The following is a 230,686-nucleotide window of genomic DNA, read 5'->3' as shown; positions in this document are numbered from 1 at the left end:
CATTAAGACTAATTTATTTTTTTAACCAATTCTCAGAATTCATCACCTTTGTCATAGTGATAAATCGCTCCCCCACCCCGCTTGGCCTTGCCAATTACTTTTTTTCTGAAGTTCGATTCCATAAAAACTTTTTGAAAATCCATAAACTCTTCCTTTGTAACTTCAAACGTTTCAATTTTGCCATCATGCAAGTCGCTCAAAAGCTTTTCATAATCTCTGACCATGAAGATCCTCCGTTCATGTTGATTTCAACATATTATAACATATTCGAATCATTTTGCTTGCGATTTAAAATTACCATAGTATAATTGGAAATATAAAAAAAGGTCAAAGTTGGTCAAAACACTTTGTATTATTATGAAAGGTCGTGAAACATTTGCTATGTCAAAACTGTCGTAAGAATCCAGCAACAATTCATTTAACAACAAGCATCAACGGTCATCAAATAGCAATTGACCTTTGTTCTGAATGTTATGGCGAATTTCGCGAACGCTCGACCAGATCGCAAAACCAGCCATTGCAAGATCCGTTTGGTTTCAACTCGCTTGACGATCTCTTTAAAGCAATATCGCAAAGAAATCAGCCAAGTCAAAATCAACGGCAGTCTGCGCCTCAAAACGTATCCGGAGGAAACGGCAACACAATTCTCGGCAAATTCGGTTTAGATTTGACTGAAGAAGCCAGAAACGGACGCATCGATCCCGTCATCGGCCGCGACAAGGAAATATCCCGCGTCATCGAAATTTTAAATCGCCGTACCAAAAACAATCCCGTTCTGATTGGCGAAGCAGGCGTCGGCAAAACAGCGGTTGTCGAAGGGTTGGCTCAAAAAATCGTTGATGGTGACGTACCTCAAAAATTGCTCGACAAGCGCGTTATTCGCCTTGACGTTGTTTCGCTTGTTCAGGGAACAGGATATCGCGGTCAATTTGAAGAACGAATGCAGCAGTTGATGAGCGAACTCAAACGTGATCAAAATACGATTCTTTTTATCGATGAGATTCACGAAATCGTTGGTGCAGGCGACAATGAAGGTCGCATGGATGCGGGAAACGTTTTAAAGCCTGCGCTTGCTCGCGGTGAACTTCAACTCGTCGGCGCAACGACGCTGAACGAATACCGCACAATCGAAAAAGACGCTGCTTTAGCCAGAAGACTTCAGCCGGTGCGCGTTGACGAACCATCAACTGCTGAGGCCATCGAAATTCTCAAGGGAATCAAACCTAAATACGAGGCTTATCACCATGTAAAATACACTGAAGAAGCGATTAACGCTGCCGTTTTGTTGTCATCGCGATATATTCAGGATCGTTTCTTGCCCGATAAGGCCATCGATTTATTGGATGAGGCTGGCTCAAAAAAGAATTTGACGATCCATGCAGCTGATCCAAAAGTTCTTGATGACAAGATTTCACACGCCGAAGCCAACAAACAGGCGGCTCTTAAAGAGGAAGACTATGAAAAAGCCGCCTATTACAGAGATCAGGTCAACAAATTCACGGAAATGAAACAAAATTCCGTTTCTGACGAAAATGCTCCGATCGTCTCCGATAAGGACATGGAAGCAATCGTTGAGGAAATGACTCAAATTCCTGTCGGCGAATTGAAAGAAAAAGAGCAAAATCAATTGCGCAACCTTGCCGATTCCTTGAAAAAACACGTTATCGGTCAAGATGAGGCGGTAACCAAAACGGCCCGCGCCATCAGAAGAAATCGCGTCGGTTTCAATAAGTCGAATCGCCCAATCGGAAGTTTCTTGTTTGTCGGACCAACAGGCGTTGGCAAGACCGAAACAGCCAAACAGCTGGCGGAGGAGCTTTTCGGATCCAAAGATTCCATGATCCGTTTCGACATGAGCGAATACATGGAAAAATTCTCAGTTTCAAAACTTATCGGATCTCCTCCAGGGTACGTCGGGTATGAGGAAGCCGGTCAATTGACCGAACAGGTACGCCGTCATCCGTATAGCTTGATTCTATTGGATGAAATCGAAAAAGCTCATCCCGACGTCATGCATATGTTCCTGCAAATCCTTGATGATGGACGTCTGACTGATTCCAAGGGTCAGACAGTCAGCTTCAATGATACGATCATCATTATGACAAGCAATGCCGGAAGCGGAGATTCCGTTATCAATGTTGGTTTTGGCGCCGAAGCAAATGGTACGACCAACTCAATTTTGGACAAACTGAGTCGCTATTTCAAACCTGAATTCTTAAATCGTTTCGATGATATCATCGAATTCAACGCCCTTTCCAAGGAGGATCTTGGAAAAATCGTTGACTTGATGCTTCAAGACGTAAATAAGATGCTGCAAGAAAAGCAAATGTCATTATCCGTAACGCGTCCAGTATGCGACAAGCTCGTTGAGCTGGGTTATGATAAAAAGATGGGTGCAAGACCATTGCGCAGAACGATTCAAGAGCAGATTGAGGACAAGGTTACTGACTTTTACCTTGAGCATCCGTCCGTTAAAAACTTTGCGGCCAAAATCGAAAACAATCAGATTGTCATAGCAGAAAGTACGGCCAAATCATAACATCCGACAAATTTATGTTCTTAAAAAGAGTCTCAGTATTTTTTAAATATTGAGTTCTTTTTTATTTAGTATTTCACAAAAATAACGTATAATAAGGGTATATGAGAGGACTGTGTAATAATTTAGGAGGAATTTGCCATGCAATTAATTGACGTAACCAACAGTTATGCGCGAAAAATCCGTCGCGAATTGATGAATACGCCCGTTCACTTTATTAAAGTCTTTACCTTAGGCAATTCAAAAGTTGTTTTTAAAAAGAAAAAAGATGATGCTGAAATCATCATTTCAAATAAGCTTCGACCGATTACAGAAAAGGAAATCGAATTCGTTAAAGAGCATCTTTTGGGTGAAAAAGCTAAGCACGCGTTGATCACGGCACGGAAAAACATCACTGAAATCAGCTTGAAGAGCCACAAATAAATTTGTCATCAGACGGGGAAACCCGTCTTTTTTGTGGAATTGTTTCAAGTTGCTTGATATAATTGAACTATGCTTAATGGTTGAAAGGTGGGAGTTTGATGTCTTTAGGAACATACTTTAAAAGAATTTTTAATCGAAACATTCGCAGATCACGTTTTGCAAAAAAGCATGCCGCACCGAATGTTTCCATGATTAATCAAGTTCTTCCAAAAGAAAATTCCGTCTTCGTTTCAGCTCCCGAACCAGAAACAGGCTTCCCTGAAACTTCATCTGAACCGGATTCGACCATTATCATCATTTACCAGGACGAAAATCACAATGCGCTTCGATCTCCGGAAATAATCTCTGGAAATCGCGGTGATAAGCTTAACATAACGTTTAAAGAATTTGAAAATTTTGACTTGATTAAAATTACAGGGTTCACCTCAGTTTTTTCAATGGAGTATGGTGCAATTACTTTAACCTATCGTAAAAAAAACGCAGGACTCGTTTGGATTTTTTGTCAAGACATGGATGACAGACACTTTCTTCAAAAACCTGTTTTTATCCGCGGTGGTTTAAATGATGAATATTCACTGAGTTCACCGGCCGTTTTGGGATATTCGGTCAAGCATGCAAGCGGTCCTGTCACTGGTTTTTTTAAAGAAAGACAACAAGTCGTAACTTATTATTACCGTCGCGATGAATATGCAGACGTCAGCTATGACATCGGTTTTCTTCGTTTCAAAGATTTCTATTGTTGTTCGGATGCGCCGAATGGTCGAAAAACGCGCGTTGTCATCGCAAAAAATACGGTTTGGCAGATTTTTGAAACAATTGAACTTGTTTCAGGCGAAAAATGGCATTGTCTAGGAGGCAATATTTGGGCTTGCTTTAACCATGATCTGATGGAATACAGCTCAGTTCAACCTCAAAAAACTTTAAAACTTGAAAACAGATTTTCAGACTGTATCAACCTTAAAATCAAAGCCAAAATTGATTTCGTTCCAAATAAGAAGCTGTTTCTTTATGATCGACCATTCGGCACGAAAATTTCTTCCGTTCCTGATGGAAAGATTGTTACTTTGACTGCTCGCCACCGTGAAAATGGCATTATTTGGTTTAAGATCGGTGACTTGGGTTGGACAATTTTTGAATATTTGAAATTTTGAAAGTAAATTTCACGTTAATAAAGCATCCAAGAACCTTCTTCAGATTCTTGGATGCTTTTGCCTTTATTCAATCGTAAGCGGTCGTTAAAACAGCGGTGTGTACACAAATAGCCCGAGATAGCATTATTATCTCAGGTTATTGCGTATGCATCGTTTTTATTTTTTTATTTATGAAGAACGCTTATTTAAAGACCGCTTACTTTACTTCACGTTTATCGTCATGCTTAAAGAAGCTTCAACCATTTCAAATTTGATAATCATATGTCCGTATACTTTTGTCAAACCCTCGTCTGACATTATTTTTTCAGACACGAGCTTGTCTAATTCTTTTTTATCGGGTGTGGCTATGTCGATAAGTTCTTTAAACAATGTTCTTCAAGTTTGATGCCGTTCTTTTTTATGTCTTTATCATCTCTGTATTGCATCAATAACGTATTAACGCATATTATTGGAATGCGAGAAATTCAATGTCAGACATAGCACGCCTTGCTAATAATTGATTTAAATAAATTATCAATAACTAATATATGTTATTAAATTCACATCCTTCATCAATGAGATTAAAAATACTTTTTCACTCAAAGACTCCCCAAATCCAGTAATTCTCAACACGAACATGATTACGTTTCAGACAATAAAAAAGGTGCATATACGTCAAAGCACCTTTAAAATATTGATTTTAAATTAATTATAATTTAGACGTAAGTTCAACGTCAGGATATTTATCCTTGAACCAACGTTCTGAAAATTCATTTTCAAACAGGAACAACGGATTTCCTTGCCGATCCTTGACAAGCAAATTACGAGAACTCGACATCTTTTCATCAAGTTGTTCTGGAGCAATCCAACGTGCAATCTTTTTACCCATCGGTTCCATAACTACTTCTGAATTATACTCATTAGCCATACGGAATTGGAAAACTTCAAATTGAAGCTGACCAACGGCACCCAAAATATAATCACCCGTACTATAGCTTTGATAGAGCTGAACGGCACCTTCTTGAACAAGCTGCTCGATTCCCTTATGAAACGATTTCTGTTTCATTACGTTCTTTGCCCGAACGTGAACAAAAAGTTCCGGAGTAAACTGGGGCAGTTTCTCAAATTTAACTTTCTTTTTTCCTGAGTAAATCGTATCACCGATTTGGAAATTACCCGTATCGTATAATCCAATGATGTCGCCCGCTACCGCTGTTTCAACGACCTCTCTTGAATCAGCCATAAACTGCGTAGAATTTGATAATCTAATCTTTTTTCCAGTTCGCTGAAGCGTAACGTCCATCCCGCGATCAAATTCGCCAGAACAAATTCTGACAAAAGCGATGCGGTCACGGTGGTTAGGATTCATGTTCGCCTGAATCTTGAAGACAAAACCGGAAAATTCTTCATCTTCTGGCTCAACGAAGTTTCCTTCTTCAGTCCTATGTTTTGCAGGAGCAGGTGCAAACTGCAAATATGCGTCAAGGAACGTCTTAACGCCAAAATTAGTCAACGCAGAACCAAAGAAAACAGGTGTCAACTCTCCTTTTTCAATCTTTTCTTCATCAAATTCGCTGCCCGCTCCTTTGACAAGTTCAATTTCCTCCAATACCTGACGATAGATGCTCTCTTGTTTAAGCGGATGATTACCCTTGATTTCACCGTTTTCGTCCAGTTCAAGGAATGATTCCCCTTCATTTTCACTGCGATAAAGTTCAATTCGATTATTGAATCTATCATAAATTCCTTTAAAGCCTTTTCCCATTCCGATTGGCCAATTCATCGCATAGGCTTCAATCCCTAAAACTTCTTCCAATTCCGCTGTCAAATCCAAAGGTTCGCGTCCATCACGATCGAGCTTATTAATGAACGTAAAAATTGGAATCCCCCGCATTTTACAAATTTGGAAAAGTTTTTTTGTCTGCGGCTCAATCCCCTTGGCAGAATCAATCACCATAACTGCAGAGTCGACTGCCATCAACGTTCGATAGGTATCTTCCGAAAAGTCCTCGTGACCAGGCGTATCCAAAATAACGACCCTCTTGTCGTCATAATCAAACTGCATGACGGAACTCGTAACTGAAATTCCGCGTTTCTTTTCAATTTCCATCCAGTCGGACTTGGCAAAATTTCCCGTTTTTTTCGCCTTGACCGTTCCTGCCGAACGAACGACGCCGCCAAAAAGCAGCAACTGTTCAGTGATTGTTGTTTTTCCGGCATCCGGGTGCGAAATAATCGCAAAGGTTCGCCGTTTTTCAACTGCTTGTTCTAGTTGTTTCTGATCCATTTTTACCTCTCAAATCCTTCAGTTGTTTATTTTTTGTATTTTCTAAAAAAACATGTTTACATTGGCCTTACCTCATTGATTGCTAAAATAATCCATTATTAATCATAATATAAAAAAGGGCGACTTGCAACGAATGCAAGCCGCTCTTTTTTCTAACTGAGCTTAAGCTCGGTTTGCTTTTTTATTGCCTCTTTCTTTCGATGGAGCGAAGTCAGCGCATCAGGCAACGTCACCTTGACCTCAGTGATTCTGGCATCATCGATGATTTTTGCGGTAGTCAAAACAACATCGCCTTCAGACGACTCGGCCGTAACCGAAACAACCTCATTGTTATCAGGTATTCTGCCAAGCTTGGCAATCAAGAATCCCGCAATGGTATCAATGTCATTAATTTTCAGATCCGTTCCGAATTCATCATTAAAATCATCAATCGGCATCTTACCTTGAACTAAAAATTCATCCGATGAGATCTGCTGATAAAGCTGATCTGGTTCATCAGACTCGTCATCAATTTCTCCAACTATCTCTTCAAGTAGATCTTCTAAGGTAACCAGACCGACAACGCCGCCATATTCATCCAATAAAATTGCCATCTGATTTCTTGTTTTTTGCATCTGAAACAAAAGCTCATCCAGAGTCATCCTTTCAGGAACGAAGAAAGCCGGACGCATCGCTTGCCTGATTGTAATATGATCAAATCCGAAATTTCTGGCCAGCTTGACCAACGTCTTGATGTGAACGATACCGACGACATTATCTTTATCTTCGTGATAAACGGGAACACGCGAAAAGTCCATCCCCAAAATACTGTCGATATTGCGACTGTTATCGTTCGTAACGTCCACCATGAAAGCATCCGTTCTCGGAACCATGATTTCACGTGCCATCTTGTCATGCATCGAAATCACACCGTCGATCATCTCATACTCATTCGTATCCAGCTCGCCGTTATTTCTTCCTTCCTCGATCATGTCCAAAATATCCTGCCACGATGCCGTTGGATCGTCTGCCGTATCAGTTACGTCACGTTTAATAACAAAATGTTTATTAATTAACGAAACAGCCGTCACCGTCGGCCAAAACAAAACATAGATTGCATAGATGAAGTAATACAGCCTTTTAGCCGTTTTTTCGGGATGTGCCGCAGTCAACAATTGCGGAATCGCCATGAAAAATGCATATAGTACAACGGCACACAATAACGCAACAATCACGCCTGCCATTTCATACAGACTGCTAAAACCGATAACATCTCTGAATAAACCGACCAAGCACCCCGCAAGCATTAAAATCAAAAAAACGCTGTTGAGACGCAACGCTGCCAAAAATTGCGGTCTTTTTTCTGCCAACTTTTGCAAAGACTGCATTTCATTATCATCTGATTCGCTGCTCCCGTTCCTGCCGACGGGACGATTGATTGCGTTGACACATCCCGTCGCCATCGACGTTAAACAAACAAAAACTATTACCAAACCAACCAACACCCATAAAAGGGGCTGTCCGGGATCACCCATACCTATCACTCCATTTAATGTTTTGATTAAAGATAGATTATACACCTACATGACAGATTTTTCCATTACTTCGGCACTTTGATCGTTGCCCCCGCAACCAAATCGATGCTGTCGCCCATATTGTTCAATTCTTGGATGCGTTGAACCGTGGTTGCATATTTATCTGCCAACTCCCCGATTGTTTCGCCGTCTCCAACCGTTACCGTTTGTGTTTCCTCTTTTGCGTTACTTTCCGATTCTGCTTTAGCTTTGCTCTCCGATTCTGCTTTTGCCTTGCTCTCCGATTCTGCTTTGACTTTGCTCTCCGATTCTGCTTTGACTTTGCTCTCCGATTCTGCTTTGGCTTTTTCTTCTGACTGCTTCTTTGCCAATCTTTCAGAAGATTTTGCGGTTTTCTTTAAACTGCTCTTGTTAACGCTTTTCAATGATACGGCTTCTTTTTGAGCAGTTTCTTTTGTCATATAACGATGAACGAGCCAACCTCCGCTTGTGAAAACCAAAATCAAAAATGCGACAATAGGAACCGCGATTCCTAATTTCCTGGGTTTCTTTTGCTCCTGATTAAGTTTTCTGCCAGTTTCCGAAACGGGATCTGCACCATGGTCAACATAAAAAGCACGACGCATTTTCGGTTCATCTTTCCTGGTATATCCGTTTTTGAATTGTTCGCTCTTAAACTCATCATACAAAACTCTGACATCAAACATCATTTGCTCTCGCTGCTTGTTTGCCAAATAGTCGTTTTTCTCAGGCAAAGTCAAAGAACGATACCATTCGAGCGAGTATTCAAACTGTCGAATGATGTCTTTTGTCGGGCCGAAATCCTGCAACTCTCCAAAAGAAATCCAAGCACAGCGCTCACAAAGACTTTCAATCACGATATTTTTCACATCTGAAATAATGAATGTCGTTCCGGTATCTTTCAGCTTTTGAATCCTCTTGATCGTCTTTTCAAAAAACGTTTGATCGAGCATGGACAACACGTCATCAATTACAACCAGTTCAGGATTGATATACAAGGCAAGTCCAAGTACTAAACGCGCATGCATTCCGACCGAATATTCCCTGACAGGACGATATAAGAGCTGTCCTGCCTCAGTAAAATCAATAATTCCGTTCGTCAAATGATCTCCCTTGAATTTATCGACACCGGAATCTTCAATTGCATTTCGAATATTTTCAAGTCCGGTCAAATTTGGATCAATACTGTCCAGACCTGCGTAACTGATTTTTGCATCAGTCGTGACAAATCCGGTGGACTGACGTTCAAGACCCGTAATGATTTTTAAAAGCTCAGTTTTTCCGGAGCCGTTTTCTCCAATAACGCCCACAGCCTCTCCCTGAGTGACGTCAAACGTTATTCCGCGAAGAAGCCAAAAATCTCTGCTTTCATCCAATAACCACGAGACCTTCGTCTTTTTGTCCGCATGCAAAGGTACGCTTTTTGCAATATATTTGATTTCAAGTTTTTTCATATGCAATCTTCACCTGATTTATTTTTTCTTTCTTTATAAAATACTACCCTATCCGACATATTGGCGCAACTATCACAAAGAATACTTGCACTTTCAGGATATCATCGCTATAATTGTCTAGTTGACTTTAAGGAGCAAGAAAAATGAAAAATTTCATCAGAAAACACCAAAGCTTTGTTTCTTATACTTTTTTCGGAACACTTGTAAGCGGAGTAAATCTGATTGTCTTCCATATTCTATATCAAAATATCGGCATAAACTATGTTGTTGCTAATGTCATTTCTTACATATGCGGGATGCTCGTTACGTTTTTTACCAATAAACGGCTCGTATTTCATTCCGAGTATGATTCAGTCAAAAAATTAATTCGCGAGTTTTTGTCATTTTGCAACGTCAGACTGTTCTCATTCTTTTTGGATAATTTTATCATGGTCGTCGGTATCGGCATCTTTCCTGTCAATGCCGACTTGTTAAAAATCATTGATCAGTGCATCGTGGGTATATTAAATTATTTTTTCTCCAAATGGTTTATCTTCAACACGACGAATCGTTTTCAGGTAAACGTTTTGTCAAAGCGTCAACATGACAAAACACGGAAAGAACCCAATCTTGATCGAGACAAATGAATTGATGTCTCAAAAAACGGCCAATAATGACAAATCACTCTAACACCGAATTCAAAAAGAGGCTGATAAAAAACTATGTCTAAATTTAAAAACCGGATTATATTTGCAATCATTGCAAATCTGATCCGGTTTTTTCGTATGCATGACAATTTCTCTGTTATGATGAAAATAACCAAAAATAGTTTGGCGGTAAATTTTCCTGAGAGCTTGGCGCGCTGATTTATCAGCTGCATTTGGCAAAAGCTCTGCCGTTTACGGACATATCGCTGAAAATGGGCCGTTTGTGCGTAAATTTGAGTGCAATCTTGGATAAATCAGTTGAGCAGCACTGCATTTAAAAAAGCCGTCAAAGTCAGTCGCAAATTGACCGCCTTCGTTCGGCTTTTCGTTTAATTCAAAAGGGAAAAGAGACTTTTTCCCAGCCTCTTTCTTTTTCATATTCCGATAGATGATTATTTACGTCTGATATCTTTTGCGTGGCCAATAATCTCAGAACGACTATCGCGACCCATCAAGTCAGCAATTTCTTCTTTGATATCGGCCCCTTTGAACAAAACGTTATAAATAGCCGTTGTAATCGGCATGTCAATGTGTTCTTGCTGCGAAAGCTGGTAAGCAGCTTCACAAGTATTGATTCCTTCAATAACCATGCCCATATCCCTTACGACTTCATCAAGCGACTTGCCTTGACCCAAAGCATTACCGCAACGCCAATTGCGCGAATGAACCGAAGTACACGTTACAATCAAGTCACCAACGCCTGAAAGCCCAATGAACGTCAACGGACTTGCTCCGAACGCCATGCCCAAACGAGCAATTTCTGCCAAACCGCGAGTCATTAAAGCAGCCTTGGCGTCATCACCATATCCTAAGCCGTGAAGAGCACCTGCGCCAATCGCAATGACGTTTTTAAATGCAGCACCTGTTTCAACGCCAATAACGTCATCATTAGTGTAAATTCGAAGATAATTGTTAGAGAACAAATCTTGCACGTACTCAGCTTCTTCAATATCGTTTGAAGCCGCCGTAATCAACGTAATGTCTTTTTTGGCAACTTCTTCAGCATGACTTGGCCCCGACAAAACGACTATGCCCTTGGCATAACGCTCTGTCAATTCTTCCATGATAATTTCAGAAATCCGTTTGTGAGTCCCGATTTCAAGACCCTTGCTTGCGTGAATAATCAACGGACGAGCATTCGTCTTTGCCAAAATATCTTTAAGCTGGCCAGCAACCAAACGAATAACTTTTGTCGGTACAACGAACAAAATAGCATCTGCCCCATCAACGGCTTCTTCCAAGTCAGTTGTCGCATAGAGCTTTTCGGGGTACTTGAACCCTGGCATGTAATGTTCATTCGTGTGTTTCTCATTTAATTCATCAGCTTGAGCTTGAATGTTTGTGTAAAGTTTCACATCATGACCATTTTCTACCAAAACGGTTGCAAGAGTACTACCCCAGGAACCTGCGCCTAAAACAGCAATTTTTTCTGTCATTTCTTACATCCTTACTATCAATTATTTGTTTTCATACCACTTTCAAGTTACCACATCTTGAGCAAAAAGGCAAATGTTCATTATTGCACAATCTTAAAATAATTGACGTTTTTTTCGTTCTTTATTGCGTTTTTCGTCACCGTTTTAATAATAAAATATTTAGTTGTCGCTGTTATTTTCATGATTTAACATTATAATGTCGTAAATATAAATGACGATCACTTTGATGACAGCATAAACCGGAACCGCCAAAATCATCCCGAGCAATCCTGCCAAATTGCCGGCAACAAGCAAAATAATGATAATCGTCAAAGGATGAATATCCAGCGACTTGCCGATTACGTTTGGATAAATCAAATTGCCGTCAATCTGTTGAACGACAACGCAGACGATGATAACCAAAATCGTTTGCCTGACTGAATTTGACATGGCAAGAATCAGCGCAGGAAGCAAACCGATGTAAGGTCCGATATAAGGAATCATATTGGTGATTCCGGCAAAAATACCGATCAAAAGAGCAAACGGAACGCCGACGATTCCATAGCCGATTGCGGTACATGTCCCAACAAACAAGCATTCAATCGCTTGTCCCGAGATATATTTTGAAATCGTTTCGCTCATCTTTTCCAAAAGTTCACCGATTCGATTTGCCTGCTTTTCTGAGAAAACACCTGTAACCGTCGGAACGAGCTTATGACCGTCCTTTAGCATGTAAAAAAGCATGAATGGAACCGTAACGATAGTGACCGTTACGCTCGTAACCATCCCGATAATCGATCCGATGCTCGACGTTATCGACATCATAAAATTCTTGGCAAATCCAGAAAGGGATTCTTCAATTTCCTTCGTATACGCATTGATGTCAACGTCTTTAGTCAAGTCAACGATCCACGGCGGCAGATTTTTTTGCTGAAAAATCTTGGTTAAAAAATGTTGAAAACTCCTGATGTATTCAGGCATGTTTTGAATCAGCTGCTCAACCTGATTCAAAATATTCGGAATCAAAAATGATAGAGCAGACACGATAATCGCAATCAACAGCAAGAAAACAATTGCAACTGCAGCAGTTCTTGAAACATGATGATTTTTTACTTTAATTTTCATCAACAGATTGACAAGCGGATTAAGCAGATAAAACAAAAAACCCGCAATCAAAATCGGGGCAAACAACGTTGAAATGAACGTCCCAATCGGTTCAAACAAAAATTGAATCTGTGTACATACCCAAATCAGCAGCGCTAAAAGCAGCAATTCCAAAGTCCAAAACATCAATCTGTCCTTATTTTTGTTAGAAAACAAAGATACACCCCCTCATTCGTAATTCATGTATAAGTATACCGCGACAGATTGAGTTGTGCAAAAAAAAGACCGGGAACAAAATCCCGGTCTTTTCATTACAAACATAAAACGACAGCTATTGCCGCCGCGATAATTCTAAATAGCGATTGTACCAAATCTCGACATATTCTTTTGAGAAAGGTCCCTTGCGATTATTGATCCAATCAACCAGAATACGTACATTATGCTTTAAAATTTTGTCTGTCTGCGGAGAATAGGACCACTTTTTTCCGTGTTCCTCATACTCATCAACATCAAGTAGCCGTTTTTCGCCATTCGGAAAAACTTTGACATCCAAATCATAATCTATATACTTAAGAGCCTCTTTGTCCAAAACCACCGGAGAAGCCAGGTTGCAATAGTAAGAAACTCCATTATCGCGGATCATTGTGACGATATTAAACCAATAGTGCTTGTGAAAATACATGAGTGCCGGCTCGCGCGTTACCCAACGTCGGCCGTCCGACTCTGTGACCAAAGTATGATCGTTACACCCGATCAGTGCATTCTCACTGGTTTTGAGCACCATCGTATCGCGCCACGTTCGATGCAAGCTGCCATCGTGTTTATAACTTTTTATGGTAATAAATTCGCCTTCCCTGGGTCCGTTCGAATGACGCATATTATCCCTGCTTTCTGAGTTATAAGCACAGGTGCAATTACACCGATACCGTTTTAATTATACCAAATATTCATTAATATTCCTAAAGTTTTTTACTCAGGCCTCAAATCAAGCTTGACCACTGCTTCAGTTCGTGCCGTTTGAGGAAACATATCAATCGGCTGAATATAGCTGACGTCATACTTCGAAACGAGGCTGACCAGATTCCTTGCAAGCGTCGACGGATTGCAGGAAACGTAAACAAATTTCTTTGGTTTATTTCGCAAAATGACCTCGATCGTCTCGTCATCAAGCCCAGTTCTCGGCGGATCAACGACCAATGCATCAAATTTTTGCCCGGCTTTCTCCCACTTGGCAAAAATCTCTTTGGCATCTCCTTCTTCATAAACGACATTTTTAATTCCTGACATTGCAGCATTTTCTTTTGCATCAGCAATCGCCTCTGAAATAACATCCATCCCCAATACGAGTCCGGCTTCTTTTCCGCAGTAAAGTCCAATCGTCCCGACACCGCAATATGCATCGACCAATATTTCCCCTTGCTTGAGATTCAAGGCCTGCTTAACTTCATCATACATTTTTTTGGTCTGAATCGGATTCATCTGGAAAAAAGCCCTTGCTGAAAGTTTGAACGAAACGTCGCCGAGTTTTTCGATGATATAATCTCTTCCGAAGATACGAGTCGTTTCATCACCGTAGACAAGCGACGTTTTGCCAGGATTATAATTTTGCATCACTGAAACAAGCTGGGGAAATTCATTTCTGAGTTCCGCTGCGATTTCAGAAGCGTGCGCAATGAAACGCTCATTCGTGACGAAAACAAGCTGAGCCTCTTTTGTCGCAAACGCCTCCCTGACGACCAGCGTCTTTACCGTCCCCTTGTTTGTTCGCTCGTCATAAGCACAAACATGCCATTTTTCCATTAAAGCAAGCGTTTTGCGAATTATTTCAAGCGTCAGTTTCCGCTGTGTTTCAAACGTCGGCAAATCGACAAGATGATGGCTTTCCGGCTTGTAAAGACCGGCAATCAGCTTGCCAGTCTTTGTCATCCTGACCTGAAAAGCCGCCTTGTTGCGATAATGATACGGATCATCCATCCCGATTGTCTTGCGCAACTCAATTTTTTCGTAACCGCGCGGTTTGAATTTTTCAAGAGCCTGCAAAATAACGTCTCTTTTAAAATCCAACTGTGCATCATAGTTCAAGTGCTCCAATTCGATTCCGCCAACATCGTAATGATCGGCCGGATTGACTCGTTGACTTGATTTTTCTACTATTTCAAGCAATTTTGCTTTTGCATAGTTTCTGTTTGATTCCGTAATTTTGGCTTTGACGAACTCCTTTGGCAACGCACCCGGAATAAAAATTATTTTTTTCTTATAATATCCAATTCCTTCACCGTTGATTCCCAAGCGCTTGATTTTGACGTGAATCGTTTGACCCTTTTTTAAATAGACTTTTCCTGTAAACTTCTTTTGCTGCATCATTTTTTCCTTTCATTTCTTGCTCTTAGATTATAACACAATGCGCTTGAATTTGACGCTAATATACTTTCGCATTACAATGATTGCAAGGAGCAACTTAATTGTTAATTAATTTGTAGAAAAAGACAGAATTGCATGGGATTATATAGCAAAAAGCAAACCGATAATCCTTTGAAAGGCGGTGAAAGCAATGATAAAGACTCAAAAGCAAGACCGCATCCCAATCGAACCATGAAAAAGTTGCTTGACGATTTGTGCGATTACAGACGCTACCGTTGGAATCAAGGGTTGGCTTTATGGAACGATATGTATGATGCCTCTTTGATTTTGGAAGACAAAGAACTTTTGCCCAATGAACGCAAGGTTCGTAACGAACTGGTTGCTGATAAATCCGACTGGCAGTATCAGTTGTCAGCCAGATATCTTCAGCTTGCCGTTTATGATTTAGGCAAGGCGTGGAAAAATTCCTTTAACAAACATCAGTTCAAGTCTAAAAAAGCCCACAGACAGGGCCAAAATCGGCAATGGAAAGTTGCGATTAGATAAACCGCACGGCGTTAAAAACTGGTACGATATTCGGCTCAAAGGCGAAAAAACTTTGAAGGGCGAATTAAAAGTCGTTTAGATCTACCGTGAAAACGGAAAATATTGGGCGAGTCTTCCTTTTGAAGTCGAAATCAAAACAAAAGCTGAAAACGGCAATTGACGTCAACGTTGGTCATTTCAGCTACACGGAAGGACAAGTCAAAACTTTACCGCATAATCTCAAAACCTTGTATGAGCGCATCAAGCATTATCAGCGCTTGTTAGCCAGAAAACGGAAAACAAACGGGAAGAAGGCAGCTCAATCAAACAATTACGTTGAACCGAAAACCAAGTTGCGGCGTGATTATCGAAAAGTTGCAACATTCAGCATGATATCGTTCAAAAGTTTACGACCAAGCTGGTCAACAATTATGACGAAATCGTTATTGAAGATTTGGACGTGAAGCGAATGCAGAACGTTGCGTCCAAAGGATTGCAGCGGTCGTTGTTTGGCTGTTTCAGACAGGTTTTAGCTTATAAATACCAATGGTACGGCAAAGAATTATTTTTAGCCGCCAAATTCTATCCAGGCACGCAACGTTGTTCTCGATGCGGATTCGTCAAGACTGGTGATGACAAAATCGGTCATGAATTTGTTGGCTTTGATATAAGAAAATAAAAATGGGCGGGATACGTCCTTAAGCTGCAAGAGCCGGTTACTTTCATTAACCTCACGTTAGGATATGGGAATACCAGCGTTGACGGCAGCAAATAAAATTTAGGAAAGGAAAAGCTATATTCTTTCTGAATAATGCGGGAAAACGTTTTACAATTCCATATTATTCTACATTTTATATAGCAGGTTTTTGAACAATGAACCAAAAAATAACCTCAATCACCGCTCAAAAACGCCCAGGTCGCTTCAACGTTTTTTTAGACGGAAACTATGCTTTTTCCGTTTCGGAAGATGTTTTGGTCAAATTTCAGCTGTCAAAAGGAAAAGAACTGGATTCGGCCGACTTGGAAGAAATTTTTAAAGCGGATGATCTGTCTAAGGCTTTGAACAAAGCACTAGATTATTTGAGCTACTCATTGAGGACTGAAAAAGAAACACGTCAGAAATTGGCAAAAGAAGGTTTGGAAGATAGCATTATCGAAACCGTTATCAAAAAACTGACAAAAATGAAATTGCTAAACGATTCGGAATACGCTAAAAGCTACGTCAGAACAATGGCAAAAACAACTGACAAGGGACCAAGATTCATTGCTAATTCTTTAAAAGAAAAAGGCATCAGCCTGTATGACATGGAAGATGCATTGCTTGAATATCCTGCCGAAATGCAGTTGAAAAACGCTTTGAAACTTGCAAAAAAAACAGTCGCCAAATCGAAAAAAAAGTCATTCAATGAGTGCAATCAAAAAATTACGCAAGCCTTGCTCAACAAGGGATATTCATCAGAACTGGCATCGCAAGTCAGACAATCCTTGAATCTGACAAAAGACGTCGATCAGGAACATGAAAATCTCAGATTGGAAACAGAAAAACTTTGGCACAAAAACAGCCGCATCGACTTGAAAAAAAGACGCAATAAAATCAAGGCTGCTCTTTTTCGCAAAGGATTTGACCTCTATGAATGCGACCGAATTCTGGATGAATTAGAAAATACTGAAACGGAAAACTGAGTTCGAAGCGGTTTAACTGAACATAATTAAAAAGAGACTTGGAAAAACTATGCCTCAAACTGAAAACCCAGATGATTTGCAATTAATTTAAAATCTAATTCGTTTTTTTGCATATGCGTGACAATCTCTTGCCGTGATGAAAATAGCCAAAAAGAATCGCATTTAGTAAAACTAATCGGTAGATTTCCATAAAATGCTGACTAAATAGTTTTCAGAAATATATTTTAAAAAAGCAGCTCTTTTCGTATCGAAAATAAAAACGCCGGACAAAAGCAGTCGAAACTTGACTTGACCGCATTGTTCGGCGTTTCATTTAATTAAATCTGGAAAAGGGCATTTTTCCTTAAATTTCCGCTTTCAAAGACAATATTATTTTTTGCATTTTAAAAAGTGATTGTAAGCATTTTTTCCAAAATTTTCAATCGGGTCATGCTTAGGCTTGACTTCACCAAAGCACATCTCTTCAAGGGTGGCATTGATGATTCCTCCGACCATAATCACCCAACATGTAAAGTTCAGCCAAAATAAAACAACAATTACGGTTCCGATTGTTCCGTAACTCAAAACGGTTCTGGCAAAATACTTGACGTATACCGAAAACCCCTGAGTCAAGACCATCCATCCGCACGTCGCAAAAAGAGCTCCCGGCCAGATAAAGCGCAAATGAAGCTTGGCATTCGGAATAAACGCATAAAGCAATACCATAATCAAAAAAATACCGACCATTATAGTCGGCCACTTGACCTGATTAAAAGTATCAATCATGTCCATCGGCAAATTAAACAACGGTGCCAGATATTCAAGAACCGCCTGCCCAAAACTATAAATGATGAACAGTAACACGAATGCCACGCCAAGAAACGCGGTAAATAAAAACGCAAACAGTCTCCTTGCAAGCATTCCTTGACTGTTTTCAACTCCATAAGCAACATTTAGCGATCTCTTCATTGCATTAAATCCACGGCTCGCTGCCCAAACTGAAATAAGACCGGAAATCGAGGCTGCGCCGCCAGATGATCCATTTTCCAAATATTGAATGATAAAAGGTTTGAGCGTTTGATATATCGAACGCGGAATTGCCATTTCGATGTATGCCAGAACGGTACTTGCTTTAAGATGCAAAAGCGGCAAGAGATTTCCGATAAAAATCATCAGAGGAATAATTGCCAACAACGCATAATAAGAAATTACGATTGCTTCGTTTGAAACGTTTGCCTGATTAAAACGTGATGCTGCAGATAAAAAGAAGGTGCGTACACCCTTATTAACGTCTTTCACGTGCACTCACCTTCCTTTCATTCATCTTAGAACTTAGTTATCGGAATCACCTTGGCTCGAACTGTCAGCACTGCTTGAATTAGCCGGAACCTTCAATTCCTGCCCAGGATTAATGGTTCCGCTCGCAAGATCGTTCAAATCCATCAATTCCTGCGTCGTAGTTCCGTACTTGCTTGCAATCGTCGATAAATAGTCACCTGATTTGACCGTATATGTAGTATACTCACCCTTGTTTTTCTTAGTCGACGATGAAGAACTTGAAACAGACGATTCCGAACTTGATGATGCAACGCTACTTGAAGAAACAACTGAGGAAGTCTTTTTCAAACTTGAAGAAACCTTTTTGGAATCACCTTTTGGTTCCTTGTACTCGCCATACTTCTTTTTGGCGATTTCTCGCTGCTTATTATATTCACGCTTTTGAATTTCAGCATTATTGCCAAAAGAAGAAGCCAATCTTCCTTGGACAAAATCACTCTTAAATCCTAAAATGCAAATAACCGCAATCACAAGCACAATTACAGCGGCTCTGATAATTTTAAACGTATTTTTTCGTTTATGATGATTTTTTGCACGATCTGCCACACCAATACCTCCTTAAGACGTCAGTCGCTTATATATTCCTTTAAGTAACATGATACTATAAAATTGCTTTATCTGCATAGATTTATGCAAAAAATTTGCTTGGACTTAAAAAAGCCAGGACAAGCGGTCCTGACTCCAACATTCATTATTTAAGCGTCTTTGCAAGATCTTTTATATACTTTGCAAGATCATCTTTAACTTCCGGATGACGCAGTCCAAACTCGATTGATGTCTTCAAGTAGCCAAACTTGTAGCCGACATCATAACGTTCGCCTTTGAATTCATGTGCAAAAACACGCTGAATCTTATTAAGACGATCAATTGCATCCGTCAACTGAATCTCATTGCCTGCGCCCGGCTTTTGCGTTTCAAGCATGTCAAAAATTTCAGGCGTCAACAAATATCGACCGATGATTGCAAGATTAGACGGAGCCTTTTCAACAGGCGGCTTTTCAACGAAACGCTTAACGTCATACAGACCCGGACGAGTTTCTGACGTTGGATCAATAACACCGTACTTGGAAACTTCTTCATGCGGAACCTTCATGACTGCAAGCGTTGAAGCATGCGTTTCTTCATAGCGATCCATCAACTGCTTGGTCAAAGGAACCTTATCTTCCATGATATCATCACCAAGCATGACAACAAACGGTTCATCCCCAACGAAATCTTTAGCCATCAAAACCGCATCGCCCAATCCGCGCGGATGAGATTGACGGATAAAGTACAAGTTAATGTCCGTCGTTTGCTGAACAAGTCGCAAAAGTTCCGTCTTGCCCTTTTCCTTAAGGTTTTGTTCCAGTTCAGGAACGGAATCGAAGTGATCTTCGATTGGACGCTTGCCCTTGCCGGTAACGACTAAAATATCTTCAATTCCTGATTTCTTAGCTTCTTCAACAATATATTGAATCGTCGGCTTATCAATGATAGGCAGCATTTCCTTAGCCAAAGCTTTTGTGGCCGGGAGAAAACGAGTTCCCAACCCTGCTGCAGGAATAACAGCCTTTCTTACTTTCTTTTGGTTTTTCATAGTGAACCCCTTTGCGAAACATTTAGGTTAATCCAATCACTAAAATTGACCACCTAGGCTACATTATACCAGTATATAATTTTTTTACAACATTTAACCATAAAAATTAAGTAATTACTTAAGAAAACGGATTAAATTTACTTACTAGAATTCGTATAAATACGGAGCATCCAAAATCGGATCTTGAGACGTCAAAATCTTCGGTCCTTGTTTTGTGATTGCAATCGTGTGCTCATACTGGCATGACAGACTGCCATCAGCCGTTCTTGCGGTCCAACCGTTCGGGTCGTCCATTTCTGCTTCCCATCCTCCCATGTTGATCATGGGTTCAATCGTAATCGTCATTCCTTCACGCAAACGCACGCCTTTGCCTGCTTCTCCATAATGCGGCACGTTCGGACTTTCATGCATCGTTGGTCCGATTCCGTGTCCGATAAATTCGCGCACGTCTCCATAACCGTTTACGTCTTCGGTATAATGCTGAATCGCAGCTCCGATATCTCCGATGCGATTTCCGACCTGGGCTTGTTCGATACCCAAATACAGAGCTTTTTTAGTTACTTCCATCAATCGATCGATTTCCGGTGTTGATTTGCCGACGACATAGCTCCAGCAAGAATCGCTCATTGCGCCATGATAGTTGACAACCGTGTCAACCTTAATCAGATCTCCGTCACGCAAGATCAGGTTCTTTCGTGGAAAACCATGGCAAATTTCATCGTTGACGCTGACGCACGTTGCGTATTTATAACCTTCAAATCCGATTTGTTCTGCAATTGCGCCATGTTCTTTGAAATACTTGCGCGCAAATTTTTCGATTTCCCAACTTGAAATTCCTGGTTTGATAATCTCGCGAAGTCCGATATGCATCCCGGCCAAAATCGCACCGGACTTGGCCATTTCCTCGATTTCGCGCGGTGATTTTAACGTGATCATTATAATTTGCCTCCAAAAATTTTCTTAACTATTCCATTATAACGCATCAAAGCATTTCATAACGATTATTTTGCAATTTAATGCTCTAAGCGGTTTTTCAATAATATTACCATTCGGTTCTTCTTTTTTGATATAATAGGCTTGTCAATTTAAATGGAAGAGGGTTTTTACATGGCAACAGCAAAAGTTGTTTTTGCGACGATCACCGGCAATAATGAAGACGTTGCCGACATCGTCGCTCAAGAACTTGAAAAAAAGGGCGTTGAGGTTTCAGTTGAAGAAATTTCCCAAGCAGATCCCGAAGACTTCGCTGACGTCGACATCTGCGTCGTTTGTCCGTACACTTATGACGAAGGAGCGCTTCCTGATGAAGGTCTTGATTTTTACGATGATCTTGAAGATGTCGATCTGACCGGCAAAATTTACGGCGTTGCCGGCTCCGGCGATACGTTCTATGGCGAATACTTCGGACTTGCAATTGACGAATTCGGCAAAAAGCTTGCCGCATCAGGCGCCGTTAAGGGTGCTGAAAACGTCAAAATCAATCTCGCTCCAGACAGCGAAGAAGACGTCCAAAAACTTGATGCCTTTGCCGATGCATTGGTTGAAGCATACAACAACAAATAAGCCGCATGAAAAAACTCCCCGATCAAAAATCAGGGAGTTTTTTCATTTTCTTTTTTGAAGCGAAGATAATCGCACAAAGCTAATGCCAAAACGAAAACCAACGAAAGCTTCGTGATTAAAAGACCTTGCCTGAGACCCGGAATCCTGTATTTCAAAACGATATCAGACTTGCCGGAAGAAAGCCTGAGACCGACAAAAGCATGATTCGTTTTGATGACTTTAGCCTTGCGCCCGTTAACGGTTGCACTCCAGCCTTTCGAATAAGGAATCGAACTTGCAAGAATTCCATCCCGACTCGTTTTGATCGAACCCGACAGCATATTGCGCGAAAATTTCACATTCAGCAGAGCATGTCGCTGCAATTTTTTGACTTGCGATCTGTAATCTCCAGAAAGCGGTGTCGCAGTCACTCTCAGTTCAAACCCGTAACTGCCGAGTTTCGTCGGTGAAAGCGTCAAAGAATCAGGCAGCTGTTTGGGAAAATACCCCAAATTGAGCGTGCCGTTCGTAACCCTCTTGAAAAACGACAACGCGCTTTGATCAGGCTGGTAGATTTTTTCCGTTCCGTACGGTCCATCGACTTTCAACGCGTAACTGATGTTAGGGGATCCTTGCAGCACATGATAGCGAAGATAGCGATAATAGTTCAGACTCTTGTTTTGTGCCAAAATTCCTTGCTCCGGATCGTTATCCTTTGCGCGTTGCTCAATCGAAACCTGCTTTTTAAGAGAATACGGAACATAGTTGATATCGTTGATTTCAACATGCAGTTCGCAGTTTTGATATTCTTCAGGATTTTGCAAAATGATTCGATACGTCTCGTTTTTGTCTCTTTTTTCAAAATCCAAAGCAGAAACCACGTTGCCGCGACTTGAAACAAGCGTATACGGAACGTCGAAAGATTTGTTTGAAATATCGGCATGACTCAGACCTGAAGCGTTTTTCTCCGACACGTAAACACCATCGGCAAGCGCCCTTTCTTTTGCGGAAATGCTGAGGTTTTCAGTGTCTTTTTGCGTCAAGACCTTGTCTTGCCAATAAACGAGCGGAAACGCACATTCATTTTTATAACGCTGAGTTTGCGAATCAAGCTTTGAATTTCCGTTTGGATCGGTTATTCTTCGGGTCGTCTTGTCCAATACGAATCCGGCCGGAATCTTATCGGCATTAGGCTGATTGATTCTGACAAAGAGATAGCGAACGCCAAAGAAATCATTTAAAATCGTCCGGTCCGAAACTTGCCCTAACGGAATATTTGATTCATATTGCGTATTTTGCATCAACGTTGAAAAATTCCCCAGATCTTTATTTTGTAATGAATAGTATGAATTCAGCGAATAAAGCTTATCGTTTAAAGCATTATACATATGATAGTCAGAACCGAAGAAATAATTCTGGCTGAGCGTCGATACGCGGTAAAAGTCATTCTTTTCATCAAGATCTTGTTCAAGGCCGGCATAACGGTTTTCGCTCAGACGAACATAGGCACCGCTATCGAGCATTTCATTCGAATACCCCCCGTTGAACGGTGCTTCAAAATAGACCGCATTCAAGCAGACGTTTCCTAGAGATACAAAAAGCATCACCAAAGAACCTGACTTGATATCAGCCGTATTGATCACGTAAATCACGGCCCAAAAAATTGCGAGAAAAATAATCGGGATAAAAATTCTCTCGTTGTTTTGGAAATAATAAGTCGATGTGATAACGGCAAGATATGCGACAAGCGCAATCGTAAACAATTTCAGCATCTTTTTTGACAATTGAGTGATGTTTTGGACCAAAATCGCACTGGCCAACCCGACCGGTAGACAAAGCATCAGAGTCCAACGATTTGACGGAGACATCATGCCGTTGAAAAACGCACCGCACGCGGGAATTAAAAGCATCACGAAAGAAATGCCAAAAAGCGTTGCAAGCACTGGATACTTTCTTCTTTTGACCAAAATATAAATAATTGCAAAAAAGGCCAAGCTGCAAAAACCAAGCGCGCTCCAAAAATAAAAATCACGATTTCCGCCATTGATCAGCTGCGACGGTAATGCCAGATAATAATAAAGCGGATAAACTTTTAATCCGTTCGCAAAGTCGCTTGCAGAACGAGTCGAATGCATTACGGCATAGATTTCGGGAATCAGCATGAAAGCCGAAGTCAACAACGAAAGCACCGTTGCGCTTGCCAACTTGCATAATTTTCCAAAGATCTTTCCTGATTTTCGATAACTGATGAACCAACGCAAAGCCAAATAAACCATTGCGCCAAGACCCATGACGTACGCAAAATAAAAATTGCTGATCAGCATCCATGAAAAGACCAGATAAAGCGGCCAAAAAGATCCATCCTGCAGTACTTTTTCAATTGCCGTGATTATCAGCGGAAAAATGATGAACGGCAAAGTGAAAAACGGCTGCGCAACGTTTGAATAAAGCAAGTAGGCATTAAACAGATAAACCAGACTTCCGCAAAGAATCGCATGGTCTTTTAAGTCCTTAAAATGCGATACAAAAAAGACAAATGACAGTCCTGCGCAATACAGACGCAAAATAATCAAAAATTGATATGCAAAGACCATTTTTCCGACAGGGAACAACAACGTCAAATAGGCAAAAACATCACCTATCAAGTAATACGAATATACCGAAAAAGTATCGGTTCCAAGTCCCATATGCCATGACCACTGCTCAAACGGTTTGGTCGGGTCAGTTAAAAAATCTTTCAGTATCTGCCGGTATTGCTGCATGAGCGGCAAGTGCTGATTGGCACCGTCCAAATGCCAAATCAGCTCATGACCGGTCAAAAAATAAGTTCCATAGACAAAAACGGCGCAAATCAAAAAGATTAGGGTGAAGCTCAGATATAATCTGCGTCGCTGCTTTTTTTCGAATGTGAACTGCACAAGAAAACCTCCCTTAATCTCGCTTATAATTGTACCCTATATCAAGGAAGATAAGCAAAAATTTAAGGGAGGTTTAAGAATTTTATCGATGAGCATCAGGCATGAAATAGTGATGCGATTTACAATCCACGGGATCCGCCTTATACGAAGTCTTTTGGTCTGACATCCGTTCGTTTAAAATAATATGCGATCGCATCAAGAATTCGCTCACAAGCATGACCATCACCGTATGGATTCTTGGCGTTTGCCATTCGTTGGTATTCTTCTTCATCATCAAGCAGTCGAAGCATCTCTTTTTTGACGTTTTCTCCATTCGTCCCGACAAGTTTGAGCGTTCCGGCCAAAACTCCTTCAGGTCGTTCCGTTGTATCGCGCAAAACTAAAACCGGTTTATGCAATGCCGGGGCTTCTTCTTGAACTCCGCCTGAATCGGACATGATAAAACTGCTTTTTGCCTGCAGATTGTGGAAATCGACCACGTCAAGCGGGTCAATCAGATGAACATCTTTTACGTCATCAAAGACCTCATGGGCAGCTTCTTGAACTTTGGGACTCAAATGAACCGGGTAAACAACTTGCACGTCGTTTCTTTTCAAAACGACTTCCCTGATTGCTTCAAACGTTTCCTTCATTTTGCTGCCTTGATTTTCGCGGCGATGCATCGTCAAAAGAACCATTTTTTTCTGGGGATCCAAGTCATTGAAAATTTCATGCCGATAGTCATCTTTGATGGTTTCGTGCATGGCATCGATTGCAGTATTTCCCGTTACGTAAATTTGATCTGAAGGATGATTTTGCTTAAGCAGATTTTTCTTTGACAATTCCGTCGGCGCAAAGTAAATATCGCATAAATCATCTGTCATCTGTCGATTCATTTCTTCCGGAAACGGTGAATATTTGTTCCAGGTTCGAAGTCCGGCCTCAACGTGTCCCAAAGTTTTTTGATTATAAAAACCGGCCAAAGCTGCCGCAAAAGTCGTCGTCGTGTCTCCATGAACCAAAATAATATCCGGATCGGCTTTTTTGATGACGCCATCGATTTTAGTCAGCACGTCTGCCGTAATTTCTTGCAAAGTCTGTCCTTTGTGCATCAGATTCAAATCATAGTCAGGTTTAATTTTGAAAATTTCAAGCGCAGAATCAAGCATTTCGCGATGCTGTGCCGTAACCGTCGTGATTGCTTCAAAACGCTCGTCTGCTCTAAGAGCCAAAACAAGCGGAGCCATCTTGATTGCTTCCGGACGCGTTCCGAAAACAGTCATTACTTTAATCTTCATTTCAATTCCTCCGATAGTCTGTTAGATTAATTATAACAAAATTCGCCAATTGTTACTCTGTATTTTCAAAAAGAAGGCGTTTCATGGTAAAATTACTGTAATTCAAAATCCAGGGGAGGAACCCAAATGATTGAAAATTTCTCAGAAAAGCTCAAAAAATATGCCGAATTAATCGTTAAAGTCGGCGTCAACGTTCAAAAAGGCCAACCGGTCGTTCTTTATATTTCCGTTACTCAACAGGAACTTGCTCATTTGATTGTCGAAGAGGCCTATAGAGCCGGAGCATCTGAAGTCATGATTGAATGGAAAGATACTTTCTCAGAACGAGCATTCCTTAAGCATGCTTCGGAGGAAAGGCTTGAAAACGTCCCGGAATACATCGTTAAGAAAGGCAACTACATCGCAGAAAAAAAGGCAGCGCGTATTTCCGTCATGTCGGCCGATCCCGGTGCATATTCAGGAATCGATCAAAAGCGCATCGCAAAAAACCAGGCTGCTATGGGCAAAGCATTGAGACAAGTCAGAAAAGCAACGCAAAACAACGACTTGAGCTGGACGGTCGTTTCTGCTGCCGATCAGGCATGGGCAGAAAAAGTCTTTCCTGAAAAAAAAGGACAGGCAGCAATCGACGCCTTGTGGGAAGAAATTTTCAAAACGACTCGTATCGACAAATCAGATCCTGTCAAAGCATGGCACGAACATGATCAAAAACTTCACGAAAAATCAGACTGGCTGAACGAACAGCAATTTTCAGCCTTGCATTATGTTTCGCCCGTAACCGACATCACGATCGGTCTTCCGGAAAACCACGTCTGGGAAGGAGCCGGAAGCTTTACGCCGGAAGGCACCGAATTCATGGCCAACATGCCGACCGAAGAAGTCTTTACTGCCCCTGACTGCCGTCGAATCGACGGCTACGTGACGTCAACCAAACCTCTTTCTTACGCAGGCAACATTCTCGAAGACATGAAATTCACGTTTAAAGACGGAAAAGTAGTTGAAGCAACGGCAAAAAAAGGGCAGGAAGTTTTGAAACACCTTTTGGAAACCGATGCCGGAGCAAAATCGCTCGGTGAAGTTTCTCTCGTCCCTGATCCTTCACCGATTTCGCAATCAGGCATCATCTTCTTCAACACGTTGTTTGACGAAAATGCTTCTGATCACCTTGCTCTTGGAGCTTCTTATCCATTCAACGTTGCCGGAGGAACCAAGATGTCCGATGAAGAATTGCTTGATCACGGAATGAACGTCAGTCAAACCCACGTTGACTTCATGGTCGGATCAGCCGACATGGACATCGACGGCATCAAAAAGAACGGGACCATCGTTCCCGTCTTCAGAAACGGAGACTGGGCATAGTAAAAGTTTGCAATAAAAGAGGTTAAGAAAAAACGATGCCTCAAATTGAAAAACCGGATGATTTGCAATCAATTGCAAATCTGATCCGGTTTTTTGCGTATGCAGGACGATTGCCTTCCGTGATGAAAATAACCAAAAATAGTTTGTCGCGCTGATTTATCAGGCGCTGCATTCGGCACGGGAGAGAATCTCTGCTTTGATGAATTCCGTTCCGTGAACAGCACCATGTCATTCACCTGCTGCGACACTGAAGGAAGTCATGACATCGTGGCTATTCTTGAAAACAGATTGACGAAGACAATCATGGAGCACTTCATGAACCGCTACACGAACCGGGAAAGAGCTGCGGTGAAATCCGTAGTTGTCGACCTGAATGCCCAGATCATCATCGACCGATTCCACATCGTACAGCTGGGCGGAAGAGCGCTGGGCAATGCAAGGATAAGCCTGATGAAGAAGATGAACGACTGCCACTGCAGGGAATACAAGATACTGAAGGCACACTGGCGTCTGTTTCACAAGGATTTCGCTGACCTTGAAGCTGCCAGGTCGATTTATTTACGGGGAGTCAATGAATACATGACGCAATAGAATGCCCTTGACCTGATTGTCAAAAATCACCCGCAGTTTGAAAAGGTCTACGATGCGTATCAGGATGTATTCAATGCACTGAAGAAAAAAACAGGGAGAGGCTCATTGATGTCCTGGAAAACTACCGTCGTTCGGGTCAGAACATGGACACAGCCAAGAAGAACATGACAGCTGTTCTTAACAGCGTCGAGTATGATTTCTCCAACGGTCCGGTTGAAGGAATAAAACGCAGAATCAAGAGTTTGAAACGCAGTTGCTTTGGATTCGGGAATCTTGATAACTTCAGGAAACGCATTGCGCTGATCAGAAGCTGACGCTGGAAGTGTTTTTGAGACAGCCTCTCTGAATACACTTCCTCCAGCCGTAGTTTCCGGCGGGTAAGCATTGTGATGTCAACCGCAACCGGGCAAAGTCGTGGAGCGCGCGACAGAGACAAGGTGTGGAACCGAGCGCTTAACCCGCGAGCACCAGGCCTGCTCGAACGCCAGCAGGCGAGCCTGCCAAGTGAGAGTACCTGGGCGGAACGGGCTGCGAGGTGAAACCCAGTTAGGTCGCAGCGCGTTCGAGCTTTGCGAATCAACGGCATAAATTCATACATGAATCCACGCCAGCGGAAACGCAGGCGGTGTTGATACGTAACTGTACCAATTTGAAAAAACACAGGAGAAACCGACGGGAACAAAAAAACTCCACTCCATTTCTGAAGTGAAGTTTTCGAGGTCATCAACACCATTTGACAAAGACCCGTTTATTCATTGGAAATTAGAAATGCCGGACAAAATCAGTCGACTGGCGATTTCCTTTGTTCGGCATTTAATTTATTTAAAGAGGAAAACGGGACTATTTTACCAACCTCTTTTATATATCTCAATCTTTTCCGATAATTCTGACCTCTGTTTCCAGTCTTACGCCAAATTTTTCAAAAACGACGTCCTGAACGTGCTTGATGACGTTTTGATAATCAGTTGCCGTAGCATTGCCAACATTGACGATAAAACCGGCATGCTTTTTTGAAACTTGCGCACCACCGATCGTAAACCCTTGGAGATTTGCATCATGTACAAGCTTGCCGGTATAGTGTCCGACCGGACGTTTAAAGACGCTGCCGCAGGAAGGATATTCAAGCGGTTGTTTGGAGGCACGAAGAAAACTCAGCTCTTCCATGCGCGCATGAATTTTTTCCTTGTCGCCGTGCTTAAGCAAAAACGTTGCCTCAAGCACGATATCGTCTTCGTCTTGCAGCCGACTGTGACGATAGCCGAAATCAAGCTCTGCATTTTTATAAGTCCTGATTTCGCCGGAACGAGTCAGAACCGTCACCGATTCGGCAATATCTTTGATTTCACCGTCATATGCCCCGGCATTCATGAAAATTGCGCCACCGACGGATCCCGGAATTCCGGATGCAAATTCAAAACCGGTCAGGCCTGCCTCATACGCAGCCTGCGTTGCATCAATCAAAGCAGCTCCGGCCATTGCAACCACTTTGTCCCCGTCGATTCTGACGGAATCCATCTTCGTCAAAATCATGACGACGCCGGAGATGCCGCCGTCCTTGACGATCAAATTGCTTGCATTGCCGATAACGGTCAGGTCAAGGCCGTTTTCTTTAGTGAGAAGAACTGTTTTTCTGGCTTCTTCAATGCTTGTCGGGAATACGGCAAAATCTGCCGGACCACCAGTCCGCGTATTGGTATATTTGCAGAGCGGCTCGTTTGGCTTAACGATGATTCCTTTCAACTCTTGCATGATTTTCGTTTCAATATTGTCCATTTAAAATGCTTCCTTTTGCTAAATTACACTTGCCATTTTAACATGGATTGCATTCAGAAACCAACCTCAAAGAATTTTGACCATCGAAATCTCATCGCAAAAACTGCCGTCTTTCATCAAGTAAGCATTCGGCATGCGTCCGACCGCAATGAATCCTTGTCGCTCATAAAGACTGATTGCCCGCTTATTTTCTGACATGACGGTCAATTCGAGCTGTTTGGCACCGTTTTTTTCAGAAAATGCAGTCATGCCTTGCATCAAAGCAGTTCCAAGCCCCATCCCCCAGAATTCCTTTTTGACTGCAACGGAAACGGTTGCGCGATGACGGCTCTTTTTTTTATTGCGAAAAACGACCTGACCCATGCCGATGACTTTTCCGTTTGATTTGGCGACAATAAACAAAGAATTTTTTGAACGTTCCGAAACTCGCAAAAAGCGCCAGATTTCGCCCGGAGAACTTGCTTCGTCTGCTTGTTTTGACAAGAATTCCGTTTCTTCGGTCACCGTTTTAAAGAAATCGGCAACCTCGTTCGCCTCGCTTGAAAATGCAGGTCTGATCGTTACATGCTGATTGTTTTTTAAAAAGATGTTAACCGTTTCAAAATCAATCATTGCTTCCTCTTTTCATTGTGATACTGCAAAATAAGTCGCATCAATTCAGCGTTTTCCTTCTTCTTGCCGATCGTGACTCGAAGCCAGTCCTTGCGCAGACCGCGACGAACCTGATAACCATGCTTTAAAAGATATTCAGCGAGCTTTTCCGCATCTTCAAACTTAAAGAAGACAAAATTTGCTTGACTTTTGAAATAAAAAATGTCGTTTTCTTCGAAAAATTTTTCCAGCTTCTCACGTTCGCGCGCATTTTTTCCTGCGCACTTTTCAACGAATTTCTGATCGGAAAGCGCCGCCAGTGCCGCCGTTTGAGACAACGAATTCAGATTATACGGACATCTGACCGTTTGCAAAACGTTTCCTGGTTCGCTCGACATCACGATATATCCGACACGATAGTTTGCCAGACCATAAATTTTCGAAAAAGTTCTCATAACAGCTGCATTGTCGTATTTTGAAAGCAAACCGATTGCCGTTTGGTTTCCATCGGCAAATTCAATATAAGCTTCATCTATCAAGACGATAACGTCTTTTGGAACTTTGGACAAAAAAGCATCAATTTCTTCAACCGGGTTGAGTGCACCGGTCGGGTTGTTCGGATTGCAGATCCAAATCATTTTGGTTTTATCCGTCATTTCTGAAAGCATGGCTTCAAAATCCGTCTTGCCGGTTTCTTCACTGCATTTTGCATGCTTGACGACTGCGCCTTCAATCAAAGCATTGAGTTCATATTCAGAAAAAGTCGGATCGGAAACGATGACCTCGTCTCCTTGATCAAGAAACGTCCGTGACAAAATTGCAATAATTTCATCCAGACCGACGCCTAAAATCAGTTGGCTTTCCTTGCAACCGATATGCTTCGCAATTGCCGTTCTTAATTTTTGCGCATATCCGTCCGGATAACGATTGCTTTCGGAAAAATTCCAGTTCTTGACGGCTTCTTCAACTTTTTTTGAAGTTCCGTAAGGATTTTCATTTGCCGAAAGTCGATAAACCTTTTTCAGATCATACTTCTTTTTGACCTCATCAAGCGAAGCTTCCGGAACGTAAGCGCATAGGTTCTTAAGATTTTCACGCATCGAAAAACTCCTTTCCGACTACAAGTCTTTAATTTCCGGACGATCCTTCGTTTTGCTCATTAAACCGACTCTGCTTCCGAGTTCTTCTTTGATTTCGTCAAAAGAAACGCCTTGTTCAACCAGCAAAACCATCAAATGATATAAGAGATCGGCCGTTTCGTAACGCAGTTCGCTTTTGTCCGGATTCTTGGCTGCAACAATGACTTCAGTCGACTCTTCGCCGACTTTTTTCAAAATCTTGTCCAATCCCTTCGTAAATAAATAATCCGTATAAGAACCCGGTTTGGGATTTTCCTTGCGCTCTACAACAGATTGATATAATTCGTCCAAATCTTGCATAAATTACTCCTCCATTTCAACTTCATTGAAAAAGCACGTTTCATGTCCGGTATGACATGCGGGACCGGCAGGAATCACGCTGACAAGCAGCGTGTCGAAATCGCAATCAAGCGTCATCGAAACGACTTCCTGCGTATTTCCGCTTTCTTCGCCCTTATGCCAAAGTTTTTGGCGAGAACGTGACCAAAACCATGTCTGGTGCGTTTTTTTCGTCAATGCATAGCTTTCCTCATTCATCCAGGCCACCATCAAAACCTTGTTCGTTCTGGCATCGCAAACAACGGTTGTCAGCAGCCCGCTTTTGTCAAATACAGGTTTCATCGTCTGACGTTCACCCCGTTTTCTTCAAGATACTTTTTGAGTTCTTCGATTTTAAGTTCGCCGAAGTGAAAAAGCGAAGCTGCCAAAGCACCTGTTACGGGCGTTTTTTGAAAAACGTCCAAAAAATCTTCCTTTTTGCCTGCACCTCCTGATGCAATGATCGGAACATGAACAGCCTCGCCGATTTGCTGATAAAGGTCAATATCAAATCCTTGTTTCGTCCCGTCGCAGTCCATGCTCGTAACGAGCAATTCTCCGGCACCGAGCTCAACGGCTTTTTTGGCCCATTTTATGGCATCAAGTCCGGTATTTTCAGTTCCGCCCTTTGAATAGACCTGATACCGTCCCGTTCCGACGTCTTTTTTGACGTCAATCGCACAAACGATGCACTGGCTTCCAAAACGCTCGGCTCCATCCGTTATCAATTCAGGATCATTGATTACGGCCGAGTTGAGCGAAATTTTGTCGGCACCGCTTTGCAAAAGCTCATGCATTGCCTCTTCGGATTTGATGCCGCCGCCAACGGTCAGAGGCATGAAGACTTGCTTTGAAACTTCTTCAACCGTTTCAGCCATTGTTTTTCTTTGATCAAGCGTTGCCGTAATGTCCAAAAAAACCAGCTCGTCAGCTCCTTGAAGTTCATATTCCGCAGCAATTTCAACCGGAGAACCAACATCAACAAGATTTTTAAAGTTGATTCCTTTTTTGACCTTGCCATGATCGACGTCAAGACATGGAATGATTCTTTTAGCGAGCATGACGGTTCACCTCCGAAAGTTCTTCAAGCGTCACCCTTCCTGCTGCCAGCGCTTTGCCGACGATGATTTCGCGAACCCCACAAAAGAGCAGCTTTTTGACGTCAGCCAACCCGCTGATGCCACCGGATGCAGTAATTACGGCATTCGGAAATTTTTTTTTCAAATTGCGATAAAGATCAATGTTTGGTCCTGCCAAAGTTCCATCCTTTGAAGTGTCGGTCACGATAAAATACTTGGCACCGATTGCTTCCATTTCTTTCATCAGCTCTTCAAGCGTTACTTCGGTTTTTTCAAGCCATCCGTTGACGGCAACCTTGTCGTTCATTCCGTCGATTCCGATCGCAATTTTTTCTTCACCGAATTTTTGCAAGGCATTCTTGACAAGTTCAGGATCAGTAACGGCAACGGAACCAAGAATTACTCGATCAATTCCGATTTCAAGACAGGCCGAAATATCTTCAAGCGTCCTGATTCCGCCGCCAAGTTCAATATATCCTTCGAAATTTCGTCGAATCTTTCTGACCGTTTCCGTATTGACCGGATGCTTGGCTTTGGCTCCGTCCAAATCGACGAGATGCAAAGCATTAAGTCCCGCTTCATCAATTGCTTTTGCCTGTTCTTCCGGAACCTGCGCCACCAGCATCTGCTTTGCGTAATCTCCTTGATAAAGCCTTACGCTGTGACCATCTTTAAGATCAATTGCCGGTATAATCATCACTCATCCACCCTTTCTATGAAACGTTCAAGCATTTCCAAACCCTTTTCCCCGCTTTTTTCAGGGTGAAATTGCATCCCGTAAACATTCTTGAACTCTACGCAAGAAGGTACCTTGACACCGTAATTGGTGTACGAAACAACATATTGCTGATCACATTTTGCATAATAGGAATGAACAAAATAAGTATAGCTTCCGTCTAAAACGTCTGCAAAAATACTTTGTTCATTGTTGACGACGTTTTGATTCCAGCCCATCTGCGGAACCAGCAGATCAATATCCTTCGGAAACGCTTCGACTCTTCCCGGAATCAAATGAAGACCTTCATGAACTCCGAATTCGTCCGATTCATCAAACAAAAGCTGCATCCCAAGACAAATACCAAGCAACGGCTTGCCTGCCTTGGCTTCTTCATATAAAACCTGGTTCAGCCGTCTTTTTTTTAATTCATCCATGGCACTGCCAAATGCGCCCACGCCAGGCAAAATGATTCCGTCAGCTTGACGAATCGTTGTCGGAGAAGAACTTGCCGAAACTTCTTCGTCCAAATAACGAAAAGCCTTCAAAACATTGGCAAGATTTCCTGCGCCATAGTCAACCGCAACAATCATCAGATAACCCCCTTTGTCGAATTCACTCCTTTGATTTCAGGATTGATTTCAACCGCCTGACGCATTGCCCTTGCCCATGCTTTGAACAATGCCTCAATTTTGTGATGAGTATTGCGCCCGTATATCACGTTGGCATGCAGATTCATCTCTGCAGAAAACGCTACGGCCTGAAAGAAATCCTCAACTATTTCGGTTTCAAAGTTCCCGAGCCTTTGATTTTCAAGATCCGCGTTAAATACAAGGTATGACCGACCGCTGAGGTCTATCGTTACCTGTGCCAATGTCTCATCCATCGGCACGATTGCATTTCCGTAACGTTCAATCTGAGCCTTGTCTCCCAATGCCTGTTTAAAGCATTCTCCGATTACGATTCCGGTATCTTCAACGGTATGGTGACAGTCAACGTCCAGGTCGCCAACTGCCTTTACTTTAAGCCCGAAACGACCATGTTTGGCAAAAAGAGTCAGCATGTGATCAAAAAAACCGATACCGGTATCGATTTCTGAGGGAAACTGCTCATCAAGATTCAAAAGCACCTCAATCGTCGTTTCTTTCGTCATTCGCTTGATGTTTGCTTTTCTCATCAAAAATCCTCCTTCCCGAAGCGGCTTTCAACAGCTCTCGCATGCGCTTCAAGTCCTTCTTCCCTGGCCAGCGTCGTAATCGCCTCAACATCGGCTGCCAAAGCATCTTTTGAAAATTGGACGAATGAAGTTCGCTTGACGAAATCATAAACGCCGAGCGGAGAAGAAAAGCGTGCAGTCCCGCCGGTCGGCAAAACGTGGTTTGGTCCGGCTACGTAATCGCCCAAAGGCTCTGAAGCGTATTTGCCCAAGAAGACGGACCCTGCATTTTTTATCAAAGGAAGATACTGGGTCGGATTTTCAAGATTGACTTCCAAATGTTCCGGAGCAACCTCGTTCATCAGATCAAACATTTCCTCTTTATCGTCCATGACTGCGATAAAGCCCCTGTCTTCGATTGATTGGCGAGCGATTTTTTCTTTCGGAAGCGTCCGCAATTGAATCTCGACTTCTTTTGAGACGCCTTCTGCCAACTTTTTCGAATCTGTAATCAGCATTGCACGCGCACGCGGATCGTGTTCTGCTTGCGACAGCAGATCTGCCGCAATCTGTCTGGCGTTTGCCGAATCGTCTGCCAAAATGCCAATTTCAGACGGCCCGGCAACCATATCAATTGCCACCGTGCCAAAGACCTTCTTCTTGGCAACGGCAACAAAAATATTGCCGGGTCCGATGATTTTATCGACCTTCGGAATCGATTGCGTTCCAAATGCCAGCGCGGCGATTGCTTGAGCACCGCCAATCTGATAAACTTCGTCGACTCCTGCCAGTTTGGCTGCTGCCAAAACGGCCGTTGAAATACCGTCTTTTTGTGGCGGAGTCACCATGACGACTTTTTTGACACCAGCAATCTTAGCCGGCAAAGCCGACATCAGAATTGTCGAAGGGTACGCTGCTCGACCTCCGGGAACGTATAAGCCGACGCTTTCAAGCGGCGTCACCTTTTGGCCGCGCATGATTCCTTTCGTGCCAAGATCAATGAAGCCTTTTTCGATTTCCAACTTGTGGAAACTGACAATGTTCTTCTTCGCAAGCTCCATTGCGTTTTTCAATTTATCGTCAATCGAATCATATGCTTTATTCAATGCTTCTTTTGGAACCCTGAAATCGTTTATTTTCACCCCGTCGAATTTTTCGCTGTATTTTCTTAACGCATCGTCCTGACTGACTCGAACGTCTTTCAAAATATCATCGACTGCCCTTTCGATTTCAGGATCGCTCGTCTGTTTCGTATATGTTGAAACGATTTTTTTCATTTCGTTTAAATTTTTGTTTTCGTAAATTTTCATTCAAATCCCCCGCAAACGTTTTCCAACGCATCAACCAACTCAAAAATTTCATGTTTCTTTTGCTTAAGCGAAATTGGATTGGCCACGAGCCTGGTTGAAATCGGTCCAAGTTCCGCATAGATTTCCAAATTATTTTCCTTGAGCGTCGTTCCGGTTTCCGTCAAATCCACGATCGCATCCGCCAATCCGACCAATGGCGCCAATTCGACGGACCCTTCAATTTTGACGATTTCAACGTCTTCTCCGATTGATTCGAAATAGCGCTGCGTAATGTTCGGATACTTTGTTCCGATCACCTTGCGCCTTTCTTCTTTTGGATCAAAGCTTGACGTCGAAGCCAAAATGAAACGACATTTGCCGACGTTCAAGTCAAGCAGCTGATTTTCGGTTCGTCCCTGCTCTTCCAAAATGTCGCTGCCAACAATTCCGATGTCGCAGGCCCCGTTCGTCAGATACGTCATAACGTCAGAGCCTTTTGCCAGAACGAACTGGTACTTGTCGGCAACGCTGACAATCAGCCTGCGTTTCTTGTTCAAAAGGCCGCTGCAATCGACCCCGCTTTTTTCAAGCAGCGGAATTACTTGTTTTTCGGTTCTTCCCTTGGTCAAAGCAATTTTCAGCAACGTCATCCCTCCTTTGTCAAATCAATCAACCCGCTGCCAAGTCTTTTGGCCTCTGCCATTGCCTCTTCCAACGTATCCGAAAGACTAAGCTGCAGGGAATCGCTGTTTTTCACCAGATCCATCGCTTGCTTGAGCTGTTCTTTTTCAAAATACACCAAAGTCGGCAACGTTTTTGTCCGTGGCAGCCTGTCCTTCAAAAGTTCGGACAGAAACGAAAGCTCGATTCCCATTCCGACTGCCGGTTCCGGTTCCTCTTGAAAGCTCTCAAGCATCCGATCGTATCTGCCGCCGCTGATGACGTTTCTCGAAGCGTTCGGCAAATATCCTTTAAAAACGATTCCCGTATAATACGGCTGCGGTCCCGGAGCGCTCAAATCAAGATTTGCCTTGTGTCCTCCCAAAACTTCGCAGGCCTTGGCAATTTCAAAAACTTCATTCAGACTATGTTCGATCGTTTCAGGAATTTCCATCTTTTTGAGACTTGTTTCGACTTCTTCAACACTCCCGAACAATCTTGGCCACGCTTTAAAAAAATGGTAGCTTCGATTCGATCTGAACGGTTCGATCAGTTTGAAATAAAGCGGAAGTTTCTTCTCAAACAATGCTTCCTTGATGGCAAGCGTTTTTTCTTCATCAATGCTCAAAACCTTAAGTGCCTCATCAGCCAGTTTAGCATGTCCTAGTTCAAGATTTAATCTTCCGCCAAGAAAAGTTCGATTAAGTTCGCTTAAAAGTTCTAAACACTCAAGCTCTGCCTTTTTTGATGCATATCCGACAAGTTCGACTCCCAACTGATAAGCCTGATCACACAAACCTGACAAATCGCGATTTTTACGGTAAAGATCCCCGATGTAAAAAAACTTCGCCGGCAGCTTGACATTTTGAGTCGATAAAAATCGAGCAACAGGCAAAGTCATATCAGGTCTGATTACAAGTTCCCTGCTGTCTCTTGCGCCCAATCGATACATTTTTTGATTCGGCATTCGGTAATCTTCAAAAAGTTCAAAATACTCGAGCAATGGCGTTTTGATCTGTGAAAATCCGCGCTCATGCAATCTTTTGATCATCCAAAAAGAAACTTTGTTTTCAATTGACAATTGTTCGTCCAGCTCATCACCTAACCCTGGCGGCAAACGAAATTTTTTCACTCGGATTCCTTCCCTTCTTTTTTATGTAAAAAAAAACCGACATCCTAAAAAGGACATCGGAGGACGTTTTATCGTGGTTCCACCCCGTTTCATCCGCATTTCGCAATACGGACCTCATGTTGAACGAGTCAACAGCGATAACGGAACTAACCGGATAAAACTACTACAGTTCAATATTAATGGTTCATTTCATCAGCTCGCAGGCGTGTACGCTGCCACGAGCGGTCTGTTCACAGCTTCCAAGACTCTCTTAACGCTCTTTCTGACAGTTTTCTCCTGGTCATTACAATTAATTAAAATTCAATTAGGAATTAATTTACAATTAATAATAAACATTTATGCTTCAAAAGTCAATAAAAATCCTGAAAATTATTGAGCCAGACTTGAAAAAAGATGATAGCCTTGACCAACGGCATCGATTTCGTGCGCATCCGATCCGTAGATCAACGGAATCTGCATCTTTTTGGCCAAAGAAAGCACCTGAATTCCCGGATAAAACTCATTGCAATACGGCTTGTACATTCCGGCAAGATTAAAGTCAAGCTGTCTTTTAGTTTGCTTGATTTCTTTTAAAATCTCTTCGATAAGCAGCATGTTGCGTTCATCAAACTTTTCAGGAAATGAAAAATAATCTTGATATTTTTTAATTAAACTCATATGTCCGATTCTTTTCGGAGCATATTCTCCCAAATCGGCTTCGATCGAATCTTTGACGAGCATTAAATATCGATGATATATTTCTTGGGGATCATCCAACAACTCTTTTACGCCGGCTTCCAAATCTTCAGGTGAAAAATCGATGCAGTGGAATTTATTTTCTGAATTTTGAATAAAATGAACCGACAAAATTCCCGTATCGCAACGCGGGCCGTATTCATCAAGGAATTTTTTGATTTCGGATTCAAATCCTGGCAAATAATCCGTTTCAAATCCAATATGAACGTTGATTTTTCCTTTGAATCGTTCTTTTAAACATTCGGCATGCTCAAAATACTCTTCGAGCTGATCAAAACCAAGCGATGCAGTCTCATACCCTTCCCTTGGTCCTTCATATGACGTTTCAAAACCAGCCGGAAGCGGTGCATGTTCCGTAATGCAATAATCAGTAAAACCTAATCTGATTGCCTTTTCAATCATTTTTTCAGTTTTTTCTCCACTTCCGTGCGCACACAGCTGCGTATGCGTATGTCCGTCCATTTTCATCTGCTGCACCTCGCTTTTTTCGATAATTATATCCATCCAAGTGCTTAGCGTCAACAAATTTGTTATAATGAACACATCAAAAACAAGGGACTGAGATCAGATGAATTTTGTTTCATGGAACGTCAACGGCCTAAGAGCCGTACTCAAAAAAAATTTTAGCGAAGTCTTTGAAAAACTTGATGCCGATTTCTTTTGCATCCAGGAAACCAAATTGCAGGAGGGACAAGTCGAACTGGATTTGCCAGGATATCATCAATATTGGAATTACGCTGAACGCAAGGGATACTCGGGAACGGCAATTTTTACGAAACACGAACCTCAATCGGTCAGCTACGGAATCCAAAACAGCGAATTCGATCATGAAGGCCGAGTTATCACTTTGGAATATGCAAGTTTTTATCTTGTCTGCTGCTACTCGCCAAATTCGCAGCCAAAACTCAAACGCCTTGATTTTCGGATGGGCTTTGAAGATGCCTTCTTAAATTATCTCAATGCTTTAAAAGAGAAAAAACCGGTCATCATGTGCGGTGATCTGAACGTTGCGCATGAAGAAATCGATTTGAAAAACCCAAAAACAAATCATAAGAATGCCGGCTTTTCAAATGAAGAACGCTCCTGTATGACGCGACTTTTGGAAAACGGATATCTTGACACGTTTCGGTTCTTCCATCCTGATGAAACAGGCATCTACTCATGGTGGAGCTATCGTTTCAATGCCAGAAAAAACAATGCCGGGTGGCGCATCGATTATTTCATCGTTTCAGAATCGCTGAAGGATTCGTTGGAAAATGCAGAGATTCTGACAGACATCATGGGCTCGGACCATTGTCCCGTCTTGCTTGAAACGGCTGATTTGAAAATTTAAAGGAAGGGAAATATGAATTTTGTTGCATTTGACTTTGAAACGGCAAATGCTAAACGAAACAGTGCCTGTTCTTTAGCATTGACGGTCGTTCAAAACAATCAGATCGTTGATGAGCTCTACTCGCTCATCAATCCAAAAACCAATTTTGATTATCGAAATATCGCCATTCATGGAATCAAACCTCAAATGGTTGCCGATTCTCCGGATTTTTCCGAACTGTGGCCTCATATCGAAAGCTTTTTTACGCCTGAATCGCTCGTCGTTGCGCATAATGCCCCTTTCGACTGCAGCGTGCTGACGCGCACGTTGGAAAAATACGGGATAGCTGCCCCTCATTTTAACGTCATCGATACCGTCAAGACAAGCAAGCAATTCTATGATTTCCAAGACAATAAGCTTGATACCCTCTGTCAAAATCTTGACATTGACCTCGCACATCACCACAATGCCTTGGATGACAGTCAGGCATGTGCCAAAATTTTGCTTTCTCAACTTCAAAATTTTGGATCTGATACATTGAAATCATTTATTTACAAATACCCGCGAAAACGATAAGATTAAATTCGCTAAAAAATCCGGACTGTGTGCTGACGCAATCCGGATTTTTCCGTTATGGACTTTTACAACATGCTTGATGTTCTACTCAAAAATCTTCAACATCTCTTCATAGCGTTTTCCACGGGGTTCAAAGACTAACGTTCGCTTATCGTCATCCGTTTCATCTTTGATAAAATGAACGATCAAAAATTCTTTCGGCAAATCATCTTCAACAAACTGCGACCATTCAACAACGCTTACTCCGTCACCGTTGAAATACTCTTCAAGGCCAAGATCGTCTCCGCCCGTTTCTTCAAGCCGATACACATCCATATGGTAAAGAGGCAAACGACCTTCGTGATATTCGCGAATCAATGTGAAAGTCGGACTTTTGACGTTTTTCCTAATGCCGAGTCCGCGCGCCAACCCCTTTGTAAACGTTGTCTTTCCGGCTCCAAGATCACCGTCAAGCAAAATGACGTCGCCGGCATGGAGCGCTTTGGCAAGTTTTTCAGCGACTTTTTGGGTAAGCTCTGCATTTGATACGGAAAACTGCATGCTCTTAGTCCCCCAGCGTTTGCGCTGCCGTGATCAAAGCAACCTTATAAACGTCTTCTTCGGAGCATCCGCGCGAAAGATCGGAAACAGGCGCATTCAAGCCTTGAAGAATTGGTCCGACCGCTTCGAAATTGCCCAAACGCTGCGCAATCTTGTAGCCGATGTTTCCTGACTGCAGTTCAGGAAAGACAAAAACGTTTGCGCTGCCGGCAACTTTTGAGTCTTTAGCCTTCTTTTCCGCAACGCTTTTGACAAATGCAGCGTCAAATTGGAGTTCGCCGTCGATTTGTTCATCAGGAGCAATTTCCTTAGCAAGCTTGGTTGCTTCTTGAACCTTTGTGACCTCATCCGATTTTGCAGAGCCCATCGTTGAAAAACTGAGCAGCGCAACGCGCGGATCAATATCGAACAAACGCGCAGATCTTGCGCTTTGAACGGCAATTTCTGCCAGTTCTTCAGCATTAGGATTGATGTTGATCGCACAATCAGCAAAATAATAGCGCTCATCCCCACGACTCATGATGAATGCACCGCTCGTCCGACTGACGCCTGGCTTCGTTTTAATAATCTGAAGCGCAGGACGGACCGTGTCTCCCGTTGGATGAATGGCACCGGAAACGAGTCCGTCGGCATTTCCCATGTAGACCATCATCGTTCCGAAATAATTGACGTCTTTCAGCATCTTTCGTGCCTGTTCTTCAGTATTCTTTCCCTTGCGTCGCTCGACGAAAGCTGCCACCATCTTTTCAAATTCTTCCGAAGGATACTTGTCAGGATCGATTACTTCGATGCTTTCCGGCAAAGCCTGTCCATTATTCGAATCTTCGACCGTTTCTTTTGCTCCAAGAATGATTGGCTTGATCATGCCGTCATTTGCCAAACGAACCGCTGCTTTAACAATGCGTTCGTCGTTTCCTTCAGGAAAAACGATTTTGATGTTCTTGCCAGAAATCTTATTTTTCAAACTTTCAAATAAATCCATACCATCTGCACCTCTGTTAATAAATTTTTGATTTCCTGATTAAAGTTCATCAATCGTTTCAGGAAGCTGCCAATCAATTGGCTCCTCTCCCATTGCGATCAATGCCTGATTGGTCTTTGAAAACGGACGCGAGCCAAAAAAGCCGCGACTCGCCGACAAAGGACTTGGATGTGCCGATTTCAAAACAATATTTTTCGTCGTATCAATCAAACTGATTTTATCTTGTGCGGCACGTCCCCACAAAATAAAGACAACAGGTCCGGGACGACTTGACAATTTTTCGATTGCAGCATCCGTCAGCCTTTCCCATCCCTTGCCTTTATGCGAAAAAGCCTGTCCGTTTCTGACCGTTAAAACAGAATTTAGCATCAACACGCCTTGCTCGGCCCATTTTTTTAGATAACCGTGCTTGACCGGCTTGATTCCAAGATCGCTTTCCAGCTCTTTGTAGATATTGCGCAATGACGGTGGAATATCTACGCCCGGAAAAACCGAAAAGCTCAATCCGTGCGCCTGATTTGGTCCATGATACGGGTCCTGTCCCAAAATGACCACTTTAACGTCTGAAAACGGGGTCAATTCAAAAGCCTCAAAAATATGATACATGTCCGGATAAATCGTATGACTCAAATACTCGTTCTTTAAAAAGGCATGCAACTTTGCATAATAATCAGATTCAAACTCCGATTCCAGCACTTCTTGCCATTCGTTATGGATAATTGTTTTCAATTTCAGCACCTCGCTTTTATTTTATCACAATGTTAACCTATTCACATATGTTTTCGCTTACATTTCAATTTTCATTTCACCCTTGGAAAATTATTGATTTTTATCCGCTCTTAATCGTTTTTCACGCGTTTTCATGTTAAAATTATAGTGATAGACAAATAAAGTGAGGTTAATTTCAATGGTTCAAATCATCGCATCTGACATGGACGGAACTTTGTTGAATGACGAAATGGTCATTTCACCAGGCAACGCCGCAGCAATCAAACATGCACAGTCTCTTGGCGTGCACTTTGTCGTTTCTTCAGGGCGCTCCCTTGAAGAAATCAAGCCATTGATTCAGGCTGCCGACATTACCTGTCCTATGATCACGCTAAACGGTGCAATCGTCTTGGATGAAAATGCCAAAATGATCAGCGCCGCCCCGATTCCTGATACGGTTGCCAAAAAAATTATTGTTTCCTTGCATAAAAAGGGACTTTACTTTGAAGTAATTACTGACAAGGGCGTTTGCTCCGATGATAAAGCTAAGCGAATCGAAAACTTTGCGGAACTTCTCGCAAGCATCAGTCCCGATACTTCTTATAAATTGGCCGTTACGCTTGCATCAGCTCGAATGGAACTGATGAACATCAACTATGTCGACAATTATATGGATCTCGTCGATGATCCGCATACAATGATTTGCAAAATCGTTGTTTTCAGTCAAGAAGGCATGAAAGTTCTCGGTCCTATCAAAGATGAGCTTTCAAAGGACAAGAATCTTGTCATCACCTCATCCGGTTCTCGCAACATCGAAATCAACCACGTTAATGCTCAAAAGGGCGTAGCGCTTGCTGCATTTGCCGACAGTCTCAACGTTCCAATGGACAACGTGATGGCTATCGGAGACAACAACAATGATGCTTCGATGATCAAGGCCGCCGGCATCAGCTATGCCGTCGGAAACGCAACCGATGAAATCAAAATGCTTGCCAAGCATCTGACGGTCAACAACACCGAAGATGGCGTCGGCAAAGCAATTGAAGAAGTATTGGCAACCCAAAATTAGTCAAATCTTTCGATAAAAGAATCGAGGTGAGTTTCAAGTGCGCAAATTATATTCGCATCGCAATCGCCTGTCAACTCGCGGAACAACGACGATTACGGATGAAAACGGCTCAAATGTCTATCTTATCAACGGCCGTTGGGGGATGCACGCCGGCGTCATGTCGGTCTACTCTTCATCTAATTTGCTTGAAGCCGAAATCAAGCAACGCTCACTTGGAATGCTGCCAAAGTTTGATTTATACAAAAAACGCAAGTATGCCGGCTCGATTCGCCGATATTACGGTGTCAGTCGAGAAATGCTGTTCGTGAAAAAGCTCAACTGGCTGATTATGGGCAACCTTTCGACTTACAATTACCGCGTTTTTCATGGTCGAGAATGCATCATGACCATCAACGAGGTCCAATTGGCAAGCGGAGATTATCTTGAATTCACCATTTCCCATGAAGAAGATGAGGCATTGCTTCTTTGCATCGCTTCAATTCTTGATTATTGGGCCAAAACCGGGACGAAGGCGCGCAATCGGCGATTCGGCTGCGGCAGAAACCTTGCATTTGACTAAAGCATTAGAGAGAAAGGAACTTACAATTTGATAATCCGTCAAGCAGAAGAAGACGACGCCCAGCAGATAATGGCACTGTTCCATATTATTTTAAAAGAAATGGAGGTGCCTTTGCTGAAACAAGCCGATGACAAAAAACTTTGCAAAGCGTTGGAGCGTTCTTTCGAAACTCCTGAGTGTCGCAAAACGCTTGCGCAAATTATCGTCGCAGACGTTAGCGGAAAAGTGGCGGGAATCGCATTTGGCTATCCAAATGAAAACGAGCACAAAGTCGATTCTCTTTTATGCCGCTTCTTTCCTTCCGTTGGCCTTCAAAAGCGCGACAGCGTGTATGATCAGGATGATTCTGAGCTTCCTGACGAATGGTATCTTGATTCGTTGGTCGTTTCGCCCAAATACAGAGGGTGCGGCATCGGTACGGCCTTGCTTAAAGCATTGCCGAAAGTTGCGCACAAAAGAAACAAAGCCAGAATCGGCCTTGACGTCGACGTTAAAAATACCAAGGCTGAACACCTTTATCGTCATTTAGGCTTTAAGGGAAGTTCAACTTGCCTGATTGATGCTCATGAGTACAAACATTTGCAGATTGCCGTCTGACATCGATCGACTCGGATTAACAGCCGTATGCAAATTTACGGCTGTTTTATTTTACGATCAGAACGGGACCATCGATGTTCATCGATTCCATGACAAAAGAGGCTGAGAAAAAAGGCCCGTGTCTCTCTTGAATTAAACGAAAAGCCGAACAAAGGCGGTCGATTTGCGACTGACTTTGTCCGGCCTTTTTAATTTCCAATGAATAAAAACTACTTTTTTCAAGCAGCAGTACTGCTCAGCCAATCCAGCCAAGCTCTCAGTCAAATTTACCGCAAAACTATTTTGGGTTATTTCCATTAAGGAAAGCGATCTCCTGTATACGAAAAAACCGGATTAGATTTGCACTTGATTGCAAATCATCCGGTTTTTCAATTGAGACAAAGTTTTTCCCAGCCTCTTTTATTATTAATTCAAAATTTTGACCGTTACAGTTCGACGACCCCATGCCATCGATTGAGCAACCGTCGCAAAGTGCAAGTCGATGACGTTGCCTTTGATTGCCGTTCCCGTATCTCCGGCAACGGAAACTCCGTAACCAGAAACCCAGATAATGCTTCCGAGAGGAATGACGCTTGGGTCAACTGCAACGCAGCTTGGATGTTGTTTGAGGTTGATTCCTGTTGCGGAATAAGTACCCATTCCATTGGCTTCAGTCGAATAGGCCGTTGCTGACATTGTCAACGTCTTTGAACCTGAAACGTTGTCTGCCGATGTTGCAGCCTTAGAATTGTCAACCGTTTTCGTTGACGTCTGCTGAACCTGCTGCTGTTTTTGCTTTTGTGCTTCTTCTTCAGCCGCTTTCTTTTGTGCTTCTTCCATCGCTTTCGCCTGTTGTTCACGATCGGCCAGCTGTTTCATTTCGCTTTGTCCGTCAGCAATTTTTTTCTTTAAATCTGACATCTGCGAATCAAGCACTGCTTTTTGATCATTGACTTGGCGTTCTTGTGAAACAAGGTTTGATTTGTATCCTTGCAATTGCTCCTTGGCTTGCGAAATATCGACAATGCTTTGCTTAACGGCGGCCAAGCTGTCATTATATACGCTTTGCAAACGTTGCAAAGCAATCATGCTTCTTAACCACTGAGTCAAGCTTGTCGATTTCTCAAGAATCGAAAGACTCGTATTGGTTCCTTGGCGCTTTTGAAGTTCGCAAAGACGTTCTTTGGCATCTCTGACGCGATTCTTTTTTTCTTGCTGCGCCTGTTGCAACTTGGTTTGCGTTTGTGTAATCTGTTGCTCAGTTTCTTTCTTCTTTCCTTCCAAATCTGAAAGTTTTTGATAAACTTGGTTGATTTCATCCATTTTTCCAGACAATTCGTTTGAATTTTGGTCGAGCTGTTTCTTGACCGATTCTTGTTTTGCATGAATGTCAGCAACCGAATCGCATAATCCGACAACCGCTGCTGCACGAAGATTGAACAAAATGGAAATCAAAACCAGCAGTACTGCTTTTTTTATTTTCATCTATATAACAGCCCCTTTACTTTAATCAAGTATAACGTGTATTTTGATGAATGATATGACACTTTAATTACAATGAGATTGCTAAATGCAGTAATGTTACACAAGTGTAACAAAAAACTTAAGATGTCACTTTTTATTACTCAATTTGCTGCTAATGACAATATAAAAAATACGCATAGCGTTTAATTTCTATGCGTACGAAAAATTATTTAAAATTTTTGAGCGTTCGTTGAATCTCACGTTCCTGATCACGTCGCTTGATTGTTTCACGCTTATCATACTCATGTTTACCGGTTGCTACGCCGATCAAAACTTTGGCAAAGCCATTTTTGAGATAGACTTTGAGCGGAACGAGCGTCACGCCCTTTGCGCTGGTTTTTTGTCCAAGTTGAACAATCTGCTTTTTATGAAGCAACAGTTTGCGTCTGCGCAAAGGATCGTGATTAAATCGATTGCCTGCGGTATACTCTGAAATATGAACATTTTCAAGCCAAGCCTCGTCATTTTTGATTTGAGCAAACCCGTCCTTTAGAGTCACGCGACCTTCACGAACGGATTTGATTTCGGTGCCCGTCAGCACGATTCCTGCTTCAACGGTTTCCAAAATATTGTAATCATGTCTTGCTTTTTTATTTTGAGCCAACGGACGTTGTTTTTCACTATTTTTTCCAGCCATCCGAACCAGACCTTTCTATTTGCGACGCTTGTTATTGTTTCGGCCACTCTTATAATATGGCTTGTTGCCTTTCTTGTAATCTTTTTTCTTGTCAAATCCAGAGCGTTTTCCGCCACGCTTGCGATCATCTTTGCCATGACGGCGGTTATCGCGATTTCCTTGACGACGTGGCGGCAATTCAGGAAGATCAACGCCTTCAAGCAGATCGGACGTCGGTGCCTTATCCAAATCAAGGAGCTTGAAATTGATTTCTTTTTGTTCAACGTTGACGTCAAGCAGTTTGACGCGCACGGGCTGGCCGATGCGATACGTCTTGTGTTTGTTACGTCCGACCAATGCCATGTGTTTTTCAACAAAAACATAGTAGTCATCACCGATTTCACTGATATGAATCAATCCTTCGACCGTATTGTCCAATTCGACGAACATACCGAATTTAGTTACTGAACTGACCATTGCGTCAAATTCTTCACCTACGTGATCTGCCATGTATTCGGCTTTCTTCATCGCATCCGTATCACGTTCGGCATCAATTGCACGACGTTCCATTTGTGAACAATGCGTTGCGACTTCCGGCAGCTCATCACGAAAAACTGCTTGGGAATCTTCCGAAAGCCCGTGTTCTGCATAATAATGAGCCATGCGATGCACCATCAAGTCAGGATAACGTCTGATTGGAGACGTAAAATGCGTATAGTCGGTTGCTGCAATTCCGAAATGTCCAAGCGGTTCAGGAGAGTATTTTGCTTGTTGCATTGATCGAAGCAGCATAACCGAGACAACGGCTTCTTCCGGGCGTCCGGCAACTTTTTTCAAAATGTTCTGCAACATCTTTGGAGTGATATCGTGCGTTGATCCCGTAACTTCGACGCCGATTGCAGATAACAACTCAAAGAATCGTTTAATCTTTTCTTCTTTCGGCGTTTCATGAATTCGGTAAAGAAACGGCACGTTCGCCTTGTTGAAATGTGCGGCAACCGTTTCATTTGCCGCAAGCATGAATGATTCAACCATGCGTTCGCTTGTCCCGCGTTCGCGAAGCTCGATATCGATTGCGTGACCTTTTTCGTCAACGATAATTTTTGCTTCATTTTCTTCAAATTCGATGGCACCGCGCCTTTTGCGCATTTTGAGCAAAATTTTATGCAATTCGCCCATCGTTTCAAACATCGGTACAAGATCCTTATATCTTTCCATCGTCTTTTCATCATGTGATTCAAGAATCTTGTTGATGGCAATGTAGGTCATTCGTTCCGTTGTTTTGATAACGCTCGGATAAATTTCATGCGCAATGATTTCGCCTTCAGGAGTAATTTCCATGTCGCATGAAAGCGCTAAGCGATCTACCTTTGGATTAAGCGAACAGATGCCGTTTGACAGTTTTGCCGGAAGCATCGGGATTACTCGATCCGTCAAATATACAGAGGTTCCGCGCGAAAAAGCTTCATCGTCAAGCGGGGTTCCGGGCGTGACATAATGCGAAACATCTGCGATATGAACGCCTAAATGATAGTTTCCGTTCGGCAATTTCCAAGCGGTTACCGCATCATCCAAGTCTTTTGATTCGATTGCATCAATCGTAACGAGTTGTTGATCGCGAATATCGCGACGACCTTTCATTTCTTCTTCCGTAACATGATCAGGAATTCTGGCAACTTGCTCCATGACCTCTTCAGGAAATTCGGAAGGAATCTTGTGTTGATAAACGATTTGCAAAATATCAATGCCAGGATCGTTAACGTTTCCGATAACTTTAACCGCCACGCCCTTTAAAATGCCGGGAACGTGCGGATCAGGATAAGACGTAATATCAGCCAACACGACTTCTCCTTCAACGGGGTGCAGCCCGTTGTCTTCCAACAGGAAACGATATGCGGCCAATTTTTTGTCCTTAAGATGAATCTCACCAAGGATTCCTGTCGGATAAGTTGCATCAGAATCGACAAAAAACGAGCCGACGACCTGCGTCAAATTATGTTCGACAATCGAAACGACTTTTCCGTCTGGTCGCTTGCCTGAAGCTTCATCGCCAGGAGTCAGCATCTCAACTTCAACTTCATCACCATTAAGAGCAGATAAGGTTTGAGTCGGATTGATGAAAAAGTCTGGTTGTTCCGGATCAACCGTGACAAATCCAAAGCCGCGATCATTGGCATGAAAAATACCCGTGAATTTTGGCAATGAATTATCCTGGGCCAATGTAAATGCCCCGTTTTGATTCAAAGTAATCTGCTTGTCATGTTCCATTTGCGCAATTGCTTGAACGACAAATTTGAATGATACGCCATCATTCATTTTAAGTCCTTCAGCTAATTCACGTACCGTAAATTCCTGGCTTGGACACTCTTTAAAACGTGCCAATAATTTTTCGATAATCTTCTCTTTTTCCATTGACTTCCTCGTTTTCGTTCTTTTTCTTTAAATTTTCATTTTTAGATTAAAAAAACTCCCCGATAACCTAATATTACGCAGGGAGCCAACTCTTAGTTAGTGTGAAGAAATGTAAACCAACGCTAATGCTAAAGCGAAGAATACGATTCCTAAAACAGTGGTAACTTTTTGCATGAATGCTTCAAATCCGCGCGGCTTTTGCTTGCTGAAAAGGTCAGCGGCACCACCGGATAATGCTGTCGATGCATTATCTGTCTTAGCAGGCTGCATCATGACAGAAATAATGATCAAAACAGAATCAATCATTAACAGTGTTAAGAGCGTATTGTACAACAGGGTACCCTCCTTACCCGCTTTGGTAAACTACATCTACTCTAATTTAGCATATATTTCATAATTTTTCCAGTTAATTATTATTTTGCTCAAAGGCATTGGCATCAATCGCTCTTCTGATTCTCGAGCGCTCGGAATGGGAAACAAGCACGACCAGCGTGTCCCCACTTCTGATTACTGTATCCCCGTGAGGCAAAAGTTCTTTTTCGCCTCTTCTGATTGAAATCAACAGCGATTCTTTTGGCCAATTGATGTCTCTGACTTGCTTATCCTGCAAAAACGAACCGACAAAAACAGGAATCTCCAAACGATCTTTAAAATCGCCATGAACCTTGGAATTTTTGGATTTTTTCAAAATATCATCAAGCATTGCCGCATAAATCGGTTCACCCCGAAGCAGATCGACAACCATATATGCAACAAGTGCGACAACTGCTAACGGCATCAAGTGCTTGATTGACCCGACCATTTCGGTTACCAGCAAAATAGCCGTAAAGGGTGCTTTTGAAATGCAGGCAAAATAACCGGCCATGGCATAAATTATGAAGTTGACGACGTACATTCTTGGCATCAGTCCAATATCAGCCATAAACGAGCCGTAAAGTCCGCCTAAAATTGCACCGAGCGACAGAATCGGCAAAAAGATACCGCCCGGGAGTCCCGAACCGAATGACACGGTCGAAAACAGTAACCGTAAAATGAAAAGTCCCAAAAAAATCGTTGTCGCCGTTGGATGACTCCCCAGCGATATAATAAGCGAATTGCCGCCCCCAAGAGTCGAAGGAAACAACAGACCAATCGGAACAAGGATGATCAACGGAATAATCCCATGAAAACATCGCGGAAATTTGAAGATCTTACTATAAACCTTTGGAACTCCCAGAGTGAATTTATCATAAACGAGACCCAACAACCCCAAGAAAATTCCCAAAATAATCAAATGAAAATACTGCCACAAAGGAAGCGTGTGGCTATACGCCATATGAAGCACTGGCGTCATTCCAAAGAAATAAAGCGACACAAGGTTAGCAGTCACAGAGGCCGATAACGCCGTTGTCCAGATCAATGGAGAAAAATTATGATAAATCTCTTCGGTCACAAACAATGACGCCGCAATCGGAGCATTGAACGCAGATGATAAACCCGCTGCCGCACCACCGGCAATCATTACGCGCAATCCCGTTCCCTTAAGTTTGGTTTTTTCTCCAAAACCTTGTCCAACTGCCGCTCCAAGCTGAATTGACGGGCCTTCTCTTCCAAGAAAAAGACCAGATCCGATTGAAAGAACCCCTCCGATCCACTTTCGGAAAAAAATTGATTTCCAACTCAGTTCAAGTTCTCCTTCAAGCTGTCCTTCAACTTGCGGAATGCCAGAACCGCTGATGTTTGGCTCATCCTTAATAAATTTCGCATTAACCAGCCAAGCAACGATAAAAAACAAAAAGAGCAACAGCATCCAAATCGGTTTTTCAAACCCGGCAGAAAATACGATTTTAACAATCTTCAGCATATTCTCAATGCACAATCTGAATAAGCTGATGACAAAACCAGCAATGACTCCGACAACTGCACCGCGCCAAATAAAATGAAACCGCGTCTTATCCAATTGAAGAGTTTCCATAAAAATCCCCCATCTGCTGAAGCAATCAAAATCGCTTCAAAAATATGTACAAACAAAACAAGGAACCTTAAAATAAGGTCCCTTGTTTTGCGGATCATTAATCCTGATTAGTCAATCAACTAATTATTTTTCTTCGATTGCTTGACGTGCTTGTTCGCTCAAGTTGTAGAAGGATTGGATACCCTTGTATTGAGCAACGTTTTCTGTCAATTGATCTTCGATTCTCATCAATTGGTTGTACTTAGCAATACGATCTGTACGGCTCATAGAACCTGTCTTGATTTGGCCAGCGTTTGTAGCAACAACAAGATCAGCAATTGTCGTATCTTCTGTTTCGCCTGAACGGTGTGAAACGATAGCCGTGTAGCCAGCTTCCTTAGCCATTTCGATAGCTTCAACAGTTTCTGTCAAAGTACCGATTTGGTTAAGCTTGATCAAGATTGAGTTTGCGCAACCCATGCGGATACCCTTTGCAAGGTATTGTGTGTTCGTAACGAAGAAGTCGTCACCAACAAGTTGAACCTTCTTGCCAAGTTCAGCCGTAATCGTCTTCCAGTCATCCCAGTTGTTTTCGTCGATAGGATCTTCGATTGAGATGATTGGGTACTTAGCAACCAAGCCTTCAAGATACTTGATGAATTCTTCCGTTGTGAATTCTTCCTTTGTTGACCAGCGAAGAACATACTTGCCCTTTTCTGCATCCCAAAGTTCTGAAGAAGCAACGTCGATAGCGATGGAAACATCCTTGCCTGGCTTGTAGCCAGCAGCTTCGATAGCCTTGATCAAGTATTGAAGAGGTTCTTCGTTGTTAGCAAAGTCAGGTGCAAAACCACCTTCGTCACCAACAGAAGTTTCCTTGCCGTCAGCAGCAAGCAGGTTCTTCAAGTTATGGAATGTTTCAGAACCCATGCGGATAGCTTCCTTAACTGACTTAGCACCAACAGGCATAATCATGAATTCTTGGAAGTCAACCTTGTTGTCAGAGTGTGCACCACCGTTGATAACGTTCATCATTGGTGTTGGCAATACGTGAGCATTGAAACCGCCCAAGTAGTTGTACAAAGGTACTTGCAATTCGTCAGCAGCAGCACGTGCGCAAGCGATAGAAACAGCCAAGATAGCGTTGGCACCAAGCTTGCCCTTGTTAGGCGTGCCGTCCAATGCGATCATAGCCTTATCGATAGCAACTTGGTCCGTTACTTCGTAGCCAACGATTTCCTTTGCGATAACGTTGTTTACGTTAGCAACGGCCTTTGTAACGCCCTTGCCCATGAAGCGAGACTTGTCGCCGTCACGCAATTCAACAGCTTCGTGTTCGCCTGTGGAAGCACCAGAAGGAACGATTCCACGACCAAATGCACCAGCTTCCGTATAAACTTCAGCTTCAACTGTTGGGTTGCCACGTGAGTCTAAAACTTCGCGAGCATAAATTTCTGTAATTGCAGACATGAGTTATTACTCTCCTTTAAGTTAATTGACTTGAGACAAACTGTCTTCAGTGTTATTTTATATGTTTTTAGCCACAGTTGCAAACAATTTTACGCTGTGACGTCAAATTATTAGTCCTTGAAATGAACCAATTGCAAATATGATTCAGGAACGAGCGAAGCACCACCGACAAGACCGCCATCGATGTCTTCTTTAGCCATCAATTCCTTAACGTTAGCAGGCTTTACGGAACCGCCGTATTGAATGCGAACCTTGTCCGCAACCGTTTGATCATAAAGATCTGCAACCGTCTTGCGAATTACTGCGCAAATTTCTTCAGCTTGATCAGCCGTAGCCGTCTTGCCTGTACCGATTGCCCAAATTGGTTCATAAGCAATAACCAAGCTGGCAACTTGGTCAGCCGTCAATCCTTCCAAGGCAGCCTTGATTTGGCCTTCTACCCATTCTTCTGCTTTGCCGGCTTCACGTGTTTCCAACGTTTCGCCACAGCAGATGATAGGCGTCATGCCGTTGGCAAAGATTGCCTTTGCCTTCTTGTTGATGTCTTCATCTGTTTCGTGGAAATAATCACGACGTTCGGAGTGGCCGATGATTACGTAATCAACGCCCATTTCCTTCAAAACTTTAGGAGAAGTTTCGCCAGTGAAGGCACCCTTGTCTTCAAAATAGCAGTTTTCAGCGGCTACTTTTAATTCAGATCCCTTGGCATTTTCAAGCAATGCGGGAAGGTCAACTGCAGGAGCAGCAATAACGGATTCAACTTCAGAAGATGCTGGCAACTGATCCTTGACAGCCTTTACGAATTCAGCTGTTTCTTCAGGATTCATGTTCATTTTCCAGTTACCTGCAAGAATTGGTGTACGCACTTATAATCATCCTTTCAGGAAATTATTGCCGAAGCGCATTCGGCAAAAGATTCAAAATTATTTTTCAGAAAGTACTGCAATGGCAGGCAATGTCTTGCCTTCAAGGTATTCAAGAGAAGAACCGCCACCAGTAGAAACGTGTGAAAGCTTGTCAGCGATGCCGAGTTGCTTTGCAGCAGCAACTGAGTCGCCGCCGCCAACGATTGTCGTTGCATCTGAAAGCGTAGCTAAGAATTCGCCCAATGCAAGCGTACCCTTTGCAAAGTTAGGCATTTCGAAGACGCCCATAGGTCCGTTCCAAACAACGGTCTTGGCATCCTTCAACGTTTCCTTGAACAATTCAACGGACTTTTCGCCGACATCAAGTGCCATGTAGCCATCAGGGATGGCGCCTTCAACCGTCTTGTATTCAGCATCGTTTGCAAATTTGTCCGCAACAACGTTATCTACTGGCAAAACAAGCTTGTCGCCTGCTTTTTCAATAAGTTCCTTAGCCAATTCGACCTTATCGTCTTCAACCAAAGAACTGCCGACAGCAATGCCCTTTGCCTTGTAGAACGTATATGTCATGCCACCACCGACGATGACTTTGTCAGCCTTTTCAAGAAGGTGATTGATAACACCAATCTTTGAAGATACCTTTGAACCGCCCAAGATAGCAACGAATGGACGTACAGGATTGTCAACTGCATCGCCTAAGAACTTGATTTCCTTTTCCAAAAGATATCCTGCAACGGCATCTTTGCCATTGGCCTTCATTGCTTCGGAAATACCAACGTTGGAAGCATGTGAACGGTGTGCCGTACCGAAAGCATCGTTCACGAACACGTCGCCAAGAGATGCCCAGTATTGACCCAATTCAGGATCGTTGCCGGATTCCTTCTTGCCGTCAAGATCTTCAAAACGCGTATTTTCAACAAGGATAACGTCACCGTTGTTCATGTTGGCAATTGCGTCTTCCAATTGTGCACCGCGCGTAACAGGCACGAACGTTACAGGCTTGTTCAAAAGATCTGCCAAATGTTCTGCAACCGGCTTCAAGGACAGGTTAGCCTTGTCTTCTTCAGTCTTCACGCGACCAAGGTGTGAGAACAGGACAGCCTTTCCGCCCTTTTCCGTAATATACTTGATCGTTGGCAAAGCAGCAACCATACGGTTGTCGTCACCGATAACGCCGTCTTTGATAGGAACATTAAAGTCAACACGGATTAAGACTTTTTTGCCTTCAAGGTCTTTTAAGTCTTCAACTGTAAGTTTAGCCATGAAAGAAAACCTCCAAAAAATTTTAATAGATAAACCTATATATAATAAAAGGCGAGAGGAGTTGCCTCCCCCCGCCTCAAACAACCTGCAAAAGCAAGTTAATGATTTTAGCCTAAGCTAGCTTATTAAAGCATGCTTGCAAATTTTTCCAATGTACGGATCATTTGAGCTGTAAAGCCAGATTCGTTATCGTACCATGCAACAACCTTAACAACTTGGCCGTCGCCTTTGCCAACAACTTGTGTTTGTGTTGGGTCAAATACAGAACCAAATGTTGTGCCGATGATGTCTGAAGATACGATGCCGTCAGCATTGTAACCGAAGGAAGCGTTGTTTTCCGTAACCTTCTTTACGGCTGCGTTAACTTCGTCAGCTGTTACTTCTTTGCCAAGCGTAGCAACCAATTCTGTCAATGAACCTGTGATAACAGGAACACGTTGTGCATGGCCGTCAAGTTTGCCGTTCAATTCAGGAACAACCTTGCCGATAGCCTTTGCAGCACCTGTTGAGTGAGGAATCGTGTTTTGAGCAGCAGCACGAGCGTTGCGTACGTTACCCTTGCGATCTGGACCATCTTGAAGCTTTTGTGTAGCTGTGTAAGCATGGATTGTTGTCATTGTACCAGCCTTGATGCCGAATGCATCGTTAACAGCCTTTGCAAGAGGTGCCAAGCAGTTTGTTGTACATGAAGCAGCAGAAACGATCTTGTCTTCTGGAGCCAATGTATCATCGTTAACACCGTAAACGATTGTCTTCATGTCACCAGCTGGAGCTGAAACAAGAACCTTCTTAGCACCAGCATTGATGTGTGCTTGTGCCTTTTCTGGGGATGTGTAGAAACCTGTTGATTCAAGAACCAAGTCTACGCCATCGTTCTTAACCCAAGGAATGTTGTTTGCGTCTGCTTCTGCGTATACAGGGATTTCCTTGCCGTTAACAACAAGTGCATGTTCTGTAGCGGAAACTTCGCCAGCAAAGTTACCATGAGCTGTATCGTACTTCAACAAGTGTGCCAACATTGCTGGAGATGTCAAGTCGTTGATAGCAACAACTTCCAAGTCCTTAGATGTTTCAGCAATACGACGGAATGCCAAACGACCGATACGGCCAAAACCATTAATACCTACTTTAGTAGTCATAACTAAAATTTCCTCCTTTAGGAAATAAAAATTTATTTTAAAAAGCAACAAATCCCTGTAGTGAAATTCACTGCCCTTTTAAAATCGTCTTTGCGGCACCTTCGTCAGTTACCAGATACGTCTGACTCGGTGCATGGTGCATATATGCCGCAATCGCCTTGGCTTTCGAAACACCGCCGGCAACGGCAATTATGCAGTTCATCGAAGCGAGATCCTTAAGTTGAAGCCCAACACGCGGTATTTTATAAACCACCTTGCCGTCTTCATCGAAGAAGTATCCAAAAGCTTCTCCGACAGCCTTGCGACTCTTCAGCAACTCAATCTGTTTATCGCTCATCGAGCGCCGGTTGGCCATATGCAAAGCCTCACCGATGCTATGCAAAACTGCATTGCTATGCTCGATCAGTTCAACGACATCCTGAACAGCCGGCTCTTTCAAGAGAGTCTTGAAAGTTGTCTCGCTTACCTGCTCTGGCACATAAAGCGACCGGTGACTGCCACCAGTGCAAAGCGCCATCTGAGCACAAACGTTATTTGCTTGAATATCGACTCTTTCGCCGACACCGCCTCTGGCAGGGACAAACAACAATTCACGCCCTTCTGCGACTTCGGACGTCAGGCACGTTGCAACGCATGCCATCGTCGTCCCGCCCATCACGGCGATAATGTTCTTCCCGAGCGGAAGCAAAGTCTTCAAAGTATCCGTGACTATCTTCCCCATGGCATCGACAACCTTTCCGTTGTCATCGCAGTTGCCGGGAACGACCAGGCAATGCGCAATGCCAAGTTTCTTGCTGAGTTCTTTTTCCAATTGCTGAATTCCTAAAAGCGAATCCATAAAAGCCGACAATCCCAAAATTGTCTTATGACCCTTGTCCGTGAGAATCATTCCCGATTTTGTCGAAGAAATCAATTCGTACTTGCGCAGAAGATCCGTTTCCGTCCGCAAGACTCTTTCACTCATGCCCAAGGTCTGTGCCAATGATCTGCGTCCAACCGGCTCTTGCCACGCAACATTCTTCAATATCGTGTAACGCCTGCTCATGACCTCAATCATATCTGGAACGATTGCTTCGATCCATTCTATCTCTTGGTGCATTTTAAGTCTCTCTTTCCTGCGGGACGTATAACGTCCAATGGTGTCAATTAGTGACCCAGTAAGCTAAAGAAAAAAAGTACAACAACAATTGTATCACCCTGAATTGTTCTCATACCTCAATCACACCTTGAATTATATCAGTTACCCTTATGATTTGCAAGCCTCAAACATACTCAAATCAAATAAAAAAGCGGAAAAACACTTATCCAAACAAGCATTCCGCCACTTTTTACGAACATTTACAATTATCTCATCCGTTTAAAACGGATATCTTCGAACTTCTTGCATGATAACATTTGAAATCAGGCCCATATTTGGAACAATCGAAATATTAAAAAAAAACTCAATGTCGCTTACGAAAACTTGATGCAGGAATGCCGAGCCGCTCTCTGTATTTTGCAAGCGTCCGGCGGGACACTTTCAGCCCCTCTTCTTTCATCTTATCCACGATTTTTTGATCAGACAAAGGATTTTTCTTGTCTTCTTTTTCAACAATCAAGCGAATCTTTTGCTGAATCTCATCCGCACTTACGTTTTCGCCATTTTCTCCCGCATAGGAAACAGCGTGGGAGAAAAATGCCTTCAGTTCCATGACTTTTCCTTCATACAATAGATACTTTCCGCTGACGGCTCGGCTGATTGTCGATTCGTGAAGCTGCAGCTTTTGAGCCGCGTCACGCAGCAAAAAAGGCTTTAGAGGGCGATTGCTTTCGGTAAAAAAGTCATGCTGACGTTCAACAATCAAGCGTCCCAATCGAAGCAGCGTGTTTCCGCGCATCAAGACGTCTTCCTGAATCTTTTCAAATTCGTGCCGCTTTTCTTTCAGGTAATCCAAAACATGCTTGTCAGAACTGTTTTTCAAGCTTTCATAGTACTCTTTTTTAAAGCGAATCTCCGGATTGCTTTCCTTGGTCAATTTGACTTCAAGGCTTCCGTCAGGCTTTTTTTCGACAACCAGGTCGGGCTCGATATAGCCAACTTCGCTTTGATCATAAATCGCACCCGGTGCAGGCGACAAAGTTTGAACGTAATCAAGAATTTTTTGCACGTCCCCAATTGAAATGCAGTGCTTTTTAGCTATTTTTGACCACTTGCGATTCGTAAAATCTTCAAAATCTTCTTTAAGTATTTTCTCTGCATTTAACGGTGCCGAACTGTCATATTGAACTTGCAAAATCAGACATTCCTGCAGATTTCTGGCCCCCGTTCCAGGAGGATCAAGCTGTTGCAAAAGCGTCAGCGCATCAAGCATCAGGACTTTGTCGATGCCTTTTTCTTTTGAAAGTTTTTCCAGATCAGCTTTTAAATAGCCGTTTTGATCAAGCTGTGAAATGAAATAAACAACCATGTCTCTGATCGGCGTTTTTCTCATTGTCAGCTTGACCTGATCCATCAGGTAATCGTACAACGACTGTGCTTTTTTCTCCACTGCAAATTCTGCAATGTCATGTTCGTTTTGATGATCAAGCCCGCCCGTCACGTATGAATGCAAGGTATTGACAATCATGAACGGATTTTCAAGTGCGACGTTTGAAAGAAAATTATGCAAATCTTCGGAACCGTACTTTAAAATTCGAATCGACTGCTGCATCTGCTGTGTCATTGCCAATTTTTGAATCTGTTTTTGCTGCTGACCAAATCCTTGTTTCAAAGCCAAAAACTCACCTTCTTTCAAAATATTCTTGTAATTCACATGATATTAGACTAAAATAATATAAGTACGCACCGCTAGTGTAATGGATCGCACGCAAGATTCCGGTTCTTGTAATCTGGGTTCGACTCCCAGGTGGTGCATAACTATTATATTATTAGAACGCTTTCACAATGAATTGTCAAATCTTTTTTAATGCAAGGTGCGCCAGAAACGTTTTTCTGAGCACCTTTTTGTTCGTTTCACGCCTAAAGTGTCAGCACAGTCTGCAACCGATTGAAAACTTTTCGGCTTTTTAGGTGCATATTATTTGACCATTTTTGACCTATGAGTTAAACTAGCAATACAAACAGTTGAGTGATAGACTATTACATAGTTAGTTTAACAATCAGGAGGCTTTCAATATGAACTTAGTTCCTACAGTCATCGAGCAATCAGCCCAAGGCGAACGTGCTTACGACATTTATTCTCGTCTTTTGAAAGATCGCATCATCATGGTTTCAGGCGAAGTCACTGATGATATGGCAAATGCGGTTATCGCACAGCTTCTCTTCCTGGATGCTCAGGATTCAGAAAAAGACATCTATATGTACATCAACTCGCCAGGCGGTTCAGTTTCTGCCGGCCTTGCAATTTATGACACGATGAATTTCGTCAATGCCGACGTCCAAACGATCGTCATGGGCATGGCTGCCTCAATGGCTTCCGTCTTGTCAACGGCCGGTGCAAAGGGCAAACGCTTTGCGCTTCCGAACTCTGAAATCATGATTCACCAACCGCTTGGCGGAGCACAGGGGCAGTCGACGGAAATCCAGATTGCAGCCGAACACATCTTGAAGACGCGCAAACTGATCAACCAAATCTTGGCAGATCACTCAGGTCAAGACATTGAAACGATCAACAAAGACACTGAACGCGATAACTTTATGACGGCACAACAAGCAGTTGATTACGGCTTGATTGACGGCATTATGAAAAACAAGAAGAAACTCAAATAGTCATAGAATGTTAAAAGCCGTGTTCCTTTACTGGAGCACGGCTTTTTTGCACTATTGTCAACATCTCAAAAAGTTGTCAAAACGGCATCTTGAAGCAAAAGATTTTGATCTGCAAGTTTTTGAAAATCATTGTCATGAGAAACGACGATGATCGTCTTTTTATCTTCTTGAAGTTTTTTCAAAACGTCCATTATGGCCGCTGCATTTTGAAAATCAAGATTGCCTGTCGGCTCATCGGCAACAAGCACGTCAAAAGGCTTGAGGATCGCCCTTGCAATTCCGACCCTCTGCTTTTCTCCGCCGCTTAATCTATACACGGTCTTGTCCAAAACATCTGCAGTCAAACCCGTTTTCTTCAAAGCATCCGTCATCTCAGGTTCCCCGATTTTTTGACAAGCGAGTTTCAAATTCTTCCTGACGGTCTTGTCGTCCAAAAGAAAATAGTTTTGAAATACAAATGAAAAATGCCTTCCCCATAATTTTTGGTGCCTGATTTTTTTTAAATCTTTTCCCTCAAAAAACACCTGACCTTCATCAGGCTTTTCCATCCCTGAGATGATCTTCAAAAGCGTTGACTTACCCGCACCGCTCTTTCCGGTTATGCAGCAAAAAGATCCTCGATTGATTTCAAGATTGATTTCGTTCAACACAGGAACGTTATCATATCTTTTTGAAACGTTTTTTAACGTAATCATTAAAAATCCCTCCCCAAAGTTCTGTTTTTTAGGTTATGCCCGTATAATGGTGTAAATTGATAAAAAAAAGAGAGCCAAGTGCTCAGCTCCCAGGTATAATTAAATCACCTAACAAAATAATACTAGGAGGACAAACAAATGGCTCAATTAAATATTACCTTAAATCAAGAGGAAATTCTACAACTTCTTTCAAAGGATCACGATCAGGCATTTCGCTAACTGCTGCGTAAAAGTCTCAATAGTATTTTGATGGCGGAATCCACTGCTCAACTCAAGGCTGAGCCTTACGAACGGTCAGAAGAACGCACGGACAGCCGCAACGGCACTCGAGAACGCGAGCTCAAGACACGGATAGGCAAAATCACCTTAACCGTGCCGAGACATCGCAATGTTCCCTTTAAGACTCTTGTTTTCGAGAACTATTCCCGAAGCGAAGCTGCCTTGATCGCCAGTATGGCGGAGATGGTCGTCAGCGGAGTAGCGACGCGTAAAGTGTCGAATATCATGGAAACTTTGTGCGGAACGACATTTTCTAAGTCCTCAGTTTCAGAAGTATGCAAGGATCTGATTGAAAAGGTCAATGAGTTCAAGGACAGACCCTTGACCGGAGACTACCCGTTTCTAATAGTGGATGCAACCTACTTCAAGGTCAGGGAAAAACACAGAATTGTTTCCAAAGCGTTTATGATCGCTTACGGTACAAATCAGGAAGGACACCGTGAAATACTCGGATTTGAAGTATATGACAACGAATCCAAAGAAACTTGGAATTCCTTTCTCCAAAAACTGAAAAAACGTGGTCTCCAAGGACTTTTGATGATCACTTCTGATGCTCATGAAGGTATTCAGGATGCCGTCAGTAAGGTATTTCCTGATGTTCCATGGCAAAAGTGCCAGTTTCATTTTGCCAGAAACATTTCGGGAAAATCACCAAAAAAATATCAGGCAGGCATCAGAGCCGAACTTCAGGAAATGTGGAACTGCGAAACTATAGAAGACGCACGGAAAAAGCGGGACGAAATCATCGCTGATTACAGAGACGTTGCTGAAGCTGCCATGTCATGCCTCGATGAAGGCTTTGAAAGTTCCATGACCGTCATGGCGCTTCCTAAGAATTTGCGGAGATATTTCAGAACATCGAACCATATAGAACGACTAAACAAAGAGCTGAAGCGACGTTCTTCCGTCATTGGAATCTTCCCAAATAAAAACTCGCTGATGCGGCTGATGGGTTCCGTTCTGTTGGAAAGAAACGATGTCGTGATCTCCAAGAAAGCCATATTCAGTCCGGTAACCTACGCAAAAATGATCAAGTCCGAGACAGTTGCTGAACTCAAAAAATTGGCAGAGGAACAACAAAAACTAAGAGCTGCGTAAGGTGTATCACTCTTTCCGAAGCTGTCAAGGGAACCTCTTCGAGGTGCGCAGATGGCGCACCCTTGACAGCTCCTTCAAGAGTGATAGTGGACAGACATGGATGCATTCGCATCCCCTGCACAACTGGTGCCTGGGAAAAAATATTTTACACACAAATTAGGACTTGACTTGTTTTTTTGAAGAACGTCATACGAAATCCAAATGAATGACGCAAAAACCGTTCCGATAAAAAGAAATGCCAAAACTGCCAAATTAAGCCAATCCATCTTTTGCAATAAACATGAAGAAATAATAAAAGACAACGTAAAAACACCGCTAAAAAAAGCAATCTGTCCGTTTAAAATTCTAAAAAAAGAGCACCCCATCAAGCGTTTGATGACGATTTCTCTTTCATGCAGCAAATAATATTGAGCAACCATTGCAAAAAGAAAGAAAAAGCTGCCTGAAACAAGTACCGTCAAACGAATTAAAGAACAAGCGACTTGCCGTTTGTTTTGTTGAACGAGCTCTGCCTTCTTCGAATAAACGGATGTTACGAAATTTATCGTTGAACCGATTCCGCTCTCACGAAGTTTCGGCTCAAGTCTCTCATAGACCTTTCCGAAATGTTTGTCGCTAAAGAAAAATCCGCCATTCAAGCAAAAGAGATTTCCGTACGACAAGCTGTTTTGATAATCGTCAAACAGTTTGATTACCGGGTCTTTGACCGTATTTGAAAGCAAATTATCACCTGAATCAGGATTGTACGTGAAATAACTTTGCCCGTTTTTTGCATAGACAATTTCGATTTTCAGATTTTTGTGCGTAAACTTTGGCACACGTTCTCTCTTTTTCCAAAGCTTAAAATCCGTATTGAGTTGAAACAAAAATTCATCCATGTATCGATTGCGAATTTCTTTTTCATACTTGCCGTATTTTTTGGGAACTATCAGAATCTTTGTAAAAAGCGTCGGTTTCAAATCAGAAACGCTTTTTCCGTCCGAAAGAATCGTCTTCGAAAGTCGCAAATAATTCTTATCCGCGGTTATCGCGCGACCGGAAACCGAGCAAATACGGTCATCTAAAGACTTATTGTCGGGATTTGCCAGATACCACGGCTGCTCCTTGCCGTTTTGTCCTGAAGTCCATAAGAAATTGTCCGAAAAAACAACAAAAGTTTGATAATTTGATCTTAGTTTTTCCCAAAGATTCTTTGCTTTCAAATCATATTCAACCTCAGCAGAATTATCCATTCTGTCTATCTGATTGGTCAAGTTTGTCTGATATATGTTTTTGGCATCCTCCCAACGTTCAAGTCTTGATGCCTGCTCCTTAAATCGACTATATTCTTGGTGAAACTTCGGAAACATGATGCTGACTAAGAAAATGCTTAAAATGAAAAATGCAGCATTGAAACCATATGCTGCTTTAGAAAAAAACGCATTATAAGACAGAAACAGTCTTGTTTTCATCTGAAATGCGCAGGCAACGATAATGATGACCAAAATAAAAAGCAGGCAGCAGGCATATAACAAAAGAAGCGACACCAAAAATCGGCTGCAATACTCGACCAAATTTTTCCAAGACGCATAACCGAATAATAACGTCGCACTGATTCCGATTGAAAATTCCAACGATGGAATCAGATCTTTAATCGTTTCATTTAAAATTTCATACGATTTCCTTCCCAGAAGTCGCATCAAATCATTTTGACGCTTTTGTTTCATCAACAGGAACATCAGCGATATCAACGAAACAATCCCTGAAAGATTTGCCAAAAAAAGCAACGTGCTCTGATCATCTTCAAAAGAAGTGATATCTTTCTGGGATTTTATGCGCACTTTTCCAAAATCTCTCATGGTATCACAAACTTCTTTTACGTTTCCTGAAACATAAAAGACGCTATTGAACCCCATGTTCTTGATTTTATCAAGGGGGTAAAGCTTGACATGATACCTATAATTCGGGATCAGCAGTTTCTGCTTATTTTTCATATAATTCGTAGCCAAATCATCATGCGAAATTCTTCCTTTGATTAGAAAATCAGGATTAGTATCGTAAATAGTCAACTCATTTTCACTGGTAAAAAAGTACTGTGAAACACTAGTCTCGCCTTCAGATATTTTTTTCAGACTATTTATCAATGCAAGACAGTCAGCATCATCTTTTAAAAGCAGAGACACTTCTGTCTTGTCACCATACAAAAGATTGGTGAAATAATCGTCAATTCTTTTATTTATGACGACCATCCCGGAAATTATCAAAAAAATCAGCATGCTTATTGAAAATAATTTCTTCATAATCCCCCCGAAAAAACTTAAAAATAAGGTGTTTCACAACAAATGACAACACCCTTAGCAAAGCACTATTCACATAAAAGATTCTTAATAAACATTATAATATGCTTTATTATTTCTCATAGTCGCATTAACTTGCGAAAAAGCAGTTATGCCTGCATGAACTTTCACACGTGTTCCTGCACCCATTCCGTTTTTATCAGTTGCTGAATGAGTTCGTCCATAATGAACATAAGTCGACTGAACCTTTGTACCGTAGATGCCAAATAACCATTTGCCCCCATCAATATAATGCCATTGCTACGGAGTCAGCCCTTTCCCTTTGACTTTTGATTTAAATAGAGCTAGCCCGCCTTCTTTTATCACTGATACCGGTGATTTCAAATTGCTGCTTGACAGTTCAACATCCCCTCAGCTAGTTGAGCCTGCATAAGCACTTGAAGAAGAAACTAACAAAAAAGCAAGGTTGACCCCAATAAAAAGATTTTTTTTAATTATAATAATACCTCTCCTTAAAAATAAAACCGGTTAGCATTTTGATTTATCTAAAAGATATCACAAGAAATGTTTTCTCACAATCTTTTGTTTTATCAATTGCAAAATTTTTCCATAATCAATCTTTATTCCAACATCCCCAGATCAAAAAGCCCGATCCAGGCACACGCCGAATCAGGCCAAACAAAACGCTTTTTTAGATGTGCTTCAAAGAGCAAAGCCTCTATTTTCCAAAACCCATTTTTTCTGCTTGCTCCATAATTTTTCTCAAACGATGGTTGACGCCGGATTTTGAAATCGGACCGCCCGGAACCAATTCGCCGAGTTCTTTTAAACTGACTTCCGGATGAGCCATGCGCGCGATTGCGATTTCTTGCAGCTTGACGGGCAAATTGTTCAAACCGATTTTTTTGTCGAGATACTTAATACTTTCAATCTGCCTGTTGGCCGCGTCCGCAACCTTGTTGAAGTTTGCATTTTCGCAATTGACGATTCGATTCACTGAATTTCTCATATCGCGCATGATGCGAATGTCTTCAAATTTGAGCATTGAACTTGTCGCACCGATCAAAGACAAAAAATCGGCAATTTTTTCTGCTTCTTTGAGGTAAGTGATGTAGCCGCTGCGACGCTTGGCCGTGCGCGCGTTTAAGCCGTAGCGATTCATCATTTCGCAAATCGTCTGATTATGATCCTCATAAAGCGAATATATTTCCAGATGATAGCTGCTTGTTTCAGGATTGTTGACCGAACCCGTGGCAAGAAAAGCCCCGCGCAAATATGAGCGAACCTTGGCGTCATCATCCAAAAAATCGAGCGGAACGGTTTCTTTCAACTGAAAACCGTCCAAAATATCAAGATCTTTCAGCACGTAATCGCTGCCCTTGTTCAAGCGCACGATATAGAGATTGTTTTTCTTGAGTTTCATCTTCCGCCGAACCAAAAGCTCGCTTTCGACATCATAGAACTGTTTCAGCAAACTGTAAATTCTGCGGGCTGTGGCGGGGGTTTTCCGTTTGAACGTTCAAGATAAAGCGATGATTGGAAAGTCCAAGCGAACCGTTCATGCGAATCAAAGCCATGAGTTCTGCTTTGGCATTGCCGAAATGAACTTCCAATGTCGTAAGTTCTTTTTTAACCTCGCTTGCGTATGACAAAAACGCTCCCTCCTTTTAGTTAGATTCGTCTGCTCGCCAGGACTTCGGACGTCCGGCAAGACACATCAACTCGTCCACGACCTGGTCTCCGTTATGAAACACTCCCTGATTTCTGAGCTTTAGAAAGTTGTCGGAAATAACGCGACACCCCTGGTCCCTCAACCCTTTAAAATCATATTTTACCTGATACAGGTATTCGTCATACTTCTGGCGATCCAGATAATTTTTTGGAACCGGCTCCGTATTTACGAGCACCGTATCGATAAAATTCTGTTTCAAATGCCTGTTCAAAACCCGAACGTGATCGGCATCGGTAAAATGCTCAGTTTCGCCCTTTTGCGTCATGATGTTGCAGATGTAGACAACCTCTGCTTCGCTTCGGCACACGGCCTCTCCGACGTTTTCAATCATCAGATTCGGCAAAATGCTCGTGAAAAGGCTCCCGGGTCCGAGCACGATCTGATCGGCATCAAGAATCGCATCGACAACTTCCTGCTTGGCTTCCGGTTTGCTGCCGTCAGCAGACGTTACCCAAACATTGTCGATTGTCTTGCCAGCAGCAGAAATTTCTGCTTCGCCTGAGATGACCGTTCCGTCGGTAAATGCAGCGTTCAAAGTCAGCGGCTTGTCTGAAGCCGGATAGACGTGTCCGTCGACCTGCATGATCTTGCTCAAATCCTGCACGGCTTCAAAGATGCCGCGGTTATCCATTTCAGTCAGCGCGGCAATAATCAGGTTGCCGATTGCATGACCTGAAAAAAATTGATCGTTTGACGAAAAACGATACTGAAAAATATCCTTGTAAAGTTTCGGCATGTCGGACAAAGCCGCCAAAACGTTTCTGATGTCTCCTGGCGGGACAACGTTAATGTAGTCTCTGATGATTCCAGAAGAACCGCCGTCATCAGCCACGGTAACAACGGCCGTAATGTCTGCATTTTTCTTGCGCAAACCTTTCAAAACGACCGGCAGTCCCGTACCGCCGCCGATCACGACAATTTTCGGACGATGTTTTTTTCTTAAACTGATCATGAGCGATTAACCGTCTCCTTCCGCTTCTTCATGTCGCGGTGATTGAAATTGACGGTATATCCATCGCTTTGCAAGTCTTCGCCAATTCGTTGCGCAATCGCCACTGAACGGTGTTGTCCGCCAGTACATCCGATTGCGATCGTCAGGCTCGTTTTTCCTTCAGCAACGTAACCCGGAATCACGTAGCGCAGCATTGAGATGTACTGCTTGTAAAATTCGGCAGTCTTCTCGGAATTCATGACATACTCGTAGACGTCATCGTCAAGGCCGTTTTTTTCCTTTAATTCCTTGACATAGTAAGGATTCGGCAAAAACCTGACATCCATGACGACGTCGGCATCAATCGGAATGCCGTATTTGAAGCCAAAAGACATCACGTTGATGTGAAATGCAGTGTTTTCGCTAGTCTCAAAATTATGGAAGATTTCTTCGCGCAGCTGTCGCGGAGAAAGCCTCGTCGTATCAATCAAAAGCGTGGCCTTTGACTTGATTTCATTTAAAATCTCGCGTTCGCGCACGATGCCGTCAAGCACGCGTCCATCCATCGCAAGCGGGTGCGATCTTCTCGTTTCCTTATAGCGAGCAACCAGTTCCTCATCAGAAGCGTCCAAAAAGACGATTTTGGCGCTGATGCCGTTTTCATCTTCCAAGCTGCGAATCATTTCAACGACTTCTTCATAAAACGCCCGCGAACGCAGATCGATCACAAGCGCCACCTTCTTGATTTTGCCGGATTCTTTGATCAATTCCCAAAACTTGCCCATCAAAGCCGGCGGCATGTTATCGACGCAAAAATATCCCAAATCTTCAAAACTTTGCATCGCAACGGTCTTGCCGGCACCGCTCATTCCGGTAACGATCACTAATTGCATTGAGTCATGCATCAGACTTCATCCTCTCAAATAGTACTGTCAACATTATAACATAACTTGCGCTGCCATCATTTCCAAATGCAGCAAAAAAGCCGCACGAATCGCTCATGATAGACTCGCGTGGCTTTTAATCCATATCTTCGCCAAAAATTCTGATTTTCATTTTTAACCCGGTCTTAGTCGTCGCCAAACCGCCGAGTCCGGTTTCGCGCAACTGTACCGGCATGTTTTCGCCGATTCGTTTCATTGCGCCGATTACTTCGTCGGCAGGAATCTTGTTCGTCAGTCCGGCAAGCGCCATATCGGCACATGCAAGCGCATTGACGGAACCAACGACGTTTCGCTTGACGCACGGAATCTCGACCAAACCGGCAACAGGATCGCAGACAAGTCCCAACAAATTGCTGAGCGCCATTGCAAAAGCTTCTGCCGCCTGATTTGGCGTGCCGCTGCAAATTTCAACCGCTGCAGCCGCAGCCATGGCAGAGGCACTTCCGACTTCTGCCTGACATCCGCCGACGGCTCCAGCAATCATCGCATTGTTTGCTGTCACGAGTCCAAAGGCGCTTGCGGTGAACAAAAACTGAATCTTCTGATCTTCCGTCAAATGCAGTTTTTGATCAATCGAAAAGAGCACGCCGGGAATGGTCCCTGACGAACCGGCAGTCGGGGTGGCGCAGATCAATCCCATTGCAGCATTGACCTCATTGGTAGCGAGTGAATTTTGAATTGCGGATAATATCAATTCACCAGACAATCCCTTTCCGCTTTCTCGATATTTGCGCATTTTTGCAGCCTCTCCACCGGTTAATCCGGTCGGAGAATGGACTCCGTTTCCGTCTGCACCTCTGTGCGCTGCATTTTCCATCACTTGAAGCTGGTTTTTCATCTTGTCCCAGACTTCCTGTCTCGTTGCCCGCGCATATTTCATCTCTGAACGAATCATCAGTTCCCAGATTGGCAGATTCAATTCATCGCATGCCTTGATCAGGGAAGAAACATTCCTGTACATCAAAAATCCCCCTTAAAGACAAATCAATTCCTTGCTCATTGAAGCAATGTGCTCCAAGATTTGCTCATCCGGCTTTTTGTCAAGATCGAATTCGAGCAGGCAGCAGTCTGAGCTGATGCTTCGCTCGGCTTTTTTGACAATAAAATCGTCACCGCAGGCCAAACTTTCAAGAATACTGTTTTGCTTGCCGTCTTTTGCCAGGCAAATGATGATCGGCAACGGTCCTGCCGGGAAAAATTCATGCCCGTCAATTTGAATCTTTCGAATCTCAATCGTCCCACCACCAATCGAGCATCCTGCAACTTTGACTTCCTTATCTTTGTTTGCCAAAGTTACGATTGCCGTATTGGGATGATTAATCGGGCTTTTGCCCTCGTGTTCAATGAATTTGACCTTGATTCCCTTCATTTTAGCAATCCTGACCGCATCAGGCACGCGCAGATCATCCGTTTGCATCCCCAAAACACCTGCGATAATCGCAAAATCCGTTCCATGCCCGCGGTGCGTCTTTGCAAATGATTCATAATAATCGATCGTAACCTGCGTGATCTTTTGAGAAAAAAGCTTATGGGCTACTTGTCCGATCGCAACTGCCCCCGCAGTATGCGAGCTGGAAGGTCCGACCATCACTGGTCCAATAATGTCGAAAACGCTCTTGTAATTTCCACTCATGGTCATTTTCCTCAATCTGAATAATTTAACATCATTAAATTTAACACTTATCTTCTGACAAAAAAAGAATATGTGAGAAATTTAATATTTTTCATATAGATTTTAAGTTTGAAAGCCATGCTTGACCTAAAAGAACGAAGCAAACTTAAATTTGTTAAGCATTGCACTGTATTTTGTCAAAAAAACGCCAAAAGCAGCGAAAACACCATTCGATGCATTCCGCTGCTTTTTATTAGATGCAGAGCACAGACTCAGCTTTTGATCAATCAATAACTTTGCGAACGAACGGATCTGACGAGATTCCTTCTTCAAGAATCTTCTTGCACCACTCTTGAGCAGAAAAGAGCGAATGATCGCGATAGTTGCCGCAACTCTTGATATCCGTTCCCTGAACGTCTTCCCACGTTGCATTAACGATGTCTTGAAGCGATGCCTTCAAAGCCTTGGCCACTTCGACAGTGTCGTGTTCTCCCCACATGATCAGATGGAAGCCGGTACGACAACCGAACGGAGAACAGTCGATCACACCATCCATGTGATCGCGCAAATATCCTGCCAGCATGTGTTCAATCGTATGAAGTCCTGCGGTCGGAATCGCATTTTCATTTGGTTGAACCAAGCGCAGATCGAAGTTCGAAATTTTGTCGCCTTTTGGACCTTCTTCAACCGTAATCAAACGTACGTAAGGTGCCTTGACTGCAGTATGATCCAATGTAAAACTTTCAACTTTTGCCAAAGTAATCCCTCCAAAACTTTATTATACTAATGACTATAACAGTTTGTTCGAAAAATTCAAGAGAGCAAAACGTGAAATTCTTCTTGAACGTTATTCATAATGACCTCTTTCAATGACTTCTTTCAAATACTTTCCGGTATAGCTGTGTTCGTTTCGACAAAGTTCTTCCGGCGTTCCGCATCCGATGATCGTCCCGCCGCCTTCACCGCCTTCCGGACCCAGATCAATCAGATGATCCGCTGATTTGATGACGTCAAGGTTGTGTTCGATCACGAGCACGGTATTTCCCTTGTCAACCAGACGTTGCAAGACCTCAAGCAAACGCTTGATGTCATCGGTATGCAGTCCCGTCGTAGGTTCGTCCAAAATATAAAACGTTTTGCCGTTTGACTTTCGATGCAATTCGCTTGCCAGCTTCATTCTTTGAGCCTCGCCGCCGGAAAGCGTCGTTGCCGGCTGTCCCAGCGTCACGTAACCTAATCCGACGTCTGCAATCGTCTGCAGCTTGCGTTTGATTTTTGGAATTGCAGCAAAAAACTCCAGCGCCTCTTCAACGGTCATATTCAAAACTTCTGAAATATTCTTTCCCTTGTACTCTATTTCAAGCGTTTCCGAATTGTACCTCGCACCGTGACAAACTTCGCAGGGAACGTAAACATCCGGCAAAAAGTTCATCTCGATCTTGATAATGCCGTCGCCCTTGCAAGATTCGCAGCGACCGCCTTTAACGTTGAAACTGAATCGACCCTTGCCGTATCCTCTGACTTTTGCCTGATTCGTCTTCGCAAAAAGGTCGCGAACGTCATCAAATACGCCGGTATATGTCGCAGGATTGCTGCGCGGCGTTCGCCCGATCGGACTTTGGTCGATGCAGATTACTTTTTCAAGATATTCGGTCCCGATGAGCTTCTTGAATCTGCCGGGCTTTTCCGTGCTGTGGTTAAGCTTTGCTGCCAATGCTTTCTTTAAAATCATATTGACGAGCGTCGATTTGCCGGATCCTGAAACACCGGTAACCGCAATGAACTTTCCGAGCGGAAAGCTGACGTCGATATTTTTCAAATTATTCTCGCATGCGCCAAAAAGTTCAAGCACGTGGCCATTTCCCTTGCGACGCTCTTTTGGAATCGGAACATATTTTTTGCCCGACAAATACTGTCCAGTCAATGACTTGGCAGAACGAGCCACCTGTTTGGGCGTACCGCTTGCCATGACTTTTCCGCCGTGACTTCCGGCACCAGGTCCGATATCGATCAGGTAATCAGCTGCCCTCATCGTATCTTCGTCATGTTCGACAACGATCAAAGTATTGCCGAGATCGCGCATTTTTTTCAACGAATCAATCAGTCTGTCGTTATCTCGCTGGTGCAGCCCGATTGACGGTTCGTCCAAAATATACAAGACGCCGGACAAATTTGAACCAATCTGGGTTGCAAGCCTGATTCGCTGCGCCTCACCGCCTGAAAGCGTGCGTGCGGAACGGCTGAGCGTCAAATATGCCAGCCCGACGTTGACCAAAAAACTCAATCGATCGCAGATTTCTTTTAAAATAGGTTTTGCGATCTGCTCTTTTTGTTCAGAAAACGTCAATCCTTTGAAAAACGGCAAGGCATCCCCAATCGACATTTCGGAAACTTCACCAATGTTTTTCCCGTCGATTTTGACCGCAAGCGCACGTTCGTTCAATCGATATCCGTGACACGTGCTGCACGTCAGACTTGTCATGTACTTTCGCATCACGTCGCGCGTAAAATCGCTGTTCGTTTCACGATAGCGCCGCTCGACGTTGTTGATTACGCCTTCAAATACAGTGTCGACGTCTCTGACTCCGCCAAAGTCGTTTTCATGATGAAAATGAAATTCCTTGTCGCCGGAACCGTACAGAATGAGATCTTTAGCCTTTTTGGAAAGATCTTTAAAAGGCGTATCCATGTCAACTCCAAAAGCTTGGCACGCTTGCTCCAAAAGATTCGGATAATACTGCGAGCTGATCGGATTCCATGGTGCGATGGCTCCTTCATGAAGCGTCTTTGTCTGATCAGGAACAACCAGATCCATGTCAACCTCAAGTTTGGCGCCTAACCCGTCACATTCAGGACACGCACCGAACGGAGCATTGAACGAAAAAAGACGCGGCTCAAGTTCGCCAATCGTAAAGCCGCAGTATGGGCAGGCAAAGCTTTCCGAAAATTGAATCGTTTCTTGACCGACAATTTCTGCCGTTGCATATCCGTCGGAAAGACGCAAGGCTGCTTCAAACGAATCAAACAGGCGCGTTCTGATGCCATCCTTGACAACGATACGATCGACAACGACTGAAATATCGTGCTTCTTATTTTTATCAAGTTCAATTTCATCGTCAACTTCATGGGCTTTTCCATCAATCATCAGACGAATGAATCCTTCATGCTTGATTTTTTCAAGCATTTTTTTGTGCTGCCCCTTCTTTCCGCGAACAACCGGCGCCAAAATAATGACTTTGGTTCTTTCCGGAAATTTCAAAATGCGATCAACCATCTGTTCAGGAGACTGACTCGTAATCTCGCTGCCGTCGTTCGGACAAATCGGGGTTCCGACACGTGCCCACAAAAGTCGCAGATAATCATTGATTTCAGTGACGGTTCCGACGGTTGAACGCGGATTTTTCGAAGTCGTCTTCTGGTCAATCGAAATTGCGGGGGACAACCCTTCGATCGAATCAACGTCCGGCTTATCCATCTGTCCTAAAAATTGCCTGGCATAAGAAGAGAGACTTTCAACATACCTTCTTTGCCCTTCAGCATAAAGCGTATCGAATGCAAGCGAACTTTTGCCTGATCCCGAAAGTCCCGTCACGACGACAAGTTTGTCTCTTGGAATTTCGACGTCGACGTTTTTTAAATTATGTTCCCTTGCGCCATGAATGATAATTTTGTCAACACCCAACTTTTTTCCTCTTTTCTATTCAATTTCCGCCTTAAGTTCAAGAACCGTGTCTCGCAAACGTGCAGCTTCTTCAAAATCAAGCTTTTTGGCTGCTTCTCTCATCTGTTCTTCCAACCCTGAAATCATCTCTTGTTGGTCTTTTTGGCTCAAATCGTTGAAATCAAAGTCTTCCGTTTTCTTTTTAGACTTCTTGGAAACTTTATCTCCATATGAAATTGCAGCACGAATTTCTTTTTTGATTGTCTGCGGAACGATCCCGCGTTCTTGATTATACCTCATCTGAATCTCGCGACGACGCCTGGTTTCGTCAATCGCAGCTTTCATTGATTCGGTCACTTCGTCAGCATACATGATCACGTGTCCGTTGGCATTTCTGGCAGCACGTCCGATTGTTTGAATCAAGGAACGCTCATTTCTAAGGAATCCTTCCTTATCGGCATCAAGAATTGCTACCAACGATACTTCAGGAACGTCGATTCCTTCGCGAAGCAGGTTGATTCCGACCAAAACGTCAAATTTGCCAAGACGCAGATCTCGAACGATTCTTGTTCGCTCAAGCGTTTTGATATCAGAATGCAGATATTTGACCTTTATGCCGAGTTCTTTCAGATAATCTGTCAAATCTTCGGCCATCTTTTTCGTCAGAGTCGTCACGAAGACTCGCTCGTTTTTCTCCGTACGCTTATTGATTTCACCGACAAGGTCATCCATCTGTCCCATGATCGGTCTGACTTCGATTTCAGGATCAAGGAGTCCGGTCGGTCGAATTATCTGTTGAACGATGTGGTCGGTCTGTTTCTTTTCGTAATCTCCTGGAGTTGCCGACATATAAATAATTTGATTCGTCAGCTTTTCAAATTCTTCAAGCTTCAACGGACGATTGTCAAGTGCGCTTTTAAGTCTGAACCCATAATCGACCAGCATTTGCTTGCGAGCCTGGTCACCGTTATACATCCCCCTGACCTGCGGCATCGTCACATGCGATTCATCGACAACGAGCAAGAAATCTTTCGGAAAGAAGTCAAGCAGCGTAAACGGTCTGTTCATCTGACGATTATCCATATATTTTGAATAATTCTCGATTCCTGAACAATAGCCCATTTCACGCATCATTTCGATGTCATACGTCGTTCTTTGCTCAAGGCGCTGGGCTTCAAGAAGCTTGCCTTGCGCGCGCAGTTCCTCAAGTCGTTCTTTCAGCTCTTTTTCGATTCCTTCCAATGCTTGTTTCATTCGATCGTCATTTGTCAAAAAGTGCGTTGCCGGAAAAATCGTCACCTTATCCGTATCGGTGATAATTTCACCGGTCAGTGGGTTAAATTCGCAGATTCGATCAATGTCGTCTCCAAAAAACTCGATTCTGAGCGCTGACGAATCGCTTGACGCCGGAAAAATATCGACCACGTCACCACGAACGCGGAAACGGCCGCGCTGAAAATCAATGTCGTTTCGCTCGAACTGGATTTCAACCAATTCCCTGAGCAGGCGATCGCGGCCATACTCCTGATCAACGTGCAAAGAAAGCGCCTGTTGCTGATATTCGCTTGGATCGCCCAATCCAAAAATGCACGAGACCGAAGCCACGACAATGACGTCGTTTCGTTCAAGCAACGCGCTTGTCGCAGCGTGTCTTAGCTTATCGATCTCATCATTGATGCTGGAATCTTTTTCGATGTAGGTATCGCTCGAAGGAACATAGGCTTCAGGCTGATAATAGTCGTAATATGATACGAAATATTCGACCGCGTTATTTGGAAAAAACTCTTTGAATTCGCCATAAAGCTGACCTGCCAAAGTTTTGTTATGTGCCAAAACCAAGGTCGGCTTATTCACGTTTGCAATGACGTTTGAAATCGTAAACGTTTTGCCGGTTCCGGTCGCGCCCAATAAAATTTGCGCATGTTCCCCGGCTTTGATTCCGGCAGTAAGTTCAGCAATTGCCTCTGGCTGATCACCAGTTGGTTTGTAAGACGAGCATAATTCAAAATTTCGATCAGGTTGTCGTTCAATCACAAAAAATCGCCCCCATGTTCCATAAAACAAATCTAGAAATATTGTATCACTTCGAACAAAGTTTCGCAAAAATAATGATTAAAAAAAGATCTTCGCCCTCATCCGGTGAAGATCTTTGCTGTCTTTTTAATCCACGTACGCTTGAATTGCTTCTTCAAATTTAGCAACGTTTGCCTTGGAATTTTCAACCGAATCGCCTTGCGTTCCGATATAGAACTTGATCTTAGGCTCGGTTCCCGAAGGACGAACGGCAATCCACGTGCCGTCTTCCAGGATATACTTCAAAACGTTTGAGCTCGGAAGATTCATCTTCTCTTCTTTTCCGTCGGCAAAGCTCTTTTTGCCAGTTGCAAAATCTTCTGCACAAACGACTTTAACGCCCGCAAACTCAGCCGGAGCCTCGTCACGAAGCTTAGCCATCAAATTCTTGATCTGCTGTGCGCCTTCAACGCCGTCAAACGTAAGTGCCGTTGTCTTTTCAGCAAAGTATCCGTACTTTTCGAAGAGTTCCTGCAGACCGTCATAAAGGTTTTTGCCTTGCTTGCGGTAATATGCGGCAACTTCCGCAAGGAGCACCAATGATTGGATAGCATCCTTGTCACGCACGAACGGACGAACAAGATAGCCGTAGCTTTCTTCAAAGCCCATCATAAACGTGTGCTCGTTCGTTTCTTCAAAATGCTGAATCTGTTCGGCAATGAACTTGAATCCAGTCAAAACGTTGACCGTATCGCATCCAAAGTCCTTGGCAATCTTAGCCGCAAATTCGCTTGAAACGATCGACTTGACCAATGCACCGTTTTCAGGCAGCGTCCCTGCATTTTTGCGTGCGGTCAAAATATAGTTGAGCATGATCGCAGCAATCTGATTTCCCGTCAAAAGCTTATAATCTCCATCCGGCTGACGAACAGCGGCACCCAAACGATCAGCGTCCGGATCGACGGCAATCAGCAAATCAGCATCATCTCGCTTGCCAAGCTTGATTGCAAGGTCGAATGCTTCGGGAAATTCAGGATTGGGATGTTCCACGGTTGAAAAATCAGCATCCGGAGTCGCTTGTTCGGGAACCATCGTGAAATCTTCAAAACCAGCTTGACGCAAAGCCTTTTCGCCAAGCATTGCGCCCGTACCGTGAAGCGGAGTGAAAATCAGCTTCATCGTCTTGCCTTCTTCTGCAACAAGTTCCGGATCAACCGTTACTTTTTTGACTTCAGCCAAATACTCCTTGTCGATTTCAGAACCGATGACTTTCAGCGTGCCGTCATCGATCAAAGCATCCTTGTCAGCTGCTTCAACTGCAAAAATATCATCGACTTCACGAATGTACTTCGTAATCAGGTCTGATTCTTTCGGGGGCATTTGAGCACCGTCTTCGCCATAAATCTTATAGCCGTTATATTGTTTAGGATTATGGCTTGCGGTAATCATGATCCCGGCATAAGCGTGCAAATGACGCACCGTAAACGAAAGTTCGGGCGTCGGACGCAGGCTTTCAAAAACAAAGCTCGGGATGCCATGAGCCCCCAAAACACGTGCCGATTCAAATGCAAATTCCTGAGACTTATGACGAGAATCATAACTGATGGCAACGCCGCGACGCTTTGTTTCTTCGTCAAGAGTATCCATCAATGACGCAAGACCTTCAGTTGCCTGACGAACCGTGTAAACATTCATTCGATTGATGCCGACTCCGATTACGCCGCGCATCCCCGCCGTTCCGAATTCCATCGGAGCATAAAAAGCATCTTCCAAAGCTTCATCGTTTCCTTCAAGCTTTGCAAGCTCATCTTTTAAATCAGGTTCAAGTTCCCGATAGTTTTTCCAAGCGTTATAAGTTTCTTTCCAACTCATAAAATCACCCCTAATTAATAGCTTCAACTTCAGTATACTATATTCTAACACAAGACATGCGCAATTTGATAAATTCTCTTAAAAAATTTACTTAAAATAACATTTTGTTAAGTAAAATTTTCAATCGTAGTCGACGTTTCCATCGAGATACCACGGATTGTTCGGATGCCAATATCTTCGATACAAAATCAAACCAATGCCAAAAAAGAACAAGAAGACGGACAACCACTGCGAAACTCGCAACGGACCAAGCATCAGACTGTCAGTCCGCATTCCTTCGATAAAGAAACGTCCAAACGAATACCAAATGACATAGCTCAAAACAACTTCGCCGCGTTTGAACAAATGATTCTTGTGCCTGAACCACATCAGTATGCCAAACCCCAGGAGATCCCAGATCGATTCATACAAAAACGTCGGCTGATAGTAAATGCCGTCAATCTTCATCTGATTAATGATAAAATCCGGTAGGCACAATCGTTCTAAAAACGCTCTTGTCGTCTGAACACCATGCGCTTCCTGATTGACAAAATTTCCCCAACGACCGATTCCTTGAGCCATGATGACGGTTGGAGCCATAACGTCCATAAAAAGCCACGGTGAAAGATTTTTCACCCGGCAGAAAATAATCAGCGTCAAAACTGCTCCGATCAACCCGCCATAAATGGCAATGCCTCCGTCCCAGATGCGAATAATTTCAGCAGGATTTGAAGCATAGTAGTTCCATTCAAAAACAACGTAATAGATTCTGGCGCAGATAATCGCAACCGGCAGTGCCACAATCAAAAAATCATAAAAATTATCTTCATGAATGCCTCTTCTTTCGCCTTCCCTGATTGACAAATACAGAGCAAGCAAGACCGCCATGCCGATGATGACGCCATACCAGTGAACCGCAATCGGTCCAAGTTTCAATGCGATCGGATCGATCTCACCAAAAAAAAGTCCCAATTCTTTCATTCCTCCATTCCCTAGTTGACCGAATTTTTCTGAATCAAGGCATTCAAATTGTCTTCAAACGCTTTTGTTGCGTCATATCCCATCGTCTTGGCTCTGAAATTCATTGCGGCAGCCTCAATGATGATTGCAAGGTTGCGCCCGACTTTCACCGGAATCGTAATCTTTGGAATCTCAACGTCAAAAATGCGAACCTTTTGTTCACCGTTTCCAAGACGATCGAATTTCTTATCCTTATCCCAATTTTCGAGATGAATAATCAAAGAGATGTCGGTCTTGGAACGAACGGCTCCTGCTCCGAAAAGATTCATCACGTCAATGATGCCAACTCCGCGAATTTCAAGCATGTGCCTTAAAATTTCCGGTGCCTCTCCGACAAGCGTCTGCTCATCCTGTTGATAGACCTCGACACGATCGTCCGCAATCAAGCGATGTCCGCGCTTGATAAGATCCAAAGCCGTTTCTGATTTACCGACGCCTGAATCACCGGTAATCAAAACACCCAAACTGTAAATATCGACCAACACGCCGTGCAAAGACTTTCTTTCAGCCAGCCGCCCGCCTAAATAGTCGGTCATCTTGGCCGAAAGGCGCGTCGTCGGAAGCTTGGAGCGCAAAATCGGGATACCGTGCTTTTCAGCTGCTTTTTCCATTTCAACAGGAATCGACAAGTACCTCGAAACGACGAAACAAGGCGTATTTTCTCCGCAAAGCTTATCCATGACTTCTAAACGCTCTTCAGGATCCATCTTGTGAGCATATGAGATTTCCGTCATTCCGAACAACTGAACGCGCTCTTGGGGATAATAATCAAAATATCCGGTTAATTCCAAACCTGGTCGCGAAATATCGTCAGTTGCTATTTTTCTGTCTTCAAGATGCTTATCTCCTGAATAAACCGTCAATCCTACCGCATCAACAAGTTCTTTTACCGTTACGCTATCCATGCAAAAACAACCCCTGTCATTTTCATTATCAAATTATAATTATATTATCTGTGTCAATTGTACCATTTTCAAGCGCTTTCATCACCATCATTTCAGACTTTTTATGATAAATGATCCGTAATAATCAAATTTACGATGCTCAAAACGATTGCAATCATAAACGCTGACGTAAAACTTGAAAATTGGAACAGGCCACCCATCACGACAGAAGTCAGTTCCAACATCAGTCCGTTGATGATCAAATAGAAAATACCCAGCGTCACGACCGTAATCGGCAAAGATAAAACAAGCAGAATCGGCTTGACCGACATATTAAGCAGTCCTAAAACGATTGCCGCTAAAAAAGCCGTCGGCACGTTTGCGACATGCAAAGCATCTGGAAAAAATCCTGCCGTTGCTAAAAATACCAATGCGTTTACCAGACATCGTTGCCAAACCCCCATTATTTGTCGTCCTTTCTTTTCTTAACGTCTCTTTCCTTGGCATCAGTCACAATTTTTCTCCCCTGTTCTTGCGACCGCTTGGATTGGTCACTGCCTGACCTGTTTTCTCCGCTGAACAAATCTTTTAACAACGTAAAAACGTCATTATACTGTTCTGGTTTCTTAGGCATCACAAGCGCCAAAATCAGATATGCCAAAATAACCACGTAAACCATCGGCGGGAAAAATTCCGCAATTATTGCGATTGCCAGAAAAATTCCTCTGACGATCCACGGATTGACGTTGAAATATTCAGCAAAGCCTGTGCATACTCCGCAAATCAGGCCATGATTAGATCGATATAATTTTTTCTTCACTTCTCTACCTCGCTTACTTTGTTTTCACTGAACTCCGGCAACGTTACCATGAACTCGGTCCAAGCATTAGGCACGCTCGTCACGTCAATCATCCCCGAAAGAGAATCTACGTATTCTTTGACGATTGACAGACCAAGACCCGTTCCTTCCTGCGAACGTGATTTGTCGCCGCGATAAAATCTTTCAAAAATTCTTCCAAGATCTTCATGCTTGATGCCTTGACCGGTATCTTTAATCAAAAAGCACCATTCATTTTCTAAAATCACGGCAGAAACTTCAATTGAACCGCCTTCTTTATTATAGCGTACTGCATTTTGCATGAGATTGGAAATAATGTGCTGCAGTTTCTTTTCATCGCAGACGATTTCGACATCAGGCGCTATTTTATCGATAAAACTGATTTTTTTCTCGCCAATCGCCGGCTCAAACTGTTGCACGATTCGCTCGATAAATTTCCTGAGTTTGATTTTGACGAAAGTATCTCCCTTTGACGCATCAATTTTTGACAAAGACAAGATGTCATTGATCAAATCCGTAAGCTGTTTGCTTTGTTCAAGAATGATTTTGACAAATTCAGAGGCCGTTTCCTTATCGTCCAATGCGCCTTCAAGCAACGTTTCGCTAAACCCCCTGATTGCAGTAACCGGCGTTTTTAATTCATGCCCGACGTTTGCCACGAAATCTCGCTGCATCTGAGCAATGCGACGCTCGCTCGTGATGTCGTTAAACAGGCACATCACCGAATAATGATGTCGCGACAAAGGAACATAGATTGCATGGACGTCATAATACTTGATTCCGCCTTCTGTTTGATCTTCCCAGATCATATGCTGATCTTCTTTTGTTTCATAAGCCTTTTGAGCCATGCTGACAAGTTTTGCATCATGAAACACGACATAAAAAGGTCTGCCCTTGGGCTTTGGAGGGAGAACCAAAATCTCTTCCAAAAGATGATTGTAAAGAGTAATTTCCTTGTTGCGATCAAAAACGACCACTCCTGAAGTCATTGATTCCATCAATGACAAGTAGTCTCTCGTTTGTTGCCTGAACAGCTTTAAAAACCGTTTGGAACTGCTTTGAACCGCATTGATTGCACGAGCAAGCTCGACATAATCATTCCCCCGTTCCAATAAAATATGGCTTGAAGGTTTTTGATTCGTAATTTCAATCAGCTTTTGCGTCAACATGTTCAACGTTTTTATGCGTTTGAAGCGCTGCACGATTTGAAATGCGCATTCAAGCAAAAAACACCAGGCCAATGCTCCGAAAATTTTTTCTTTTGTCGTTAAATCTCCGTCTAAAAAAAGTTTAATGAAAATTTCGTTGAATATTCTTGCAAAAAGACATATCAACGCATTATAGCCAAAAATCTTAGTTGCTTTCATTTAGCATCACCGTTAAAACGATAACCGAATCCTCTAGCGGTCTGAATATAAACAGGGTGCTTCGGATCGTCTTCGAGCTTTTCTCTAAGATGACTGACATGCATGTCGACCATGCGCGTCTGGCCAACGTAGTCGTAACCCCAGACACCGTTCAGAAGCTTTTCGCGACTGAGGACTCTTCCCGGACGCTTGACAAAATAGGCCAGTAATTCAAATTCTTTTGGCGTAAGCTTTACGCGTTCTCCGTTTCTTGTCACTGAAACTTTGGCCAAATCAACGGTAAATCCGGCATATTCATAAAATTCCTTTTCGACCTTGGCCGGCTGACTTGCGCCACCCTCATCTGATGATGACGTTATCCGGCGACTGATTGCTTTGATTCTTGCGATAACTTCTCTTGGAGAAAAAGGTTTCGTCAAATAGTCATCCGCTCCAAGTTCAAGTCCGATGATCTTATCATACTCTTGATCACGAGCAGTTAAAATGATAATCGGTGTTTCGATTCGTTCCTGACGCAAACGTCTCGTTATTTCAATTCCGTCCATTCCGGGAAGCATCAGATCGAGCAAAATAAAATCATATTTCCCGGTCACGGCCATATTATAAGCGCTGACGCCTTCAGAAACGGTGTCGACGCTATAGCCTGCCTTCTTCAAATTATATTCTAACAGAGTCACGATCGCCTTTTCATCGTCAACGACCAAAATTTTTTTCAAAAAAAACACCTCTAATCAAATAAAATAATCCCTATTTCATGCGGTGCGTCTGCATAAAGCGCACTTTCGCAAATTTTAAGCTCCCCGTCCATCGTTTTGACCAACAGGTGACAGTACGCTGAATTTTTTTGTAATGCCTGATACAATTCGTCCGCATTGGCAATCTTAACTTTGTTGCATTCCAAAATCACGTCACCGGGAACCAGTTTCATCTTAGCAGCGGGAGTTCCGCTCTTAACCGCAACAACCCTTGCTCCGTCACTTGTTTCAACGTACCAGAATTGACCTTTTCCATCAAATGCCGACTGCTTGACAATAAAAATAAGCTCGGTTAAAAACATTACAAGCAATAAAACCAAACTTGATTTTGGAACGAATGCGGCAATTATCGAAAAAAGCAGTCCCATTCCGCATTGCAACGATTTATGTCGCCTGTAATATCCGAGACTCGAAGAAAAGCTCCGCTTGAACGTTTTCACGTTTGTCGCAACCAAAAGCGGCATCAAAAATAACGTAAAATGCACGTCGCTGATTCCTGAAAGCGGCCAAAAAAATGCCGACTGCGTTCCATCTCTGAGCGGGAGCAGCAAAATCAAGGGAACAATCGTCATTTCTCTGAAATAATAGCCGACGATTTTGCGACCGCGTTTGCCGTTTTTGACTTTAGGCGTAAACCATTCTGTTTCTTTTTCTTTGGCAAGAGCCACCTGGAAGCCGGCACATAAAGCTGCCAAAACAAGAATCGCAAATCCGAAATGCTGATTCAGCGAATCCGGCAAAAGAAAGGACCGAACATCAAATTGACAACACAAAAGCGTTATTAATCCTGTTGCCAAAACCGCCGTAAGACTCAAATCGACGGCCTGACCAAAAAGCAGCGCGATGATTCCCAAAGCCTGATACATAAGAATCGTTTTTTCAGGAATCGAAACGCCTGAAAGCACCGTAACGATTGCAGCGATGAAAAAAAAGCTCAAGGCATTTTTCAAGAAATGACGTCCTTCGTAAAAATCACGATCAATCGCTATCCTGAATGTTTTTCTTTCATATTTGACTCTTGAAAAGTACCGTATCAGCACTGCAATGACGGCTGCCAACAGCAATGGCTGAATAAAGTATTTCAGAAAGCTTTCCAACAAACTCATACATTTATCCCCCTCTTTTGGCGTTTAACCTAATTATAACAAATTAACAACGCAAAGGAAAAAATTAGAGAAAAAAGAAAGGGCGAAGATAAGCGGCATGATATTTTACCGAACACAGTGCCGTGCATCACCTTCTCAATCAGCATGCAAGCTCTCAGTCAAATTTACCGACATGTGTCGCTTTAGGCTATTTCCACCATAAGGCAATTGTAACACATATTAAAAAGCCGGATGATTTGCAATCAGTTGCAAATCATCCGGTTTTTTAATTGAGGCATATCTTTTCCCTAACTATTCAAATCCGTCAAAACGCATTTGCTTTCGGCAAACTGTTAAGCAGCGTAAGCACCGTGTTCGGCTCTGAATTTGCCTGCGCAAGCATCGCTGCTGCCACTTGAGACATCAGATTTGCCTTGGTGAAATTCATCATTTCTTCAGCAATATCGCAATCTTCAATTCTTGACTGAGCATCAGAGAGATTAATTGCGCTGTTTTCAAGATAATTAATCGTATGCTGCAGCGCATTTTGCGTTGCGCCAAGTCCGGCACGCTGAAGCGAAACGGTGCTGATTGCTTTGTCGACTTGATTCATGACGATCGTCGCATAATTTTGTCCTTCACGATTAAGATCTTGCCCCACCTTTTCAAAGGCAGCTTTCTTTGCGGCAACTTCTTGTTCCAAAGCAGAAGTATTTTGTCCTTTTGCCTTGGCCAAAGCCAAACTGTTGGCTGCCGCATTATATGCATCTTTTGCATCGTTATATTTTTTAATGGTCTCCTGGCTGCCGCAAAGGCCCATTTCGACATCGACTGTTTGACCATTAGCATCGGTTACGCTGAGCTTGCCGTTCGTTGTTTTGAAAATTGCATCAAAACGCATGTCGCTGAGTTCGACATCCATCGTTTGTCCGGCATTTGCACCAACTTGCAAAGTAATCTTATTCCTTGATCCGTCAAGCAAATTAATCGTATTGAATTGGCTGCTGTTGCCGATTCGATCGATTTCCTGACGCAAAGCCTGAAATTCTTTATCAATTGCGGCACGATCTTCATAAGTCAACGTCCCGTTAGCGGCTTGAACTGCCAAATCGCGCATTCTTCCCAAAATACTGTGCGTTTCGTTTAAAGCACCTTCTGCCGTCTGAATCAGTGAAATTCCGTCTTGCGCATTTCTTTTGGCAACCTTTAGTCCGCTGACTTGAGCTCCCATCTTCACTGCGATACATGCCCCGGCTGGATCATCCGCAAATGAATTGATTCTTTTTCCAGACGAAATTCTTAAAAGCGACTTGCTTTTGACCGCGTTCCAGGTCACATAGTTCGAATATGCTCGCATCGCATCAACGTTCGTATTAATTCGCATGCTTGGATCCTCCTTTTTTCCATTCGCTTTTAAATATCGGCCACAAAAACTTGCTTTAAAGCCAAAAAAGACTTTCCCAAAAATGAGAAAGTCTTTTTCGCATCAAAATACAGCACCTGCATTCTGTCTAGATTTTCAAGAAACGGCTCATCGAAAGACCGGAACCGAGCGCACCGATAATAATTCCGATTGTAGCCAAAAGAACGTCGATTTCCCAAAGAAACGTTCCAGGAGTCAAAAGAGAGTAGCTTGTTCCGGACAATGACGCCGTAATTACGCCATACATCCAAAAATACAGGCCATCAACAATCAAAATTGGCAGAATCGCCCCTAAAAGCCCGGTCCATGCGCCTTCCAAAATGAACGGCCAACGGATATAACCGTTGGTGGCACCAACCAAGCGCATAATCGCAATTTCATTTTTACGCGATAAAATCGTAATTCTGATCGTATTCGAAATCAGGAAGACTGCCACAAACAACAGCAAAAGACTGATCGTAATGCCCCAACGCTGAATGCTTGCAACAACGCTGAAAAGCTTTTTGGCTGATGCTCCGCCATACTTCGCATCGGATACGTGTCTCAGCTTCTTGGCTTTTTGTGCAACGGTGATCGTTTTTTTCGGCGTTGTCGCGCTTACGACATAGACGTCAGAAAGAGGATTGTCGTCGCCTTTGAACAAATTGAACTCTTTGCCGTAAACACCAACGACATTATCCAATTCTTTTTTCTTGCTCGAAAATTCAATCTTTTTAACGCCGTCGATTTTTTCAAGCTTTTTCTTCAAAGCAGCTTCTTGCTTCTTATTCGTACCGCGATCAATAATAACTCGAACTTGAACGTCATTTTCAATATCAGTCGCAACCTTGTTGACGTTTAACAAAATTGACAGCAATACGCCGACCAAAAGAAGCGTAACCGTTACGGCACTGACGGCAGCAACCGACATCCAACCGTTGCGCTTGAGACTCTTAAAACTCTCGCGCAGATGTCGCTTAATCGTTACTGATTTCATCTTCGTATTCTCCTCCTTCTTGATCGCGAATAATGCGGCCATCGGCAATCTCAATGACACGATGCTTATATTCGTTGACGATATAGCTGTTGTGAGTTGCCATAACAACGGTCGTGCCGTCATTATTAATGCGTTCCATGATTTCCATGATTCCTTCCGCCGTTTCCGGATCAAGGTTCCCGGTCGGTTCGTCCGCAATCAAAATGCTTGGCTTGTTTGCAATTGCGCGCGCAATCGCGATACGTTGCTGTTCACCACCGGACAATTCATTCGGAAAACTGTCTGCCTTATGAGAAAGACCGACAAGATCAAGTACACGAACGACTCGTTTTTGAACTTCTTCCGGTTTCTTTTCAATAACTTGGAGAGCATAGGCAATGTTTTCAAAAACGGTCAACCGCGGCAACAGCTTGAAATCTTGAAAAACAATTCCAAGTTCGCGTCGCAAGTAAGGCACTTCGCTGTTTTTCATTTTTTCAAGTTCATATTCGTTGACTTTAATCTCACCTGAAGTCGGAACTTCTTGATGATACATCATCTTGATAAAAGTCGATTTGCCGGCACCGCTTGGCCCAACGACATAAACGAATTCACCCTGTTCGATTTTAAGCGAGATATGATCAGTTGCTAAAACACCGTTCGGATATTCTTTGACAACGTTCTTATATTCAATCAAAGGAACTTCTCCCTTCCTAATTCATTAACAACACTTTACATTATATCATTTATAAGGTAACGTTTTTTTCACAGTTGTTACATTTAGGTATCATTTGCTTATCTTGATCAACGCGGATTTTCCTTTTTAAGATTCCATTGAAGATATGCGTTGATGAAACCGTCAAGATCACCGTCCATTACGCTTGAGATATTGCCTGTTTCATAATTTGTTCGATGATCCTTGACCATTGAATACGGATGGAACACGTATGATCTGATTTGTGAACCCCATCCGATGTCCAATTGTTCGCCCTGAATGGCGGCACGCTTTTTCTCCTGTTCTTCCAATTCCATTTGATAAAGTTTTGAACGCAGCATCTTTTCAGCAGTTGCACGGTTTTGGAATTGCGAACGTTGTGCCTGACTCGAAACGACGATTCCGGTCGGAATGTGAATCAAACGAACAGCTGATGAAGTTTTGTTAATATGCTGACCACCGGCGCCTGAGGAACGGAAAACTTCCATCTTAATGTCTTCAGGACGCAAATCAACCTCAACATCATCATCCAGTTCCGGCATTACGTTCACTGAACAAAATGACGTGTGACGTCTGCCGGCCGAATCAAAAGGAGAGATACGAACCAGGCGGTGCACGCCTTTTTCGCTTCTCAAATATCCATAAGCATTGTGCCCGGAAATAGTCAGTGTAACCGACTTGATTCCGGCCTCATCCCCAGCTTGATAATCATCCGTTTCAACACTGAAACCATGCTGTTCTGCCCAACGAGTATACATTCTGAGCAGCATCGATCCCCAATCTTGAGATTCGGTCCCGCCTGCTCCAGGATGAAGTTCCAAAATAGCATTGTCTTTGTCGTACTTGCCGTTCAAAAGCAGTGACAGCTGATACTCTTGCATCTTCTTTTGGGCAAGCTCGAACTTTTCTGACAATTCCGAAACGAGTTCATCATCATCTTCTTCTTGAACCATTTCAAGCAAAACTTCCAAATCTTCAATTGCCTCTTCAAGCTGATTGAAATTATCATATTTGTTCTTTAATTCGTTGTTTTCATTGATAACTTTTTGAGCTTCTTCTTGATTGTTCCAAAAATCAGGATCTGCCATCTTAGATTCATTGTCGGCTATTGCCTCTTGCAACCCGTCTAAGTCAAAGAGACCCCCTAAAGTCCGAGATCTTGGCACTCATGGCCTCGATTTCTTTCTTATAATCACTGTATTCCATTATTGACCTCCTAATGGTTATCCATAAAAAAGGCAGCCTCCCCGAGACAAAGCCAGTGCATAATCAGCACTTTATGCCATCCGTTAGTTAACCGCCTTTTTGATTCTTACTTGTTAACGTTTGATGTTTTGACGAATTTCAGCTTTCAAGAACAAACGAGTCACTTCATATTCGATGTCGCCAATCATTTGTTCAAACATCTTGAACCCGTCAGATTGGTATTCGACCAGAGGATTCAGCTGACCATAGCCGCGAAGTCCGATCGATTGGCGCAACTGATCCATTTCGTCAATATGATCGGTCCAATGCGAGTCAACGACACGCAAAATAACGACCTTCTCAAATTCAAGCATTTGACTTGCGTCGTAAAGCTGCTTTTCCTTCGTCTTGTAATTTGCTTCGGCACGATCCATTAAATACGAAACCATTTCATCGACGGTCTTACCTTCAAGATCGCTTACGGAAATGCTGTCTTCAGGAACCATTGCCGAAACGGCGAAATCAACGATTCCTTGAAGATCCCATTCCCTTTGTTCGCCGCCCGCATGCATCTGAACCACGTGCTCAACCGTACGCTTGATCATCGGCATGATGACTGGCTTTAATGATTTCTCTTCCATAATGACTTGCTGACGCTGCTTATAGATGACCTCACGCTGAGCTCTCATGACATCGTCATATTGAAGAACCTGCTTGCGCATATCGTAGTTATTGCCTTCAACGCGCTTTTGAGCAGACTCGACTTGTTTCGTAATCATCTTGGATTGAATCACGGCATCTTCATCATCCAAATTCATCGTTTCCAAGAAGCGCTTAACTCTGTCCGTCCCAAAACGAAGCATCAAATCGTCTTCAAGCGAGAGATAGAATTGAGATACGCCAGGATCTCCCTGGCGTCCTGAACGACCGCGCAACTGATTATCGATACGACGCGACTCATGGCGTTCGGTCCCGATAACGGCTAATCCGCCAAGTTCACGGACTCCCGGCCCAAGCTTGATATCGGTACCGCGCCCGGCCATATTCGTTGCAATCGTAACGGCACCGCGCTGTCCGGCATTCATGATGATTTCAGCTTCTTTGGCATGGTTTTTTGCGTTCAAAACAGCATGCGGAACACCGGCCTGATCAAGCATCGCTGAAAGAAGTTCGCTTGTTTCGACCGCAACGGTTCCGACAAGAATCGGCTGTCCTTTGGCATGACGTTCTTTAATATCTTCAACCACGGCCTTAAATTTGCTCTTAAGGTTAGGATACAAAATATCCGGACGATCGTCACGAATTACAGGCTTATTCGTCGGAATCGAAATAACTTCCATATTGTAAATTTCACGGAATTCTTCCTCTTCCGTCTTAGCCGTCCCAGTCATGCCGGAAAGTTTCTTATACATTCTGAAGAAGTTCTGATAGGTGATATTGGCCATCGTCTTTGTTTCTTCTTCGATTTCAACGTGTTCCTTGGCTTCGATGGCCTGGTGCAAACCGTCAGAATAACGGCGGCCGTCCATAATACGGCCCGTAAATTGATCAACAATCAAAACTTTGCCGTCCTGAACAACATAATCCTTGTCTCGAATCATGATGTAGTTTGCTCTCAGCGCATTGTCCAAGTGGTGATTCAACGCCGTATTGTCAGGGTCGAACAGATTCTGCGTGCCAAAATATTGTTCGCCTTTGCGAATTCCTTTTTCAGTCAACGAAACCGTCTTTGATTCGAGATCAATCTTAAAATCCGTATCCTTCTCCAACGTTTTGGCAAAACGATCGGTTCTCGTATAATCAAGCGTCGTTCCCGATGACTGGCCCGAAATGATCAATGGAGTACGAGCTTCGTCAATCAAGATGGAATCGACTTCGTCAACGATGCAGAAATTGAGCGGACGCTGTACCATCTCTTCACGATAAACGACCATGTTGTCGCGAAGATAATCAAAACCGAGTTCGCTGTTGGTCGAATAGGTGATGTCGCAATTGTATGCTTCGCGTTTTTCTTCAGGAGTTTTGCCCGTAATGTTCAAGCCGACGCTGAGTCCGAGCCAATTGTACAGTTCCCCCATCTCGGTCGCATCACGCGATGAAAGATATTCGTTGACCGTAACGACATGAACGCCTTCGCCTGCAAGAGCATTCAGATAAACAGGCATCGTAGCCGTCAAAGTTTTACCTTCGCCCGTCTTCATTTCGGCAATATTGCCTTCGTGCAAGACGATTCCGCCAATAATCTGGACATGATAAGGATAAAGTCCAAGAACGCGCTTAGCCCCTTCGCGTGCTACTGCAAACGCTTCTGGCAAGAGATCGTCAAGCGTTTCGCCCGCTTGGTAACGTTTTTTGAATTCGGGGGTTTTTGCCTTAAGATCATCATCTGACAACTCAGCCATGTCTTGCGCATAGGCCTCTACTTTATCAGCAATTTTAGTCAATCGCTTAAGTTCGCGATTGTCGCTTTCGACCCACTTTTTAAGGATATTAGCCATTTACTTCATAAATCCTTTCTAACTGCTTTTAACTTCTATGATGGTTATTTCTATTATTCAGTATACCAAGTTACATTTTATCATTATTTTCAAACAAATTAAAGGGTGAGCTTAAATTATCCCAGGGGCATCCGACCGAATGTTTGATTCATCAACTCCTGAGCATCTTTTGTGCTTTAATCTGCATTTTTTCAAACCGTCGCCACAACAAAAAGAACCCGGGGGAACTAATCCGGGTTCTTTAAAATTCAATTTAATTATTCTTCATCGCTTGCTTCAATCAGACCATAACGTCCGTCGCGACGCCGATAAACAATGTCGATGCCTGAAGTTTCAGCATCTTCGTAGATGAAGAAATCATGACCCAACATGTCCATTTGCAAGATTGCCTCCTCGGCGTCCATCGGCTTCAACGAAACACTCTTTGTACGAACAATCTCGAATTTTTTGTCTTCTGCAGCTGCTTCTTTAGGATCGGACGTCGGGACGAACTCAAATGTCTTGAAACCCTTTTCGCGCGACTTACGGTTAAGCTTTGTCTTGTACTTTCTGATCTGGCGTTCAAGCTTATCAGTTACCAAGTCAATACTTGCATACATATCAGGTGAGGTTTCTTCGGCTCTTAAAACAAGATACGGAAGAGGAATCGTAACTTCAACTTTGCAATTCTTATCCGAATAAACTTTTAGATTTACGTGAGCCATTGAACTGGACGTATCTTCGAAATACTTCTCAAGCTTTTTAAGCTTCTTTTCGACGTATTCGCGAATTGAACCAGTAACTTCGATATTTTCACCACGAACATTGATTTTTAACATGGTAAACCTCTCCTTTCGCTTCTGAACATCTTTGCTCAGAAGGTTTGATATGATGTCTCATATCTCATCTACACCTATATTATAATAGAAAACGCTTTAAATAACAATCAAAAGCCTTGAGATATTTAAAAAAATAAATAACCTTCACAATTTTATCTCGCCAACGTCACAGAAGTCACAAATTTTGCGCCTGCATCTTCCAAAAGCGTTTTCGCATGATAAAGCGTTCGTCCCGTCGTATAGATGTCATCGACCAACAAGATCTTTTTGTCGCTCAGATTATTTGGACCGACATATTCAAAAGGTTGTTTTGTTTTCATTCTCATCGCACGATCCTTGTGCGACTGCTTCAAGCGCCCTTTATTTTGGCGCATCACAAGATAATTTTCACAATCAATTTTTCCAAGCCAACCAAGAACCTGATTAAACCCGCGCGTTTTTTCAAACGTCTCCCTGTCAACCGGAATCGGGACGATCGCATATCCTTGTTTTTGAAATTCAGCAACTTTTTCTTGGAACTCATTTGCAAAAATCAAGCGATATCGATAATCCCCCATAAACTTGTATCTTGTAACGTAGGCTTTCATGTTTTCGTCATATTTGTAAAGCGCTTGATTAAAAAGCAACTCGTACCCTGCTTTTTCCCATCTTTTGCAATCTTCACAGATTGTTTTTTCGGACATCTGCCTTCCGCAACCGGGACATGAGGTCTTAAAATCAATTTTTTCGAATTTTTGGCGACAAGCTTTGCAAACAACTGATTGCTCCAACGGTCTAAACGAAAATAAAAAGTCAAAAGTCATGTTCTGTTTTAGTCTTCTTCCGCATAATAAGCACTCATTCATTTACAATATCGCCCTGCCTTTCGATTCATCCTTTTAATCTGTTCAATCGAGCCTTTGATTCGCTTGGTATAATTGTCGCAAAAAAATCTCACGTGTCCGTCCGGCCTTTCACTGCTTCTTCCGGCACGTCCAGCAATCTGAACAAGCGCAGGCAGATTGAATTCCGATGCGTCTGCACAAAGAACCAAAACGTTCAGCTTTGGAAAAGTCACTCCGCGTTCCAAAATCGTCGTCGTCACCAAGTAACGATATTTGCCGTCACGCATGGCCTGAACCTTCTCGATTCTTTCCGGATCCCCTGCATGAACCGTTGTTCCCGAACAACTTTCAGACAAAATTTCATGAAGGATTTCATGAACCTTTTCCAACAAATCGATTGTCGGCACGAAAACCAAAAAAGGATATCCCTCATTTTCAAATTCCGTCAAAGATTTTTTAACCGCACCAGGAATTCTTTCAGAAAAAAGCTTTTCCCTTAACCGAAAGCAACAAACGACTTTGGGGACAGGAAGCGGATTTTGATGAAATCTAATCGGAAGGTAAATCACGTCGATTTCCTTCTTTTTTATCCTTCTTTGCAGTTTTTCATCAGGAGTTGCCGTCAAAAAAAGTCGAGTTCCGCCTGCTTTTAATGCATTTTTAGCAGCATATTCAAGCGATTCATTGCCAAGAAACGGAAAAGAATCGACTTCATCAATAATCATCAAATCAAACGCCCGATAAAAACGCATCAACTGGTGCGTCGTACACAGTACGAACTGAGTATAGCGATATTTTGCATTTGAACGACTATGAAGACAGATGATGTCAATCGTTGCAAAAGCCGCTTTCAATCTTGGGAAAAGCTCATTAATCACGTCGATTCTCGGTGCGGCAAAACAGATACGCTTGCCTTTGATCAAAGCATCCTGTAACGTGGCAAAGGTCATCTCTGTCTTGCCGGCACCGGTAACTGCCCACAACAGATGGTCTCCAGGCAAAGATGCCGCTTTTAGCAAAGAATCGGATGCCGTTTTTTGCTGATTCGACAGCTTTCCGTGCCAACTCAAAACATCCGAACCATATTTTTGAAAGGCGTTGGGCTCTTTGATGCTGTATAATATAGTAGAAGTCGACATTCTACCGAGCATGATGCAATGGGGGCAATAGAAATCACCGTTTGGCAGCAAAACTTCCTTTAAAGGGGTTTTTTTGCCGCAACGTTGGCAAAAAAGAAACTTTTTATCAATTTTGACAGCGGGACGCTTTTCCAAAGAAGGCAGTTCATTGAGTTCTTCTTCATCCTCCCTGCAAGAAATTGCCGTTGTTTGACGTCCATAAAACATTTCAACATTAATCATCAAACTCATCCCCCTAATATATAAATACGCAAAAATCATCCAAAATTCTTTTGAAAGGACAAAAAAATGAATCAACCCTACCTGACTATCAAAGAAGACGGCTCAGTTGAGCAAACCATCAAAAAATCACAGTTCATCTGCTGTATTTTTAGAATAAAAAACGAGGAACAAGCCCAAGAAATACTTGCAAAGCAGCGTTCTTTGCATAAAAAAGCGACCCACATCTGCTTCGCTTATATGACTGGCGATCAAGACCAGATTCAGCGCGAGTCGGACAACGGAGAACCGCAAGGAACTGCGGGCGTTCCCATCCTTGAAGTTTTGAAAGCAAATAAGATTCATGACGTTTTGGCAATCGTCATTCGTTACTTCGGCGGAATCAAGCTGGGAGCAGGAGGCTTGATCAGGGCCTACAGCAGTTCATGTGCTCAAGCAATCGAAGCCGTCGGCATCGTCAAGCGAGTCATTCAAACAAAAGTCACCATAACAATCGAATATCCGCTTTGGGGCAAACTGCAAAATTTCTTGACAAACGAAAAAATTGCCTTGCTTGACACGATTTACACCGACAAGATTCAAGCCGTCATCTGTGTCGATTCCGACAAGATTAGTGATTGCAAACAAAAGATAATGGATCTGCTTGCCGGAAATTGCCTGTTTGAAACAGGAACAGATATTTTAAATTATGTCCAGCTGGAAATCCCGTGACTTTAGTCATGGGATGGATAGGCCCTGTCAAGCTCTGTAAGGAGCTTTTTTTCATCTCATTGTATTTTTGATCGTTTATATATTTCTCGACTGATTCTTTACTCATATTAACTGACGTGCTAATGTAGTAACCAGGCAATCATAAATGCCGCCCCAGGACTGGGACCGCCGAATTTTTGGGTATCGACGCAAGAAAATAAAGGCGTTTCTGTCTTTGAACGCTTTGATGGCGCTAGGCGGTACCTCGCTAGGCGGAAAGATGATTAAGACATGAACATGGTCAGGCATAACTTCCATTTTTTCGATTACAATTTCGTTATTCTCGGCTACTTGCCATAGGATCTCCTTCATTTCGTTTGATAACTCATTAGTAGTAAAAGTTTTATGACAATATTTAGTGAAATCGCAATCAAAAAAGAGCCGAGAAATCTCAGCTCTTTTTTGATATTAGCTTTATATGCGCAAAAAGAGCCGGGAAAAAACTCCGTCTCAAATTGAAAAAACGGATGATTTGAAATCAATTGCAAATCTGATCCGCTTTTCGGATGCAGGACGATCGCCTTCCATGATGTAAATCGTCGAAAATAGCGCAGACGGTAAATTTGACTGAGATCTTGGCTGAATTGGCTAAGCAGTACTGCTTCTTGAGAAAAGTAGTTTTTATTCATTAGAAATAAAAAAAGCTGGACAAAGTCAGTCGCATCCCGACCGCCTTCGTTCGGCTTTTCTTTTAATTCAAGAGAGAAACGGGACTTTTTTCCCAGACTCTACTTGTTTTTCTTTGACTCAGAACCGGAGAGTTTCAAAACCAAATTTCTTATAAAATTCAGCAACGGTTGCCTCGTATCGCCTACGAGCCCGATAACTTCAACGAAGATTTCAAGACCAAACAGAGTCGCCACCGTCAAAAGCAAAGATCCCCACAAATTTGAAAATGAATAAAGCAGTGAAATGCAGGAGAAAATCAGCGCTATTCCATAAATAACAAGAACCGTCTGCGTATGACTCAATCCCATCTGCATCAATCGATGATGCAGATGATGCTTGTCGGCTTGTGAAATTGGGCGATTGTTCAGCTTGCGCCGCAAAATGGCGTACACCGTATCGGTAATCGGAACGCCCAAAATGATTACAGGAATAATAATCGTGATGAACGTTGCATTTTTCAAACCATAAAGGGAAAAAACCGAAATCATGAATCCGATGAACAGTGAACCCGTATCACCGAGGTAAATTTTCGCCGGGTGAAAATTATATGGCAAAAATCCAGCGAGTGCGGCTACCATCGTAAACATCATGATCGAAACAAAAGTATTCGTCACGTTTAAAAAGAAATATCCCGTCACGGCACTGGTAGTCAATGCAATTATCGCCACGCCGCAAGCCAAACCATCGAGTCCATCAATCAGGTTCACGGCATTCGTGATGGCAGCAACCCAAAGAAGCGTGATCGGCAAGCTCAGCCAACCAAGCTGAACGGTTCCCACAAACGGTATCGTCAACGTTGTCATCCTGATTCCTGCTGCAAAATACACGACCAGAGACGCAAGCAGGATTCCGAACATTTTTTGTCTCGGTTTCAATTCATAAATATCATCAATAATTCCAGTCAAGATAATCAAAACTTCTGCAGCAAACAATGGCCAAATCTGATCGCTTGGATATTGATTTCTGAGCAATGCGAAGTTTGCGATATTAAATGCGATAAAAATCGCCAATCCGCCCATTGTCGGCATTGGCACTTTGTTAACGCGTCTTGCATTCGGGTTGTCCACTGCGCCGATTTTTAGCGCAAGTCCTCGAATCAAAGGAGTCAAGGCAAGCGACAGCAAAAACGTCGCAGCCATTGATGCAAGTATCTTATACATATGCCGTCCTCTTTCTGTTAGTTCACTGTGCGCAAACACGGCCGATTCCGCACAACAAATCTGCAAGCATGAAAACCCACAAGTACAGAATACATTTTACCATAAGAGTAAAACAAATAAAAGACGAGGTCCCAAATCATGAAAATGATGATAACATCCGCAAAACTGACGCGAAAAAAGTCTCGGTTCACGCTTTAATTAAACTAAATACCGAACAAAGACGGCCTTTGTCCGGTATTTTTTCAATTTTGATATATGAAAACAGAATTTTTATCAAATGCAGCACCGTGCATCGCCTGCTCAATCAATTCGTCAAGAATGGCTTACTAGCAAAATACCGATTTTTGAAATCTGCCCGTAAAAAGCAGTCCTCGGTTACATACAATGCCTCCTTTTGGACGTTTTGATACATGAAAATGAAAACAGACTTTTTACTTATTCCAGCATGATAATTGTCGTGCACACGAAAAAAACCCGGGTTAGATTTGCATTGATTGCAAATCGTCCGGATTTTCAATTTGAGGCATAGTGTTTGCCATTCTCTTTTAAGGACGTTTTTATGATCTGAAAAACGTTTTAGAACTACTTTTTCAAATGATAGCTGTACGTTGACACAATGATATTTTCCCTGGAACCAAGTGCTTGACGCAATCTGAAACTCGTTTGGTTGTGCAAAATATTCTGCCATGGTTTTTTAGGAACAAATTGCGGCACGAGCACGGTCACGGAGTAATTTCGATTGACCGAATCTTTGGCGATAACGTCACAGAATCTGATAACCGGAGCTACGACTGAACGATAAGACGAGTGCAAATCGACAAATCGCACGTCAGGAAACGCCATCTTGAATTCATTTACCGTCTCATGCTCCTTTTTAGGATTGGCATCAAACGAAACGTGCATCGCAATGACGTTTTCACTGATTGAACGCGCATAGTTGATGGCTCCCGTAGTGACGTGCGTTACCGAGCTGACAAGAACGATCACGGTCGAACCGCTGTAGTTATGCAATTGCTGTTCTTCGCTCAAACGCAGCTGCGCCGCAACCGCAACATAGTGAGCATGAATCTTGTAGAATGCAAACAAAAGCAAAGGCATGATTACAAGATACGGCCAAACGTTGCTGAAATGAAGGAAGAACAAGAAGACGACAAGCGCAAGGGAAATCAGAGCACCCAACAAGTTGAAAAACGAATTCAAGATCCAATGCCTGCCTCGTTCGCGATACCAGTGAATAATCATTCCCGACTGCGACAAGGTAAACGGCACGAACACGCCCACTGCATAAAGCGGAATCAACAAGTTTGTCTGTCCATGAAAAATAAAGATCAGGACAATCGCACCGACAGCAAGCGAAATAATCCCGTTTGAGTAGCCTAAGCGATCGCCTTTGTCCATAAACATATGAGGCATGAATTTATCTTTTGCAAGATTATATGCCAAAATCGGAAATGCCGAAAAACCAGTATTTGCAGCAACGGCCAAAATCATTGCGGTCGAAAGCTGCAAGAGGTAAAAGAACAAGCCATGACCAAACACGGCAATCCCGATTTGAGAAAGCACCGTTTGCTTGCCGTTCGGCAAAATTCCAAGATAATAACTCAAAAACGTAATGCCGCCAAAGAAAATACCCAAAATGACGGCCATAATTGCCAACGTATTGGCAGCATTCTTGCGCTTCGGCTCTTTAAAGTTCGGCACGGCATTGCTGATGGCTTCAACGCCCGTCAGGGAAGATGAACCGGCCGAAAAAGCTTTTAAAAACAAAATCATCGTCATGCCGGGAACCGCTTGACCAACATGAGCACAGGCAGAATATTCAATTTTGCCCGTTGCAATGTTGAACAGTCCCCAACCGATCATTGCGACAATCATCACGACGAAGAAGTAGACCGGAACCGTCAAAAACGAAGCAGATTCACGCATCCCGCGCAGATTAAGCGTCATAATGAACAAAACGATAATGACTGAAATTGCAATGCTTTGATTGCTGAGTGCGGGAACTGCGGACGTAATTGCTTCAGTCCCGGACGTAACGGAAACAGCGACCGTCAGCATATAATCGACCAAAAGAGAACCACCGGCAACAAGACCCGCACTGGTCCCCCAATTTTTTGTCGCAACAACGTATGCGCCGCCACCAGAAGGATAAGCATTGATGATCTGGCGGTATGAAATCGTGATTGCAAAAAGCAAGACGAGCACGATTCCGGCCGCCGGCAAGGCATACCAGGTAGCTGCAGCAGACAGTACCAATAAGGCAGTCGTAATCTGTTCAGTACCATATGCAACTGAAGATAAAGCATCAGACGATAATAAAGCCAAGGCTTTGAACTTGGTCAAGGACTGACCGCCCTCATCAGCTGTTTTCAATGGTTCCCCAATTAACAGCCTTTTTAAATAACGATACATAGCGATTTTTCTCCTTTGTAAAAAACAACTCCCGAAATACCTCAAATCCGTAAGTTGCAAATTATCAATGTATTAATTACGCTGTATTCATACATTTTACACCATTAGTCAAATTAATGCACACCCAACCCATGCATCGATTCAAGTGTTGTAAATACGATTTATTATATAGCCTTTTACAAATTAATTCAAGAAGCTTGCAAGCGTAAACAAATAATCCCGAGAACCGCTCGACTCGATCCTCGGGATTATCGCCAAATTTATGACTTTTTACATCATGCCGCCTTGTGGCATTTGCGGAGCAGTTTCCTTTGGTTCCGGCTTGTCAGCAACGACTGCTTCAGTCGTCAACAGCAAAGCTGATACGGAAGCTGCATTTTGCAGTGCGGAACGAGTTACCTTGGTTGGATCGACGATGCCTTCCTTAACCATGTCAACCCATTCATCGGTTGCGGCATTATAACCAATTCCTGGTTCCTGTTCCTTAAGTTTTTCAACGATTACGGAGCCTTCCAAACCTGCATTTTCGGCAATTTGACGAACAGGTTCTTCCAAAGCGCGCTTAACGATATTGATACCCGTTTGAACGTCGCCGCTTTCCTTCAAATCTGCAACAGCACCGATGACGTTTACCAATGCCGTGCCGCCGCCAGGAACGAAGCCTTCTTCAACGGCTGCGCGCGTAGCATTCAAAGCATCTTCAATGCGATACTTGCGTTCCTTCAATTCAGTTTCGGTTGCGGCACCGACCTTGATGACGGCAACGCCACCGGCAAGTTTTGCCAAACGTTCCTGCAGCTTTTCGCGATCGAAATCGGAAGTCGTTTCGGCAATTTGCTTTCTAAGCTGATCAACGCGTTCCTTGATTTGTGCCTTGTCGCCTGAACCTTCAACAATCGTCGTGTTCTCCTTTGTAACCGTAACGCGACCTGCGGTACCAAGCTGATTGATCGTTGCATCCTTGAGCTGCAAGCCAAGATCGTCAGTAATCACCGTTGCGCCCGTCAAAATAGCAATATCCTGCAGCATTGCCTTGCGACGATCGCCAAATCCAGGAGCTTTGACCGCAACAACGTTAAACGTGCCGCGAATCTTGTTCAAAACAAGCGTTGGCAATGCTTCACCGTCAACATCGTCAGCGATGATCAGCAATGGACGACCTTGTTCAACGATTGATTGAAGCAATGGCAAAATTTCCTGAATGTTTGAAATCTTCTTGTCCGTTACCAAAATGTACGGATTGTCAAGGTCTGCTTCCATCTTGTCATTGTCGGTTACCATGTACTGTGACAAATAACCGCGATCAAACTGCATCCCTTCAACAACGTCAAGCGAAGTATCAATACCCTTTGATTCTTCAATCGTAATTACGCCGTCATTGCCGACCTTTTCCATTGCGTCGGCAATAAGTTTGCCTGTTTCTTCATTTGCAGAAGAGATGGCTGCGATTTGAGCAATGTCACTCTTTGATTCAACCTTGTGAGACATTTTCCTCAATGCGTCAACGGCAGCTTTCGTTGCAAGTTCAATCCCGCGACGAATGCCGACAGGGTTTGCACCTGCAGTAACGTTTTTCATGCCTTCATTTACGATTGCCTGAGTCAAAACAGTTGCCGTTGTCGTTCCGTCGCCTGCGATATCGTTCGTCTTCGAAGCAACTTCCGCAACAAGCTTTGCTCCCATGTTTTCAAAATGGTCTTCCAATTCAATTGCTTTGGCAATCGTTACGCCGTCATTCGTAATCGTCGGGGCACCGTATGATTGTTCCAGGACAACATTGCGCCCCTTGGGACCGATTGTCGATTTGACAGTATCTGCAAGCTTGTCAACACCTGCAAGCATCTTTGAACGAGCATCTTCTGAAAACTTGATTTCCTTTGCCATTATTAATTTCACCTCATAAAAATTCTTGAATTATGAACAAAACCGTCGTTATTCAACAACTGCAACGATGTCGTTTTCGTGAACTACCAAATACTTTTCGCCTTCATAGCTCACTTCTGTTCCGGCATACTTGTCAAACACGACCGTATCTCCTTCCTTGACAGAAGGAACGACTTTTTCACCGTTATCAAGGACACGTCCTGTACCAACGGCCAATACTTTGCCCGTTTGCGGCTTTTCTTTTGCATTGCTTGCAAGAACGATTCCGCCAACGGTTTGTTCCTCTTCTTTTTGAACCTCTAAAATGACACGATCTCCTAATGGTTTAAGCACGTTATATCCCTCCAAAGTCTTTTTTAGCACTCTCAACATTTAAGTGCTAACTAATTACAATTCTTACTATAACCACTTTCGGAATTAATTGCAAGCATTTTTTATCACTCTCATGCAAAGAGTGCTAAAAACATGTTTTAAAACCGCATCAGACCGCGCTTTTCAACAAATCAAAAAAGTTGTTAAGGTTTGGTAAAGGCCACTTCAAGCTCTTATGTGCTATAATGGTAAAAGCTCAAAATCGAAAAGAAAGAAGGCTCTTATTTGAATAAACAAAATTCAGCCAACGGCCTTGCATTAACAAGCGCCTATCTTTTCATCATGATTTGCCAACTCATGATTCCTCATTATTTCCGCAACGGGCCTGCTTACCTGATTTGCACGCTCATTTGGCTGCTTGGCGCTTTAGCGATGATTTTTCTTAATAGAAGGTTTTCGTTTAAAAACCCCATCGATTCGACTGAGAAATGCACTCAAGCTACGCATGAAGCAATTTTGATCGGTCTTGGTCTTATCGCAACGCTCGCTTCACAAATACTGCTCACTACCTTTGAGGTCAACGTTTTGCATCAGCCGTCCGGATCAGAAAATACCAACATGTTCATTGAGATTATTCACCAATATCCGTACTATTTCCTGTGTCCGGTCATTGCGGCTCCAATTACCGAGGAACTTGTTTTCAGAAAATTTTTCTTCGGCAATTTTTCAAGCGTGCTCCCCAAATTAATCTGCGCGCTGATCTCAAGCACTGTATTTTCAATAGGTCACAGCGACGGACACTTTATCGTCTATGCGGCAATCGGACTCATTTTATGCTATGTCTATGAAGAAAGCGGCAAAATCAGAACCAGCATGATCGTGCATATGCTGATGAATCTGACGGTCATACTCATCAATCTATAAAAAAAGCCGGAAAGAAAAACTTTCCGACTGAGTTCTTAAGATTGTTTCTCCAAATCAAGGAAGTAAATCAAAGTTTGGAGCTCATTCGTAAGATCGACGTTTTGGACCAGCACGGACTCAGGCACTGATATCCTGAGCGGCGTAAAGTTCAAAATTCCCTTGACTCCTACTTCAATCAAATCGTTCGTAACTCCTTGAGCAACATTGGCAGGAACCGTTAAAATCACGATTTCGATCTGCTGAATCTTGAGCTGTTCCTTCATATCCTCCATCGGATAAATGGGAACGCCGCTTTGAATCGTTCCGGTAATTTCTTCGTTGATGTCAAATGCAGCATTGATTCTGACGTTGTTGCTTTTATGAAAATTGAAGTTGAGCAACGCATGACCAAGATTGCCGACGCCGATCAAAGCAACGTTTGTCAGCTTATCCTGGTTGAGCGTCTTTTTGAAAAATTCCAAAAGATTCTCGACATCATAGCCATAGCCACGTTTTCCAAGTGCTCCAAAATAAGAAAAGTCCCGGCGGATAGTCGCAGAGTCAACTTTGACCGCATCAGCCAGTTCATTTGAACTGACGCGTTTTTTGCCGGCATCTGACAACATATTCAGGTAGCGATAATAAATCGGCAAACGTTTGGCCGTAGCCTTGGGAATATTTTGCGATGTCATAGGATAGTCCCCCTGTCTGTCATGCTTACTTATAAATTTTAGCATACAAATTCAAACATTAAAACAAAAAAGTTACTTAATTCACAAACTTTGATACAAAGCGTGATTGATATAAAGCTCTTCTAAACGCTTACATAAAATGCTTGTGAATATTTTCCACAATCAATGAAAAGGTGAACCAAATGATACTCTTACAAGTTCAACAAGTTGCCCGCTATTTTGGGGCAGATACTTTGTTTGAAAATGTCAGCTTAGATGTTTCAGACAACTCGCGAATTGCGCTCGTCGGTCGAAACGGTGTCGGAAAATCGACGCTGCTTAAGATGATTATCGGAAACGAGTCGCCCGATGCGGGCCAGATAACCAAGAAAAAAGGCTTGACAATCGGCTATCTCGCCCAAAACACCGGACTTGAATCAGATAAAACGATTTATGCTGAAATGCTCAGCGTTTTCGAAAGACTTCAAATCATGGAAAAAAATCTGCACGAAATGGAAGCAAAAATTGCAGATCCAGGTGCAGATCATTCATCTTCCGAATATTCTCAGCTTTTGAACCAATATGATCAGCTGCTTCATGACTTTAAAGAACAAAACGGATACGGCTACGAAGCAGAAGTTCGTTCAGTGCTTCATGGTTTTCACTTTGAACAAGAGGACTATGATCGCAAAATATCATCGCTTTCCGGTGGTCAAAAAACGCGACTTGCCTTGGCAAAACTGCTTTTGGAACAACGTGATCTTCTTATTTTGGACGAACCTACGAACCATCTTGATATCGACACTTTAACCTGGCTTGAAGGATACGTCCAAAACTATAAAGGTGCGCTGCTCATTGTTTCGCACGACCGCTATTTTCTTGATCGAATCGTCAACGAAGTCTATGAAATCAGTCATCATCACAGCAGCTACTACAAAGGAAATTATTCGGCATATATCGATCAAAAGGCCGAACGACTTCGCCAGGATTGGAAAAATTATGAAAAGCAGCAGGCCGAAATTTCCAAACTGGAAGATTTTGTAAACAAAAACCTGGTTCGTGCCTCAACCACCAAACGTGCACAAAGTCGCAGAAAGCAGCTTGAAAAAATGGAACGTCTCGAGCGTCCTGAAGGAGATGAAAAAGGACCACATTTCAAATTCACGGCCGATTCTCAAAGCGGAAACATCGTTTTAACCGTCAAAGATGCCGCAATCGGATATGACGGTCATATCATTTCTTCGCCAATCAATATCGATCTGAGAAAAAATCAGGTCATGGCCATCGTTGGTCCAAACGGAATCGGAAAATCAACGCTTTTAAAAAGCGTCTTAGGTCAAATTCCGTTTGTCAAAGGCAGCTCTGAATTTGGCACGAACGTCAAAGTCGGATACTACGATCAGGAACAGCATAACCTGCATGACAAAAAAAACGTTTTAAACGAGCTTTGGGATGATCATCCGACAACGCCGGAAAAAGATATTCGTTCAATACTTGGAAGTTTTCTTTTTATCGGTGATGATGTTTCCAAAGTTGTTCACAATCTGTCGGGCGGCGAAAAGGCACGTCTGCTTTTAACCAAACTCGCCATGAAGCATGATAATTTCTTGATTCTTGACGAACCGACCAACCACCTTGACATCGACAGCAAAGAAGTCCTTGAAAATGCCGTTATGGACTTTAACGGAACCGTTTTGTTCGTTTCACATGACCGCTATTTTATCAACAAGGTAGCCACTTGTGTCCTCGAAATTGCTCCGCAAGGTTCGACGCTTTATCTCGGTGACTATGACTATTATCTCGAAAAAAAGGCAGAACAAGAAGAAATTGCCGCTGCCAAATCAACAGCCGAAACCCCGATTGAAAATTCTTCAAAAGAAGTCTCAACCGGAAAAGTCAATTATCAGCAAGGAAAGGAACGTCAAAAACAAGAACGCAAACTAAAACGCAGCGTTGAAGAATTTGAACAACTCGTCGAAAAACTTGACGCTCAAAAAAATGACTTGGAAAATCAGATGTCCTCACCTGAAAACTATAATGACTTGGAAAAAATGGGCGAACTTCAGGCAAAGCTGCAGGAAATTTCCAAAAAACTCGCTGAAGCAGAAGAAAACTGGGAACAAGCAAGCATGGAGCTGGAAGAATTCTTGGCTTGATCAAATAAGGCTTCTGAAACGCACAACCGTTTCAGAAGCCTTATTTTTATTGGATGAGACCTTTCAATTACGTTTTTTTCGTAATTTCCGCACTGAAGACCCCACGTCTGAATTTTTCGCATCAAAAAAAGGATCTTTCCCGTCTTTTGGAAAAATCCTTTTTATTTTCAAGCTGTTTATGACGTGTTTTAGATCCAATCAAATTCCAGACTCGGATCAGCGTTAAGATCCAATCCTCCTCTGATTCCTGCAAGATATGCTTCGTAACCGGCAGCTCCGATCATTGCCGCATTGTCACCGCAAAGTCTGAGCGGTGCCTTGATCAATTCAACATCGTCGAATGCCTGAAGCTCTTCATCAAGACGAGTCCGCAAGCCCTGATTAGCCGCGACTCCTCCGGCAAGAATAAGTTGTTTTACCGGAAATTCTTTCAGGCAGCGAACCGTTTTTTCTGCCAAAACGTCGACGACGCTTTGTTGAAAGCTGGCAGCAAGATCGTTTTCATCAAGTTTTTCGCCTATTTGGTCGGCATGATGAACCGTATTGATGAATGCGCTCTTTAACCCGCTGAAGCTAAAATCGAAATTGTCCTCTTTTTCCATTGCGCGCGGAAAATGGAACGTATCATGACCTTTGTGCGCCATCTCATCAATCTGTTTTCCGGCCGGATATGTCAGGCCAAGGACGCGCCCGACCTTATCATAAGCTTCACCGCAGGCATCGTCTCTTGTTTCGCCGATAATCTTGAAATCATAAGGACCGCTTAAATAGACCAGTTCGGTATGACCGCCTGAAACAAGCAGCGCCAATGCCGGAAAATGCAGTTCTCCTGCAAACCTTGCGGCGTAAATGTGTCCTGCCATGTGATTAACCGGAACAAGCGGCAAATCATGAGCATACGCAACCGTTTTTGCAGCAGTCACGCCAACGAGCAGCGAACCAACCAAGCCTGGTCCGTAAGTAACGGCGACCGCATCCAAATCATCATAGTCGACGTTTGCTTCACACAATGCGTCATCGATACAGTACGTAACCTGTTCAATATGATGGCGACTCGCCACTTCCGGAACAACGCCTCCAAAACGCTTGTGGCTTTTGATTTGGGTTGCCACAATGTTGGAAAGAATTTTATTTCCGTTTTCAATCACGGCCACGCTTGTTTCATCACAACTTGATTCAAAGGCCAAAATGAGATTTCTGTCTTCAGCCATTCGTCATTCGTTCCTTTCTCTTGTTGGCATTGATGCTGTAAACCATTTCGATGGCATCTTCTGCCGGACTGTCAGTATAGTAGTCTTTTTTCACGATTCGATCGACAAAGCCTGCAAAACGGTATGCCTCATGGGCATTAACGTTGCTTTGTCTGACTTCAAGACTGACTTTTCTGAGACCCCTTTTGTCTGCTTCGTCAATCAAAGTTTTAATCAGCATCTGACCCAATCCTAAGTTTTGATAAGGAGGCAAAACGGCAATATTCCGTGATATGCGCCTCATACGTTGCGTATTTCATGTCGCATCCCGCAAAACCGACCATCTCATCGTTGTGGCGGACTACCAGATACAGCGTTCTTTCCTGCTCCCTGATCTGAGCTTCGAAGTTTTCAAAATTCCAAGGAGTCTGCCCCTTATAGACTGCACGTTCGATATCCAAAATTTCGGGAATATCCGGAACGACTGCGCGCACGAAGAGATATTCATACCCCTTGACTTTGACGTTTCTGCATTTAAATTCCAATTGACCGTCATTTTTACTGCCAAACAAGCGGTTGAAGCCAGTTTTAAATTTTTTCAACATAGGAGTCATGCTCATCTTTCCCCTCCGGATGTTTCTCAAGCCATTGAGCCTCAGCTTGGGTCATTCGCAAATAATTTGGAACAAAATCGTTGACGTCGACGCATTTTTCCTTTTCGCCAAGCATCCCCAAAATGTCTGCTCGAGGATAATTGAAACCAAAAGAAGAAATGATGCCGTTTTTGCATTTTTCATTAATCAAATCAGAATAGGCCTGCGCATCCTTGCCGATAAAAATCACGCTTTCTGAAGCAAATTTTTCACACAAATCAGCAATTGCAATATGCCGGTCGGACATAACCGTTTGCAAAAGACCGTTTTCATCATAGCGGTAAGCCCCGGCGAAGACGTTGCCGCGCCTTGCGTCAAACAACGGCACAAGAACGCTTTTTTCCGTTTTTGGAAATGCAGCGGCCAAAACTTCAAGACTCGATACGCCCGCCAATTCTTTGTCCAACGTGTATGCCAAAGTCTTAGCGGTTGCAGCTCCGATTCTCAAACCGGTATACGAACCGGGGCCCTTTGCCACCACGATTCGATCAAGCTCACAAGGTTTGAGTCTTGCATCTTCCATCAGCCGCTCAATCAGCGGCAACAGCTTCACGCTGTGATTTTTCGTTTTCGTACAGGTCGCCTGACTGAGCAAATTGCCATCTTCCAAAACGGCCACGCTCAATGGCTGATTGGAAGTATCAATCGCTAGAATTTTCATTAATTATCGTCCTTTTTGTCTGTATAATCTTCCATATGATATCTTAACATAAACCGACTGGTTTTGAAGTGAAAAATCTGATAAAGATTCAAAAAACGACTTCTAATCTTTTTAACGCTCAAAATTTGCGGCAAAAAAGGATCGGGATAAACCCGATCCTTTTTTGTCTATTTCAAAATTTCAGCAACGTAATGCCCAAATTCGCTTGTTTTCAGCGTCGTTGCTCCATCCATCTTTTCGGCAAAGTCAATCGTGACATGCTTGTTTGAAATCGCCTTTGCAACTGCTCTTTCAATCAACTCTGAAACTTCGATCCATCCAAGGTAATCAAACATCATTGCTCCCGACAAAATAATCGAGGTCGGATTGAGTTTGTCTTGTCCTGCAAATTGCGGTGCGGTTCCGTGCGTTGCCTCAAAAATGGCTCGCCCCGTCTGATAATTAATATTTGCTCCGGGAGCAATACCGATGCCCCCGACTTGTGCCGCCAACGCATCCGAAATGTAATCTCCGTTAAGATTCATTGTTGCGGCAACATCGAATTTATCCGGATAAAGCAGCGTTTGCTGAAAGAAATTGTCGCAAATGACGTCGCTTACGAAAACTTTAGCCTCGTTCTTCTTTTGTTCGGCAGCCTCCTTGCCGCAAGTCTTGAAGACCTCATCATATTCAGGCTGAGTAAACACTTCATTGCCATAAGCCAAGCAAGCATCATAGCCCCACTGTTTAAACGAGCCTTCAGTCTTTTTCATGATGTTTCCTTTATGCACGAGCGCCACGTTTTTTCTTCCGTGACCAAGCGCATAATCAATTGCAGCTTTGACCAACCGCACGCTTCCTTCTTTTGAGATCGGCTTGATCGCAAAAGCGGAAGTCTTCGGAAAGCGAACCTTTTCCAACTGACCTTCTTCTTCAAGCAGTGCTTTCAATTTTTCAGCTCCGGTGCTGCCTTCCGCAAAATCAATCCCCGCATAGATATCTTCCGTGTTTTCCCGAAAAATTGCAATGTCGACTTTTTCAGGTTCCTTGACCGGAGACGGCGTTCCTTCATAGTATTTGACCGGTCTGAAACATGCATAAAGATCGAGCTTTTGTCGAAGCGTCACGTTGATTGAGCGATGGCCTTTGCCAACGGGCGTTGTCAGCGGTCCTTTGATTGCAACAAGGTTTTCCCTGAGCGTTTCAAGCGTTTCGTCCGGAAGCCATTGTCCCGTTTGGTCAAATGCAGTCTGCCCGGCCAAAAGCGGAATCCAGTCAACGGCTTTTTGCCCCGCATATGCCTTTTTGATGGCCGCATCAAAAACTTCTTTTGCGGCAGCCCAAATCTCAGGTCCGATTCCGTCGCCTGAAATAAACGGAATCTGCGGATTATCAGGGACGGTCAGCTTTCCGTCTGTCATCGTAATCTTTTCACTCATAAAAATACCCCTCGCTAATCATTGACATCCGGAAGATAGTGGCGCTCGTCAGGTCCGACGTATTCGGAACACGGACGAATCAAAGTCTTTTCGCGACGCTGTTCCATTACGTGCGCCAACCATCCGGCAGTTCTGCAGGCCGCAAAAATCGTCGTAAAGACATCCTTTTTCAAACCGACGCAATGATAAATCAAAGCCGTATAGTAATCAACGTTAGGATACAGCCCTTTTTCCTTCAGCATATAGTCGGCAATTTCTGTTTGAACTTCAAAGAAATACGTATTGCCGGTACGTTTGGCCATTTTTTCCGCAATCGGACGCAAAATCTTCGCACGCGGATCTCCGTGCTTGTAGATTCTGTGACCGAACCCCATCACCTTTCGTCCGCGCTTGAACGCATCTTTTACGTAATCAATCGGATCCATGTCATGATCGTAAATTTTTTCAAGCATTTCAAAAACGCGTTCGTTCGCTCCGCCGTGAAGCGGTCCTTTCAATGCGCAAACAGCGGCCGTCAAACATGAATAATAATCTGCAAAAGTCGAAGCCACGACTCTTGCCGTGAAAGTCGATGCATTGAATTCATGATCAGCCTGAAGAATCATGACGGTTGAAAACATCTTGGCCAATTCTTCATCCGGTCTTTCACCGGTCAGCATGTACAAGAAGTTTTCAACGACGCCCATCTTCTCATCAACGTCAATCAACGGCTCGTTGTTTCTGATTCTGACGATTGCCGCAATGACCGTCAGCATCTTCGCCAAAATGCGAGGCGGTTCATCGTGCTCCACGTCGTTCGTAGTCCCAAGCAATGAAGTCGTCGTGCGCAGGATGCTCATCGGATGCTGCGGTTCGCGGGCAATATACAACAGAAGCCGAACGGTTTCTGCCGGCAAAACCATCTTGCGAACAAGCATCTTGCGAAACTTTTGCAGTTCCTCTTTGTTTGGCAGACGTCCGTACCACAATAAATAAACAACCTCTTCAAAAGATGCCTGACAAATTTCTTCAATCGGGTAGCCGCTGTATGTCAGTCTGGCATTTTTCGTTGAACTGATGCTGGTTTGATCGATAACGACCCCAGCCAATCCTCTTGGCAAATCCATAAAAAACCTCCTTAATGCAAATGCAGTCCTCAAAAATAAGTTATTTGTCCTCTAAAACGTACTGCAAAATTCCGCCGGTTTTATAGTATTCCTCGTCAATCGGCGCGTCAAATCTTACTTTTGCCTCGAATTCGATTTGATGATCATCGTTTTTTGCAGTTACATGAGCCATTTTGTCCTCAAGCTCGAGTTCAAACGCTTCCGAGCCATCAAGACCCAAGCTGTCAGCATTTTCTCCCGGAAGATACTGCAGCGGCAAAACTCCCATCATGACAAGATTTGAACGATGGATTCGTTCAAAGCTTTCTGCAATGACGGCTTTGACTCCCAGAAGTTTGACGCCTTTAGCGGCCCAGTCGCGCGACGATCCCATTCCGTAGTCCTTTCCAGCCAAAACGACTGACCCGATTCCGTGTTTGCGATAGTTCATCGCCGCCTCGTAAATCGTCGTATCCTTTTCATCAAGCCAATCATACGTGAAACCGCCGCTCTTTCCTTTTGCCAATTTGTTTTTCAAGCGAATATTGGCAAGCGTTCCGCGCACCATCACCTCATGATTGCCGCGACGCGAACCGTAGGAATTGAAATCGCGCACCGCAACGCCATGCTCCTTCAAATACCTTCCGGCAGGAGTGTCAGGGCCGATAAAACCCGCAGGCGAAATGTGGTCAGTCGTGATGGTATCGCCCAACTTGGCCAAAACACGCAGTCCGGACAGATGCGCTTGTCCGCCCTTATCGTCAAAAAACGGTGCAGAAGCCAGGTAAGTGGATTTTTCATCCCACTCATAAGTTTCGCCAACCGGCGGAACGAGTCTGTTCCATACCTTGTTTTGCTTAAAGATGCCGTTGTAATTTTCGGAAAAAAGCTCAGGTTTAACGTAATTATGAATGCAATCCGTGATTTCTTCAGGTTCAGGCCAGATTTCTTTCAAATAGACGCCTTTTCCTTCAGAATCTTTGCCAAGCGGCTGATGTTCCAAATCAATGTCAAGCGTTCCAGCAAGCGCGTAAGCCACGACCATCGGAGGTGAAGCAAGATAAGTGTCTTTGATAAGCGGATTGACGCGTCCCTCAAAATTACGATTTCCGCTTTCAACTGCAGCAAGCGGATACCCTGTCTTTTCCACGGCAACCGCAACTTCTTCTTTCAAACGACCGGAATTGCCGATGCAGGTCATGCAGCCATACCCTGTCAAATTGAAACCCAGCTTGTCCAAATAAGGCTGCAAACCGGAAGCCTTCAGATATTCGGTCACGACGCGAGAGCCGGGAGAAAGCGAAGTCTTGACGTATGTCGGAACCTTTAATCCGCGTTCGATTGCTCTTTTGGCAAGCAAGCCGGCACAAATCAAAACTTCAGGATTGGACGTGTTCGTGCAGCTCGTGATTGCGGCAAGACCCAAAGCCCCCGGACGAAGGCTGAAATGCTCGTTTCCCATGTCAAAATCGAGATTTTGGGGCAGAGCATCGTCATAATACCTGAAATTATCCGGCAGCTTGTCAAGCGTTACCAGATCCTGCGGGCGGCTTGGACCGGCAACGCTGCTCTTGACCGTCGAGAGATCAAGTTCGACATATTCTGAGTAATGCCTTTGCGAATCTTCTCGTTCCTGATAGCGCAAATGATTCTTTTCCGCATATGCTTCAACGAGATCAATTGTTTCTTGAGGGCGATCCGTCAGTTTCAAATACTCGATTGTCTGGTCGTCAATCGGGAAATACCCACAAGTTGCCCCGTATTCAGGTGCCATGTTTGCAATCGTCGCACGGTCAGCCAGCGGCAGATTTTTCAAACCGTCACCGTAATATTCGACGAACTTGCCGACAACATTGTGCTTGCGAAGCAGATTTGTCAGCGTCAGCGCCAAATCGGTGGCCGTTACCCCCGGACGCTTTTTTCCCGTCAGCTTGACGCCGACAACTTTTGGCAGCGGGAAATATGATTCCTGACCAAGCATCCCTGCTTCAGCTTCGATTCCGCCAACGCCCCAGCCTAAAACGCCGAGTCCGTTGATCATCGTCGTATGCGAATCCGTTCCGACCAGCGTATCAGGGAACAGTACTCCGTTTCTTTGATTAATAACCGGAGAAAGATATTCCAGATTGACCTGATGAATGATTCCCGTATCGGGCGGAATAATTTTGAAATTGTCAAAACTGTTCTGTGCCCATTTAAGAAATGTATAGCGTTCGTTGTTTCTTTCAAATTCGCGCTTGACGTTGAAGTCAAACGCCTCATCATTGCCGGCACTGTCGACTTGGACGGAATGATCAACGACCATGTGAACCGAAACGTCAGGATTGATCGTTTCGACGTCTCCGCCGCGACGTTTCATTTCATCACGCATCGAAGCCAGATCAACCATTGCAGGAACGCCAGTCAAATCTTGCAAAACAACGCGTTCAGGTTTAAAAACGACGTCATGATCATGTTTTTCGTCCCAATCGATAAAGTCTTCTAAATACCTCTTAAGGTACGGCTTTTCAGCACTTTTTCTTAAGGCGAGTTCCAACAAGATTCTGATCGTATAAGGCATTTCCTCAATTCGTTGACCTTTATCTTCAAGAAAGTCTGCAAAATCGCAGTATGAGTATTTCTTTCCGTCAACGGTTAGTTCCTTGCGATACTTTCCATCTAACATAGCATCCACCGACCCCTTTAAACTTTATTAACTTATTCTAACATGGTTTTAATGAAATTGCTAATTACACCTATCATGCGATGTGCTTTTTTCTGACATTTCATGTTATCACTAGTGTTTTTGACATTAGCTGAAATCAATTATCCCACAATATTTCTAACCATTTTGTTATATCTATAGGTACAATATGTTTGGTCACCGTTCTGTAAAAAGGCATCAGGTCAACCACCATCGGCTAAAGTCGATGGTGGTTGACTACATGAAAATGAGAACAGACTTTTTTGCTTATCTTCATCATGGAAGGCGACTGTCATGCATACGCAAAAAAACCGGATGATTTGCAATCAATTGCAAATCATCCGGTTTTTCAATTTGAGACAGAGTTTTTTCATCCTTATGTTTGCACGCTCTATCTCTATATTATCCATTCTTCTTTGCGCAGTTTCCAATCACAAACTGCTCGACAGGAAAGCTCATCATTAACCTTGATTTCATGGAAAGTCTTGACGGTCTCGACGCCCGTCATGGTTATTTGTGCTTGACTGACGGCTTTTTGACCGTAGCGAATCTCCTTTTTATACTCGATATTCATGCTTACGGGCTGATATTTGATCAAAAAATCAAGATCAAGCGCATCAAGCATCCATTCAAAATAATGAACGTTGTTAACGTGCTGATTGATATCAATATCCCAAAAACGAACTTCATATTCTTTTTGGCGATCAATTCGTTCAAGTTCTTTTGGAAGCGGCAATCTTTCAATCTTGGTCGCATATTCTGAATGATATGGTTCAATCAGATTTTCCGGAATCCTGACGATTTTGCGCTCATTTTGATCCATCAACGCAAACACCGTATGCATATGTGCCAGTTCCTGCTTCCTGATGTCATGGATCCAAAAATCGCGGTAGCAAAAATAGCGGTTATAGCTTTTAGCATGAGTCGTAATATAAATCGTTTCGTTTCTTCGAGGAAGTCTTTTGATATCGATCATGTTTTGCGTAACGATCCAACCTAAGCCCATCTGATTGACTTTTTCGCTTGAAAGGCCAACGGCATCGCTTTGATCATTACATGAAAGCATCATCAAATCAACCAAACGTCCTAACCCGACGGTCCCGTTCATATCGGTTTCATAGTAGGTGACGCGGTGTTTTTCGCTGAATCCTTTGCTTTCCAAAACAATCCCTCCTAATCATCAAGGTGATGAAAAATATTGTAAACTTCTTGCTTTTTCATTTTGCGCCTCTTGGCCACTTCTTTAATGGCATCATTCGGCTTTTTTCCTGATTCGATCAAGGCATTGACCTCCTCTTCAATCGTGTTTTCGCTTAAATCGACCGTTTCAAGCATCTCAACATGAGAATTGCCTTCAACGATCAGGACGAATTCGCCGCGAACCTCATCTTCTTCCGCAAATTTCAAAGCATCAAGAAGCGTTCCGCGCAAAAATTCCTCATATCGCTTGGTCAATTCGCGACACAAAACGACGCGTCTGTCGGGTCCAAAGACGTCAGACATTGCCTGAACCGTTTTTTTCAATCGATGCGGAGCTTCATAGAAAATCAGCGTTACCGTCTGATTATTGAGCTTTTCAAGCTCCTCTTTTTGTTCTTTGTTTTTCCTTGGCAAAAAACCATAAAACAAAAACGGCTGCGGCAAAAGCCCGGAAGCAATCAATGCCGTCAAAGCCGCATTCGGCCCCGGAAGCGGAGCAACGGGGATTTTGTTTTCGATGCAGGCAACCACAAGTTCGTGTCCTGGATCACTGATTGAAGGCATTCCTGCATCGCTTACCTGTGCCAAATTTTTGCCAGCCAAAAGTTTTTCAACCAGCTGCGGAATTCTTTCTTTCGTGTTGTGCTCATGAAAACTTATCTGTGGCGTATCGATTTCAAAATGATTCAATAATTTTTGAGTATTGCGCGTGTCCTCGGCACAAATCAAATCGACTTCCTTCAGGGTTTTGACTGCTCGTTCCGTCATATCGCCCAAATTACCGATAGGCGTTGGAACGAGGTAGAGCGTCCCCGTTTCATGAACGCCGGAAAAACTGCTCATTTTCTCTATGCTCATCAGTGTCTCTCTCCATAAATCACGTCTTGGCAAAAAACGCATGGTTCATCATTGATGCGTCGCGATCCGTACATGTTGTCCACGTTGCAGACGTGAAAACCTTCTTCATAAAGTTTTTCAAGATTTTGTCGCGATTTGGACAAACCGTTTTTCGTCGTCTTGCCCTTTTGCCTGTTGTTTCTTTCTTCAAGTTCTTGAAGTCTCGCACGCAAATGACTGTTTTCAATCGCAAGCTCTGCATTTTGCTCAACGATTCGCTCCATCTCTTCCTTGACGCTCGCAATCGTTCTTTGCATCTGCTGCGACGATTTCTCCATTTGTTCAAAACTGTCAAAAAGTTCACGTTTCTTCAAAATATCACCTTCATCTACTCATGATAACAACTTACAAGTTTCAGCGTCAACGTTTCAAGGATGTTTTGGAAAGAAACGTTGATTGCTTGCAGTTTTCTTGAGTCCAAAACAAGTTCCGTCGCATGGCAGGCCCTTTGTGTGCTGATTTTTTCCGAAAATGCGCGCAATTCATCATGATGCATTGCAAACGACGTTCTCCCGTGTTCCTCAAACTTGAGCAGCATGACGTCGCGAACCAGCAAGACAATCAAATCAAGCAGCATGTCCTGCCTTGATCTGTCACTGAAATACTGCTTCAAATGCGTCGTTACGTTGACGAAAGCTCGTAAATCATTTGTCATGATAAGTTTGAACCACTCCCAAACGTCAGCCGTCATTGCCGCAAACTCATCGTCTTTTGACAACTCGATTGCAATCTCCAGGCTATCTGTCAACCCCAGCAATAAGCTGGCCTTATCTTTTGAAATCCCCGCCTGTTGCAGTTTTTCAGACAACTCGTCAAACCCGAGTGCCTGAAGCTCAAATTCCTGACAACGCGAAATAATGGTCGGCAAAATCAAATTGGCATTTTCCGTCAGCAAAAATGCACACACGTCGCCGCTTGGCTCTTCCAAAAATTTCAACAGACTGTTTGCGGCACTCGCAGTCATCTTTTCAGCATCAGAGATGATAAATATTTTCTTTGTTCCTTCGACCCCGCTTTTGCTGAACTCTGCTTTTAAGAAACGAATCTGATCAACCTTGATCGATGCACCGTCAGGAGCCACCTCAACGACGTCCGGAAAGCTGTGATCGGCAATTCGTCTGCATTCGCTGCACCTTCCGCAAGGCATCCCGGCCTGCTTGTCAGTGCAAAAAACGGTCTGCGCAACAAAAAGCGCAAGTTCAGACTTGCCAGTGCCAGCAGGACCGGCAAACAAATATGCATGCGACAGTTTTCCTGCTTCTGTCAGCTTCATAAAATGCTCAGTCAGACGGGGCTGCAATTCCGTAATCTTTTGTTTCATGATTAAAAATGCAAAAACTGCTCAACCGGCAAAACGAACACGTTGGCCCCGCCGACTTCGACTTCAATCGGATACGTGCTCGTTGCTTCAATCGGACTGTCGACGTTTACCGACGGCGTCACGTATTCTGAGCGTTTTTTGGAAACTTCTTTGATGATTCCGAGAACTTCTTCCACACGATCATCTTCAATCCCGATCAAAAAAGTCGTATTTCCCGAACGCAAGAATCCGCCTGTCGACGAAAGCTTGGTTGCTCTGATGTCTGACTCGATGAAAGCATTGCTTAAACGGTTGCTGTCCTTATCTTGAACGATTGTAACGACTAGTTTCATAAATAATCCCCCTGTCTTTTCCGAACTCTTACGTCAGGCAAAAAACTCCGATGCGCGCTTTTTCAAAATTTCACGCACTTCAAAAATCACGGCTTCAAGCGGTTGAGAAGCATCTACTTCGACAATTCGCTTTGAATCTTTGGTTGCCAATTCCAAGTATGCATCATGAACCGTCCGATAAAACGACATCTTTTCGTGATCCAAGCGGTTTACCTCGTCTTGTCTGTTTCGTCTGATTCTTTCAAGTCCAAGCTCTGGCTCAATGTCTAAGAAAATCGTCAAATCCGGCGTCAGTCCGTCCGTTGCAAAACGATTCATCTCGGCTATCCTATCAGTGCCGATGGAACGCCCGGCTCCTTGATAAACAATTGAGCTGTCAACGAATCGGTCGCATAAAACCAGCTTGCCGGCTGAAAGCGCCGGATTGATCGTTTCAACGATATGCTGTCTTCTGGCCGCTGCATAAAGCAAAGCTTCGGTTCGCTCATCCATCTCAACAAAACGCTCATCCAAAATGACGTTTCTGATTGCTTCGGAAATTCTGTTTCCGCCGGGTTCTCTGGTCAGAACATATTCTGTTTTCCCATTCTTTTCAAGTTCCTTGACAATCGCCTTGATTACGCTCGTCTTTCCGGAACCGTCAGTTCCTTCGAACGTGATAAACATTCCACTCAATTTTTTGACCTCATTTCTCTTTAACTACTATTTTACTGTATTTCCCCGAAATAAAAAAGCCAGGATTTCTCCTGACTGCCTCATTTGCCGAATACTGAAGATTGCATGCGTCCGTGAACTTTTCTCAGCTTGGCTTCACGATATAAAAATTCATATTTTGCGCGCGCAAGCTTCGTTTCGGCCGTCAATTCATCATCGGCATCATAAACGGCTTCTTCGGTCTGACGCGCATGATCCCAGATCATTTTTGCATCATCGATTGCATCCAGTAAAAATTCATCATATGTGCTACGAAGGATATGTCGCTTTCTTCCAAACATGAAAATCACCTCTGTCTCAGATTTCCTGACGCCCTTCGACTGCTTTGAACAGCGTCATTTCATCTGCGTATTCGATATCGCTTCCGACTGCCAAACCGTGTGCAAGTCGAGTTGTTTTGATTCCGGCCGGCTTGATCAAACGAGAGATGTACATCGCCGTTGCCTCTCCTTCAGGGGTGGCATTCGTCGCCAAAATAACCTCTTTGATTTCAGGATTGGCCTGAAGTCTTCGAATCAGCCCCTTGACGTTGATGTCTTCAGGTCCGATTCCTTCGCTTGGAGAAAGAACTCCGTGTAAAACATGGTAAAGCCCGTGGTAATCACGCAATTTTTCGAAAGCCATCACGTCTTTTACCTGCTCGACGACGATTACCTGCTGCTGGTCGCGCGTCTTGTCAGCGCAGATTACGCACGGATCGCTTTCGGTAATGTTTCCGCACAAACTGCAATAGTGCAGATCGCTTTTAGCTGAAACCAAAGCCTTCGAAAATTCCGAAACGTCTTCTTTATCCATGTCGATCGTAAAGAATGCCAAGCGGACCGCCGTCTTCTCACCGATTCCGGGAAGACGCATATAGCTGTCGATCAATTTGGCAATCGGTTCAGGATATTGCATCTGATCCAAGTCCCCTTATCTTTAAAGTCCAGGAATGTTGCGAGAATACTTGCCCATCGTGCGCTGCGTTTCCTGCTCGATCTTTTTGATCGCATCGTTGACTGCAGCAATCACAAGATCCTGCAGCATGTCGACGTCATCAGGATCAACTGCTTCTTCTTTGATTTCAATATCCTGCATCTTATGGTCGCCCGTAAATTTTACGACAACGGCATCATCTGGCGCATGACCTTCAAAAACCGTTTTTTGCAGTTCTTCCTGATCCTTTTGCATATTCTTTTGAAGCTTTTGCATCTGCTTCATCATTCCCTGCATGTTCATTCCACGCATCATAATAAATCATCCTTTCAATCTTCTTTGATTTCAATCAAATCTTTGCCAAAAATATCTTCCGCCTCTTGAACGATGTCATCTTCATGCTCTTTTGTTTGGTCTGACGGAATTTCTGCCGCATCCTTTGGAATCGTCCCCGATCGCATCTGTTTGATATATTCCTGTCTGATATTCAGCCAGCGATTCTTTGGAACGTACACGATTTTTTTAGCGTCACCATAGATGCGACCGACGCTGTTTTCGAATTCGTCGCGCACTCTTTCTTCGTTGATAATGCGACCGCAGATGAATTCATTGTTAAAACTCAAAATAATTCCTTCAGGTCCTGCCGCTTCGATTTCGCACATCTTAAACATTGCTTTGGAAGAAACGTTAAGAGTGCTCAAAATGTCGTTCATGCAGTCAGAGAAACGATTCTTGTCGATCTTGGTTGCACTGCCGAGAATCCGATAGATGCTTGCGACGTCAATCTTGATTTCATAATGCTGAACGGCTTTTTTAGCGGGCCTTGACGTTTTTTCACCGGAAAATCCACGATCGGATTTGCCTAAGAGATTTTTGACCTGGTCTTTTAACTCCTTGATCTGTCTTTGCAGATCATTCAGCTCATTCAAAGTTTCAGGTGACGTCTGCAATGATTGAACGCTTGTTTTACGTTCTTTTCCGTCAATCTTTGCGAGCTTGACCGTCAAGACTTCAAGATAGACGGACTGATGCATCGAGTAGCGCATGTTTTCCTGCTGCTCGTTTAGCGTATCGATATATCGGTAAAGCGTTTCCGGATTGCTTTTTTCAGCCATGTCTTTAAACTCGTCGTCAATCATGACCGAACCTGTTTGTTCAAGCATCTCCGGTGCCTGCTTATATAGCAGCAGATCGCGACAGCAATTGATCAGATCTTCAAGCAGGCGCTTGGCATCTTTTCCTTCGTCAAGAATCGCATGAATCGTTTGCAGTCCAGCAACCGTTTCATGGTTTTGAACCTGATTCAGATACTTGATCAGATTTTCGCGCGTCACGCTCCCTGTCACAAGCAGGGCATTGTCCAACGTCACCTCGTTGTCGCCAAACGACAACACCTGATCCAAAATACTGAGCGCATCGCGCATCCCGCCTTCTGCCGCGCGCGCAATCACGTTCAGCGCTTTTTCATCATATTCAAACTGCTTTTGCTTTAAAATGTATTCCATGCGCTCAAGAATCGCACCAGACGTGATTCGCTTAAAATCAAACCGTTGCGTTCTTGAGATAATCGTCGCCGGAATTTTGTGCGGATCGGTCGTTGCCAAAATAAAGACCACGTTTGCCGGCGGCTCTTCCAAAGTCTTGAGCAAAGCATTGAATGCGCTCGTCGACAGCATATGAACTTCGTCAATAATATAGACTTTATAATCGGCTTGCGTCGGCGCATACTTGACCTTGTCTCTGATGTCTCTGATTTCTTCAACGCCATTATTGGAAGCAGCATCGATTTCAATCACATCGTTCAAACGTCCGGCAGTAATCGCCTTGCAGATTTCGCATTCGTTGCACGGGTCGCCGTTGACCTGATTCGGACAGTTCAAAGCCTTTGCGAACAGCTTGGCACAAGAAGTCTTGCCGGTTCCTCTTGGCCCCGCAAACAAATACGCATGCGTCGTCTGTTTCGTTGCCAACGCATTTTTCAATGTTTTGGTAATCATGTCCTGACCGACAAGGTCTTCAAAGGTCTGCGGTCTCCAAACACGATACAATGCCTGATAGCTCATCGAAGTGCTTCCTTTCTCTTTATAATAAAAAATCTCGATCCCGCAAAGGACCGAGTCTAAATCTCATCATAACAAGGAGCACATGCCGAACCAAACTTAGTGCTGCTTCCTTCCGGACCTGACACGCTTCGTAAGGACAACATTGCCCCAAGGCCTTGCGGCAAATACTATGATACATGAAATTTACGATAATTTCCAGTCCTTAGCATAAAAATTAGAAAATATTAATTTAAAAAATGCAGAGAAGCAACTCATTCTCAAATCCCAGGCATCGGAGCTCTGCATTTTCAACGAATACGAAGCGAAGCAAAAAAGTCGCTCAAAAGCTTGCCGCACTCATTTCTAAGGCATCCTTTTTCGATACTTGCCCGATGATTGAACCGCTCATCTCCAAGAAGATTCATCAAAGTTCCGCAGGTCCCGGCCTTTTCATCAGGAGCTCCGTAAAAGACTTCCGGAATTCGCGCATTGATGATTGCACCGGTACACATTGGACACGGTTCAAGCGTCACGAACAACGCACAGTTTTCCAGGCGAAAACTTCCAAGCGTTCGATTGGCTTCCCTGATTGCAATCATTTCAGCATGCTCGGTCGCATCCTGAAGCTCTTCTCTTCTGTTGTGACCGCGCCCGATGATTCGTCCGCCAGAGACAATCACGCAGCCGATTGGAACCTCGCCTGCTTCATAAGCAGATTTTGCTTCCTTTAACGCTTCTTTCATAAAAGCAATTTTTTCTTCTTCGGTCATAGCTTATTCCTTCACGCTTTTTAAGACGTAATAGCCTTTTTCTTTTGCAATCGTTTCACAATTTCCGTAAGTTTCTTCCATTTTCTTCATGGCGGAAGGAGCACCTTGCTTTTTCTGCAGGACGGCCAAAATCATGCCGCCTTCTTTAAGATGATCGATTCCTGAAAGCAGGATGCCGTGCACGACTTCTTTGCCGGCTCTGATCGGCGGATTCGTCACGATCGTGCTGAAGTTTGTTTCTTCGACATTTTCATAAATGCTTGATTCGTGAATCGAAACGTTTTTAATTGTGTTTTTTGCTGCGTTTTTTTTGGCAAGTTCCAACGCAAGCTCATTGACGTCGACCATTTCGACCATGGCGTCGGGATTTTTCTTCGCAAGCGAAAGCCCGATCGGTCCGTATCCGCAACCAACGTCCAAAATTTTGTCGCCAAGCTCAAGGCTGCCCGCTGCCTCAATCAAAACGCGCGAGCCAAAGTCGATCGTATTCTTTGAAAAAACGCCGTTGTCCGTCACAAATTTAAAATCAACCCCCAAAAGCCTGAAGTCAAAGTTTTTTTCTTCATGCTTGACATCGGGATTTTTTGAATAATAATAATTTTCTTTCATGTTCGTCCTGCCTTTTGGAATTCAGCTTACAAGTTTACGAATCGAACGGAGTCATTATAAGCAAAAGAGGACTTTCAAAGCCTCATGCGCATCAAAAGTCCTCTTTACCCGGAAATGTTCAAGGTTCCGTCCTTGTGCGATGCGCTCGATCGGAATCGAACCGATGACCTACCGCTTAGGAGGCGGTTGCTCTATCCTGCTGAGCTACGAGCGCATTTAAAGAAGTTGCCGTCAACTGCAACTTCTTTAGTATAATATAATTTTTTCGGTAAAGTCAATCGTTAACTCAATATCCGACCTCAAAATTTTTGAGAAGCTTGACAAAATTGTATCTTCTCAGCCATCCCAAGCACTTTGTTTCTACTTTGAGTCGGAATTTTGCAAGCGGCTTTTTTTCCAGGAGACTTTCTGAATACGTCACGCAAACCTTGTCCTTGGCCAGTTCAACCAGCTCATAGGCAGCATTTAAAACTTCGTCCTTGCTTTCAAGTTTGTAGTGGTAGCTGCGATTCTTGACGATTTTCGTAATCAGCAGCTTGGCAGGAGTCCGCTTATCAACGTGAGTTTTATAGCTCACGCCCTCCAGTTCATCCGCACTGATTGATTTTCCGGTCTCTTGCTTGATATCATACAAGGCATTGTCAACCAACCGAGAAAACATATATTCCGCCGAAACGTTCAATGTTGTCGAAACTTTCATGATAATGCGACCACCTTTCCACTTGACTACATTAATTATAACGCATGCAGAAACGTTATCATAGTGAACAAGCTCTTAAGAAAATACGATTTTTTTATTAAGCTTTCTTAACCTTTCGCTTGCCTTTGTTTTTTTGATCGCGCTTGCGCTTTTTCTTGTGCTTTTTGGCTGTCGGAAGCTGTTTTTCAACCCTTTCCGCCGTTTTTTTGACAGATTTTTTCAGCTTTTGAGGACGAACCGTTTCGACGTTTTTTTCGGTTGTCAGCTCCTGATTGAAAATATAGCCCGTTTCGATTTCATAGGTTTCGTCTTTGATCAGCTGCTTAAACTTGCGCAAATCGTGCTCGTTGCCAAGATTGACGACGCTGCCGGAAGCACCCATTCGTCCGGTTCTTCCGATACGGTGAATATAAGTGTTGACGTCTTTTGGCAAGTCAAAATTCACGACTGCGGGCAGCTTTTGAATATCCAGGCCGCGACAAGCAACGTCCGTCGTCAAAACGAGCCTGATTTGACGTTTCTTCAATCCGTTCAAGGCTTTCTCGCGCTCCGTCTGACGTTGTTCGCTGGACAGTCTGGCAACGGAGGCTCCCGCATGAATCAGTTTCTCATAAGCATCTTTGAGCTCTGCATTTTGCTTAAAGAAAACAAGCGCATAAAAATCCTTGACGTTTGCAAGCTTGCGCAGCGCTTCAACGCGTTTTCTCTGCGGGACTTCGACCATGTAGTGCGTCACGTGACCGCGCGTTTGATCCTGCTTTCTGACGTCGCACGTGATCGGTTCGATGCCAAACCACTTGTGCAGTTCGTTCAAAACGGGCGTCTTCGTGGCTGAGAAAAAGCCCAGCTGAACGTCTGCTTTGGCACGGCTCACAAGTTTGCGGCAATCGGCCAGCGTTTCTTCCTGCGCAAGCATTTCGTCCGCTTCGTCAATCACGATTGCTTCCAGATTATGCAGTTTGAGACGTTTTTCGTCTGCAAGGTTCAACAGGCGCCCCGGTGTTCCGACAATGACTTCCGGTCGATCCTTGCGCAATTTTTCAATCTGGCGCTTGACATTGGCACCGCCGATGATGGCCGCCGTCTTAAGCTCCAACAGCTTGCCCCACGGCCTGATGACGTCCGCCAGCTGAGCCGCCAGTTCCTGCGATGGCGCAATGATCAAAAGCTGCGGGCCGTCGCCTTTCAAAACTTTTTCCAAAAGAGGCAGCGCATAAGCCAAAGTTTTGCCCGAGCCTGTCGGCGACAGTCCCAAGACGTCTTTTCCCTGCGCAAGAAGCGGATAGACTTCTTTTTGGATCAGCGTCGGTTCGGTAAATCCTTGTTCTTTAAAATGTTTTTCAAATATGTCGTTCATATATTCTCTCTTTCAATCGTATGTGATGTCGGCGCTTTTTTTCAGCAGTTCCATGACCTGATTAACCTTGGCCGAAAGATCGAGCCAGGCTTGTTCGGTCATTTTGCCTTCAAGCGAATCTTCTTCTAATATTCTAGCAAAATCCAGAGCTTCCGCAAACATCGGATTTTCATCCGGCGTGTTTGAGAGCAATTTTTTGCTGCCTTTTGCGTCAACCAAAAAGACCTGATTCAAATCGGCCGCATTTCCGCACAGCAAAAGCGTTTCCTTTAACCCGTAAATTTCTCCCGGAAGATATGAATTGGAAGTCTTGCCGACCTTCAAAACAACATTTTCGTTGCCATATTTTAAAACAGCAATCCCCGAACCGTCGATCCCGTTTCTCAGTTTGACCGGAAAGTACTTGGCATCATCCGGCATCCCGAACCAGGAAACGGCGCAATAGACAAGATAGATGCCGAGATCCTGCAATGCTCCGCCGGCAAACCGCGGTGAAAAAACGTTCGGATCCTTTCCTTCAAGAAAAGCATCATAACGCGACGAATACTTTTGATAGGTCAGAGTTGCTCCTTGAAAATGATCAAGTTTTGCGACTTCTTGTTTGACGATTTCAAAATTTTTCTCGTGCACGTGACGTGCCGCTTCAAAATAATAAACGTCATTTCTTTTTGACAAAAGATCAAGCAGCTGATTTTCTTCTTTGAGGTTTGCGCAGGCCGGCTTTTCGACGATGACGTTTTTGCCGGCATTGATTGCCATTACGGACTGCGCAAAATGAAGACTGTTCGGTGATGCGATATAAACCGTGTCAAAGCTTCCTTCGGCAAAAAATTTTTCCAAATCGTCAAAATACTCACCGTCAGCCAAATATTTTTTCCCAAACTCCTCAGCTTTTTGAAGCGTTCTCGAATAAACGGTCGTCAGCTGATACATTCCTGTTTTGGCACAGGCTTCGATAAATTGATCTGAGATCCAGCCCGTTCCGATAATTCCAAGTTTGATCATCGAAATTCCTCCTTCGCGTACGCTTATATTTTATCAAAAAGAAACGCTTGTCTCCATAGAAAGCGCTTTATTCAAACGGAATTTTTCCATTTTTGTTACAACTTTTCTTTTTCGTTTCATTGCGATGAAATTGCTATATTCCGAACTGATTTAGTGGTATATTATAATTAATATCAACGCAGGTGAGAATTGGAGGATTACGCAAATGAAGCACGGAGGATTGATCAAAAAATTTGGCCGATCGATTCTTAACAAAATTCCGCACAAAAAGGATCGAAGCAAAGCAAACCAGAAGCTTCAGACTGCTTTGCCCTTGATTTATGCCGGCACGTGGCTTTTCATCGATGACCTCAGCCAAAAGCACCACAAGCTTGAAATCACCGTTGATCTGAATATTTTGATCGATTCGCATGAGCTGCCCGGCAAAATCGAACGCCTGGATGAATCTTCGCTGGTTTTTTTGGACACGTATGGTTATCATTTGCAAATCTCTGCCGAAAATCTCCATCCGGTTTCCGTTTATGACGAAGCAGACAATCGTTCATATGATTTATCAGAATACTACAAGTAGGGGCTTTGAAAAAACCATGCCTCAAATTGAAAAATGAAGTGCAATAAAAAAGTTAGACAAAATTAAACAATTAAGCTGTCATGGCATGATTTCGGTATTCTACCGGAGTCATGCCTTTTGTTTTTAAAGAAACCCGTTCGTAATTAAAGAAATGGATGTAGTCTTGAACCATCATTTGAAATGCAGTAATGTCTTCAAATAATGGTAGCCCATCCAGCAACTCAGTTTTCAGTATGTGGAAAAAGCTTTCCACTGGTGCGTTATCCAGACAATGTCCCTTACGAGACATACTTTGAACAAAGTGATGGTTAGCCAATCTTTGAGTATAGTAAGGCAACTGATACTGCCATCCCTGATCCGAATGAATCAAGGGGCAGGCATGATCAGGAAGATTCCTGATTAATTCATCCACAGTCCTTGTAATTAAATCTGAATTCGGGTGAAGGCTGACCTGACATGCCAGAACTTCCTTACTGGCCTCATCAGTCATCACCGAAAGGTAAGCCCAGGTTTGATTAGCCAGACGGACCTGACTGACATCTGTATGGCACACCTGATAGGGTTTTGTCGCGCAAAAGTTCTGATGTAACCGGTTAGGAGCAAGATGACCTACGGTACCTCGATAGGACGAATACTTTCGATTTTGATGACGGTTGTAGATGGTTACCTGAATGTCCAGGTCACGCATTAGCCTCCGAACGGTATCACCAGCCAGATGAATTCCCAGACGTTCCAATTCAACTTGAATTCGTCGATAACCGGCAGTGAAACGATTTCTCATGGAATACTTCTGCGCAATAATCATCATCTGCCTTTTAACTTCATGATACTTGTCAAACTTATTACTGATGCGCTTACGTTCATCATAGTAAGTTGCCCGTTTCAACTCTAATTTAGACAGTAAGTCATTAAGCCTGAAACGTTCAGCTTTAGGCATTTGTAACTGTTCGGCCCTGATCTGGTCAAGAATCATCGTTTTCCGTCGTGCTTTGAGTTCCAGAAACAGGACCGCCGCTTTTTTTATATGGCTGCGTCTAGACGTGCATCATACATTCTTTCTTTAGCTGATAATTTCAGCCTTCAGCCGCTCATTTTCGCTCAATTCTGATGATGTTGGTTCTTTCCGGGTGTTTGGTGATTTCATTGTTTGGGCTTCCTTCCCTTTGATGAGGACGCAAAGCTTCTATACCACCCGTTTTAAATAGTGTCCTCCAATGGGATACTTGACCTGGAAGCAGATCAAACCTGGCAGCAACTTCAGCTATGGTTACCTCATGTGTTTGATAATAGTCTATCACAGCCAGTTTAAAATCAGTGTCAAATATTCTCTTATTTCTACTATGACGAATTTTACCTTGAAGTCGATATGTTTGAATCCAGCTTCGAACAACCCTTGAATTGAGGTTGTATTCTCGAGCTAATTGGATACTCGTTGCCATTCCCTGATTATATTTACTAATAATTTCCGCTTTCAGTTCCGGACTGTACTTTGCCATAAAAAATACCCCACAATCATTAGACTACTTTGTCTAACAATTATAGGGCACTTCAAAAAAACGGATATTTGCAATTAATTGCAAATATCCGTTTTTTTGCGTATACAGGACAATTTCCCTGTATATGATGGGAATAAGCAAAAAAAGTCTGTTTTCATTTCCATGTATCAAAACGTCCAAAAAGAGGACAGAGACAGAGGGGTAAGTCTGATTTTTGTCTACCCGACTGTTCGAATCCGGCCCGCGCGACTCCGAAAGTAGACAAAAAACGGGAGAAATGTCTGATTTTTGTCTACCCGACTGTTCGAATCCGGCCTGCGCAGACCCAAAAGTAGACAAAAAACGGGAGAAATGTCTGATTTTTGTCTACCCGACTGTTAAAATCCGGTCCGCGCAGACCCAAAAGTAGACAAAAAACGGGAGAAATATCTGATTTTTGTCTACCCGACTGTTCAAATCCGGTCCGCGCGACTCCGAAAGTAGAACAAAACTTTCCAAAATCGGAAAAATGTTCTACTCGGTTACCTTCGCCAAAGCAGTGCGGTCTCAGATTACGGGCAAATCTCAGAAATCGTCGTTTTGCCCGCAAGCAAGTCTTGACGCATTGATTGAGCAGACGTACAGCAAAAAGGCCTCGCCAAATCGACGAGGCCAATATTTTCCAAAACTTTTTTACAACATGGCGGCTAAAATCAGCAGCAAAATCACGCATCCGCACCCGCTGCAGCAACCGCCGTCATCTTTGTTGTTTCCCTTAAAAAAGGCATTGTAAACAATCAAAGCGAGCAACGTGCCAATAAACGCAGCAGTCACTAAAATTCATTCTTCCTTTCATATTATACAGAGAAACTGTCTACAATAATATTATATTACAAAACTTATGAGAGTAAAGCCTGGCGCGCCCATAAAAAAGAACGCGGAAACATCCGCGCTCCGAATTAAAAATTATTGCAATTGTGCCGCAACGGTCTTGTTTTTGAGCAATGCCTGAGCAACGAGCAGCGTTGCGACCGTCTTGATCGAGTCGCCCGGAATGAACGCAAGATTTGCAATCAGGCTTTGACCAATCGTAATGTGCGTTGCAAAGGCGAGCCAAACGGCACCGACACCGTCAATGAACAATACGCCGAAAAGCCAGATAAAGGCAAATTCCAAGACAGGCTTGTGATCCGCATTAAAACGGCTTTCAGCCCAACCGATCAAAAGCGGCGTAAACAGCCATGCAATCACGTAACCCGCAGAAGGCGACATAAAGCAAGCAATTCCACCGTTTCCGCCGCTCATAAACGGCATGCCGATGGCTACCAAAATCAAAAACAGCGCAACTGAAATCGTTCCTTTTTTAGGTCCGAGCAATGCTCCCGCCAACATGACCCCCATGTTTTGCAAAACGATCGGAACCGGGATGAACCCGAGCGGAATTCCGGGAAACATCCCCAAAATAACGATGACGGCAGTCATCAGCGCAATCTGCGTAATATCCTTTGCTTTCATAAAAATCAACTCTCCCACTCTTATGTTTTGGAACAGTGTCTATTATGAACTTGGTTAACCATTATGTCAATAATGGTTAACCAAAAAAACGTGCAATTTTTAAATTCAAATCAAACATGCTGCTATTCAAAATAAATATCATGATGAAGACTGCACCCTGGATTGAACCGATGCCGGCAATAGAAACAAAAGCCTTGTTCGTACTGATTTTTGGTCAGCTGATTCATACAGTTTCCGCAAAGAACCGGTACAGGGTCGCTTGCATCTGCCGGCTTGAAATCGTGATTTTCCGATTCGTCATGACATTTGTAGCAGGCGTAATATTTGTGACATTGACGACATCTCAGCGCGACCACGTCTGCTTCTGAATGATAATGAAAGCATCTTCCCTGCTGATCAAGCTGAATTCCGTAAATTTTCATAATTTCACCCCTCATAACGTCAACCGTACCACAACAAAAAAGTTAACATCAATAAAAAATCTGCCTAAAATTAAAAACCCGGATGATCTGCACCAATTGCATATCTGATCCGGGTTTTTGCGTATGTGGGACTTTTCCCCAGTCTCTTTAAAGATGTCTGTTCCAATCTGAACTTGATGCACGACTCAATAGAATCAAGTAAAAACAATTCGTCGTCTTTAATCCGCCCGACTTTGTTCTTGCGTTCGTCTTCAAAATTACTGTGAGAGGGATAAATTTAAAGTCCAAGATTCTCATCGTCATTTTGCGTCACCTATTTTCCTGTCCTTGTAATAATATTCTTTGTCGCGTTCGCCGATTTCGCGCATCACGCGACACTGATTGCCGACTGCCACGACGTTTGCTGGAATGTCCTTCGTCACGATGCTGCCGGCACCGATAACGGTGTTGTCGCCGATCGAAACCCCGGGAACGACGACCGTTCCGGCACCGAGCCAACAATTCTTGCCGATATGGATCGGCATGTTGAACTGGCACCCTTTTTTGCGCAGCTCAGGCCAGACGGGATGTCCGGCAGATGCCAGCGTGACGTTTGGCCCGATCATCGTATGGTCGCCGACATAGATGTGCGTATCGTCAACCGCAGTCAGGTTGAAGTTGGCATAAACGTGATTGCCAAAGTGGACGTGACGTCCGCTGAAGTTTGCATGAAACGGCGGTTCGATGTAGCACCCTTTGCCGATCTCGGCAAACATTTCCTTCATCCCTTCGTTTTGCCATTTCGGTCGGCCGCGTCCGGTTAAAATCATAAAGCTTGTCCAAACATTCCATTTGGAGTTTTGCCAATTCCCTGTCGTTTGGCAAATACAGTTCGCCATTGTGCATTTTTTCAAAAATTTCATTCATTTGTTTCACCTCGTCATAAATACCGCTTACATTATAACGGTTATTGGTACAAATTGGCAATTACAATCTCTGGTTTTTTCGCAAAATTCAGTGCTCAATAATCTTTTGTGCTACAATACTTTCAGACAATACGAAAGGAGCGACGGGACGCTTTTCCCGCAAACAACATTGAAACATATCGTAACCGGCATCATCGCCCCTGTCGATTCGGGCAAGACCACGCTGACGGAAGCCTTGCTCTACAAGGCAGGCGAACTCAAAAAACTCGGCAGAGTCGACAACGGAGATGCCTTTTTGGATTTTGAAGAACTTGAACGAAAACGCGGCATCACGATCTTTTCGCACCAGGCGAATCTGACTTGGAAAAATCTGCAGCTGACTTTGCTCGACACCCCTGGTCACGTTGATTTCGTCTCACAGACTGAACAGGTTTTGCGCGTGCTCGACTGTGCGATCATGGTCGTTTCAGCCCGCAACCTGATCACGAGTCATGCCAGGACGCTCTGGAGTCTGCTTGACTTCTACCATGTTCCGACGTTCGTCTTCGTCAACAAGCTTGATTTGAGCGATCTTTCAAAAGCAGACATCGTGCAACGACTCAAACAGCTCGATCAGGGCATCATGGCCTTCGACGGCACGGAAACAGAAGAACTCGCGGAACTTGACGACGCTCTTTTGGAAAAATACCTGGAAAACGATTCGATCGACCGAACGGACGTCTTAGCCTTGATCAAGCAGCGCAAAGCTTTCCCGTGCTTTTTCGGTTCTGCGCTCAAGCTTGAAGGAATCGATGCTTTGCTTCAAGGCCTTGCCGACTTTGCGCCGGAACTCGAATCTCGAAACGAATTCAGCGCGCGCGTCTTCAAAATTTCTCACACTGAAAAAAACGAGCGTCTGACCTGGCTGCGCGTGTTCGGCGGGAGCCTTCATCCAAAAGACATGATTTTAGATGATCAAAAGGCAAACGAGCTCAGAGTCTATGATGCAAAAAGATACGGTGCCGCAAAAGAAATTGTCGCCGGCCAGATCTGTGCCATCCCGAACCTGAATGAAACTTTTGTCGGACAAGGCTTGGGTTTTCTTGAAAACGATGCAGCATCCTGCATGACGCCGGTTCTAAGCTATGCGCTAAATCCGAACGGATGCGACCTTCATGCCTGCCTTGTGGCCCTAAAAGAACTTGAAGACGAAGACGAACATCTTCACGTCGTCTGGTCAAAACAACTGAACGAACTGCGCGTGCAGCTGATGGGTCCGATTCAGCTTGAAGTTTTGCAGCAGATTTTAAAGGACCGCTATGAACTGGACGTTTCATTTGAACAAGGCAGGACTTTGTACAAAGAAACGATCACCCAGACGATTGAGGGCGTCGGCCACTTTGAGCCGCTGCGTCACTACGCGGAAGCGCATTTGATCATGGAACCCGGAAAACCGGGAAGCGGCCTGGTCTTTTCGTCAGACTGCAGCTTGGAAGAACTCGACAAAAACTGGCAAAATCAGATTCTCTCCTGTCTGAAGTCAAAAGAACACCTCGGCGTTCTCATCGGAGCGCCCCTGACCGACGTCAAGATCACCCTCGCAACCGGCAGAGCAAGCATCAAACACACGGTCGGAGGCGATTTTCGCCAAGCGTCAGGCAGAGCCGTGCGCCAAGGTTTGATGATGCTAAAAGAACGCCACGGACTAAAACTGCTTGAGCCATGGTACCGCTTCGTGCTCAAAGTCCCGGAAGAAAAGCTCGGTCGCGCGATGAACGACATTCAGCAGATGAGCGGCACCTTTTCCTTGGATCAGGCTTCCGGAACTCTGAGCGGCCTTGCTCCGGTCAGCGAGATGCAGTCATATGCGGAAACCGTGCGCACCTATACCCACGGAAAAGGCCTGCTTGAACTGAGCGTTGACGGCTATCGCCAATGCCATAACGAACAAGAAGTCGTTTCAAACAGCAGCTACGACCCGCTTTCAGATTTGGAAAACACGCCGCAGTCCGTCTTCTGTGCTCACGGCGCCGGATATACGGTCGACTGGAGCGACGTCCCGAAGATGGCACACGTTCCGTACAGATCATCATGAAGATTTGGTTCCTTATCAAGACGCTAAACAGGACATTGTACTCAAAATTCCCGAATACCAAAAAAACAGCGTCCGGACAGAAAAGACAATTTCTGTCCGACCGCTGTTTAACTGTAACATCGCTGTGTCACTATCGCAGGTCGCCGGCCGCCTTGACCTTGACACGGCTTTCTGAAATACAGATCGGCGGACGACCTCAGGAAGTTCATGCTGCTGGGCGAAGACGACATTCTTGAACTGTGCTACATGACGCTTGATTCCGATGAACAGAAGGTCATGCAGTCCATCATTGATTCCTGGGATGACAGGAACAATCGCCCTCTTGGCCTCAAGTCGTACGTTGAGACGTGCTCGCTGAAGCAGGATTACGAGTTTCTCCTGATCAACTCCTGGGAAGACGAGCATGACTTCCTCCAGTGGCACAACTCGGAAAATAACACGCCGGCTCACTTCGGTCATGCCGGCAACAAGTCCGCTGTTGTCAATCAGTACGTCAGCGCAGGGAAACAACATCTGAATCGGTACAGTGCGTAACTTGCGCCGGGCCGTTTTCTTGACTTCTGCGGGCATTGGTACTACCATTGGATTAACATTAAAATTTTCTAATGGGGGGGTATAAATCTTGCTGGCAGTTAATGATCTTGCATTCAGCTACGGAGACAATCCGCTTTTTTCAAAATGCAGCTTCCGCATAGGAAACGGGAGGCACGCGGCACTTGTCGGTGACAACGGCACGGGAAAGACCACACTGCTCAGGCTGATTGCCGGAATCTTGAAACCTGATGCAGGAATGGTCAGATATGACGGACATGCCGAAATGGTCAGTCAGTTTCCGGCCGGTATGGAAGCGGTCAGTCCCGGACAAGGGCAGATGCAGAGAATCAGCCGTGCATTTGCGAAGAGACCGGACATCCTGCTGCTGGATGAACCGACGTCAAATCTTGACGCAGAAGGCATCAGGAAGCTGACCGGGATGATCGGTGGCTTTCGGGGAATTGCAGTCATCATCAGTCATGACATTGCCTTTCTTGAAAAGGCGGTTGACTGCGTGCTGATGATTGAAGACCGGCACATCGACCTTTATGACGGTAATTTTGAGGAATTCCGGCAGATGAGGGAAAGGAACCGGAACAATCAGTATCAGCTGTACGAGGTTGAGCAAAAGCAGCGAAGAAGGCAGAAACGCGTGGCGCAGAAGATGAAGGAGAAGGCCGCAGAGTCCAGGAAGTCCGGCGGTGTTTCCAACTCGGAGGCAAAGGCCAGGTCGCTTCTTGGAAATTACGACAAGGTTCAGAGAAGACTTTCGGCCAATGCCAGACGCATGCAGAAAAGTCTGGACGAAGGGCCAAAGAATGCCAAGCCGTATGAGAAGATGGGGCTCAAGCTTCTGACGACATATCAGAAACCGCAAAAAGTCAGGATAAATCTTGACTTTGACGGACTGTCAGGCCATGGCATCCGGTTGATTGACAATTCGTTCTCATTTCGGATCAGATCAGGAGAAACGGTTGGTCTGCTAGGCAGAAACGGCAGCGGCAAGTCGACTCTGCTGGATGAAGTCGAGGGAAGACTTGAAAAAAGATCCTGCAGGGTCAGCCGCTTCAGACAGGAGATTCAAGATGTCTGGGAAGAAGGTGAAAATCTTCTGTCACAGCTCATGAAGGCTTCCGGGATGCCGGAACAGGTTGTCCTTGATGTCGCAGGAGCCCTGGGACTTCATGCGGACCTTCTTTTCCGCGCTCCGAACGAACTGAGCGGAGGACAGCTTCTCAAGGCTCAGCTTGTACTTGAACTTGTGTCGCCGTTTGACGTCCTGCTGCTTGACGAGCCGACGAACTATCTTGACTATGACGGGGTAAGAGCCCTGACTGAATTCATCAGGAACAGCGAAGCGGCAGTCGTTGTCATTTCCCATGACGAGCGCTTCGTCGAGGGATGCGTTGACCGAACATACCTGATTTCGGACCGAAGATTCAGTGATTACTGTGATTTGGGAGATTATTTTGGCAAAGATGGGATTTAACGATTTTAAATGCAGCACGAAAGAAAAATTGAAATGACATTATGGATTGATTTCGTTTTTTTAATTGATGTATAAGATGGTCATGGCCGGCTACTATCACAATTTTTATATAATTTGTATTAGGAGTGTTTTATATGGGCGGAATTAATTATCGACCCGGCAGAGGACATATTGTTATGTCGGACTCTGTATCTGAAAATCTTAGGTTGTCTTATGCAGAAGTTATCTGAGAGTTATATCCAGTGAGTTTCAACCATTGGTTTCAAATCAGTTCGTACCATTCTATCCTGCAGGATTCAACAGTGAATATTCCAAGAAAATATAAGGGAGTGCCTTTTATATGACTCATTTCAAACGTATTGTAATGAACGACCTTCTGAGCAATGTGGCCTTGTCTGCATTCAACATATATACAATCTGGTATCTTGCAAACGTCGTTCAAAGCCAGAGTGCAGTCGCCCTGTTCGGATGCGCGGGATTTGTCGAGATAGTCCTGGCGTCGTTTGGCGGTCGGATGTCCGACCTGTTTCCGCGGATAAATCTGATAAGAATCGGCAGCGTGGCAAGGATGATTGCCTTGCTTGTTCTTATCGTGATGCAGAAGATGTCAGTCAGTTTCACTGCCGTTTCCGTTGCGGTCGGTTGTGTGCTGAGCTTCGTCACTTCATTTTATCTTCCTGCAATCGAGACGATAGCCCCCGCTTTTTCCGAAGATGACGACGAGCTCATAAGAAACAACGCCAGTCTCAACATGGTTCAGCAGCTTGCGACGATTTTAGGTTCAGCTCTTTCCGGCGTGCTCGTCCTCCTGAAGAGCGCCCTTGTCTCATACGGCATCATCCTGGTCATCATGGTTGCATCATGCGTCATGATGCTCAGAATACCGTCGGATTCGGTCAGTCGTGAGGAAACCGAAACTGATGAATCCATGCTCGATTCCCTGAGACAGGTCGTTCACCTGGAAGTCATCAGGGTTCTTCTGCCGTATGCGACGCTGATCAACGTCAGCTTCTGGCTGTACTGGTATCTCACGCCAATGTATCTGGCAAGGAGGCTGCCGGACTTCAAGGCGGCATATTCCATTCAGGAAATGACAATCGGAATCACTGCCGGTGTGAGCGGTTTTTTATTCAGCCATGTAGTCAGGGATGCTTCAAGGCACCTGCATGGCTATGCACAGTGGCTCGTCCTGCAGGGCGTCGGCATTGCCCTCTTTCCGCTCGGCGCAGTCTTTTTGACGAATCAGAAGGTTCTGCTGGCTCTGCTTGTGGTTTCGTGGATTGTCTACGGCATTGCAAACTACATGACGGGAACGATTTTCGTGACAATTGTTCAGAAGAAGACCGCAACCAAAATGCTTGGCGTTACATACGGAGTCGTCTTTTCGCTGTTCGGGGCAATTGCACCGCTGTCATCGGTCTTCAGCCCTGCATTTTCCAGTATCGGTCCGGTCGGACTGCTTCTTTTGACCCTGCCCATGATTGTCCTGCCAGCGGTCATGATGGTTGACAGACGGGTCAACGGATTGATGCGCGGAGTGTAGAGAAAAGTCTGCGAGGTGTATGCCGAAGTCCCGCCCCCTGACCAATCTGGGAAGAAGCCTGAAGCCCATTCTCGATGAAATGTGGAACTGGGACGAAAGGTACAAGAGCAGCCAGGAGTCAGATGACAATTAATCTGATGTCCTGAGATGACTCGTCCGTTCTGCAGTCTGACAGAACGACGAAACTTTGACTGACGCAAAAGGTCAAAGGCCGAAGCCGCGCCGTACGGAATGAGGCTTTGAAAAATTCAAAAGCCGCATGATCCTTGAAATCATTATGGATCATGCGGCTTTATTTCACGTAAGTCAAACGCATTTCAGCAGCAACCGGGTTCATTCCTGCCTGATTCACAGGCATCAGCCTCCCCGATGTCCGAATCTACCTCACCACTGCCCCGAACGGCAGAAGAGCCAGCTTGGCGATCTTGAAGAACTGCCTGCCAAATGGAATTCCGATGATTGTGATGCAGCAGACAACACCGATTGCGGCATTGCCGACTGCCATCGGAATCCCCGACACAATCAGCCAGATGATGTTGGCAATCAGGCTCACCGTGCCCCCGCCATACACCACTTCCCTGCCAAACGGAAAGAATGCCAGCCCCGCAAACTTGAAGCACTGCAGGCCAATCGGTATCCCGATGATGGTGATGCACCACAGGCATCCCGCCGCCAGCCACGACAGACCGCTCAGCAATCCGCCGCAGACGAACCAGAGTATGTTTCCCAGTATGCTCATGTAAGTGTCTCCCTTCTACTCCTATGCTGTATAAATGTTCCGAAGTCCGGTGACATCACCGCCGGATTTCAAGATGTTACATTCAGAATAAGGCTTGTGGAGGTGTGAGTCAAGAAGGATGCTTGTAAAATGAAGTGGAGTGTGGCATCAACATATGTGAAACTCGAGAACCAATAAAAATAATTGTTACTAATTTCTTTTAGTTCCAACAAAGCTGTAGTATAAAGTGAGATCCACAGGTTCCTTCAAACGTACGTCATATGAAACAATTGGCTTTTCTTTGCCATCAATCAAACGACTCTCCTGTTTCATTGAATTTTTAATAACAAAGCATTCACCCAGGAAAACATAAGATATACCTTCATCATCTGATTTTTTAACAAAAAGATAATATTTAAGTTTGGGTTTTCCTTCATTGACCCCAGCAAACATCTTCTTCATTTCCTTTTTCTCAAGCCGTCTACCATCTTTACTATAACAATGCATGGTATTGGGGTTATAGAATCTATCTTCATACTTAATAGTTTCAGAAATATCATCAGCCTTGTCATATGTTATATAAATTGGACATGTATCATGTGTACTATCTGAAATAAAATATCCACCTATATTCTGACCTGATATTTTAAGTTCCCAATTCAAAAGCCGGCAAACCTCTTCACGACTATAACGCTCACCAATTGTTAATGGGCTAGTACTATCATACTTTTCAGATCGCAATAAGCCCGCCTTAACAACATCCATAAATAGCTTATCAAAGTCCTTATTGTTATCCAGATGCTCTCTCAATTGTTCATCCATTCTATATATCCCATTGACATGGAAAACAAGATTTCGTCCACCGTACCTATCTTTTTGATTTTCTTTATTTGGATCCTTCTGATTCTTAGGCAGATAGAATTCCAACGACAAAACTCTGTCAACGGAAATTAAAACATCGTTATCGATATAGCAATTTTCTTTCTCGAGGGTACTATGAAATTCAGTGTCTGTTATTTGACGGTTGTATCGTAGCTGCCTGAGTAATAATAACTCGTGCTTACGCATACCGTTTGAAAGCTCATTAGACATAAAATTCAAAACTTTTTTCTCATATTCGTTAATTTTGAATTGATTTTCCTTTACCTTCTTCAAGAAATCATTGTAGTTTCCTTTAGGTTTTAAAGTATCCAACAATGCCTGAGAATCAACCATATTATTCTCAAGAAAATCAGTCATCAATGGTATTCTACCCAAGCGATGCTTAAGCTCAATGTAATCATCTTTTATCTCTTTCATAAAGATGTTTCCACCACGTTTCAAAGAAGCAAAAATCATTTCTTTCGCAACTCTCGTAAAATTGATGCTTGAAATTCCAGAAACCGTATCAACTTTTGATGTAGTATCTCTGATGTGCTCTTTATTCCTAGTGTTGTCGCCAGTCAACGCAACTGGAATTAAATAGTTATTTTTATAATTACCAATAAAATCAATCACTACAACGTAATTTTTCCCAGGATTTTTACGAAGTCCACGACCAAGTTGCTGTATGAAAATAATTGCAGATTGGGTCTTGCGCATCATAACAACCTGGTTAATGAATGGAATATCGATACCTTCATTAAAAATATCAACTGTTACAATATATTCAAGTTCTCCATTCCTAAGCCTATTGATTGCTGCCAATCTTTCTTCTTGACTATCTTTACCTGTTAACGCTTGTGCCGGATGTCCCTCTTTAGTCATTAACTCAGCAACTTTTTCTGCTTCATCTGTTCTACTTACAAAAACCAATCCATATAGTCTATCACCAGAATATCCATAATACTCACTCTGCTCAAGAACATACTTAACGCGCTCTACACTGACTAATCTAGCCAGTGGTGTTTGTTCGTCAATAATTTCTCCGTTATATTCATAGTCTTGAACACCTACATAGTGAAATGGACTAAGCATTTCTTCTTCCAAAGCATCCTGCAGCCTGATTTCATAAGCAACATTATAATCAAACAATTCATAAATATTGTTATCATCATTACGTTCAGGCGTTGCCGTCATACCCAATAAGAAATTTGGCTTGAAATAGTCCAATACTTTTTTGTATGTACTAGATCCTGCACGATGAGCTTCATCGACTAAAATATAGTCAAATTCACGTGGATCAAATTCATGTAAATTCTCATCCTTAGAAATTGTTTGAATCGTTGCAAACAGATATTTAGCATCTTTCTCCTTCTTATTTCCAGACCAGATACCATAATCTTTCTTTGATCCACCAATAACATTATAGAAGCTCTCACGTGATTTCTCTAAAATCTGTTCCCGGTGAACAATAAACAAAAATCGTTTGGGACGATAGTTTTTAACATCAAAAGCTCCAAGATAAGTTTTACCTGTACCAGTAGCAGATATTACTAAAGCTTTATTTTCACAATTTAACCTAACATTTTGAAGTTTCTCCAAAGCGCTTTCCTGCATCTTATTAGGCTTAATTGTTGAGTAATTTCTATCTTCTTCAGCAACCAAATTGTAGCTGACATTAGCAGATTTCCTATCCTTAAACAGTGGTTTATATGTTTTTTCATAATTATCAATCCACTCAGATGTTAACACATCCGCAGCATCCCATTGCTCATCAATTTGTTTTTCAATGTCTTTAGTCAATTGACCATTTTCTTTTGAACTAACTCGCAAATTCCACTCTTTATTCTGACTCAGGGCGCTCTCTGTGAAGTTTGAACTGCCAATGATGGCTACGTCATAATTGCTGTGTTTAAATAAATATCCCTTAGCATGGAAACCTTCCCTACCAGTTGGTTTATAAACTCGAACTTCAACATTTGGCAACTTTAGCAATTCTCTAAAAGCCTTAGGAGCATTGAAATTTTGATATGTTGAAGTCAAAATTCGACCATGAATATCATTATCAACTAACATTGCCTTAAGAGAAATCAAAGCACCATCAGTAATAAAAGCCACTGCAAATGTATAAGAGCTGCAAATAGATAACTCAATTCCAAGTTGCTTTCTCATCGTATTTTCTGCATCATTTGCAATTAATTTAGCAGCATAGTTTTCATTAGCGCGATATTTATCTTTATCAATAAATGAGTTCAAAACCGCTTCACTATACTCATCATTGCCGATTAATGTATTTTTATCAATCATCGAATTTCACTTCTCTCAAATTTGCTTTTTCAATAGTCTTAGCTGCTGGAATATCAGCAGGAGCCCATGTGAGTTCACCTAATTCCCTAGGTTTTTTCCACATCACTTTGCTATGGGCAATCAAATCAAAATTGTGCGTTAACATTTTTGCATAAAATACAGTTAAATGGACAGTACCAAATTCATACTCATATGCATAAGTGCCTGTAACCTGCGGGCCTACTGTAATTTCATCATCGAACTCTTCTTCAAGTTCACGCTTTAATGCTTGCTGCGGTGTTTCGTTTGGTTCAATTTTCCCGCCAGGAAATTCCCATAAATCGCCTAATATTCTATCAGAATTTCTTCTAGAAACTAAAACTTTATCATCTTGCAGCAAAGCCGCACCAACTACAAAAATATCTTTTGCCATAAAATAACCACCTAAATTATCATATTTTAAATATATCACCTTTTGTCTCTAAGATCCTCCCACTAAATGAAAAAGCAGGCCGCACCGCAACCTGCTTTTCCTATACATAATACGATTCCAACTCATCAATCGAAATATCAATTCCATGAACCTTAATATCATCAATCCGTTCAAAGTAAAATTTCTCAAGCATCCTGTTTCTGTCCTGCTTGATGGCAAAATGAATGCGACGATGGCAATTAGGACAGAGAGGAATAATGTTATCTGCAAAATCAATTGTGTACTCAAAGTCACATTGATGCTGCATGGGAATTAAATGATGACCCTCAACAAAGTTTTTATGCTCATTTTCAGAGATGAATGTTTTATGACTGCTGTCGTAGCAACATTTCCAACCGCTTCTATGCTTGGCTGCAAGCATTTCATGAGGATTGCGCGGATACTGGAGAATTGATGTTTGCACGGGTTTTTTTCTTGTGGGTTTCTTGAGTAATTTTATCTTGTAGCGCTCAGAAGGATTTTCTTTTATTTCATCGGCATTAACAACTTTTAATTGATCAAGATAATCAAGATAGCCGTTAATTGTAGCACTGTAAAAATTCTTCTTTTTTCTGTTAAGCTTGACAAAATCATTCATTTTGAAAAAAGCTTCAATTCCTGCAGCGGTTTTCTCTGATTCCAAGCTAGTTGGATATGATCCGTAAACTTCCTTGTAAAAAACAATTATCTTCATCAAATGGTTGCGATAAGACTGTGCCTTCCCGCTTGACTTATTGACCTTGCCGGCCTTAAATGACAAATCAGTCTGATAGTCAAAAAATCCTTCAAAGAAGTCCTTATACAGAGGATTATTCTTTACATAGAGATACCTTGGGTCTGTTCTGGCGTCAATTGGCACAAATACATTTTCCATTACTTTCCCCTCCACAACACAATTTCTTGACCCTAAGTATAGCACACATTACAGCCAAAAAATCAATGCACATCAGTCAAACCTCACCTTCCACTCATCCCCTGCCCTGTATGCCTCAAAGCACATGCGCACCTGCTCTTCGCTATTCTTGGCAACGGCAAGAGGGGGCTTCTGAAAACCAGTCAAAGCCGGTGGTCTCGATGTTTTTCTCGAAGCTTCCGCCGGTGACGTGGCAGAGGGTGAAGATCTTGCAGACACCGTATGCGTAGTGGGGAATGTTGTGCTTTCCCGGTCGTGCAACGGCGATGACGCTGTCGACTTCGGCGGCAATGTCGCGGATCCTTGCGCAGCGTTCAAGGTCGAAGTCGTCTCTGCCGGAGGTGAGCCCGGCCTGTGCCAGGCTCTGGAGTTCAATGATCATGTCGATCCACTTGTTTCTTCTCATACATATTCCTGCTTTCTTCTGCATCCCTCAACACCCCCGCCGCCTCTCTTCTGATGCGGGAGATGCGGAATCCGGTCTGTTCCGTCAACCGGGTCAGGTCCGCCTTGAGTTGTCCGGCCAGTCCACGGAGGATGATCCGGTCCTGAAGTTCATACGGCCGCGGGAACTTGTGGGAGGTTCCGGGAAACTCCAGCTCCTCCAGAAGAAATTCCCGCACTTCCCGTTCGTTCATGAAGGAACACAGGCTGACGCCACGGTGTATGCAGCGGGAGACAAGTTGTCCGCGCTCACGTTCGGAAGATGCGCGCACCTCGCTCACTGCCTTGTCGGAAGCAGCAGAAACGAACAAGGCAAATGAGCTGCAGGCCGGGTCTCCGCTCTGCATTTTCCGGCAGAAGGAAAGTTCTTCTTCGCTAAGGAGCGGCCTGCCGTCCTCTGATGTGACGGAGCCGGATTCGCTGAAGTGCCAGCTTCTCAGGCTGTGACAGGCGAAAATGTCAAGGGATGCGCGCTGTCCCGCGGCGGTGATTGCGCAGTCGAGACGGTCGGGAGTGACGTTGCCGATGATGTCGCCGGGGTTGTGGTAGTTTCTGAACTCGTAAGGGTGGCTTCTGATGTAGGCGCATTCTTCTGCGGACAGGATGGCGCTGATGTCCGGTCCGTTGAAGCAGGTGGAGGACATCCGTAACTTGACGGCAACGTAGATGGCAAGAGACGCTCCGAGGGAGTGGCCGGTCGTCGTGAACGTGCGTCCGCCGGCGGCTCGGTGCGCGAATTTCAGCGCAGAAACAGCCTGAGAGTCGCCGGATCCCCTGGCAGCAAGAAGTGCAGTTCCATCAAGGCCGAGCCTTGAGATGAGTTCCTGTACACGGGGATTTTCCGCAATGACCTCCTTGAGCCTGTCCCGGCCGTCATCAAGGGGGCTGTGCTCCCTGCCGAGGGCGATGAACTCGATGTCGGTCAGCGCATCCTTGATGTCTGCGGGGTCCGTTCCGCCATAGGCGATGACGAGTTCGTCCGGGGCGTCCCTTGGCGTCACTGCCAGCGCCTGAAGTCCGTTTTTCTCATTGCTTTCGACGTCTTCCACCACATACTTTCTGCCATGAATCGTGACCATTCTGCCCTTCCTGTACTGATGAGGAAACTTGCCCACGAAGTAGACGGCACGGGAAAGGTACCTGTACTGTTCGTCAGTGATTTCCGGCATCGGCGTCACCTCCTTCCTCCCGTTGTCTGACATGCGGCTTTCTTGTCCCTGAAAGCCGCTGGCTTAGGGAAAACGATTACACATTTGATTATAGCCTGTGGGAAGGGAGATTTCAATGTGGCGCATGACTGTGTGGAAGTCATGTCACGGTATCTGTAACCTGGAGGCTTGTTTTTTTGGGGGCGATCTCCATGGTTGGTGGAAATTACGCACGTTGCCCACCAAAACTGGAATTTTGACTTTCCTCACACTGCTAATATGAAGCCCCGCCGACACCAGACAGAAGCTTAGCTTACGGCTCATAACCACTCGAATCCACACATTCAAAAAAACGAGGCCGCAAAACGCAGCCTCGCCTGTCCTAGTCCATGATGAGGTAGGACTTGATCGTCCTTCTGTCCGCCATGTCCTGGTATGCCTGATTGATTTCATCCAGCGTATAGCTGTTCGTGAAGACTTTGCCGGGGTTGATCTGACCGTCAAGGACCGCCTTCAGCAAGACTTCCTTGTCATAGGTCGTCACCGAAGCAGGACCGCCGGCAAGCGTGACGTTTCGGTAGAACGTTTCTGCCGGATCCATCTTGGCGCCATGCGGCAGGCCGACGCGGCCGATGAAGCCGCCGGGACGAACGACGCCGAATGCCTGGTCGGTCGATCCTTGCGCGCCAACGCATTCAAGGACGGCATCGGCACCGCAGCCGCCCGTCAGTTTGAGAACCTTTTCGATGCCTTCTGTTCCGCGTTCAGCCACGACATCGGTTGCGCCCGATTCGAGCGCCATCTTCTGGCGATCTTCGTGACGGCTCATGATGATGATCTGTGAAGCTCCGAGCATCTTGGCGGCAATCACCGCACATTGACCGACGGCGCCGTCACCGACGACGACGACCTTGTCGCCTGGTTTGACGTGTGCGGTTTTAGCGGCGTGGTAGCCGGTTGCCATGACGTCGGCAAGCGTCAGCAGTGACTTGAGCATCCCTTCGCTGTAGTCGTCAGGAGAACCCGGCACTTTGACCAAAGCCCAGTCGGCGTGCTGGAAACGCAGGTAATGAGCCTGGGCGCCCTTGCTGAAATTATCGTCATGATCGACGCAAACGCCGTCAAAGCTTGCCAGACATGCGGGACAGTGTCCGCAGCCGTGCGTGAACGGCACGATGACGAAATCGCCAGGCTTGACAGTCGTCACGCTTTCTCCGACTTCTTCCACGATGCCGATTGCTTCGTGTCCGTCGTTGATCGAGTGCTTTTGCTTGCTGTCGCCGGCGGAATATGCCCAAAGGTCGGAGCCGCAGACGCATGAGCGGATGACGCGGATGACCGCATCGTCTGCTTTTTGAATCTTCGGCCTTTCCTGTTCAACGACACTCATTTTTCCCGATTCTTCATAATATGCAATTTTCATTAGATTCCACTCGCTTTCATGGTTTGATGACTCAATTATAAAACCTCAAGCTGACTTTAGGTCAAGCGTTTGCGTAATGAAAATGCAGAGCTTCGTTTGCAGTCCATGCTTTTTTAATCATTGCGATCTTGCGTTTTTTCTGAAAAATTCCTTTCAGAGCTCTGCATTTCAGAAAAATTCTAACCGTTTTTTAACTTACGTCATCCACTTTCAGTGTGCTAGGATAATCAATGTTGTATTTTTACGGAAATTGTGACAGTCAGGTCGCAGTAATGCGACGGTGGACCAGTCTCCCGATCTTTGCTTAAGCGAAAATCGACTGCACATGGATTGAGAGGAGAGATTTTTTTGGAAAATGCAGAAATGCGTATGAACACTGCAATTGTTGAAGTTGACCGTCCATGGCTTGCCATGTCATCCATGCTGATTGGTGCGTTCGTCGGAATGCTCAGCGAAACTTCCCTGAACATCGCCTTGCCGACGCTTGGCAGGGTCTTTTCAGTCGGAACCGGCACGCTGCAGTGGCTCGTGACAGGGTATATGCTGATGATCGGCATTGTGCTGCCGTTTTCAAGTCTGATTTCAAAGTGGTTTTCAACCCGTCAGATCATCATCTTCGCTTTGGCTGACTTCACGGTCGGGGCATTGATTTCCGGCTTTGCAAACAGCTTTGGCATGCTTTTGTTCGGACGGATGATTCAGGGAATCGGCACCGGACTGATTCTTCCGCTGATGTTCACGGTTGCGATGCTGATCTTCCCGCCGAAGAAGCTGGGACTTGCGATGGGCATCAACGCACTTGTCATCATGTTTGCACCGGCAATCGGACCGACCGTCACGGGCATCGTCCTCGGAGCCCTCTCATGGCGTGCCGTCTTCTTCATGTTTGCAATCATTTTACTTGTCGGACTTCTTTTTGCCTTCATCGGTCTGAAGAACGTCAGCCGCATCACCCGTCCGAAGATTGACCTGCCGTCAGTGCTGGGATCCGTCATCGGCTTCAGTTCCATTGTTGCAGGAACAAGTCTCGCATCAGAAGCCGGTTGGACTTCACCAAGAGTGCTCGGTCTTCTTGCCGTCGGCATCATCGTACTCGTCCTTTATGCAGGACGTCAGCTGAAGCTTGATGAACCGGTCCTGAACCTCAGAGTCTTCGCCAAGCCTGCCTTCCGGACCGGCGCCATCCTCGTCATGATTGATTTCGGCATCATTTTGTCCGCGATGTATCTCATGCCCCAGTTCATTCAAAATGCCATGCTGCTGCCGGTTGCGATGACCGGGCTCATCATGCTGCCAGGCGGCATCGTCAATGCCTTGGTCTCTGCATTTGCCGGGAGAATGTATGACCGCATGGGGGCCAAGCTGCTTGCTCGCTTGGGCTTCGTCATTGCCCTGATCGGTGTCTTGATGTTTTGTTTTGCAGACGCAAAGTCGTCTCTTGCCTATGTCATCGCTGCTCACGTCGTTTTGATGATCGGCTGTCCGCTTGCGATGTCGCCATCCCAGACGCATGCCTTGAATGCGCTGGCCGGTCCGGAATCTGCCGACGGTTCAACGATCATGAACACGCTACAGCAGATCGTCGGCGCAATTGCAACGGCGCTTGCGACGAGCTTTCTTGCGATGGGTCAGGCAGCTTTTCCGGCTTCAAGCGAAGCGCTTCGGTTTGAACACGGCGTTCGCTACGGTTTTTGCTTCACTTTGGCTTTGGCACTGATCGGATTTATCGTTTCGCTGCGCTTGAAGGATCGAACACAGAGCGAAGACGTTGATTTTGATTAATTAATGAATAAAAAAGCAGTCGGGTCATTGAACCTGGCTGCTTTTTCATTATTCCCTTTTCTGCCGCTTATTTTTGATCCGAATTGAAGTTTCTGACAAAGTCGATTGAATTGCGCTTGAATTTTGCTCATGATCTCATCAAGATTTCCGGACAAAGCAGCCGTTTTTGATGGTTTGTCCGTAAACAAAACTCATTTTACGGACAAACAGGCATTTTCCAGCGATTTGCCCGCAAATACCAGCCACGCTGAACAACCAAGCGCCGAATTTCCGTCCGATCTCTGCATTTTACGGCATAAAAAAACAAGCGCCAATTGACGCTTGTCTTTTAATCTTCAAGATTCTTGACCAAAACGCTGTCATGCTGCTCATCTTCTCCGAGCATGAAAACGTGGGTACCGACCTTTTTAAAACCATATTTCGTATAAAAGCGATAGGCGCGCTTGTTTTGCTCTTCGACTCCGAGCCACATCATGGGGCATTTGAGTTTACGCGCAACGGAAATGGCATGCTCCATCAAAGCCGCACCGATACCGTGACCGTGATATTCTTTCAAAGAATAAATTCTTTGTATCTCCAACGCATCCGGATAATCGGGTTCGGTTTGAGAATCAGCCCAGTTGACCTTGACGAATCCGACGGCATCATTGCCGTCAAGATAGAAGTAATAATCCGACGTCTCACACTCTATTTCTGATTTGAGCACGTCAAAATCATAGGCGGTCTCAAGATATTCCTTCATGTCTTCTTCACTGTTTTCGTAGGCAAAAGTGTCATAGAAAGTCTTTTTTGCCAGCTTTTGCAGCATCAAAACGTCTTCGTTCGTGTTGCTTGCTTTTCTGATCATGATTTATCCTCCATTTCGATAAAAATCCGTTTCAACGTAATGACTGTCACGATTACTGAAATAACGTCAGAAACCGGTTCTGCAATGTAGATGCCTTTCACGCCTGAAAATTTTGGCAAGATGAGTGCCAACGGAATCAGCAGGATGATTTTCCGCAGCGTGGCGATAAAAAGCGAAACATTCGCCTGTCCCAATGCGAGAAACGTCGCTTGACAAGCCGCCCGAATCACCCAAATCGCAATGCCTAAGAAAAAACTCGGCATGATTCGACATGTCAAAGCAACAAGTTCAGCATCGTTCGTAAACATTGAAGCATAAATGCCCGGACAAAAAATCGCAACGCCAGCCAAGATGAGCGTTCCCAGCAAGCACACGGAAACCAGGCGAACCACCGTTTCTTTCACGCGCAGCATGTCTTCTGCACCGTAGTTGCAGCTGATGATCGGCTGGACGCCTTGAGTAATGCCGTTGACCGGAATGACGATCAATTGCATGATGCTCATCAGAATCGACATCGAACCGACGTAAAGGTCGCCGCCGTAACGAGGCCAGTATTGAAAGTGATCGTCACCAAGCTTTCCGTGCTCTGCATGACGAACGGTGCAATGCCCCAAGCAGCGATTTTAAGGATCAAAGACTTGTCCGGCCTGACAAGTTTCAAGTACAGTACGCTTCTTTTCGACTTCAAAAACGAGACGACCCAGACTGCGCTGACAAACTGCGAGATGACCGTTGCAAGCTGTACCTCGCCTGCTCCGGCAAACGCACTGAACGCGGCAATCAAAGTGATGATTGGAAGCGTAACCCCCACGCCCGTCAAAGCCAGATTACCATCGCCCTGCATATGTCCGATGTAGATTCGATCGACGATATTGTACAAGACGTTGATCAGTTGTGTCAAACCCGTTGGCAGCGCCAATGAAAGTATCAGCCTGCCCAACGGAGCCGTTCCTAATTTCTCGTCATTTCTCATTCAACAGCTTCTTCCCAATTTGGATATACGAGTATTTTACCATTGCAAATGCGCAAAAAAAGTTTTGTCTCCCATATGTCGTTTGAATTAGTGTATAATGTAAACAGTTACTAAATTCAGGAGTTATAAATGATAAAGAAATTACGCGCAAAACATGTTCCGGAAACGGCTTATTTAATAATGTTTACGATTTTCTCGGCAGCTGCCTTCATTGAAGGAACGACTCTGACGCATGTTTTTGGCGTGGATCGATTGATGGCTTTGACATATCGCATCTACCAGCTTTCGGTTCTCGGCGTACTCGGAAAAATCTTCTTTTTGGACGACTCGACGAAAAAAACCAAAACAGGCATTTTCTTGACGCTTGCCGTGCTCTATTTCATCTGCCATCGTGCGCAGGCAATGGCGCCTTTTTTCATGGCCGTTTTCATCTTCGGTGCAGTCGGTGTCGATTGGAAGAAGATTCTGAAATGTTTCTTTTTCACTGGTCTGCTTTTGACGTGCCTTTCGCTTTTTGGCGCTTTGTTTCGCATAATTCCTAATATGGCACAGGCAAGAACGTATTTTGGCATCCCGTTCCGTCGTTTCAGCATGGGAATTGCGACTCCGACCGATTTTGCGGCGCATGTCTTTTCCTTGATGATGGCTTCTGTTTTGCTGCGAGATTTTAAGTGCGACAAAAAATGCCTGATTCGTCTTTCATTGATTGCTTTTCTGACGTTTGCTCTCACTGATGCGCGGCTTGACTTGATTTTAATGATTCTGCTGCTTTTGTGCACTGCATTTTATGATAAGATCAAAGCGTTCATCACGGCTTCCGGACCCGGCTTCTTTGGCATCATTATCGGCGGATATGCTCTGTTTGATCTTTGGATAACTCACGTCTACTATATGCCAAGCCGTTTCTGGGAAACTCTCGACCGCTTTTTGTCAAGCCGCTTGTTCTACGGCAACGTTGCCATGAAACAATGCCAGGTTCCGCCTCTTTTTGGGCGTTTCATCCCTCAAAACGGCAACGGACTCATGCTGAAACCCGGTGAGCGGTACTTTTTCATCGACTCGTCAATCGTTCGCATGTGGACCATGTTCGGCATCATCTTCACGATTTTGATGATCATGCTGACGGCATTTCTCATCATCCGCGGATTTTCGACAAAATACGTTCCGCTGTTAGTCATTTTAGCACTGATCGTGATTGAATCCGCAATCGATCATCATTTGTGGGACATATCCTACAACGTCTTGTTCGTTGCAGCTTTTGCCGACTGGAGCAGCCTGACTAAAAGGCAGCGCTGAATTCCTATTTTGTCGTCTGAATGAACTCATACGGCGTCGTCTGATAGACGTAATAATTCAGCCAGTTGGAATACAAGATATTGGCGTGCGATCTCCAGGTCAATAAGGGTTCTTTGGTGTCGTCGTCATCCGGATAATAATTTAAAGGCGGCTCAATCGGCAGGCCTTTTTCCTTGTCTCTCAAATATTCCCTTTGCAAAGTATAGCGATCGTATTCGGGATGGCCCATCACAAAGACCTGATGCCCGTCATTTGCAATCACAAGGTAGATTCCTGCTTCTTTTGACTCTGCCAAAACGGAAAGCTCAGGATGTTTCAAGACATCCTGTTTGTCGACTTCAGCATGACGCGAATGAGGCGCAAAGAAAACGTCGTCAAAACCACGAACGAGCGGAACTTTGCGATTCAACAGCCGGTGCTGATAAATACCGAAACGTTTTTCTTTCAACAGGTGCTTCTTGATCCCGTAATGATAGTACAGACCTGCCTGAGCGCCCCAACAAAGGTGCAGCGTCGAAGTGACGTGTTTTTTTGACCATTCCATGATTTTGCAAAGTTCGTCAAAATAGTCGACTTCCTCAAATTCCAACTGCTCAACGGGTGCTCCCGTAATAATCAGGCCGTCGAAATTCTTGGCGGAAATCTCGGAAAAAGGCTCGTAAAACCTGTTCAAGTGGCTGAGTGCCGTATGCGTCGATTCATGCGTTTCAAGCGACACGAAAGAAACGTCGACTTGCAGCGGCGTGTTCGACAAAGCCCTCAAAAGCTGCAGTTCAGTAGCCTCCTTCAAAGGCATCAGGTTCACGATTGCAATTTTGATCGGTCGAATGTCCTGATGAATCGCACGCGTTTCGTCCATTACGAAAATATTTTCCTGATTCAAGATCTCGCGCGCCGGAAGATCATGTTGTATTTTAATCGGCATCTTGCCTACCCCCTTGTATCTAAAACAAAAACGCCCCCGTGAAAGAACATCTTTCACAGGGACGCATCCTAGCGTGGTACCACCCATCTTCGCTGCATCATCCGCAGCCTTCTCCGGCACCGTCATGCCTGGGATTATATCGTATCCTCACGAACCTTGAGCTTTCACTCGCAGTTAAACTCAGAGCTCATCTTCAGCTTGTCTGACCCGCCTTCTTTCACCAGCCAAAGGCTCTCTTTGGAATCCGAGTCCGCCTACTCTTCTCGTCAACGTTTTGTTTTATATTATTGTTTATTGTCTGAAGTTTATACCCTTTTTATAATCTTGTCAACACTTTGAATGATACTGTAAAATGCAGCAAATAATCAGCCGTCTCGTCGATTGCAATCAAAAGACGGACAAAACGGTTATCTCTTTTTGCGTGACGACAACATCAAAAACGGCCATCTGCTCAAAAACAAGACAGCCGTTCCGATCGTTGACGAAGACTTCTCCGTCACCTATTATGCAATTTGTCTCAAAAGACGCAGCCACATTCTTGAGCGTTTCATGAACAGCAGGTTGCAGAATCAGGTCTAATGAACCTTTCTGCCGTTTTCAAACAGACTTCTCGTTGCCTGCCAAATGTACTTGGCAGTTTCGGCATCATTCATCGTGTACAGATGTATGCCGGCAACGATCGGCGTATTGATGTCCGCCAGCTCGCAGCATTCTCTGAAACGATAAAAACTTTCATTGTCAAAAAACATCTGCGTGATCAAACTGTCGACCGCCTGGTTCGGCATTTTCTTTAATTCAAGATGGAAACGGGAACTTTTTTCTCAAGCTTTCTTGCGATATTTATTGATGATAACATCTCTTCCCTTGACTAGCATTGTCTTCTTGCCGACGAAATCAAAGCCGCACTTCATGATGACGCGGTTGCTTGCCAGGTTTTGCTCTTCTGCTTCAATCCTGATTTCAGGAAAGCCTTCTTCAAGCAAATAATCGCTAAACCCTTTGAAGGCTTCCGTCATATAGCCTTTGCCCCAGTATCTTCTTCCCAAAACGTATCCGATGACCGGCACCTCGTCTTCATAACCGACGACATCGATCATGCCGATCAGTCCGTCGGTTTCCTTAAGGCAGATGCCGTATCGATGGCACTTCTCATCCTCGTAGGCACGCATCCATTCCGCAATGATCTTCTTGGTCACGTCGACGCTTTCGTGAGCGTCCCAAGTCAGATAACGCGTGACTTCAGGATCATTTGCCCACGTTTCATAGATTCTCATTGCATCATGCTCGTCCAGCCTGCGCAGATAAAGCCTGTTCGTTTCGACTGCTTTTTTCGGCGAAACCCATTCATAAAGTTCTGCGCCCTTTTCACCGATGTCATCGTAAAAAAGTTCGGTTTGCTTGACAAGCGCAAAGCCGTTCTTGCGATATAATTTTCCGGCGGAATCGTTGCCTTCGATCACGTCGAGGTGAATCGCTTTTCTTGCCCTGGATTTTATCACAGAAAGCATCGAAGAAGCGATGCCCTGCCCCCTGAATTCCGGCGAAACGGCAAACAGATGCAGCACGCAGACATCTTTTGTTTCCTTCCAGTCCGCATGATTGTATGCATCATCGTCGCCGTCTGACAAAATTCCCGCTGCTGCGATTTTTCCATCGATGCGTCCGAGCAGAAACAGCCGATTTGCGATCGCATACTCGAGATCGTCACGACACGGATATTGCCCCCAGTGCCAGCCAGGCGAATATTTGTCAACTTTTTGCTGCTCGCAAACCTTTTCATAAAAAATGCAGAGCTCTGACAAATCATTTTTTGTTGCTTGAACTATTTCCAAAATAAACTACCCCTTCTTGCCAAAATGCCTTGGTAAATCCTGCCTCTTCCTGCGAATTTTTCTGGCAATGCGCTCCGTTGCATGCGTCAGATGCCTTAAAATCGAATCGGCCGCAAACATGAAGACGACGACCATCAAAAAATCGGCCCTTGACAGCGGACTGATTGCAAAAAGATGCTTCAAAAACAAGAAGCAAAAGACCAGACCCGCAACGTTGAGCCATAGAATTGCCCACTTTTTCTTATTGAACGGCCGACTGATCCGAACCAAAACGATCAGCCCGATCGCACCCAAAAGCAGAGTCGCCATCGTCGAAATCTCATCATCGGAAATGCCGAAAATCTTGCCGCAGACCACAAGCGCAGCAACCGAAACCATATCGGTCAATCCGGCCGGAAAAGCCTTGATGAACACGTTCGTCAAAAAATGCCCCTTGATTCGGTCTTTGGTCGGCTCAAGTGCCAGCAAAAAGCCGGGAACGCCGATCGTAAATCCCGTCACCAAGGAAATCTGCGAAGGCTCAAGCGGGTACGTAAACATCAAAACAGCCGAAAAGACCGCCATCAGCAGCGAGAAAATATTCTTGACCAAAAACAGGCTTGCCGACCGCTGGATGTTATTGACGACTTGTCTTCCTTCAAGCACGACGTTTGGCATGTGCACGAAATCGGAATCAAGCAGGACGACCTGCGCAACTTGTGCGGTTGCCTCGCTGCCGGATGCCATCGCAACGCTGCAATCCGCATCCTTCATCGCTAAAATATCGTTGACGCCGTCGCCCGTCATCGCGACGGTATGCCCGTTTTTTTGCAGAGCGGATACGAAAGCCTGCTTTTGCTTCGGAGTCACGCGTCCGAAGACCGTTTTTGTCTCAAGCGCCTCTTCCACTTGCGCGTCGGTTGTCAAAGTCGAAGCATCGACGTAATTTCTGGCCCCATCGATTCCGGCCTGTTCGGAAATTTCGGAAACGGTTTTCGGATTGTCGCCCGAAATGACCTTGATCGCAACTTTTTGTTTTTTAAAATATTGAAACGTCTGCTTGGCGTTTTGACGAATCGGATTCTCAAAAATCACATAGGCCAACGGCTCAACGCTGCCCGAAAGGCCATGTTCAAGCTCAGTGCCGTCATACTTCGCAAACAAAAGCGCACGGTACCCCTTATCCGTATACGGCAAAATTTTATCTTCGATTTTTTCAAATTCAGAGCGCATGATGAACTCCGGTGCCCCTAACAAGTACGTTGCATCATTGAAAATTATTCCGCCATACTTTGTCGAAGACGTAAACGGAACAACCTTTAGAGCAGCATGTTTTTGCTCTGCATCTTCCGGGATAAACGACTGCAGCGCCTGCATCGTCGCATTGTTGTCCTTTGAGGCAAGCACGTAGTCCGTCAGCCTTTCAGTGACGTCTTCTTCTTCAAAGACGACTTTCTTGACTTTCATCTCAGGTTCAGTAATTGTTCCGGTCTTGTCGACGCACAAAACGTCAACGCGAGCCAACGTTTCGATGCTTTTCATGTCATGCAGCAAAACCTTGCGTTTCGAAAGCCTCATCGTGCTCAAGGCCAAGGCAACCGTCGTCAAAAGATACAGTCCTTCGGGAATCATCCCTAAAACGGCCGCAACCATTGACGTAATGCTCTTTTGAAACGTGACGCCGTTTAAAAAGAAGCTTTGGTAAAACAAAATGACCCCGATCGGAATAATGACGATTCCGACCCACTTGATGATTTCATTGATCGAACGTACCATCTCAGACTGTTCATAACCGTCAATCGTTTTGGCTTCCGACGTTAATTTTGATATGTAGGACTCGTTTCCGACCTTGTCCAGGCGCGCATAGCACCTTCCCGAAACGACGAAACTGCCGGAAAGAAGCGTATCTCCTTTTTTCTTGTCAATTTCATCCGACTCGCCCGTCAAAAGCGATTCGTTGACCTGAACGTTTCCTTCAAGCACCGTCGCATCCGCACAAACCTGCTCGCCGGCCGAAAGAAGCACGACATCGTCCTGCACCAGTTCTTCAGACTTGACCTTGCTTTCTTTTCCATCACGCACGACGATTGCATGCGGAGCATTCAGCAGGTTCATTTTGTCAAGTGTTTTTTTTGCGCGCCATTCCTGAATGATTCCGATGATGATGTTCCACAAAATAATCGGCAAAAAGGTCAGATTGCGAAACGATCCGACGATGCACAAAAGCACCGTGATCACCAGGAAGATCAAGTTGAAATACGTCAAAGTATTGCTCAAAATGATCTGCTTGACGGTCAGTCCGGTCGAAGCGTCCGACTGATTGGTTTTTCCGGCGTTGATTCGTTCTTTGACTTCTTTTTGAGTCAAGCCACCGTATCTAGCATCTTCCATCCATAAACTTCCTTTCGAAAAGCTTCTAAGTAAATAATAACTCAAGTTACGTCAAAACGCCTATAAGAATGCATTAAGATTGGGTTTCGCCAGGCAAATCCTTTCATGTTGCCGATAAAAAACAGGACTTCTGAGAATACCGGGGTTCAAAAGTCCTGTTTTGCAATTTGTTCATTTATATGAAAAAGCTGCCTGCAAAGCTTGACAGGGCACCAGAGTCACGGGGTTTCCGGCCAGACATTTAAACATACAGTGCGCAGACATCGATTAACTTCTCGCTTCAAACTTTAATTTCAGCACCAAGCCCAATGCAATCAAGGTTATCGCCAAAATAAGCACGATCGAAATGCGACTGCCGACCATGCTGCCGTTTGACATCGTTTTTTGAGCCCAGCCGAAGATGACGGAAACGACAGTTGTCGAAAGTGCTCCGGAAAACTGCTGCAAAGTATTCAAAACGCTGTTGCCGTCGATTGATTCTTCGCGTTCCAATTGACTGAGACTTGTCGCAACCAGACTGCTTGTCGCAAGCCCCATGCCGATCTTTGTGGCAACGTCGCCGCACAAAAGCAGTTTCACCCCTGCATTTGGCAAGACAAAGGCCAAAAAAGCCAATCCCAAAGATGCAAGCGTCATTCCGAAGACAATCGGTTTGAAATAACCTAATTCATCCATCAATCGACCGGAAACCGGTGCGAGAAAAGCCACGAACGTTGCGCCCGGAAGCATGAACAGCCCTGCCGTGACGGTATTTTGATGCAACCCGATCTGAAGATAATTCGGGAAAATGAATGAGATGCCAAGCGCGATGGCCTGCGTGACCAAAGCACCATACATGAACCAGACGAAGCGATGATTGGAAAAGACGTTCAGACTGATGAGACGCTTCTTTTTGTTGGAAAAATAAAACATCAAAAGCGCCATGATGCTGAGCAAAAGCAGCCAAAGCGAAAAACGCTCGATGGCAACTAGCAAAAGCGCCAAACCCAATGCCAAAAAGAAGTATCCGCCAAAATTGAAACCGGTCTTTGTTTCAATTTTTCGCTGAGGAATCGACATGATTCCGACGACAAAAGAAATCGCAAGAATCGGCACGAGAAACAGGAAAATCTTGTTCCAGTCAAAATGATGCAGAATAATTCCGCCATAGGTCGGACCGATTGCCGGCGCAAAGCAGGTCGTCATCGTGGCCACGCCGACCATGAAACCGCGTTTTTCCAACGGAACGTGCTCCAAAATAATGTGCATCGCAAGCGGCAAGGCAAGTCCGGTGCCGATTCCCTGAAGGATGCGACCGGCTAACAACAGTTCGAAATTTCCCGCAATCGAATCCAAAATCACGCCAAGCAGAAAAAAAAGATTTGAACTGACAAACAGATTTTTTTCGGAAACGTTTCGAATCAAATAGGCTGACAACGGAATGCTGATGGCAACCGTCAGCAGATTGGCAGTCGTCACCCATTGAATCAGTCCTGCATCGATTCCGAACTGCTTCATGAGCGTCGGAAAAGTCACGTTCATCGACGTTTCGATCAAAACGCCGCAAAAGCTCATAATCGTCGTTGAGACGACTGCTGGCATTACGTGCCACTTTTTCTTTGTTGTCATATTTTTACCTCGAATTCCAGAAATTACGCATAAAATTCATGATACGCTACAAAGGTCAGCCAAGTCAAGCAAAATACGAACGTTATCCGGCAATCATCATCTTTTTTGGTAAGTCTCATCAAAATGCTGAAAACCGCGAATCTCAAAGAAAACGTCCCTGCGCCAAAAACAGGCGCAATGATTGCCGAAGTCCGTTTTGTCTGCAAGCTCATTTTACGGGAAAATCCCTGTTTTTCACGTTTTGCCCGTAACCGCCCGTCTTGTTTTACGGGCAAATCCCAGTTTTCCACGTTTTGCCCGTAATTGAAACTTTTGCCAAATCCAGCGTTGCGCATCGCGGGCTTGCCAAACAGCTGCGAATCTGCTCAACCCGACCGCCGTCAGCGTGATGCGGATACTGCATTTTTCAAATAACAAAGATTTTCCCCGCACGCCGAAAATACAGGAAAAGCCTTTTCATAACTATAACAATTGCGCAAACAAACGCATGATCATTCGACTCAGGCGATGAGGCGCGCTCCACTTGACGCTGTACTTTTCAGTAACTTCGCGACACTGCTTGAACGTTTCGTCAAAATCTTCCTTAATCGAAAGAACGGCCGGCACGTCCGTCATAAAACATCCATTTTCAAAATGATGATACAAGCTGCGGTAATCAAGATTAATCGTTCCGCACGTCGCCAGGCAATCGTCTGCCACGCTCATTTTGGCGTGGCAAAAACCAGGCTTCCATTCAAAAATGCGCACGCCTTTTTCCGCAAGCACGTTGTAAAGCAGATAATAGTTTCACTGGGTCTGCGATAGTTGGTTGATTTCAAAACACAACTGGTCAGAAATCCTTTCTGAGTTCTTAATATGAATAGCATCAGAAAGTTTGACGACGTCTTTGCTCAAGGTCTTCCCTGCTTGAACGACTTTTTGACTTTTGCCTGATCAATCAGGTAGTCTTGCTACATTTCAAGCAGTTCCGTAATCGAATCTTCGGATGCCGCCAGGCCGATTAAACTGATTCCCATGCTAATCACAATATGCATAGCGGTGCTTTGCCAAGACGAAGACAGTTTTGCAAAATACAGTGCACGCAGCCTCAAAGCTCTGCATTTTTCATCAGACAACGTCCGCAAAAAGTTGACCCTGGTGCTATAATTGAAATTGTTGACTAAAACAAGAAAGGCCAAGACAATGTCAAAAGAAGATTTTGAAACAATCAAAACAAAAGACGGCATGGTTGATATAAAATACTATCATGACCTTGCACAACAAAAACATCAGGAGCACGAAAAATTTCTTGCGACTTTGCGAAAGAAGAAACCTAAGCACCTCGATAAAATCGTCAAAGAAACGCACCAGGAAATTTTTGACGTCGTTGACTGCACGAAATGCGCCAACTGCTGCAAAGATCTGGGGCCGTTGTTCACCGAGGCGGATATTGAAAGAATCGCCAAGGCTTTCAGAATGCACCTCGGTCATTTTGAAGATGCATACCTTCGCGTCGACGAGGACGGCGACAAAGTTTTCAAATGCATGCCGTGTCCGTTTCTCGGCTCAGACAACCTTTGCACGATTTACCCGATTCGTCCCAAGGCATGTCGCGAGTTTCCGCACACGGATCGCAAAAAGATCTATCAGATCAACCATTTGACGATTCAAAACACGCTCTACTGTCCCGCAGCTTACCTCTTCGTTGAAAGGCTGAAGGAAAAACTCGGCTACTGATGTCCGCATCGTTAGAATTAACCGCTAAATTGACGGGACTCGATTATTCCGGCGAAATCGTCGCTTGCGGCGTATCCTGTACGCTCAGAAACGATGACGAAAAGCAACAGAAATTGATTCAAAGAGCCGCTGATCAGACAGAAAGATTATCAGCATTGATAAATAATCTCTGATAAAAAAGAGACTGAGAAAAAACGATGCCTCAAATTGAAAACTCGGATGATTTGCGCTTTATTGCAATTCTCATCCGAGTTTTTGGTTTTAGTCATAGCTTTTGCAGAAGATATTTCAGCTTCTCCATCTCATCATCAGACAAGGTTATGCCCTTGCCCATCTTTGCATGCTCAGGTGCCCAATCGCGAATGTCGTATTTGGGAGTGCCACCGTTCCATGAAATTTTGTTCAGTTCCTTTGTCCACCCTTTTGAACTTTTGGAAATAACGCCAAGATGTTCAATGATTTCATATTTGAATTCTGCCATTTTGATCACCATCCTTGGCACAAGCATATCCTACTTTGAACTAAATTGCAAAACCGAATTTACTGCATTTATCATCAAAAAAAGCCAGGAATCCCTGACCCAAAAACTTGAACCTTCCTTCAAACCGGCTAAAATTTTTATGCGTGCTCACGTTTATAATTGATTGCTCCGTGCCCGCTTTTAGCATAAGCATTCAGAATCGTTTCCGATTCGACCTTCTTTATAAAATCCATTTTCTTCCCCGTTTTCCGCACTTTTTGCCAAATCCCCCTTTGATTTGACGTTTATGCTGAAATCAACCTAATAATTGCTTGGTCCTGATTCTCCCTTTCCCTGTCATGTTCGCTTCTTAATGCCCCCGCATCAAAGAAATGCCCCGTTTAACCTTGTTTCCCGCAGCAAGACTGATATCCTCTTTTCCCCAAATCATTTGGATAAAGTCATCGCATTGAATACATCTTCAAACCTTTTTTGAAAATCACTCCTTCCTTGTAGCAAGGATTCGACATGTTCATTTTGCCCAGTTGAATCCAACTCCCTAAAAGAGCAAACTTAAACGAATCAATCGTTTGATCTCGTTTCCTTTCTTGTATCGTTGCTACATTTTGAGTATAATATTCTTGCTTATTTTAATATATATTCACTAATCGGAATTAAATGTTCTTATTTCACTATTATGGGGAATTACGGAGGAAATCATGGGGAAAAAATCAACCAGAGAAAATAAAACGATTTTTCAAATTTGCAGAGAAGAAAAGAATCTGACCCGCGAGACAGCCAGCGAAAAAATGGCCGGAGTTTCAGCGTCTCGCATCGAAAAGATTGAATATGAACAACAGGAACCAACGCCTTACGATATTTTGCAGATGGCGCATTGCTACGGTCGCCCTGATTTATGCAATTACTACTGTTCGCATAAGTGCAACATCGGCAAAAAGTACGTTCCTGAAGTTTCAATTACCGAGTTGTCAAGCATCATCTTGGAAACCGTCGCAAGCCTGAACGAAATTGAGCCTTTGATGGGACGACTGATTCAAATCACCCGTGACGGCAAAATCACTGATGATGAAATCAAAGATTTTGCATTTATCAGCAACAAGCTTGACGGAATTTCGCTTGCGGTCGATTCGCTCAATCTTTGGGTCGATAAGACCGCCAGCGAAAACAACATCAACATCAAATTGCTCGAATTGGAAAAAGCAAAGCTGAAGTAGTCAGTTTCAAAATGTCTGGAAACCCAGGCATTTTTATTTTTGCCATTAAATGCAGTAACTCACATCAACAAAAAAGACCGATTCCAACGATTATCTTGTCGGCATCAGTCCTTTTATTGATTATTCAGCTGCTTGTCCGCTTTCTGCCTCGACAATTTCTGCTTGCGTTTCTTTTGCCAGAAATTTGTCACCTGCAAGTTTACGATAAAACAGCGCATTTGTCATTTGGATATATGGAGCTATCCATAAAAAGCCAATTCCGAGCGTGACGAATCCAAGCAGGATCCATCCCAAAAATGACAGCTGAAGGACAAAGTATTCCATCTTGTGTCCTTTCATCAATTCTTTGCTGGCATTGATAGCTTGCGTGCCTTTGACTTCGTAACCGCTGTCGACAATGTCTTTTGCGATATAAAATGCCTGTGAATAAGACAATGTTTTAATAATTCCAGGGACTATCAGCAGTATTGTCCACAATGTAATGAAGATCCAGTTTAAAATGTAGGTCAAAAACACCGAAATGAATCTGCCGTTGTTAAATCCCAAAAACAGGGCATTGAAAATATTTTCTTCTTTGTTGTCGTCAACAATCTGCAAGAATGCGTACGACGGTCCTATGACCACCAATCCGACAACTGCTGTCGTAATAAATGATGCCTTTGGATCAATAATCCCCATAACGATGAAAACTGCCGCAATCAACAACGTCAGGATTGCTCCATAGCTTCTGTTTCCTTTTAAAAGTTCTTTAGCCTGCTTTTTTAATTCTGCTCTTGTCATGTTAATTTATCCTCCAGTTAAAACCTAAACATCCCTAATTTTATCCTTTGCTAAATGCAGAGCTGCTTATTTATTGTAGCTTGCATCGTCTGAAACCTTGTTATTGGCAACTTGAATCATTTTTCTACTTTCCGTTTCAGAATATGCTTCAAGTTTTTCAAGCGATTTATTAACCCCTTCTAATAATGAAATTGCATATCAAATATTATGACTAATATTCTAAGACGCCTCTTGACGTCTCGTCTGCTCAAAAGAAACGAAAGCCTTGACATCATCCTTCCTGTCAGCATTCATCATAGACATCACCCCCCCTTCAATGCATCTTTTTGACTTTGGTTGATCAGATCAACAAGATACTTCGTCGTTATCCTTTTCCATGTCTCGCTTGTTCCCGAAAACGGCATGAACAAATCATTTTTATCACGCAAGCATAAATTATCGGCTAAAAAATAATGATGCTTGTAGACGGACAATTCAGATTAAATGAATATAATTATTCGCATAATTAAACAGCATGATTTTTTAAACTACAATATTTGAGAATAAAAAAAACGCCGGTCAAAATTGATTTTGACTAGCGCGATTCTAAGATTACACATGTTTTTTTCGCATTTTGCAGATTTTGTCGAAGCACGCTTTTCCGACATACCCGCAAAAGATGCCGACCAAAATTCCTCCCAAAACATCGGTCGGATAGTGAACATAAAGATACATCCTTGAAAATGCGATCAAAATTGCCAACGCAAGCGCTGCCTTCCAAATTTTCCTTTCACCCGAAAAATATAGTGCGGACACCGCCGCAAAAGATGCCGACGTATGTCCCGAAGGAAAAGAATACCCTAAAGGCCTTGGAATCAACAGGTTGATCGCAGTATTCACATCGCATGGTCTTGGCCTTACAAAAATATTTTTCAAAATAACGTTGCACAAAATCGAATCCAAAATCACGGCCACCATTACCACCAAGCCGATCTTTCTTGTTTTGGGAATCAAAATCAAAACCAGCGCAAGCATTACCCATGCTATCGAAAAATTTCCAAGGCTTGTGACAAATCGCATCGCCTCGTCTAAAAAAGGCGTTCTCAAATGTTGAATCAGATTTAAGATTTCAATTTCCAATGCTTTTTCTTCTTTCTTTTATTTTCTGCATCCCAAACAGATTTTTAAAATTTCGCTATCCATATTTCTTCATTTTTCCTGCTCTTTAACGTCGAAAACGTTTATATTATATATTCAATTTAAGTTTTAGTCCATTGAAAAATGCAGAGCTCCAATCAACATTTTCTGCACTGCATTTTACAAGCTCATATCTGATTTTCAACTTGAATGGAAGTCATGATAATGAACACGGACTGAATCGATTCTATGATTCGCTTGACGAGCTCAAAATTTCTGACATTCTTGAAGATGATTGCTTGGCAAAACGTTCAACTTGCGAATGACTTTGTCCGGCATTTTTTCATATGTGAGACTCTTTTGCCGAATGCAGTGCTGCGCATCGCATGAGCAATCATTGCGCCAAGTAAGTATTACGTCCAAAGGCCCCATTTCTGATGATTCGCCCGTAAGCAAAAGAGATTTTGCCAAATAAAGCGCCAGCTCAATCGGTGCCTGGAAGAAGAAATAATTTGCACAAATCGGGAGTTGACTAGTTCTTCTGACAGCATCAAGCTATTACATATTTTTCCTTCAAATTATTCAACATATTGAATCTTATAATACCTTCAACCTGCATCCTTCCGACGACAATCCCTGGAGCAATTCCTTGCTTTTGAGCAAATTGGAGCACGCTTTTCTCTGAATAATCATTCCCGTTCTTAAATCTTTCAAAATCATCGTTCGGTATAAGAATGTCTCTGGCCCACATATCAGCTTTTTTCTCGTCATCTTCAGTCGTTCCGTTCGGCTGACCTATATGACCAAGAACAATATGCGCCAATTCATGGAATAAGCTGAACCAAAATTTGTCAGCATCCTTCCCTCTTGCCGTCATTCCGACAACAATCTTTTTACCATCCCAAAAAGTAGCACCGTGCAAGAAGGATCCTTTTAGATGCGGAAGAAACACCAGGGCTATCCCACACTCGTTCAAAACACTCCGTAACAGCGGACAAAATTCTTTCGGTTTAAGCAAAGTCATCTTTCGTATCTCAGGCATCTCTGAAATCAGCTTCTTTATATTGATTGGGGAAGTCTGAACATGACATGCTTCTATCTTTGCTTCTTGAGCCCATGCCATCAAGGTCAAATCGCTTTTTTCCGTAATTGCAAGTCTCCTGCATGCAATTCTTGTAATCTGTTTGTTTTCAAGCAACGCAAGACTTACGACACCAAAATATTTCCTAAGATAAGATACTTTCTCACTAACTTTTCTGGTTTCAGGAACCCAGCCTAATTTTGCCATTTCACTGTAAGGGAAATTCCTGGCTATTTCAGCATCTGCATCTTTTGCATTTTCATCTTCTGCCTTAACGATCTTCTCACGGTATATCGCCTCAAGATTATTCCAGAACTTTGCCGGAATTCCTAAAACCATTTCCAACTTCAATGCAGTTTCAGGAGTAAGTGCCACTTCGCCATTTATAAGCCTGCTGATATGTTTTTCCGACATGTCCATTCTGACCGCAAACTCCTTTTGACTCATTCCTCTGTCATTTAATTGTTCTTTGATTGTTGCTCCAGGTGGCGTTGCAATATAGCTACGACTCCTCACCATAGTAACGACTACCTCCTCACCATGTTTCATCAATTCAATGATAATCAACTATTTCTAAAATATTGGCAATCTGAATTTCATTTCCTTGTTTTTCAAAGACCAGTCTATTCGGATGAACCAAATCCATGGCATACTGTCCCTTCCTGTTTGAAGTCAAGGAATGGCATCGTCCAATGTGAAATTGCACCATCATCTCTACCGTATCAGAAGCTGATATTTGATCTATGCGCTGATGTATTTTATCAGCCATTTCATTGCCATACTCTTTCTTCGCAAATTTTGCATTCGTACAAACCTTTTCGAGTTTCTTATTTCTGTACGTAATTTCCAAAGCATCACCTGCTTTATGAATTTACCTGTTAGGTAAATTTACTATAGCACAGGAACGTCTATCTGTCAAAAACAAAATTTACCTGATAGGTAAATTTTTTCTCAGTGAGTCGGTAGGCTATATGATTAAATGTGGAAAATATTTTAAATACAACACTTGAAAATCGATACGCTCAAATATTATAAAATGCCCCAGCAACAAGATGGATATTTGTTGTTGGAGCATTCTTTTTATGTTTTACGTTCGGTAGGATGTTGTAGAGAGCGGTTGTAAAATGTAGGAAATCGTCGGTTTAAAATTGTCGAATTGCTCACATTTTTTGTATACTCCCTTTATTGATAATTTTAGGAGTGAGTATATTGAGAGAGGATATTATTAAAGCAATGCAGAGGTTCGTAAGACCAAATTGCAGTGCAATTGACAGTTGATCCTTGAACCTTCAATATGGTTATATCGGAAATTAAACCATCTGACGATAATAAATACACAAGAATATTCTTCAAAGGCCACAAAATCGGAAATACAATCTGACCGACGAGCTTTTTCTCTATAATCCTAACGACCAACGCAAAGTTTTGTGCTTCAAAAATTGATGTCTAATAACCTACATTTCAAACATCACATCGTCCAACGAGTAGCAACCAACGACCTACAATGCCGTTAAGATTAGGAACATATCCGAACAACTTCTTATTTTGTTTTTTCTCCATACCATCCTTATTCAAAAGTTCGTCTAAATATTAGGTGCAGCAATCAATATCCTCGATATTTATGCAACATATCCGACAACTCACAGTTCAAAATGATAAATTGACGCATATACTCCTCCGTAATATAAAACTGTCTACCTGTGCCACGTTCCTTGGTCGCAAGAATTTGTTCACCATCAGTTGATGTAATACGAAACCCATGAATAATACGGTTCCTCATCTCTACTATTTTACCGAACTTCTTTGCAATATTCGGACCAGCTTTTTTCGTAATCGTCTTATCCACGTCAGCGATCAGCCGTCCCGATTCTTTGTCAGTCAATTCATCCCACGAATAGGAATTGTCAGTGTGCAGAATGTTTTCAATTATAAATCCATTGTTTGAACTAAAAACGGATAATGACTTACCGAGAAGCAACATATAATTTTCTGTCGGCAACGATATCCACGTAAATGATTTATCACACATTACCTATTTTACCTCCTCACGATTATCGAAAAATTCCAGATACTGCTTGTACTTTTGCATAATCATATTCTTGACATACTGCTTCATATAGTCGCAATCAGGTTCGCCATAATCATCGAAGGGAAACTTGAAGAAAATCAGCTTCACCACTAGTTTGTCCTTCCTTGTGTCGGATAATATCTCAACGCTCTCGATGTATTTTTTGCATATCTCCTACTCGCTGTAATTTGCCCACTTGCTGAGCATGTGTTTCTTATATATCACTTTGCGGTATCAACAGCCCATGATGCTCGTCATGTCTAGACCGTCCATATCATCCTAATGCCCTCAGTGGCAACGATGATTCTGAACCAGAACCGTTTGAAGACATGACGTAATCGACATACGATCCATCCTTGATTTACCTGAGCATCCGCTTGAACTTGGTGCATCCCTCAATTTACTTCTCACTACAACCTTCGTCCGAAATAGGCGGATATATCAGCTCGGTGTCCGCACAATAAAAGTGAATCTCACTGCTCATCCAACGAAAAAGCGTCAACCTGCGTCCCCGTACTCACACGGGTATAGCAATAGGAACTCTTTTTCTTCTTTGTTTCCTGTGTTTATGTTTGAGTTTTTCACTTAACTATGGCTAACCAATCAGTGACTTGATGGCTGTCTGAACAAACGGAAGTACAATGCTTGCGATTTCCGCCGAACTCTTGGCGATAGATGCCACCTTCTCTAGCTTTTCAGCAAACTTCTCCTTGTTTTTGTCTTTCGCCGCTTTTTCAAGATTTTTTACAGCCTCTTGGGCATCGTCCTTCAACTTCTGCTCTATATCGAGATCGAGAAGCGCCCCCACTGTTGCGCCTATGGTCACATCCCCTATCTCTGCTTCTGCATTTGCCTTTGCAGAAACGTTGTTATTTATGACTGGCGCAACACTTATACTCTGAATTCTTTCATCCATTCGTTCTTGGAACCATCCATTGGCATATATGCGTCCTTCATCCGTCACTGTGACCAAATATGGCGAATCATCTGCCCATTGTACATTCAGCAACCCACACCGTGAAAGTTCTGAATAGTACGTATCCTTGTCAAAATCAACTGACACGAATGCATGTCTATCTTCGGACTTCCTTTTTTCTTCATCTTGCACAGCGAGATACATCATCAGACCATCGGCTTCATCACTTACTGGTTTGAACCATCTTCTAGCTTTTCGTGCTTTATCGTAGTGTTCCGAACCTGCCGGAAGCATTGACTGGAACATAACAAGGCTATGCTCCCAGTCTGTCTGCATCTCAATCATCCTTTGATTTTTCAAGGCAATGAATGCCTCTGAAATTCCAAGGTTTGTAAAATCCCTTGTGTTTGAATCTTGATTCATCCATGCATAGGCAAGTGCAGCTTCTTGGATAAGGCTCAACCCATTCATGATTTTTACTCCTTCCCTCTCAGAAATGTTAGATACTGCTCGTACTTCCTGAGCATCATGTTCTTGGCGTATTGCTCCATGTATTCGTAATCAGGCTTGCCGTCATCGTCAATAGGAATCATTAGCTTTTGCCTGAGCATGCGTTTTTCCTTGAACTTATAGCCATAGCTATACTTGGTTCGTTGTTGCATAACAATTGTCTTGAAGAACAACAGTACGTATTCGTTATCTTCATGGTGAAGTAGATGAAGACGTTTTACATCATCCGTAAAAATACATTCATATGGGTGATAAAAAGCAATGCAAGGTGCACCGTTATAGTTCACACCCAGTATATTCTTGTCACAAGATGAGTTGCTGTTGCCAACAAACCCTGTGATGCCATTGCTATTGTCAGTTGCACCGATAAACGGCCTATTACCATCAATCTTATCTGCATTTGTCAAGCGCTTACCTGCACTAACAGAAAATAGCTTCTCAAGTGCATACTCTTTCCATTCTTTTTCATCCAGCTTCGGAATCTCAACGTATTCGCCCAGTTCCGCAATGCGCGCTTCGACATAGGCACGATATTTAGCAAGCATCGCATCACGCTTCTGCTGTGCATACTCCGCCATATACGCATAGCCAGGCTCACCGTCATTGTCAACAGGGAGCATGACCTTTGTCTTTGCCAATCTCTTGCCAGTCCAGCTATGGCCATGAGAAAAAAACGCTTTATTTGATGAAAGACATCGCTCTATAAACAATCCGTTGTAAACGTTAAGACATTCGGAATACCCAACTGAAGTTTTCCCAGACATACCAATAAAAGATATTGGCACATAATGCGCAAGCCCAGCGGCACCATCTCCAATCTGTACAAAGACCATTCCATTCCCATCAGAAGCCCATTCTCCGTTAGCTTCAGCAGAACATATTTTACAACCTATTATAGATTTCGCTGCCGCAATATAAGGAAGCCTATCGCCGTCAACCAAACCTGCTGTTGTCTTTCCTTTGGTTGCTTCAATCACAGGGAACAATGAATCAACACTAAATGCATTCCACGTATTCTCACTCAGTTTCTTCATCATCAGCCCCCCCTTCTTCGAACAGGTACTCGCGATTCTGCATGACCATCGAGAACTCGAATGTCAGGTAGTCACCGATGGCCTTCTCGAAGTCGGAATCGGTCGGTATCTCATCGTTGAAGTAGTAGAAACTGTGCAGCCACTCATCCTCGGGTTTCACCGTAGACTCAACGCAGAACTTCGACGGTGCTTCAGCGCGTCCATTCCAAACGTCCAACAGGTGCTGCTTCTTATCCTTTGCAGAATCACCCTCGACAAGACCGACATGTGCGCGCACCTCGTACCCATCATCACGGAAGTCGATGAATTTGCACATCTTATCAGCATCGTGCGGCTCATGAGCCGTAAACACAGCAATAACCGGGTTCGTTCCCACGCCGTAGAACGTATCCGTGTTGCACGTGATGACACCTTCCAGCGTGTGATTCTTCATAATGTTCTTCTTGAACGCTTTCTCAGCTTTAGATTTGCCAGTCATGGCGGACTGCGGAACAATGACTGCTGCACGTGCTCCGACTGTCAGGGAATCCAGCAGGTGCTCAATGAACGAAAGCTCATACTGCTCGGGGTCTGCTTGCGTGCCCTGCGAGTATGGCGGATTCATGAGACCGACTGTCGCGCCTTTCAGTTGCACTTTCGCCGGATTTTTTGCGAGGAAATCGCAGCACTCAAGGTTACTGTTACCGTCACGGCGCAGAATCATATTTGCGCATGCCACGGCGAACATATTGCTCTGAAGCTCGAACCCGTGAAGTTGCTTCTTTTTGATATTCTTGCGCTGCTGGTCAGAATCGGCCATAGACAGCATGCGATGCATCGCAGAAATCAGAAATCCTGCCGTTCCGCACGTCGGGTCGAGTACGGTATCGTTCGGCTGAACATCCACCAGCTCGCACATCAAATCGCAGATGTGACGGGGCGTCAAAATGATGCCGAGCGTCTGACCGTCGCCACCGGAATAACTCATGAATTCGCCGTAAAAACGACCGATGAAGTCCTCGCTCGTCTTCTGGTATTTGATGTTCTTGAACACCTTCTCGTTCAAGAACTCCGTATAGTACTTGAACGGCGTCTTTCCGAGCGTATCGTTCTTCTCGTTCAAACGGAAACTTGTCTGGATGATGGAGAACTCTGACAGCAGCTTGTCCTTCTTCGCATCCGGGCCAACGTTCGAACGCGTCAGACGTCCCTTGATAGCATTCATCAGCTTGTCGCCATCGCGCATTCCCGGCGTCTGGTCACCGGTCAGGCTGTTGATACTTAAACCGCCATACTCAATTTCATCAAGCGCAAGCAGAATACCTGCAACGACAAGCGGCTTGTCTTGGTCCTTCAGCGTCCCATACGTGCGCAGGTACTCGTGTAGCTCGGCCGCGTCCTTTAGAATCTGCTCCGTAGTCTTCTCAACATCGGTCTCTTCCTCCAGAACATAACGCGTGTAATACTCTCGAATGTTATTAGGCGAGAATGACACGAACGATTCAAGGTTCGGTAGTTCCTTATATCCCTCGCGGTCATCAACGTATAGCGGTGTAATCTCATGATGTTTCTCGTTGCCAGATACGCCAACGGCAAACACCTTCTTAAACGAACTGTTTTGAGCGATGTGCTTCGCATAGAAATATGCACCGTTAACCGCATAATCCGTCACTGCCTTGACATCAACATCAATAATACCTTCCTTTATCAACTTCTCCTGTTTATCAAGGTCGGCCTTGTCCTAGATGACAATCACATAATCATCTACGACAGACACATACTCGGGATAACCAGCCTTACCAGTTCCGCGCTTCGATGCTGTTTTTAAAGTTTCGTCAAGTTCTTTTACATTGCTTCCCTGCGCATCATAAGAAATACCACACTCTTTGAGCTGAGATGCAACCCACAGGTCGGTATTCACTTCTTTCTTTGCCATTAATATATCCTCCAAATATTTAATGTTAGTAAAATTGTCAACTAAAATACTTAATATAATTCATGAATTGAATTATATATTTTTTCATTCTTTTCGTCAAAGTCAATAAAAAATTGACGTCTTAGCTTCAAGTTACTTTTAAACTCATATGCACTTCACATTTTAAGAATAACGCAAATAAAAATCTCCCCATCACCTTCCGCCCGATGATGAGAAGATTTACTTTAAAATCATGCTTTGCTTTTTCCAGAAAATATTTTCTTACTTTGTTTTCATTAATATGCTTTTGTCCGAACTCGAAAAAGAATCTCTACGATAAATCTCTATTTTGAAAAAGCTCCTTCTCCCACTCTTCTTGTTCCAGCAAGAAACCTTTCTTTTTCAGCGCTTCTTCGATCATATCCAATGTATTTTCACTATCTGCTTCTACCACATGATAATGATAATCGGATGTGATATTTTTCAATGGAGTTGATTTTCCGCTTCTGATATCATCAATGAATTCTGCTGCTTTTCGTCTGGAATCGACATTTAGTATGGCCTCAATATGTCCGTAGACTCTGTGATTCACCATCACGTTACGAACTATTCCGCCGAGATCTACGATTGTGTAAAGCTCATCCCTGATCTGTTCATCGGTGTGCTTCACTTTGAAGGTTCTTTCCACTGAACGTGATTCGTGAAAAATATATCCTCTGTTCGTAGAGATAATATCGTGTCCTGCGGCACGAATGAGCGCAATATCCTGCACGATTACCTGACGGCTTACTCCAAAATGCGCAGCCAGTGCCTTTCCCGGTACCGGCACTGAGCTTGTCTTTATCTGATTTATAATGGCATTTCTTCTCTCTGGTCCTGTCATCATGCCGCTTCCTTTCTAAATTGAAATCTCTACTTGTAATTGTTATTTTATCGTCACATTTACTCTACAGCGTGAAGATTTTTCATAGAGATATCAAGTATCGGTGCGGAATGTGTCAAGGCACCGCTGGAAATATAATCAACACCAAGAGCTGTCAGGCGTCCTATATTTTCTTTTGTTACATTTCCGGAACATTCTACCTCGGCTCTTCCGTCAATGATCTTGATTGCTTCCTGCATCTCTTCTGTTGACATATTATCGAGCATGATGATGTCTGCACCGGCTTCTACTGCTTCTTTTACCATTTCAAGATTCTCAACTTCAACTTCGATTTTTCTTACAAATGGGGCATAGTCTTTTGCCATCTCAACAGCTTTCCTTACGCCTCCTGCTGCTCCGATATGGTTATCTTTCAGAAGCACTCCGTCGGAAAGATTATATCTATGGTTGTAACCACCACCAACACGAACTGCATATTTCTCAAAGATTCTCATGTTTGGCGTTGTCTTTCTTGTATCAAGAAGTTTTGTTTTGCTTCCTTCAAGAAGTCCTGCAACAGAATGCGTATACGTTGCGATTCCGCTCATTCTCTGAAGGTAGTTCAATGCTACGCGCTCACCGGAAAGAAGCACGCGAATATCTCCCGTTACTTTTCCCATCAGTTGCCCGTTTTTTACTTCATCTCCGTCTTTGCAGTACAGTTCTGTCTTTGTATCTGCATCTAACAGTTCGAATACTCTGCGGTATACTTCCAGTCCGGCAATCACTCCGTCCTGCTTACAGATCAGTTCTACTTCACCTTTCACGTAATCCTTCATAACGGAATTTGTTGTTACGTCTTCGCTTGAAATATCTTCTTTGAGCGCTTCAAGGATCAAATGATCTGCCTGAAGCGTCATTGTAATATCGTTCATCGTTTTTCTCCTGCTTTTATCTTTTTTATCATAACTATGTTTACAGTTCACGCACTTTTACTTCATTCTCTGCTCCGGAAATCTTATTTGCTGCACGCTTTGCAAATACAAGACTCTCCAGAAGCGAGTTGCTTGCCAGACGGTTCGCCCCATGTACGCCGTTGCAGCTTGTCTCTCCTACTGCATATAAATGTTCCATGGATGTCTTGCTGTCTGAATCAACCCAGACGCCTCCCATGAAATAATGCTGTGCCGGAACAACCGGAATACATTCTTTTGTTACATCATATCCTTCTTCCAGGCAATGCTGATAAATATTCGGGAAATGACCCATGATTGTTTCCTTTCCAAGCTTCACCATGGACAACCAGACATGATCCGTGCCTTCCTTTTCCATCTCTTCTCTGATTGCCTTTGTCACAACATCTCGCGGAAGAAGTTCATTTACAAAACGTTCTTTCTTGCTGTTGAGAAGAACTGCACCTTCTCCTCGAACAGACTCGGAAATCAAGAAACGTCTGCCTGGTTTCTTTGAATACAACGTTGTCGGATGAATCTGTACATAGTCCAGATGTTCCAGACGAATTCCGTATTTTTCAGAAATTGCAAGTGCATCTCCTGTCAAATGCGGGAAGTTTGTCGAATGTTTATAACGTCCACCGATTCCACCGCTCGCCCAGATCGTATTCTCTGCATGGATCTCGAATTCATTTCCTTCTTTATCCTGCACAAGAATTCCTTTACATTCCTCATTTTCTACAATAATATCTGTCATCGTTGTATATTCAAGCAGCGTTACATTTGAAAGCTGTTTTACTTGTGCGAGCAGTTTACTTGTAATTTCTTTCCCGGTAATATCTGCATGGAACAAAATTCTTGGCCGAGAATGTGCCCCCTCGCGAGTAAATGCATAAATATCCTGAATCTCTGCATTTCCATCTTTACCTGCAGCTTTATTTTCATGATCATATGTATCTTGTTTCTGGAAATCCACTCCGTAATCGATCAGGTCTTGGATAATTTCTCTTGAACTGCGAATCATAAGATCAACAGATTCTTTTCTGTTTTCATAATGTCCCGCTTTCATTGTATCTTCAAAGTAACTATCATAGTCATCCTTGTCGTGCAGCATACAGATTCCTCCCTGAGCCAGGAATGAATCGCTGCTCTCTAAATCTGACTTTGTAATCATAATGATCTTCTGATCTCTTGGAAGGCAAAGTGCGCTGAAAAGTCCTCCGACACCTGTTCCGACAATGACTGTATCTGCTTCCATTTTCATAATAAATATCTCCATTCCGACAGCGTCTGTCGCTTTGATTCACATTTTCCGTGATTTTCGATTGCCGTCAATCCTATCTGACCTCTGTTTACTTAGCCAGCTCCAACATTCTCTCCAACGGCTTCTTGGATTCTTCACGAACCTTATCATCTACAAACACTTCATTCTCACCCGTCTTTAATACATGAAGTACTTTTTCAAGCGTAACTTTCTTCATATTTCTGCAAATCGGAGTCGTCTCTGTAAAGTAGAATTTCTTTTCAGGGTTTCTCTTCTGAAGTTCATACAGAACTCCGCTCTCTGTACAGATGATGAATTCTTTCGCATCTGATTTTCCTGCCTGAGCAATAATTTCTGAAGTACTTCCAACAAAATCGGAGAGTTCCAAAACTTTTGCCGGACATTCCGGATGTGAAAGAACCTCTGCTTCCGGATGTGCTTCTTTCGCTGCTTTGATTTCTTCAAGCTCCATATATTCGTGCACAACACAGAATCCTTCATTATATATAAAGTTCTTTTCCGGTACCAATCCTGCGATGTAATGTGCAAGGTTACGATCCGGTATAAAGAAAATGTTCTTATTTGGGAGTGATTTTACGATTTTTACTGCATTGGATGAAGTTACACAGACATCAGAATGTCTTTTCAGTTCTGCTGTTGAATTGATGTAGCAGACAACAGCAAGGTCATCATACTCGGAACGAATTTTCTCGATTGTCTCTGCTGATGCCATATGTGCCATTGGACAATCTGCTGCCATATCCGGCATAAGCACTGTCTTCTCAGGATTAAGGATTTTCGCACTCTCACCCATAAATGAAACACCGCAAAATACAATTGTTTTCTCTTTCAGTCCAACTGCAACTTTGCTTAAGTAGAAAGAATCTCCTACATAATCTGCAATCTCCTGTACTTCCGGTCTCACATAATAATGTGCCAAAATTACGGCATCTTTTTCTTTCTTTAACTGTTCTATCTCTTCTCTGATCGTCATTGCACGTACCTCTGTTATTCTCTGCTGACATAGATTTCCGCCATTGTGCAGCTCTATGTCAATCAAGCTGTTGTTATATTCTTGCCCATTATAACACTGTCGTTTACAGGTGACAAGACACTTGTTTTGCAAAAAACTTTACCCTAAAGAGGCGATTCATCCCCCCCTTAGAGAAGTGGGGGCATTCTCTCCCCTTTAGGGTAAAAAAGAGTTCCTTCCAACGAAATTAAGCCGGTATACATTAATAGATTGAATTTATCATCAAAAAACGCTATATTTCATATTATTCTATCACATCTGCCAGAACCAGCAACCACAATATCGCGTTTTTTCAAAAAATTCATCAAAACTTTTAATTTCCATGATGCTGAAAAACAGAGCCTGAAATTTGCATCTACCCGCAGGTGATGCCATCAAAGCACTGCATTTTCCATCCTAGGCCTTGACCTTGCTTTTTCTTTCACCGTTGATTCTGTCGATTTCCTCCTGAATGATGTTGCCAAAGGTCTTCCTGTCGACTTCGACCTTCTGGGCGGCGACGGACTTGTCCGCGAAGGCATCAAACACGGTCTGCTTTTCCTCGAGCAGGTCCGTGACACGCTCGTCGACGGTGTTGGACGCGAGAAGCCTGTAGACAAGGACGTTTCTGGCCTGGCCCATGCGGTAGGCGCGGGAGATGGCCTGGCTCTCGATGGAAGGCTTCAGCTGGGGTTCGCAGATGATCACGACGCTGGCGGACTGAATGTTGAGACCTGTGCCGCCGGCGACAATCTGGGAGACAAGAACCTGACCGGCGGGAGCCTTGTCGAAGCCGTCGATGATTTCCTGACGCTTTGCCGGCGTAACGGAACCGTTAATCGGCTCGGTGCACTGGCTGCCGAGCATCTCTGATATCTTGCTGATTGTGTCGCGGAAATAGGAGAAGACGATGACCTTTCTTCCGTCAGCCTTGGCGTCGGCAATGATTTCCATCATCCGTCCGGCCTTGCTGGAATATTTGAGGTCGTCAACGCTCCATGAGACACGCCTTGCGTCATTGTAGCTCTTCTTCAGAACCGCCTGTTCGTACGCTTCGCGCTCAACCTTGCCAAGGCGGCACCATTCCCTGCTTTCAACCAGCTCGGGAAGTTCGGTCAAGACGTCCTCGCGCTTCCTTCGATAATAGACCGGCGCAATCTTTTCCCGAAACTGCGACGCAAATGACAAGGCCTTGATATTTGAAACCTTCCTTGCAATCTTCGGCTGAAGAATGGAGATGAGGCGGATCATCTCGTCAACGTTGTTCTCAATCGGGGTGCCCGTCATGAAGAGCATCCTGTCTGCGTGTTCAGAAAGCTTCTTCACGCTCACGGAACGCCTGGCGGACGGATTCTTTATGTAATGGGCCTCATCGACGACAAGCATGCCGAATCTGAAATCATCCGGAAGACTGAAGGCCGACGTCGTTTCGTATGTAGTGACAGCAACTCCGCCCTTGTCCAGCCATTCCCTGATTGCCGCCTGCTTCGTCGTACCGTGGACCTTGATGACGCTGAGGAGACTGAACCTCTCGATTTCCCTGCACCAGTTGATCATGACACTGGCCGGGCAGACCACTACGAAGTGGGTGGACCCTGTATTTCTCAAAGAGACCATTGACGCAATCGCCTGAACGGTCTTGCCAAGGCCCATCTCGTCACCGAGAAGAACCCTGCCCTGATGAAGTATGTACTTGACGCCGAGTTCCTGATAGCGGCGCAGTTCGCAGCGCAGTCCGTCCGGGAAGAAGTCCTCGTCCTGAATCTTTCCTGCGAGTTCCTTCGGCAAGCCGTACATCGAGTCTCCGTTGTCAAGCAGGCCGGGAACCAGCTTCTCCACGGTGTTGTTGTACTTGACAGGCTGCTTTTGAAAATCATCCCATGCATCGCTTTCTGAATAAAACTTCAGATTTCTGCGGCGGTCCGAGAGTTTTCCAAGCTGAAGACCGTATTCGCCCTGAATGGTTTCGGTAAGTGACTGATATGCGTCCTCTGCCCTCTGCTTCCTCGTCCCGGATGAAAACAGCCAGCGGAAAAGCCCCGTTGCAGGCTTGATGTCGTCCATGTCACGCGAGATGGACTCCCTGTACTTATCGTCAAGGCCCTCACAGTCACTTGCGAGCTTGCAGGCCTCATGATATCTGGAAAGAGCGGTCACGATGCGGGTAGCGCTTACGCTTCTGTCATCTGCGTTGAGCTTGAGCCTGACTGATTCCTTTGCCTGACCGTACACATCTTCAACGCACTTCATGATCTTGTATGCGGTGTCCTCACTGATGCCGCGGACGGCTGACAGGTCATAATCCCTGGCCGTCAGGATGTCCGCATAGTTGTTGTAGCCATGGTCACGAAGAGCCTTGACTCTGATGCCCTTCTTGTCACGATTGAGCTCCTCGACGGCAATGTCCTCCATCATCGCCATCGCCTCTGAATCCACATACCTGACCGCTGCCTTCCTGACCTCGCTTTCGTACTCCCCGACTTCGGAAATCTCCCTCTGCCTCTGCTCCGCCTTCCGGTAATCATCAATCAGACGATTGATGTCGGAAAAAGAAAATGATCTTTTCATGCAAAAAACCTCTCAATGCAGTTGTTGCTGTTTTGTTAAGTGTAGTACCGGTGAGAGAAAATTGCAATGGTGGGACAGCGGAAAAGATAGTAAAAAATTCCCCACAACCATCAAACAATTTTGTCTGACAATTGTAAGGATCTTCACGCATATCAGGAATTCTTCAGCTCCTCCATATACAGTTCAGCTATATATGCGGGTCCATTGCACCACAGCTTTGTTTTTTCATCATACAGTGCCTTGCCTGTCCTGGAACACAGAAAATCCGTCAATGCATCTTTTCTGTCCTTGCCGGTCTCTTCTGCGATTTCTTCTGTCACCATAGTGATAAGAAGGTCGATTGTATAATTCATTTTTTCCTTTGGAATTGTTACTTCAGCCATATCTTCTCGCCTCTCACAAATTTCAGACACTCAATAGCTGCTTCGGTTTTGAAGCAATATTGATCTTTTAATTTATTCGGCAGCAACCGTTTAATGCAAAAATCGTCTGCTTCCTGATCACCGGCTGTCCCAAAAGCCCCTGCAAGATATGCCGTAAGAGTTGCATTTGTCGCATCGTCTGCAATCTTTCCTGCAATGATATCATATTTTGCCATTTCACGTTCAACATCAACAAACAGTTTTTTCTTTCGGTGAGCGGCGATACAATGTAACCAATCCACATCCGCATTTTTAAAAACATGCATTTCAAGTTTTCCAACAGGTTGGAACTCAAAAGTTGAAACATAGCCAAAATTCTGCCCTTCTTCAATTTTTCCGGTTGCAATTGCCTTGACGATTGAAGTTCTCAAAAAACTTTCTGCCTGTTCTTTCGATGTGGTCAAATAAAATCCCTGACCAAAATCTTTTCTCTTTGCACATCTGGCAAGATCCGGCTCTCTGACTTCACAATAGCTGCCGTGATAAAGAACAAATCCATCTTCTGACTCAGACAATGATTTCCGTCCCCTTTTCTTTCATGAATTCCTTAATATCTTCAAGAACGGCTTCGTCACCTTCACAATGAAAAATACCATAACATTTTTCTATATATCCAAGAACATCGGCCTCCTTAAACAGACGGATAATCTGCTCAACAGGTAGATGCCACTCTTCTGAAGCAAGCCGGATCAATCTTGTCTGCATAAAAGTAATCTCTGTTTTATCGCTCATTATAAATTCCCCCTTAAAGAATGATGCGCAAAGAACGGACAACCCGTCCTGCCTTCCGGCTCTGGTGCAGCTTGCTGCAAGCTGCATTTTCGTCTCTGCATTTTCATTGTAACACTTTTCCTGTCCTTTCCGCTGACAGGCATATCCCGGCATCCATTGATCAGTCCTTATTCTGCATGTTCTTCTTCACCATTGCCGAGTAGTTGTCGTACTGGCGGAAGCCGTAACGCTCATAGAACGTGATGGTCCTCGGATCGGACGGGATGACCTTGACATGGAGAAAGTCGGTGAAGTTTTTCATGATTCGATTCATGAGTTCGTCGCCGATGTGTCTGCCCTGGTACTTCTGGTCAACCAGAACGTAGTGCAGGAATGCGATGGTGGCGCCGTCATCAAGGGCACGCAACAGGCCGATCAGCCGGTCTCCATCCAGGCCGAAATGACGTGCGTTGAGTTGCGCATCGCAGGCACGAGCCTTTTGGGGTATCTTCCCGACTCCCAGCCCACTGAACTTATCGTATAGTTTATCAAAATATAAAAGAAATCGATAGACGTTTTCTTCGATGTTCTGGTAATTCCCGATGTTTCCGCTTCATGAATGATTATCAGCTTAAAATCAGCAGAATATTTCGATTTCCTTCCCATATGAAAATGCCCTCCAAGCATACAGCGAATTTTCTTTTTTACATGTGTACTTAAAGGGCATTATAACCAATGTAAAGGGCGGTTTTAAAATGTAGGAAATCGGCGGTTTAAAATTGTCGGTTTTCCTGCATTTTTTGTATACTCACTTTATTAATCTTTTGAGGAAGTGGTGAGTATGCGAAAAGACGTTTACGAAAGGATGAGATATTTTGTGTTAGAGAAGATAAAACCAAATTACTCCGCTGTTGCACGACAATATGATGTTGATCCAAGAACCGTCAAAGCGGCATATTTAAAAGCTCAGAGCGATAAAACATCAGTTGTCAGGAAGCGTCGTAGCCGTCGCAGTAAGCTGGACGGATATCAAGACATCATTGAAGACAAATACGCTGCAGGTTGTTCTGCCAGATCGATTTATGACTTTATCGTTGAAAAAGGCTTTACCGGCAAGTACACAATCGTTAAAGATTATTGTCGTCATTTTCGTAAAGCACAAACAAAAAAGGCAACGATTAGAGTTGAGCATACAATTGGATTAAGTGCTCAAGTTGATTGGAAAGAACAGGTCACGATGACCGATCGGAACGGTGTTTCACATACCTTCAGTATTTTCTTATATGTCTTGCCTTATTCCAAGTTCAAGTTTTTAAAACTAACCCTGGATCAGAAACAGGATACTTTATTCAAATGTTTATTTGAAGCTTTTAAGGCTACCGGTGGAATTCCCCAAGAGATTTGGTTTGATAATATGTCGACTGTCGTTGACCATAAATTAATTGACTTTCACCATCATCGATTTAACGAACGATTTTTATCATTTAGTCATGATGCGGGATTTCATCCAATCGCTTGTCGGCCATTTAGGCCGCAGACCAAAGGCTGCGTTGAAGCATTGGCAAGAACGATGGGACGACTGAAGCCTTACGATGGAGAGTTCTGTACCATTAATGACTTGAATGATATCGTTAATCGATTAGCCAAACGCCTAAATCACGAGAAGTCACAAAGCAATAACCGGAAGCCGGTTGAATTATGGGCAAAAGAAAAAGAGCATTTCCGGCCTCTCAATTACGATCTCACAAGATACTTCGACAGCGTCCAAACCAGAAAAGTATCGCAAGACTCAATGATTAGATTTCAAAACCATCAATACTCTGTCTCCCCTAATTATATCGGAAAAGAGGTTGAAATCAAACCGGATACTGATGGTAAATCTATTCGTATCTTCTATCAAGGATCTGAAATCAAGAAACACGATTTAACCAATAAACAGTTTAATTACGATCCTCGTGATAAACATGCCATTCTTAAAAGTGATTTGATGGAAGGCAAAACGGATGAAGAAATTGATCAGTATATGCTTAATAATCTCAGCATTTATGATCAGATAGGGGAATAAAATGAATCAATATCAAAGACTAATCGACAATTTAACGAAGCTGAATTTAAATAATATGGCCGAATCAATTGCGGATTATCGGCAGCAAGTCAATGACAGTCAAATCAGCTTCAGCGAGGCACTATTAGAGTTAACGGATAAGGAGATTGACTATCAGCGACAAGAAAGCTTAAAGCGAAGAATAAAGCGGGCCCGTTTTCCGATTGTCAAACGGCTCAGTGATTTTAATTATCAATTTCAGCCTTCGGTTAATCGGCAGCAAATCGACGAGTTTGCGACCATGTCATTTCTGGATAATCAAGAGAACATTATCTTTATTGGCAGTCCTGGCGTGGGCAAAACACACCTATCCATCGGAATTGGCATCGAAGCATGCCGGCAAGGCGTGCGAACATTATTCATAAACTGTCACGAATTAATTCTCAGATTGAAGTCAGCTCAAGAAAAGCAACATCTGGAACGAGTAATGCGTCGATACGAAAGGTATGATCTGTTAATCATTGATGAGCTCGGGTATTTGCCGATATCGGCGAATGAATCCAAGCTGCTGTTTCAACTAATAAATGGCCGTTATGAACGCAAATCAACGATCATAACGACCAATGTGCCATTATCAAGTTGGGGAACCGTCCTTAATAGCACGGCAACCGCAGAAGCCATTTTAGACCGCCTTGTTTATCACTCACACGTGATTAAGATCAAGGGAAAGTCATACCGTTTAACATCGGTCAGTTCTTAAACCGCCCAAATCATACATTTTTAAACCGCCATAAAACGACAATTTAAATCCGCCCTTGACAAACGTTCTACACTCCCTTCTTTTTCTCCGCTTCTTCGATTGATTTTCTCAATTCCGGAATAGATTTTTTGTTTGCCATGTTTCTTCTCCTTTCTACTAATTGGTAAAATAAAAGTGACCAGCCTTTAAGGTTGATCACTTTTACTTTAATCATTATTAATTTTGTCCGATTCTATATCCAAGATTGAATAACTCTCGAATCACATTAACATCATTAAAACGGAATGGATATTCTGAACGATACACTCGATTATGTGTCACTAGATCTCCATCCGGAAATCCACTTGCATCATCAAAGTAACATCTTAATTCGAGTCCCCACTTGTTTTTGCTTTCATCTAAGCAAATGATACCATCATCCCCAATTGCAATTCTTGGAGAATAGGATGAATTGTAATCAGAAACAAACTTCCTGATTGTACTCTCCTTTCCTTCTGCTTCGATAAAAACCGCTTGTCCTGTACTTTGAAAAAAGTCATCAATTGCTTCCGCTAAACTCATGCGAAATACCTCCTTTATATTTTAGGAACCATGCTCATCATATCAGGAGCATTAGTTCTTATATCCCATTTAGCGACACGCATCTTTTTAATTTTTTTGCCATCTCCGAGGTCCAAAAGATCTTCTCGTTTAAATGAGTTTAGCAGTTTATTTAAGCTACCAAGTCCAAGTGATGACATTAAAAAGGCCTCCTCAGGTTCAACTAATTTACAGTATGACCATAACTGACCTAAATCTCTTAATGTAAGTTGCGTTTTTTTTGCTTCAATGAAAAACACTTTAACGTTTTTATTTTTCTTAGCAATAGCAAGTACGTCAATTTGTATATCAACGCCGTTTGCCATCTCGTTTATTATATCATACTTAGCGAGTACACGGTCTAATCTTTCAGCATGTGCATACACCGCAACAACATCATAACCTTTATATTTATCTTTTACATATCTTTCAAGCCACAAACGCATTGGTTCATAGAGTTCTTCCTCAAGTCTTACATTATTCATCAGCACTATACCCTAAATCCTTAGCAATTTGTGTCCAACTATCATAATGTTTTCCTCTTATTTCTTCAGGAATAAAATCATCATTTTCACCCGGATGTGAAGGTTTTTGTTTGATTCTCTGTGTAAGTTCCCAATAATATCTATGAAGTCTAGCCGCTGGATCCTTACCATTCATTACATATGGCTTTTTCTGTTCATCAGCAAAATAATCTAATGCTTGCTGTTTATGCAATACAACAAAACCAACAGGCTGATATTCTAATGCCCAAACTTTTACTTGATGTTCTTTTTTCCAAAAATCAGGTTTACCCTGATTATACTTTGTTAAGTTTCCATCTCTCATATTTGGATGAGCCCAATCAATTGCCTGTACCGGAATATCAATGCTCTTAAGCAAATTGCAAAAATCTACTACTAGTTCCCAGTTATGAGGTATTTCAAAATACACTCTATAGTTAGGTTCCTTAAAAGCATAATTACTTCTTCTGATGTAACCTGTTACATCAGCAAATCCTTTTACAAATTGTTTCCTTTCATCAAAAGTAAAATCAAACACTTCAGGTGAAATTCTTACATTATCAGAAGAAGTCGCTCCCCCAACATATCTCAAAATTTCACGCATCAAATAGTCTTCATTTGGTTTTCTAAACGATAATAATGAAATGTTCGCACTTTGTGTGAAATTAAGTGAAGTCCCCAACAAAGGCTCTAAAGCCTCTCTAATATCAGTAATACTTGCCTTAACGAAAATACCTACGTCATGTTGAAACTCTGTCTCCAATTTCTTGTGTGGAATATCAATAGAAATTGTCGTTTCTGTTGCTTCTCTTTGTATTTCACCATTACCTGTTATCATACCAAGCAAATATGCCATTTCTACATTCACTGTCTTTTTCCTCCTCTATACAGTTTTCTCAATCTGATCTGCGATTGCTTTTGCTAATAACGGCGGAACCGCGTTCCCCACTTGTTTTCTAACATGTACCTTTGAACCATAGAATATAAATTCATCATCAAATGATTGTATTCTTGCAGCTTCTCTAGGTGTTATCGCCCTGTGAAGATATGGATGGTTATTTGTTCCATTAGATGATGCATCAAATCTAGTATCTATCGTTGGAGATACATCATCCCATTTTAATCTTCCCCAAGTTGTCTTAAATTTTTGCTTACCAAGCATCTCTTCAGGTAAGCATTCTTTTCCTTGCTCAGGCGGTATTAATTTAAGTTTTTCAATTGCAACCTCTTTATGATTTGAAGCTTTATGATTATATAGTTTCTTACTATTTTTTCTCATAAGCTTCTGATACTCACTTTCTGGAGCAATTCGATAATCTTGCTCAAAATCACCTTCTCCGGAATTTAAATATGATAAATCACTTATCGCTTCTCTAACTGTAGTTTTTTTCGTTACAGTTGGCTTCGGCAACGGAATTGCTTTTCCTTTTGCACAAATAAATATTGCTCTTTCTCTTGCCTGTGGCACTCCAAAATCAGATGCATTAAGAATACCATATTCAACGTTATATCCTAACAATTCAATAGAGTTAACTATCTCATCCTTAAACCATCCGTTTGATGCTATAAGCAATCCCTTTACATTCTCTATAATAAAAACTTCCGGCTGAATTTCTTTTACTATGTTTAAATATTCTCTAAAGAGAAAATTACGTGGATCCGCTAATCCAAGCTTTTTCCCTTTCATTGAGTATCCCTGACACGGTGGTCCTCCGGCAATCATATTGACTTTTCTTTCTTTAGCCAGGGTGACTATTTTATCCTTTATGTCTTTGTTGGTAATATCTCCGACAACAACCTCAGCTGACGGCATATTTTTCTTAAATGTATTAGCTGCATTTTCATCAAAATCTAATGCAACCATTGTTTTAAAGCTACTGTTCTTATGCAATCCCCATGAAAGGCCTCCTGCACCACAAAACAAATCAAGCACTCTAAATTCTTTTGACATCTTCACTATCCTTTCGACGGATTAATATTCTTTTAAATAATTCCTTACCATTTACTTTAGGCTTGAATAAATCGAACTCGTTATCTGAGCCATGATTTGCTTCGCCAACAATCTCAAATTGAGATCCATTATGATATTTGATATACGTTATAGGTACGCCCATAATACCATCATAATCATATGGAATATCCGCAACCTTTTTAACATTAATCCCATCAAAATTATCATAATGAGGGTATTCATCAGGATTATATTTTTTTGTTAATTCCAACTTATGATATCTTCTCTCGATATCTATATTTGTAAGCCACATAGCATTTCCTAGGCTTCTCCACTTCTGACCTGACTCATCAATCCAAAACCTAGTCTTTCTTGGCTCTGTATCTGCCGGAACTCTAAAAGCCATATCTCCAAATCTATAACCAACCCATGCCTTATTTTCTTTGATATAAGGGAATATCTCTTTGTAAGTTATAGCGTTCTGATTACCTATAAGCAGATATTGCTTATCATATTTAACTAGTAACGAAAATAACTCTGCAAACAAGCTAAATGGCGGATTAGTACAACATATATCACACTGTTTAAGATATTTAATGCACTCTTCCGTTCGAAAATCACCATTGCCTTTTAGTTTTTTTACAATGCCTTTTTTTGATAAATATTTTTTTATAGTCTCGTCACTTATTTCTTCATCTTCGTTGCCATCAATCTTATCTACTATCAAGACATACCCCTGTCCTATTTCAACAGGTTCTCCATCACCAAAAAAAATATCTATTGATAACTGTACATTGTCTTTGATTTGATCTATTTTTGATCCTGAATATGAAGTACATATTAATTTCTTTAAATGCAATACATTAAAGTTTTTCAAAAAATAATAACAGAAGTTTGATTCAAATGGATCATCACAATTGCAAAGAACTACTTTATCTCTGAATTGATTTGCATAATGACTCATCTCTTCTTCTATTGTTTCATAAGTTGTATACCATTCATCTGTATTCTTAGATGAATACTTAGCACTATTTAGTATTGAGTTTCCACTCATTTTATCAATTCTCCTCTATGCTAGTTTCTAGCTCTTTTGAGCGTCCATCTTTTTAAGCATTTCTCGTTTTTCATCATAATCATCAAGATATGCTAAAAGAGCTCTCTCAACGGCTACAGTTTTTGTTTGACCAGCATCATCGCACACTTCAACTAATCGATCATAGATTGTTGATTCAATACATACATTTAAATATGTTCCATTTTTCTTTGGTCTTGCCATATCTTTCTTCTCCATCTACAAACTAAAAACTACTCGGATATTATACCACCATTAACTACTTAATTCAACGAACTACCACCGAACACTATGTAATCGTAGTTCATTATTTACTAGCTTTTCCTTAGCCACATTTTTCATTTTATGCTTTCGTTCTTCACTATATGGTGACACTAATCTAAGAGACAACCTTCCCTTATCTATTTCATAAGTCAAACCACCATCACCGGTATCATCAACCAACTTACAGTGTTCAGGATAGTTCTTAGTAAACTTTGCTAATCTCTTTTTTAAGCTTTTGTTAAAAGTGTAAACTGTATATGTTGAATCAGCTTCTGAAGTCAAAATAATTGTTTCCTTTTCATACTTCGTACGTTTATACATAATCTTAAACTCCCCTTTCTACACTTGGTTTTTTGCATAGAAAAGCCGCATCTCTATTAAGATACGGCTCACTTTGTCTTTTATGCTCTTTGTTTTTCTTTACACATGTCATTATATTTTTTCTGTCTTTCATCATGCTCTTTTAACTTTTCAGCGGGGCTTCATCATATTTTGCACGTTCTTTCAGATTGTGCATATATCGTGTAGTATTCTCAACAGATCTTGCTCTGTGATTTGCTAGCTTCTCAGCGGCAACAGGGTCTGTTTCTGCATCTTTCTTTAGCTTTGCATAGCTATCACGATAATAAGCATTTTTCTTACCTCTCCATCTCGCTAACTTTTCAGCAGCTTCAGGATCTGTCTTGGCACGTTCCACAAGCTTTTGTCTTGATTTACGAGTTGCCTCATTTGCATACGCTCTTTGTCTTTCAAGTTCTTTTGCGGCTTCAGGATCTGTCTTAGCTCTTTCTTTAAGTTCTGCATATTTTTCTTTTCTACGAATCTGTGATTGCTTTGAATGTATTTTTTGCCTTTCCTTTTTCTCTTCTTCAGTAAGAAGCTTTCTTTCCGGATATTTCTCAGGATGTGCAAGCTTATCAGCCTTTCTTTTTTCTGCCTGTCGCTTATTCTTAATTGCTGACTGTTCCCTACGCACCATCAATACTTCTTTTGCAACCGGATCATTCTCAGCCAATGGAACAAGTTCCTTAATCTTCATCTTTCTAAGTTCTGCTAAATGCTTTCTCTTGGCAACTTTTTCCTGATATTCTGGATCTGCCTCTCTTTCTGCCTTACACTTTTCAGAATATCTACGATCTCTGATTCTTTGCTTTTCTCGTGCTTTCTCAAGTTTTTCAGCCGCTGTAGGTTCTGTTTTAGCTTTTTCCTTTAGTTCATTGAACTTTTCCTTCCTTGCTTCATTCTGTCTTTTTCCTTTTGCTCTCTTTTTTTCTTTTTGCTGTGCTTGGATCTGAGCAATTCGCTCATTCTCCGTTATTTCTTCACCCGGCAAGGATATTTGATCAATAAAATTAAAGTAGACATCTATTTTTTCTGTCTATATATAGTTCTTCTGCCGGTAGCATTATAAACAATAATTCTATCTATCAATTCATAAATCATATTATCGGTTATTTCAGTAAAGTTCTCATACTTCTTGATCAAGCTAATAAATTTGATAATGTCTGATTTTCCATGTTCTCCGCTTGGTGCAACTTCTTCAAGTTCATGTGCTCTCTTAATCAGTTTGTCCTGTTCTTCGCTATATTGAATCATAAGTCTTTTTGATTGACGTTCCGGCAACATTCCTTTAATCTGACTCTCATATAAATTCTGAATCAAATTATCCAGCTCATCAATACGCTTTTTTACAAACTTGAGCTCCTGAAGGATTTCTGTACCTTCATTTTCTTTATTGATTTTCCATTGCTCCATGAGTTGCTCTGCAAAAGCTTCATCATCTTCAAGCACGAACTTGGCAACTTTCTTCAGAGTACTAGCGAGAATATGCTCCAATGCGGATACTTTAATATAGTGAGATTCACAAGTTTCAGCGTAACGACTCTTGTATTTACTGCATTGAAAAGCATTTTGTGAATCATATTTAATATTCTTCCCACTGACAAGTGACATTCTATTTCCGCAATCAGCGCAAAACACAAAAACTGAAAGTCTATGAGAATAACTTCCATTAGGCAACTTTTTCTTTTTTCTAGAACGTAGTTTTTGCACTCGTTCAAAAAGTTCCTTATCAACTATAGCTTCATGGGTATCAGGAAAAATCATCAATTCATCAGCAGTAGCTTTTCTACGCTTCTTTGTTTTGAAGTTTTCATTGATTGTTTTTCCGAGTACTGTTTCTCCAATATACTCCCTTCGATCAAGAATATAACCTATCGTTGTGGCTGACCATTGATATGGATCATAATAGCTATGAGTCGCAACTTGAGAAGGATTATATTTTTCCTGATATGCGGATGGAATAAGCACTTTGTCTGCTTCAAGTTGCTTTGCTACGTCTACAATCTGCATTCCGTTAGCCACACTATTAAATATTCTTCTTACAACTTTTGCCGCCGGTTCATCAATATAAAGTGTTTGCTTATCTCCCGGCAAGCGCTTATATCCATATGGAATTTTCCCACTACAACGATATCATTCACTCATACGGTTTTTGAATACCGCTTTAATCTTCTTACTTGTATCTTTTGCATACCACTCATTCATAATATTTAGGAATGGAGCAAAATCATTATCTGTAGGATTAGCACTGTCTACATTACTATTGATTGCAATAAATCGAACTTTCTTTTCAGGAAAAAGCATTTCTGTATAGAATCCTACCTGAAGATAGTTTCTACCAAATCGGCTTAGATCCTTTACTATGATAGACTCGACATTGCCGCTTTTAACTTCTTCAAGCATTTCTTTGAAACCTGGTCGATTAAAGTTTGTGCCTGAATATCCTTCATCAGTAAAATGTCTGATGTTTCTAAATCCATTTTGTTTTGCATAATCTTCAAGATATTTTTTCTGATTCGATATACCGTTGGATTCGCCTTGCTGTTCATCATCTCTTGATAAACGCTCATAAAGTGCTGTAATTTTTAGTTTACTCACTATTCAAGTTCCTCCTTTCCTCGATATTTTTATCCTACACTTATCTAACCCTTAGGATCAGTTACAACGAATGAACATGGATAGTCCTTACTGTCACACTGTAAGAGATTAGGCTTAATAAAGAATCTTGTTTTACCTGAACCGGAACCACCTACCACTAGAACATTTTTATTTCTCGCATATTTAGGTTGAGCCGTTCTAAAGCTTAGTGTAATCTGCTCTGTTTGGGAAAGAATCACATTGTTTTTCGGATTTGGATCTTTAAATGGCTCTATGTCCGAAGGCTTCCCCCATATGGCAGAACCATATTCTGAACCATGACGAAATTTCTTTGCATTCTTCACCTTAAGATAAACAGCTAGTCTAAGAGCTGCAACGCAAGCAAGACCTATCAGCAAATCAAAAGGATGTATGCTAGGTAAAGGGTTAATAAAAGCATTTTCAAAGTCTCCACCAATAATAAGGCTTTGCAACTTTTCCGATACATTTATCCCTTCTGATATACGCCAGGCTTCACCTAAGTTTGTGGCAAGCAATCCTATAACAACATAAGGGATATTTAAAATGATTTTCTTTTTTAATTTCCTATTCATAATGTCTGCTCCTTCTTCTTTTCAAAAACTTTACGAGATAAAGAAGCAATCTTTTCCTTAAGTTTCTTAAGTTTGCTAAGTATACTTTCTTTGGCACCTTTTTCTTTTCCAAGCGTTCTTCTGGTATAATCTGCCACTAAATCTGAAATTGCATCTGCATCCTGAGCTTTGAAAAAGACTTTATAATTTCCTGTCTCCTTATCTTTTACTATTGCATAGTCCACACCATACTTTTTAGCCAGTCGATTAAAAAGAAGGGCATCTTCGCCATCAAGCTCTATCTTTTGAGCACCTTTTCCCTGCTTTATAAGATCCTTGACTGCCATCTTACCTTTTGGTTCCTTATGCACGTTTGACTTTTGCTGTGTTTTATATTTTTGAGCTAATTTTGCCAATGTCTTTTTCAGTTCATTGATTGAAGGCTTAAATGTATAGTCAACTACGACACGTATCGCCTTTGCTGATACTTCTTCATTTACCACTCTTTATCGCCTCCTTTTCTAGATCATTTCTATAATCCAATCACTCCATCAAGAGTCGTGACAATAACCTTTGCTTTTCTCGCAATTGCAATATCATCTTTTACTTCTGCATTTTGTCTGCTTCCACAAACCACAAGAAATCTTGCTCTGCGAAGTAGATCCTCTGACATCTCACTGAATAATTTATGAGATTCAGTATCATCAGTTGAGAATATTCCATCAAAGGCTAAAATTGGGCATAGTGGAAGATATCCCTCTTTCACAAGCTCACGACAGTATTTTTTGGCTTCTTCTTTTGCTACTATAGGATTTTTACTCCATGCTGCAGTAACATAAGCTCTAGGTATCGTTCTACTCATATTATTCCTCCATCAATATCAGAAAACAACAAGTGGTCGATTCAGAAGCGCTTCGAGAACGGTACATTCAAAATCAGCTCCCCACCATATGGTTATGATTGGAATGGGCAAATGATGACCATTAACGAACAGCAGGCTGCCATCGTCAGAAAAATCTTCTCAGCTGTCCTGTCTGGAAAAAGCAGCACAGCAATTGCCAAGACACTCAATGAACGCGGTATTCCAGCCAAACGTGGCGGAAAATGGAACCCCAACTCAATCCGCAACATAGTTATCAACGAGAAATACACTGGGGACTGCCTTTTCCAGAAAACATACACGGACGAAGAATTCAACCGTCACATGAATCGTGGAGAAAAAGACCAATACGTAGCACATGATCACCACAAGGCGATCATCAGTCATAAAGAAGCTGAAGCTGCTAAGGCAATAGTACTCCAGCATGCCAAGGAAAAAGGACTTCGGACAAAAACTGGCAAATGCCAGAATCGGTATGCTTTAACAGGAAAGATCATCTGCGGCGAATGTGGATCATCGTTCAAAAGAAGAACACATTACTGTACTGGCAGCCGGTACGCAGCATGGGCATGTACAACACATATTGAAGATAAAACTAGATGCTCCATAAAATACATCCGAGACGACAGAGTAAAACTTGCCTTTGTAACTATGATGAACAAGCTCATCTTCGCACATCGGAGAATACTGAGAACATACGTCGCTGCACTACAGGATTCACCGGTTGACTCACCTATGAAAAGAATCCATGAACTGCAAACCCAGCTCGCTGAGAACAAAGAAAAACGAGATAACCTGTTACGCCTGGCGTCTCAGGAAATCATCGACCAGGTGATCTACAACCGCGAAAATAATGTCCTCATGTCAGAGTACACACAGTACAGATACGAAATGGAAAGCCTTACAAGCAACATTTCAAGCAGCGTCGGCATGCTGGCATCGGCAAATGATCTACTACACTTCACTGAGAAAATCGTGATGCTAGATGACTTTGACGCTGAACTATTCGACCGCTACGTCGATCGAATCATCGTTATATCACGCGAGGAAGCCAGCTTTGAACTCAAATGCGGCCTGTCCCTTCATGAAAGGATGTGATGATATGGGACACACACCTTTTGGATACAAGATTAAAAATGGATGTGCAGTAATAGATGAAGATGCTGCCGCTAAGATCAAATTACTCTATAAAAATTATCTCTCAGGAATGTCGCTTGTCAAAGCAGCGCATGAAGCCGGAATTAATACCCACCACAGCACTGCAAAGCGCATCATTCAAAATCCTCACTACCTTGGAGACGAATTCTACCCAACTTTGATCGATCGTCAACCCTATGAAAAAGCAGCTGCTGAGATTGGCAGACGATCGGAGGTGCTTGGAAGAAACCATCAAAAAAAGAAATTCGTCATACCTGCTGTTCCGACTAGATTTTTCATGGCAGCAGCAAACAAGCAATACGAGGATCCAAAACTTCAGGCCGAATACCTTTACGGACTTATTGAAAGCGAGGCGAATTAGATGGGTAAAGTGACATTTATCCCCGCAAGACGACAGGTTGGAAACAATATCAAGAAGCAGGAAAAGCCGAAACTACGAGTTGCTGCTTACTGCCGTGTCAGCACAGATTCAGACGAACAGGAAACTAGCTACGAGACACAGGTCAGCCACTACAAGGAGTATATTCAGAAGAACCCCGAATGGCAGCTCGCCGGCGTATTCGCAGACGATGGTATCTCAGGAACCAACACCAAGAAACGTGACGAATTCAACCGGATGATCAACGAATGCATGGCTGGAAACATCGACATGATCATCACCAAGTCAATCAGCCGATTCGCAAGAAATACCCTTGACTGCCTGAAGTACGTTAGGCAGCTCAAAAACAAGAATATTCCGATCTACTTCGAGAAGGAGTCTATCAACACAATGGACGCCAAAGGAGAAGTGCTGATTACAATCATGGCGAGTCTGGCACAACAGGAATCGCAGTCTCTCTCTCAGAACGTGAAACTAGGACTTCAATACCGCTACCAGCAAGGAAAAGTGATGGTCAACCATAATCATTTTCTCGGTTACACGAAGGACGAGAATGGAAACCTAGTCATTGACCCTGTGCAGGCCGAGGTCGTTAAACGAATCTACCGTGAATACCTCGAAGGTTACAGCATGAAGAAGATTTGCCAGCACCTGGAAGCAGATGGAGCTCTCACCGGAGCTGGAAATACGAAATGGTACGACAGCACGATCAACAAGATCCTTCGAAATGAGAAGTACATGGGCGACGCCCTGCTGCAAAAGACCTATACTACAGACTTCCTGACCAAGAAACGTGTTAAGAATACCGGCATTGTCCCTCAGTATTATGTTGAGAACAACCACGAGGCAATCATACCAAAGGATATTTTCATGCAAGTGCAGGCTGAACTGGCCCGCCGCCGTAACGTCAGGACCGGCAAATCCGGAAAAAAGCGCTGCTTCTCCGGCAACAATTGTTTCTCCCAGATCGTCTGTTGCGGCCATTGTGGCGAACTCTACCGTCGCATCCACTGGAACAATCATGGCAAGAAATCCATTGTCTGGCGCTGCATTAGCAGACTAGAACCATCCTTTGCCAAAGAAAACTGCACAAACCGGACTGTACACGAAGAAACCCTCAAGGAAATCTCACTGAAAGCAATCAACCAAATCTGCAACGATAGTGATTCCTTCATCAATCAGATACAAGAGAACGTTGCAAAAGCAATCGTAAACGCAGATTCTCTTTCACCTGAGGTCATCGATAAACGACTTGAGGAACTACAAAAAGAGCTCATCCACAAAGTAAACAATAAGCAAGAATACGATGCCATCGCTGATGAGATTTTCCGACTCCGAGATCAGAAACAGCAATCCCTGATGGATGCAGAGACACAGAAAAAAAATCTGAGACGCGTCAAGGATATACAAGACTTCATCAAAGACCAGTCTACAGAGATCACCGAGTTCGACGAGAGCCTCGTCCGAAGATTGGTCGAGAGTATCACTGTCTTCAACGACCATTTCACAGTGGAATTCAAATCCGGCATTAAAGTCGACATCAACGACTAAGAGCAGGTACCCCGATTAATTTGGGGCACCTGCTCTTTTGTTATCTTCAAAAATACCGCTTTTTGTCCTGACATCTATTTCCTACACTCAATACCTTGATATCCATTCTCCATTCTCAACCCCTGACATCAAGATGTGAGTTTCGACCCTATCACAAATTGTTCAAAATTCATTTTTGGGGCAGACTCTTTCTTCAACAGCTCATCTTCCAATTCTCATTCTTTTTCTAAACAGTCGTCGCAAATATACACAGTCTCAGCAAAGTGAGCACAAGATATTGTGGGATCATTTTTTGTATTCCACTATATATTGCGTGACATCAATACTACTGTCTCCACATGCTCCGTTTGCGGGAACTGGTCGACCGGCTGAATCCTGCCCTCGACATGGTAGCCCTTTTCCATCAAGCTTTGAATGTCGCGCACAAGCGTGGCAGGGTTGCAGCTGACGTAGACGATTCTGTCCGGATTCATCCCCGTTGCGCTTTCGATTAAGCTTTCAGTCAAACCTTTGCGCGGCGGATCGACCATGATGACGTTTGGTCTGATTCCTTTTTCTTTCCACTTGGCCATCCAGTCTTCGGCATTGCCGACCTCAAATCTGAGGTTGTCAAGCTCGTTGAGCTCGGCGTTGCGCTTGGCATCTTCAATGGCTGCTTCAACGATTTCGACTCCATAGACGGCTCTGCATTTTTCAGCAAGGGACAAAGAAATCGTCCCGATTCCGCAGTAGGCATCGATTGCGGTTTCTTCTCCGGTCAAGTTGGCGAACCTGATTGCGGTCTGATAAAGCTTTTCCGTCTGAACCGGGTTGACCTGGTAGAACGACTGCGCGGAAATCTCGAATTCGAGGCCGTTCAGCGTATCCTTGATGTGATCCTTGCCAAAAAGCAGCTTGGTCTTTTGACCCAAAATAACGTTGGTTCTGTCACGGTTGACGTTTTGCATGACGCTGACGACGTCCGGACAAGCGGCAACGATTTTTTCGGCAATTTCCCGGTCATGCGGGAGACGGCCGTTCTTCGTGACGATGACGACCATTGCTTCGCGCGAATAGTGACCGATTCTGACCATCAGGTGGCGAATCATGCCGGAATGGCGCTCTTCGTCATAAGGTTCAAGCTCGTAAGCGTTCAAAACCTTTATGACTTCCTTCAAAATCTCGTCGATGCGCTCGTCTTGAATCAGGAAATTCTCAAGCGGAAGGAAGTTGTGACTGCCTCGTTTGAAGAATCCGGTCTTCAAATCACCCTTCGTTCCGCGCACGGGAACCTGGGCCTTGTTGCGATAATGGAACGGATCCTTCATCCCGATCGTTTCTGCAACTTCGATGTCGTCCAGATGAGCTTTTTTCAAAAGATCCTGAATCTGCTTTTGTTTGAACTTGAGCTGAGCAGGATAGGCCAAATGCTGAAGCGGCGCGATTCCCGTTTGCGAATATGCCTTGCCTTGTGATTCGACGCGATCCTTGCTCGTCGTCAACCGCTCGATCACCTTGGCATAACCGTAATTTTTGCCGACCTTGAGCACGTGCAGCCTGATTTCTTCGCCTGGCAAAGCATCATCGCAAAACAGCGTGTACCCGTCAACCTTGACGACGCCCATTCCTTGATAGGTCAAGTCAGTCACGGTTGCTGTCAATTCTTGATTTTTTGAAACTGGTGGTTTAAATTTCATTGATATTTTCCTTTGCGTATAAAATTCCATTGTTTATTTTAACACAAAAAAGCCGGGTTCACCCCGACTTGCCTTATTTTGTCAAATTCAGTGCCGGCAATTTTTCTTGTGCGCCTTCATCTTCTTGATTGCCCATGCGTAATGGCTGCTGGTGTTGCTGATGAAATACCCGCCGATGCTGCTTCCGCCTACCCACGGGTAAAAGCTTTTCGTGAACAGTTCTTCATCGGAAAAAGTCTCAAGAACTCGCATCGCTTGTTGATGTGATGCTTTGAATCTTGCCAATGCCTCTTCTTCTGAAACATCCTGGTTTCGTTCGTAAAACTCCACGTTCATTGCGCCGTAAGTTCGCCAATTGTAGCCCTCGGGCAAAAACGGCCTTTTTTGTTCGTTATCGCGGTTCTTCAGCCAGTTCAAGAGCAGCTGATGCCATTCGTAAAGATGCATCAAAACGTCGCGCAGATTCCTGTCCCTTTTCCAGTGTGCTTCTTTTTTCCTGTCGTCGCCCGAAAAATCATATTCCATGCTTTTTTCTTCTTCCGTTCTGTTTGCGATCATCTCGAGCAAATTTTCATAATTGGTCGTTGCCGCTTCGATCAGTTCTGCTTTGGTTTTTGGTTTTGCCATGTTAACCCCTCCATATATTTACATTATCAAAGCAAATAATATCAGGCGTCAATTCCCACCGTCAAGCTTTTTAGGACGAAACCAATTTTGCCCGTACTCCAGGGATGATTTTTACAGGCAAATCTCAGAAAACGGACTTTTTCCCGTAATCCCGTCCCGTCTCAATAATCAAGCAGGCGATGCGCGGCTCTGTATTTTAAAAAATGCCGGACAAAATCGGTCGACCTGCAACCAATTCTGTTCGGCATTTCATATGACCTGAAATTTCCTTCCGGTCTCTTCAACGCTCATTCAATTCAATCGTCCTGCCCCTGCGCCTGATGATGCCCTCTTCTTCCAAAAGGTGCAGCTTGCGCGACAGTGTTTCCGGGGTAATCCCCAGGTAAAGCGCAAGATCCTTCAGCTTCATCGGCAGGACAATCTTTCCTGAATGATGCCGTTCCTGCAGCTTTTCAAGATAGGCGACAATCCTGTCTTCAATCGAATCCATTGCCAGAAGACTGTTCTTGAAGCCAAGCTCGCTCATCTTCTCGATTGAAAGCTTGAGCAGACGAATGGCAAGACCCGAATACGATTCAAGCAGGCGGTTGAACTCGTCATATGCGATGACGCATATTTCAGAATCGCTCTCACCTGAGATGAACAGATTTTCATTTCTGCCCCCGTAAAGCCACAGTTCACCTTCGTAGTCGCCGGAATCCAGGATTCTAACGACGTGCTCGCTTCCGTCTTCACTCAGCTGATAGACACGAAGACGTCCGCTTCTGACGATGATCATGCCGCCTGACCTGTCCGGCGAAACGACCACTTCACCGCACGCAACGCTGCGATGTTGAACGAGACGTTCAATCAATTCCTGTTCGTCATGGGCCAGTTCATTGAACAAAGGCACAATGCCCACACAAAGCTTACTTGACATCTGATCATCCCCCTGACGGCCTTAAGTGAACCTAGTCACTGATTCTTACGCTGCCCACTTCATGCCCGAGACTTTCAATGACGCTTCTTGCAGCTTCTGCTCCCTTTTCATCGTCTGAAACGAACTTCACCCTGCCGGAGTTGAATAATACCTCGACATCCCTTGCGTTCGCCCTTTCCTCAAGCACCTGCTTGATTTTTCCCATGCATGAAGGACAGCTCATTCCTTCAATCTTCATTGTAACATGTTTCATTTTAATCACCTCAACTAAATTATGCTGCATGACTCAAGATAAAAAATTGATTCAAATCAATTTTCTGCCTAAAAGTCTCATTCCGTTCAGGATCACCAGCAGAATGCTTGCCTCATGCACCAGCATGCCGGACCCCATATGAATGTATCCGAAGACAAGACCAAGCAGCAGGATAACCACCGTCAGCACTGCAATTACGATGTTCTCCTTCATGTTTGCCTCGATTCTTCCTGCAAATACCCGCGCATTATCAAGCTTCGTCAGTTCCGACGTCATGAGAACGGCATCGGCAACGTCCAGGGCAAAGTCAGTTCCGGAACCGATCGCAATTCCGACGTGGGCCAGGGCCAGTGCAGGTCCGTCGTTGATTCCGTCACCGACAAATCCGACCTTGAATCCTTCTTGCCTCAGTTCATTGATCTTCTCAACCTTCTGATCGGGCATGAGTTCTCCATATCCTTCGGAAATTCCGACGTCCTCTGCGATTCTGTCCACCGCTTCCTGATTGTCTCCAGAAAGCAGAACAATCTTTCTGATGCCGTTCCTTCTCAACCTTTCAACGGCATTCACGGCATCATCCCGAAGACAGGAGCCAATCGCAAGTCCGCCTGTCACCTTGCCGTCAACGGAAAGATAAACACGTGACTTTCCCGTGCTCTTCATGGAAAAATCAGGCTTTCCGACAAACTTCTCGTTTCCGGCCCGCACTTTTTTCCCGTCAACGACCGCCTCGATGCCCTTTCCCGGAACCGTCACCATCCCGCTGACGTCATGTCCGCCCGAATCGACGTCCTCCAGGGCCGTGACGATTGCCCCGGCAAGCGGATGACTGCTCCTTGACTCAATCGCCTTGAGCAGTGACCTGTCATCTCTTTTCCAGACCATTTCCTCGACTTGAAGGCGGCCGACAGTCAGCGTTCCGGTCTTGTCAAACGCCAGGGCATCGATTTTACTCAGGCTTTCGATTGTCGAGGCCCCCTTGATCAGGATGTTCTCCTGAGCCATCCGTCCGATTCCGGCCGCAAGCGAGACCGGAATGCCGATGACCAGCGCCCCGGGGCATCCGAGAACCAGAATGGTGATCCCAAGCTCTGCATTTTTCAGGACAATTCCAACTGCAAGTGCCAGAATGAAGACGGCCGGCGTATAGTATTTCGCAAAGCGGTCGATCATCTTCTGCACTCTCGGCTTGGAATCCTGTGCGTCTTCAACAAGCTCGATGATTCTGCCAAATACAGTGCCGCTTCCGACACGGCTGACTGAAATAACAAGCATCCCGTCTTCAAGAATGGTTCCGGCAAAGACTTCCTTTCCGCAATCCTTAAACACCGCTTCTTCCTCACCCGTCAGATTTGCCTGATTCGCCTTGCCGAATCCCTTCACGACAGTTCCGTCAGCGGGAATCCTATCGCCTGCCCTGACCAAAAGCAGGTCGTCCTGTCTGATTTCCGACAGACTGACCTCCTCTGGCTCATCGTCATCAATGTCCTTAAGCAGCAATGCCTTGTCAGGCACCATTTCCGTCAGTTTTCTGATCGCCGACTGCGTCCTGCTCAAGATCAGGTTCTGCAGAACTTCACCGAGGCAAAACAGCCAGGTGACTATCCCCGCCTCGTTGAACTCTCCGAGAATCACCGCCCCGATGACGGCCGTCGACACTAGCAGTTCAATTGAGATGATGCGGTATCTCAGCGCCTTCCATGCCCCGATAATAATCGGAACTCCACCGATGACGGCAACTGCAATCATCAGTGCATCATACCAGAATGCCTGTTGCCTGAGAATTTCAGCCAGCAGGACAAGAATCGTCATTAAAATCATTTTATTGCGCATTTCTTTTCCTCCGTTAACTTCAGTATATGAGAAATGCGGAATTTAAAACTTGATTCAAATCAATTCCTGCTTATGTTTCCTGACACATGGATGAATCAGCTGCTCTGAATCCGTATCCCGCCACCGCATTTTCAGGCAGATAAAAAAGAGGTTGGGAAAAAACTCCTTTTTCACATTTGAATTAAACGAACTGCCGGACAAAGGAGGGTGCAGGCCGGCTGATTTTGTCCGGCACTCCTTCAGTTTTGAGACATGAAAACCTTATTTTTTTAAATACAGTGCTGAGAATCGCCTGCTCAATCAGGTCTCCAAGGCAGGATTACGGGCAAAACGGAGATTTTTGAGATTTGCCCGTAAATTCTGACTCCCGATTACGGGCAAAACAGCGATTTCTGGGATTTGACCGTAAATTCTGACTCCCGATTACGGGCAAAACAGCGATTTCTGGGATTTGACCGTAAATTCTGACTCCCGATTACGGGCAAAACGGAGATTTCTGGGATTTGACCGTAAATGGCAGTCTTCGGTTAAGGTCAAAGCCACACATTTAACGTTGCATATACAAACAAAGTCCCGGATGAAATTTGCAGTTAACTGCAAATTATCCGGGACTTTTGTTAGAGACATGGTTTTTTCCCAGCCTCTCTGAAACTCATTCTTTCCTGTCTTCCTTGTCAAGCTCCAGTTCACCGACGTCTTCAAGATGACTGACGCCTTCAACAAAATGCTCGCGCGCACTTGTTTCCTCTTCTTCGTCACCCGTGATTGCTTCGTCCGGAATTTCGTCGGTATTGGCGAAAATTTCAAGATGCTGCCTGTGATTTCTGAAAATCATCGGCGCATCACCGCCGTATTCGCCGTCAACGTTGATCATCATCTTCTCGTCGACCGGCTTGGCAACAAGCTTGGAAGTCTTGACGTAGAGAATCCGCGGATCGTTGACGTGCCTGCCTCCGTTCAAGACCATCGTGATCAGCTGCAAAATTTCGATCAGGCTGCTTGTCTTGACGACGATCAGCGTGAACTTGCCGTCATCAAGCGAAGCATCGGGCACGATCTGTTCGAACCCGCCGACGGAATTCGTCAAAGCCAAGAAGAACATTGAGGCTTTGCCGTCATATGTGCCGCCGTCATATTCAAGATGCATCCTGATCGGCTTGATGCGCGGCAGAAGTTCGGCCCCCTTGACAAGGTAGGCCAGATATCCGAACAGCGACTTGACCTGCGACGGAACGCCATATGTGAGTTCAGTCAGCAAACCGCCGGCTGCGATGTTGACGAACCAGTTTTCGCCCGCCTCACCGATATCCATCTTGACGGTCTGACCCTTGGCAATCACCTTGGCGGCACCGATTGGATCTTCGCGCGGAATCTTCAATGCTCTGGCATAGTCGTTCGTCGTCCCGGCCGGAATGATACCAAGCTTCGGGCGATGCTTCAACGGTGCGATTCCGTTGACGACCTCATTGATCGTGCCGTCGCCGCCGGCTGCGACAATCAGGTTGAAACCGGCCTTGGCAGCACGCTCGGCCTCGTTTTTAGCGGAATTCGGCTCCGGAGTCGTGGCATATGCGCTCGTTTCGTAGCCGGCCCGCTCCAGAATATTCAAAATGTCGACAAGATTGTTTTTCATTGCTTCCCGGCCTGAAGTCGGGTTGTAGATGATTCGACAACGTTTTTGCATTTTATCACCTCAAAACAAAAAGCTGCAAAGTCCCGGAAGCGGTCCCTCTCACAGCTTCTTGATCATTCTTTGAAATACAGAGTCAAGACCCTGTTTGGCAATTATCTTTCAGCAAGGCTTGCCATAAGCAGCTTGTTGACGACTTTCGGATTGGCCTTGCCGCGAGTCTGCTTCATAATGGCACCGACAAGGAAGCCAACGGCACGATCTTTCCCGTTCTTGAAGTCGATGATCGATTGCTCGTTGTTATCCAAAACCTCATCAATGATCGGCTGAAGTTTTGCCGGATCGGACAACTGGGCCATGCCCTTTTCTTCGACCCAGGCTTTTGGTTCCGTGTCATTTTGAATGATTTCCTTGAAGACTTTCTTGGCAATCTTTGAAGAAATCGTTTCGTCTTCGATCAGTTTGATCATCGTTGCCAAGTGTTCAGGCGTCAAAGCCGTTTCCTGAAGCTCAACCTTGTTGGCGTTCAGGTAGGCAGAAACTTCGCCCATCAGCCAGTTGGCAGCAAGCTTGGCATCTGCGCCGGAAGCAACGGTTGCCTCATAAAAGTCAGACATTTCCTTTGTCTGCGTCAAAACGCCGGCATCATATTCAGGAATTCCCCATTCATTGACGTAACGTTCACGGCGCTTGTCAGGCATTTCCGGAATCGAGTTCTTGACTTCTTTGATCCATTCATCAGAAATATGGATCGGCGGAAGATCAGGCTCAGGGAAGTAGCGATAGTCGCTTGCGCCTTCCTTGACACGCATCAGAATCGTCGTTCCCGTCGGCACGTCGAAACGCCTCGTTTCCTGCTGAACCTGGCCACCGGACATCAAAACGCGGGCCTGGCGCTTTGCTTCGTATTCCAGACCTTTTTTGACGTGCTCAAACGAATTAAGGTTTTTCATTTCCGTCTTCGTGCCGAATTTGTCGGATCCGATCGGACGAACCGAAATGTTGACGTCGGCACGCATGGAGCCTTCTTCCATCTTAACGTCGGAAACGCCGGTAAATTGAATGATTTGGCGCAAACGCGTCAAATATGCATAAGCTTCGTCAGGAGAAGCGATATCCGGCTTTGAGACGATTTCGATCAGCGGCGTGCCCTGACGGTTCAGATCGACATATGAATATCCGTCCGGATTGTGGGTGTTCTTGCCAGCGTCTTCTTCAACGTGCATTTCTTCAATGCCGATTTTCTTTTTCGTTCCGTCTTCCAGTTCGATTTCAAGCCAGCCGTCATGCGCAATCGGCGTATCTGATTGCGTAATCTGGTATGCTTTCGGATTGTCAGGGTAGAAATAGTTCTTGCGATCAAAGTGCAGGTCTTTTCTGATTTTGCAGTTCAAAGCCAAGGCTGCACGCATCCCGTATTCCAAGGCACCCTTGTTGACCTGCGGCAAAACGCCAGGATAGCCCCAGTCGATCACGTTCGTGTTCGTGTTCGGCTCTGCACCGTATTCAACCGGTGCCGGCGAGTATGCTTTGGAGTTTGTTTTTAATTCAATGTGGACTTCAAGCCCGATCGTTGTTTCAAAGTTCATTAGTTTTGACCCCCAATCTCAGGTACGGCTTTATGGAAATCAGTTGCCTGTTCAAATGCAAAGCCTGCCTTATACAGCGTATCTTCTCTGAAACGCGGCGCAACAAGCTGCATCCCGATCGGCAAGCCATCGGAAAATCCGGCAGGCAGGGACATCCCCGGAAGTCCGGCCAGGTTGACCGGAATCGTCAAAATATCGTTCATGTACATCGTCACCGGATCATCGATCTTTTCGCCGATGCCGTATGCCGTTGTCGGTGCCGTCGGTCCCAAAATCAGGTCATGATTTTCAAAAACATTTTCATAGTCGCGGCAAATCAACGTGCGAACCTGAGCCGCCTTCTTGAAGAACGCATCGTAAGTGCCGGCAGAAAGCGAGAACGTTCCGAGCATGATGCGGCGCTTGACTTCATCGCCGAAGCCTTCTGAACGAGAACGCACGTAAACGTCTTCGAGATTCTTGACGTCTTCTGCGCGGAATCCGTAACGGATGCCGTCAAAACGCTGCAGATTGGATGAAGCTTCGGATGAAGCGATGATGTAGTAGACGGGCACGCCGTATTTTGTATGCGGAAGCGAAACTTCGTCAACCGTTGCGCCGAGTTCTTCAAACTTCTTGATTGCATCTTTGACAGCCTGTTTAACGTTTGCGTCAACGCCTTCTGCGAAATATTCTTTCGGAACGGCGATGCGCATGCCCTTGACGCCTTCATCGATTTCCTTCGTAAAGTCGGGAACTTCCTTGCTTGAACTCGTAAAATCGCGAAAATCGTGACCGCTGATGGCATTAAGCATCAAGGCATTGTCGTATACGCTGCGAGTCAAAGGTCCGATCTGATCCATGCTTGAAGCAAAAGCAATAAAGCCATAACGCGAAACGCGACCGTATGTCGGTTTGAGACCGACGATGCCGTTAAATGCAGCGGGCTGTCTGATCGAACCGCCGGTATCGGAGCCAAGCGCAGCAATGATTTCGCCGGAAGCAACGGCTGCGGCAGATCCGCCGGATGAACCGCCGGGAACCTTCGTTTGATCCCAGGCGTTCTTCGTTTTCTTAAAGGCGCTCGTTTCGGTCGAACTGCCCATCGCAAATTCGTCCATGTTGAGCTTTCCGACCGTAATCATGCCCCTTTCGTCAAGCTTGTCCATGACCGTCGCATTGTAGATCGGATTGAAGTTTTCGAGCATTTTGCTGGCTGCCGTCGTCTTCAGGCCTTTCGTTACGATGTTGTCTTTGATTCCGACAGGAATTCCGTCAAGCACGTTTCCCTCATCGATTCCTTTTGCATCGACTGCGCGTGCTTTTTCCATTGCGCGTTCTTCGTCCAAAGTGATGAACGCATCAATTTCTTCCTCGCGCTTTTTGATCGTTTCAAAAGTTTCCTTTGCCAATTCCTCAGCACTGAAATCTTTGTTGACAAGACCTTCGTGAAGGCTCTTGAGGTCATTTTCGAAATAGTTCATTTTCAGCCTTCCTCGCTTTCATCGATAATTGCCGGAACCTTGATCAGGCCGTCTTTTTCTTCCGGAACGTTCTTCATCAAAAGGGTGCGATCCGTTCCCTTGACGGCAACGTCTTCACGCATGACGTTGACTTCTTCGGTTACGGTCGACGTCACGGGAACGTCTGTCGTGTCGACTTCTCCCAACTGTTCGACCATGTTGATGATTTCATCCATCTGACCGGTAAACTTTTGGAGTTCTTCATCGGTAAATTCAAGCTTTGCCAAGGAGGCAACGTGCTTTACCTCATTTGCGGTGATTGCCATTTGATATCCTTCTTTCGAGTAATGTCTTTTCTTATTTTAATCGATTATTCCGAATTATTAAACCCACTTGCCGCATTTTACGGAATTAATAACTGCTGAAGACATGCGTATAGTACGAGGTTTGGCCAGAATCTCTTGACAAAAAGGCCTGAACCGTCCCGTCCGATCCCTTGATCGTGATGTCAATCGGAACGCCTGACGGCAGATACGTCCTTGCCATTTGCGAAACGAACTGGGCAAAGCTCGTAATTTCCGTCATGCTGTAGAACTGAGTCGTAATGTTGACGTGCATCCCTTGAAGTTCCTTGCCCTTGTACTGAGCCTGTGCCGTAACGCCGGCCAGGTTCGGGAAGAAGCTTTGCGTCTTGTTCATGAAAGCACTAAACGACGTTGCGTCATTTTCATTCGGAACGCTTGAAGAATCGGTTGCCGGAAGAACCACGCTCTTGATATCCGTATCGGTCCATGAGCTGATGGAAGTTCCGCTCTTGCTCAGTGCATACGCATAGAATGAACCGCCGACCAGACTGTCGTTTGGAGCCTGCTTGAACATGCAGATCAAAATCGGCGTGTCGTTTCCGATTTCTGACTTTTGACGCAGACGCGCAAGAATCGTTGTCGCTGCCTTTTGACCTTCTTCTTTCATTTTTTCAGTCGAGATATCGGTCGTATAGGTTGCGCCGTACTCTTCTTTTTGGTAATAATCTTTTTGATTCATCCCGATTCCGATCGTCACGCCGGCAAGTGAAAGCTTGCCGTCTTTTTCCTGCATATAATCTTGTTCTTCAATCTGCTGAACATAGATGGGATTTCTCTTGTCGGCTTCTTTTTTACCGTTGTCTTCAGGATTGAGCCCGTCAGGATTGTCTTTTGACTTGCGATCAAGCCAGTTTTCGACAGTATCTTTTGACAGAACCTGGCCTTCTCTGAAGACATAGCTTTTAGTCGGGAACTGTTCTTTTGAAAGGTTCATCATCCCTGCTTCAAAACTTTTCAAGTTGAGCATGTTATCTGAATTTTGATAAACGCCGACTCCGCGGGCCTTGTTCGTAAGATACCGGCCATCTTTGATAATGCCCTGATAATAGTCCGTATCGGTCTGGCCCGTCGTCTGATATCCCTTTTTCTTTGAGGTAACGACCTGCGAAGCCCCGCCGCCAGAGATAGCCTTGCCGAGGTTGCCGCATGCGCCGAGCATTGCCGTGCTGGCAAAAAGACTGGTCAAAACCAGCAGTTTTTTCTTCATCATTTTTCCTCCATCTTTTGCAGGAACTCTTCTTCATTCATGATTTTTGTTCCAAGTTCTTTTGCCTTGACCAGTTTGGAACCGGCATCATGTCCGCAAATCAGCAGATTCGTTTTCTTCGTGACACTGCCGGTGACCTTTGCGCCGTGCTCTTCAAGCCATTTCTTGGCATCGCTTCTCTTGAGACGGTCAAGCGTGCCGGTCAAAACAACGGTCAGACCGTTAAATGCACTACCGGAGGCATCTTCTTCCAATTCGGCCGCAGTCTTTCCGAGATAGCTCATGTTGACGCCGACGCTCTTCAATTCTTCAAGCAGCTCGTTTGCTCCTTCTGAATTGAAGTAGGTCGACAGGCTGTCGGCAATCGTTTCGCCCATGGTTTCGATTGCAACGATCTCTTCTTTTGACGCCCTGGCCAAGGCATCCATCGTCATGAAACGCTCCGCCAAAAGCTTGGCCGCCTTTGCACCGACATGACGAATGCCAAGGCCGAACAACAGGCGTTCAAGCGAGTTTTTGCGACTTGCGTCAATTGCATTAAGCAAATTGCTGGCAGATTTTTCCTTGAACTTGTCAAGCAAAAGCAAGTCGTCAAACGTCAGCTTGTAAAGATCGGAAACGTCATTGATCATCCCGCGCTCAAACAGCTGTTCAATGATCTTTGGGCCGAGGCCGTCGATATTCATCGCATTTCTCGAAGCAAAGTGCGTCAGACTTTCCTTCATCAATGCCTTGCACTTCGGATTGATGCAGCGAAGCGCTGCTTCATCATCCAGATGCACGAGTTTTGCGCCGCATTCCGGACAATTCGTCGGAATTTCATATGGTTTTGAATCTTTTGGGCGTTTTTCCAAAACGACTTCTGAAATTTCCGGAATGATGTCTCCTGCCTTATGCAATTTGACGGTGTCAAGCAAGCGAATCCCCTTTTCGTTGAGATAATCCGGGTTGTGCAAAGAGGCTCTTGAAACGGTCGTTCCTGCCAGCAAAACCGGATCCATGACGGCCGTCGGCGTCACGACGCCCGTTCTGCCAACCGTCCATTCAATGTCTCTGACGATCGTTTCCTGTTCGTCCGGCGGAAATTTGTAGGCAATCGCCCATCTTGGAACCTTGACCGTGTTTCCCACAAGCTCATGCACGGTAAACGGCTCTGCTTTGAGCACGATGCCATCGATGTCATATTCAAGTCCTGCACGCTTTGCCTGATACTCGTCAAGATATGCATCGATTTCATCCATCGTTGAACAAACGCGCGACTCGCCGTTGACCCTGAACCCCCAGGATGCCATCTTCTTTAAGGCTTCGCTTTGCGTTTTGACGCCGAATTTTTCCGGTTCCATCAGATAGTAGATGAAGATGCTCAGATTTCGTTCAGCCGTAATTTTTGAATCAAGCTGTCTCAAAGATCCGGCCGCTGCATTTCTCGGATTGGCAAACACCGGCTGTCCTTCTGCTTCGCGCTTTTTGTTCAGATCAACGAACGATTTTTTCGGCATGTAGCATTCACCGCGAACTTCAACCGAAATTTTTTCATTGAGCTTGAGCGGAACGGCGTTGATCGTTTTGAGATTTTCAGTGATGTCTTCTCCGATCGTCCCGTTTCCGCGCGTCGAGCCCTTAACGAAGATGCCGTCTTCATACGTCAGCGAAATTGCCAGGCCGTCGATTTTGAGTTCGCAGTTGTAGCCAAAATCAGCCCCTGCATTTTCATTCAGACGTTTAACGAAGTCCGCCAGTTCTTCTTTTGAAAACACGTCGCCCAATGAAAGCATCGGGATTTCGTGCTCGACTTTCGTGAAATTCGTCAAGATCCTGCCACCGACGCGCTGCGAAGGCGAATCCTTGGTCACAAGCTCCGGAAACTTTGCTTCCAGTTCCAACAGACGCTTGTAATTTTCGTCATAGACGTGATCTTCAACCGTCGGCGCATCCAAAACATAATACTCTCTGCTCCATTTGGTCAGCTTTTCACGAAGACTTTCAAGTTCTTTTTTTGCTTCTTCTTTATCCATGGTTTTTTCCTCTAAACTTTCCTGATCGGTGCAAAAGCAGCTAACAGACGCTTGATGCCATTGCCGGAAAAGGCGACGTCAAGCTCTGCATTTTCTCCGGAACCATTGACTTTGACGACCGTTCCGAGTCCGAATGCCTTGTGCTCGACCTTGTCGCCGATTTTCCAGCCGACGTTTTCGGCACCGGTCTGTGCCGGTCGTTCGATTGTCCCCGGTCTCTTCCTTGGCTTTTCGACTTTTTCAGTCGCAACGGGACCACTTGAAAACGGATAGCTTGAGTTCTTGACGGTTTCGTTGGCCGATTCCAGCAGCGCATCCGAGATTTCGCCGATAAAGCGCGAGGCGGTATTTTGCTGCGTTCTGCCGTAAAGCATCCGCGACAGCGCATTTGTCAGATACAGTTTTTCTTCGGCACGCGTAATCCCGACGTAAGCAAGGCGTCGTTCTTCTTCTAGATCTGATTCATTCATGGCTGCTCTTCCGAGCGGGAAGATGCCTTCTTCCATTCCAATCAGAAAAACGACCGGAAATTCCAGACCTTTAGCCGCATGAAGCGTCATCAGCGTGACGACGTCATCATTCTGGTCAACGCCGTCCTGATCGGAAACAAGCGCCAAATCGGCCAGAAAGTCCGTAAACGGATCGCTTTCTTCGTCTTCCGGATCCCAGTTTTCGTCAAATTCTTTCGTCACTGACAAAAATTCTTCCAAGTTTTCCAAACGACCTTTTGCTTCAAGCGTATTGGCATCGTTCAATGCTTTTTGATAGCCTGTGATCGACAGAATCTGTTCCGTCATTTCAGTAATCGTGGCTTTCTTTTGAACCTGATGGAATAATTTCAGCATATCGCAAAATTCCGTGATCTTCTTCGCGGTCCGCACGGGAATCCCCGTCAGATCAACACTCTTGCCCGCTTCGTACAATGAAATGCCATGCATGTCGGCAAAATTTTGCAGCTTCGTGATCGAAGTTGCGCCGATTCCGCGCTTCGGCTCATTGACGACGCGCGCAAACGACATCGAATCGTCCGGATTGGCAACCAGACGCAGGTAGGCCAAAATATCCATGATTTCCTTGCGATCGTAGAAACGATGGGCACCGACCAGCTTGTAGGGGATGTTTGCCTTGACAAATGTTTCTTCAAGCGTACGCGACTGCGCATTCGTGCGGTACAAAATCGCAAAGTCATTATAGCTGCGATGTTTTTCCCTGATCTCTTTTTGAATGCTCTTGATGACGAAATAGCCTTCGGCAGCCGCATTGTCGGCCCGATAGTAGGTAATTTTGTCACCGGATTCGTTTTCGGTCCAAAGCGTCTTGTCCTTGCGATTGAGATTATGCTCGATCACTTCGTTTGCAGCCTGCAGAATCGTTTTCGTCGAGCGGTAGTTTTGTTCAAGTTTGATGACGGTGGCATCCTTGTAGTCTTTTTCAAAGTTCAAGATGTTTTCCATGTTGGCACCGCGCCATCCGTAGATGCTCTGATCGGCATCACCGACGACGCAAAGGTTGCGAAACCCCTGCGCCAACATGTTGACCAGACGATATTGCGCTTCGTTCGTATCCTGATATTCGTCGACATGAATGTAACGGAATTTGCGCTGATAGAATTCGAGCGTTTCAGGCGAACTTTCAAACAGCTGGATCGTCTTCATGATCAGATCATCAAAGTCCATCGTCTGATTTTTCTTCAATTCGTCCTGATATATCTGATAAGCACGTGCGGCGGCAACTTCCATGGGATTCGCCTCTGCATTTGCCTGCAAAAGCGCTTCTTCTGGTTCGATCAGTTCATTCTTCCAGGAAGAAATTGAGGCGAGAAAGCTGCGCGGATCGTATTGTTTCGTGTCAAGATTCAGCGTATCGGCAACGATGTGTTTCATTAAAGTTTTTTGCTCGCTCGGACTGCCGATCGTAAATGCCTTTGAAAATCCGACTTTCTCGGCATCGCGACGCAAAATTCTCACGCACAAAGCATGAAACGTCGAAACCCCAACGGCTTCTGAACCGTATTCGACCAGCCTGTCGATACGTTCACGCATTTCGCGTGCAGCCTTGTTCGTAAACGTGATCGCCAAAATATTCCACGGATTGACATTTTGATGCTCGATAAGGTAGGCTACGCGGTGCGTCAAAACGCGCGTCTTGCCGCTTCCGGCACCGGCCATGATCAAAAGCGGTCCTTCCGTACAAACAACGGCTTCTCTTTGCTTATCATTCATTCCGTTCAATAAGTCATTTTGCGTCAAGTTGTTCAATCCCCTCTGAAAGTAATCAATCATTTCCTATTATACCAAAAAAGGCTCATTAGTTCTTTTAAAATTGCTTTAAAAGAACTTGTTTTCCCCGTTTCTTCGCGTTTTTTCGATGCTGATTCTGAGCATGAAAAATGCAGCGCCCACAGCAGCAATCAGCACCTTGCAGACGGCCGGTTTCTGCGTCAGTTTTCTGACAAATTACGGAGATGAATGCTTTGTCAGAAAACCAGAATGAGAAAGCGGCGAGATTACGGGAATATTTCAAAAATCGAGGATTTGCCCGTAATCAGAAGACTGGGTTTTACGGACATATTTCAAAAATCGGAGTCAAGTCCTAATTTGTGTGTAAAATATTTTTTCCCAGGCACAAGTTGTGCAGGGGATGCGAATGCATCCATGTATGTCCACTATCACTCTTGAAGGAGCTGTCAAGGGTGCGCCATCTGCGCACCTCGAAGAGGTTCCCTTGACAGCTTCGGAAAGAGTGATACACCTTACGCAGCTCTTAGTTTTTGTTGTTCCTCTGCCAATTCTTTTAGTTCAGCAACCGTCTTAGACTTGATCATTTTTGCGTAGGTTGCCGGACTGAATATGGCTTTCTTGGAGCTAACGACATCGTTTCTTTCCAACAGAACGGAACCCATCAGCCGCATCAGCGAGTTCTCGTTTGGGAAGATTCCGATGACGGAAGAACGTCGCTTCAGCTCTTTGTTCAGTCGTTCTATATGGTTTGATGTTCTGAAATATCTCCGCAAATTCTTAGGAAGCGCCATGACGGTCATGGCACTTTCAAAGCCTTCATCGAGGCATGACATGGCAGATTCAGCAACATCTCTGTAATCAGCGATGATTTCATCACGTTTTTTACGTGCATCTTCTATAGTTTCGCAGTTCCACATTTCCTGAAGTTCGGCTCTGATGCCTGCCTGATATTTTTTTGGTGATTTTCCCGAAATGTTCCTGGCAAAATGAAACTGGCACCTTTGCCATGGAACCTCAGGAAATACCTTACTGACGGCATCCTGAATACCTTCATGAGCATCAGAAGTGATCATCAAAAGTCCTTGGAGACCACGTTTTTTCAGTTTTTGGAGAAAGGAATTCCAAGTTTCTTTGGATTCGTTGTCATATACTTCAAATCCGAGTATTTCACGGTGTCCTTCCTGATTTGTACCGTAAGCGATCATAAACGCTTTGGAAACAATTCTGTGTTTTTCCCTGACCTTGAAGTAGGTTGCATCCACTATTAGAAACGGGTAGTCTCCGGTCAAGGGTCTGTCCTTGAACTCATTGACCTTTTCAATCAGATCCTTGAATACTTCTGAAACCGATGATTTGGAAAATGTTGTTCCGCATAGAGTTTCCATGATATTCGACACTTTCCGTGTCGCTACACCGCTGACAACCATCTCCGCCATACTGGCAATCAAGGCAGCTTCGCTTCTGGAATAGTTATCGAAGACAAGAGTCTTAAAAGGAATATTGCGGTGTCTCGGCACGGTTAAGGTGATCTTGCCTATCCGGGTCTTGAGCTCGCGTTCTCGAGTGCCGTTGCGGCTGTCCGTGCGTTCTTCTGACCGTTCATAAGGCTCAGCCTTGAGCTGAGCAGTGGATTCCGCCATCAGAATACTATTGAGACTTTTACGAAGCAGCTCACGAAACGCCTGATCGTGATCCTTTGAAAGAAGTTGTAGAATTTCCTCTTGATTTAAGGTAATATTTAATTGGGCCATTTGTTCATCCTCCTAGTATTATTGTTGTTTGTTGATTTAATTATACCTGGGAGCTGAGCACTTGGCTCTCTTTTTTTTATCAATTTACACCATTATACGGGCATACAAAATCGGGGATTTGCCCGTAATCGGGAGCCGGGGTTTACGGGCATATTTCAAAAATCGAGGATGTTTCCGTAATCGGAAACGAGCACTGAATTTTTAGCGCACAAAAAAACAGCCGTCAAATCACGGCTGCCTTCATATCAACATGTTTACTCTTCTTCTGTTTTTGCTTCATCCCAGATTCCGGTTGCTTCGATTTGTGCGGCCGCTTTTTCAGGCGTCTCGGCAGAAACGAGGATGTAGCCTTCTCTTTCGACCGGACGCAGCGTTTCGGGAATTCTGAATAACCGGTATGACCAATTGGATTTCAACGACCATTGAAGCCGCACCTTCTCGAGATCGGCCGTTGATACGATGACCATTGCGCCACTGGTACGCGGCACTGCATTTTCCAAAGGCATCCTGGCCAAAGCCCGCAAGTGCTGTTCAAACATTGACACGCTTGATGCCTGCTCAAGCACGTAACCCGGAACGCTAAGCGCCGGAACCAGGCGTTTGACGTAAAGCGTGCCTTCAGCCGTCAAAAAGAATGCCACCTGCATGACGCCGACATAGCTCAATCCCCTGACGATTTCTTTGGCAATGCGCTTTGCTTCTTGTTCGATCTGTTCAGGCACTTTGGCCGGTGCAAGCGTTTCATGCAGGACTCTGTCACGATAGACGTTCTCGACCAGCGGGAAGAAGTTCACTTCACCGTCGGCATCCCTGGTCAAAACAACCGAAAGCTCTTTGGCACATTCGACCCATGATTCAAGAATGTAAGTCCCCAAATCGATGATGTCTGCGCATCTTGCAATATCGGTCTGCTTGGTAATCATCCGCTGCCGTCTTTTGCCAAAACCTTTTTGAATCGGCTTCAAGACGCAAGGATACCCGATTGAGCCGATTTCCTGATAAATATCGTCCAAGCTGACAATCGTCGCATAAGGCGCAATGTTAACGTTCAACTGCTCAAAAAATGCTCGCTCAAGCAGTCTGTCCTGAGTAATCTCAAGCGTTTCGTGTCCTTGCGGTACTTTCGTGAAACGTTCGAGAAACTCGACCGTTTCTGAAGCAATGTTTTCTGATTCATATGTGACGACATTGCATCTTTGCGCAAAATCCTGTAATTTTTCCTTGTCATTCATGCGACCAACGATTTTGACGTCTGCCTCTGACAATGTTGGCACGCTTTGGCCGGTGCAATATGCTGCCACTTTAAAGCCCATCTTCTTGGCGGCTTGAGCCAACATAATCCCGTTTTGGCTATCCCCGATAATTCCGATCGTATCACCTGGGAACAACATCGCATTTTCCATTCTGCCACAACCTTCTAGTTTCATATTTATAAGACAATTTTACCACAACCAGTCGTATCAAAACATTTATCAGAGCATTCAAAAAGGACTTTTACCATTTTTTAAGCAAAAGTCCTCTTCTTACCAATCAATTATTCTTTATCCAAGCCCTTCTTGCCGTTAAAGATGAGGTTGAGCAAGACAGAGCACAAACTTGCAACGACGATTCCGTTCCCTAAGAAAAGCTGCAGCGTCTTCGGCAAGGCTTGGAAAATTCCCGGATAAACCGAAACGCCAAGACCGAGCCCGATTGAAACCGCCACGATCAAAATATTGTGCTCATCTTTAAAGTCAACGTCAAACAGCATTCTGATCCCTTGAACGCTGATCATCGCAAACATCACCAACATCGCCCCACCCAAAACAGGCGTCGGAATAATCGTCGCAAGCGCACCGACTTTTGGCAAAAGGCCCATGAGCATCAATAACACTGCAGACCAGTAAATCGGGCGTTTGGTTTTGATGCCGGAAAGTTCAAGCAGTCCGACGTTTTGCGAAAAAGTCGTATAAGGGAAGGTGTTGAACACCCCGCCTAAAATAACCGCGAGTCCTTCAGCACGATATCCGTGTTTGAGATCGTCTGCCGTGATGTCTTTGTCAAGCAGATTGCCCAACGCAAAGAAAACCCCCGTCGATTCGACCATCGAAACAAGCGAAATGATAATCATCGTTACCGAAGACGACCACTCAAACTGAGGAACGCCGAAATAAAACGGCTGCGGCAAGTGGAACCAGGCTGCTTCGCTGACAGGAGAAAGCGAAACCATCCCCATTAAAAATGCGACGAGCGACCCGACGATCAGCCCAATCAAAACGGCAATCGAGCGAACAAAGCCTTTTCCTAAAACCTGAACTCCCAAAATAATCGCAATCGTCAAAAATGCACAAAAAAGATTTTTCGGAGCACCAAACGCTTTAGCCGTCGCATCACCGCCGCCCATGTTTTGTACGGCAATCGGAATCAGCGTCAAACCGATGACCGTAATCAGCGTTCCGGTAACGACTGGCGGGAACAAGCGCTTGATTTTTGAAAATTGCCCTGCAACCAAAAAGACAAAAAACCCGGCGACGATGATTGCGCCGTACATCGTGCCAATCGTAAACTGCTTGCCGATCATCTTAAGCGGTTCGACTGCTTGAATCGCGCATCCCAAAACAACCGGAAGCCCTATCCCAAAATAACGGTTGCGTGCGAGCTGTAAAAAAGTCGCCAAACCGCACATGAAAATATCGATTGAAACAAGGTACGTCATTTGTTCGGCATTAAACTTCAGAGCCGTGCCGATCAACAAAGGAACGGCAACAGCGCCAGAATACATGGCGAGCAAATGCTGCAATCCTAAAACGGCGGCTCTTCCCTGACTGACTTCTTTTTCCATAACTATTCTTCCCCCACAAAATGCACGGTGTCATTTTCAAATGAAGAAATGCGTGCCAGAGACTCCAGACGAATTCCTTGACCTTTGATCCAACCGGCACCTTCCTGGAACGATTTTTCAACGACGATTCCCACGCCTTCAACCTTGACGTCAGCCTGCTTGCAGATTTCAAGCATTCCTTTGACTGCTTGGCCGTTAGCCAGGAAATCGTCAATAATCAAAACGTGATCATTTTTTGACAAAAACTTGCTGTCAACAGAAATCGTATTTGTCACTTTTTTCGTATATGAGTAAACCTCTGCAGTGTAAGTCCTGTCATCAAGCGTTGACGGTTTTTTCTTTCTGGCAAACAAAACCGGCACGTTCATGACGAGTCCGGCCATAATTGCAGGTGCTATCCCGGAAGCTTCGACCGTCAAAATTTTGGTGACGGGACGTTCTTTAAATAACCGCGCAAATTCCTGACCAATCTCATACATCAATTGCGGATCAATCTGGTGATTCAAAAACTGGTTAACCTTTAAAACGTTTCCCGGCAAAACGACGCCATCTTGACGAATGCGATCCTCAAGCAATTTCAAAATAATTCCTCCTCGTGCATCGTACGAAATAAAATTGCAAACAAAAAGGCTTTCCTTACCCTCAACAGTAAAAAAAGCCAATAAACCTAGCTATTCTTACTCATAGTCCAAGATTTACGGCCTTGGGTAGAAACTTGCCGACCATATTACGGCATTTATACAAGTAACACTAGCATAGGATAACATATTCCAAATTATTCTTCAATGATAAACGGCTAAGAAAAAGCCTTGCCATGACCGGACATCATCAGATTTCAAAGCGAATCGTACTGGTTCAAATCATATTCTTCAATTAAGGAAATCAGTTTCTGCGCATACCCGGGGTCAGTCGCATATCCTTTATCCTGAAGCGCCTGGGCTGCCTGTTTATAATCAGATGCCTCAAGCACCGAACGATAATGCTCCTTATCCCACTGCGTTCCGTTCAAAAAAAGCTGCGTGTGTGCTCTGACTGAATCAGCCCAACTGTCATATGTAGCAAAACGTGCCTTAACGGTTATCCACTGTCCGTTGACATATTCCTGCGTCGTCAGCAGCACGCTGCTTGCCTGATTGCTTTTGATTCCAAACAAGTTGTTATACTTGGAAGAAAGTTCGCTTCTTCCCCAATCAGATTCCAAAGCAGCTTGCGCCAAGGTAATGCTTGAAAAAACATGATGCCGTCTTTGCTGCTCTTGAGCAACAGGTACGAGCACTTTGATGAAGCTTGATTTATCAGAGTTGTTTTTAGCATACTGTTCCGTTTTCGGCTCGGTATTTTGAACGTTTCCAACATCCAGAACCCACTTCGTCAATTGAACGCTGATTAACGCAACGACCAATAAAACCAAGATAATGTCAGGATACCGAAGCCTGCCGTTGACAATCAGAAAGCCTCTCTTCTTTTTTGGATAATTTTTTTTGCGTGCCACAAAGTCTCACCCCACAAGTACTGAACGGAATTGCGCAAAACGACTATTTCCTTTCAAGTCTTGACAGCAACGGAACGGAAATTGCAGGACCAACGATGCCGGCTAAAATAGCTTCCGGAACGCCATTCGTCCCGATAACGCCGAGCAGGTACGGCAAAAGGGCCTTGACGTCAAGCGAATACAATGTCTGTGACTGTCCGCGATAGAGCAGATAGATCAAGCCGAGCACCAAAATCGTATTCGTCATCGCCCCAAGAATTGAAGCAACGCACATTGCCGGAACTTTTTTAATTTTATTTCTGAGAAAAATAAATGCATAACCGACAACGACACCGATTAAAATTCTGGGCACGATCGATACCAACGGATTGACAAAGACGATTGTCGCCAAAGGACTCGTTGGCCAGACGTAGGCCCTGATAAACGTGATGAGCCCCCAGACTCCCCCGACGATTGCACCGTCACGAGGTCCCAAAACAATTGCCGCAATGATTACGGTGACGTGAATCGTTGTCAGATTCAAGGGACCGACCGGAATGTAACCGAAAAAAGGCACAAAATTCTGTACGATGATAATTGCGCAAAACAACGCTATCAAAACGCTGCGAAACGTTTTATTTTTATTGTCCAAAATAATACCCTCCATGAATTTTTTCGTCAAATCGACTTGTTTCAAATTATATCACAAGTCTAAATTTCAATGTTACCTTTTAAACAATATCATCGAACAAATTCGTCCATTTTGATGAATATCGTTCGCAAAATCTTTGAATTCGCTTTGACGTTTCATTCACTGTATTTCGCAAAAAAAAGTTCAGTTTCTTGCTTGAATTAAATGAAATGCCGAACGAAGGCGGCCGATTCGCGAGTAAAAACCGTCTTTTTAAATGCAGTGCTGCTCACCCGATTCCGCCAGGCTCTCACTCAAATTCACCGCCGAACTATTTTTGGTTATTCCCATCATAGCAGGCGTCATGCATGCAAAAAACCGGATCAGACTTGCAATTGATGGCAAATCATCCGGTTTTTCAATTTACGGCATCGTTTTTCACAGCTTCGCGTCATCATTCCCATCCTTTGGCAACGTCGATCCATTCCTTGGGATGAGCAAGTTTTTCAAGTTCTTCAAGCGACAGCCGCACCGCAGAATGAGCATCCCCTGCAGCCGGATATACCGTCTTGAAACGTTTGAGCGATTCATCCAAAAAGACGGCCACGTTTTCCTTGACTGCAAACGGACAAACGCCGCCAGGAGCGTGCCCGATGAACTTTTCCACAACGTCTGACGCAATCATGCGCGGCCTCTTGTGAAAACGATTCTTGAACTTGCGATTGTCAACTTTGGCATCCCCCGCCATAACGACCAAAAGCGGCTTTTCATCAAGCAAAAACGACATTGTTTTAGCAATGTGTTCAGGCTCGCACCCCAATGCATGAGCAGCTTCTTCGACCGTTGCGCTGGAATCTTCAAGCACGATGATTCGATCCGCATAATTTTCTTTTTCCAAATATTGTTCGACCTTTTCTCGACTCAATCCCGTCACTCCCTTGTAAAATATCGAGATAATTCTAACATCAAGATTAAAAAACAGCAATAATAAATTGAGAATATTTTTTATCCAAATGCAGCGCTGCATTTGGCAAAAAGAGTTTCACGTATCAAAATAGAAAAAAATGCCGGACAAAATCAGTCGACTTGCAACTTCCTTTGTTCGACATTCAATTTATTTAAAGACGAAAACGGGTCCTTTTTCCGAAGCCTCGAGTTTTCAGTTTGAGGACCGGTTTTTTCAGGATTCTTTTTTCAAGACTATTCCTTGCGCAATGATTCAACAGGATCAAGTTTGGAAGCACGGTTTGCCGGAAGCAGTCCTGCCAGCATGCTGATGACGATGCTGATGATGATGCCGGAAATCAGAAACTGCGGTTCAAGGTTGACAACGTTCACGTCATAGGCCGGCTTTGTCACCGAATTGATTGCAAATCCAAGAATCTCCGTAATGACGACCCCCAAGAGACCAGAACCGAGCCCAATCAGAAACGCTTCTGAAACAAAAATGCGACGAACGTCTTTGCGACGAGCTCCGAGAGCTTTGAGCACGCCGATTTCCCTTGTCCGTTCGACAACGGAAATGTTCAGCACGACCAAGATCATGATTGCGGAAACAACCAGCGAAACGCCGGCGATTGCCGCCAAGACATACGTAATAACGTCAAGCATCTGCGTAAACATGTCGGTCATCGTTTCTTGCATCGATCCTGAATATCCGAGCTTTTTGACCTTGTCTTTGATGGCTTTCGTATTGTCGGAGTTCTTTGTATATAAGAATACCGTATTGGCCTTGAGCCTTTGTCCGTTGTCTTTGAACACCTGATTCAAATCACCGTAACGAACGACGATCGTGCTCGTTTGCGTATCGTAAATTCCGCTGACCTTGACTTCTTTTTCAATCGGTTTGTCACCGATTGTGAGCGAAAGCCTGACTTTTTTGCCAATGATGTTTTTGCCCAAAAGATCTGCCGTCGCCTGATCAAGCAAGACTTCGTTCTTCTTTGGAGCATGACCTTTCGTAATGCTTGATTTCGTAACCGACTTGGACATCGTCATCAGCATCATGATGTTTGCCGTATTGGAATTAAAAGCAACCTTGTTCGTCCCAAGAGAAAACGTGGAATATCCGCGCTGAATCGTATCGACGTTTTTAATTTTCTTCAATTTGTCGATGTCTTTTTGACTGAAAGTATTCTTTTTGGACGTCCCGGTCATCATTGAAATATGATCTTCACGCACGCTTCCGATCGTGCTTGAATCTCCGGCCTGAACTTTTTCCTGCTGTTTTTTATCCATTTCAAGACTTTGCTTATGTACTTCAGTCACGTTCGGATTCGTATAGGTAACCATCGTGCTCTTGATGTAATTCGTCACGCCGCGTCCGATTCCGAGCATCAAAACCACCGCCATGATGCCGATGCTCGAACCGAATGCCACTAAAGCATTGCGCCCGAACTTGGCTTTCATGTTAAGGAAAGCAAGGCGAATCGCATTCGTCAAGCTCATGTTCTTAACCGGGCTTGTTTCTTTCTTATCAGCTGGTTTCTTATGGAATTCAACATCTTGCGTCGTATCTGAGATAAGCGAGCCGCTGTCGATTCTAAGAACTCTGGTACAATGCGAAGCAACCCTGTCAGAGTGCGTAACCATCAAAACGAGCTTGCCGCTTTCAGCAATTTCCTTGATCATTTCAAGCACGGTGTCGGTCGTTTCAGCATCCAAAGCTCCGGTCGGCTCATCGGCAATAATCACGTCCGGATCATTGATCAAAGCACGCGCAATGGCCACGCGCTGTTTTTGGCCGCCGGAAATCGCATCAGGCTTTTTATGCATGTGTTCGCCTAAACCGACTTGATTCAAAAGGTCTGCTGCCCTTTTGTCGCGAGTTTCTTTGTCAACGTTTGACAAAGTCATCGCAAGCGAAACGTTGTCCAGCAGACTCAGATGAGAAATCAGATTGAAGTTCTGGAAGATGAATCCAATGCTTTTTTTGTGAAATCTGTCCAGTTCCTGCTTGGTATAGTCACGCAGGTTCTTGCCTTGATAGATGATTTCTCCCTCAAAATCAGAATCAAGTCCGCCAATCAGATTCATTAAAGTCGACTTTCCGCTGCCGGATTCGCCGACAATCGAAACCATTTCTCCCTCTTCAAAAGAGGCGCTGATTCCCTTTAAGGCTTGAAAAGTGCCGCCGCCAGGCATCTTATAAACTTTTTTAACGTTCTTCAATTCCAAAACTGCCATATGAAACCTCCGTAAAAATTTAACTTTAGCTTACGCTAATATACTGTATCAATTAATTTTTGTATAGTCAAATAATGTGATTAGGCTTACCGAAAAATATTAACCCGAAACCTTATAGTGCCTTCTAATCCTCTCAATAAAACCGACAGATGTTGTTTAATTTGATATTATCGATTATAACCATTACTGGATTTTATATCAATCAGCAAAAAACAGACAATTGTCGGTTTTGTTTAAAAAGAATGCTTTTCATGACAGACGACTCATTTTCATCGATGTGTCCGTAAACGGCAATGATTTTGCCGAATGCAACCGCTCGCTAAATCAGCGCGCAAAGCTCTCAGTCAAATTTGCCGCCAAACTATTCTGAGCTATTTCCATCATGGCAAGCGATTGTCATGCATATGCAAAACCCCGGACAATCGCAGTACTGCAAATCATCCGGGGTTTTCAATTTGAGTCATGGTTTCTTCCCAGCCTCTTTTATTCGTATCTTTATTTTTCAATGAATCTTTGCAATTCATCCAACGAGACGGAAAACATCTCCGGCTCACCGATTTTTTTAAGGAAGACAAAAGTCAGTGCCGCTTTAGAAACTTTTTTATCATGCTTCATGATGTCAGTCATACGCGAATCTGAAAGGAGTTCGTCTTCAAGCGGAAGTCCGACCGCTTGCAAACGGTCGCAAATTGCTTGTGTCGTTCCTTCCTCGGTTAGTCCGCGACTTTCAAAAATTCGATTGACTTCGGCAAGTCCGATCGAAATCGCTTCACCGTGAAGCAGTCTGCCATCCGCAAGAAGTTCAACCGCATGGCCGATGCTGTGCCCAAAATTGAGCAATTTGCGCAAACCGCCTTCTTTTTCGTCCTTTGTAACGACTTCAGCTTTAAATGCCACGCTTCTTTGGATCAGTTCCGGAGCGTGTTTCAAAATTGCCTGCGCATCATCAATTTTTTCAATCAATTGCCAAAACGTTCCGCCGACCATTGCGGCACACTTGACAACTTCCGCATAACCTTCGACCGTAACCCTTTCGTCCAATGTCTTCAATACCAGGGGATCAATCAGCACCAGATCGGGTTGGTAAAAGGTTCCGACAAGATTTTTTCCTTGCGCGATATCAATCGCGGTCTTGCCGCCGACGGAACTGTCAACCTGTGCAAGAAGCGAAGTCGGAAACTGAACAAACGAGATCCCGCGCATATAAAGCGAAGCGCACAGTCCGCCCAAATCTCCGACAACCCCGCCTCCAAGCGCGATCAAGCCGTCTCCTCTGGTCAAACCGAAATCGGCAATTTGAGAAACAACGTTGCTGAGAGTTTGCCATGATTTGCTTTTTTCTCCAGCTTCAACCGTAATGACGATGTTTTCGAATCCGGCTTCAGAAAGATTTTTTGAAACTTTCTTTGCGTAACGCGGGTACACGTTTGTGTCGGTCAAAATGACGCAACGTCTCCTGGTCCATACCTTTTCGAGATGTTCGGCAGGATTGTCGAGAACTCCTTCTTCGATTAAAATTTCATATGATTTGTCTTTGGTATCGACCGCAACGCTTCGCATTCAACCACCTCATTTCCAGGCTGAAACGACTTTGTGAATCTCTTCGCAACGACGTGCCATTTCCTTGAAAGTATCCGGCTTGAGTGCTTGCGGTCCGTCAGAAAATGCATGTTCCGGATCATCGTGGATCTCAACGATCAAACCGCTGGCACCTGCCGCAACGCCGGCCTGGGCAAGCGGCGTAACGATATCCCAGACTCCGGCAGCATGACTCGGATCGACAATGACAGGATAATGCGTCAATTGCTGAAGAACGGGAACCGCACCAACATCAAACGTATTGCGCGTGTACTTGTTGTCAAACGTGCGAATTCCCCGTTCAATCAAGATAATCTGATTGTTTCCGCATGCAGCAATGTATTCAGCAGCATTAAGCACGTCGTCAATCGTTGCAGACATGCCGCGCTTCAAAGCAACCGGGATCTTCGTTTTGCCGACTTCTTTAAGGAGCGAGAAGTTTTGCATATTGCGGGCACCGATTTGGAAGAAATCCGTGTATTTTCCGACAAGTTCAACGTGTTCGTCATCCATTACTTCAGTAATGACGTCCATTCCGTTCTCATCAGCAGCTTCACGCAAGTATTTCAGACCTTCTTCACCAAGGCCCTGGAATGAGTAGGGTGATGTTCTCGGCTTGAATGCGCCGCCGCGAAGAACCGTTGCGCCGGCTTCCTTTGCAACTTTGGCCATCCGGTGAATGTGTTCTTCGCTTTCAACGGAGCAAGGGCCGGCCATCAAAGCCAGCTTGTTGCCGCCGACTTCAGTATGCGCCGTTTTGACGATCGTATCTTCCGGATGAAGCAGACGGCTTGACTGAACCGCTGCCGGAACGTTCGTAATCACGTCTTCTGCCGCATTAAGAACTTCGCCTGGAATTTCGTCTGCCTTGGCACCTTGAACGGCAACGCGGTTTTCATGCACGAAAACCTGTTTCTTGCCATCAAATGCCTTCTTGACAACTTCAATTTCTTCCTTTGCTTCATCCTTCTTCAAAACAATAATCATAATATTTTCCTCCTAAATTATAAGCGAATTGCCGATAAATGATTTTCACCGGTTACATTTGTTTTTTGAAACGTCAAAACAACGTTTTCGACCGTGAAGCCTGCATCTGCAAGCACATCGTCCATTGCGCCGCTTGCGCCGAATTCATCAAGTCCAACGATCGTTCCGTCAAGTCCGACGTAACGTTCCCAACCGCGCGTCGAGCCCATTTCAATGGCCGTTCTTCTTCTGACGGACGGCGGAAGCACCTGATCCTTGTAATTTTGCGGCTGTGCATCGAAACGTTCCATAGATGGCATGGATACGACGCTGACGTCTTCACCCAGCTTGAACAAACGCTCTTGAGCTTTGATTGCCAATGAAACTTCTGATCCGGAAGCAATCAGGATTCCACTTGGCCGCATCCCCTTTTGCGGAGAAACAACGTATCCTCCGCGAGCAACGCCTGCATCTGCGAGCTTGGACGTCCGTGACAAAACAGGCAGCTTTTGACGAGTCAAAACCAAAACCGTCGGATGATCAACGGAATCAATCGCCTGTTGCCAAGCAGCGATCACTTCGTTCGGATCAGCCGGACGAAGCACGTCGATATTTGGCAATGAGCGCAGACTCATCAGCTGTTCAACGGGCTCATGCGTCGGTCCGTCTTCTCCGACTGCGATTGAGTCATGGGTGAAAACGTAAACGACCGGGAGTTTTTGCAAAGCAGACAAGCGAATCGCACCTCTCAGGTAATCCGAGAACACGAGGAACGTTCCGCCGAATACTCTAAGACCGCCATGCAAAGCCATTCCGTTCATGATCGTTCCTTGAGCAAACTCGCGAACGCCGTATGCGACGTTTCTTCCGGTCGGATGCTCGTCATCAAGCAGACCGCTTGCGTCAATTGCGGTTTTGTCTGACGAAGACAAGTCTGCGGAACCGCCGACAAGATTGTCCATTTTTTCTGCAAGAACCTGGATAACCTTATGACTCGTATCGCGGCTTGCTTCCGCTCCGCTCTCGTAGCGCGTCATCCCGTCAAGAGCATTGAGGCAACGTTTTCCGTTTAAGACCGCAACCGTTTCATCAAAGCATTCTTCATCAGATGCCGCCAAATCGTCAAGCACCTTGCGCCAATCGTCATGAGCCTTTTTGCCGCGATTTTCGATCATCGTTTCAGCTGCAGCTTTGACTTCCGGCAAAACCGTGAAGGCTGGTCCGTCATACTCAAGACGAGTCCGAAGATTTTCAAGTCCTTTTTCTCCAAGCGGCGCACCGTGCACGGCATTCGTTCCAGCCTTGTCAGCCCCGAAACCGATTGTCGTTTTGATTTCGATCAGACTCGGCTTATCCGTTTTCTTGGCCTTTTCGATCGCCCGATCGATTTCATCGACGTCATTGCCGTTTGCAACCAGCTGCGTATCCCAGCCATAGCTTTCAAATCTGCGGCAAACATCCGTCCTGAAGCTTCTTGAAGCCGGTCCGTCCAAAGAAACGTCATTTGAATCGTATAAGACGATTAATTTGGATAGACGCTGATTACCAGCAAAGCTGGCTGCTTCATGCGAGATTCCTTCCATTAAATCACCGTCACCGACAAGACAGTACGTGAAATGGTCGACCACTTTGGCTTTTTTGTTCAAGCGAGCCGCCAAAGTTCTTTCAGCAAGCGCCATTCTGACTGCCATCCCGATGCCTTGACCAAGCGGACCCGTTGTTGCTTCAACACCGGGAACATGTCCACGCTCAGGATGACCAGGTGTCTTGCTTCCAAAACGCCGGAAGTTCTTCAAGTCATTAATCGACAGATCAAAGCCGCTGACGTGAAGCATTGCATATAAGAGTGCCGATCCATGTCCGGCAGAAAGAACGAAACGGTCGCGATTCGACCACTCGGGATCTTTCGGATCTACTCGCAAATGACGTGAAAACAACGCCCACATCATCGGTGCCGCTCCAAGGGCAATCCCCGGATGCCCTGAATTTGCCCGCTGAATCATTTCACAGCTCAAAACGCGCAGATTGTTGATTGCAAGTTCATCAATATTTTGTCCAACTTCCTTTGTCATTTTCGTTCCTCCCGATTAATAAAAAAGCTCCTACAGCGACACTGTAAGAACCAAAAATCTGTCAAGATACGAAAAACAGAAAATTAAAAAGGCCTCACAGTGCAATTGCATCCATGCGACCTTCGACCACAAGAAAATCATTACCGGCCGCATCCAGTTTGGGAAAGTAACGCCCATACCAGATGCGGCATCGACGTCACTGGATAAACCAGTAATAGTAAAATCGTAATTGTGATTTTGCAGTTGATTTTCTCATGATTACATTCTCCTTAAAAAATTAAATCGTCATTAAATAAACTTGTTGATACGATTATAATTCGATTTTAGTGATTCGTCAACCATTTTTTTAGTCTTTTTTAATTTTTGTGAAAAAAGAATTTTTGCATCCACGAATCATTCTTCTTGATTTGAACAAAGGCAACCGCAGCAAACAAAACCGCACCAATGAAGTCGGCAATCAAATCGCCCATCGTGTCCATCAAGGCAGATCTTCCGACCAACATGTGACCGTTTGCCATATAGCGCTGCAGATTCATCCCGAACGAATCACACGTAAATTCATAAAATTCCCATAAAACACCGCACATCATCGCAAACGCCGTCGCATACAGACTGATGAAACCCGGCGGAAGTTCTTGCTGCTCTTTTGGAACGAGCGCACCAAAAAGCGACAGCGCAAAACTTGCGAGCAAAGCACCGCTGATAAGGTGGAGTCCTTTGTCCCAATAAGGAATTCGATAAAAGTGATAGATGGTTCCCAAATAAATTGCCCCAAAGATAAAAAGCAAAAAGAATCCGTAAATCATCGGAGGAAGGTATAAATCAAATTTGACAGAAATGATTTTCGGCAAACAAACGATCACGATTCCCAAAACGATTTCCAGACAAAGAAACAATGCTGCATTTTTATTCTTGGGGACAGTGGCCAAAAACACATCCTTAGCTGTCAAAACAAGGGAAAAGAGCATCATCAGCACAATTGCCGCCAACCCGCAGTCAGTAGCTTTTTTCATATTCAAAACACATCCTTTCGAATTCAATTATCCTATTGTCGCTTAAAACTGGCAAGCATTTGTTCTTGACGACAGCGGCTCGGAACGACTCCGTACGATTCTTTAAACGCCTGGCTGAACTTGCTTTGGCTGGAGCATCCGACCGTGCCTGCAACGTCAAAAAGCGGCATATCGCTTTCTTTAAGAATTTCGGCAGCTTTTTTCATTCGATAGTCTTTCATACATGAAGCGATCGGTTTTCCGTAAACCTTCTTGAACACTGCTTTGAGCGTCGTCTGATTCATCAAAAACCCGCTTGAAAGCACGTCGATCGTATATCTTTTATCCAAATTTTCAATCAGTTTATCGCCAAAATTATCCCTTTCGGAAAAATATCTGTCCCGTTCGGGCAAAACCAAGCCGCTTTCCTTGTTAATTTTGATTTGAAAATGTATGCTTAAATCTGTAGACAAACAGCCGTCTCCGATTTTTAACCGGATTGGTTTGAAACGTTATGCAGAAAACACAATACTGAAATCATAGTTCTTAATAACGTTGAAACAAGTCCCGACCAGGAAATGGTTGATGATATTGTAAGCATTGTTAACATATTTTCTTGTCGCTTGCATGTTTTGCGAAAATATAAAAGCAAAATTGCAAACGACAAGTCTTTGAAAGGAGATGAAAATGATGATAAGAACCCAAAAGGTAAGGCTGTATCCCAATCGAACCATGAAAAAGGTTCTTGACGATTTGTGCGATTACAGACGCTATTGCTGGAATCAAGGATTGGCTTTATGGAACGATATGTATGATGCCTCTTTGATTTTGGAAGACAAAGAACTTTTGCCCAATGAACGCAAGGTTCGTGACGAACTGGTTGCCGATAAAGCCGACTGGCAGTATCAGCTGTCAGCCAGATGTCTTCAGCTTGCCGTTTCTGATTTAGGCAAGGCGTGGAAAAATTTCTTTAACAAAGCTCAGCCCGACTGGGGCAAACCGCAGTTCAAGTCTAAAAAAGCCCCTAGACAGGGATTCAAGACCGATAGAGCCAAAATCGTCAACGGAAAGCTGCGATTGGATAAACCGCGCGGAATCAAGAAATGGTACGATATTCGTCTTAAAGGAGCAGCATTCTTAAAAGGCGAATTGAAAGTCGTTTCTATCTACCGTGAAAACGGCAAATACTGGGCGAGTCTGCCTTTTGAAGTCGAAATCAAAACAAAAGCCAAAACTGGCAAGAAGACGGCTGTTGACGTCAACGTTGGTCATTTCAGCTACACGGAAGGACAAGTCAAAACTTTACCGCATAATCTCAAAACCTTGTATGAGCGCATCAAGCATTATCAGCGATCGTTAGACAGAAAACGGAAAGAAGGCAGCTCAATCGAATAACTACGCTGAAACGAAAGCCAAGTTGCAGCGTGATTATCGAAAAGTTGCCAACACTCAGCATGATATCGTTCAAAAGTTTACGACCGAGCTGGTCAACAATTATGACGAAATCGTTATTGAAGATTTGGACGTGAAGCGAATGCAGATGAGTCACGTTGCGTCTAAAGGATTGCAACGGTCGTTGTTTGGCTGTTTCAGACAGGTTTTAGCTTATAAATGCCAATGGTACGGCAAAGAATTATTTTTAGCCGACAAATTCTATCCAGGCACGCAACGGTGTTCTCGATGCGGATTCGTCAAGACTGGTGACGATAAAATCGGTCTTGACGGCAACATGAAACATAAAACCAAGCATAACGAATACGTTTGTTATGAATGCGATGCCGTCATGGACAGAGATGAAAATGCAGTCATGAATTTAATGGCATTGATATAAGAAAATCAAAATGGGCGGGATACGTCCTTAAGCTGCAAGAGCCGGTCACTGTCATTAACCTCACGTTAGGATATGGGAATACCAGCGTTGACGGCAGCAAATAAAATTTAGGAAAGGAAAAGCTATATTCTTTCTAATAATGTGGAAAAATGTTTTGTATTCCCATATTATTCTACATTTTGTATAGCAGAAACATTTATGAGAAAAGAAACTTACGACGTTACCGGAATGACCTGCTCTTCCTGCGTAAGACACGTTGAAAAAGCCGTCGAAAAACAACCGGGCGTCAAAAAAGTCACGGTCAACCTTTTAAAAAACAGCATGGTGGTTGATTACGACGAAAACAAGCTTAATCAATCAGAAATAGAACATGCCGTTTCAGATGCCGGATATGGAGCAAGGCTTCGCTCAAAAAACGCTGATTTGACCAAAGATACGGAAGAAAATTCGGCTCAAAAAGAGTATGAGTCTTATAAGCAGCGCTTGATCTGGTCAGTCATCTTTACCGTCCCGCTGATCTACCTTTCGATGGGACACATGCTTGGTTGGCCTTTGCCGTTTTTCTTCTTAGGAACAACGAATGCCATCACCTTTGCCTTCACGCAGTTCCTGCTGCTTCTGCCGGTCATTTACCTTAACCGCAGCTATTTCATCAACGGGTTCAAGTCTATTTTCAAGGGAACGCCGAACATGGACTCTCTGGTAGCGTTAGGAGCTTCGGCAGCTCTTGTCTACGGAATATTTACTATTTACAAAATTGGCATTGGATTGGAATTTCTGGATTTTAAAAGCGTCTCGGCACACGTCATGAATCTTTACTTTGAATCTGCAGGAACCATCTTGACGTTGATTACGCTCGGAAAAACGCTTGAGGCAAAAGCCAAGGGCAAAACAACGGATGCCATTTCAAAGCTTTTGAATCTGGCACCTAAAATGGCCAGAGTGCTGCGTGACAACCAGGAAAAAAACGTTCCGGTAGAAGAAGTCAAGAAAGATGACGTCGTAATCGTCAAGGCCGGAGAAAGCATCCCTGTTGACGGCGTCATCATCTCTGGCAGCGCATCAATCGACGAATCTGCTCTGACGGGCGAGAGTCTTCCGGTCGACAAAAAAGAAGGCGACAAGGCAATCGGCGCAACCATCAACCGAAACGGCTATTTCAAAATGAGAGTCACCAAGACAGGCGATGAGACCGTCCTTGCTCAAATCGTCAAACTTGTCGATGAAGCAACAAGTTCCAAGGCTCCCATCGCTAATTTGGCCGATCGCGTCAGCGGCGTCTTCGTTCCGATCGTAATCGGCATCGCTTTTATCGCGGCCATTACTTGGCTGTTGCTTGGTTCAACGTTTGAATTTGCTCTTTCAATCGGAATTTCCGTCCTTGTCATCAGTTGTCCGTGTGCTCTCGGACTGGCGACGCCGACAGCCATCATGGTCGGAACCGGCCAGGGGGCAATAAACGGAATCTTGTTCAAATCCGCCAAGGCGCTTGAAACAACGCATGAGCTGCAAACAATCGTTTTTGACAAAACCGGAACGATTACGGAAGGCAAGCCGGTTGTCACCGACATCTTTCCGTTGCAAAATACAGAAAACGATTTGCTGCAAATTGCGGCTTCGCTTGAATCCTTGTCTGAACACCCTTTGGCTCAAGCAATTACGAATTCTGCAAAAGAAAAAAATCTTTCTTTGCTTGAGGTCGAAAAATTCACGCAGGTTGCAGGACAGGGAATTCGTGGTATTATCGATGGTAAGAAGGTTCTTGCCGGAAATTTGAAAATGATGAATGAAAACCAGATTGAAACAACGTCAGCAAATTTTCTTGACAACAGTACAAACAGCGGAAAAACAACGCTTTACTTTGCCCAAGACAATCGTCTCATCGGCATCATCCGCGTCGCTGACGTTATTAAAGACACAAGTAAAGAAGCAATTGAGGAACTCAATCAAATGGGCCTTCAAACGATCATGCTGACCGGTGACAACGAAACGACCGCAAGATCCATCGCTAAAAAAGCCGGCATCAGAAACGTCATTGCAGAGGTCCTGCCCGCTGACAAGGAACATGAGATTCAAAAGCTGCAAAATCAAGGACAAAAAGTCGCCATGGTCGGTGACGGAATCAACGATGCGCCTGCCCTTGCAAGAGCAGACGTCGGCATTGCCATCGGAGCAGGAACCGACATTGCCATTGATTCAGCCGACGTTGTTTTAATGAAAAGCCAGCTCACTGAAGTTTCGACCGCTATCAGGCTCAGCAATGAGACCATCAAAAACATCAAAGAAAATCTTTTTTGGGCATTCATCTACAACATTATCGGAATTCCGATTGCTGCAGGAATCTTCTACCCTTCATTCGGACTTAAACTCAGTCCGATGATCGGTGCTCTTGCAATGAGTTTCAGTTCCGTCTTTGTCGTTACCAATGCTTTGCGGCTGCGCTTTTTCAGCGCAAGGCACTCTAATCATAAAAATTAATCCAGGAGGAATCAACAATGGAAAAAACATTTACCGTAAAAGGCATGACATGCATGAATTGTGCAAATCACGTCAAAGAAGCATTATTGAAAGTTGACGGAGTAACGTCCGCCAAAGTTGACCTTGAACAAAAAAAGGCAACGATTGAAGCCGATTCGACCGTATCGGACAAGGCATTAAAAGATGCGGTTTCAGATGCAGGCTATAAGGCCAAGTTCGGTTTCTTCAAATAGCTGATGAACCATGCCTAAAATTAAAGCCCTGGATGATTTGCAATTAATTACAAATCTCATCTGGGGCTTTTGCGTATTCAGGACAATCTTATGTTATGACAGAAATAACCAAAAGAAATCGGTTTTTCGTTAGAAAAGGTGAATTTGTTCGTAAAATTGAATGAGAGCTTGACGAGGTTACGGGCAAATTTCAAAATCGACGTTTTGCCGTAACCGGGAACTGGATTTTACGGGCAGATTTGAAAAAACATGAAAACAGCCAAGTATCCTCAACCTGGACACTTGGCTGTTTTTCATTAATCGTCTTATTTTGTGAAACCGTACTTCTTGTTGAAACGATCCACGCGACCATCTGCTTGCGTAAACTTTTGCTTACCTGTGTAGAACGGATGTGAATCACAAGAGATTTCGACACGAATCAATGGGTATGTTTTGCCATCTTCCCATTCGATCGTTTCTGAAGATGTCTTCGTAGAACCTGACAAGAACTTATAGCCTGTTGCAGAATCCAAGAAAACAACTTCATGATAATCTGGATGAATTCCTTGCTTCATTATAATTTCGCTCCTTTGCCCTGAACCATTTGCTGGATCAGAGTTATTCTGTGCTATCGCAACATACTTCATAATAACATGAAACTTCAAGTCATGCAATTATCTTTTTCCGATTTTTTTGCTTGACCGCGTCGTTTTCGACAAATCTTCGACCTTTTGGCAAAATTCAGCATTGTCTTTCGTCTGCTTGAAGACTTTTAAAATATCATTCGTGAAACGAACGGTATCGCTTGTTGAAATTCTGCGAAGCTTCCAAACTGCTTCAAGCTCTTCTTTGGTCAACAAAAGTTCTTCTTTTCTCGTGCCCGACTTCTTGATGTCAACAGCAGGAAAAATTCGGCGTTCTGCCAAATCACGATTCAATTGGAGTTCTTGATTGCCGGTCCCTTTAAATTCCTCAAATATGATGTCATCCTGCCTGCTGCCCGTTTCAACCAAAGCAGTCGCAATAATCGTCAGACTTCCGCCTTCACGGACGTTTCGTGCCGATCCAAAAAATTTCTTCGGACGGTACAAAGCCGTCGGATCCAGACCACCGGACAGGGTTTTGCCGCTTGAAGGAATCACGAGATTGTATGCGCGCGCAAGTCTGGTCAACGAATCAAGCAAAATCACGACATCCTGCTTATCCTCGACCAATCGCATCGCACGCTCAAGAACCATTTCTGAAATGTGGACATGACTTTCCGGTCTCTGATCAAAGGTCGAATAAACGACTTCACCGTTCGAATTGATTGATGAAACGTAATCTTCCAAATCGGTGACTTCTTCGGGACGCTCATCAATTAGAAGAACGATCAGTTTCGCATCTTTTGCATTCTTTGAAATTCCGGCTGCAATATTCTTCAAAAAAGTAGTCTTTCCGGCCTTAGGAGGCGCAACAATCATGCCTCTTTGACCAAATCCGACCGGTGCAAAGAGATCAATCAAGCGTGTCGACAAATCTTTGGGATTATTTTCAAGGACTAGTTTCCTATCAGGATAAATTGCCGTCAAAGCAGGAAAATGAGGTCTTCCCTTGGCTTCATCCGGATCTTTTCCGTTGACCGCATCAATATACATCATGCCGTAACGATCGTTATTGGAGCCTTTACGCGGCGGTCTGACTCTTCCGGCCACCTCATCACCGTTTCTCAGACCAAAACGCTTGATTTGAGATGCCGACAAATAGATGTCTTCTTTTGAAGGACTGTAATTGAGCGGTCTCAAAAAACCATAGCCGCCGTCATCGTAAAAAATTTCAAGAATTCCTTTCATCCTGAAATCGTCTTGTTCGGCCTGCGCCCGGATGACAGCCAAAGACAATTCCTTTTTGTTCATCTGACTATAGTATTTGATCTTGTATTCACGCGCATACTCGTAAATTTCTTTCAGCGTCTTCTTTTGAAGATCTTCAAGTGTCAAATTTTTTTTGCTCATATCATCCCTCGTTTTCTTCTAATGATTGAGACTCTCGCTTTCATTAATTACTTCAAGATCAACTGACAAGCCTCTGAATTTTTCAACGATCCGGTCATATCCGCGCAAAATATTGTCCGCTTTGTTGATGACGGTCGTTCCCTTAGCCATCAGTGCCAAGCCGACGAGAGACACGCCGGCACGAATTTCGCCCGCTTCAACCACTGTCCCGGAAAGATCGATCGAATGCCCGACCGTAATAATTCCGTCTTTGCTGGAAATCTTTGCGCCCATCCGCTGCATCTCAGGAATATGCTTGGTTCTTTCAGGATAAAGCGTGTCAATAATCGTCGAACTTCCTCTTGCCTTCATCAAAAGCGGCGTGATCGGCTGCTGCAGATCCGTGGCAAATCCAGGGAAGGGAGCCGTTTTGATATTTACCGGACTCAAAACGTCTCCGCCCGGAACATAAATCTCATCCTCATCGATTTCCATTCGAACGCCCATTTCCTCCAATTTGGACAAAAACGGATCCAGGTGTTCCGTGATGACATTTTTGACCAGCACGCCGTTGCCGTTGGCTGCGGCAAACGACAAATACGTCCCCGCTTCGATTCGATCGGGAATAATCGTGTGGACGTTCTTTGATCTGAGCGAATCAACGCCCTGAACGCGAATCTCATTTGTACCGGCTCCGCGAATATGGGCACCCATATTATTCAAAAAAGTTGCCAAATCAACGATTTCCGGCTCACGAGCAACGTTTTCCATAATCGTCAGTCCCTTGGCTTTGACGGCGGCCAACAAAACGTTGATCGTCGCACCGACAGAAACGAGGTCAAAAAAGATTCTTGCTCCGTGCAATCCTTCTGGACCCGTCGTAATGTGAACGGTATTTTCTTTTTCTTCAACATGCGCCCCCAACGCTTTGAAACCTTTGATATGCTGATCAATCGGACGCGGACCGATATTGTCGCCGCCTGGAAATCCAACGATTGCTTCGCCGAACTTTCCAAGCAAAGCCCCCATAAAATAATATGACGCGCGCAAACTTCGAATTGCGCCGCCTGGAAGCGGAACACTCTTGATTTTTGTCGGATCAACCAAAAGTTCCCCTCGTCTGTAAGTCGAATCGACATTCATCGCCTTTAAAATCAGCATCAGATTATGAACGTCCAAAATATCCGGAACCGAATCAAATTTAACAGGCGTATCTGCCAAAATGGCCGCAGGAATCAATGCAACAGTACTGTTTTTGGCGCCCCCGATTGTAACTTCGCCAGACAGCTTCTGTTGTCCCTTAACAATCATTTTTTCCATTTCAAATATATCCTCACTCAAAACTTTTTCGAATCATCATCAATTAATATGCAAAATTAATCGTTATCAACTTCATTTTGCATGCGCTGAAAAAAGAATGCGCCATATTGCATTTTACAAGATATGTGCTATTGTTTCAATATCATTACAAATATTATCTCATTTTTTTAACAAAAATGCGCTATGTTCTGAGCTATTTTGTTGACTTTCCAAATAATGACCGTTACCCTTGCATTAGGTGATCAGAGCAGATGACTTTCTTCTTTACATAAATACATAAATATCAGAAAGGAATTCAATATGTATCTTGCAATTAAAGAAATAAAACACGAAAAATTACGTTACGGAATGATTATCGCCATGATTGCCCTCATCAGCTGGCTCATCTTTATCTTGACCGGCCTTGCGCAAGGATTGGGAAACCAAAACACCGCAGCAATCGACAGCTGGAATTTCAAATCAATCGCATTGAACAAGGACGCAGACGTAAACCTGCGTCAATCTTTGATCACATCTGAACAAATCAGCGCCCTGCATTTAACCAAAAAAGAAACGCTGCTTGGACAGGCATCCGTCGTAGCCAAGCACAAAAAGATGAAAAATACGAGTGCCAACTTCATCGGCCTTGAGAAAAACGGGTTTATTGCAAAAGACATCAAAAATTTTCCGACAAAATCAGGCGATGTCTTGCTTGATGACTCATTCAAACGTTCCGGATTGAAGAAAGGCTCAAAAATCAAATTGAATTCAGAAGGCAAAACGTTCACCGTCATCGGATTCGTCGATGATGCCAAAATCAACATTTCGCCCGTAATCTATGGTACCCTGTCAGATTGGCAATCATTGAGAAACGTCCCCGAAAACTTCAAGGCAAGTGCCGTCGCGTCGCAGAAAAAAGGTTTTGAAGCAAACGATCTTTCAACGTATTCCAAACAAAAACTGATTGACAATCTTCCCGGCTATGAGGCGCAAAATGCCACTTTTGGCTTGATGATCGGTTTTTTGCTAGTGATTTCGCTCATCATCATGGGCGTTTTCCAATATATCATCACCATCCAAAAGCTAGCTAATTTTGCCGTTTTAAGAGCACAGGGCATCCCCTCGTCATTCCTTGTCAAAAATACGATTTCGCAGGCATTTCTTTTGGGCGTAATCGGGCTTGTCCTCGGGACTTTGCTGACTTTCATCTGTTCGCTCGCAATTCCGAGTTCGGTTCCTTTGAAATTTGAGCCGTTGGCAATGCTTCTGGTCGGATTTTTGCTGCTTATCGCGGCAATTCTCGGATCGCTGGTTCCAATCAGAACGATTCTCAAAGTAGATCCTGCAAACGCAATCGGAGGTTAAGACAATGGAAGCAATCGAACTAAAAAACATCAACAAGTACTACGGAAAAGGCACAAGCAAGGTCCACGTCTTAAAAGACGTCAGTTTTAAGGCTGAAAAAGGCGAGTTTGTTTTGATCTTGGGCCCGTCAGGTTCCGGAAAAAGCACGTTTCTGACGATTGCCGGCATCTTGCAAAAACCGACTTCCGGCGACGTTTTGATCAACGGGACGAATACTCGTAACATGCCGATGAATTCCAAAGAAAAACTTCGCTTGAACAAAATCGGTTTCGTGCTCCAGTCGCATAACCTCGTACCCTATCTGACCGTTTCAGAACAATTCGAGCTCGTAGACAAAGTTAAAAACACTGAAAATCTCAGTCAAAAAGAACTTGAAAAATTGCTTGAATCGCTTGAAATTTCTAATCTGATATCTAAATATCCAAACGAGCTTTCAGGAGGTCAAATGCAGCGTGCTGCCATTGCACGTGCCCTTTATGCAAATCCGGAAATCATCCTCGCAGACGAACCGACGGCCGCACTTGATACGCCGCGAGTCAAAGAAGTCGGCAATCTTTTAAGCAACCTTGCCCATCGTCAAAACAAGGCCGTCATCACTGTAACTCATGATTTGCGATTATTGGATCAGGCCGACAGAGTCTACGATCTTAACGATGGAAAGTTAAATGAAAGATAAATTCTAAAAGCCCCAAAAATCGATAAATTCGATGTTGGGGCTTTTTGGTTATTTTTGCCACGACGAGAAATTGTCCTGCATACGCAAAAACTCGGATAAGATTTGCAATTAACTGCAAGTCATCCGAGTTTTTCAATTTGAGTCATCGTTTCTTCCCAGCCTCTTCCGGCCAGACATAATTAAAATTTATTTTTCCGCTGCAGACTTTACAAATTCAGCAAACAATCCTTCCGGACGTTGCGGACGTGAAAGAAATTCCGGATGGTATTGCGCAGCTACGAAGAATTTATGGTCAGTAATTTCAACAACTTCAACCAAACGATTGTCAGGAGACGTGCCGGCAAAAGTCAAGCCTTTGTTTGACAAGATTTCACGATAATCATTGTTGAATTCGTAACGATGACGGTGACGTTCTTGAATCACGTCTTGATTGTCATACGCTGCTGCTGTTCTTGTTCCTTGCTTGAGCTTGCATGGATAAAGGCCAAGGCGTTGCGTTCCGCCCATATCTTCGATGTCAGCTTGATCAGCCATCAAATCGATAATATTGTTCTTGCAGTTTGCATCAACTTCAGCACTGTTGCAATCTTCAAGTCCGCAAACGTCGCGGGCAAATTCGATGCAGGCCATTTGCATGCCAAGGCAGATGCCAAGGAACGGAACGTTGTTTTCACGCGCATAACGAATGGCCTGAATCATGCCTTCGAGGCCACGATTGCCAAAGCCCCCGGGAACGATTATGCCGTCATAACCTTTCAACTCGTCAGCAACGTTTTCTGCAGTCAATTCTTCAGAGTTAAAGTAGTCGATTTTGACATTTGCATTAATCTTATAGCCAGCATGCTTCAAAGCTTCGTTAACCGAAATATAAGCGTCAGGAAGCTGAACGTACTTGCCGACAAGCGCAATTTTGACTTCTCCTTCAAGGTTGCGAACGCGTTTGCAAAGCGATTTCCAATCGGTCATGTCTGCTTGCGGCGTGTCAAGATGAAGCATCTTGCAGACGATTTCGTCCATGTGTT

General features: G+C 43.9%; 220 protein-coding genes, 2 tRNA genes, 1 other RNA gene, 9 pseudogenes and 1 riboswitch (1 of these 233 running past the window's edge). Of the genes and pseudogenes, 44 read left to right on the top strand and 188 right to left on the bottom strand.

Features of this window, described 5'->3' with window-relative positions:
* Positions 1-32 precede the first annotated feature (32 nt).
* The gene (locus LRC_RS03710) at positions 33-224 is read right to left on the bottom strand and encodes a hypothetical protein (RefSeq protein ID WP_014073210.1); all 192 of its coding nucleotides are present in this window, start codon (positions 222-224) and stop codon (positions 33-35) included.
* A gap of 152 nt (positions 225-376) precedes the next feature.
* Here LRC_RS03710 and LRC_RS03705 point away from each other — a divergent pair, with 152 nt between their 5' ends.
* The 3 genes from LRC_RS03705 (at position 377) to LRC_RS03695 (ending at position 4,110) form a co-directional block, all read left to right on the top strand.
* Positions 377-2,539 (top strand): ATP-dependent Clp protease ATP-binding subunit, encoded by a 2,163-nt coding sequence (locus LRC_RS03705; RefSeq protein ID WP_014073209.1) that lies wholly within the window; start codon positions 377-379, stop codon positions 2,537-2,539.
* Between the two features lie 138 nt (positions 2,540-2,677).
* Entirely contained in the window at positions 2,678-2,959 is a 282-nt protein-coding gene (locus LRC_RS03700) for a DUF1827 family protein (RefSeq protein ID WP_014073208.1), read from the top strand.
* A gap of 98 nt (positions 2,960-3,057) precedes the next feature.
* Complete coding sequence (locus LRC_RS03695; protein ID WP_014073207.1) at positions 3,058-4,110, top strand: MucBP domain-containing protein; 1,053 nt, start codon at positions 3,058-3,060, stop codon at positions 4,108-4,110.
* A gap of 688 nt (positions 4,111-4,798) precedes the next feature.
* On the opposite strand, the gene LRC_RS03685 is transcribed toward LRC_RS03695, so the two are convergent.
* From LRC_RS03685 to LRC_RS03675, 3 genes are all read right to left on the bottom strand, one after another.
* A complete protein-coding gene (locus LRC_RS03685) occupies positions 4,799-6,376 on the bottom strand; it encodes a peptide chain release factor 3 (RefSeq protein WP_014073206.1) in 1,578 nt (525 codons plus the stop codon).
* A 152-nt stretch (positions 6,377-6,528) separates the two neighbouring features.
* Positions 6,529-7,818 (bottom strand): hemolysin family protein, encoded by a 1,290-nt coding sequence (locus tag LRC_RS03680; protein ID WP_258414671.1) that lies wholly within the window; start codon positions 7,816-7,818, stop codon positions 6,529-6,531.
* A 137-nt stretch (positions 7,819-7,955) separates the two neighbouring features.
* Positions 7,956-9,365, bottom strand: coding sequence for an ATP-binding cassette domain-containing protein (locus LRC_RS03675; RefSeq protein ID WP_014073204.1), 1,410 nt, complete (start codon positions 9,363-9,365; stop codon positions 7,956-7,958).
* 143 nt (positions 9,366-9,508) lie between these two features.
* Between LRC_RS03675 and LRC_RS03670 the strand changes: the two genes are divergently transcribed.
* Entirely contained in the window at positions 9,509-9,991 is a 483-nt protein-coding gene (locus tag LRC_RS03670) for a GtrA family protein (protein WP_041819923.1), read from the top strand.
* Positions 9,992-10,243: 252 nt separating this feature from the next.
* On the opposite strand, the gene LRC_RS11200 is transcribed toward LRC_RS03670, so the two are convergent.
* The 5 genes from LRC_RS11200 to rlmD (LRC_RS03645) form a co-directional block, all read right to left on the bottom strand.
* Positions 10,244-10,429: a hypothetical protein gene (locus LRC_RS11200; protein ID WP_041819921.1), complete on the bottom strand. Its 186-nt coding sequence runs from the start codon at positions 10,427-10,429 to the stop codon at positions 10,244-10,246.
* Between the two features lie 14 nt (positions 10,430-10,443).
* Positions 10,444-11,487, bottom strand: coding sequence for an NAD(P)H-dependent glycerol-3-phosphate dehydrogenase (locus tag LRC_RS03660; RefSeq protein ID WP_014073203.1), 1,044 nt, complete (start codon positions 11,485-11,487; stop codon positions 10,444-10,446).
* A 159-nt stretch (positions 11,488-11,646) separates the two neighbouring features.
* Complete coding sequence (locus LRC_RS03655; RefSeq protein ID WP_014073202.1) at positions 11,647-12,786, bottom strand: AI-2E family transporter; 1,140 nt, start codon at positions 12,784-12,786, stop codon at positions 11,647-11,649.
* Positions 12,787-12,901: 115 nt separating this feature from the next.
* Entirely contained in the window at positions 12,902-13,447 is a 546-nt protein-coding gene (gene ntdP, locus LRC_RS03650) for a nucleoside tri-diphosphate phosphatase (protein WP_003692663.1), read from the bottom strand.
* Positions 13,448-13,539: 92 nt separating this feature from the next.
* Positions 13,540-14,934 carry a 23S rRNA (uracil(1939)-C(5))-methyltransferase RlmD gene (rlmD, locus tag LRC_RS03645; RefSeq protein WP_014073201.1) on the bottom strand — a complete coding sequence of 465 codons (1,395 nt, stop codon included), beginning with the start codon at positions 14,932-14,934 and terminating at the stop codon, positions 13,540-13,542.
* 187 nt (positions 14,935-15,121) lie between these two features.
* Between rlmD (LRC_RS03645) and LRC_RS03640 the strand changes: the two are divergent.
* Together LRC_RS03640 and recX are read left to right on the top strand one after the other, a co-directional pair.
* Positions 15,122-16,099 (top strand): annotated as a pseudogene (locus LRC_RS03640) (RNA-guided endonuclease InsQ/TnpB family protein); the annotation flags it as partial.
* Positions 16,100-16,329: 230 nt separating this feature from the next.
* The gene (recX, locus tag LRC_RS03635) at positions 16,330-17,139 is read left to right on the top strand and encodes a recombination regulator RecX (protein ID WP_014073200.1); all 810 of its coding nucleotides are present in this window, start codon (positions 16,330-16,332) and stop codon (positions 17,137-17,139) included.
* A 369-nt stretch (positions 17,140-17,508) separates the two neighbouring features.
* Here the strand turns inward: recX and LRC_RS03630 are convergent, their stop codons facing one another.
* The 4 genes from LRC_RS03630 to map form a co-directional block, all read right to left on the bottom strand.
* Positions 17,509-18,417 (bottom strand): YihY/virulence factor BrkB family protein, encoded by a 909-nt coding sequence (locus LRC_RS03630; protein WP_041819917.1) that lies wholly within the window; start codon positions 18,415-18,417, stop codon positions 17,509-17,511.
* 33 nt (positions 18,418-18,450) lie between these two features.
* Positions 18,451-19,002, bottom strand: coding sequence for a LysM peptidoglycan-binding domain-containing protein (locus LRC_RS12145; protein ID WP_014073198.1), 552 nt, complete (start codon positions 19,000-19,002; stop codon positions 18,451-18,453).
* A 145-nt stretch (positions 19,003-19,147) separates the two neighbouring features.
* The gene (gene galU, locus LRC_RS03620; RefSeq protein ID WP_014073197.1) at positions 19,148-20,032 is read right to left on the bottom strand and encodes a UTP--glucose-1-phosphate uridylyltransferase GalU; all 885 of its coding nucleotides are present in this window, start codon (positions 20,030-20,032) and stop codon (positions 19,148-19,150) included.
* Positions 20,033-20,176: 144 nt separating this feature from the next.
* Complete coding sequence (map, locus tag LRC_RS03615; RefSeq protein ID WP_003692652.1) at positions 20,177-20,968, bottom strand: type I methionyl aminopeptidase; 792 nt, start codon at positions 20,966-20,968, stop codon at positions 20,177-20,179.
* Positions 20,969-21,139: 171 nt separating this feature from the next.
* On the opposite strand from map, the gene LRC_RS03610 reads away from it, so the two are divergent.
* Positions 21,140-21,595, top strand: a complete 456-nt coding sequence (locus tag LRC_RS03610; protein WP_003697140.1) for a flavodoxin — start codon at positions 21,140-21,142, stop codon at positions 21,593-21,595.
* Positions 21,596-21,624: 29 nt separating this feature from the next.
* Here LRC_RS03610 and LRC_RS03605 read toward each other — a convergent pair whose 3' ends face one another.
* Both LRC_RS03605 and wecB read right to left on the bottom strand, forming a co-directional pair.
* Positions 21,625-24,492, bottom strand: a complete 2,868-nt coding sequence (locus tag LRC_RS03605) for a YfhO family protein (protein ID WP_014073196.1) — start codon at positions 24,490-24,492, stop codon at positions 21,625-21,627.
* A 140-nt stretch (positions 24,493-24,632) separates the two neighbouring features.
* Positions 24,633-25,769 carry a non-hydrolyzing UDP-N-acetylglucosamine 2-epimerase gene (gene wecB, locus LRC_RS03600; RefSeq protein ID WP_014073195.1) on the bottom strand — a complete coding sequence of 379 codons (1,137 nt, stop codon included), beginning with the start codon at positions 25,767-25,769 and terminating at the stop codon, positions 24,633-24,635.
* A gap of 126 nt (positions 25,770-25,895) precedes the next feature.
* Here wecB and LRC_RS03595 point away from each other — a divergent pair, with 126 nt between their 5' ends.
* The 3 genes from LRC_RS03595 (at position 25,896) to LRC_RS11190 (ending at position 28,033) form a co-directional block, all read left to right on the top strand.
* Positions 25,896-27,128, top strand: a complete 1,233-nt coding sequence (locus LRC_RS03595; protein WP_014073194.1) for an aminopeptidase — start codon at positions 25,896-25,898, stop codon at positions 27,126-27,128.
* 213 nt (positions 27,129-27,341) lie between these two features.
* The gene (locus LRC_RS11195) at positions 27,342-27,719 is read left to right on the top strand and encodes a transposase (RefSeq protein WP_144011383.1); all 378 of its coding nucleotides are present in this window, start codon (positions 27,342-27,344) and stop codon (positions 27,717-27,719) included.
* 164 nt (positions 27,720-27,883) lie between these two features.
* Positions 27,884-28,033 (top strand): transposase, encoded by a 150-nt coding sequence (locus LRC_RS11190; RefSeq protein ID WP_167317011.1) that lies wholly within the window; start codon positions 27,884-27,886, stop codon positions 28,031-28,033.
* Positions 28,034-28,586: 553 nt separating this feature from the next.
* On the opposite strand, the gene murB is transcribed toward LRC_RS11190, so the two are convergent.
* The 13 genes from murB to hisJ all read right to left on the bottom strand — a co-directional run bounded on the left by murB (position 28,587) and on the right by hisJ (position 38,774).
* Positions 28,587-29,492: a UDP-N-acetylmuramate dehydrogenase gene (murB, locus tag LRC_RS03585; protein ID WP_014073192.1), complete on the bottom strand. Its 906-nt coding sequence runs from the start codon at positions 29,490-29,492 to the stop codon at positions 28,587-28,589.
* 66 nt (positions 29,493-29,558) lie between these two features.
* Positions 29,559-30,104 (bottom strand): GNAT family N-acetyltransferase, encoded by a 546-nt coding sequence (locus LRC_RS03580; RefSeq protein WP_014073191.1) that lies wholly within the window; start codon positions 30,102-30,104, stop codon positions 29,559-29,561.
* On the bottom strand, positions 30,101-31,183 hold the full coding sequence (gene hisC, locus LRC_RS03575) for a histidinol-phosphate transaminase (RefSeq protein WP_014073190.1): 1,083 nt from the start codon (positions 31,181-31,183) through the stop codon (positions 30,101-30,103). The genes LRC_RS03580 and hisC overlap by 4 nt, the downstream gene beginning before the upstream one ends.
* 18 nt (positions 31,184-31,201) lie before the next feature.
* Positions 31,202-31,522, bottom strand: coding sequence for a phosphoribosyl-ATP diphosphatase (gene hisE / locus LRC_RS03570; protein ID WP_003692639.1), 321 nt, complete (start codon positions 31,520-31,522; stop codon positions 31,202-31,204).
* 3 nt (positions 31,523-31,525) lie between these two features.
* On the bottom strand, positions 31,526-31,843 hold the full coding sequence (gene hisI / locus LRC_RS03565; RefSeq protein WP_003692638.1) for a phosphoribosyl-AMP cyclohydrolase: 318 nt from the start codon (positions 31,841-31,843) through the stop codon (positions 31,526-31,528).
* Positions 31,840-32,601 (bottom strand): imidazole glycerol phosphate synthase subunit HisF, encoded by a 762-nt coding sequence (gene hisF / locus LRC_RS03560; protein WP_014073189.1) that lies wholly within the window; start codon positions 32,599-32,601, stop codon positions 31,840-31,842. The genes hisI and hisF overlap by 4 nt, the downstream gene beginning before the upstream one ends.
* Positions 32,591-33,316 carry a 1-(5-phosphoribosyl)-5-[(5-phosphoribosylamino)methylideneamino]imidazole-4-carboxamide isomerase gene (gene hisA / locus LRC_RS03555; RefSeq protein ID WP_014073188.1) on the bottom strand — a complete coding sequence of 242 codons (726 nt, stop codon included), beginning with the start codon at positions 33,314-33,316 and terminating at the stop codon, positions 32,591-32,593. The genes hisF and hisA overlap by 11 nt, the downstream gene beginning before the upstream one ends.
* The gene (gene hisH, locus LRC_RS03550) at positions 33,316-33,927 is read right to left on the bottom strand and encodes an imidazole glycerol phosphate synthase subunit HisH (RefSeq protein WP_014073187.1); all 612 of its coding nucleotides are present in this window, start codon (positions 33,925-33,927) and stop codon (positions 33,316-33,318) included. The genes hisA and hisH overlap by 1 nt, the downstream gene beginning before the upstream one ends.
* Complete coding sequence (hisB, locus tag LRC_RS03545) at positions 33,927-34,511, bottom strand: imidazoleglycerol-phosphate dehydratase HisB (protein WP_014073186.1); 585 nt, start codon at positions 34,509-34,511, stop codon at positions 33,927-33,929. The genes hisH and hisB overlap by 1 nt, the downstream gene beginning before the upstream one ends.
* The gene (gene hisD, locus LRC_RS03540) at positions 34,511-35,800 is read right to left on the bottom strand and encodes a histidinol dehydrogenase (RefSeq protein ID WP_014073185.1); all 1,290 of its coding nucleotides are present in this window, start codon (positions 35,798-35,800) and stop codon (positions 34,511-34,513) included. Before hisD ends, hisB begins: the two co-directional genes overlap by 1 nt.
* A complete protein-coding gene (gene hisG / locus LRC_RS03535) occupies positions 35,797-36,429 on the bottom strand; it encodes an ATP phosphoribosyltransferase (protein ID WP_014073184.1) in 633 nt (210 codons plus the stop codon). Before hisG ends, hisD begins: the two co-directional genes overlap by 4 nt.
* A complete protein-coding gene (locus LRC_RS03530) occupies positions 36,426-37,571 on the bottom strand; it encodes an ATP phosphoribosyltransferase regulatory subunit (protein ID WP_014073183.1) in 1,146 nt (381 codons plus the stop codon). Before LRC_RS03530 ends, hisG begins: the two co-directional genes overlap by 4 nt.
* A gap of 369 nt (positions 37,572-37,940) precedes the next feature.
* Positions 37,941-38,774 (bottom strand): histidinol-phosphatase HisJ, encoded by an 834-nt coding sequence (gene hisJ, locus LRC_RS03520; protein ID WP_014073182.1) that lies wholly within the window; start codon positions 38,772-38,774, stop codon positions 37,941-37,943.
* 100 nt (positions 38,775-38,874) lie between these two features.
* On the opposite strand from hisJ, the gene LRC_RS03515 reads away from it, so the two are divergent.
* Positions 38,875-39,639, top strand: a complete 765-nt coding sequence (locus LRC_RS03515; protein ID WP_014073181.1) for an exodeoxyribonuclease III — start codon at positions 38,875-38,877, stop codon at positions 39,637-39,639.
* A gap of 12 nt (positions 39,640-39,651) precedes the next feature.
* Positions 39,652-40,194, top strand: coding sequence for a 3'-5' exonuclease (locus LRC_RS03510; RefSeq protein ID WP_003692617.1), 543 nt, complete (start codon positions 39,652-39,654; stop codon positions 40,192-40,194).
* An 84-nt stretch (positions 40,195-40,278) separates the two neighbouring features.
* Here the strand turns inward: LRC_RS03510 and tsaE are convergent, their stop codons facing one another.
* The 3 genes from tsaE to LRC_RS03495 are packed head-to-tail and all read right to left on the bottom strand — an operon-like array spanning position 40,279 to position 42,445.
* Entirely contained in the window at positions 40,279-40,734 is a 456-nt protein-coding gene (tsaE, locus tag LRC_RS03505; RefSeq protein ID WP_014073180.1) for a tRNA (adenosine(37)-N6)-threonylcarbamoyltransferase complex ATPase subunit type 1 TsaE, read from the bottom strand.
* Between the two features lie 4 nt (positions 40,735-40,738).
* Entirely contained in the window at positions 40,739-41,716 is a 978-nt protein-coding gene (pta, locus tag LRC_RS03500; RefSeq protein WP_014073179.1) for a phosphate acetyltransferase, read from the bottom strand.
* A gap of 39 nt (positions 41,717-41,755) precedes the next feature.
* Positions 41,756-42,445: a uracil-DNA glycosylase gene (locus tag LRC_RS03495; protein WP_014073178.1), complete on the bottom strand. Its 690-nt coding sequence runs from the start codon at positions 42,443-42,445 to the stop codon at positions 41,756-41,758.
* A gap of 178 nt (positions 42,446-42,623) precedes the next feature.
* On the opposite strand from LRC_RS03495, the gene LRC_RS03490 reads away from it, so the two are divergent.
* From LRC_RS03490 to LRC_RS03480, 3 genes are read left to right on the top strand one after another with little or no spacing between them, the layout of a single operon-like run.
* Positions 42,624-43,493: a Cof-type HAD-IIB family hydrolase gene (locus LRC_RS03490; protein ID WP_014073177.1), complete on the top strand. Its 870-nt coding sequence runs from the start codon at positions 42,624-42,626 to the stop codon at positions 43,491-43,493.
* Between the two features lie 37 nt (positions 43,494-43,530).
* On the top strand, positions 43,531-44,052 hold the full coding sequence (locus LRC_RS03485) for an LURP-one-related/scramblase family protein (protein WP_014073176.1): 522 nt from the start codon (positions 43,531-43,533) through the stop codon (positions 44,050-44,052).
* Between the two features lie 27 nt (positions 44,053-44,079).
* The gene (locus tag LRC_RS03480; protein ID WP_003692605.1) at positions 44,080-44,649 is read left to right on the top strand and encodes a GNAT family N-acetyltransferase; all 570 of its coding nucleotides are present in this window, start codon (positions 44,080-44,082) and stop codon (positions 44,647-44,649) included.
* Positions 44,650-45,054: 405 nt separating this feature from the next.
* Here the strand turns inward: LRC_RS03480 and LRC_RS03470 are convergent, their stop codons facing one another.
* The 11 genes from LRC_RS03470 to rpoN all read right to left on the bottom strand — a co-directional run bounded on the left by LRC_RS03470 (position 45,055) and on the right by rpoN (position 58,643).
* Complete coding sequence (locus LRC_RS03470; RefSeq protein ID WP_014073174.1) at positions 45,055-46,113, bottom strand: 3D domain-containing protein; 1,059 nt, start codon at positions 46,111-46,113, stop codon at positions 45,055-45,057.
* A gap of 205 nt (positions 46,114-46,318) precedes the next feature.
* Positions 46,319-46,789, bottom strand: coding sequence for an SsrA-binding protein SmpB (gene smpB, locus LRC_RS03465; RefSeq protein WP_003692601.1), 471 nt, complete (start codon positions 46,787-46,789; stop codon positions 46,319-46,321).
* 15 nt (positions 46,790-46,804) lie between these two features.
* A complete protein-coding gene (gene rnr, locus LRC_RS03460) occupies positions 46,805-49,180 on the bottom strand; it encodes a ribonuclease R (RefSeq protein WP_014073173.1) in 2,376 nt (791 codons plus the stop codon).
* Positions 49,181-49,276: 96 nt separating this feature from the next.
* On the bottom strand, positions 49,277-49,513 hold the full coding sequence (secG, locus tag LRC_RS03455) for a preprotein translocase subunit SecG (protein ID WP_003692598.1): 237 nt from the start codon (positions 49,511-49,513) through the stop codon (positions 49,277-49,279).
* 73 nt (positions 49,514-49,586) lie between these two features.
* Entirely contained in the window at positions 49,587-51,134 is a 1,548-nt protein-coding gene (locus LRC_RS03450; protein ID WP_014073172.1) for a ClC family H(+)/Cl(-) exchange transporter, read from the bottom strand.
* Positions 51,135-51,257: 123 nt separating this feature from the next.
* Entirely contained in the window at positions 51,258-52,583 is a 1,326-nt protein-coding gene (gene eno, locus LRC_RS03445) for a phosphopyruvate hydratase (RefSeq protein ID WP_003692594.1), read from the bottom strand.
* A 110-nt stretch (positions 52,584-52,693) separates the two neighbouring features.
* Positions 52,694-53,449, bottom strand: a complete 756-nt coding sequence (gene tpiA / locus LRC_RS03440; RefSeq protein WP_014073171.1) for a triose-phosphate isomerase — start codon at positions 53,447-53,449, stop codon at positions 52,694-52,696.
* Between the two features lie 57 nt (positions 53,450-53,506).
* The gene (locus LRC_RS03435) at positions 53,507-54,712 is read right to left on the bottom strand and encodes a phosphoglycerate kinase (protein WP_014073170.1); all 1,206 of its coding nucleotides are present in this window, start codon (positions 54,710-54,712) and stop codon (positions 53,507-53,509) included.
* Between the two features lie 125 nt (positions 54,713-54,837).
* Entirely contained in the window at positions 54,838-55,851 is a 1,014-nt protein-coding gene (gene gap, locus LRC_RS03430) for a type I glyceraldehyde-3-phosphate dehydrogenase (RefSeq protein WP_014073169.1), read from the bottom strand.
* 67 nt (positions 55,852-55,918) lie between these two features.
* Positions 55,919-56,950 (bottom strand): sugar-binding transcriptional regulator, encoded by a 1,032-nt coding sequence (locus LRC_RS03425; protein ID WP_014073168.1) that lies wholly within the window; start codon positions 56,948-56,950, stop codon positions 55,919-55,921.
* Positions 56,951-57,293: 343 nt separating this feature from the next.
* Complete coding sequence (gene rpoN / locus LRC_RS03420; protein ID WP_258414621.1) at positions 57,294-58,643, bottom strand: RNA polymerase factor sigma-54; 1,350 nt, start codon at positions 58,641-58,643, stop codon at positions 57,294-57,296.
* 29 nt (positions 58,644-58,672) lie between these two features.
* Here rpoN and LRC_RS03415 point away from each other — a divergent pair.
* Positions 58,673-58,744, top strand: a tRNA-Arg gene (locus LRC_RS03415).
* Between the two features lie 261 nt (positions 58,745-59,005).
* Positions 59,006-59,599 (top strand): ATP-dependent Clp endopeptidase proteolytic subunit ClpP, encoded by a 594-nt coding sequence (clpP, locus tag LRC_RS03410; RefSeq protein WP_003692580.1) that lies wholly within the window; start codon positions 59,006-59,008, stop codon positions 59,597-59,599.
* 65 nt (positions 59,600-59,664) lie between these two features.
* Here the strand turns inward: clpP and LRC_RS03405 are convergent, their stop codons facing one another.
* On the bottom strand, positions 59,665-60,294 hold the full coding sequence (locus LRC_RS03405; RefSeq protein ID WP_014073166.1) for an ABC transporter ATP-binding protein: 630 nt from the start codon (positions 60,292-60,294) through the stop codon (positions 59,665-59,667).
* Positions 60,295-60,513: 219 nt separating this feature from the next.
* On the opposite strand from LRC_RS03405, the gene LRC_RS03400 reads away from it, so the two are divergent.
* Positions 60,514-61,671, top strand: coding sequence for an IS256 family transposase (locus LRC_RS03400; protein WP_476737624.1), 1,158 nt, complete (start codon positions 60,514-60,516; stop codon positions 61,669-61,671).
* Positions 61,672-61,745: 74 nt separating this feature from the next.
* Here the strand turns inward: LRC_RS03400 and LRC_RS03395 are convergent, their stop codons facing one another.
* From LRC_RS03395 to LRC_RS03275, 26 genes and pseudogenes are all read right to left on the bottom strand, one after another.
* A complete protein-coding gene (locus LRC_RS03395; RefSeq protein WP_014073165.1) occupies positions 61,746-63,950 on the bottom strand; it encodes a hypothetical protein in 2,205 nt (734 codons plus the stop codon).
* A gap of 84 nt (positions 63,951-64,034) precedes the next feature.
* Positions 64,035-64,235 (bottom strand): lactococcin 972 family bacteriocin, encoded by a 201-nt coding sequence (locus tag LRC_RS12260; RefSeq protein ID WP_080876920.1) that lies wholly within the window; start codon positions 64,233-64,235, stop codon positions 64,035-64,037.
* A 430-nt stretch (positions 64,236-64,665) separates the two neighbouring features.
* Positions 64,666-65,599 (bottom strand): annotated as a pseudogene (gene whiA, locus LRC_RS03390) (DNA-binding protein WhiA).
* Between the two features lie 15 nt (positions 65,600-65,614).
* The gene (locus LRC_RS03385; protein ID WP_014073164.1) at positions 65,615-66,631 is read right to left on the bottom strand and encodes a gluconeogenesis factor YvcK family protein; all 1,017 of its coding nucleotides are present in this window, start codon (positions 66,629-66,631) and stop codon (positions 65,615-65,617) included.
* Entirely contained in the window at positions 66,628-67,515 is an 888-nt protein-coding gene (gene rapZ, locus LRC_RS03380; RefSeq protein ID WP_014073163.1) for an RNase adapter RapZ, read from the bottom strand. The genes LRC_RS03385 and rapZ overlap by 4 nt, the downstream gene beginning before the upstream one ends.
* Positions 67,516-67,630: 115 nt before the next feature.
* Positions 67,631-68,515, bottom strand: a complete 885-nt coding sequence (gene sdaAA, locus LRC_RS03375; protein WP_003692572.1) for an L-serine ammonia-lyase, iron-sulfur-dependent, subunit alpha — start codon at positions 68,513-68,515, stop codon at positions 67,631-67,633.
* A gap of 12 nt (positions 68,516-68,527) precedes the next feature.
* The gene (locus LRC_RS03370) at positions 68,528-69,187 is read right to left on the bottom strand and encodes a serine dehydratase beta chain (protein ID WP_014073162.1); all 660 of its coding nucleotides are present in this window, start codon (positions 69,185-69,187) and stop codon (positions 68,528-68,530) included.
* Between the two features lie 262 nt (positions 69,188-69,449).
* On the bottom strand, positions 69,450-69,923 hold the full coding sequence (locus LRC_RS03365; protein WP_003692566.1) for an S-ribosylhomocysteine lyase: 474 nt from the start codon (positions 69,921-69,923) through the stop codon (positions 69,450-69,452).
* A 90-nt stretch (positions 69,924-70,013) separates the two neighbouring features.
* Positions 70,014-72,848, bottom strand: a complete 2,835-nt coding sequence (gene uvrA / locus LRC_RS03360) for an excinuclease ABC subunit UvrA (RefSeq protein ID WP_014073160.1) — start codon at positions 72,846-72,848, stop codon at positions 70,014-70,016.
* Between the two features lie 15 nt (positions 72,849-72,863).
* A complete protein-coding gene (uvrB, locus tag LRC_RS03355; RefSeq protein WP_014073159.1) occupies positions 72,864-74,861 on the bottom strand; it encodes an excinuclease ABC subunit UvrB in 1,998 nt (665 codons plus the stop codon).
* A gap of 126 nt (positions 74,862-74,987) precedes the next feature.
* Entirely contained in the window at positions 74,988-76,712 is a 1,725-nt protein-coding gene (locus LRC_RS03350) for a phospho-sugar mutase (RefSeq protein WP_014073158.1), read from the bottom strand.
* A gap of 120 nt (positions 76,713-76,832) precedes the next feature.
* Entirely contained in the window at positions 76,833-77,672 is an 840-nt protein-coding gene (lgt, locus tag LRC_RS03345) for a prolipoprotein diacylglyceryl transferase (protein ID WP_014073157.1), read from the bottom strand.
* 11 nt (positions 77,673-77,683) lie between these two features.
* Positions 77,684-78,616, bottom strand: coding sequence for an HPr(Ser) kinase/phosphatase (hprK, locus tag LRC_RS03340; RefSeq protein ID WP_014073156.1), 933 nt, complete (start codon positions 78,614-78,616; stop codon positions 77,684-77,686).
* A 101-nt stretch (positions 78,617-78,717) separates the two neighbouring features.
* Positions 78,718-79,059, bottom strand: a complete 342-nt coding sequence (locus LRC_RS03335; protein WP_014073155.1) for a phage holin family protein — start codon at positions 79,057-79,059, stop codon at positions 78,718-78,720.
* Positions 79,059-79,415: a PspC domain-containing protein gene (locus tag LRC_RS03330; RefSeq protein WP_014073154.1), complete on the bottom strand. Its 357-nt coding sequence runs from the start codon at positions 79,413-79,415 to the stop codon at positions 79,059-79,061. Before LRC_RS03330 ends, LRC_RS03335 begins: the two co-directional genes overlap by 1 nt.
* Complete coding sequence (locus tag LRC_RS03325) at positions 79,412-80,800, bottom strand: PAS domain-containing sensor histidine kinase (RefSeq protein WP_014073153.1); 1,389 nt, start codon at positions 80,798-80,800, stop codon at positions 79,412-79,414. Before LRC_RS03325 ends, LRC_RS03330 begins: the two co-directional genes overlap by 4 nt.
* Positions 80,797-81,516 carry a response regulator transcription factor gene (locus LRC_RS03320; RefSeq protein ID WP_041819908.1) on the bottom strand — a complete coding sequence of 240 codons (720 nt, stop codon included), beginning with the start codon at positions 81,514-81,516 and terminating at the stop codon, positions 80,797-80,799. The genes LRC_RS03325 and LRC_RS03320 overlap by 4 nt, the downstream gene beginning before the upstream one ends.
* An 11-nt stretch (positions 81,517-81,527) precedes the next feature.
* Complete coding sequence (locus LRC_RS03315) at positions 81,528-82,661, bottom strand: PDZ domain-containing protein (protein WP_014073151.1); 1,134 nt, start codon at positions 82,659-82,661, stop codon at positions 81,528-81,530.
* Between the two features lie 304 nt (positions 82,662-82,965).
* Entirely contained in the window at positions 82,966-84,024 is a 1,059-nt protein-coding gene (locus LRC_RS03310) for a flagellin N-terminal helical domain-containing protein (RefSeq protein WP_014073150.1), read from the bottom strand.
* 127 nt (positions 84,025-84,151) lie between these two features.
* Positions 84,152-85,039, bottom strand: a complete 888-nt coding sequence (ftsX, locus tag LRC_RS03305; RefSeq protein WP_014073148.1) for a permease-like cell division protein FtsX — start codon at positions 85,037-85,039, stop codon at positions 84,152-84,154.
* Entirely contained in the window at positions 85,020-85,715 is a 696-nt protein-coding gene (gene ftsE / locus LRC_RS03300) for a cell division ATP-binding protein FtsE (RefSeq protein WP_014073147.1), read from the bottom strand. The genes ftsX and ftsE overlap by 20 nt, the downstream gene beginning before the upstream one ends.
* Positions 85,716-85,822: 107 nt before the next feature.
* Positions 85,823-86,939, bottom strand: a protein-coding gene (gene prfB, locus LRC_RS03295) for a peptide chain release factor 2 (RefSeq protein ID WP_180376259.1) whose coding sequence is annotated in 2 segments (ribosomal slippage) — positions 85,823-86,866 and positions 86,868-86,939 — 1,116 coding nt in all. Because the reading frame shifts where the segments join, the coding sequence is not laid out codon by codon here.
* Between the two features lie 113 nt (positions 86,940-87,052).
* Positions 87,053-89,416, bottom strand: a complete 2,364-nt coding sequence (gene secA, locus LRC_RS03290) for a preprotein translocase subunit SecA (protein ID WP_014073145.1) — start codon at positions 89,414-89,416, stop codon at positions 87,053-87,055.
* A gap of 257 nt (positions 89,417-89,673) precedes the next feature.
* Positions 89,674-90,234 carry a ribosome hibernation-promoting factor, HPF/YfiA family gene (gene hpf, locus LRC_RS03285; protein ID WP_014073144.1) on the bottom strand — a complete coding sequence of 187 codons (561 nt, stop codon included), beginning with the start codon at positions 90,232-90,234 and terminating at the stop codon, positions 89,674-89,676.
* A gap of 152 nt (positions 90,235-90,386) precedes the next feature.
* Entirely contained in the window at positions 90,387-90,917 is a 531-nt protein-coding gene (locus tag LRC_RS03280; protein ID WP_225354881.1) for a ComF family protein, read from the bottom strand.
* A gap of 158 nt (positions 90,918-91,075) precedes the next feature.
* Positions 91,076-92,419, bottom strand: a complete 1,344-nt coding sequence (locus tag LRC_RS03275) for an ATP-dependent helicase ComFA (protein ID WP_041819904.1) — start codon at positions 92,417-92,419, stop codon at positions 91,076-91,078.
* A gap of 66 nt (positions 92,420-92,485) precedes the next feature.
* Between LRC_RS03275 and LRC_RS03270 the strand changes: the two genes are divergently transcribed.
* Positions 92,486-93,127: a YigZ family protein gene (locus tag LRC_RS03270; protein WP_014073142.1), complete on the top strand. Its 642-nt coding sequence runs from the start codon at positions 92,486-92,488 to the stop codon at positions 93,125-93,127.
* Positions 93,128-93,173: 46 nt separating this feature from the next.
* Here LRC_RS03270 and tnpA read toward each other — a convergent pair.
* The 6 genes and pseudogenes from tnpA to groES form a co-directional block, all read right to left on the bottom strand.
* Positions 93,174-93,526: pseudogene (tnpA, locus tag LRC_RS03265) on the bottom strand (IS200/IS605 family transposase); the annotation flags it as partial.
* Complete coding sequence (locus tag LRC_RS03260; protein WP_041819903.1) at positions 93,475-93,795, bottom strand: hypothetical protein; 321 nt, start codon at positions 93,793-93,795, stop codon at positions 93,475-93,477. The pseudogene tnpA and the gene LRC_RS03260, both read right to left, overlap by 52 nt.
* Before the next feature lie 99 nt (positions 93,796-93,894).
* The gene (locus LRC_RS03255; RefSeq protein WP_014073141.1) at positions 93,895-94,995 is read right to left on the bottom strand and encodes a glycosyltransferase family 4 protein; all 1,101 of its coding nucleotides are present in this window, start codon (positions 94,993-94,995) and stop codon (positions 93,895-93,897) included.
* A gap of 582 nt (positions 94,996-95,577) precedes the next feature.
* On the bottom strand, positions 95,578-97,407 hold the full coding sequence (locus tag LRC_RS03245) for an APC family permease (RefSeq protein WP_014073140.1): 1,830 nt from the start codon (positions 97,405-97,407) through the stop codon (positions 95,578-95,580).
* Positions 97,408-97,677: 270 nt separating this feature from the next.
* On the bottom strand, positions 97,678-99,291 hold the full coding sequence (groL, locus tag LRC_RS03240) for a chaperonin GroEL (RefSeq protein ID WP_014073139.1): 1,614 nt from the start codon (positions 99,289-99,291) through the stop codon (positions 97,678-97,680).
* Positions 99,292-99,339: 48 nt separating this feature from the next.
* A complete protein-coding gene (groES, locus tag LRC_RS03235; protein ID WP_014073138.1) occupies positions 99,340-99,624 on the bottom strand; it encodes a co-chaperone GroES in 285 nt (94 codons plus the stop codon).
* A 264-nt stretch (positions 99,625-99,888) separates the two neighbouring features.
* Here groES and LRC_RS03230 point away from each other — a divergent pair, with 264 nt between their 5' ends.
* The gene (locus tag LRC_RS03230) at positions 99,889-100,527 is read left to right on the top strand and encodes a CPBP family intramembrane glutamic endopeptidase (RefSeq protein WP_014073137.1); all 639 of its coding nucleotides are present in this window, start codon (positions 99,889-99,891) and stop codon (positions 100,525-100,527) included.
* A gap of 35 nt (positions 100,528-100,562) precedes the next feature.
* On the opposite strand, the gene LRC_RS03225 is transcribed toward LRC_RS03230, so the two are convergent.
* Positions 100,563-101,198 carry a redox-sensing transcriptional repressor Rex gene (locus LRC_RS03225; protein WP_014073136.1) on the bottom strand — a complete coding sequence of 212 codons (636 nt, stop codon included), beginning with the start codon at positions 101,196-101,198 and terminating at the stop codon, positions 100,563-100,565.
* 182 nt (positions 101,199-101,380) lie between these two features.
* Between LRC_RS03225 and LRC_RS03220 the strand changes: the two genes are divergently transcribed.
* On the top strand, positions 101,381-103,333 hold the full coding sequence (locus tag LRC_RS03220; protein ID WP_014073135.1) for an ABC transporter ATP-binding protein: 1,953 nt from the start codon (positions 101,381-101,383) through the stop codon (positions 103,331-103,333).
* Positions 103,334-103,521: 188 nt separating this feature from the next.
* On the opposite strand, the gene tsaD is transcribed toward LRC_RS03220, so the two are convergent.
* The 24 genes from tsaD to LRC_RS03110 all read right to left on the bottom strand — a co-directional run bounded on the left by tsaD (position 103,522) and on the right by LRC_RS03110 (position 122,885).
* A complete protein-coding gene (gene tsaD, locus LRC_RS03215) occupies positions 103,522-104,544 on the bottom strand; it encodes a tRNA (adenosine(37)-N6)-threonylcarbamoyltransferase complex transferase subunit TsaD (protein WP_014073134.1) in 1,023 nt (340 codons plus the stop codon).
* Positions 104,537-104,764, bottom strand: coding sequence for a GNAT family N-acetyltransferase (locus LRC_RS11870; RefSeq protein ID WP_258414559.1), 228 nt, complete (start codon positions 104,762-104,764; stop codon positions 104,537-104,539). The genes tsaD and LRC_RS11870 overlap by 8 nt, the downstream gene beginning before the upstream one ends.
* On the bottom strand, positions 104,754-105,128 hold the full coding sequence (locus LRC_RS11865) for a hypothetical protein (RefSeq protein ID WP_258414557.1): 375 nt from the start codon (positions 105,126-105,128) through the stop codon (positions 104,754-104,756). Before LRC_RS11865 ends, LRC_RS11870 begins: the two co-directional genes overlap by 11 nt.
* A complete protein-coding gene (gene tsaB / locus LRC_RS03205) occupies positions 105,112-105,837 on the bottom strand; it encodes a tRNA (adenosine(37)-N6)-threonylcarbamoyltransferase complex dimerization subunit type 1 TsaB (protein ID WP_014073133.1) in 726 nt (241 codons plus the stop codon). Before tsaB ends, LRC_RS11865 begins: the two co-directional genes overlap by 17 nt.
* Positions 105,838-106,004: 167 nt before the next feature.
* On the bottom strand, positions 106,005-107,255 hold the full coding sequence (icd, locus tag LRC_RS03200; RefSeq protein ID WP_014073131.1) for an NADP-dependent isocitrate dehydrogenase: 1,251 nt from the start codon (positions 107,253-107,255) through the stop codon (positions 106,005-106,007).
* Between the two features lie 14 nt (positions 107,256-107,269).
* A complete protein-coding gene (locus LRC_RS03195) occupies positions 107,270-108,361 on the bottom strand; it encodes a citrate/2-methylcitrate synthase (protein ID WP_014073130.1) in 1,092 nt (363 codons plus the stop codon).
* Between the two features lie 40 nt (positions 108,362-108,401).
* On the bottom strand, positions 108,402-111,005 hold the full coding sequence (gene acnA, locus LRC_RS03190) for an aconitate hydratase AcnA (protein ID WP_014073129.1): 2,604 nt from the start codon (positions 111,003-111,005) through the stop codon (positions 108,402-108,404).
* Between the two features lie 415 nt (positions 111,006-111,420).
* Positions 111,421-112,185: an acyl-[acyl-carrier-protein] thioesterase gene (locus LRC_RS03185; RefSeq protein WP_014073128.1), complete on the bottom strand. Its 765-nt coding sequence runs from the start codon at positions 112,183-112,185 to the stop codon at positions 111,421-111,423.
* A gap of 11 nt (positions 112,186-112,196) precedes the next feature.
* Positions 112,197-113,081 carry a 16S rRNA (cytidine(1402)-2'-O)-methyltransferase gene (rsmI, locus tag LRC_RS03180; RefSeq protein ID WP_014073127.1) on the bottom strand — a complete coding sequence of 295 codons (885 nt, stop codon included), beginning with the start codon at positions 113,079-113,081 and terminating at the stop codon, positions 112,197-112,199.
* Complete coding sequence (locus LRC_RS03175; protein WP_014073126.1) at positions 113,081-113,434, bottom strand: DNA replication initiation control protein YabA; 354 nt, start codon at positions 113,432-113,434, stop codon at positions 113,081-113,083. The genes rsmI and LRC_RS03175 overlap by 1 nt, the downstream gene beginning before the upstream one ends.
* 14 nt (positions 113,435-113,448) lie before the next feature.
* Positions 113,449-114,441: a DNA polymerase III subunit delta' gene (gene holB, locus LRC_RS03170; protein ID WP_014073125.1), complete on the bottom strand. Its 993-nt coding sequence runs from the start codon at positions 114,439-114,441 to the stop codon at positions 113,449-113,451.
* 2 nt (positions 114,442-114,443) lie between these two features.
* Complete coding sequence (locus LRC_RS03165) at positions 114,444-114,773, bottom strand: cyclic-di-AMP receptor (protein ID WP_014073124.1); 330 nt, start codon at positions 114,771-114,773, stop codon at positions 114,444-114,446.
* Positions 114,774-114,806: 33 nt separating this feature from the next.
* The gene (gene tmk / locus LRC_RS03160; RefSeq protein ID WP_014073123.1) at positions 114,807-115,439 is read right to left on the bottom strand and encodes a dTMP kinase; all 633 of its coding nucleotides are present in this window, start codon (positions 115,437-115,439) and stop codon (positions 114,807-114,809) included.
* A gap of 89 nt (positions 115,440-115,528) precedes the next feature.
* On the bottom strand, positions 115,529-115,768 hold the full coding sequence (locus tag LRC_RS03155; RefSeq protein WP_014073122.1) for a YaaL family protein: 240 nt from the start codon (positions 115,766-115,768) through the stop codon (positions 115,529-115,531).
* Positions 115,769-115,784: 16 nt separating this feature from the next.
* Positions 115,785-116,384, bottom strand: a complete 600-nt coding sequence (gene recR, locus LRC_RS03150) for a recombination mediator RecR (RefSeq protein ID WP_014073121.1) — start codon at positions 116,382-116,384, stop codon at positions 115,785-115,787.
* Positions 116,385-116,405: 21 nt separating this feature from the next.
* Complete coding sequence (locus LRC_RS03145) at positions 116,406-116,720, bottom strand: YbaB/EbfC family nucleoid-associated protein (RefSeq protein ID WP_143454959.1); 315 nt, start codon at positions 116,718-116,720, stop codon at positions 116,406-116,408.
* An 11-nt stretch (positions 116,721-116,731) separates the two neighbouring features.
* Complete coding sequence (gene dnaX, locus LRC_RS03140; RefSeq protein WP_014073119.1) at positions 116,732-118,465, bottom strand: DNA polymerase III subunit gamma/tau; 1,734 nt, start codon at positions 118,463-118,465, stop codon at positions 116,732-116,734.
* 67 nt (positions 118,466-118,532) lie between these two features.
* Positions 118,533-118,619, bottom strand: an RNA gene (gene ffs, locus LRC_RS10480) — signal recognition particle sRNA small type.
* Between the two features lie 133 nt (positions 118,620-118,752).
* Entirely contained in the window at positions 118,753-119,214 is a 462-nt protein-coding gene (tadA, locus tag LRC_RS03135; RefSeq protein ID WP_014073118.1) for a tRNA adenosine(34) deaminase TadA, read from the bottom strand.
* A gap of 3 nt (positions 119,215-119,217) precedes the next feature.
* A complete protein-coding gene (locus tag LRC_RS03130; protein WP_014073117.1) occupies positions 119,218-119,823 on the bottom strand; it encodes a class I SAM-dependent methyltransferase in 606 nt (201 codons plus the stop codon).
* A gap of 140 nt (positions 119,824-119,963) precedes the next feature.
* Positions 119,964-120,037 (bottom strand) — tRNA-Arg (locus LRC_RS03125).
* 72 nt (positions 120,038-120,109) lie between these two features.
* The gene (locus LRC_RS03120) at positions 120,110-120,523 is read right to left on the bottom strand and encodes a DUF3284 domain-containing protein (protein ID WP_014073116.1); all 414 of its coding nucleotides are present in this window, start codon (positions 120,521-120,523) and stop codon (positions 120,110-120,112) included.
* Between the two features lie 97 nt (positions 120,524-120,620).
* Positions 120,621-121,880 (bottom strand): DEAD/DEAH box helicase, encoded by a 1,260-nt coding sequence (locus LRC_RS03115; protein ID WP_014073115.1) that lies wholly within the window; start codon positions 121,878-121,880, stop codon positions 120,621-120,623.
* A gap of 12 nt (positions 121,881-121,892) precedes the next feature.
* Positions 121,893-122,885, bottom strand: coding sequence for a Gfo/Idh/MocA family protein (locus tag LRC_RS03110; protein WP_014073114.1), 993 nt, complete (start codon positions 122,883-122,885; stop codon positions 121,893-121,895).
* Between the two features lie 205 nt (positions 122,886-123,090).
* Here LRC_RS03110 and LRC_RS03105 point away from each other — a divergent pair, with 205 nt between their 5' ends.
* Positions 123,091-123,456 (top strand): DUF4828 domain-containing protein, encoded by a 366-nt coding sequence (locus tag LRC_RS03105; protein ID WP_014073113.1) that lies wholly within the window; start codon positions 123,091-123,093, stop codon positions 123,454-123,456.
* Between the two features lie 70 nt (positions 123,457-123,526).
* Here the strand turns inward: LRC_RS03105 and LRC_RS03100 are convergent, their stop codons facing one another.
* The 6 genes and pseudogenes from LRC_RS03100 to LRC_RS03080 form a co-directional block, all read right to left on the bottom strand.
* Positions 123,527-124,429, bottom strand: coding sequence for an IS3 family transposase (locus tag LRC_RS03100; RefSeq protein ID WP_014072808.1), 903 nt, complete (start codon positions 124,427-124,429; stop codon positions 123,527-123,529).
* Positions 124,430-124,544: 115 nt separating this feature from the next.
* Positions 124,545-124,952: a helix-turn-helix domain-containing protein gene (locus tag LRC_RS03095; protein WP_014073112.1), complete on the bottom strand. Its 408-nt coding sequence runs from the start codon at positions 124,950-124,952 to the stop codon at positions 124,545-124,547.
* A gap of 945 nt (positions 124,953-125,897) precedes the next feature.
* Positions 125,898-126,446, bottom strand: a complete 549-nt coding sequence (locus LRC_RS03090; protein ID WP_014073110.1) for a biotin transporter BioY — start codon at positions 126,444-126,446, stop codon at positions 125,898-125,900.
* Positions 126,447-126,568: 122 nt separating this feature from the next.
* Positions 126,569-126,868: a CHY zinc finger protein gene (locus LRC_RS03085; RefSeq protein ID WP_041819898.1), complete on the bottom strand. Its 300-nt coding sequence runs from the start codon at positions 126,866-126,868 to the stop codon at positions 126,569-126,571.
* A 70-nt stretch (positions 126,869-126,938) separates the two neighbouring features.
* The gene (locus tag LRC_RS12255; protein ID WP_220093930.1) at positions 126,939-127,145 is read right to left on the bottom strand and encodes a phospho-sugar glycosidase domain-containing protein; all 207 of its coding nucleotides are present in this window, start codon (positions 127,143-127,145) and stop codon (positions 126,939-126,941) included.
* A 22-nt stretch (positions 127,146-127,167) separates the two neighbouring features.
* Positions 127,168-127,774, bottom strand: a pseudogene (locus LRC_RS03080) (sugar O-acetyltransferase).
* Positions 127,775-127,942: 168 nt separating this feature from the next.
* Between LRC_RS03080 and LRC_RS03075 the strand changes: the two are divergent.
* The 4 genes from LRC_RS03075 to LRC_RS03060 all read left to right on the top strand — a co-directional run bounded on the left by LRC_RS03075 (position 127,943) and on the right by LRC_RS03060 (position 133,413).
* Positions 127,943-129,847, top strand: a complete 1,905-nt coding sequence (locus LRC_RS03075; protein WP_014073107.1) for an elongation factor G — start codon at positions 127,943-127,945, stop codon at positions 129,845-129,847.
* 207 nt (positions 129,848-130,054) lie between these two features.
* Positions 130,055-130,381 carry a hypothetical protein gene (locus tag LRC_RS03070; protein WP_014073106.1) on the top strand — a complete coding sequence of 109 codons (327 nt, stop codon included), beginning with the start codon at positions 130,055-130,057 and terminating at the stop codon, positions 130,379-130,381.
* An 88-nt stretch (positions 130,382-130,469) separates the two neighbouring features.
* Positions 130,470-131,870, top strand: coding sequence for an ATP-binding cassette domain-containing protein (locus tag LRC_RS03065; RefSeq protein WP_014073105.1), 1,401 nt, complete (start codon positions 130,470-130,472; stop codon positions 131,868-131,870).
* Between the two features lie 340 nt (positions 131,871-132,210).
* Positions 132,211-133,413, top strand: a complete 1,203-nt coding sequence (locus LRC_RS03060; RefSeq protein ID WP_041819895.1) for an MFS transporter — start codon at positions 132,211-132,213, stop codon at positions 133,411-133,413.
* A 379-nt stretch (positions 133,414-133,792) separates the two neighbouring features.
* Here the strand turns inward: LRC_RS03060 and LRC_RS03055 are convergent, their stop codons facing one another.
* The 7 genes from LRC_RS03055 to LRC_RS03025 form a co-directional block, all read right to left on the bottom strand.
* Positions 133,793-134,152 (bottom strand): YccF domain-containing protein, encoded by a 360-nt coding sequence (locus LRC_RS03055; protein ID WP_014073103.1) that lies wholly within the window; start codon positions 134,150-134,152, stop codon positions 133,793-133,795.
* Between the two features lie 189 nt (positions 134,153-134,341).
* Complete coding sequence (locus LRC_RS03050; protein WP_014073102.1) at positions 134,342-137,299, bottom strand: DEAD/DEAH box helicase; 2,958 nt, start codon at positions 137,297-137,299, stop codon at positions 134,342-134,344.
* On the bottom strand, positions 137,292-137,711 hold the full coding sequence (locus LRC_RS03045) for a (deoxy)nucleoside triphosphate pyrophosphohydrolase (protein WP_014073101.1): 420 nt from the start codon (positions 137,709-137,711) through the stop codon (positions 137,292-137,294). Before LRC_RS03045 ends, LRC_RS03050 begins: the two co-directional genes overlap by 8 nt.
* 100 nt (positions 137,712-137,811) lie before the next feature.
* Entirely contained in the window at positions 137,812-138,624 is an 813-nt protein-coding gene (locus LRC_RS03040; RefSeq protein ID WP_041819894.1) for an HNH endonuclease, read from the bottom strand.
* Positions 138,625-138,766: 142 nt separating this feature from the next.
* Entirely contained in the window at positions 138,767-139,069 is a 303-nt protein-coding gene (locus tag LRC_RS03035) for an NUDIX hydrolase (protein WP_420805673.1), read from the bottom strand.
* Positions 139,035-140,276: a lipase gene (locus LRC_RS03030; RefSeq protein WP_014073098.1), complete on the bottom strand. Its 1,242-nt coding sequence runs from the start codon at positions 140,274-140,276 to the stop codon at positions 139,035-139,037. Before LRC_RS03030 ends, LRC_RS03035 begins: the two co-directional genes overlap by 35 nt.
* Before the next feature lie 361 nt (positions 140,277-140,637).
* Positions 140,638-141,678 (bottom strand): zinc-binding dehydrogenase, encoded by a 1,041-nt coding sequence (locus tag LRC_RS03025; RefSeq protein WP_014073097.1) that lies wholly within the window; start codon positions 141,676-141,678, stop codon positions 140,638-140,640.
* 369 nt (positions 141,679-142,047) lie between these two features.
* Here LRC_RS03025 and LRC_RS03020 point away from each other — a divergent pair, with 369 nt between their 5' ends.
* Together LRC_RS03020 and LRC_RS11170 are read left to right on the top strand one after the other, a co-directional pair.
* Positions 142,048-143,460, top strand: a complete 1,413-nt coding sequence (locus LRC_RS03020) for a DHA2 family efflux MFS transporter permease subunit (protein ID WP_014073096.1) — start codon at positions 142,048-142,050, stop codon at positions 143,458-143,460.
* Between the two features lie 129 nt (positions 143,461-143,589).
* Positions 143,590-143,778: a hypothetical protein gene (locus LRC_RS11170; RefSeq protein WP_143455472.1), complete on the top strand. Its 189-nt coding sequence runs from the start codon at positions 143,590-143,592 to the stop codon at positions 143,776-143,778.
* A gap of 10 nt (positions 143,779-143,788) precedes the next feature.
* Here the strand turns inward: LRC_RS11170 and LRC_RS03010 are convergent, their stop codons facing one another.
* The 3 genes from LRC_RS03010 to LRC_RS11855 are packed head-to-tail and all read right to left on the bottom strand — an operon-like array spanning position 143,789 to position 145,280.
* Positions 143,789-144,307 (bottom strand): GNAT family N-acetyltransferase, encoded by a 519-nt coding sequence (locus LRC_RS03010; protein WP_014073095.1) that lies wholly within the window; start codon positions 144,305-144,307, stop codon positions 143,789-143,791.
* Positions 144,304-144,810 carry an MATE family efflux transporter gene (locus LRC_RS11860; protein WP_241531299.1) on the bottom strand — a complete coding sequence of 169 codons (507 nt, stop codon included), beginning with the start codon at positions 144,808-144,810 and terminating at the stop codon, positions 144,304-144,306. The genes LRC_RS03010 and LRC_RS11860 overlap by 4 nt, the downstream gene beginning before the upstream one ends.
* Complete coding sequence (locus LRC_RS11855; RefSeq protein WP_241531300.1) at positions 144,810-145,280, bottom strand: hypothetical protein; 471 nt, start codon at positions 145,278-145,280, stop codon at positions 144,810-144,812. The genes LRC_RS11860 and LRC_RS11855 overlap by 1 nt, the downstream gene beginning before the upstream one ends.
* A 129-nt stretch (positions 145,281-145,409) precedes the next feature.
* Here LRC_RS11855 and LRC_RS03000 point away from each other — a divergent pair, with 129 nt between their 5' ends.
* Positions 145,410-146,576, top strand: a complete 1,167-nt coding sequence (locus LRC_RS03000; protein ID WP_014073094.1) for a hypothetical protein — start codon at positions 145,410-145,412, stop codon at positions 146,574-146,576.
* Between the two features lie 4 nt (positions 146,577-146,580).
* On the opposite strand, the gene metA is transcribed toward LRC_RS03000, so the two are convergent.
* Positions 146,581-147,501 carry a homoserine O-acetyltransferase MetA gene (metA, locus tag LRC_RS02995; protein ID WP_014073093.1) on the bottom strand — a complete coding sequence of 307 codons (921 nt, stop codon included), beginning with the start codon at positions 147,499-147,501 and terminating at the stop codon, positions 146,581-146,583.
* 381 nt (positions 147,502-147,882) lie between these two features.
* Here metA and LRC_RS02990 point away from each other — a divergent pair, with 381 nt between their 5' ends.
* A complete protein-coding gene (locus LRC_RS02990; RefSeq protein ID WP_014073092.1) occupies positions 147,883-148,080 on the top strand; it encodes a hypothetical protein in 198 nt (65 codons plus the stop codon).
* Here LRC_RS02990 and LRC_RS02985 read toward each other — a convergent pair.
* The 6 genes and pseudogenes from LRC_RS02985 to LRC_RS02955 all read right to left on the bottom strand — a co-directional run.
* A pseudogene (locus LRC_RS02985) lies at positions 148,077-148,295 on the bottom strand (methylenetetrahydrofolate reductase); the annotation flags it as partial. The gene LRC_RS02990 and the pseudogene LRC_RS02985 sit on opposite strands and share 4 nt — an antisense overlap.
* Positions 148,296-148,322: 27 nt before the next feature.
* A complete protein-coding gene (locus tag LRC_RS02980) occupies positions 148,323-149,333 on the bottom strand; it encodes a GNAT family N-acetyltransferase (protein ID WP_014073090.1) in 1,011 nt (336 codons plus the stop codon).
* 6 nt (positions 149,334-149,339) lie between these two features.
* Positions 149,340-151,703 (bottom strand): cation-translocating P-type ATPase, encoded by a 2,364-nt coding sequence (locus LRC_RS02975; protein WP_014073089.1) that lies wholly within the window; start codon positions 151,701-151,703, stop codon positions 149,340-149,342.
* Between the two features lie 267 nt (positions 151,704-151,970).
* The gene (locus tag LRC_RS02970) at positions 151,971-153,311 is read right to left on the bottom strand and encodes an MFS transporter (protein WP_014073088.1); all 1,341 of its coding nucleotides are present in this window, start codon (positions 153,309-153,311) and stop codon (positions 151,971-151,973) included.
* A 23-nt stretch (positions 153,312-153,334) separates the two neighbouring features.
* Entirely contained in the window at positions 153,335-153,646 is a 312-nt protein-coding gene (locus LRC_RS11850; protein ID WP_258414518.1) for a hypothetical protein, read from the bottom strand.
* 127 nt (positions 153,647-153,773) lie between these two features.
* On the bottom strand, positions 153,774-154,076 hold the full coding sequence (locus LRC_RS02955) for a phospholipase D-like domain-containing protein (protein WP_014073086.1): 303 nt from the start codon (positions 154,074-154,076) through the stop codon (positions 153,774-153,776).
* Between the two features lie 459 nt (positions 154,077-154,535).
* Between LRC_RS02955 and LRC_RS02950 the strand changes: the two genes are divergently transcribed.
* The gene (locus LRC_RS02950; RefSeq protein ID WP_014073085.1) at positions 154,536-155,027 is read left to right on the top strand and encodes a YkgJ family cysteine cluster protein; all 492 of its coding nucleotides are present in this window, start codon (positions 154,536-154,538) and stop codon (positions 155,025-155,027) included.
* Complete coding sequence (locus tag LRC_RS11535; protein ID WP_014073084.1) at positions 155,027-155,200, top strand: hypothetical protein; 174 nt, start codon at positions 155,027-155,029, stop codon at positions 155,198-155,200. The genes LRC_RS02950 and LRC_RS11535 overlap by 1 nt, the downstream gene beginning before the upstream one ends.
* 92 nt (positions 155,201-155,292) lie before the next feature.
* On the opposite strand, the gene LRC_RS02945 is transcribed toward LRC_RS11535, so the two are convergent.
* On the bottom strand, positions 155,293-155,508 hold the full coding sequence (locus tag LRC_RS02945) for a YdbC family protein (protein ID WP_041819884.1): 216 nt from the start codon (positions 155,506-155,508) through the stop codon (positions 155,293-155,295).
* Positions 155,509-156,206: 698 nt separating this feature from the next.
* Between LRC_RS02945 and LRC_RS02940 the strand changes: the two genes are divergently transcribed.
* Positions 156,207-156,722, top strand: a complete 516-nt coding sequence (locus LRC_RS02940) for a helix-turn-helix domain-containing protein (protein ID WP_014073082.1) — start codon at positions 156,207-156,209, stop codon at positions 156,720-156,722.
* 120 nt (positions 156,723-156,842) lie between these two features.
* Here LRC_RS02940 and LRC_RS02935 read toward each other — a convergent pair whose 3' ends face one another.
* From LRC_RS02935 to LRC_RS12180, 21 genes and pseudogenes are all read right to left on the bottom strand, one after another.
* Positions 156,843-157,502, bottom strand: a complete 660-nt coding sequence (locus LRC_RS02935) for a DUF975 family protein (RefSeq protein WP_014073081.1) — start codon at positions 157,500-157,502, stop codon at positions 156,843-156,845.
* Between the two features lie 302 nt (positions 157,503-157,804).
* Entirely contained in the window at positions 157,805-157,930 is a 126-nt protein-coding gene (locus tag LRC_RS11845; RefSeq protein ID WP_258414516.1) for a hypothetical protein, read from the bottom strand.
* 163 nt (positions 157,931-158,093) lie between these two features.
* Positions 158,094-158,621 carry a phosphatase PAP2 family protein gene (locus tag LRC_RS02930; RefSeq protein WP_014073080.1) on the bottom strand — a complete coding sequence of 176 codons (528 nt, stop codon included), beginning with the start codon at positions 158,619-158,621 and terminating at the stop codon, positions 158,094-158,096.
* Positions 158,622-159,168: 547 nt separating this feature from the next.
* Entirely contained in the window at positions 159,169-160,266 is a 1,098-nt protein-coding gene (locus LRC_RS02920; RefSeq protein ID WP_196776579.1) for a HigA family addiction module antitoxin, read from the bottom strand.
* Positions 160,253-160,549, bottom strand: a complete 297-nt coding sequence (locus LRC_RS02915; RefSeq protein ID WP_014073078.1) for a type II toxin-antitoxin system RelE/ParE family toxin — start codon at positions 160,547-160,549, stop codon at positions 160,253-160,255. The genes LRC_RS02920 and LRC_RS02915 overlap by 14 nt, the downstream gene beginning before the upstream one ends.
* Positions 160,550-161,302: 753 nt before the next feature.
* Complete coding sequence (locus LRC_RS02910) at positions 161,303-161,728, bottom strand: hypothetical protein (protein WP_014073077.1); 426 nt, start codon at positions 161,726-161,728, stop codon at positions 161,303-161,305.
* A 3-nt stretch (positions 161,729-161,731) separates the two neighbouring features.
* The gene (locus LRC_RS11530) at positions 161,732-161,878 is read right to left on the bottom strand and encodes a hypothetical protein (protein WP_155400498.1); all 147 of its coding nucleotides are present in this window, start codon (positions 161,876-161,878) and stop codon (positions 161,732-161,734) included.
* A 484-nt stretch (positions 161,879-162,362) separates the two neighbouring features.
* On the bottom strand, positions 162,363-163,154 hold the full coding sequence (locus LRC_RS02905) for a hypothetical protein (RefSeq protein WP_014073076.1): 792 nt from the start codon (positions 163,152-163,154) through the stop codon (positions 162,363-162,365).
* Positions 163,155-163,159: 5 nt separating this feature from the next.
* The gene (locus tag LRC_RS02900; protein ID WP_049780068.1) at positions 163,160-164,230 is read right to left on the bottom strand and encodes a restriction endonuclease subunit S; all 1,071 of its coding nucleotides are present in this window, start codon (positions 164,228-164,230) and stop codon (positions 163,160-163,162) included.
* Positions 164,211-165,917 carry an HsdM family class I SAM-dependent methyltransferase gene (locus LRC_RS02895; protein ID WP_241531301.1) on the bottom strand — a complete coding sequence of 569 codons (1,707 nt, stop codon included), beginning with the start codon at positions 165,915-165,917 and terminating at the stop codon, positions 164,211-164,213. Before LRC_RS02895 ends, LRC_RS02900 begins: the two co-directional genes overlap by 20 nt.
* A 30-nt stretch (positions 165,918-165,947) precedes the next feature.
* Positions 165,948-166,142, bottom strand: a complete 195-nt coding sequence (locus tag LRC_RS11840) for a hypothetical protein (protein ID WP_225354916.1) — start codon at positions 166,140-166,142, stop codon at positions 165,948-165,950.
* 310 nt (positions 166,143-166,452) lie between these two features.
* The gene (locus tag LRC_RS02890) at positions 166,453-167,007 is read right to left on the bottom strand and encodes a transcription repressor NadR (RefSeq protein WP_014073074.1); all 555 of its coding nucleotides are present in this window, start codon (positions 167,005-167,007) and stop codon (positions 166,453-166,455) included.
* Between the two features lie 56 nt (positions 167,008-167,063).
* Positions 167,064-167,918, bottom strand: a complete 855-nt coding sequence (gene nadC, locus LRC_RS02885; protein ID WP_014073073.1) for a carboxylating nicotinate-nucleotide diphosphorylase — start codon at positions 167,916-167,918, stop codon at positions 167,064-167,066.
* A 40-nt stretch (positions 167,919-167,958) separates the two neighbouring features.
* Positions 167,959-169,194 carry an L-aspartate oxidase gene (locus LRC_RS02880; RefSeq protein WP_014073072.1) on the bottom strand — a complete coding sequence of 412 codons (1,236 nt, stop codon included), beginning with the start codon at positions 169,192-169,194 and terminating at the stop codon, positions 167,959-167,961.
* Between the two features lie 94 nt (positions 169,195-169,288).
* Entirely contained in the window at positions 169,289-170,194 is a 906-nt protein-coding gene (gene nadA / locus LRC_RS02875; RefSeq protein ID WP_014073071.1) for a quinolinate synthase NadA, read from the bottom strand.
* A gap of 435 nt (positions 170,195-170,629) precedes the next feature.
* Positions 170,630-172,780 carry a DEAD/DEAH box helicase gene (locus LRC_RS02870; protein ID WP_014073070.1) on the bottom strand — a complete coding sequence of 717 codons (2,151 nt, stop codon included), beginning with the start codon at positions 172,778-172,780 and terminating at the stop codon, positions 170,630-170,632.
* A 152-nt stretch (positions 172,781-172,932) separates the two neighbouring features.
* Positions 172,933-173,163, bottom strand: coding sequence for a hypothetical protein (locus tag LRC_RS02865; protein ID WP_014073069.1), 231 nt, complete (start codon positions 173,161-173,163; stop codon positions 172,933-172,935).
* Positions 173,151-173,717, bottom strand: coding sequence for a DUF3990 domain-containing protein (locus tag LRC_RS02860; protein ID WP_014073068.1), 567 nt, complete (start codon positions 173,715-173,717; stop codon positions 173,151-173,153). The genes LRC_RS02865 and LRC_RS02860 overlap by 13 nt, the downstream gene beginning before the upstream one ends.
* Positions 173,710-173,934, bottom strand: a complete 225-nt coding sequence (locus LRC_RS02855; protein WP_035159030.1) for a DUF3791 domain-containing protein — start codon at positions 173,932-173,934, stop codon at positions 173,710-173,712. Before LRC_RS02855 ends, LRC_RS02860 begins: the two co-directional genes overlap by 8 nt.
* Before the next feature lie 160 nt (positions 173,935-174,094).
* On the bottom strand, positions 174,095-174,340 hold the full coding sequence (locus LRC_RS10475; RefSeq protein WP_241531302.1) for a GNAT family N-acetyltransferase: 246 nt from the start codon (positions 174,338-174,340) through the stop codon (positions 174,095-174,097).
* Between the two features lie 140 nt (positions 174,341-174,480).
* Positions 174,481-174,579 (bottom strand): annotated as a pseudogene (locus tag LRC_RS12180) (helix-turn-helix domain-containing protein); the annotation flags it as partial.
* A gap of 175 nt (positions 174,580-174,754) precedes the next feature.
* On the opposite strand from LRC_RS12180, the gene istA reads away from it, so the two are divergent.
* Together istA and istB are read left to right on the top strand one after the other, a co-directional pair.
* Positions 174,755-175,978, top strand: coding sequence for an IS21 family transposase (gene istA, locus LRC_RS02845; RefSeq protein ID WP_014073066.1), 1,224 nt, complete (start codon positions 174,755-174,757; stop codon positions 175,976-175,978).
* Position 175,979: 1 nt separating this feature from the next.
* Positions 175,980-176,717: an IS21-like element helper ATPase IstB gene (gene istB, locus LRC_RS02840; protein WP_014073065.1), complete on the top strand. Its 738-nt coding sequence runs from the start codon at positions 175,980-175,982 to the stop codon at positions 176,715-176,717.
* Positions 176,718-176,784: 67 nt separating this feature from the next.
* Here istB and LRC_RS11525 read toward each other — a convergent pair whose 3' ends face one another.
* The 14 genes from LRC_RS11525 to LRC_RS02780 form a co-directional block, all read right to left on the bottom strand.
* Complete coding sequence (locus tag LRC_RS11525) at positions 176,785-176,931, bottom strand: hypothetical protein (protein WP_167317010.1); 147 nt, start codon at positions 176,929-176,931, stop codon at positions 176,785-176,787.
* 2 nt (positions 176,932-176,933) lie between these two features.
* The gene (locus LRC_RS02835) at positions 176,934-177,278 is read right to left on the bottom strand and encodes a hypothetical protein (RefSeq protein ID WP_041819876.1); all 345 of its coding nucleotides are present in this window, start codon (positions 177,276-177,278) and stop codon (positions 176,934-176,936) included.
* Positions 177,279-177,292: 14 nt separating this feature from the next.
* Positions 177,293-177,781, bottom strand: a complete 489-nt coding sequence (locus LRC_RS02830; protein WP_258414507.1) for a hypothetical protein — start codon at positions 177,779-177,781, stop codon at positions 177,293-177,295.
* Positions 177,774-178,667 carry a hypothetical protein gene (locus tag LRC_RS02825; RefSeq protein WP_041819875.1) on the bottom strand — a complete coding sequence of 298 codons (894 nt, stop codon included), beginning with the start codon at positions 178,665-178,667 and terminating at the stop codon, positions 177,774-177,776. Before LRC_RS02825 ends, LRC_RS02830 begins: the two co-directional genes overlap by 8 nt.
* Before the next feature lie 15 nt (positions 178,668-178,682).
* On the bottom strand, positions 178,683-179,750 hold the full coding sequence (locus LRC_RS11830; protein ID WP_041819873.1) for a DNA cytosine methyltransferase: 1,068 nt from the start codon (positions 179,748-179,750) through the stop codon (positions 178,683-178,685).
* Positions 179,734-180,804: an adenine-specific methyltransferase EcoRI family protein gene (locus LRC_RS11825; RefSeq protein WP_041819871.1), complete on the bottom strand. Its 1,071-nt coding sequence runs from the start codon at positions 180,802-180,804 to the stop codon at positions 179,734-179,736. Before LRC_RS11825 ends, LRC_RS11830 begins: the two co-directional genes overlap by 17 nt.
* 27 nt (positions 180,805-180,831) lie before the next feature.
* The gene (locus tag LRC_RS02810; protein ID WP_014073062.1) at positions 180,832-181,026 is read right to left on the bottom strand and encodes a hypothetical protein; all 195 of its coding nucleotides are present in this window, start codon (positions 181,024-181,026) and stop codon (positions 180,832-180,834) included.
* Positions 181,027-181,098: 72 nt separating this feature from the next.
* A complete protein-coding gene (locus LRC_RS02805; protein ID WP_041819869.1) occupies positions 181,099-181,407 on the bottom strand; it encodes a hypothetical protein in 309 nt (102 codons plus the stop codon).
* A gap of 142 nt (positions 181,408-181,549) precedes the next feature.
* Positions 181,550-182,419: a hypothetical protein gene (locus LRC_RS11680; protein WP_041819867.1), complete on the bottom strand. Its 870-nt coding sequence runs from the start codon at positions 182,417-182,419 to the stop codon at positions 181,550-181,552.
* A gap of 32 nt (positions 182,420-182,451) precedes the next feature.
* Positions 182,452-183,522 carry a recombinase family protein gene (locus LRC_RS11675; protein ID WP_049780067.1) on the bottom strand — a complete coding sequence of 357 codons (1,071 nt, stop codon included), beginning with the start codon at positions 183,520-183,522 and terminating at the stop codon, positions 182,452-182,454.
* Positions 183,523-183,561: 39 nt separating this feature from the next.
* Positions 183,562-184,026 (bottom strand): recombinase family protein, encoded by a 465-nt coding sequence (locus tag LRC_RS11670; RefSeq protein ID WP_241531295.1) that lies wholly within the window; start codon positions 184,024-184,026, stop codon positions 183,562-183,564.
* Positions 184,027-184,070: 44 nt separating this feature from the next.
* Positions 184,071-184,619 (bottom strand): type IV secretory system conjugative DNA transfer family protein, encoded by a 549-nt coding sequence (locus LRC_RS02790; protein WP_041819865.1) that lies wholly within the window; start codon positions 184,617-184,619, stop codon positions 184,071-184,073.
* Positions 184,616-185,101 carry a PcfB family protein gene (locus LRC_RS02785; protein ID WP_014073061.1) on the bottom strand — a complete coding sequence of 162 codons (486 nt, stop codon included), beginning with the start codon at positions 185,099-185,101 and terminating at the stop codon, positions 184,616-184,618. Before LRC_RS02785 ends, LRC_RS02790 begins: the two co-directional genes overlap by 4 nt.
* 29 nt (positions 185,102-185,130) lie before the next feature.
* Positions 185,131-185,460 (bottom strand): DUF7768 domain-containing protein, encoded by a 330-nt coding sequence (locus LRC_RS02780; protein WP_014073060.1) that lies wholly within the window; start codon positions 185,458-185,460, stop codon positions 185,131-185,133.
* A gap of 114 nt (positions 185,461-185,574) precedes the next feature.
* Here LRC_RS02780 and LRC_RS02775 point away from each other — a divergent pair, with 114 nt between their 5' ends.
* From LRC_RS02775 to LRC_RS02765, 3 genes are read left to right on the top strand one after another with little or no spacing between them, the layout of a single operon-like run.
* Positions 185,575-186,576, top strand: coding sequence for a recombinase family protein (locus LRC_RS02775; RefSeq protein ID WP_049780065.1), 1,002 nt, complete (start codon positions 185,575-185,577; stop codon positions 186,574-186,576).
* Positions 186,563-186,997, top strand: coding sequence for a recombinase family protein (locus LRC_RS02770; protein ID WP_241531294.1), 435 nt, complete (start codon positions 186,563-186,565; stop codon positions 186,995-186,997). Before LRC_RS02775 ends, LRC_RS02770 begins: the two co-directional genes overlap by 14 nt.
* Positions 186,998-188,566, top strand: a complete 1,569-nt coding sequence (locus LRC_RS02765) for a recombinase family protein (RefSeq protein WP_014073057.1) — start codon at positions 186,998-187,000, stop codon at positions 188,564-188,566. It abuts the gene before it with no gap.
* Positions 188,567-188,868: 302 nt separating this feature from the next.
* On the opposite strand, the gene rlmD (LRC_RS02760) is transcribed toward LRC_RS02765, so the two are convergent.
* The 25 genes from rlmD (LRC_RS02760) to LRC_RS02640 form a co-directional block, all read right to left on the bottom strand.
* A complete protein-coding gene (gene rlmD, locus LRC_RS02760; protein WP_014073056.1) occupies positions 188,869-190,242 on the bottom strand; it encodes a 23S rRNA (uracil(1939)-C(5))-methyltransferase RlmD in 1,374 nt (457 codons plus the stop codon).
* An 87-nt stretch (positions 190,243-190,329) separates the two neighbouring features.
* On the bottom strand, positions 190,330-190,869 hold the full coding sequence (locus LRC_RS02755; protein ID WP_014073055.1) for a ClbS/DfsB family four-helix bundle protein: 540 nt from the start codon (positions 190,867-190,869) through the stop codon (positions 190,330-190,332).
* 280 nt (positions 190,870-191,149) lie between these two features.
* A complete protein-coding gene (locus tag LRC_RS02750; RefSeq protein ID WP_014073054.1) occupies positions 191,150-191,788 on the bottom strand; it encodes a Crp/Fnr family transcriptional regulator in 639 nt (212 codons plus the stop codon).
* A gap of 31 nt (positions 191,789-191,819) precedes the next feature.
* Entirely contained in the window at positions 191,820-192,041 is a 222-nt protein-coding gene (locus tag LRC_RS02745) for a heavy-metal-associated domain-containing protein (protein ID WP_014073053.1), read from the bottom strand.
* 51 nt (positions 192,042-192,092) lie between these two features.
* The gene (locus tag LRC_RS02740) at positions 192,093-193,874 is read right to left on the bottom strand and encodes a heavy metal translocating P-type ATPase (RefSeq protein WP_014073052.1); all 1,782 of its coding nucleotides are present in this window, start codon (positions 193,872-193,874) and stop codon (positions 192,093-192,095) included.
* Between the two features lie 652 nt (positions 193,875-194,526).
* Positions 194,527-195,558 (bottom strand): diacylglycerol kinase, encoded by a 1,032-nt coding sequence (locus LRC_RS02735; protein WP_014073051.1) that lies wholly within the window; start codon positions 195,556-195,558, stop codon positions 194,527-194,529.
* Positions 195,559-195,659: 101 nt separating this feature from the next.
* Positions 195,660-197,093, bottom strand: coding sequence for an Asp-tRNA(Asn)/Glu-tRNA(Gln) amidotransferase subunit GatB (gatB, locus tag LRC_RS02730; RefSeq protein WP_014073050.1), 1,434 nt, complete (start codon positions 197,091-197,093; stop codon positions 195,660-195,662).
* Entirely contained in the window at positions 197,093-198,556 is a 1,464-nt protein-coding gene (gene gatA, locus LRC_RS02725) for an Asp-tRNA(Asn)/Glu-tRNA(Gln) amidotransferase subunit GatA (protein ID WP_014073049.1), read from the bottom strand. Before gatA ends, gatB begins: the two co-directional genes overlap by 1 nt.
* A gap of 2 nt (positions 198,557-198,558) precedes the next feature.
* Positions 198,559-198,861, bottom strand: coding sequence for an Asp-tRNA(Asn)/Glu-tRNA(Gln) amidotransferase subunit GatC (gene gatC / locus LRC_RS02720; RefSeq protein ID WP_003692795.1), 303 nt, complete (start codon positions 198,859-198,861; stop codon positions 198,559-198,561).
* Positions 198,862-198,946: 85 nt separating this feature from the next.
* Entirely contained in the window at positions 198,947-200,107 is a 1,161-nt protein-coding gene (locus tag LRC_RS02715; RefSeq protein ID WP_041819864.1) for a CamS family sex pheromone protein, read from the bottom strand.
* Positions 200,107-202,122, bottom strand: a complete 2,016-nt coding sequence (ligA, locus tag LRC_RS02710) for an NAD-dependent DNA ligase LigA (protein ID WP_014073047.1) — start codon at positions 202,120-202,122, stop codon at positions 200,107-200,109. The genes LRC_RS02715 and ligA overlap by 1 nt, the downstream gene beginning before the upstream one ends.
* An 11-nt stretch (positions 202,123-202,133) precedes the next feature.
* Entirely contained in the window at positions 202,134-204,371 is a 2,238-nt protein-coding gene (gene pcrA / locus LRC_RS02705) for a DNA helicase PcrA (RefSeq protein ID WP_476737622.1), read from the bottom strand.
* Positions 204,372-204,874: 503 nt separating this feature from the next.
* Positions 204,875-206,113: an IS256 family transposase gene (locus LRC_RS02700; protein WP_014073045.1), complete on the bottom strand. Its 1,239-nt coding sequence runs from the start codon at positions 206,111-206,113 to the stop codon at positions 204,875-204,877.
* Between the two features lie 254 nt (positions 206,114-206,367).
* Positions 206,368-207,516, bottom strand: a complete 1,149-nt coding sequence (locus LRC_RS02695; RefSeq protein WP_014073044.1) for a 5-(carboxyamino)imidazole ribonucleotide synthase — start codon at positions 207,514-207,516, stop codon at positions 206,368-206,370.
* Between the two features lie 131 nt (positions 207,517-207,647).
* A complete protein-coding gene (locus tag LRC_RS02690) occupies positions 207,648-208,934 on the bottom strand; it encodes a nucleobase:cation symporter-2 family protein (RefSeq protein WP_014073043.1) in 1,287 nt (428 codons plus the stop codon).
* A gap of 2 nt (positions 208,935-208,936) precedes the next feature.
* Positions 208,937-209,515 carry a xanthine phosphoribosyltransferase gene (locus tag LRC_RS02685; protein ID WP_014073042.1) on the bottom strand — a complete coding sequence of 193 codons (579 nt, stop codon included), beginning with the start codon at positions 209,513-209,515 and terminating at the stop codon, positions 208,937-208,939.
* An 83-nt stretch (positions 209,516-209,598) separates the two neighbouring features.
* Positions 209,599-209,698: riboswitch (purine riboswitch) on the bottom strand.
* A 71-nt stretch (positions 209,699-209,769) separates the two neighbouring features.
* Positions 209,770-210,426 carry a glycoside hydrolase family 73 protein gene (locus tag LRC_RS02680; protein ID WP_014073041.1) on the bottom strand — a complete coding sequence of 219 codons (657 nt, stop codon included), beginning with the start codon at positions 210,424-210,426 and terminating at the stop codon, positions 209,770-209,772.
* Between the two features lie 43 nt (positions 210,427-210,469).
* A complete protein-coding gene (locus LRC_RS02675; protein WP_041820276.1) occupies positions 210,470-211,057 on the bottom strand; it encodes an ECF transporter S component in 588 nt (195 codons plus the stop codon).
* A gap of 433 nt (positions 211,058-211,490) precedes the next feature.
* Positions 211,491-211,961, bottom strand: a complete 471-nt coding sequence (locus tag LRC_RS02670) for a YbaK/EbsC family protein (RefSeq protein ID WP_014073039.1) — start codon at positions 211,959-211,961, stop codon at positions 211,491-211,493.
* A 275-nt stretch (positions 211,962-212,236) separates the two neighbouring features.
* The gene (locus tag LRC_RS02665; RefSeq protein ID WP_014073037.1) at positions 212,237-214,222 is read right to left on the bottom strand and encodes an ABC transporter ATP-binding protein/permease; all 1,986 of its coding nucleotides are present in this window, start codon (positions 214,220-214,222) and stop codon (positions 212,237-212,239) included.
* Positions 214,223-214,717: 495 nt separating this feature from the next.
* Positions 214,718-215,782 carry a 3-dehydroquinate synthase gene (gene aroB / locus LRC_RS02660; RefSeq protein ID WP_014073036.1) on the bottom strand — a complete coding sequence of 355 codons (1,065 nt, stop codon included), beginning with the start codon at positions 215,780-215,782 and terminating at the stop codon, positions 214,718-214,720.
* Between the two features lie 9 nt (positions 215,783-215,791).
* On the bottom strand, positions 215,792-216,787 hold the full coding sequence (gene aroF, locus LRC_RS02655; protein WP_014073035.1) for a 3-deoxy-7-phosphoheptulonate synthase: 996 nt from the start codon (positions 216,785-216,787) through the stop codon (positions 215,792-215,794).
* 17 nt (positions 216,788-216,804) lie between these two features.
* Positions 216,805-218,838: a transketolase gene (gene tkt / locus LRC_RS02650; RefSeq protein ID WP_014073034.1), complete on the bottom strand. Its 2,034-nt coding sequence runs from the start codon at positions 218,836-218,838 to the stop codon at positions 216,805-216,807.
* A gap of 356 nt (positions 218,839-219,194) precedes the next feature.
* A complete protein-coding gene (locus LRC_RS02645; protein WP_014073033.1) occupies positions 219,195-219,851 on the bottom strand; it encodes a DUF2238 domain-containing protein in 657 nt (218 codons plus the stop codon).
* A gap of 32 nt (positions 219,852-219,883) precedes the next feature.
* Positions 219,884-220,303, bottom strand: a complete 420-nt coding sequence (locus LRC_RS02640; RefSeq protein ID WP_046922846.1) for a helix-turn-helix domain-containing protein — start codon at positions 220,301-220,303, stop codon at positions 219,884-219,886.
* Between the two features lie 24 nt (positions 220,304-220,327).
* Between LRC_RS02640 and LRC_RS11820 the strand changes: the two are divergent.
* The 4 genes and pseudogenes from LRC_RS11820 to LRC_RS02620 all read left to right on the top strand — a co-directional run.
* Positions 220,328-220,579 (top strand): annotated as a pseudogene (locus tag LRC_RS11820) (IS607 family transposase); the annotation flags it as partial.
* Positions 220,521-221,661, top strand: a pseudogene (locus LRC_RS02630) (RNA-guided endonuclease InsQ/TnpB family protein). The pseudogenes LRC_RS11820 and LRC_RS02630, both read left to right, overlap by 59 nt.
* 198 nt (positions 221,662-221,859) lie before the next feature.
* A complete protein-coding gene (locus tag LRC_RS02625; protein WP_041819863.1) occupies positions 221,860-224,139 on the top strand; it encodes a heavy metal translocating P-type ATPase in 2,280 nt (759 codons plus the stop codon).
* Positions 224,140-224,156: 17 nt separating this feature from the next.
* Entirely contained in the window at positions 224,157-224,372 is a 216-nt protein-coding gene (locus tag LRC_RS02620; protein ID WP_003693476.1) for a heavy-metal-associated domain-containing protein, read from the top strand.
* A 305-nt stretch (positions 224,373-224,677) separates the two neighbouring features.
* Here LRC_RS02620 and LRC_RS02615 read toward each other — a convergent pair whose 3' ends face one another.
* The 3 genes from LRC_RS02615 to LRC_RS02605 form a co-directional block, all read right to left on the bottom strand.
* On the bottom strand, positions 224,678-224,926 hold the full coding sequence (locus LRC_RS02615) for a type B 50S ribosomal protein L31 (protein WP_003696429.1): 249 nt from the start codon (positions 224,924-224,926) through the stop codon (positions 224,678-224,680).
* A 99-nt stretch (positions 224,927-225,025) separates the two neighbouring features.
* The gene (gene rho, locus LRC_RS02610) at positions 225,026-226,345 is read right to left on the bottom strand and encodes a transcription termination factor Rho (protein WP_014073031.1); all 1,320 of its coding nucleotides are present in this window, start codon (positions 226,343-226,345) and stop codon (positions 225,026-225,028) included.
* 18 nt (positions 226,346-226,363) lie between these two features.
* On the bottom strand, positions 226,364-227,644 hold the full coding sequence (locus tag LRC_RS02605) for a UDP-N-acetylglucosamine 1-carboxyvinyltransferase (protein WP_014073030.1): 1,281 nt from the start codon (positions 227,642-227,644) through the stop codon (positions 226,364-226,366).
* 300 nt (positions 227,645-227,944) lie between these two features.
* On the opposite strand from LRC_RS02605, the gene LRC_RS02600 reads away from it, so the two are divergent.
* Both LRC_RS02600 and LRC_RS02595 read left to right on the top strand, forming a co-directional pair.
* A complete protein-coding gene (locus LRC_RS02600; RefSeq protein WP_014073029.1) occupies positions 227,945-228,988 on the top strand; it encodes an ABC transporter permease in 1,044 nt (347 codons plus the stop codon).
* Positions 228,989-228,992: 4 nt separating this feature from the next.
* Positions 228,993-229,664: an ABC transporter ATP-binding protein gene (locus LRC_RS02595; RefSeq protein ID WP_003693464.1), complete on the top strand. Its 672-nt coding sequence runs from the start codon at positions 228,993-228,995 to the stop codon at positions 229,662-229,664.
* Positions 229,665-229,850: 186 nt separating this feature from the next.
* On the opposite strand, the pseudogene LRC_RS02590 reads toward LRC_RS02595, so the two are convergent.
* Positions 229,851-230,686: pseudogene (locus tag LRC_RS02590) on the bottom strand (CTP synthase) (it continues 764 nt past the right edge of the window).

The organism is Ligilactobacillus ruminis ATCC 27782 (genome assembly GCF_000224985.1).
In the GTDB taxonomy this organism is placed as follows: Bacteria; Bacillota; Bacilli; order Lactobacillales; family Lactobacillaceae; genus Ligilactobacillus; species Ligilactobacillus ruminis.
The sequence above is the reverse complement of the archived record's forward strand: the minus strand, read 5'-3'. Positions and strand labels throughout refer to the sequence as shown.

Coding starts and splice junctions, on each gene's coding strand:
- LRC_RS03035 (WP_420805673.1), bottom strand. CDS start 139,069: ATGAGAAGAAACAAGTGGATCGACATGATCATTGAACTCCAGAGCCTG.
- LRC_RS03110 (WP_014073114.1), bottom strand. CDS start 122,885: ATGATCAAACTTGGAATTATCGGAACGGGCTGGATCTCAGATCAATTT.
- rho (WP_014073031.1), bottom strand. CDS start 226,345: ATGAGCAAAAAAAATTTGACACTTGAAGATCTTCAAAAGAAGACGCTG.
- hpf (WP_014073144.1), bottom strand. CDS start 90,234: ATGTTAAAAATCAATGTTCGTGGTGAAAATATCGAAGTTACTGGTTCA.
- clpP (WP_003692580.1), top strand. CDS start 59,006: ATGAACTTAGTTCCTACAGTCATCGAGCAATCAGCCCAAGGCGAACGT.
- LRC_RS02810 (WP_014073062.1), bottom strand. CDS start 181,026: ATGGCAAGACCAAAGAAAAATGGAACATATTTAAATGTATGTATTGAA.
- LRC_RS02695 (WP_014073044.1), bottom strand. CDS start 207,516: ATGGAAAATGCGATGTTGTTCCCAGGTGATACGATCGGAATTATCGGG.
- recX (WP_014073200.1), top strand. CDS start 16,330: ATGAACCAAAAAATAACCTCAATCACCGCTCAAAAACGCCCAGGTCGC.
- LRC_RS03050 (WP_014073102.1), bottom strand. CDS start 137,299: ATGATTGATAAAAATACATTAATCGGCAATGATGAGTATAGTGAAGCG.
- LRC_RS03700 (WP_014073208.1), top strand. CDS start 2,678: ATGCAATTAATTGACGTAACCAACAGTTATGCGCGAAAAATCCGTCGC.
- LRC_RS02900 (WP_049780068.1), bottom strand. CDS start 164,230: ATGATGAAGAAACTGAGTGAGAATACGTGGAATGCATTTAGTGTTGAT.
- LRC_RS03385 (WP_014073164.1), bottom strand. CDS start 66,631: ATGATCAGTTTAAGAAAAAAACATCGTCCGAAAATTGTCGTGATCGGC.
- LRC_RS02790 (WP_041819865.1), bottom strand. CDS start 184,619: ATGAATAGGAAATTAAAAAAGAAAATCATTTTAAATATCCCTTATGTT.
- gatA (WP_014073049.1), bottom strand. CDS start 198,556: ATGAACTATTTCGAAAATGACCTCAAGAGCCTTCACGAAGGTCTTGTC.
- LRC_RS03275 (WP_041819904.1), bottom strand. CDS start 92,419: ATGATTAATGTTGAAATGTTTTATGGACGTCAAACAACGGCAATTTCT.
- LRC_RS03395 (WP_014073165.1), bottom strand. CDS start 63,950: ATGAAGAAATTATTTTCAATAAGCATGCTGATTTTTTTGATAATTTCC.
- LRC_RS03000 (WP_014073094.1), top strand. CDS start 145,410: ATGATAAAGAAATTACGCGCAAAACATGTTCCGGAAACGGCTTATTTA.
- rlmD (WP_014073056.1), bottom strand. CDS start 190,242: ATGAAATTTAAACCACCAGTTTCAAAAAATCAAGAATTGACAGCAACC.
- LRC_RS11855 (WP_241531300.1), bottom strand. CDS start 145,280: ATGAGAAATGACGAGAAATTAGGAACGGCTCCGTTGGGCAGGCTGATA.
- eno (WP_003692594.1), bottom strand. CDS start 52,583: ATGTCTGCAATTACAGAAATTTATGCTCGCGAAGTTTTAGACTCACGT.
- LRC_RS03450 (WP_014073172.1), bottom strand. CDS start 51,134: ATGGAAACTCTTCAATTGGATAAGACGCGGTTTCATTTTATTTGGCGC.
- LRC_RS03470 (WP_014073174.1), bottom strand. CDS start 46,113: ATGAAAATAAAAAAAGCAGTACTGCTGGTTTTGATTTCCATTTTGTTC.
- LRC_RS03100 (WP_014072808.1), bottom strand. CDS start 124,429: ATGATTCTTGACCAGATCAGGGCCGAACAGTTACAAATGCCTAAAGCT.
- rapZ (WP_014073163.1), bottom strand. CDS start 67,515: ATGCATGACTCAATGCAATTAGTGATCGTTACCGGAATGAGCGGTGCC.
- LRC_RS02940 (WP_014073082.1), top strand. CDS start 156,207: ATGGGGAAAAAATCAACCAGAGAAAATAAAACGATTTTTCAAATTTGC.
- ftsX (WP_014073148.1), bottom strand. CDS start 85,039: ATGAAATCAGTAACGATTAAGCGACATCTGCGCGAGAGTTTTAAGAGT.
- LRC_RS03370 (WP_014073162.1), bottom strand. CDS start 69,187: ATGAGTGGAAATTACAAGAGCGTTTTCGACATTATTGGACCAGTGATG.
- LRC_RS03710 (WP_014073210.1), bottom strand. CDS start 224: ATGGTCAGAGATTATGAAAAGCTTTTGAGCGACTTGCATGATGGCAAA.
- LRC_RS11865 (WP_258414557.1), bottom strand. CDS start 105,128: ATGTTGAAAAAATTTAAAACTGGCTTCAACCGCTTGTTTGGCAGTAAA.
- LRC_RS02715 (WP_041819864.1), bottom strand. CDS start 200,107: ATGAAGAAAAAACTGCTGGTTTTGACCAGTCTTTTTGCCAGCACGGCA.
- LRC_RS11850 (WP_258414518.1), bottom strand. CDS start 153,646: ATGCGCAACGCTGGATTTGGCAAAAGTTTCAATTACGGGCAAAACGTG.
- LRC_RS03425 (WP_014073168.1), bottom strand. CDS start 56,950: ATGCACCAAGAGATAGAATGGATCGAAGCAATCGTTCCAGATATGATT.
- LRC_RS03025 (WP_014073097.1), bottom strand. CDS start 141,678: ATGAAAATTGCATATTATGAAGAATCGGGAAAAATGAGTGTCGTTGAA.
- LRC_RS03195 (WP_014073130.1), bottom strand. CDS start 108,361: ATGGATTTGCCAAGAGGATTGGCTGGGGTCGTTATCGATCAAACCAGC.
- hisF (WP_014073189.1), bottom strand. CDS start 32,601: ATGCTCGCTAAAAGAATCATTCCATGTCTTGACGTCGATCATGGCAAG.
- istA (WP_014073066.1), top strand. CDS start 174,755: ATGCGAAAAGACGTTTACGAAAGGATGAGATATTTTGTGTTAGAGAAG.
- LRC_RS03490 (WP_014073177.1), top strand. CDS start 42,624: ATGGTTCAAATCATCGCATCTGACATGGACGGAACTTTGTTGAATGAC.
- lgt (WP_014073157.1), bottom strand. CDS start 77,672: ATGAAAGAATTGGGACTTTTTTTTGGTGAGATCGATCCGATCGCATTG.
- LRC_RS03055 (WP_014073103.1), bottom strand. CDS start 134,152: ATGAGCATACTGGGAAACATACTCTGGTTCGTCTGCGGCGGATTGCTG.
- LRC_RS03130 (WP_014073117.1), bottom strand. CDS start 119,823: ATGAAAGAAAATTATTATTATTCAAAAAATCCCGATGTCAAGCATGAA.
- LRC_RS03155 (WP_014073122.1), bottom strand. CDS start 115,768: ATGTTTGGAAGAAAGCGACATATCCTTCGTAGCACATATGATGAATTT.
- LRC_RS03090 (WP_014073110.1), bottom strand. CDS start 126,446: ATGAAAGCAAAGGATATTACGCAGATTGCGCTGATGACTGCCGTCATC.
- LRC_RS03405 (WP_014073166.1), bottom strand. CDS start 60,294: ATGATTACGTTAAAAAACGTTTCAAAAAGATATGATAACGTTCCTGTG.
- LRC_RS02805 (WP_041819869.1), bottom strand. CDS start 181,407: ATGTATAAACGTACGAAGTATGAAAAGGAAACAATTATTTTGACTTCA.
- hisD (WP_014073185.1), bottom strand. CDS start 35,800: ATGAAAATTTACGAAAACAAAAATTTAAACGAAATGAAAAAAATCGTT.
- gatC (WP_003692795.1), bottom strand. CDS start 198,861: ATGGCAATCACCGCAAATGAGGTAAAGCACGTTGCCTCCTTGGCAAAG.
- pta (WP_014073179.1), bottom strand. CDS start 41,716: ATGGATTTATTTGAAAGTTTGAAAAATAAGATTTCTGGCAAGAACATC.
- LRC_RS03260 (WP_041819903.1), bottom strand. CDS start 93,795: ATGAATAAAAACTACTTTTCTCAAGAAGCAGTACTGCTTAGCCAATTC.
- LRC_RS02620 (WP_003693476.1), top strand. CDS start 224,157: ATGGAAAAAACATTTACCGTAAAAGGCATGACATGCATGAATTGTGCA.
- hprK (WP_014073156.1), bottom strand. CDS start 78,616: ATGGATAGCGTAACGGTAAAAGAACTTGTTGATGCGGTAGGATTGACG.
- LRC_RS02975 (WP_014073089.1), bottom strand. CDS start 151,703: ATGGAAGATGCTAGATACGGTGGCTTGACTCAAAAAGAAGTCAAAGAA.
- LRC_RS03010 (WP_014073095.1), bottom strand. CDS start 144,307: ATGATCAGAAAAGCAAGCAACACGAACGAAGACGTTTTGATGCTGCAA.
- tadA (WP_014073118.1), bottom strand. CDS start 119,214: ATGACCGAAGAAGAAAAAATTGCTTTTATGAAAGAAGCGTTAAAGGAA.
- groL (WP_014073139.1), bottom strand. CDS start 99,291: ATGGCAAAGGAAATCAAGTTTTCAGAAGATGCTCGTTCAAAGATGCTT.
- acnA (WP_014073129.1), bottom strand. CDS start 111,005: ATGTTAGATGGAAAGTATCGCAAGGAACTAACCGTTGACGGAAAGAAA.
- LRC_RS03270 (WP_014073142.1), top strand. CDS start 92,486: ATGAATCAACCCTACCTGACTATCAAAGAAGACGGCTCAGTTGAGCAA.
- map (WP_003692652.1), bottom strand. CDS start 20,968: ATGATCACGTTAAAATCACCGCGCGAAATCGAGGAAATGGCCAAGTCC.
- hisH (WP_014073187.1), bottom strand. CDS start 33,927: ATGATTGTTGCGGTTGACTATGGCGCAGGAAATCTTGCCAATGTTTTG.
- LRC_RS11830 (WP_041819873.1), bottom strand. CDS start 179,750: ATGTCAAAAGAATTTAGAGTGCTTGATTTGTTTTGTGGTGCAGGAGGC.
- dnaX (WP_014073119.1), bottom strand. CDS start 118,465: ATGAGCTATCAGGCATTGTATCGTGTTTGGAGACCGCAGACCTTTGAA.
- ligA (WP_014073047.1), bottom strand. CDS start 202,122: ATGGATAAAGAAGAAGCAAAAAAAGAACTTGAAAGTCTTCGTGAAAAG.
- LRC_RS03105 (WP_014073113.1), top strand. CDS start 123,091: ATGAAGCACGGAGGATTGATCAAAAAATTTGGCCGATCGATTCTTAAC.
- LRC_RS02880 (WP_014073072.1), bottom strand. CDS start 169,194: ATGGAAGCAGATACAGTCATTGTCGGAACAGGTGTCGGAGGACTTTTC.
- tsaE (WP_014073180.1), bottom strand. CDS start 40,734: ATGCAGTTTTCCGTATCAAATGCAGAGCTTACCCAAAAAGTCGCTGAA.
- LRC_RS02600 (WP_014073029.1), top strand. CDS start 227,945: ATGTATCTTGCAATTAAAGAAATAAAACACGAAAAATTACGTTACGGA.
- LRC_RS11190 (WP_167317011.1), top strand. CDS start 27,884: ATGACAGCTGTTCTTAACAGCGTCGAGTATGATTTCTCCAACGGTCCG.
- aroB (WP_014073036.1), bottom strand. CDS start 215,782: ATGCGAAGCGTTGCGGTCGATACCAAAGACAAATCATATGAAATTTTA.
- LRC_RS03680 (WP_258414671.1), bottom strand. CDS start 7,818: ATGGCGACGGGATGTGTCAACGCAATCAATCGTCCCGTCGGCAGGAAC.
- holB (WP_014073125.1), bottom strand. CDS start 114,441: ATGAAACAAAAGATTACGGAATTGCAGCCCCGTCTGACTGAGCATTTT.
- hisG (WP_014073184.1), bottom strand. CDS start 36,429: ATGACGTTGCTGAAAATTGCTTTGACCAAGGGAAGAACCGAAAAACAA.
- LRC_RS02615 (WP_003696429.1), bottom strand. CDS start 224,926: ATGAAGCAAGGAATTCATCCAGATTATCATGAAGTTGTTTTCTTGGAT.
- icd (WP_014073131.1), bottom strand. CDS start 107,255: ATGAGTGAAAAGATTACGATGACAGACGGAAAGCTGACCGTCCCTGAT.
- gatB (WP_014073050.1), bottom strand. CDS start 197,093: ATGAACTTTGAAACAACGATCGGGCTTGAAGTCCACATTGAATTAAAA.
- recR (WP_014073121.1), bottom strand. CDS start 116,384: ATGCAATATCCTGAACCGATTGCCAAATTGATCGACAGCTATATGCGT.
- LRC_RS02970 (WP_014073088.1), bottom strand. CDS start 153,311: ATGACAACAAAGAAAAAGTGGCACGTAATGCCAGCAGTCGTCTCAACG.
- LRC_RS02595 (WP_003693464.1), top strand. CDS start 228,993: ATGGAAGCAATCGAACTAAAAAACATCAACAAGTACTACGGAAAAGGC.
- LRC_RS03695 (WP_014073207.1), top strand. CDS start 3,058: ATGTCTTTAGGAACATACTTTAAAAGAATTTTTAATCGAAACATTCGC.
- LRC_RS11860 (WP_241531299.1), bottom strand. CDS start 144,810: ATGAGCATCATGCAATTGATCGTCATTCCGGTCAACGGCATTACTCAA.
- tmk (WP_014073123.1), bottom strand. CDS start 115,439: ATGTTTATCACGTTCGAAGGAACTGACGGTTCCGGAAAGACGAGCGTA.
- hisB (WP_014073186.1), bottom strand. CDS start 34,511: ATGAGAAAAGCAAACATCAAGCGAATGACGAAAGAAACGACGATTGAG.
- istB (WP_014073065.1), top strand. CDS start 175,980: ATGAATCAATATCAAAGACTAATCGACAATTTAACGAAGCTGAATTTA.
- murB (WP_014073192.1), bottom strand. CDS start 29,492: ATGGACAATATTGAAACGAAAATCATGCAAGAGTTGAAAGGAATCATC.
- LRC_RS02755 (WP_014073055.1), bottom strand. CDS start 190,869: ATGGCAAAACCAAAAACCAAAGCAGAACTGATCGAAGCGGCAACGACC.
- LRC_RS03040 (WP_041819894.1), bottom strand. CDS start 138,624: ATGGAAAATGTATTTGTGCCAATTGACGCCAGAACAGACCCAAGGTAT.
- LRC_RS03120 (WP_014073116.1), bottom strand. CDS start 120,523: ATGAAAGTTTCGACAACATTGAACGTTTCGGCGGAATATATGTTTTCT.
- LRC_RS03515 (WP_014073181.1), top strand. CDS start 38,875: ATGAATTTTGTTTCATGGAACGTCAACGGCCTAAGAGCCGTACTCAAA.
- galU (WP_014073197.1), bottom strand. CDS start 20,032: ATGAAAAACCAAAAGAAAGTAAGAAAGGCTGTTATTCCTGCAGCAGGG.
- LRC_RS03435 (WP_014073170.1), bottom strand. CDS start 54,712: ATGGCTAAACTTACAGTTGAAGACTTAAAAGACCTTGAAGGCAAAAAA.
- LRC_RS02890 (WP_014073074.1), bottom strand. CDS start 167,007: ATGATGACAGGACCAGAGAGAAGAAATGCCATTATAAATCAGATAAAG.
- LRC_RS02830 (WP_258414507.1), bottom strand. CDS start 177,781: ATGAATAATGTAAGACTTGAGGAAGAACTCTATGAACCAATGCGTTTG.
- LRC_RS03325 (WP_014073153.1), bottom strand. CDS start 80,800: ATGAAAGCAACTAAGATTTTTGGCTATAATGCGTTGATATGTCTTTTT.
- LRC_RS02835 (WP_041819876.1), bottom strand. CDS start 177,278: ATGAGTTTAGCGGAAGCAATTGATGACTTTTTTCAAAGTACAGGACAA.
- LRC_RS03070 (WP_014073106.1), top strand. CDS start 130,055: ATGCTGCTGGGCGAAGACGACATTCTTGAACTGTGCTACATGACGCTT.
- LRC_RS03045 (WP_014073101.1), bottom strand. CDS start 137,711: ATGGCAAAAGATATTTTTGTAGTTGGTGCGGCTTTGCTGCAAGATGAT.
- LRC_RS03280 (WP_225354881.1), bottom strand. CDS start 90,917: ATGTCCGAAAAAACAATCTGTGAAGATTGCAAAAGATGGGAAAAAGCA.
- LRC_RS03085 (WP_041819898.1), bottom strand. CDS start 126,868: ATGAAAATTTACGGAATTCAGCTTGATCAGCAGGGAAGATGCTTTCAT.
- tkt (WP_014073034.1), bottom strand. CDS start 218,838: ATGACAAAGGAAGTTGGACAAAATATTGATGAACTTGCAATCAACAAT.
- LRC_RS11200 (WP_041819921.1), bottom strand. CDS start 10,429: ATGAAAAAGAAAGAGGCTGGGAAAAAGTCTCTTTTCCCTTTTGAATTA.
- LRC_RS03510 (WP_003692617.1), top strand. CDS start 39,652: ATGAATTTTGTTGCATTTGACTTTGAAACGGCAAATGCTAAACGAAAC.
- LRC_RS03335 (WP_014073155.1), bottom strand. CDS start 79,059: ATGGGGGTTTGGCAACGATGTCTGGTAAACGCATTGGTATTTTTAGCA.
- LRC_RS03660 (WP_014073203.1), bottom strand. CDS start 11,487: ATGACAGAAAAAATTGCTGTTTTAGGCGCAGGTTCCTGGGGTAGTACT.
- LRC_RS03245 (WP_014073140.1), bottom strand. CDS start 97,407: ATGTATCGTTATTTAAAAAGGCTGTTAATTGGGGAACCATTGAAAACA.
- LRC_RS02775 (WP_049780065.1), top strand. CDS start 185,575: ATGACCATTAACGAACAGCAGGCTGCCATCGTCAGAAAAATCTTCTCA.
- LRC_RS02740 (WP_014073052.1), bottom strand. CDS start 193,874: ATGCGCAATAAAATGATTTTAATGACGATTCTTGTCCTGCTGGCTGAA.
- nadA (WP_014073071.1), bottom strand. CDS start 170,194: ATGACGATCAGAGAAGAGATAGAACAGTTAAAGAAAGAAAAAGATGCC.
- wecB (WP_014073195.1), bottom strand. CDS start 25,769: ATGAAGATTAAAGTAATGACTGTTTTCGGAACGCGTCCGGAAGCAATC.
- LRC_RS03020 (WP_014073096.1), top strand. CDS start 142,048: ATGAACACTGCAATTGTTGAAGTTGACCGTCCATGGCTTGCCATGTCA.
- LRC_RS03220 (WP_014073135.1), top strand. CDS start 101,381: ATGATACTCTTACAAGTTCAACAAGTTGCCCGCTATTTTGGGGCAGAT.
- hisE (WP_003692639.1), bottom strand. CDS start 31,522: ATGCAAGATTTGGACGAATTATATCAATCTGTTGTAGAGCGCAAGGAA.
- LRC_RS03610 (WP_003697140.1), top strand. CDS start 21,140: ATGGCAACAGCAAAAGTTGTTTTTGCGACGATCACCGGCAATAATGAA.
- LRC_RS02865 (WP_014073069.1), bottom strand. CDS start 173,163: ATGGCTGAAGTAACAATTCCAAAGGAAAAAATGAATTATACAATCGAC.
- LRC_RS02700 (WP_014073045.1), bottom strand. CDS start 206,113: ATGGCCCAATTAAATATTACCTTAAATCAAGAGGAAATTCTACAACTT.
- LRC_RS03670 (WP_041819923.1), top strand. CDS start 9,509: ATGAAAAATTTCATCAGAAAACACCAAAGCTTTGTTTCTTATACTTTT.
- LRC_RS02945 (WP_041819884.1), bottom strand. CDS start 155,508: ATGGCAGAATTCAAATATGAAATCATTGAACATCTTGGCGTTATTTCC.
- LRC_RS03095 (WP_014073112.1), bottom strand. CDS start 124,952: ATGGCAAAGTACAGTCCGGAACTGAAAGCGGAAATTATTAGTAAATAT.
- LRC_RS02605 (WP_014073030.1), bottom strand. CDS start 227,644: ATGGAAAAAATGATTGTTAAGGGACAACAGAAGCTGTCTGGCGAAGTT.
- hisC (WP_014073190.1), bottom strand. CDS start 31,183: ATGCGTGAAAATCTTAAGAACCTATGCGCTTACGTTCCGGAAGCTTCG.
- LRC_RS03595 (WP_014073194.1), top strand. CDS start 25,896: ATGATTGAAAATTTCTCAGAAAAGCTCAAAAAATATGCCGAATTAATC.
- nadC (WP_014073073.1), bottom strand. CDS start 167,918: ATGAACGATATTACAATGACGCTTCAGGCAGATCATTTGATCCTTGAA.
- LRC_RS02645 (WP_014073033.1), bottom strand. CDS start 219,851: ATGAAAAAAGCTACTGACTGCGGGTTGGCGGCAATTGTGCTGATGATG.
- tsaD (WP_014073134.1), bottom strand. CDS start 104,544: ATGGCTGAAGACAGAAATCTCATTTTGGCCTTTGAATCAAGTTGTGAT.
- LRC_RS03255 (WP_014073141.1), bottom strand. CDS start 94,995: ATGTATAAGATACTTGCATCAATGGCTGCGACGTTTTTGCTGTCGCTT.
- LRC_RS03060 (WP_041819895.1), top strand. CDS start 132,211: ATGACTCATTTCAAACGTATTGTAATGAACGACCTTCTGAGCAATGTG.
- LRC_RS02625 (WP_041819863.1), top strand. CDS start 221,860: ATGAGAAAAGAAACTTACGACGTTACCGGAATGACCTGCTCTTCCTGC.
- LRC_RS02690 (WP_014073043.1), bottom strand. CDS start 208,934: ATGGAAAAAGAAGTCAGTCAGGGAAGAGCCGCCGTTTTAGGATTGCAG.
- LRC_RS03225 (WP_014073136.1), bottom strand. CDS start 101,198: ATGACATCGCAAAATATTCCCAAGGCTACGGCCAAACGTTTGCCGATT.
- LRC_RS03115 (WP_014073115.1), bottom strand. CDS start 121,880: ATGAACGACATATTTGAAAAACATTTTAAAGAACAAGGATTTACCGAA.
- LRC_RS11840 (WP_225354916.1), bottom strand. CDS start 166,142: ATGGCAAAGAAAGAAGTGAATACCGACCTGTGGGTTGCATCTCAGCTC.
- LRC_RS02750 (WP_014073054.1), bottom strand. CDS start 191,788: ATGTCAAGTAAGCTTTGTGTGGGCATTGTGCCTTTGTTCAATGAACTG.
- LRC_RS02765 (WP_014073057.1), top strand. CDS start 186,998: ATGGGTAAAGTGACATTTATCCCCGCAAGACGACAGGTTGGAAACAAT.
- LRC_RS02905 (WP_014073076.1), bottom strand. CDS start 163,154: ATGAATGGGTTGAGCCTTATCCAAGAAGCTGCACTTGCCTATGCATGG.
- LRC_RS02665 (WP_014073037.1), bottom strand. CDS start 214,222: ATGGCAGTTTTGGAATTGAAGAACGTTAAAAAAGTTTATAAGATGCCT.
- LRC_RS02770 (WP_241531294.1), top strand. CDS start 186,563: ATGAAAGGATGTGATGATATGGGACACACACCTTTTGGATACAAGATT.
- tsaB (WP_014073133.1), bottom strand. CDS start 105,837: ATGAAAATTCTAGCGATTGATACTTCCAATCAGCCATTGAGCGTGGCC.
- LRC_RS11525 (WP_167317010.1), bottom strand. CDS start 176,931: ATGATTAAAGTAAAAGTGATCAACCTTAAAGGCTGGTCACTTTTATTT.
- rsmI (WP_014073127.1), bottom strand. CDS start 113,081: ATGAGCATAGAGAAAATGAGCAGTTTTTCCGGCGTTCATGAAACGGGG.
- hisI (WP_003692638.1), bottom strand. CDS start 31,843: ATGAAACCTGTATTTGACAAAAGCGGGCTGCTGACAACCGTTGTTTGC.
- LRC_RS03685 (WP_014073206.1), bottom strand. CDS start 6,376: ATGGATCAGAAACAACTAGAACAAGCAGTTGAAAAACGGCGAACCTTT.
- LRC_RS11825 (WP_041819871.1), bottom strand. CDS start 180,804: ATGAGTGGAAACTCAATACTAAATAGTGCTAAGTATTCATCTAAGAAT.
- LRC_RS02910 (WP_014073077.1), bottom strand. CDS start 161,728: ATGTGTGATAAATCATTTACGTGGATATCGTTGCCGACAGAAAATTAT.
- rnr (WP_014073173.1), bottom strand. CDS start 49,180: ATGGAAAAAGAGAAGATTATCGAAAAATTATTGGCACGTTTTAAAGAG.
- LRC_RS02855 (WP_035159030.1), bottom strand. CDS start 173,934: ATGAGCGATAAAACAGAGATTACTTTTATGCAGACAAGATTGATCCGG.
- LRC_RS03165 (WP_014073124.1), bottom strand. CDS start 114,773: ATGAAACTAGTCGTTACAATCGTTCAAGATAAGGACAGCAACCGTTTA.
- LRC_RS03350 (WP_014073158.1), bottom strand. CDS start 76,712: ATGAGTTGGAAAGAAACTTATAACGCTTGGAAAAACTATCGGGAACTT.
- LRC_RS03030 (WP_014073098.1), bottom strand. CDS start 140,276: ATGCCGGAAATCACTGACGAACAGTACAGGTACCTTTCCCGTGCCGTC.
- LRC_RS02735 (WP_014073051.1), bottom strand. CDS start 195,558: ATGCAAAAACGTTGTCGAATCATCTACAACCCGACTTCAGGCCGGGAA.
- hisA (WP_014073188.1), bottom strand. CDS start 33,316: ATGATTATACCGGCAATTGATCTTAAAGATGGTCACAGCGTAAGGCTT.
- metA (WP_014073093.1), bottom strand. CDS start 147,501: ATGCCGATTAAAATACAACATGATCTTCCGGCGCGCGAGATCTTGAAT.
- rlmD (WP_014073201.1), bottom strand. CDS start 14,934: ATGATGCAGCAAAAGAAGTTTACAGGAAAAGTCTATTTAAAAAAGGGT.
- LRC_RS02950 (WP_014073085.1), top strand. CDS start 154,536: ATGGTTGATATAAAATACTATCATGACCTTGCACAACAAAAACATCAG.
- ntdP (WP_003692663.1), bottom strand. CDS start 13,447: ATGCGTCATTCGAACGGACCCAGGGAAGGCGAATTTATTACCATAAAA.
- sdaAA (WP_003692572.1), bottom strand. CDS start 68,515: ATGTACAGGAATGTTTCTTCCCTGATCAAGGCATGCGATGAATTGAAT.
- LRC_RS11170 (WP_143455472.1), top strand. CDS start 143,590: ATGATCTCATCAAGATTTCCGGACAAAGCAGCCGTTTTTGATGGTTTG.
- LRC_RS03580 (WP_014073191.1), bottom strand. CDS start 30,104: ATGATTGATTTTGAAACGGTTAACATCTTTTTAAAAAACAATCAGCAT.
- gap (WP_014073169.1), bottom strand. CDS start 55,851: ATGACTACTAAAGTAGGTATTAATGGTTTTGGCCGTATCGGTCGTTTG.
- LRC_RS02870 (WP_014073070.1), bottom strand. CDS start 172,780: ATGAAAAGATCATTTTCTTTTTCCGACATCAATCGTCTGATTGATGAT.
- LRC_RS03315 (WP_014073151.1), bottom strand. CDS start 82,661: ATGAGTTTGTTGGAAAGCTTTCTGAAATACTTTATTCAGCCATTGCTG.
- hisJ (WP_014073182.1), bottom strand. CDS start 38,774: ATGAAAATGGACGGACATACGCATACGCAGCTGTGTGCGCACGGAAGT.
- LRC_RS02745 (WP_014073053.1), bottom strand. CDS start 192,041: ATGAAACATGTTACAATGAAGATTGAAGGAATGAGCTGTCCTTCATGC.
- LRC_RS11870 (WP_258414559.1), bottom strand. CDS start 104,764: ATGCTGATTAAAACTTTGATTGACGAAGCAGACAAAAGGGGTCTCAGA.
- aroF (WP_014073035.1), bottom strand. CDS start 216,787: ATGATTATTGTTTTGAAGAAGGATGAAGCAAAGGAAGAAATTGAAGTT.
- LRC_RS11535 (WP_014073084.1), top strand. CDS start 155,027: ATGTCCGCATCGTTAGAATTAACCGCTAAATTGACGGGACTCGATTAT.
- LRC_RS02780 (WP_014073060.1), bottom strand. CDS start 185,460: ATGAGTAGAACGATACCTAGAGCTTATGTTACTGCAGCATGGAGTAAA.
- LRC_RS03675 (WP_014073204.1), bottom strand. CDS start 9,365: ATGAAAAAACTTGAAATCAAATATATTGCAAAAAGCGTACCTTTGCAT.
- LRC_RS02935 (WP_014073081.1), bottom strand. CDS start 157,502: ATGACAAGAGCAGAATTAAAAAAGCAGGCTAAAGAACTTTTAAAAGGA.
- smpB (WP_003692601.1), bottom strand. CDS start 46,789: ATGGCTGGAAAAAATAGTGAAAAACAACGTCCGTTGGCTCAAAATAAA.
- LRC_RS03310 (WP_014073150.1), bottom strand. CDS start 84,024: ATGCGAATTAATACGAACGTTGATGCGATGCGAGCATATTCGAACTAT.
- secA (WP_014073145.1), bottom strand. CDS start 89,416: ATGGCTAATATCCTTAAAAAGTGGGTCGAAAGCGACAATCGCGAACTT.